219 protein-coding genes and 3 pseudogenes (2 of these 222 running past the window's edge) are annotated in these 224757 nt (G+C 65.8%); 122 read left to right on the top strand and 100 right to left on the bottom strand.

Translation table 11 applies throughout. The features are described 5' to 3' along the window. On the bottom strand, positions 1-548 hold the 5' portion of the coding sequence (locus tag ACXI0D_RS18930; protein ID WP_049445378.1) for an APH(6) family putative aminoglycoside O-phosphotransferase. Its footprint begins 265 nt before the window's first position; the window shows 548 of its 813 coding nt (coding positions 1-548); its start codon is at positions 546-548; the stop codon falls past the left edge of the window. 138 nt (positions 549-686) lie between these two features. Between ACXI0D_RS18930 and clpA the strand changes: the two genes are divergently transcribed. The 3 genes from clpA (at position 687) to ACXI0D_RS18915 (ending at position 3724) form a co-directional block, all read left to right on the top strand. After that, positions 687-2972: an ATP-dependent Clp protease ATP-binding subunit ClpA gene (gene clpA / locus ACXI0D_RS18925; protein WP_049445375.1), complete on the top strand. Its 2286-nt coding sequence runs from the start codon at positions 687-689 to the stop codon at positions 2970-2972. A gap of 111 nt (positions 2973-3083) precedes the next feature. Next, positions 3084-3428: a type II toxin-antitoxin system RelE/ParE family toxin gene (locus tag ACXI0D_RS18920; protein WP_233490860.1), complete on the top strand. Its 345-nt coding sequence runs from the start codon at positions 3084-3086 to the stop codon at positions 3426-3428. Between the two features lie 8 nt (positions 3429-3436). Then, the gene (locus tag ACXI0D_RS18915; protein ID WP_049445372.1) at positions 3437-3724 is read left to right on the top strand and encodes a HigA family addiction module antitoxin; all 288 of its coding nucleotides are present in this window, start codon (positions 3437-3439) and stop codon (positions 3722-3724) included. A 58-nt stretch (positions 3725-3782) separates the two neighbouring features. Here ACXI0D_RS18915 and ACXI0D_RS18910 read toward each other — a convergent pair whose 3' ends face one another. From ACXI0D_RS18910 to aat, 3 genes are all read right to left on the bottom strand, one after another. After that, the gene (locus ACXI0D_RS18910) at positions 3783-4277 is read right to left on the bottom strand and encodes a hypothetical protein (protein WP_479642978.1); all 495 of its coding nucleotides are present in this window, start codon (positions 4275-4277) and stop codon (positions 3783-3785) included. Positions 4278-4366: 89 nt separating this feature from the next. Beyond that, on the bottom strand, positions 4367-4585 hold the full coding sequence (gene infA / locus ACXI0D_RS18905; RefSeq protein ID WP_005409596.1) for a translation initiation factor IF-1: 219 nt from the start codon (positions 4583-4585) through the stop codon (positions 4367-4369). Positions 4586-4671: 86 nt separating this feature from the next. Next, positions 4672-5412, bottom strand: coding sequence for a leucyl/phenylalanyl-tRNA--protein transferase (gene aat, locus ACXI0D_RS18900; protein ID WP_479643108.1), 741 nt, complete (start codon positions 5410-5412; stop codon positions 4672-4674). A 72-nt stretch (positions 5413-5484) separates the two neighbouring features. On the opposite strand from aat, the gene ACXI0D_RS18895 reads away from it, so the two are divergent. Then, positions 5485-6753: a hypothetical protein gene (locus ACXI0D_RS18895; protein ID WP_101765427.1), complete on the top strand. Its 1269-nt coding sequence runs from the start codon at positions 5485-5487 to the stop codon at positions 6751-6753. Between the two features lie 115 nt (positions 6754-6868). Here ACXI0D_RS18895 and ACXI0D_RS18890 read toward each other — a convergent pair whose 3' ends face one another. Further along, positions 6869-7993: a GNAT family N-acetyltransferase gene (locus ACXI0D_RS18890; RefSeq protein ID WP_049445364.1), complete on the bottom strand. Its 1125-nt coding sequence runs from the start codon at positions 7991-7993 to the stop codon at positions 6869-6871. 191 nt (positions 7994-8184) lie between these two features. On the opposite strand from ACXI0D_RS18890, the gene ACXI0D_RS18885 reads away from it, so the two are divergent. Then, positions 8185-8913: a hypothetical protein gene (locus ACXI0D_RS18885; RefSeq protein ID WP_049445360.1), complete on the top strand. Its 729-nt coding sequence runs from the start codon at positions 8185-8187 to the stop codon at positions 8911-8913. A gap of 121 nt (positions 8914-9034) precedes the next feature. On the opposite strand, the gene trxB is transcribed toward ACXI0D_RS18885, so the two are convergent. Further along, positions 9035-10006, bottom strand: a complete 972-nt coding sequence (gene trxB, locus ACXI0D_RS18880; RefSeq protein WP_479642977.1) for a thioredoxin-disulfide reductase — start codon at positions 10004-10006, stop codon at positions 9035-9037. Between the two features lie 233 nt (positions 10007-10239). On the opposite strand from trxB, the gene ACXI0D_RS18875 reads away from it, so the two are divergent. The 5 genes from ACXI0D_RS18875 to ACXI0D_RS18855 all read left to right on the top strand — a co-directional run bounded on the left by ACXI0D_RS18875 (position 10240) and on the right by ACXI0D_RS18855 (position 17446). Beyond that, on the top strand, positions 10240-12600 hold the full coding sequence (locus ACXI0D_RS18875; RefSeq protein ID WP_032127351.1) for a DNA translocase FtsK: 2361 nt from the start codon (positions 10240-10242) through the stop codon (positions 12598-12600). A 39-nt stretch (positions 12601-12639) separates the two neighbouring features. Beyond that, positions 12640-14583: a DUF3857 domain-containing protein gene (locus ACXI0D_RS18870; RefSeq protein WP_049445353.1), complete on the top strand. Its 1944-nt coding sequence runs from the start codon at positions 12640-12642 to the stop codon at positions 14581-14583. Positions 14584-14694: 111 nt separating this feature from the next. Then, positions 14695-15333 (top strand): outer membrane lipoprotein periplasmic chaperone LolA, encoded by a 639-nt coding sequence (lolA, locus tag ACXI0D_RS18865; RefSeq protein WP_005413289.1) that lies wholly within the window; start codon positions 14695-14697, stop codon positions 15331-15333. Positions 15334-15622: 289 nt separating this feature from the next. After that, entirely contained in the window at positions 15623-16900 is a 1278-nt protein-coding gene (locus ACXI0D_RS18860) for a replication-associated recombination protein A (protein ID WP_014037159.1), read from the top strand. Positions 16901-17074: 174 nt separating this feature from the next. Then, a complete protein-coding gene (locus ACXI0D_RS18855) occupies positions 17075-17446 on the top strand; it encodes a DUF805 domain-containing protein (RefSeq protein ID WP_479642976.1) in 372 nt (123 codons plus the stop codon). 73 nt (positions 17447-17519) lie between these two features. On the opposite strand, the gene ACXI0D_RS18850 is transcribed toward ACXI0D_RS18855, so the two are convergent. Further along, on the bottom strand, positions 17520-17894 hold the full coding sequence (locus ACXI0D_RS18850; protein WP_479642975.1) for a hypothetical protein: 375 nt from the start codon (positions 17892-17894) through the stop codon (positions 17520-17522). Between the two features lie 281 nt (positions 17895-18175). Here ACXI0D_RS18850 and ACXI0D_RS18845 point away from each other — a divergent pair, with 281 nt between their 5' ends. The 9 genes from ACXI0D_RS18845 to ACXI0D_RS18805 all read left to right on the top strand — a co-directional run bounded on the left by ACXI0D_RS18845 (position 18176) and on the right by ACXI0D_RS18805 (position 28298). Then, positions 18176-19204: an alpha/beta hydrolase gene (locus tag ACXI0D_RS18845; protein WP_479642974.1), complete on the top strand. Its 1029-nt coding sequence runs from the start codon at positions 18176-18178 to the stop codon at positions 19202-19204. A gap of 122 nt (positions 19205-19326) precedes the next feature. Beyond that, positions 19327-20703, top strand: coding sequence for a YncE family protein (locus tag ACXI0D_RS18840; protein WP_479642973.1), 1377 nt, complete (start codon positions 19327-19329; stop codon positions 20701-20703). Between the two features lie 51 nt (positions 20704-20754). Beyond that, positions 20755-21801, top strand: a complete 1047-nt coding sequence (locus ACXI0D_RS18835; RefSeq protein ID WP_479642972.1) for a heme/hemin ABC transporter substrate-binding protein — start codon at positions 20755-20757, stop codon at positions 21799-21801. After that, the gene (locus ACXI0D_RS18830) at positions 21798-22841 is read left to right on the top strand and encodes a FecCD family ABC transporter permease (protein WP_479642971.1); all 1044 of its coding nucleotides are present in this window, start codon (positions 21798-21800) and stop codon (positions 22839-22841) included. The genes ACXI0D_RS18835 and ACXI0D_RS18830 overlap by 4 nt, the downstream gene beginning before the upstream one ends. After that, positions 22838-23599: a heme ABC transporter ATP-binding protein gene (locus ACXI0D_RS18825; RefSeq protein WP_479642970.1), complete on the top strand. Its 762-nt coding sequence runs from the start codon at positions 22838-22840 to the stop codon at positions 23597-23599. The genes ACXI0D_RS18830 and ACXI0D_RS18825 overlap by 4 nt, the downstream gene beginning before the upstream one ends. A gap of 63 nt (positions 23600-23662) precedes the next feature. After that, positions 23663-24412 (top strand): hypothetical protein, encoded by a 750-nt coding sequence (locus tag ACXI0D_RS18820; RefSeq protein ID WP_479642969.1) that lies wholly within the window; start codon positions 23663-23665, stop codon positions 24410-24412. Between the two features lie 414 nt (positions 24413-24826). Continuing rightward, the gene (fusA, locus tag ACXI0D_RS18815) at positions 24827-26863 is read left to right on the top strand and encodes an elongation factor G (RefSeq protein ID WP_479642968.1); all 2037 of its coding nucleotides are present in this window, start codon (positions 24827-24829) and stop codon (positions 26861-26863) included. 296 nt (positions 26864-27159) lie between these two features. Further along, entirely contained in the window at positions 27160-27432 is a 273-nt protein-coding gene (locus tag ACXI0D_RS18810; RefSeq protein ID WP_005409616.1) for a hypothetical protein, read from the top strand. A gap of 110 nt (positions 27433-27542) precedes the next feature. After that, positions 27543-28298: a SapC family protein gene (locus ACXI0D_RS18805; RefSeq protein WP_014037169.1), complete on the top strand. Its 756-nt coding sequence runs from the start codon at positions 27543-27545 to the stop codon at positions 28296-28298. Here ACXI0D_RS18805 and ACXI0D_RS18800 read toward each other — a convergent pair whose 3' ends face one another. From ACXI0D_RS18800 to ACXI0D_RS18745, 12 genes are all read right to left on the bottom strand, one after another. Further along, positions 28299-30626 carry an ATP-binding protein gene (locus ACXI0D_RS18800; RefSeq protein ID WP_479642967.1) on the bottom strand — a complete coding sequence of 776 codons (2328 nt, stop codon included), beginning with the start codon at positions 30624-30626 and terminating at the stop codon, positions 28299-28301. Next, positions 30623-31249: a response regulator transcription factor gene (locus tag ACXI0D_RS18795; RefSeq protein ID WP_049445327.1), complete on the bottom strand. Its 627-nt coding sequence runs from the start codon at positions 31247-31249 to the stop codon at positions 30623-30625. Before ACXI0D_RS18795 ends, ACXI0D_RS18800 begins: the two co-directional genes overlap by 4 nt. Positions 31250-31531: 282 nt before the next feature. Further along, entirely contained in the window at positions 31532-35011 is a 3480-nt protein-coding gene (locus ACXI0D_RS18790) for a DEAD/DEAH box helicase (protein ID WP_479642966.1), read from the bottom strand. Positions 35012-35309: 298 nt separating this feature from the next. After that, on the bottom strand, positions 35310-35843 hold the full coding sequence (locus ACXI0D_RS18785) for a lipocalin family protein (protein ID WP_119006238.1): 534 nt from the start codon (positions 35841-35843) through the stop codon (positions 35310-35312). 8 nt (positions 35844-35851) lie between these two features. Then, entirely contained in the window at positions 35852-36925 is a 1074-nt protein-coding gene (locus tag ACXI0D_RS18780; protein ID WP_479642965.1) for an SAM-dependent methyltransferase, read from the bottom strand. Then, positions 36922-37707, bottom strand: coding sequence for a DUF1295 domain-containing protein (locus ACXI0D_RS18775; RefSeq protein WP_119006240.1), 786 nt, complete (start codon positions 37705-37707; stop codon positions 36922-36924). The genes ACXI0D_RS18780 and ACXI0D_RS18775 overlap by 4 nt, the downstream gene beginning before the upstream one ends. Next, positions 37704-38249, bottom strand: a complete 546-nt coding sequence (locus tag ACXI0D_RS18770; protein ID WP_119006241.1) for a DUF2878 domain-containing protein — start codon at positions 38247-38249, stop codon at positions 37704-37706. Before ACXI0D_RS18770 ends, ACXI0D_RS18775 begins: the two co-directional genes overlap by 4 nt. Position 38250: 1 nt before the next feature. Beyond that, positions 38251-39510 (bottom strand): class I SAM-dependent methyltransferase, encoded by a 1260-nt coding sequence (locus ACXI0D_RS18765; protein ID WP_479642964.1) that lies wholly within the window; start codon positions 39508-39510, stop codon positions 38251-38253. After that, positions 39507-40274 carry a DUF1365 domain-containing protein gene (locus ACXI0D_RS18760; RefSeq protein ID WP_119006243.1) on the bottom strand — a complete coding sequence of 256 codons (768 nt, stop codon included), beginning with the start codon at positions 40272-40274 and terminating at the stop codon, positions 39507-39509. Before ACXI0D_RS18760 ends, ACXI0D_RS18765 begins: the two co-directional genes overlap by 4 nt. Continuing rightward, positions 40271-41548 carry an NAD(P)/FAD-dependent oxidoreductase gene (locus ACXI0D_RS18755; RefSeq protein WP_479642963.1) on the bottom strand — a complete coding sequence of 426 codons (1278 nt, stop codon included), beginning with the start codon at positions 41546-41548 and terminating at the stop codon, positions 40271-40273. Before ACXI0D_RS18755 ends, ACXI0D_RS18760 begins: the two co-directional genes overlap by 4 nt. A gap of 1 nt (position 41549) precedes the next feature. Next, positions 41550-42500 (bottom strand): acyl-CoA desaturase, encoded by a 951-nt coding sequence (locus tag ACXI0D_RS18750; protein ID WP_101765438.1) that lies wholly within the window; start codon positions 42498-42500, stop codon positions 41550-41552. A gap of 81 nt (positions 42501-42581) precedes the next feature. Further along, entirely contained in the window at positions 42582-43349 is a 768-nt protein-coding gene (locus ACXI0D_RS18745; protein ID WP_101766403.1) for a hypothetical protein, read from the bottom strand. Between the two features lie 133 nt (positions 43350-43482). Here ACXI0D_RS18745 and ACXI0D_RS18740 point away from each other — a divergent pair, with 133 nt between their 5' ends. From ACXI0D_RS18740 to ACXI0D_RS18730, 3 genes are read left to right on the top strand one after another with little or no spacing between them, the layout of a single operon-like run. Beyond that, positions 43483-44106 carry a sigma-70 family RNA polymerase sigma factor gene (locus ACXI0D_RS18740; RefSeq protein WP_101765439.1) on the top strand — a complete coding sequence of 208 codons (624 nt, stop codon included), beginning with the start codon at positions 43483-43485 and terminating at the stop codon, positions 44104-44106. Beyond that, positions 44103-44777: a ChrR family anti-sigma-E factor gene (locus ACXI0D_RS18735; protein ID WP_101765440.1), complete on the top strand. Its 675-nt coding sequence runs from the start codon at positions 44103-44105 to the stop codon at positions 44775-44777. The genes ACXI0D_RS18740 and ACXI0D_RS18735 overlap by 4 nt, the downstream gene beginning before the upstream one ends. 1 nt (position 44778) lies before the next feature. Further along, positions 44779-45480: a Rossmann-fold NAD(P)-binding domain-containing protein gene (locus ACXI0D_RS18730; RefSeq protein WP_479642962.1), complete on the top strand. Its 702-nt coding sequence runs from the start codon at positions 44779-44781 to the stop codon at positions 45478-45480. Positions 45481-45482: 2 nt separating this feature from the next. On the opposite strand, the gene ACXI0D_RS18725 is transcribed toward ACXI0D_RS18730, so the two are convergent. From ACXI0D_RS18725 to ACXI0D_RS18715, 3 genes are read right to left on the bottom strand one after another with little or no spacing between them, the layout of a single operon-like run. Beyond that, positions 45483-47882 carry a hybrid sensor histidine kinase/response regulator gene (locus ACXI0D_RS18725; protein WP_101765442.1) on the bottom strand — a complete coding sequence of 800 codons (2400 nt, stop codon included), beginning with the start codon at positions 47880-47882 and terminating at the stop codon, positions 45483-45485. Continuing rightward, on the bottom strand, positions 47875-48342 hold the full coding sequence (locus tag ACXI0D_RS18720; protein ID WP_049445287.1) for a response regulator: 468 nt from the start codon (positions 48340-48342) through the stop codon (positions 47875-47877). The genes ACXI0D_RS18725 and ACXI0D_RS18720 overlap by 8 nt, the downstream gene beginning before the upstream one ends. Then, complete coding sequence (locus ACXI0D_RS18715; protein WP_049445284.1) at positions 48339-50576, bottom strand: ATP-binding protein; 2238 nt, start codon at positions 50574-50576, stop codon at positions 48339-48341. Before ACXI0D_RS18715 ends, ACXI0D_RS18720 begins: the two co-directional genes overlap by 4 nt. On the opposite strand from ACXI0D_RS18715, the gene ACXI0D_RS18710 reads away from it, so the two are divergent. Then, the gene (locus ACXI0D_RS18710) at positions 50512-50721 is read left to right on the top strand and encodes a hypothetical protein (RefSeq protein WP_182474419.1); all 210 of its coding nucleotides are present in this window, start codon (positions 50512-50514) and stop codon (positions 50719-50721) included. The genes ACXI0D_RS18715 and ACXI0D_RS18710 overlap by 65 nt on opposite strands. Before the next feature lie 107 nt (positions 50722-50828). After that, entirely contained in the window at positions 50829-51122 is a 294-nt protein-coding gene (locus ACXI0D_RS18705; protein ID WP_032127324.1) for a hypothetical protein, read from the top strand. A 16-nt stretch (positions 51123-51138) separates the two neighbouring features. Here the strand turns inward: ACXI0D_RS18705 and ACXI0D_RS18700 are convergent, their stop codons facing one another. Together ACXI0D_RS18700 and ACXI0D_RS18695 are read right to left on the bottom strand one after the other, a co-directional pair. Beyond that, positions 51139-51624 (bottom strand): TspO/MBR family protein, encoded by a 486-nt coding sequence (locus tag ACXI0D_RS18700; RefSeq protein ID WP_049445281.1) that lies wholly within the window; start codon positions 51622-51624, stop codon positions 51139-51141. Positions 51625-51695: 71 nt separating this feature from the next. Then, on the bottom strand, positions 51696-53891 hold the full coding sequence (locus ACXI0D_RS18695) for an AsmA family protein (protein ID WP_479642961.1): 2196 nt from the start codon (positions 53889-53891) through the stop codon (positions 51696-51698). 133 nt (positions 53892-54024) lie between these two features. On the opposite strand from ACXI0D_RS18695, the gene ACXI0D_RS18690 reads away from it, so the two are divergent. Together ACXI0D_RS18690 and ACXI0D_RS18685 are read left to right on the top strand one after the other, a co-directional pair. After that, complete coding sequence (locus tag ACXI0D_RS18690; protein ID WP_458219982.1) at positions 54025-54504, top strand: GNAT family N-acetyltransferase; 480 nt, start codon at positions 54025-54027, stop codon at positions 54502-54504. Positions 54505-54575: 71 nt separating this feature from the next. After that, positions 54576-55892 (top strand): glycoside hydrolase family 2, encoded by a 1317-nt coding sequence (locus tag ACXI0D_RS18685; RefSeq protein ID WP_479642960.1) that lies wholly within the window; start codon positions 54576-54578, stop codon positions 55890-55892. Positions 55893-55961: 69 nt separating this feature from the next. Here the strand turns inward: ACXI0D_RS18685 and ACXI0D_RS18680 are convergent, their stop codons facing one another. After that, positions 55962-56411 (bottom strand): DUF3693 domain-containing protein, encoded by a 450-nt coding sequence (locus ACXI0D_RS18680; RefSeq protein ID WP_479642959.1) that lies wholly within the window; start codon positions 56409-56411, stop codon positions 55962-55964. A 298-nt stretch (positions 56412-56709) separates the two neighbouring features. Here ACXI0D_RS18680 and ACXI0D_RS18675 point away from each other — a divergent pair, with 298 nt between their 5' ends. The 9 genes from ACXI0D_RS18675 (at position 56710) to ACXI0D_RS18635 (ending at position 62884) form a co-directional block, all read left to right on the top strand. Then, positions 56710-56874 (top strand): hypothetical protein, encoded by a 165-nt coding sequence (locus ACXI0D_RS18675; protein ID WP_479642958.1) that lies wholly within the window; start codon positions 56710-56712, stop codon positions 56872-56874. Between the two features lie 258 nt (positions 56875-57132). Then, positions 57133-58011, top strand: a complete 879-nt coding sequence (locus ACXI0D_RS18670; RefSeq protein WP_479643107.1) for a rolling circle replication-associated protein — start codon at positions 57133-57135, stop codon at positions 58009-58011. After that, entirely contained in the window at positions 58008-58298 is a 291-nt protein-coding gene (locus ACXI0D_RS18665; RefSeq protein WP_479642957.1) for a single-stranded DNA-binding protein, read from the top strand. Before ACXI0D_RS18670 ends, ACXI0D_RS18665 begins: the two co-directional genes overlap by 4 nt. Positions 58299-58539: 241 nt before the next feature. Then, a complete protein-coding gene (locus ACXI0D_RS18660; protein ID WP_479642956.1) occupies positions 58540-58779 on the top strand; it encodes a hypothetical protein in 240 nt (79 codons plus the stop codon). Between the two features lie 1123 nt (positions 58780-59902). Then, a complete protein-coding gene (locus tag ACXI0D_RS18655; RefSeq protein ID WP_479642955.1) occupies positions 59903-60307 on the top strand; it encodes a virulence factor TspB C-terminal domain-related protein in 405 nt (134 codons plus the stop codon). After that, positions 60307-60627: a DUF2523 family protein gene (locus ACXI0D_RS18650; protein WP_479642954.1), complete on the top strand. Its 321-nt coding sequence runs from the start codon at positions 60307-60309 to the stop codon at positions 60625-60627. The genes ACXI0D_RS18655 and ACXI0D_RS18650 overlap by 1 nt, the downstream gene beginning before the upstream one ends. Beyond that, positions 60624-61811, top strand: a complete 1188-nt coding sequence (locus ACXI0D_RS18645; RefSeq protein ID WP_479642953.1) for a zonular occludens toxin domain-containing protein — start codon at positions 60624-60626, stop codon at positions 61809-61811. Before ACXI0D_RS18650 ends, ACXI0D_RS18645 begins: the two co-directional genes overlap by 4 nt. After that, positions 61808-62449, top strand: coding sequence for a TraX family protein (locus ACXI0D_RS18640; protein ID WP_479642952.1), 642 nt, complete (start codon positions 61808-61810; stop codon positions 62447-62449). The genes ACXI0D_RS18645 and ACXI0D_RS18640 overlap by 4 nt, the downstream gene beginning before the upstream one ends. A gap of 9 nt (positions 62450-62458) precedes the next feature. Then, on the top strand, positions 62459-62884 hold the full coding sequence (locus ACXI0D_RS18635) for a hypothetical protein (RefSeq protein ID WP_479642951.1): 426 nt from the start codon (positions 62459-62461) through the stop codon (positions 62882-62884). 36 nt (positions 62885-62920) lie between these two features. Here the strand turns inward: ACXI0D_RS18635 and ACXI0D_RS18630 are convergent, their stop codons facing one another. Continuing rightward, the gene (locus ACXI0D_RS18630) at positions 62921-63292 is read right to left on the bottom strand and encodes a DUF3653 domain-containing protein (RefSeq protein ID WP_479642950.1); all 372 of its coding nucleotides are present in this window, start codon (positions 63290-63292) and stop codon (positions 62921-62923) included. 205 nt (positions 63293-63497) lie between these two features. Between ACXI0D_RS18630 and ACXI0D_RS18625 the strand changes: the two genes are divergently transcribed. Beyond that, positions 63498-63878: a DUF3653 domain-containing protein gene (locus tag ACXI0D_RS18625; RefSeq protein ID WP_479642949.1), complete on the top strand. Its 381-nt coding sequence runs from the start codon at positions 63498-63500 to the stop codon at positions 63876-63878. Positions 63879-64404: 526 nt separating this feature from the next. On the opposite strand, the gene ACXI0D_RS18620 is transcribed toward ACXI0D_RS18625, so the two are convergent. The 10 genes from ACXI0D_RS18620 to ACXI0D_RS18575 form a co-directional block, all read right to left on the bottom strand. Further along, on the bottom strand, positions 64405-65733 hold the full coding sequence (locus tag ACXI0D_RS18620; RefSeq protein ID WP_479642948.1) for a zonular occludens toxin domain-containing protein: 1329 nt from the start codon (positions 65731-65733) through the stop codon (positions 64405-64407). Position 65734: 1 nt separating this feature from the next. Continuing rightward, positions 65735-66082, bottom strand: coding sequence for a phage coat protein (locus tag ACXI0D_RS18615; protein ID WP_119006251.1), 348 nt, complete (start codon positions 66080-66082; stop codon positions 65735-65737). Then, the gene (locus ACXI0D_RS18610; RefSeq protein WP_479642947.1) at positions 66079-67152 is read right to left on the bottom strand and encodes a hypothetical protein; all 1074 of its coding nucleotides are present in this window, start codon (positions 67150-67152) and stop codon (positions 66079-66081) included. Before ACXI0D_RS18610 ends, ACXI0D_RS18615 begins: the two co-directional genes overlap by 4 nt. A gap of 67 nt (positions 67153-67219) precedes the next feature. After that, complete coding sequence (locus tag ACXI0D_RS18605) at positions 67220-67369, bottom strand: capsid protein (RefSeq protein ID WP_152906945.1); 150 nt, start codon at positions 67367-67369, stop codon at positions 67220-67222. 52 nt (positions 67370-67421) lie between these two features. Continuing rightward, complete coding sequence (locus tag ACXI0D_RS18600; protein ID WP_032958702.1) at positions 67422-67559, bottom strand: hypothetical protein; 138 nt, start codon at positions 67557-67559, stop codon at positions 67422-67424. A gap of 28 nt (positions 67560-67587) precedes the next feature. Next, the gene (locus tag ACXI0D_RS18595) at positions 67588-67842 is read right to left on the bottom strand and encodes a hypothetical protein (RefSeq protein WP_053494291.1); all 255 of its coding nucleotides are present in this window, start codon (positions 67840-67842) and stop codon (positions 67588-67590) included. 3 nt (positions 67843-67845) lie between these two features. Beyond that, positions 67846-68157, bottom strand: a complete 312-nt coding sequence (locus tag ACXI0D_RS18590; protein WP_479642946.1) for a single-stranded DNA-binding protein — start codon at positions 68155-68157, stop codon at positions 67846-67848. Between the two features lie 4 nt (positions 68158-68161). Further along, positions 68162-69268 (bottom strand): replication initiation factor domain-containing protein, encoded by a 1107-nt coding sequence (locus tag ACXI0D_RS18585; protein WP_479642945.1) that lies wholly within the window; start codon positions 69266-69268, stop codon positions 68162-68164. Continuing rightward, positions 69258-69434, bottom strand: coding sequence for a hypothetical protein (locus ACXI0D_RS18580; protein ID WP_154583328.1), 177 nt, complete (start codon positions 69432-69434; stop codon positions 69258-69260). The genes ACXI0D_RS18585 and ACXI0D_RS18580 overlap by 11 nt, the downstream gene beginning before the upstream one ends. Beyond that, a complete protein-coding gene (locus ACXI0D_RS18575) occupies positions 69431-69709 on the bottom strand; it encodes a hypothetical protein (RefSeq protein ID WP_479642944.1) in 279 nt (92 codons plus the stop codon). The genes ACXI0D_RS18580 and ACXI0D_RS18575 overlap by 4 nt, the downstream gene beginning before the upstream one ends. A gap of 136 nt (positions 69710-69845) precedes the next feature. Between ACXI0D_RS18575 and ACXI0D_RS18570 the strand changes: the two genes are divergently transcribed. After that, positions 69846-70217, top strand: coding sequence for a DUF3693 domain-containing protein (locus tag ACXI0D_RS18570; RefSeq protein WP_479642943.1), 372 nt, complete (start codon positions 69846-69848; stop codon positions 70215-70217). Positions 70218-70480: 263 nt separating this feature from the next. Here the strand turns inward: ACXI0D_RS18570 and ACXI0D_RS18565 are convergent, their stop codons facing one another. The 3 genes and pseudogenes from ACXI0D_RS18565 to ACXI0D_RS18555 form a co-directional block, all read right to left on the bottom strand. Continuing rightward, a complete protein-coding gene (locus ACXI0D_RS18565; RefSeq protein ID WP_479642942.1) occupies positions 70481-71317 on the bottom strand; it encodes a hypothetical protein in 837 nt (278 codons plus the stop codon). A 63-nt stretch (positions 71318-71380) separates the two neighbouring features. Next, positions 71381-71930: pseudogene (locus ACXI0D_RS18560) on the bottom strand (TraX family protein); the annotation flags it as partial. Between the two features lie 22 nt (positions 71931-71952). Beyond that, positions 71953-72180 carry a hypothetical protein gene (locus ACXI0D_RS18555; protein WP_479642941.1) on the bottom strand — a complete coding sequence of 76 codons (228 nt, stop codon included), beginning with the start codon at positions 72178-72180 and terminating at the stop codon, positions 71953-71955. A gap of 125 nt (positions 72181-72305) precedes the next feature. Between ACXI0D_RS18555 and ACXI0D_RS18550 the strand changes: the two genes are divergently transcribed. From ACXI0D_RS18550 to ACXI0D_RS18530, 5 genes are all read left to right on the top strand, one after another. Then, positions 72306-72926 carry a hypothetical protein gene (locus ACXI0D_RS18550; RefSeq protein WP_479642940.1) on the top strand — a complete coding sequence of 207 codons (621 nt, stop codon included), beginning with the start codon at positions 72306-72308 and terminating at the stop codon, positions 72924-72926. Positions 72927-72933: 7 nt separating this feature from the next. Next, positions 72934-74202: an HNH endonuclease gene (locus ACXI0D_RS18545; protein WP_479642939.1), complete on the top strand. Its 1269-nt coding sequence runs from the start codon at positions 72934-72936 to the stop codon at positions 74200-74202. A 281-nt stretch (positions 74203-74483) separates the two neighbouring features. Continuing rightward, a complete protein-coding gene (locus ACXI0D_RS18540; RefSeq protein ID WP_479642938.1) occupies positions 74484-75239 on the top strand; it encodes a tetratricopeptide repeat protein in 756 nt (251 codons plus the stop codon). Positions 75240-75697: 458 nt separating this feature from the next. Continuing rightward, on the top strand, positions 75698-76054 hold the full coding sequence (locus ACXI0D_RS18535; protein WP_479642937.1) for a hypothetical protein: 357 nt from the start codon (positions 75698-75700) through the stop codon (positions 76052-76054). Then, positions 76055-76525, top strand: coding sequence for a hypothetical protein (locus tag ACXI0D_RS18530; RefSeq protein WP_479642936.1), 471 nt, complete (start codon positions 76055-76057; stop codon positions 76523-76525). 48 nt (positions 76526-76573) lie between these two features. Here the strand turns inward: ACXI0D_RS18530 and ACXI0D_RS18525 are convergent, their stop codons facing one another. From ACXI0D_RS18525 to ACXI0D_RS18470, 12 genes are all read right to left on the bottom strand, one after another. Then, positions 76574-76942, bottom strand: coding sequence for a hypothetical protein (locus ACXI0D_RS18525; protein WP_479642935.1), 369 nt, complete (start codon positions 76940-76942; stop codon positions 76574-76576). A gap of 79 nt (positions 76943-77021) precedes the next feature. Continuing rightward, the gene (locus tag ACXI0D_RS18520; RefSeq protein WP_147416382.1) at positions 77022-77273 is read right to left on the bottom strand and encodes a hypothetical protein; all 252 of its coding nucleotides are present in this window, start codon (positions 77271-77273) and stop codon (positions 77022-77024) included. Positions 77274-77295: 22 nt separating this feature from the next. After that, on the bottom strand, positions 77296-77619 hold the full coding sequence (locus ACXI0D_RS18515) for a hypothetical protein (RefSeq protein WP_479642934.1): 324 nt from the start codon (positions 77617-77619) through the stop codon (positions 77296-77298). 329 nt (positions 77620-77948) lie between these two features. Beyond that, positions 77949-78680 (bottom strand): hypothetical protein, encoded by a 732-nt coding sequence (locus tag ACXI0D_RS18510; protein WP_479642933.1) that lies wholly within the window; start codon positions 78678-78680, stop codon positions 77949-77951. Positions 78681-78734: 54 nt separating this feature from the next. Next, on the bottom strand, positions 78735-79361 hold the full coding sequence (locus ACXI0D_RS18505) for a nucleotidyltransferase family protein (protein WP_119006264.1): 627 nt from the start codon (positions 79359-79361) through the stop codon (positions 78735-78737). Then, positions 79337-80398, bottom strand: a complete 1062-nt coding sequence (locus ACXI0D_RS18500) for an XdhC family protein (RefSeq protein WP_479642932.1) — start codon at positions 80396-80398, stop codon at positions 79337-79339. The genes ACXI0D_RS18505 and ACXI0D_RS18500 overlap by 25 nt, the downstream gene beginning before the upstream one ends. Positions 80399-80407: 9 nt before the next feature. Next, positions 80408-82612 carry an aldehyde oxidoreductase molybdenum-binding subunit PaoC gene (gene paoC, locus ACXI0D_RS18495; RefSeq protein WP_479642931.1) on the bottom strand — a complete coding sequence of 735 codons (2205 nt, stop codon included), beginning with the start codon at positions 82610-82612 and terminating at the stop codon, positions 80408-80410. Next, entirely contained in the window at positions 82612-83562 is a 951-nt protein-coding gene (locus ACXI0D_RS18490; RefSeq protein WP_479642930.1) for an FAD binding domain-containing protein, read from the bottom strand. Before ACXI0D_RS18490 ends, paoC begins: the two co-directional genes overlap by 1 nt. Continuing rightward, positions 83559-84206, bottom strand: a complete 648-nt coding sequence (paoA, locus tag ACXI0D_RS18485; RefSeq protein ID WP_479642929.1) for an aldehyde dehydrogenase iron-sulfur subunit PaoA — start codon at positions 84204-84206, stop codon at positions 83559-83561. Before paoA ends, ACXI0D_RS18490 begins: the two co-directional genes overlap by 4 nt. A 367-nt stretch (positions 84207-84573) precedes the next feature. After that, positions 84574-84906: a hypothetical protein gene (locus ACXI0D_RS18480; protein ID WP_101765483.1), complete on the bottom strand. Its 333-nt coding sequence runs from the start codon at positions 84904-84906 to the stop codon at positions 84574-84576. Between the two features lie 328 nt (positions 84907-85234). Continuing rightward, on the bottom strand, positions 85235-85711 hold the full coding sequence (locus ACXI0D_RS18475; protein ID WP_479642928.1) for a nuclear transport factor 2 family protein: 477 nt from the start codon (positions 85709-85711) through the stop codon (positions 85235-85237). A 61-nt stretch (positions 85712-85772) separates the two neighbouring features. Further along, positions 85773-86342: a TetR/AcrR family transcriptional regulator gene (locus ACXI0D_RS18470; RefSeq protein WP_101765485.1), complete on the bottom strand. Its 570-nt coding sequence runs from the start codon at positions 86340-86342 to the stop codon at positions 85773-85775. Positions 86343-86510: 168 nt separating this feature from the next. Here ACXI0D_RS18470 and ACXI0D_RS18465 point away from each other — a divergent pair, with 168 nt between their 5' ends. Further along, positions 86511-87464 (top strand): alpha/beta fold hydrolase, encoded by a 954-nt coding sequence (locus ACXI0D_RS18465; RefSeq protein WP_479642927.1) that lies wholly within the window; start codon positions 86511-86513, stop codon positions 87462-87464. Positions 87465-87570: 106 nt separating this feature from the next. Here the strand turns inward: ACXI0D_RS18465 and uvrA are convergent, their stop codons facing one another. From uvrA to ACXI0D_RS18450, 3 genes are all read right to left on the bottom strand, one after another. Next, a complete protein-coding gene (gene uvrA / locus ACXI0D_RS18460; RefSeq protein WP_479642926.1) occupies positions 87571-90219 on the bottom strand; it encodes an excinuclease ABC subunit UvrA in 2649 nt (882 codons plus the stop codon). Between the two features lie 247 nt (positions 90220-90466). Further along, positions 90467-91078 carry a DUF3313 family protein gene (locus ACXI0D_RS18455; protein ID WP_259337353.1) on the bottom strand — a complete coding sequence of 204 codons (612 nt, stop codon included), beginning with the start codon at positions 91076-91078 and terminating at the stop codon, positions 90467-90469. 392 nt (positions 91079-91470) lie between these two features. Further along, entirely contained in the window at positions 91471-92556 is a 1086-nt protein-coding gene (locus tag ACXI0D_RS18450) for an AraC family transcriptional regulator (RefSeq protein ID WP_014037210.1), read from the bottom strand. 382 nt (positions 92557-92938) lie between these two features. Here ACXI0D_RS18450 and ACXI0D_RS18445 point away from each other — a divergent pair, with 382 nt between their 5' ends. From ACXI0D_RS18445 to ACXI0D_RS18425, 5 genes are all read left to right on the top strand, one after another. Then, positions 92939-94027, top strand: a complete 1089-nt coding sequence (locus ACXI0D_RS18445) for an efflux RND transporter periplasmic adaptor subunit (protein WP_458220003.1) — start codon at positions 92939-92941, stop codon at positions 94025-94027. Next, entirely contained in the window at positions 94024-97071 is a 3048-nt protein-coding gene (locus ACXI0D_RS18440) for an efflux RND transporter permease subunit (protein ID WP_479642925.1), read from the top strand. Before ACXI0D_RS18445 ends, ACXI0D_RS18440 begins: the two co-directional genes overlap by 4 nt. Then, on the top strand, positions 97068-98603 hold the full coding sequence (locus tag ACXI0D_RS18435) for a TolC family protein (RefSeq protein ID WP_458220004.1): 1536 nt from the start codon (positions 97068-97070) through the stop codon (positions 98601-98603). Before ACXI0D_RS18440 ends, ACXI0D_RS18435 begins: the two co-directional genes overlap by 4 nt. A 76-nt stretch (positions 98604-98679) precedes the next feature. After that, positions 98680-99255 (top strand): TetR/AcrR family transcriptional regulator, encoded by a 576-nt coding sequence (locus tag ACXI0D_RS18430; protein ID WP_479642924.1) that lies wholly within the window; start codon positions 98680-98682, stop codon positions 99253-99255. Between the two features lie 56 nt (positions 99256-99311). Further along, positions 99312-99968 (top strand): TetR family transcriptional regulator, encoded by a 657-nt coding sequence (locus tag ACXI0D_RS18425; protein WP_479642923.1) that lies wholly within the window; start codon positions 99312-99314, stop codon positions 99966-99968. A gap of 9 nt (positions 99969-99977) precedes the next feature. On the opposite strand, the gene ACXI0D_RS18420 is transcribed toward ACXI0D_RS18425, so the two are convergent. The 3 genes from ACXI0D_RS18420 to ACXI0D_RS18410 all read right to left on the bottom strand — a co-directional run bounded on the left by ACXI0D_RS18420 (position 99978) and on the right by ACXI0D_RS18410 (position 102980). Beyond that, positions 99978-101270 (bottom strand): NADH-quinone oxidoreductase subunit D, encoded by a 1293-nt coding sequence (locus ACXI0D_RS18420; protein WP_479643106.1) that lies wholly within the window; start codon positions 101268-101270, stop codon positions 99978-99980. A gap of 256 nt (positions 101271-101526) precedes the next feature. Next, positions 101527-101934, bottom strand: coding sequence for a Rap1a/Tai family immunity protein (locus ACXI0D_RS18415; protein ID WP_119006274.1), 408 nt, complete (start codon positions 101932-101934; stop codon positions 101527-101529). Between the two features lie 32 nt (positions 101935-101966). Next, positions 101967-102980, bottom strand: coding sequence for a LacI family DNA-binding transcriptional regulator (locus ACXI0D_RS18410; RefSeq protein ID WP_479642922.1), 1014 nt, complete (start codon positions 102978-102980; stop codon positions 101967-101969). Positions 102981-103136: 156 nt separating this feature from the next. On the opposite strand from ACXI0D_RS18410, the pseudogene ptsP reads away from it, so the two are divergent. The 4 genes and pseudogenes from ptsP (at position 103137) to ACXI0D_RS18390 (ending at position 109660) form a co-directional block, all read left to right on the top strand. Continuing rightward, positions 103137-105646, top strand: a pseudogene (gene ptsP, locus ACXI0D_RS18405) (phosphoenolpyruvate--protein phosphotransferase). Beyond that, entirely contained in the window at positions 105643-106599 is a 957-nt protein-coding gene (gene pfkB, locus ACXI0D_RS18400; RefSeq protein WP_101765496.1) for a 1-phosphofructokinase, read from the top strand. The pseudogene ptsP and the gene pfkB overlap by 4 nt, the downstream one beginning before the upstream one ends. Before the next feature lie 86 nt (positions 106600-106685). Beyond that, positions 106686-108392, top strand: coding sequence for a PTS fructose transporter subunit IIC (locus tag ACXI0D_RS18395; RefSeq protein WP_049445188.1), 1707 nt, complete (start codon positions 106686-106688; stop codon positions 108390-108392). Positions 108393-108406: 14 nt separating this feature from the next. Continuing rightward, positions 108407-109660 (top strand): carbohydrate porin, encoded by a 1254-nt coding sequence (locus ACXI0D_RS18390; RefSeq protein WP_049445185.1) that lies wholly within the window; start codon positions 108407-108409, stop codon positions 109658-109660. 42 nt (positions 109661-109702) lie between these two features. Here ACXI0D_RS18390 and ACXI0D_RS18385 read toward each other — a convergent pair whose 3' ends face one another. Next, positions 109703-110632, bottom strand: coding sequence for an aromatic alcohol reductase (locus ACXI0D_RS18385; RefSeq protein ID WP_049445182.1), 930 nt, complete (start codon positions 110630-110632; stop codon positions 109703-109705). Between the two features lie 94 nt (positions 110633-110726). On the opposite strand from ACXI0D_RS18385, the gene ACXI0D_RS18380 reads away from it, so the two are divergent. Beyond that, positions 110727-111143: a winged helix-turn-helix transcriptional regulator gene (locus tag ACXI0D_RS18380; protein WP_049445523.1), complete on the top strand. Its 417-nt coding sequence runs from the start codon at positions 110727-110729 to the stop codon at positions 111141-111143. 275 nt (positions 111144-111418) lie between these two features. Beyond that, on the top strand, positions 111419-112666 hold the full coding sequence (locus ACXI0D_RS18375; protein WP_049445180.1) for an arsenic transporter: 1248 nt from the start codon (positions 111419-111421) through the stop codon (positions 112664-112666). A gap of 171 nt (positions 112667-112837) precedes the next feature. Here the strand turns inward: ACXI0D_RS18375 and ACXI0D_RS18370 are convergent, their stop codons facing one another. Together ACXI0D_RS18370 and ACXI0D_RS18365 are read right to left on the bottom strand one after the other, a co-directional pair. After that, positions 112838-113599, bottom strand: a complete 762-nt coding sequence (locus tag ACXI0D_RS18370) for a DUF72 domain-containing protein (RefSeq protein WP_049445179.1) — start codon at positions 113597-113599, stop codon at positions 112838-112840. A 69-nt stretch (positions 113600-113668) separates the two neighbouring features. After that, a complete protein-coding gene (locus ACXI0D_RS18365; RefSeq protein ID WP_233490759.1) occupies positions 113669-114148 on the bottom strand; it encodes a hypothetical protein in 480 nt (159 codons plus the stop codon). Between the two features lie 164 nt (positions 114149-114312). Here ACXI0D_RS18365 and ACXI0D_RS18360 point away from each other — a divergent pair, with 164 nt between their 5' ends. Continuing rightward, positions 114313-114705, top strand: a complete 393-nt coding sequence (locus ACXI0D_RS18360; protein ID WP_049445174.1) for a response regulator — start codon at positions 114313-114315, stop codon at positions 114703-114705. Positions 114706-114711: 6 nt separating this feature from the next. Here the strand turns inward: ACXI0D_RS18360 and ACXI0D_RS18355 are convergent, their stop codons facing one another. Together ACXI0D_RS18355 and ACXI0D_RS18350 are read right to left on the bottom strand one after the other, a co-directional pair. After that, the gene (locus ACXI0D_RS18355; protein WP_479642921.1) at positions 114712-115905 is read right to left on the bottom strand and encodes a hypothetical protein; all 1194 of its coding nucleotides are present in this window, start codon (positions 115903-115905) and stop codon (positions 114712-114714) included. A gap of 196 nt (positions 115906-116101) precedes the next feature. Continuing rightward, a complete protein-coding gene (locus tag ACXI0D_RS18350; RefSeq protein WP_119006282.1) occupies positions 116102-116527 on the bottom strand; it encodes a GFA family protein in 426 nt (141 codons plus the stop codon). 90 nt (positions 116528-116617) lie between these two features. On the opposite strand from ACXI0D_RS18350, the pseudogene ACXI0D_RS18345 reads away from it, so the two are divergent. Then, a pseudogene (locus ACXI0D_RS18345) lies at positions 116618-116971 on the top strand (fasciclin domain-containing protein); the annotation flags it as partial. An 87-nt stretch (positions 116972-117058) separates the two neighbouring features. Here the strand turns inward: ACXI0D_RS18345 and ACXI0D_RS18340 are convergent. From ACXI0D_RS18340 to ACXI0D_RS18320, 5 genes are all read right to left on the bottom strand, one after another. Beyond that, complete coding sequence (locus tag ACXI0D_RS18340) at positions 117059-118492, bottom strand: OprO/OprP family phosphate-selective porin (protein ID WP_101765500.1); 1434 nt, start codon at positions 118490-118492, stop codon at positions 117059-117061. Positions 118493-118621: 129 nt separating this feature from the next. Continuing rightward, positions 118622-119398 carry an ABC transporter permease gene (locus ACXI0D_RS18335; RefSeq protein WP_005409726.1) on the bottom strand — a complete coding sequence of 259 codons (777 nt, stop codon included), beginning with the start codon at positions 119396-119398 and terminating at the stop codon, positions 118622-118624. Further along, the gene (locus ACXI0D_RS18330) at positions 119382-120215 is read right to left on the bottom strand and encodes an ABC transporter ATP-binding protein (protein ID WP_049445162.1); all 834 of its coding nucleotides are present in this window, start codon (positions 120213-120215) and stop codon (positions 119382-119384) included. The genes ACXI0D_RS18335 and ACXI0D_RS18330 overlap by 17 nt, the downstream gene beginning before the upstream one ends. Before the next feature lie 14 nt (positions 120216-120229). Then, positions 120230-121288: an ABC transporter substrate-binding protein gene (locus ACXI0D_RS18325; RefSeq protein ID WP_049445519.1), complete on the bottom strand. Its 1059-nt coding sequence runs from the start codon at positions 121286-121288 to the stop codon at positions 120230-120232. Positions 121289-121363: 75 nt separating this feature from the next. Next, on the bottom strand, positions 121364-122485 hold the full coding sequence (locus ACXI0D_RS18320) for a 4-oxalomesaconate tautomerase (protein ID WP_049445158.1): 1122 nt from the start codon (positions 122483-122485) through the stop codon (positions 121364-121366). A gap of 109 nt (positions 122486-122594) precedes the next feature. On the opposite strand from ACXI0D_RS18320, the gene ACXI0D_RS18315 reads away from it, so the two are divergent. Then, on the top strand, positions 122595-123497 hold the full coding sequence (locus ACXI0D_RS18315) for a LysR family transcriptional regulator (protein WP_101765502.1): 903 nt from the start codon (positions 122595-122597) through the stop codon (positions 123495-123497). 190 nt (positions 123498-123687) lie between these two features. On the opposite strand, the gene ACXI0D_RS18310 is transcribed toward ACXI0D_RS18315, so the two are convergent. Next, entirely contained in the window at positions 123688-124065 is a 378-nt protein-coding gene (locus ACXI0D_RS18310; protein WP_049445154.1) for a hypothetical protein, read from the bottom strand. Positions 124066-124173: 108 nt separating this feature from the next. Continuing rightward, complete coding sequence (locus ACXI0D_RS18305) at positions 124174-124701, bottom strand: DUF6622 family protein (RefSeq protein ID WP_049445150.1); 528 nt, start codon at positions 124699-124701, stop codon at positions 124174-124176. A gap of 216 nt (positions 124702-124917) precedes the next feature. Between ACXI0D_RS18305 and ACXI0D_RS18300 the strand changes: the two genes are divergently transcribed. Beyond that, a complete protein-coding gene (locus ACXI0D_RS18300; protein ID WP_049445147.1) occupies positions 124918-125196 on the top strand; it encodes a hypothetical protein in 279 nt (92 codons plus the stop codon). Between the two features lie 30 nt (positions 125197-125226). On the opposite strand, the gene ACXI0D_RS18295 is transcribed toward ACXI0D_RS18300, so the two are convergent. Further along, the gene (locus tag ACXI0D_RS18295) at positions 125227-126096 is read right to left on the bottom strand and encodes a methylenetetrahydrofolate reductase (RefSeq protein ID WP_479642920.1); all 870 of its coding nucleotides are present in this window, start codon (positions 126094-126096) and stop codon (positions 125227-125229) included. After that, positions 126096-127010 carry a LysR family transcriptional regulator gene (locus tag ACXI0D_RS18290; RefSeq protein ID WP_479643105.1) on the bottom strand — a complete coding sequence of 305 codons (915 nt, stop codon included), beginning with the start codon at positions 127008-127010 and terminating at the stop codon, positions 126096-126098. Before ACXI0D_RS18290 ends, ACXI0D_RS18295 begins: the two co-directional genes overlap by 1 nt. A 176-nt stretch (positions 127011-127186) precedes the next feature. On the opposite strand from ACXI0D_RS18290, the gene msuE reads away from it, so the two are divergent. The 3 genes from msuE to ACXI0D_RS18275 are packed head-to-tail and all read left to right on the top strand — an operon-like array spanning position 127187 to position 129877. Continuing rightward, positions 127187-127768, top strand: coding sequence for an FMN reductase (msuE, locus tag ACXI0D_RS18285; protein WP_049445141.1), 582 nt, complete (start codon positions 127187-127189; stop codon positions 127766-127768). Positions 127769-127825: 57 nt separating this feature from the next. Continuing rightward, on the top strand, positions 127826-128803 hold the full coding sequence (locus tag ACXI0D_RS18280; RefSeq protein ID WP_479642919.1) for a DUF1852 domain-containing protein: 978 nt from the start codon (positions 127826-127828) through the stop codon (positions 128801-128803). Between the two features lie 39 nt (positions 128804-128842). Then, entirely contained in the window at positions 128843-129877 is a 1035-nt protein-coding gene (locus ACXI0D_RS18275) for a methionine synthase (RefSeq protein WP_049445137.1), read from the top strand. On the opposite strand, the gene ACXI0D_RS18270 is transcribed toward ACXI0D_RS18275, so the two are convergent. The 4 genes from ACXI0D_RS18270 to ACXI0D_RS18255 all read right to left on the bottom strand — a co-directional run bounded on the left by ACXI0D_RS18270 (position 129834) and on the right by ACXI0D_RS18255 (position 132933). Then, the gene (locus ACXI0D_RS18270; protein WP_479642918.1) at positions 129834-130403 is read right to left on the bottom strand and encodes a hypothetical protein; all 570 of its coding nucleotides are present in this window, start codon (positions 130401-130403) and stop codon (positions 129834-129836) included. The genes ACXI0D_RS18275 and ACXI0D_RS18270 overlap by 44 nt on opposite strands. A gap of 132 nt (positions 130404-130535) precedes the next feature. Further along, the gene (locus ACXI0D_RS18265) at positions 130536-131351 is read right to left on the bottom strand and encodes a S1 family peptidase (RefSeq protein ID WP_479642917.1); all 816 of its coding nucleotides are present in this window, start codon (positions 131349-131351) and stop codon (positions 130536-130538) included. Between the two features lie 135 nt (positions 131352-131486). Continuing rightward, positions 131487-131843: an excalibur calcium-binding domain-containing protein gene (locus ACXI0D_RS18260; protein WP_479642916.1), complete on the bottom strand. Its 357-nt coding sequence runs from the start codon at positions 131841-131843 to the stop codon at positions 131487-131489. Between the two features lie 85 nt (positions 131844-131928). Beyond that, positions 131929-132933 (bottom strand): extracellular catalytic domain type 1 short-chain-length polyhydroxyalkanoate depolymerase, encoded by a 1005-nt coding sequence (locus ACXI0D_RS18255; protein WP_479642915.1) that lies wholly within the window; start codon positions 132931-132933, stop codon positions 131929-131931. Between the two features lie 198 nt (positions 132934-133131). Here ACXI0D_RS18255 and ACXI0D_RS18250 point away from each other — a divergent pair, with 198 nt between their 5' ends. Genes ACXI0D_RS18250 through ACXI0D_RS18235 form a run of 4 tightly spaced genes read left to right on the top strand, consistent with a single transcriptional unit; the run spans position 133132 to position 140094 of the window. Next, positions 133132-135330 carry a TonB-dependent receptor gene (locus ACXI0D_RS18250; RefSeq protein ID WP_479642914.1) on the top strand — a complete coding sequence of 733 codons (2199 nt, stop codon included), beginning with the start codon at positions 133132-133134 and terminating at the stop codon, positions 135328-135330. Between the two features lie 32 nt (positions 135331-135362). Next, on the top strand, positions 135363-136241 hold the full coding sequence (locus ACXI0D_RS18245; protein WP_049445126.1) for an alpha/beta fold hydrolase: 879 nt from the start codon (positions 135363-135365) through the stop codon (positions 136239-136241). Continuing rightward, positions 136238-136723 (top strand): MaoC family dehydratase, encoded by a 486-nt coding sequence (locus ACXI0D_RS18240; RefSeq protein ID WP_479642913.1) that lies wholly within the window; start codon positions 136238-136240, stop codon positions 136721-136723. Before ACXI0D_RS18245 ends, ACXI0D_RS18240 begins: the two co-directional genes overlap by 4 nt. 35 nt (positions 136724-136758) lie before the next feature. Beyond that, complete coding sequence (locus ACXI0D_RS18235; protein ID WP_479642912.1) at positions 136759-140094, top strand: PAS-domain containing protein; 3336 nt, start codon at positions 136759-136761, stop codon at positions 140092-140094. 4 nt (positions 140095-140098) lie between these two features. Here ACXI0D_RS18235 and ACXI0D_RS18230 read toward each other — a convergent pair whose 3' ends face one another. Then, positions 140099-140773, bottom strand: a complete 675-nt coding sequence (locus ACXI0D_RS18230; RefSeq protein ID WP_188484878.1) for a response regulator transcription factor — start codon at positions 140771-140773, stop codon at positions 140099-140101. Between the two features lie 127 nt (positions 140774-140900). Here ACXI0D_RS18230 and ACXI0D_RS18225 point away from each other — a divergent pair, with 127 nt between their 5' ends. From ACXI0D_RS18225 to ACXI0D_RS18215, 3 genes are all read left to right on the top strand, one after another. After that, positions 140901-142541 carry a fatty acid--CoA ligase gene (locus ACXI0D_RS18225; protein WP_479642911.1) on the top strand — a complete coding sequence of 547 codons (1641 nt, stop codon included), beginning with the start codon at positions 140901-140903 and terminating at the stop codon, positions 142539-142541. 289 nt (positions 142542-142830) lie between these two features. Next, positions 142831-143832: an NUDIX domain-containing protein gene (locus ACXI0D_RS18220; RefSeq protein ID WP_119006289.1), complete on the top strand. Its 1002-nt coding sequence runs from the start codon at positions 142831-142833 to the stop codon at positions 143830-143832. Between the two features lie 49 nt (positions 143833-143881). Continuing rightward, complete coding sequence (locus tag ACXI0D_RS18215) at positions 143882-145735, top strand: hypothetical protein (protein ID WP_479642910.1); 1854 nt, start codon at positions 143882-143884, stop codon at positions 145733-145735. 154 nt (positions 145736-145889) lie between these two features. Here the strand turns inward: ACXI0D_RS18215 and ACXI0D_RS18210 are convergent, their stop codons facing one another. Beyond that, positions 145890-147464, bottom strand: a complete 1575-nt coding sequence (locus ACXI0D_RS18210) for a S15 peptidase family protein (protein WP_119006291.1) — start codon at positions 147462-147464, stop codon at positions 145890-145892. Positions 147465-147624: 160 nt separating this feature from the next. On the opposite strand from ACXI0D_RS18210, the gene ACXI0D_RS18205 reads away from it, so the two are divergent. Then, entirely contained in the window at positions 147625-148638 is a 1014-nt protein-coding gene (locus ACXI0D_RS18205) for a hypothetical protein (RefSeq protein ID WP_479642909.1), read from the top strand. 333 nt (positions 148639-148971) lie between these two features. Next, on the top strand, positions 148972-149712 hold the full coding sequence (locus tag ACXI0D_RS18200; protein WP_075678270.1) for a DNA/RNA non-specific endonuclease: 741 nt from the start codon (positions 148972-148974) through the stop codon (positions 149710-149712). An 18-nt stretch (positions 149713-149730) separates the two neighbouring features. Here ACXI0D_RS18200 and ACXI0D_RS18195 read toward each other — a convergent pair whose 3' ends face one another. Next, positions 149731-150636: a hypothetical protein gene (locus ACXI0D_RS18195; protein WP_479642908.1), complete on the bottom strand. Its 906-nt coding sequence runs from the start codon at positions 150634-150636 to the stop codon at positions 149731-149733. 132 nt (positions 150637-150768) lie between these two features. Between ACXI0D_RS18195 and ACXI0D_RS18190 the strand changes: the two genes are divergently transcribed. Next, entirely contained in the window at positions 150769-151464 is a 696-nt protein-coding gene (locus tag ACXI0D_RS18190; RefSeq protein WP_479642907.1) for an HAD family hydrolase, read from the top strand. A 7-nt stretch (positions 151465-151471) separates the two neighbouring features. Here ACXI0D_RS18190 and ACXI0D_RS18185 read toward each other — a convergent pair whose 3' ends face one another. Next, positions 151472-151702: a hypothetical protein gene (locus tag ACXI0D_RS18185; protein WP_119006295.1), complete on the bottom strand. Its 231-nt coding sequence runs from the start codon at positions 151700-151702 to the stop codon at positions 151472-151474. Next, on the bottom strand, positions 151699-152124 hold the full coding sequence (locus ACXI0D_RS18180; RefSeq protein ID WP_479642906.1) for a VOC family protein: 426 nt from the start codon (positions 152122-152124) through the stop codon (positions 151699-151701). Before ACXI0D_RS18180 ends, ACXI0D_RS18185 begins: the two co-directional genes overlap by 4 nt. A gap of 237 nt (positions 152125-152361) precedes the next feature. Here ACXI0D_RS18180 and ACXI0D_RS18175 point away from each other — a divergent pair, with 237 nt between their 5' ends. Continuing rightward, positions 152362-154839, top strand: coding sequence for an aminotransferase class V-fold PLP-dependent enzyme (locus ACXI0D_RS18175; RefSeq protein WP_119006297.1), 2478 nt, complete (start codon positions 152362-152364; stop codon positions 154837-154839). Between the two features lie 41 nt (positions 154840-154880). Here the strand turns inward: ACXI0D_RS18175 and ACXI0D_RS18170 are convergent, their stop codons facing one another. Together ACXI0D_RS18170 and ACXI0D_RS18165 are read right to left on the bottom strand one after the other, a co-directional pair. Further along, on the bottom strand, positions 154881-155342 hold the full coding sequence (locus ACXI0D_RS18170) for a helix-turn-helix domain-containing protein (protein ID WP_119006298.1): 462 nt from the start codon (positions 155340-155342) through the stop codon (positions 154881-154883). Next, positions 155339-156265: a LysR substrate-binding domain-containing protein gene (locus tag ACXI0D_RS18165; protein WP_049445083.1), complete on the bottom strand. Its 927-nt coding sequence runs from the start codon at positions 156263-156265 to the stop codon at positions 155339-155341. The genes ACXI0D_RS18170 and ACXI0D_RS18165 overlap by 4 nt, the downstream gene beginning before the upstream one ends. Positions 156266-156356: 91 nt before the next feature. Here ACXI0D_RS18165 and ACXI0D_RS18160 point away from each other — a divergent pair, with 91 nt between their 5' ends. The 4 genes from ACXI0D_RS18160 (at position 156357) to ACXI0D_RS18145 (ending at position 159181) form a co-directional block, all read left to right on the top strand. Next, the gene (locus ACXI0D_RS18160; RefSeq protein WP_479642905.1) at positions 156357-157397 is read left to right on the top strand and encodes a hypothetical protein; all 1041 of its coding nucleotides are present in this window, start codon (positions 156357-156359) and stop codon (positions 157395-157397) included. After that, a complete protein-coding gene (locus tag ACXI0D_RS18155) occupies positions 157394-158275 on the top strand; it encodes a TolB family protein (protein ID WP_479642904.1) in 882 nt (293 codons plus the stop codon). Before ACXI0D_RS18160 ends, ACXI0D_RS18155 begins: the two co-directional genes overlap by 4 nt. Before the next feature lie 62 nt (positions 158276-158337). After that, complete coding sequence (locus ACXI0D_RS18150) at positions 158338-158880, top strand: GFA family protein (RefSeq protein WP_479642903.1); 543 nt, start codon at positions 158338-158340, stop codon at positions 158878-158880. Then, positions 158873-159181, top strand: a complete 309-nt coding sequence (locus tag ACXI0D_RS18145) for a DUF6958 family protein (RefSeq protein ID WP_119006302.1) — start codon at positions 158873-158875, stop codon at positions 159179-159181. The genes ACXI0D_RS18150 and ACXI0D_RS18145 overlap by 8 nt, the downstream gene beginning before the upstream one ends. On the opposite strand, the gene ACXI0D_RS18140 is transcribed toward ACXI0D_RS18145, so the two are convergent. Next, positions 159182-160537 (bottom strand): sigma-54 interaction domain-containing protein, encoded by a 1356-nt coding sequence (locus ACXI0D_RS18140; RefSeq protein ID WP_479642902.1) that lies wholly within the window; start codon positions 160535-160537, stop codon positions 159182-159184. 396 nt (positions 160538-160933) lie between these two features. On the opposite strand from ACXI0D_RS18140, the gene ACXI0D_RS18135 reads away from it, so the two are divergent. From ACXI0D_RS18135 to ACXI0D_RS18065, 15 genes are all read left to right on the top strand, one after another. Further along, the gene (locus ACXI0D_RS18135; RefSeq protein WP_049445071.1) at positions 160934-161464 is read left to right on the top strand and encodes a hypothetical protein; all 531 of its coding nucleotides are present in this window, start codon (positions 160934-160936) and stop codon (positions 161462-161464) included. Between the two features lie 41 nt (positions 161465-161505). Continuing rightward, positions 161506-162075 (top strand): hypothetical protein, encoded by a 570-nt coding sequence (locus ACXI0D_RS18130; RefSeq protein ID WP_430544246.1) that lies wholly within the window; start codon positions 161506-161508, stop codon positions 162073-162075. Positions 162076-162117: 42 nt separating this feature from the next. Beyond that, positions 162118-163434, top strand: a complete 1317-nt coding sequence (locus ACXI0D_RS18125; protein WP_119006305.1) for an adhesin — start codon at positions 162118-162120, stop codon at positions 163432-163434. A 99-nt stretch (positions 163435-163533) separates the two neighbouring features. After that, a complete protein-coding gene (locus ACXI0D_RS18120; protein WP_479642901.1) occupies positions 163534-164238 on the top strand; it encodes a C39 family peptidase in 705 nt (234 codons plus the stop codon). Between the two features lie 13 nt (positions 164239-164251). After that, on the top strand, positions 164252-165001 hold the full coding sequence (locus ACXI0D_RS18115; protein WP_049445064.1) for a hypothetical protein: 750 nt from the start codon (positions 164252-164254) through the stop codon (positions 164999-165001). 49 nt (positions 165002-165050) lie between these two features. Then, positions 165051-166349 (top strand): transporter, encoded by a 1299-nt coding sequence (locus ACXI0D_RS18110; protein ID WP_479642900.1) that lies wholly within the window; start codon positions 165051-165053, stop codon positions 166347-166349. A 300-nt stretch (positions 166350-166649) separates the two neighbouring features. After that, the gene (locus tag ACXI0D_RS18105) at positions 166650-166940 is read left to right on the top strand and encodes a RebB family R body protein (RefSeq protein ID WP_005416648.1); all 291 of its coding nucleotides are present in this window, start codon (positions 166650-166652) and stop codon (positions 166938-166940) included. A gap of 43 nt (positions 166941-166983) precedes the next feature. After that, complete coding sequence (locus tag ACXI0D_RS18100; protein WP_005416649.1) at positions 166984-167253, top strand: RebB family R body protein; 270 nt, start codon at positions 166984-166986, stop codon at positions 167251-167253. A gap of 26 nt (positions 167254-167279) precedes the next feature. Further along, positions 167280-167546 carry a RebB family R body protein gene (locus ACXI0D_RS18095; RefSeq protein ID WP_006446865.1) on the top strand — a complete coding sequence of 89 codons (267 nt, stop codon included), beginning with the start codon at positions 167280-167282 and terminating at the stop codon, positions 167544-167546. 60 nt (positions 167547-167606) lie between these two features. Beyond that, positions 167607-167879: a RebB family R body protein gene (locus ACXI0D_RS18090; RefSeq protein WP_005416651.1), complete on the top strand. Its 273-nt coding sequence runs from the start codon at positions 167607-167609 to the stop codon at positions 167877-167879. A 70-nt stretch (positions 167880-167949) separates the two neighbouring features. After that, positions 167950-168186, top strand: coding sequence for a RebB family R body protein (locus ACXI0D_RS18085; RefSeq protein WP_014037263.1), 237 nt, complete (start codon positions 167950-167952; stop codon positions 168184-168186). Continuing rightward, entirely contained in the window at positions 168183-168767 is a 585-nt protein-coding gene (locus tag ACXI0D_RS18080; protein WP_014037264.1) for a RebB family R body protein, read from the top strand. Before ACXI0D_RS18085 ends, ACXI0D_RS18080 begins: the two co-directional genes overlap by 4 nt. 47 nt (positions 168768-168814) lie before the next feature. Then, positions 168815-169162, top strand: coding sequence for a hypothetical protein (locus tag ACXI0D_RS18075; protein WP_014037265.1), 348 nt, complete (start codon positions 168815-168817; stop codon positions 169160-169162). Positions 169163-169182: 20 nt separating this feature from the next. Continuing rightward, positions 169183-170262, top strand: coding sequence for a hypothetical protein (locus ACXI0D_RS18070; protein WP_479642899.1), 1080 nt, complete (start codon positions 169183-169185; stop codon positions 170260-170262). A 29-nt stretch (positions 170263-170291) separates the two neighbouring features. After that, positions 170292-170705, top strand: coding sequence for a hypothetical protein (locus ACXI0D_RS18065; protein ID WP_259337381.1), 414 nt, complete (start codon positions 170292-170294; stop codon positions 170703-170705). A 59-nt stretch (positions 170706-170764) separates the two neighbouring features. Here the strand turns inward: ACXI0D_RS18065 and ACXI0D_RS18060 are convergent, their stop codons facing one another. Beyond that, positions 170765-172261: a helix-turn-helix domain-containing protein gene (locus ACXI0D_RS18060; RefSeq protein ID WP_119006309.1), complete on the bottom strand. Its 1497-nt coding sequence runs from the start codon at positions 172259-172261 to the stop codon at positions 170765-170767. Positions 172262-172677: 416 nt separating this feature from the next. Between ACXI0D_RS18060 and ACXI0D_RS18055 the strand changes: the two genes are divergently transcribed. The 4 genes from ACXI0D_RS18055 to ACXI0D_RS18040 all read left to right on the top strand — a co-directional run bounded on the left by ACXI0D_RS18055 (position 172678) and on the right by ACXI0D_RS18040 (position 176430). After that, the gene (locus tag ACXI0D_RS18055) at positions 172678-173562 is read left to right on the top strand and encodes an NAD(P)-dependent oxidoreductase (RefSeq protein ID WP_479642898.1); all 885 of its coding nucleotides are present in this window, start codon (positions 172678-172680) and stop codon (positions 173560-173562) included. A gap of 101 nt (positions 173563-173663) precedes the next feature. Next, complete coding sequence (locus ACXI0D_RS18050) at positions 173664-174803, top strand: SPFH domain-containing protein (RefSeq protein WP_014037270.1); 1140 nt, start codon at positions 173664-173666, stop codon at positions 174801-174803. 20 nt (positions 174804-174823) lie between these two features. Next, on the top strand, positions 174824-176176 hold the full coding sequence (locus tag ACXI0D_RS18045; RefSeq protein ID WP_458220030.1) for a TFIIB-type zinc ribbon-containing protein: 1353 nt from the start codon (positions 174824-174826) through the stop codon (positions 176174-176176). Continuing rightward, a complete protein-coding gene (locus ACXI0D_RS18040) occupies positions 176173-176430 on the top strand; it encodes a hypothetical protein (protein ID WP_049445043.1) in 258 nt (85 codons plus the stop codon). The genes ACXI0D_RS18045 and ACXI0D_RS18040 overlap by 4 nt, the downstream gene beginning before the upstream one ends. Before the next feature lie 99 nt (positions 176431-176529). On the opposite strand, the gene ACXI0D_RS18035 is transcribed toward ACXI0D_RS18040, so the two are convergent. Beyond that, on the bottom strand, positions 176530-177426 hold the full coding sequence (locus ACXI0D_RS18035; RefSeq protein WP_479642897.1) for a tyrosine-protein phosphatase: 897 nt from the start codon (positions 177424-177426) through the stop codon (positions 176530-176532). 17 nt (positions 177427-177443) lie between these two features. After that, positions 177444-179732, bottom strand: a complete 2289-nt coding sequence (locus ACXI0D_RS18030) for a TonB-dependent receptor (RefSeq protein ID WP_479642896.1) — start codon at positions 179730-179732, stop codon at positions 177444-177446. A 123-nt stretch (positions 179733-179855) separates the two neighbouring features. On the opposite strand from ACXI0D_RS18030, the gene ACXI0D_RS18025 reads away from it, so the two are divergent. The 6 genes from ACXI0D_RS18025 (at position 179856) to ACXI0D_RS18000 (ending at position 185943) form a co-directional block, all read left to right on the top strand. After that, positions 179856-180500 carry a TetR/AcrR family transcriptional regulator gene (locus tag ACXI0D_RS18025; RefSeq protein ID WP_479642895.1) on the top strand — a complete coding sequence of 215 codons (645 nt, stop codon included), beginning with the start codon at positions 179856-179858 and terminating at the stop codon, positions 180498-180500. A gap of 82 nt (positions 180501-180582) precedes the next feature. Continuing rightward, positions 180583-181152, top strand: a complete 570-nt coding sequence (locus tag ACXI0D_RS18020) for an AprI/Inh family metalloprotease inhibitor (protein ID WP_479642894.1) — start codon at positions 180583-180585, stop codon at positions 181150-181152. Between the two features lie 69 nt (positions 181153-181221). Then, on the top strand, positions 181222-182181 hold the full coding sequence (locus ACXI0D_RS18015; RefSeq protein ID WP_479642893.1) for a cation diffusion facilitator family transporter: 960 nt from the start codon (positions 181222-181224) through the stop codon (positions 182179-182181). A 72-nt stretch (positions 182182-182253) separates the two neighbouring features. Further along, positions 182254-182880, top strand: coding sequence for a DNA-3-methyladenine glycosylase (locus tag ACXI0D_RS18010; RefSeq protein WP_479642892.1), 627 nt, complete (start codon positions 182254-182256; stop codon positions 182878-182880). Positions 182881-182995: 115 nt separating this feature from the next. Then, positions 182996-184705, top strand: a complete 1710-nt coding sequence (locus tag ACXI0D_RS18005; protein ID WP_479642891.1) for a sensor domain-containing diguanylate cyclase — start codon at positions 182996-182998, stop codon at positions 184703-184705. 77 nt (positions 184706-184782) lie between these two features. Then, positions 184783-185943, top strand: a complete 1161-nt coding sequence (locus ACXI0D_RS18000) for a M23 family metallopeptidase (protein ID WP_479642890.1) — start codon at positions 184783-184785, stop codon at positions 185941-185943. 5 nt (positions 185944-185948) lie between these two features. On the opposite strand, the gene ACXI0D_RS17995 is transcribed toward ACXI0D_RS18000, so the two are convergent. Both ACXI0D_RS17995 and ACXI0D_RS17990 read right to left on the bottom strand, forming a co-directional pair. Further along, positions 185949-187892 carry a MacB family efflux pump subunit gene (locus tag ACXI0D_RS17995; protein WP_479642889.1) on the bottom strand — a complete coding sequence of 648 codons (1944 nt, stop codon included), beginning with the start codon at positions 187890-187892 and terminating at the stop codon, positions 185949-185951. 2 nt (positions 187893-187894) lie between these two features. Further along, a complete protein-coding gene (locus ACXI0D_RS17990) occupies positions 187895-189076 on the bottom strand; it encodes an efflux RND transporter periplasmic adaptor subunit (protein ID WP_479642888.1) in 1182 nt (393 codons plus the stop codon). A gap of 236 nt (positions 189077-189312) precedes the next feature. Between ACXI0D_RS17990 and ACXI0D_RS17985 the strand changes: the two genes are divergently transcribed. The 4 genes from ACXI0D_RS17985 to ACXI0D_RS17970 all read left to right on the top strand — a co-directional run bounded on the left by ACXI0D_RS17985 (position 189313) and on the right by ACXI0D_RS17970 (position 192857). Beyond that, on the top strand, positions 189313-189879 hold the full coding sequence (locus tag ACXI0D_RS17985; protein WP_235434901.1) for a hypothetical protein: 567 nt from the start codon (positions 189313-189315) through the stop codon (positions 189877-189879). Positions 189880-189932: 53 nt separating this feature from the next. Further along, positions 189933-190649, top strand: coding sequence for a response regulator (locus ACXI0D_RS17980; RefSeq protein ID WP_101766410.1), 717 nt, complete (start codon positions 189933-189935; stop codon positions 190647-190649). A gap of 3 nt (positions 190650-190652) precedes the next feature. Then, complete coding sequence (locus ACXI0D_RS17975) at positions 190653-191729, top strand: ATP-binding protein (protein WP_049445510.1); 1077 nt, start codon at positions 190653-190655, stop codon at positions 191727-191729. Between the two features lie 201 nt (positions 191730-191930). Further along, the gene (locus tag ACXI0D_RS17970) at positions 191931-192857 is read left to right on the top strand and encodes an ABC transporter six-transmembrane domain-containing protein (protein WP_119006321.1); all 927 of its coding nucleotides are present in this window, start codon (positions 191931-191933) and stop codon (positions 192855-192857) included. A gap of 276 nt (positions 192858-193133) precedes the next feature. Here ACXI0D_RS17970 and ACXI0D_RS17965 read toward each other — a convergent pair whose 3' ends face one another. Together ACXI0D_RS17965 and ACXI0D_RS17960 are read right to left on the bottom strand one after the other, a co-directional pair. After that, positions 193134-194222: a DNA glycosylase AlkZ-like family protein gene (locus tag ACXI0D_RS17965; RefSeq protein WP_479642887.1), complete on the bottom strand. Its 1089-nt coding sequence runs from the start codon at positions 194220-194222 to the stop codon at positions 193134-193136. A gap of 77 nt (positions 194223-194299) precedes the next feature. Continuing rightward, entirely contained in the window at positions 194300-194884 is a 585-nt protein-coding gene (locus ACXI0D_RS17960; RefSeq protein ID WP_119006322.1) for a TetR/AcrR family transcriptional regulator, read from the bottom strand. Positions 194885-195123: 239 nt separating this feature from the next. On the opposite strand from ACXI0D_RS17960, the gene ACXI0D_RS17955 reads away from it, so the two are divergent. Continuing rightward, a complete protein-coding gene (locus ACXI0D_RS17955) occupies positions 195124-197319 on the top strand; it encodes a TonB-dependent receptor (RefSeq protein ID WP_479642886.1) in 2196 nt (731 codons plus the stop codon). 129 nt (positions 197320-197448) lie between these two features. Here ACXI0D_RS17955 and ACXI0D_RS17950 read toward each other — a convergent pair whose 3' ends face one another. Next, positions 197449-197805 (bottom strand): hypothetical protein, encoded by a 357-nt coding sequence (locus tag ACXI0D_RS17950; RefSeq protein WP_049445018.1) that lies wholly within the window; start codon positions 197803-197805, stop codon positions 197449-197451. Between the two features lie 463 nt (positions 197806-198268). Beyond that, the gene (locus tag ACXI0D_RS17945) at positions 198269-198934 is read right to left on the bottom strand and encodes a TraX family protein (protein ID WP_049445016.1); all 666 of its coding nucleotides are present in this window, start codon (positions 198932-198934) and stop codon (positions 198269-198271) included. A 114-nt stretch (positions 198935-199048) separates the two neighbouring features. Here ACXI0D_RS17945 and pip point away from each other — a divergent pair, with 114 nt between their 5' ends. The 7 genes from pip to ACXI0D_RS17910 all read left to right on the top strand — a co-directional run bounded on the left by pip (position 199049) and on the right by ACXI0D_RS17910 (position 206687). Beyond that, positions 199049-199996 (top strand): prolyl aminopeptidase, encoded by a 948-nt coding sequence (gene pip, locus ACXI0D_RS17940; protein ID WP_119006324.1) that lies wholly within the window; start codon positions 199049-199051, stop codon positions 199994-199996. A 284-nt stretch (positions 199997-200280) separates the two neighbouring features. Then, complete coding sequence (locus ACXI0D_RS17935) at positions 200281-200580, top strand: EF-hand domain-containing protein (protein ID WP_049445012.1); 300 nt, start codon at positions 200281-200283, stop codon at positions 200578-200580. A gap of 292 nt (positions 200581-200872) precedes the next feature. After that, positions 200873-201172, top strand: a complete 300-nt coding sequence (locus ACXI0D_RS17930) for a hypothetical protein (RefSeq protein ID WP_006447714.1) — start codon at positions 200873-200875, stop codon at positions 201170-201172. Positions 201173-201235: 63 nt separating this feature from the next. Next, positions 201236-203995, top strand: coding sequence for a magnesium-translocating P-type ATPase (gene mgtA, locus ACXI0D_RS17925; RefSeq protein ID WP_049445011.1), 2760 nt, complete (start codon positions 201236-201238; stop codon positions 203993-203995). Between the two features lie 28 nt (positions 203996-204023). Beyond that, positions 204024-204761, top strand: a complete 738-nt coding sequence (locus ACXI0D_RS17920) for an MgtC/SapB family protein (RefSeq protein WP_014037331.1) — start codon at positions 204024-204026, stop codon at positions 204759-204761. 236 nt (positions 204762-204997) lie between these two features. Continuing rightward, a complete protein-coding gene (locus ACXI0D_RS17915) occupies positions 204998-206053 on the top strand; it encodes a sensor histidine kinase (protein WP_479642885.1) in 1056 nt (351 codons plus the stop codon). Then, a complete protein-coding gene (locus ACXI0D_RS17910) occupies positions 206046-206687 on the top strand; it encodes a response regulator transcription factor (protein WP_101765548.1) in 642 nt (213 codons plus the stop codon). Before ACXI0D_RS17915 ends, ACXI0D_RS17910 begins: the two co-directional genes overlap by 8 nt. An 18-nt stretch (positions 206688-206705) precedes the next feature. Here the strand turns inward: ACXI0D_RS17910 and ACXI0D_RS17905 are convergent, their stop codons facing one another. Both ACXI0D_RS17905 and ACXI0D_RS17900 read right to left on the bottom strand, forming a co-directional pair. Then, positions 206706-207098 carry a DUF3224 domain-containing protein gene (locus tag ACXI0D_RS17905; protein ID WP_101765549.1) on the bottom strand — a complete coding sequence of 131 codons (393 nt, stop codon included), beginning with the start codon at positions 207096-207098 and terminating at the stop codon, positions 206706-206708. Between the two features lie 31 nt (positions 207099-207129). Continuing rightward, positions 207130-207564 (bottom strand): EamA family transporter, encoded by a 435-nt coding sequence (locus ACXI0D_RS17900; protein WP_049445505.1) that lies wholly within the window; start codon positions 207562-207564, stop codon positions 207130-207132. Positions 207565-207865: 301 nt separating this feature from the next. Here ACXI0D_RS17900 and ACXI0D_RS17895 point away from each other — a divergent pair, with 301 nt between their 5' ends. Genes ACXI0D_RS17895 through ACXI0D_RS17880 form a run of 4 tightly spaced genes read left to right on the top strand, consistent with a single transcriptional unit; the run spans position 207866 to position 212052 of the window. Beyond that, positions 207866-208189 carry a hypothetical protein gene (locus tag ACXI0D_RS17895; protein WP_479642884.1) on the top strand — a complete coding sequence of 108 codons (324 nt, stop codon included), beginning with the start codon at positions 207866-207868 and terminating at the stop codon, positions 208187-208189. A gap of 3 nt (positions 208190-208192) precedes the next feature. Continuing rightward, positions 208193-209083 (top strand): cell surface protein, encoded by an 891-nt coding sequence (locus ACXI0D_RS17890; RefSeq protein WP_479642883.1) that lies wholly within the window; start codon positions 208193-208195, stop codon positions 209081-209083. 13 nt (positions 209084-209096) lie between these two features. After that, on the top strand, positions 209097-210584 hold the full coding sequence (locus tag ACXI0D_RS17885) for a DUF6384 family protein (protein ID WP_479642882.1): 1488 nt from the start codon (positions 209097-209099) through the stop codon (positions 210582-210584). A 16-nt stretch (positions 210585-210600) separates the two neighbouring features. Continuing rightward, positions 210601-212052, top strand: coding sequence for a hypothetical protein (locus tag ACXI0D_RS17880; RefSeq protein ID WP_479642881.1), 1452 nt, complete (start codon positions 210601-210603; stop codon positions 212050-212052). Here the strand turns inward: ACXI0D_RS17880 and ACXI0D_RS17875 are convergent. Then, positions 212049-213227, bottom strand: a complete 1179-nt coding sequence (locus tag ACXI0D_RS17875) for a low temperature requirement protein A (RefSeq protein WP_479642880.1) — start codon at positions 213225-213227, stop codon at positions 212049-212051. The two genes, ACXI0D_RS17880 and ACXI0D_RS17875, sit on opposite strands and share 4 nt — an antisense overlap. Positions 213228-213236: 9 nt before the next feature. Further along, entirely contained in the window at positions 213237-213503 is a 267-nt protein-coding gene (locus ACXI0D_RS17870; protein ID WP_014037340.1) for a hypothetical protein, read from the bottom strand. 204 nt (positions 213504-213707) lie between these two features. Here ACXI0D_RS17870 and ACXI0D_RS17865 point away from each other — a divergent pair, with 204 nt between their 5' ends. The 3 genes from ACXI0D_RS17865 (at position 213708) to ACXI0D_RS17855 (ending at position 217584) form a co-directional block, all read left to right on the top strand. After that, positions 213708-214232 carry an RNA polymerase sigma factor gene (locus ACXI0D_RS17865; protein ID WP_014037341.1) on the top strand — a complete coding sequence of 175 codons (525 nt, stop codon included), beginning with the start codon at positions 213708-213710 and terminating at the stop codon, positions 214230-214232. Next, the gene (locus tag ACXI0D_RS17860; protein ID WP_101765554.1) at positions 214229-215086 is read left to right on the top strand and encodes a FecR family protein; all 858 of its coding nucleotides are present in this window, start codon (positions 214229-214231) and stop codon (positions 215084-215086) included. Before ACXI0D_RS17865 ends, ACXI0D_RS17860 begins: the two co-directional genes overlap by 4 nt. A gap of 71 nt (positions 215087-215157) precedes the next feature. After that, the gene (locus ACXI0D_RS17855; protein WP_479642879.1) at positions 215158-217584 is read left to right on the top strand and encodes a TonB-dependent receptor; all 2427 of its coding nucleotides are present in this window, start codon (positions 215158-215160) and stop codon (positions 217582-217584) included. A gap of 54 nt (positions 217585-217638) precedes the next feature. Here the strand turns inward: ACXI0D_RS17855 and ACXI0D_RS17850 are convergent, their stop codons facing one another. After that, positions 217639-219312 (bottom strand): amidohydrolase, encoded by a 1674-nt coding sequence (locus tag ACXI0D_RS17850; RefSeq protein WP_458220047.1) that lies wholly within the window; start codon positions 219310-219312, stop codon positions 217639-217641. Between the two features lie 268 nt (positions 219313-219580). On the opposite strand from ACXI0D_RS17850, the gene blaL1 reads away from it, so the two are divergent. After that, complete coding sequence (blaL1, locus tag ACXI0D_RS17845; protein ID WP_101765556.1) at positions 219581-220453, top strand: L1 family subclass B3 metallo-beta-lactamase; 873 nt, start codon at positions 219581-219583, stop codon at positions 220451-220453. 113 nt (positions 220454-220566) lie between these two features. Here the strand turns inward: blaL1 and ACXI0D_RS17840 are convergent, their stop codons facing one another. The 3 genes from ACXI0D_RS17840 to ACXI0D_RS17830 all read right to left on the bottom strand — a co-directional run bounded on the left by ACXI0D_RS17840 (position 220567) and on the right by ACXI0D_RS17830 (position 223869). Next, the gene (locus tag ACXI0D_RS17840) at positions 220567-221106 is read right to left on the bottom strand and encodes a DUF411 domain-containing protein (protein ID WP_101765557.1); all 540 of its coding nucleotides are present in this window, start codon (positions 221104-221106) and stop codon (positions 220567-220569) included. A 116-nt stretch (positions 221107-221222) separates the two neighbouring features. Then, entirely contained in the window at positions 221223-221558 is a 336-nt protein-coding gene (locus ACXI0D_RS17835; RefSeq protein ID WP_080347520.1) for a hypothetical protein, read from the bottom strand. Positions 221559-221583: 25 nt separating this feature from the next. Beyond that, positions 221584-223869 carry an FdhF/YdeP family oxidoreductase gene (locus ACXI0D_RS17830; protein ID WP_101765558.1) on the bottom strand — a complete coding sequence of 762 codons (2286 nt, stop codon included), beginning with the start codon at positions 223867-223869 and terminating at the stop codon, positions 221584-221586. Positions 223870-224113: 244 nt separating this feature from the next. Here ACXI0D_RS17830 and fdhD point away from each other — a divergent pair, with 244 nt between their 5' ends. Further along, a protein-coding gene (gene fdhD, locus ACXI0D_RS17825; protein ID WP_049444984.1) for a formate dehydrogenase accessory sulfurtransferase FdhD crosses the window boundary here: on the top strand, positions 224114-224757 show its 5' portion. 205 nt of this gene lie beyond the right edge of the window; only the first 644 of its 849 coding nucleotides appear in the window; it begins with the start codon at positions 224114-224116; its stop codon lies beyond the right edge, outside the window.

The raw sequence follows: 224757 nt of genomic DNA, 5'->3' as shown, positions 1-224757 counted from the left end.
AGCAGCCGCTTCGGGTCGATCGCCAGCCAGCCACGCGCGCCGAAATCCAGCACGTTGTCGTGATGCAGATCGCCGTGCAGCGGCCGGATCTCGCGCTCGTCCCGCAGCAGGCCCTCCGCCAGCGATCTGCACTGTTCCAGCAGTGGTGGCAGCGCCGCCCTTGGCTGCAGCAGGTCGACGAACCATCTACGCAGGCAGACCAGGTCGTCTGGCGGCGCGCTCCGTGGCCGGTGCAGCCGCTGCAGGACCTGGCACAGGAGGGTGGTGCAGGCGTCATCGTCGCCGTCGATCGAACGTTGCCGCAGCGAGTCGCCGCCGGCACGCTCGATCAGGATCGCCGGTCCCTCGTGGGCCAGCAGGCGGGCGGCGCCGTCACCGTCCCACCAGCGCAGCAGGCGATGGCTGTTCTGCTCTTCGGTTTCGCTGCTGACCTTCAGCATCGCCGGTTCGCCGGCGGCGGTCAGCACCGGCCAGAGCTGGGCATGGGGCGTTTCGATGGCCGGGCCATCACGCCGCAATCGCCAGCGGCTCAGGTAGGGTTCGCTCATGCTGGGTGGGCTGTCCTGGAGTGAATGAAGATCAAGCGATTCGCACTGCTAACGCCATCTGAACGCAGCAATCCGCTAGGGTGATGGAAATCGCGTAGTCAGGCCGCATATTGTCCCCATCTGCCGCCGGAGTAATCCATGTTCAGCAAAGACCTCGAACACACCATCGGCCAGTGCTACAAGCGCGCCCGTGAGGCCCGGCATGAGTTCATGACGGTCGAACACCTGCTGTTGGCACTGCTCGACAACCCGTCCGCCCAGGCCGTACTGAAGGCCTGTGGTGCCGACGCCGAACGCCTGCGCCAGGAGCTGGAGCAGGCCATCGAGGCTTCCGTGTCCCGCCTGGCCGAAGATGACGGCCGCGATACCCAGCCGACCCTGGGCTTCCAGCGCGTGCTGCAGCGGGCCGTGTACCACGTGCAGTCCTCGGGCAAGAAGGAGGTCACCGGCGCCAACGTGCTGGTCGCCATCTTCGGCGAAAAGGACTCGCACGCCGTCTATTACCTCAACCAGCAGGACGTGACCCGGCTGGATGTGGTCAATTACCTGTCCCACGGCATCGCCAAGCTGGGTGAGGAGGGCGAGCAGCCGTCCTCTTCCTCCGAGGGCGAGAGCCGCATGGAAGGCGGGGAGGGTGAGCCGAAGGGCGATGCCCTGACCGAGTTCGCCAGCAACCTCAACGAACAGGCCCGGGCCGGTCGCATCGACCCGCTGGTCGGCCGTGCCGATGAGATCGAGCGCACCATCCAGGTCCTGTGCCGCCGCCGCAAGAACAACCCGCTGTACGTGGGTGAGGCCGGCGTGGGCAAGACCGCGATTGCCGAGGGCCTGGCCCGCCGCATCGTCGAGGGCTCGGTGCCCGACGTGCTGGCCGACGCGGTGATCTATTCGCTCGACCTGGGCGCGCTGGTGGCTGGCACCAAGTACCGTGGCGACTTCGAGAAGCGCCTGAAGAGCGTGCTGACCGCGCTGAAGAAGGTGCCCAATGCGGTGCTGTTCATCGACGAGATCCACACCATCATCGGTGCCGGTTCGGCGTCGGGAGGCACCATGGATGCCTCCAACCTGATCAAGCCGGCGCTGGCCTCCGGTGAGCTGCGCTGCATCGGCTCGACCACCTTCCAGGAATACCGTGGCATCTTCGAGAAGGATCGGGCGCTGGCCCGCCGCTTCCAGAAGATCGACATCGTCGAGCCGACCGTTGGCGAGACCTACGAGATCCTGCAGGGGCTGAAGTCCAAGTACGAACTGCACCACGGCGTGACCTATTCCGACGAAGCGCTGCAGGCGGCCGTGGACCTGTCGGTGAAGCACATCGGCGACCGCCTGCTGCCGGACAAGGCCATCGACGTGATCGATGAGGCGGGTGCCCGTCAGCGCCTGCTGCCGGAAGGCCAGCGCAAGGAGCTGATCGACGTCGAGGAAGTGGAGGCGATCGTCGCCAAGATGGCGCGCATCCCGACCAAGCAGGTCAGCGCCACCGACAAGGATGTGCTGCAGCACCTGGAGCGCAACCTGAAGATGGTGATCTTCGGCCAGGACCCGGCCATCGAGACGCTGTCCTCGGCGATCAAGCTGGCACGCTCCGGCCTGGGCAATCCGGAAAAGCCGATCGGCAACTTCCTGTTCGCCGGCCCGACCGGTGTCGGCAAGACCGAGGTGACCAAGCAGCTGGCGCTGCAGCTGGGCATCGAGCTGGTCCGCTTCGACATGTCCGAGTACATGGAGCCGCATTCGATCAGCCGCCTGATCGGTGCGCCTCCGGGCTACGTTGGCTTCGACCAGGGCGGCCTGCTGACCGAGAAGATCGTCAAGACGCCGCACTGCGTGCTGCTGCTGGACGAAATCGAGAAGGCGCACCCGGACATCTTCAACATCCTGTTGCAGGTGATGGACCGCGGCGTGCTGACCGATACCAACGGTCGTGAGGCCAACTTCAAGAACGTGGTGCTGGTGATGACCACCAATGCCGGCGCGGCGCAGGCCTCGCGGCGCTCGATCGGCTTCACCAAGCAGGACCATGCCACCGACGCGATGGAGACCATCCGCCGCAGCTTCACCCCGGAATTCCGCAACCGCCTCGACGCGGTGGTGCAGTTCCAGGCGCTGGGCTTCGAGCACATCCTGCGCGTAGTCGACAAGTTCCTGATCGAGCTGGAGATGCTGCTGCAGGACAAGCACGTCAGCCTGTCGGCCACCCCGACCGCACGCGACTGGCTGGCCCACCACGGCTTCGACCCGCTGATGGGTGCGCGCCCGATGGCCCGCGTGATCCAGGACAAGATCAAGCGTCCGCTGGCCGACGAGCTGCTGTTCGGCAAGCTGGTCAACGGCGGCAAGGTGAACATCGATGTCCGCGACGACGAGCTGGTGGTCGAGACCCAGGCCGAACCGGAGCGCCTGCTGCCGGCGACTGTGGAGTGAGCTGACACCGGGCCTGGCCCGGTGGACCTGAAATGACAAGGGCGGCTTCGGCCGCCCTTGTTGTTCTGGGTCTGTCGCCTGCGGCCTTGCTGGAAGGGTGCGGAGGCATCGATGCTGTTCCGTGAGCGCGATGGGGTGTTGCTTCATTTGTATCGCGCAACGATACGGGATACAGTGATGATCATCGGCTTTCGCCACAAGGGTCTCGAGCGCCTCTACCGTTCCGGCATCAGCAGCGGGATCCGGCATAGTCACACCAGCAGGGTGTTGATGATCCTGTCGATCCTGGATGCGGCTTCGGCGCCCGGGGATCTCGCCATGCCTGGATTGCGCCTCCACAAGCTGCGGGGCGACCTGAAGGGGCATTGGTCCGTATGGGTCAATGGGAATTGGCGGATCACCTTCCGTTTCACCGGTGGCGACGTGGAGCTGCTGGACTACCTGGACTATCACTGAGGCTGCGCATGATTCATCACCACCCACATCCAGGGCAGACGATCAAGGCAATGGTCTTCGATCCGATGGATCTCTCGGTGACCGAAGCGGCCGAGCGCTTGGCAATGTCGCGGGTGGCATTGTCGCGGGTGTTGAACGGCAAGGCGGGCATCAGCCCTGATCTGGCCATTCGCCTGGAAATGGCCGGGGTCAGTACGGCGTCTTTCTGGATGGGGCTGCAATCCAACTACGATCTCTGGCTGGCGCGGCAACACAAGCAGCCACGGGTGCTGCCACTGGTTGCGCCTGCGCGGTGATGCCCTTCATGACAAGGGCGGCTCCGGCCCCCCCTTGTCATATGCGTCATATGCGCTGTCAGCGGCTGCGCTGGCGGGCCTTCTTCTTGAAGGTGGCCTCGTCGACAGGCTCGATCTGCGCCACGATGCAGCGACTGGAATCGGTGTGCAGCTGGCTGCGCCCAGCGGCACACAGCAGGCCCTGCTGGCCGTCGGTGGAGAAACTCAGTTTCCGCGAGTAGCCCGCTGCCGAGCAGTCGTCCTGGAAATGCACGACGTAGTGGTCCTGGCCATTGCGTAGCAGGATGTTGCGCGACGCGCCGGCGCGCACCAGTTGCTGATCGCTGCCCAGTTGGACGCAGTCACTGGCGGCGGAAGGGGTGTCGGCGGCGCGCGCGGGCAGTGCGCTGGTGGACGCGACAACGGCGACGAGCAGAGCGGTCAGCGGGAGCATGTTCATGGCGGGGCAGGGGGATGGCGATCCGGACTGGATCGGGTCCCACGATGCCGCCACGGATGCAGATGCGAATCTGCCGCAAGCAGGGCTGACCGACGTCACGGTGAGTTCGGTCACGATGACCTCCGGCAGGGCCGGATTTCAGGCATGACAAAAGGCCAGCAACCAGGGCTGGCCTTGTCGAAGTGGCGCAGCGCGCCGACCGCTTACTTCATGCGGTAGGTGATACGACCCTTGGTCAGGTCGTACGGGGTCATTTCAACCTTGACCCGGTCACCGGTGAGGATGCGGATGTAGTTCTTGCGCATGCGGCCGGAGATGTGGGCGATGATTTCGTGCCCATTTTCCAGACGAACGCGGAAAGTGGTGTTCGGCAGCGTCTCGCTGACGGTGCCCTCGAACTCGATGGAATCGTCTTTCGACATGTAGTCCTGTGCGGTTCAGAAAACGGCCACGCTGGGCCTAAGGCGCGGTATTTTACGCGTGACGGGCCCAGCTTGCAAAGTTTGTGTTAACCCCCAGCCAAACGCTGTGCCGGCAAGCGTCCGACGGCCTGCGTCCACGGGCCTTCACGGCCGTCACGGCGTACGGCCTGGCGCACGTGCTGCAGGAATTCCGCGCGCGGCAGGTGTTCGGCACCCATCCGCAGCAGGTGCGGATTCTCCACCTGGGCATCGATCAGCGCCCAGCCCCAGCCGTGAAGCGTGGATGCCAGTGCGGCCAGAGCGATCTTGGAGCCGCCGCTGGCGCCACTGAACATGCTCTCGCCGAAGAACATCGTTCCGATCGCCACCCCGTAGATGCCGCCGACCAGGGTCTGCCGGTCCCAGACCTCGAAGGAGTGGGCAAAACCGAGGTCGTGCAACTGGCTGTAGGCCTCGACCATGTCGGGGCTGATCCAGGTGCCGTCCTGGCCAGGGCGAGGTGCCGCCGCACAGGCGCGCATCACCCGGCTGAAGGCAGTGTCGGCGGTGACCTCCCATGTGCTGCCGCGCAACTGGCGCCGGAAGCGGCTGGACAGATGCACGCCATCGGTACGGAACACCATGCGCGGGTCGGGCGACCACCACAGGATCGGCTCGCCCTCGCTGAACCATGGAAAGATGCCGCCGGCGTAGGCATTGAGCAGGCGTGCCGGATGCAGATCGCCACCTACTGCCAGCAGGCCGTCGGGCTGGCGCAGTGCGGTCTCGGCCGGCGGGAAGGGGGCGTCCGGCGCGTCGGCCAGGCGCCAGGGCAGCTGGCGGGTCATGCTGGCATTGTATTCGCCGTGGTGATCGGTGATGTCTGGCACCATCAGCATCCAACGGCAAGGAGCCTGCGAATGAGCGACCCGATCTCAGCCATCCTCGACCTGCATGACACCCCGCGCACGCGCAACGACAGCCAGGGCATGCTGCTGTCGCTGGCCGCCGAGCATCCGCGCCAACTGGGTGAGTTGATGCTGCAGGCCGTGGCGCGACGCTCGCCCGGCTCGGCCTTCCTCGACATGGCGCTGGACCTGTTGCCGGACGAGGCGGTGCCCGCGGTCGCTGCCGATGCATGGCGGCGCTATCGGGATGGCGAGCGCGGAGAACTGCTGGCCAGCGTGATCGAATTCGCCAGCTACCAGGCGCCGCAGGTGCTGCAGGACGACTGGGAGGCATTGCTGGCGCTGGCCACTGAAGACGAGTTGCAGCTGGCCTCGCAGGTATGGCGGGACCTGCCAGCCGAGGTGGCCGCGCAGTGGGCGCAGGCCCTGGCCGAGGCCGGGGACGATCGTGAGATGGCGCGGGCCAGGGTACTGCTGCTCGCCACACAGCCGGACAGCTACCCGGTGGCCCGCGGATACCTCGCCGACTGGGGGCAGCTGGACCCCGAGGTCTGGGCGCATTGGGCCGGCGTGGCCAACGGTGCGCGGCCGCGCCACCTGCATGACCAGAAGCCGCTGCACATCCGCTTCGGTCGAGCGCAGCATCGCGCACAGCAGGCCGACGAGCCGAGCTGGCGCAAACGCATCTGGCGCCTGCATCCGACCTGGAATGGTGGGCAGGTACAGCACGCCGGCCACATGGGTGGACCACTGGAAGCGCTGTGTGGCAGCTGCCATGCGCCGCTGCAGCGCCTGCTGCAGACCGACGCTGCCGCGCTGCAGCCGGGTGCAGCGGGCGAGATCACGCTGGGCCTGTGCCTGGACTGCTGCGGCTGGGAGGAGCCGCCGGTGCGCTTCTATCGCCACGACGGCGAGGGCCTGCCCGGCTGCCATCCCAGCCAGTACCGCGAGGTGCCGAACACGCCCACCGACAGCGGCGACCTGATGCAGGCCGAGGTGGGACTTGTGGCGCTGGAAAGCGTGCGCTGGCAGCAACAGGACTGGGGCCAGTCCAATCATCGGCAGAACCTGTCACGCGTGGGCGGTGCGCCCAGCTGGGTGCAGAGTGCCTGGTACCCGGCGTGCATCGATTGCGGCGAGGAGATGCCCTTCGTGATGCAGCTTGATTCGACGCTGCCGACCACGCGTGAGGGCACGCTGCTGTGGGGCAGTGGCGGCATGCTCTACACGTTCTGGTGCGCGACGTGCCGGGTGAGTGGGCACTTCTGGCAGTGCACCTGAGCGCAGCGCACTCGCCATCGCGCTGGTAAACGCCAACCCTATGGCCTGGTGGGTGCCGATCTTGCCTCGGTCGGACGCCTTGGTAGGTGCCAACCTTGGTTGGCACGCTTTTCCGCTACGGCTCTACGCGGAACGGCCCATGCCCCTGCAGCTCCTGCTGGTAGCGCCGCACATCACGCCGCTCCTGTCGGCACCAGTCCTGCAGCGCCTCGGCGAACTCCGTGTCGGCCACCCAATGCCGGCTGCGCACCAGCGTAGGCAGGAAGCCGCGTGCCAGCTTGTGCTCGCCCTGCGCTCCGGGCTCGAAACGGGTCAGCCCCTCTCGCAGGCAGTATTCGATGCCTTGGTAATAGCAGGCCTCGAAGTGCAGGCCGGGCAGGGTAGCGCCACCCCAGTAGCGGCCGTAAAGCGTGTCGCCACCGCGCAGGCAAAGTGCACCGGCAATCGGTTGGCCCTCCTGCTCGGCCAGGAACAGCACCAGCCCGCGCCCCAATGAAATGGCCAGATGGCGCAGGAAGGCCTCGGTCAGCGCCGGGGCGTTGCCGTATTCGAGGAAGGTCTGCAGGTAGAAGCGGTACATCGCCTGCAGGTCGGCGCGGCTGGCCTCGTCGCCATGCACCACGCGAAAGGTGATGCCCTGGCGGGTGACCTTGGCCCGTTCCTGGCGGATGTTCTTGCGGTGCTTGTGGTTCATCGCGCCGAGGAACTGATCGAACGTCGCCCACTCACCCGGGTTCTGCCACTGGAACTGCACATCCTCGCGCAGCAGCCAGTCATCGCCGAACTGCGCCTCGTCGCCCGCGGTGTGGAAATTGATATGGGCCGAGGACACGTCCAGTGCCGGCAGCGCAGCACGCAACGCCGACAGCAGCGCGGCGCGTTCTGAATCGTGACGGGCAAGCAGGCGCGGGCCGGTGACCGGCGAGTACGGCACCGCGCCCAGCCATTTCGGGTAGTAGTCACGGCCATGCCGGGCATAGGCGTTGGCCCAGGCGTGGTCGAACACGAACTCGCCGTGGGAGTTGGTCTTCAGGTAACCCGGAATGGCGCCCATCAGGCGGTCGCCCTCCCATAGCGTGAAGTGCCGGGGCTGCCAGCCCCAGTCCTCGCGCAGGCAGCCGTGTTGTTCCAGGCCAGACAGGAAGGCATGGCTGACGAACGGGTTCTGGCCGTCGTGCAGGGCATCCCAGTCGGTGGCGGGAATGGACTGCAGGGAGTCGAGGAAGCGGGCGGAGGGCATGGTTGGCAAGGATAGGCCAGGTGGATCGCGAACGGTGTTGGCAGGGCTGGGTTGGTTTGTTCCGGTTGGGGGTGACGAAAATTTGAATTCTCCATTCGTGTGCGCTTGGTTGCGGAATGCCTGAATGCACAGGGGCAGAGTGAGCTGCGCCGCTGGAGCGGTGCATTCACTCTTTGCATGGAGTAGCCAAAATGAACCAGAAAATTCGCCTTGGATCCCTTTCTGTCCTGCTGTCTCTTTTGGGCAGCGGACTGTTGATCAGCCCCGCGCAGGCCGTTGATGCTCCTCCTGCGATGGGGCAGGACACTGGGCTCGACATCCTCTTGACCCAGAAGGCGCGCGATATTCTGGAGCGCGTTCGTCTCGTGGATGGCCAGGCGCGCAGTCACCGGGTTGAGGTGTCAGCAGATATCGCCAACGGTGTAGTGACCGTAGCGCTGGATCGGGTCTTCCTTCCTGCCGATTACGGACCGTCGTTCGAGGATCAGCGAAGCGAGATCAGTTTTGGACTACTGCATTGGGCCGAGCAGGCGGCGCCGTTCAGTCGTGTCGTTTTTCTGTATGACGGGAAAGAGATCGAATACTACTTTCCCGAGATAAAGGCTGCGGACGACGCGGCGCGGGAGGCGGGAGAGGCGCTGCGGCGGATGCGTGGGGCGACTGGTTCCGGGATTGAACTGGGCTATGCCGGGAATCCTCAGTATCCGTTGTCTGTGGAGCTCTCACTGGCCTCCTGTTCGGAGGAAGGCGCATGCACGCCATCGGCGACGACGTTCGATGACCCTGCCAAACCGCTGACCATCAATCTCGCCTGCAATGGCCCAGACCCGGGTGTCGCGCGCTGGAGTGCTGTACTGCGCGACGCGGATGGCGTTGCCACGGCACCGGTCGAGTTCTCGCAGGCGTGCGTGCGGGCGTGAAGGCTGGCATCGGTCCGCCAGGCGTGGCCTGGCACTACTGAAAGTACAAAGGCCGGCGCTTTCGCGCCGGCCTTTGGTCTGGGTCGAGCATGGCTCGACGCTACAGAAGCAGGTCAGCGACTCAGCTGGCCTTGCCCTGCGCGTCCAGGTAACGCTCGGCATCCAGTGCGGCCATGCAGCCGAAGCCGGCCGAGGTGATCGCCTGGCGGTAGTGCTGGTCGGCCACGTCGCCGGCGGCGAACACGCCTTCCACCGAGGTCTGGGTGGCGTTGCCGCCCAGGCCCGAGCGGATTTCCAGGTAGCCGTTGTTCATCGCCAGCTGGCCGTCGAACAGGGTGGTGTTCGGGTGGTGGCCGATGGCCACGAAGAAGCCGTGGGCGTCGATGTCGCGGGTGCTGCCGTCCAGGGTGGACTTCACGCGCACGCCGGTCACGCCGGCGTCGTTGCCCAGCACTTCCTCCACCTGGTGGTGCCAGACGGTCTCGATCTTGCCTTCGGCCACCTTCTTGAACAGCTTGTCCTGCATGATCTTTTCCGCCTTGAGGGTGTCGCGGCGGTGGACCAGGTAGACCTTGCGGGCGATGTTGGACAGGTACAGCGCCTCTTCCACGGCGGTATTGCCGCCACCGACCACGACCACGTCCTGGTCGCGGTAGAAGAAGCCGTCACAGGTGGCGCAGGCGGACACGCCGCGGCCCTTGAACTCGTCCTCGGTCGGGATGCCCAGGTACTTGGCGGTGGCGCCGGTGGCGATGATCAGGGCATCGCAGGTGTACTCGTGGCTGTCGCCGATCAGTTTGAACGGGCGCTGCCACACATCGGCGGTGTGGATGTGGTCGAAGATGACCTCGGTCTCGAAGCGCTCGGCGTGGGCCTGCATGCGCGCCATCAGGTCCGGGCCCATCAGGCCGTGGGCGTCGCCCGGCCAGTTGTCCACCTCGGTGGTGGTCATCAGCTGGCCGCCCTGCTGCAGGCCGGTGATGACGACCGGCTTCAGGTTGGCACGGGCGGCGTAGACGGCGGCGGTCCAACCGGCCGGGCCGGAACCGAGGATGACGAGGCGCTGGTGGCGGGAGGGCAGGCTGGTGCTCATGTAGACTCGCGAAAAGGTAGATGGGACAAGGCGCTGGCGATGTTTGCGCAGCATCCGTGGCTGGTCATAGAGTGGCGGCTGGGGCAGGGCGATTCAAGCCGATGAACAGAACGCCGTCATCCAGCGGTGGTTCCGGCCCTCTGATCGCCCTGTCAGATGTCGCATAACTGAAAACTGACGCCGTCTCATTTATTATCAATCACTAACAGCGCATTCCAAAGGTATGGTCTAAGGTGGCGAAGCAGGTCCCCGAACGCTCCAAGTCCGACGACAGCAAGGCGTCACGTCGCACGGCCGCGGCGGCGACGACCGACAATCCACGCCGCCAGCGCCTCTGGCGCGATCTGGGCCTGATCGCGATCGCGCCGGCCCTGCTGTACCTGGCGGCCAGTCTTTTCACGTATTCAGCCACGGATCCGGGCTGGTCGCACACCGGCAGCGTGGTCGCACCGGTGCACAACCTCGGCGGCCGCGCCGGGGCCTGGATCGCCGATGTGCTGCTGCAGCTGTTCGGCTACATCGCCTTCCTGTTGCCGGTGGTGCTGGGCGCGCTGGCGTGGATCGCCATGTTCGGCCTCAAGCGCGAGAGCAAGGGCGAGAACGACCTGGACCCGGCGCTGCGCCTGGTCGGCCTGGTCGGTTTCCTGATCGCCGGCACCGGCTTCCTGCATGTCCGGCTGTTCAGTGGCGATGTCTCCAGCGCCGGCGGCATCCTCGGCAAGCTGGTCGGCAATTCGCTCACGGTGGGCTTCGGCGCGCTGGGCGCGAACCTGTTCGTGCTGGTGCTGCTGCTGGCCTCGATCACCCTGGCCACCGGGCTGTCCTGGTTCACGGTGATGGAGAAGATCGGTCGCGGCGTGATGTCGCTGGCGCCGTTGCTGGCGCGCAAGAAGGAAGAAGTCACCGAGTGGCAGCAGACCCGGGTGATGCGCGAGGAGCGCCAGGAAGTGCGCAAGGCCGATGCCGAGGTACGCGCCAAGCGCGAGCCGGTGAAGATCGAGCCGCGCCCGGAGCCGGTGATCGAGAAGAGTGACCGGGCCAAGCGCGACACGCAGATCCCGATGTTCCGTGGCGTCAACGGCGACGGCTCGGACCTGCCGCCGCTGGCCCTGCTGGACGACCCCAAGCCGCAGCCGGTGGGCTATGACAAGGAAACCCTGGACGCGCTGTCGCGGCAGATCGAGTTCAAGCTGAAGGACTTCCGCATCGACGCCCAGGTGGTCGGCGCCAACCCGGGCCCGGTCATCACCCGCTTCGAGATCGAGCCCGCGCCGGGCATCAAGGTCAGCCAGATCAGTTCGCTGGACAAGGACATCGCGCGCGGCCTGTCGGTGAAGTCGGTGCGCGTGGTCGACGTGATTCCGGGCAAGTCGGTGATCGGCCTGGAAATTCCCAACGTCACCCGCGAGATGATCTACCTGTCCGAGCTGCTGCGCTCGAAGGAATACGACAAGTCGGCCAGCGTGCTGACCCTGGCGCTGGGCAAGGACATTGCCGGTCGCTCCACCGTGGCTGACCTGGCGCGCATGCCGCACCTGCTGGTGGCCGGTACCACCGGTTCGGGCAAGTCGGTGGCGGTCAACGCGATGGTGCTGAGCCTGCTGTTCAAGGCCTCGCCGAAAGACCTGCGGATGCTGATGATCGACCCGAAGATGCTCGAACTGAGCGTCTACCAGGGCATCCCGCACCTGCTGGCGCCGGTGGTCACCGACATGAAGGAGGCTGCCAACGGCCTGCGCTGGTGCGTGGCCGAGATGGAGCGCCGCTACAAGCTGATGAGCGCGGTGGGCGTGCGCAACCTGGCCGGCTTCAACAAGAAGGTGAAGGAAGCGCAGGACGCCGGCCAGCCGCTGATGGACCCGCTGTTCAAGCCGAACCCGGAACTGGGCGAGGCGCCGCGTCCGCTGGAGACGCTGCCGTTCATCGTCATCTTCATCGACGAATTCGCCGACATGATGATGATCGTCGGCAAGAAGGTGGAAGAACTGATCGCGCGCCTGGCGCAGAAGGCGCGTGCGGCCGGCATCCACCTGATCCTGGCCACGCAGCGCCCGTCGGTGGACGTGATCACCGGCCTGATCAAGGCCAACATCCCGACCCGCATCGCCTTCCAGGTCAGCTCCAAGATCGACTCGCGCACCATCCTCGACCAGTCGGGCGCGGAAACCCTGCTCGGCCACGGCGACATGCTGTACCTGCCGCCGGGTACCGCGATGCCCGAGCGCGTGCACGGCGCCTTCGTCTCCGACGAGGAAGTGCACCGCGTGGTCGAACATCTCAAGGCGATGGGCCCGGCCGACTATGTCGACGGCGTGCTGGACGAAGTGCAGACGATGGGCGACGGCGTGGTCGTCGGTGCCACCGGCCTGCCCGAGAACAGCTCTGCCGGCGATGAGTCCGACCCGTTGTATGACGAAGCGCTGCGGGTGGTCACCGAGACCCGCCGCGCTTCGATTTCCGGCGTGCAGCGCCGGCTGAAGATCGGCTACAACCGTGCAGCGCGACTGATCGAGGCCATGGAAGCGGCCGGCGTGGTCAGTCCGCCCGAGCACAACGGCGACCGCACGGTGCTGGCACCGCCGCCGCCGAAGTAAGGCTCGACGTATCCCCCACGACGTCCAAGGAACCGACGCATGCTTCACCCCGTACCAAGCGCGCTGGCACTGGCGCTGGCAGCCCTGATGGCTGCCGGCCCGGCACTGGCAGACACCGCCACCTCCGCGCCCGCCACGGCGCCGCCTTCCACCAGCGGCGATACCGAAGCCAGCAATAATTTCAGCATTGTCCGTTACCGCGCCGATTACCAGGTGCGGCCGGATGCGGGCAATGTGCAGACCGAAACCTACGAAGTCCTGCTCAAGACCAAGGCCTCCGTCGAGCAGTTCAGTCAGGTGCGGCTGAGCTACAGCGAAAAGATGGAAACGCTGGAAGTGCTCGGCGCCTACACCATCACCGCCGATGGCCAGCGCCGCGACGTACCGGCCGACCGCATCTACACCCAGGAGAGCTACTCCAGCGCTTCGGCAGCGATGTATGCCGACCGCAAGGTGCGGGTGATCGTGTTCCCGAACCTGGCCCCGGGCACGCGCCTGTATTACCAGGTGCGCCGCACTCAGGCCACGCCGTACTTCCCGGGCTACTTCGGCCTGTGGGAAACCTTCAATGTCTTCACCGAGTACGAGGACGCCGAGGTCACCCTGAGTGCGCCGGCCAACCTGCCGATGTTCGTCGACAGCCGCGGCGTGCAGGGCAGTGATCGCCCAACGGTGAAGAACGGACAGGCACAGTGGCGCTGGCGCTACCAGCGGCGCGAAGCCATGCCAGCACAGAACTGGTCGGCGGCGGGCTGGGAGTTTGGCCCGAACATCATGGCGAGCACCTATCGTGACTGGTCGCAGATGGGTCGCGCCTACCAGCTCAAGGCCGGCCCTGCCGCGCAGGTCACGCCGGAACTGCAGGCGCTGGCCGACCAGGTCACCGCCGGTATCAGCGACCGCCGCGAGCAGGCCGATGCGCTGTACCGCTGGGTCGCGCAGAACATCCGCTATGTGGCGGTGTACCTGGGCAATGGTGGCCTGGAGCCGAATAGCGCGCAGAGCATCCTCGACAACCACTATGGTGACTGCAAGGACCATGTGACGATCCTCGAGGCGCTGCTGGCAGCCAAGGGCATCGCCAGTTCGCCGGTGCTGATCGGTGCCGGCGGCGGCCCGACGCTGCCGAAGATCCCGGTGCTCGGCCGCTTCAACCACGCCATCACCTACATCCCCGAATTCGATCTGTACCTGGATTCGACCACCGCGTGGGCGCGCTTCGGGCAGTTGCCGGAAGGTGACCTGGGCGCACCGGTGATGCGCACCCGCGATGCCACGCTGGCACGCACCCCGGCCAACACGCCGCAGCGCAATGCCACCTCGATGGAGGTGCGTTTCACCTTCGACGCCAACGGCAACCTGCGCGGCGAGACGATCCCGAAGCTGGGCGAGAACGCCGAGATCGGCATGCGTGCCCAGTTCTCCCAGCTCAACGCGCAGAACCGTGCGCGCGCCGAGGAGCAGATCATGGCCGCGTCCGGTTTCGACGGGCGAGGGCAGCTGCAGATCCAGGGCGTGCCGGTCGACCTGACCCGGCCGTTCGGCTACCGCATGGCGTTCCAGGCCGAGGACTACGCCGACTTCAGCGTGGCCGGCGGCATGGCCGTTCCGGACCCGCCGGGTGGCGAGTCGGTACGTGGGCTGTACGCCACCGCCTCGGCGCCGGCCAACGAGACGCCGTTCTACTGCAATGCCAGCCTGCGCGAGGAAACCTACCGCCTGCAGTTCCCGGCCAATGCACCGATCATCGCCATCCCGGCGAGCCAGCGTTTCACCAACGCCGCCGGTGAGTATCGGGTGGACTGGAGTCGCGAGGGCCAGGACGTGATCGTGCACCACCGCTTGCAGCAGAACGCGGTGCGCGGCCCGGAGGCGTTGTGCCAGCCGCAGGACTATCCGGCGTTCCGCGCGCTGTACCGCGAAGTGCGTCGTGGCTTCCGTGGCCAGGTGCTGTACGGCAAGCTGCCGGGCTCCGGCGGCTGAATCGCCGATGGACGTTCGGGGCGGCATAATGTCGCCCTGATCGCCCATTCATCTTTATTTGGGCACACTGGCAACCACCTTTCCTGGCGCCCGCGCCCACAGGATTCCCGCATGAACTTCCGCTTCCGCCGTTTCCTTGCCACCACCACACTGGCCGTGGCCTGCGCCGCCGCCGGCAGCGCCTGGGCTGGCGCCCGCGATGACCTGAAGACCTTCACCAGTGGCCTGAAGGGCCTGGATGGCCAGTTCAGCCAGCAGGTGTTCGACAGCCGCGGCAAGGTGAAGGAATCTACCAGCGGCCGCGTGGCCCTGTCGGCGCCGCGCCTGTTCCGCTGGGAGTACGTGCGCCCGCACGAACAGTTGATCGTGGCCGATGGCAAGAAGGTCTGGATGTACGAGCCGGACCTGGAGCAGGCCACCGTGCGCGAGCAGGGCAAGGAAGAGCAGAACAGCCCGCTGACCGCGCTGATCAACCCGGCGCTGCTGGAACAGCAGTACGACGTCAGTGAAGAGGCCGCGCAGCGCGACGGCCTGCAGTGGCTGTCGCTGTCGCCGAAGCGCGAGACCGAAGCCAGCTTCCAGTACGCCGCGCTGGGCTTCAATGCCCAGGGCCTGGCCAAGATGGAGATCACCGACGCCGTCGGCCAGCGCACCGTGATCAGCTTCAGCGGCTGGAAGCGCAACCCGGGCTTCGCTGCCGGCACCTTCAGCTTCACCCCGCCGAAGGGCACCGACGTCATCGGTAATTGATCGGGGACGCCGGGCATGGCCCGGCGCTACCTGCTCTGGTGGGTGCCAACCGTTGGTTGGCATGCTTTTGATCTGCTTCGGTAGGTGTCAACCTTGGTTGACACGCTCTTGATCTGCCGGCCAGCGGCCGGCACTACCGCTCATGGCCCGGCCGCCGTGGTGGGTGCCAACCTTGGTTGGCACGCTCTCGCGGTACAATGAGCGGGTGGCAAGACATCGTTCAACATCCTTTCCCGGCCCCGATCTGCTGAGCGTCGATCGGGAACATCTGCGCCCGCTGGCCGAGCGCATGCGCCCGCGCACCCTCGACGAAATGGTCGGGCAGAAGCGCCTGCTGGCGCCGGACAGCGCGCTGCGTCGCGCGGTCGAATCCGGGCGAGTGCATTCGATGATCCTGTGGGGGCCGCCGGGCTGCGGCAAGACCACGCTGGCGCTGCTGCTGGCCGAGTATTCCGACGCCGAATTCCGCGCCATCTCCGCGGTGCTGTCCGGCCTGCCGGAAGTGCGCCAGGTGCTGGCAGAGGCCGCACAGCGTTTCGCTGAAGGTCGCCGCACCGTGCTGTTCGTGGACGAGGTGCATCGCTTCAACAAGGCACAGCAGGACGCGTTCCTGCCGCACATCGAACGCGGCACCATCCTGTTTGTCGGTGCCACCACCGAAAATCCGTCGTTCGAGCTGAACTCCGCACTGCTGTCGCGCTGCCGCGTGCATGTGCTGGAAGGTGTTTCACCTACCGACATCGTCGAGGCGCTGGAGCGTGCGCTGGGTGACCGCGAACGCGGCCTGGGCGAGGAGGGCATCGAGGTCGCCCCCGAGCTGCTGCTGGAAATCGCTACCGCCGCCGACGGCGACGTGCGCCGTGCGCTGACCCTGCTGGAGATCGCCGCCGAGCTGGCGGGCGGGGAGGGTGGGCGTATCACGCCGCAGACCCTGACCCAGGTACTGGCCGACCGCACCCGTCGCTTCGACAAGGGCGGCGAGCAGTTCTACGACCAGATCTCGGCACTGCACAAGTCGGTACGCAGCTCCAACCCGGATGCCGCGCTGTACTGGCTGACCCGCATGCTCGACGGTGGCTGCGATCCGTCCTACCTGGCGCGCCGTCTGACCCGCATGGCCATCGAGGACATCGGCCTGGCCGATCCGCGCGCGCAGAGCATGGCGTTGGAGGCCTGGGACATCTACGAGCGGCTGGGCAGTCCGGAAGGCGAGCTCGCCTTTGCGCAGCTGGTGCTGTACCTGGCCAGCACCGCCAAGTCGAATGCCGGCTATGCGGCCTTCAACCAGGCCAAGGCCGACGTGCGCGAGAGTGGCACCGAAGAGGTGCCGCTGCACCTGCGCAATGCGCCGACCAAGCTGATGAAGGAGCTGGGCTACGGCGCTGAATACCAGTACGACCACGACGCCGAGGGTGGCATCGCACTGGACCAGACCGGCTTCCCGGATGCGATGGGCGAACGCGTGTACTACAACCCGGTGCCGCGCGGGCTGGAAATCAAGCTGAAGGAAAAGCTGGACCGGCTGCGTGCCGAGCGCGAAGCGGCGCGGGCCGCGAAGGGCCGTTGAGCCGGCTTAGGTAGAGTCGAGCCATGCTCGACTCCGCTTTTGCACGGGCTGCAGGTGCCTTCTGGAGCAGCAGTCGAGCATGGCTCGACTCTACACATGCATGGCTCGATTCTACGTTGTCCTGCGCGCCGGTCTTTGGCACACTGCGCGGCTACTTTTTCAAGGATGGATGCCGTGCAGGAAATGATTCTGCCGTTGAAGCGTTACGCCCAGTTCGAGGGCCGTGCCAACCGTCGCGAATACTGGATGTTCCAGCTGTTCATGTTGATCGTCTCCGCCGTGCTGATGGTGCCGCTCATCGCCGGGTTGGTGATGCAGTCCGATGGCCTGGGCATCGCTTCGATCATTCTGTTCGTTGTGTTCTGGCTGGCTACCTTCCTGCCGGTCATCGCTGTCACCGTGCGTCGCCTGCACGACTGCAACCAGTCGGGCTGGTTGTACCTGTTGGCCTTCGTTCCGTTCGGTGGCCTGGTGATCTTCGTGTTCGCGCTGATGCCGGGTACGCCGCAGGAGAACGTGTACGGCCCGGTGCCGACGGGGCCGTAAGGCTGCGGAAGTCGAGCATGGCTCGACGCTACAGAGGCAAAGAAGAGAAGCCGGCATTTCGCCGGCTTCGTCTTTACTTGATGGTGCAATCGCCGAAGGACAGGTAGTCCGTGCCGGAGCTGAACTGCAGCGTGCAGCTGGCGGTGAACGTTGCGCCTTCTTCCAGGGCGCTCAGCTTGGCGGCCTGCTGCGCATCGTCGCTGGTCAGCCGGGCCAGGACATTGCCCTGCTCGTCGCCGGCCTCGATCAGCGGTTCGCCCGCCAGGTTGCTGGAAACGCTCAGTGCCACGGCGGTGAACGTCACCGTCTGGTTGAGTTGGTCCATGCTCAACGTCGAATTGCCGGCCTCTTCAAATGCCTGGTAGAGCGACGGCAGATCCTGCGCGGCGTGGGCGGCCAACGGGGCGAGCAGGCCGAGGGACAGGGCGATCAGTGCGGTGTGCTTCAAGGGAGTCTCACAATCATGGGATCCAATCCCATGGCGGTCATGGCGCGGATGAACGCGGCCTGGTCGGCGGCAGACTGCCCGCCCTCCGTGGCTGCGCTGTAAGCGGGGCGATCCAATGCCCCGGTGGCCGGCAAAATAGGGGAGTGCCGCGTCCAGCGCAACCGGGTCATCGCGCGCGTGATACACAGCGTGACGTTTGATCGATGTGATAATCATTCGCGTTTGAGGTAGACTGCGGTCCCTTGTGAACCGGCGGCCGTGGGCCGCTTCTGCCGCCGCTGATGAAGCATTTCGTCCTGCCTTCGCGCCGGGGCCCGTTGGCCCGCGGCCTGGCCGCCTTGATGATGGGTCTGCTCCTGGTCACCCCGTACGCCCATGCGCAGCAGCGCAATCCGCTGCAGAAGATCGGCCACACCGTGCTCGATGAGCCGGCTGCGAGCTATCGCTTCGAGCATTTCGTGGTGGACAGCCCCGACCAGCAACGCCGCTGGCGGGTGAACCTGGCGATCCCGGCCAAGGCCGGCAAGACGCCATCGCCGGTGCTGTATGCGCTGGATGGCAATGCCGTGGCCATGGTGCTGGACCAGCCGCTTCTGGCCGAGTTGGCCGCACGCAGGGCGCCGCCGGTGCTGGTGCTGATCGGCTATGACAACGACCTGCGCATCGATTCGAAGGCGCGCACCCGCGACTACACCGCATGGATCGACCGCGCCGACGACGAGAGCGGTACGACCCAGGCGGTTGGCGGCGGTGCTGCCGCGTTCCTGGATGTGATCGAGCGCCGCATCAAGCCGGAAGTCGAGCGTCGCGCACGCATCGACAGGCAGCAGCAAGCGCTGTGGGGCCACTCGCTGGGCGGGTTGTTCGTGCTCAATGCGCTGTACACCCGCCCGGCCGCCTTCCAGTCCTATCTGGCCGCCAGCCCGTCGCTGTGGTGGAGCCAGGGTGCGGCACTGGGTAATCCGGAACAACAGTTCGTGCAGAACGTGCACGGCCAACCGGCAACGCTCTGGCTGATGCTGGGTGGTGCCGAGCGTGTCGGTGATCGCGGCAAGCGTGACATGAACAACCCGCGCGTGGTCGCGCACCTGCGCCGCATTGGCGGCGCCACGCCGGATGCGGCGATGCAGCTGTCCGAGCGCTTGGGCAAGGTGCCGGGCATGCGCGTGCAGTACCGCGAGTTTCCCGGCCTTGGCCACGGCCCGATGCTGCCTGCGTCGTTCCACGCGGCGCTGCATGAGCTGTACGGCGTGACCGACCGCAGTGCCGGCGATGGCGCCCCCGATGGCGGTGACAACGCCGCCGAATGAATCCCTTCGCACGCGATGTCGTGCGACCCCACTACCCAGGCGAGGCTGCCGACGTGCAGCGGCCCAGGCAACCGATGACTCCCGCGCCACGTGGCGCGGCCTACGTGTGCAAGGAGCCTGCCATGTTGTTCCGTCCGTCTTTCCGTCTTACCTCCCTCGCCGCCGGTCTGCTGCTGGCGGTGACCGCCACCGCCCAGCCGGTGTTCGACCAGCCGGCCAACGCCACCTTCAAGGGTGAGGTCGTCTCCCGCGGTGAGAACGTGGTTCCCGGCAGCACCGCCGACGTGGTCGGTCGTGGCTTCGTGCCGGGCCAGAAGGTCAGCCTGCTGCGTGGCGACAGCGTGCTCAACGCCCAGCCGGTGGTGGTCGATGCCGATGGCAACTTCAAGACCCAGCTGAGCATTCCGGCCGACGCGGTGCCGGGCACCCATCCGGTGGTGGTGCGCGCCAGCCAGCCGGCCGCGGCCACGGTGCTGAAGCTGCGCGTCTCGCCGCAGCTGCCGCTGTCGGGCCAGGCGCAGTTCGCCACCCAGTCCAACAAGCTGGTGCCCGGCCTGTACCAGTCCGCCTACAGCGCCGCCAGCAATGCGGTGTTCGTGACCTCGGCCGTGGGCCGTCCGCCGGTGACCCAGTCGCAGCTGCTGAAGCTGGACCCGAAGTCGCTGAAGGTGACCAAGGCGATCACTCCGGCGCAGGTGCCGGGCAGCACCAACGGCGCGGTGTACGCGGTCTACGGCGTGGGCGTGGATGACACCAACGGCAATGTCTGGGTGACCAACACCCGCCAGAACTCGATCGCGGTCTACCGCCAGAAGGACCTGTCGCTGGTCCATCAGTTCCCGGTTGACACAGTGCCGCACGCGCGCGACGTGGTGGTCGATGGCACCCACGGCAAGGTGTTCGCCTCGGCCACGGGTGAAGACCACCTGTCGGTGTTCGATGCCAGGACCTTCAAGGAGCTGCCGGCAGTGACGCTGGAATCCGGCGTGGATGACGGCAAGTTCACCCCGATGAGCCTGGTGCTGGACGAGAAGGGCGGCAAGCTGTTCACCGTCAGCATCGGCACGCCGGAAGCGGCGGTGATCGACGTGGCCAGCGGCAAGGTCGACAAGGTCATCGACCTGGGCAATTCGATCAGCGCCTCGGGCGTGGCCTTCGACGCGGCACGCAACCGCCTGTACGTCGCATCGCAGGGCACCGACAACCTGCTGATCGTCGACGTGGCGGCCGGCAAGGTGCTGCATGACGTGCCGGTCGGCGCCGGTGCGCTGAACGTCGCCTTCGATGATGCCTCCGGCCTGGCCTATGTCAGCAACCGTGGCGCTGGCACGGTCACCGTGGTCAATGGTGATGGCAAGGTGGTCGCCAACCTCGATGGCGGCACGCTGCCGAACCATGTCCGCGCCGACGGCAAGGGCAACGTGTTCGCGGTGAACAAGTCGCGTGGCGCCGAAGACCCGAAGGGTGACCGCATCACCCGCATCACCCCGAAGCAGTAAGTCACACGGCGGGGCGGCGTGCGCGTCGCCCTGCCAGCAAGGAGAACATTCATGAGCATCGTGTCCCGTCTGCGCCTGTGTGCGCTTCCGTTGGCTGTTTCGCTGGCGCTGTCTGCCTGCAGTGGTTCGTCGACGCCGCCTGATGGCCAGAAGGCCGCCGAGCCGCCCGCCGCAACGGCCGCTGCGGAAACCGCGCTGCCGGCAGGCTGGCAGCGCGTGGCCGGTGCCGAGATGCCGGCGGTGCATGACCAGAAGGCGGTGCTGCCGGCCAAGGTGCATTCCGATGACGGCGCCGATATCGAGGTGGTCGATACCAGCCGCATCATTGCCGGCGGCGACGACGTCATCGCGGTGATTGAAGCGCTCGGCCTGGGCACGCAGGTGTTCGCCGCGCCGACCAACACCACCACCCAGGCCGGCCTGGCCGCGCCGCACCAGTTCCTGTTCAACCGCACCACGGGCGTGGAAGGCGTGCTGAGCCTGAAGGGGTCGCTGTTCCTCGGCAACAGCCTGCGCCGCCACACCGAACTGGCGAAGAAGCTGCGCGAAGTGGGTGAGCCGGCCGTGGTCATCGACGATCTGCAGCCGGCGCCGGACAAGGTGCGCAAGGTCGCCGCCGCACTAGGGCTGGCCGAGGCAGGGCAGGCACTTGCCACACAGGTGCAGCATCAGCTCGACGAGGCTGCAGCGATTGGCAAGGGCCTGGGCCATGCGCCACGAGTGATCCACGTCTCGGCCACCGGCGCCGGTGGCTCACCGACCGTTGCAGGTGCCGACAGTGCGTCGGCGCAGCTGATCGCACTGGCGGGCGGCATCAACATCGGTACCGAAGCGGGAGTGAAGAACTACTCGCAGCTGAGCAATGAGGGCGTGGTCGCGGCGGCACCGGAAGTGATCCTGGTGACCGAGCATGACCTGCAGCTGTTCGGCGGTGCCGAAGGCCTGTGGAAGGCGTACCCGACGCTGAAGCAGACGCCGGCCGGTCAGGCCAACCGGGTCTGGGTGATGCCGGATGTGCAGCTGAAGTACACCAGCGTGGGCTCCGGTGCCGGTGCGCTGGCGCTGGCCAAGGCCCTGGCGGCGTTGCCGAAGGCATGAGTCCGGCGGATCGGCGCCGCCGTCGCGGGCGGACGATGTTGCTGGTGGCGCTATTCGCACTGCTGGGGGCAGTGCTGGCGTCGTTCGCCGTGGGTCCGTTGCGGTTGCCGCCGCTGGAGGTGATGCAGGCGCTGGCGGTGAAGCTGGGCCTGCTTGATCCGCAGGCAGTCAGCAGTCGTGACCTGGCTGTGGTATGGCAGTTGCGCATTCCGCGCGCCCTTCTGGGCGCGATGGTCGGTGCGTCGCTGGCGATGGCCGGCGCCAGCCTGCAGGGCCTGTTCGGCAATCCGCTGGCCGACCCCGGCATCGTCGGCGTCAGTCAGGGCGCGGCACTGGGTGCAGTTGCCGCCATCGTGCTCGGCGCGGCCGGTGCGGCCGGCTGGCTGGTGCCGGTGGCCGCGTTCGCTGGTGGCGCGCTCGCAATCGGCCTGACCTACGCATTGGCCCGATCGGGCAAGGGGACGGGCAACGCTACGCTGCTGCTGGTCGGTATCGCGATGGCCGCGTTCTGCTCGGCGCTGATCGGCTTCCTGACCTATATCGCCAGCGAAAGCGAGCTGCAATCGCTGGTGTTCTGGCAGATGGGCTCGCTCGCGCGCGCCAACTGGGCCGACGTGGCGGCGGTGGTGCCGTTGTTCGCCATTGGTGTGTTCGCACTGCAGCGGCTGGCTACGCCGCTGGACATGCTGGCGCTGGGTGAACGCCAGGCACAGCACCTCGGGCTGGATGTCACACGTACGCGTCGCCGCCTCGTGGCCTTCAGCGCGCTGCTGGTCGGGGCAGCGGTGGCGTTTGCCGGCTCCATCAGTTTCGTCGGCCTGGTGGTGCCGCACGTGGCACGCCTGCTGGTCGGCCCGGGACACCGCTGGCTGCTGCCGTTGTCCGGGCTGCTCGGTGCGCTGTTGATCGTGGTGGCCGACACTGCCGCGCGCACATTGGATCCGCCGGCCGAGATTCCGCTGGGCCTGTTCTCGGCCGCACTGGGCGCGCCGTTCTTCCTCTGGCTGGTGCTGCAGCAGCGCCGCAAGGCTGCGCCATGAGCGTGCTGTTGAAACTGCACGAGGTGGTGGTGCGCCGCCAGCAGCGCGAGATCCTGCATGGCATTTCGCTGGCGTTCGAGCCGGGTACGGTGACCGCGCTGGTGGGCCCGAACGGCGCAGGCAAGTCCACGTTGCTGGCAGTCGCCGCCGGTGACCTGCGCGCTGACGCGGGCGAGGTAAGCCTGCTCGGCAAGACGTTGGCCACCTACAAGGCCGGGCCGCTGGCACGTGAGCGCGCGGTGATGCCGCAGGAGCACGGTGTGCGTTTCGCCTTCAGCGTGGAGGAAGTGGTGGCGATGGGGCGGCTGCCGCATCCGCCGGATCCGGTGGTGGATGACGCCCAGGTGGAAGCCGCCATCGATGCTGCCGAACTGCAGGCGCTGCGCCTGCGCGAGGTGCAGCAGCTCTCCGGCGGCGAGTCCGCCCGGACCACGTTCGCGCGCGTGCTGGCGCAGGACACGCCGCTGCTGTTGCTGGATGAGCCGACCGCCGCGCTGGATCTGCGCCACCAGGAACGCACGCTGCGCAGTGTGCGCGCCTGTGCCGAGGCCGGCGCATGTGTGATCGTGGTGCTGCATGACCTCAATCTGGCTGCCGGCTATGCCGACCGCATCGTGCTGCTGGAGCAGGGCAGGGTGGCGGCCGATGGCACGCCGCTGCAGGTGCTCACCGAAGACAATCTGCAGCGGGTCTACCAGCAGGATGTGGTGGTGCTGGAGCATCCGCGCCGTGGAGTGCCGCTGGTGGTGGTGACCTGAGTCAGCGTAGCGCGCTTCACCGCGTATCATGCTCGACGGGATTTCCTTCAATGGACTGATGCAATGATCTGTAATGTTTCGCGTGGCGTGCTGCTGGCCCTGATGGTCGCCTCCGCAGGCGCCGCCAATGCGGCATCGACTTCGCCGGTGTCGCTGATGAGCGCGGCCGAACAGGCTTCTCTGATCGAAACCCGGTACTCGGCCGGTGATGGCGCGGCGGTCGCCGCGATGACCACCCGCTACTTTGCCAATGATGAGCTGTCAGTCAGCTGGGATGACCAGCAGGTGCTGGTGCTGTGCAAGGAAGCGGCGTACCTGAAGATTCCTGCCGCCAAGCTGAAGGCCGGTGTGTTGACCACCGAGCAGCGGCAGATGATTACCTACCAAGCGGTGATGTCGGGGCTGGGGGCGATCGCAGCCGTGGCCGAAGCGGCCGGTGATGCGGTGATGGTGGCCGACGATGGCAGCGAGCTGCACCGCACGGGTGAAAGCAATTGGGCCTACGGTGTGGAGCGGTATGACGTCACCACCCAGCGCATGGCTGACGGCGCGCTGCGGGTGCGGGCGCGCAAGACCGAAACCGTGAACAACGCCAAGCCCGCTTCGCCGGATGATACGTTCAGCACGGAGGATGATCAGGCGGCTCGCCTGTCCGAGCTGGCACCGGTGGGGAGCTGGACTGAGGCGTTGATCCACGGCGGCCCCCGCCAGGCGCAGGTGGACCCGGCGATGTCGCTGAAGGGCTGGATCTCGATGGGGGACGACCAGGCTGCGACGGTGGGTGAGGCGCGCACGCTGCACGAGTGCAAGTGAGGTCGGCTGGGGTCAGAGCCCTTTGCCCGTGGCAACGGGATCCGACCCCGATCGTTGTCGGCTTCATCGTTCCATTTATGTGCGCAATATTCACTTGCGCGCCAGATTGGCAGGTCTAGAATGCGCCTCATGAACCGGATGCCGCTCCTGAAGTTTTTCATCCTGACCCGCGCAAGCGCGGAACGGGCGTGTCTGCCTGGAGCCCCACGAGGCCGTTGAGACGGTCATCGCTGGACCTTCGACAGAGCGCCCTCCGGGGCGCTCTTTTCGTTTCCGCAGTTCCATTTTCCGTAACCCGATGTACCGCAAGGAGAACGTGCCATGCACCAGATCGCCGAGACCGAACGCTAGCCGCGCACCCTGTCGCCAACCGGGGTGCGCGGCCCCTGGAGTTGGCTTTGCAGGAACCTCTTTATGAACACCCAGACCCTTTCCCGCCGTCGCAACCTCGGCATCATTGCCCACATCGACGCCGGCAAGACCACGCTGACCGAACGCCTGCTGTGGAAAAGCGGCGAGATCCATCGCGTCGGCGAAGTGCACGACGGCAATGCGACCACCGACTTCTCGGCGATCGAACGCGAACGTGGCATCACCATCGGCGCCGCCGCCGTGCAGGCGCAGTGGGCGCCGCGCGACCTGGCGCCGCATCGGCTGACCCTGATCGACACCCCCGGCCACATCGACTTCGCCATTGAAGTCGAGCGTTCGCTGCGCGTGCTTGATGGTGCCGTGGCGGTGTTCTCGGCCGTCGATGGCGTGCAGCCGCAGTCCGAGACCGTGTGGCGCCAGGCGCGTCGCCACCGCGTGCCGCTGATCGCCTTCGTCAACAAGATGGACCGCGTCGGCGCCTCGTTCGAGCGCGTGCTGGAGCAGCTGCAGGACAAGCTTCAGGCGCGGCCGTGGGCGCTCGGTGTGCCACTGGGCAGCGAAAGCGACTTCAACGGCTGGATCGACCTGGTCGATGAGCGCGTGCTGCACTGGCAGGATGGTGCCGTAACCACGGTGACGCCGTGGGACGATGCGGCGCGCATCCAGTGGCAGCCGCAACGCGACGCACTGGTCGAAGCCGTCGCCGACCACGACGAAGAACTGGCTGATGCGTGGCTGGAAGGTCGCGTGATCGACGCGGAACTGCTGCGCGCGGCGATCCGCCGGGCGACGCTGGCGGGTGCGGGCGTGCCTGTGCTGGCCGGTGCCGCGTTCAAGGACAAGGGCATCGAAACGCTGCTGGATGCGGTGGTCGATTACCTGCCGTCGCCGCTGGATCGGCCCGCCGTCACTGCTGAAAGCGAGAGCGGTGAGGTGGTGCTGCCGCCGGATCCTGACGGTCCGCTGGCCGGCCTGCTGTTCAAGATCACCCACCAGCAGCACGGTGCCCTGAGCTTCGTGCGGCTGTACTCGGGCACCTTGAAGGTGGGCGACGCAGTGGCGAGTTCGCAGCATCCACAAGGCCGGCGCGTCAGTCGCCTGGTGCGGGTGCAGGCTGACCAGACCCACGACATCGAACAGGCCGTGGCCGGTGACATCGTCGCGGTGCTGGGCTGGAAGGATGCGGTCAGCGGTGAAACGCTGAGCGCGCGTGCGCAGCCGCTGCGCCTGGAGAACATCCAGGCACAGGCGCCGGTGCTGGCCTGGCGGTTGGAGCCGGCACGTGCGGCCGACCTGATCCGGATGGCACAGGGCCTGGCCAGCCTGGCCCAGGAGGATCCGTCGTTCCGCGTCGAAACCGATCGCGACACGGCGGAGACCCTGGTCTGGGGCATGGGCGAGCTGCATCTGGAGGTGATGGTCGAGCGCCTGCGCAGTGAATGGAAGGTCGACGTGGGCGTAGGTGCGCCGCGCGTGGCCTACCAGGAGGCGCCGATGCGTGCGATGACCGGCGTAGTGGGCCGGCTGGTCAAGCAGACCGGCGGCCAGGGCCAGTTCGCGCACGTGGTGCTGGATGTGTCGCCGCGCGAGGACGACCAGGTGGTGTTCAACGACCGCATCGTCGGTGGCGTGGTGCCGCGCAGCTTCATTGCGGCGGTGGAAAAGGGTGTACGTGCTGCGCTGTCGGAAGGTCCGCAGGGGCATCCGGTGGTCGGTATCGAGGTCAGTCTTGTCGATGGCCAGACCCATGCCAAGGACTCTTCGGAGATGGCGTTCCATCGCGCCGGCGCCGAGGCGATCAAGGCAGCGCTGGCAGAAGGCGGCACGCAACTGCTGGAGCCGGTGATGGCGGTGACGGTGCATTCGCCGTCGGCATCGGTGGGGGATGTGGTCGGCGACCTCAACCGTCGCCACGGTCGCATTGCCCGCATCGACGACCAGGATGGCCGTGCCGAGGTCAGCGGTTTCGCGCCGCTGGCGCAGTTGGTGGGCTATACCACCTCGCTGCGCTCGCTGAGCCAGGGTCGGGCCAGCAGCGAGGCGCACCTGCATGGTTACGAGCCGGTGCGCGCTGCATGAAGAAGTCAGGGGAGCCCGTTCGCGGGCTCCCTTTTTTTGTATTGGCCGGTTCCCGTATCCACGCATGGCGTGGATCTACCGGGTGTCGTTGGGGTTTGCCCATCCACGCGTGGCGTGGATCCATGGGCGATCGGGTTGCGGGCTCTGCAGTAGATCCACGCCATGCGTGGATGCCGTTCTCAGGGGATCCGTTTTTGCACTGCATCGCAACAAAACTGCAGAAAAAGCTGGATTAAAGTGATGCCTCACGATAAATTGCGCACCCCCCGTTGCTCGCCGCCGCCCGCACCCTGCCCATGCGTGATGACAAAGACCCCGGAACCCTGGAGCTGACCCTGCCGCGCAAGCGCGGTCGTCCGCCCAAGTTCGGGTACGCGATGAGCGATGCGCAGCGGGCCGCGCGCTACCGTGCGCGCAGGGCAGGGCAGGCCAACCATGCCGACGTGCGCTCCTGCAGCGACATGGTGCTGCTGGACAAGATCCGTGCCGCGGTGAGCGCGCGCGACACCGAACTGGCCGGGTTCCTGGTCCACGTACTCTGGCAGCGCTATCCCCTGCAGCTGAAATAGTTCGGCGGTGGGGTGGCCGTTGTCATCGAGCTTGTTGATAATGCGGGATTCAGGTTGTTCCCGCTGGCGTGCCCGGGATGGCAGGCGCGCATGATCGAACGGTTCCCAAGATGACCACCACCAGCGACACCACCACCGAAGCGGCGCAGAGCGGCGCCCCCCTGTTCTATACCCGTCCGGTGCCGCTGCAGGCCGATGTGCATGCCGATCTGCGCATCCTGCCGGGCAAGCTCGAGTTCGCCGCCGGCAACAACGCCATTCCGCTGGTGCTGGGCGAGTTCTCGCTGGCCCTGCACCACTTCCCGATCCTGTTCGCCGGCCCGGGCGCGGTGCCGATGGCCGCCGTGGGCGTGTCCGACCAGAACCTGTTCATCAAGGACGGCCTGTGGGAAGACGAGGCCTATATTCCGGCCTACCTGCGCCGCCACCCCTTCATCTTCATCGACACCGGCGCGGAGAATGACTTCCTGCTGGGCATCGACGAAGAAAGCCCGCGCGTGGTCAAGGGTGGCGAGGAAGGCCAGCCGCTGTTCGTTGACGGCAAGGCCACCGAAATGGTGCAGCAGGCGCTGGAGTTCTGCGGCCAGTACACCCGCGAGCACGAACAGACCCTGGCCTTCTCCAAGGCCCTGACCGACAACGGCCTGCTGGTCGAGCGCAACGCCACCGTGCGTACCCCGGATGGCCGCGAGTTCAACCTCAATGGCTTCCTGGTGGTGGACGTCGAGAAGTTCGTTGCACTGCCGGAAGCGACCGTGGTCGAGTGGCACCGCAGCGGCTGGCTGGCACTGATCCACCAGCACCTGATGTCGCTGGGTCGCTTCAATGACCTGACCCGTCGCCAGGTCGAGCGCCTGGCCGCCTGATCAAGGCACTGGCAGGGTTCCCGCTGCGTAGGAGCCCTGTCCAGCCTTCAGTACGTCCAGCAGGCGCCGCGCATCGGCCCAGTCCGGCGCGGCGTCATGTGCCAGATCGACCAGCTCCGCGGCGATGGCCGCGTGCTCGCATTGGCCCAGCATCTGCAGCGTGCCCTGCAGTCGGTGCGCGTGATGGCCCAGTGCCGATGCGTCCGCACGATCGACACCCCGTTCCATGCTGCCGAGTTCATCGCGGATGTCGGCGATGTACGCCGCGTCCATGTCAATCGTCTGCGCGTCTGCGCCCAGGCCTTCTGGCCGCGCAATGCCGAGCGCAGGCAGCAGCTGGGTGACGCGCAGCGGCTTGGCCAGCACCGCGTCGAAGCCCGAGCGGCGGCAGCGTGCGCGATGACGCCGTCCGGTGCGGGCGGACAATGCGATCAGGCGAATGGCCTGCCCGGCATGCCCACGCAGTTCGCGCGCCAGCACGTGACCATCGATGCCGCGCAGCCCGATGTCGATCAATGCGATGGGGCGGGGCTGTCTTGCCTGTTCGGCCAGGGCACCGGCCGCATCTTCCACGGCGCACACCTCAGCGCCCCAGCGCCGCAGCTGTTCGGCGATGACGTGGCGATTGAGCTCGTGGTCCTCCACCAGCAGCAGGTGCAGTCCGGCCAGTGGCGTACCGCTTGTGCACAGGCCCTCGGCATCCTCGCTGGCGCTTGCCGGATACACCGGCAGGCGCAGGATGAAGCGACTGCCGCGGCCCAGCACGCTATGCACGGTGAGGTCGCCGCCCATCGCGCGGGCCAGCTCGCGCGCGATGGAAAGCCCCAGGCCGCTGCCGCCACGCTGGTGTCCACTGCTGCCTTGCTGGAAAGGCTGGAACAGGGCTGTCACCTGCGCGGGTGCGATGCCGATGCCGCTGTCGATCACTTCCAGCAGCAGCTCCCGTGGACGCGTCGCCGGCATCAGCTGCAGGCGCAGCTCGATGCCGCCGATATCGCTGAACTTCACCGCGTTCGCCAATAGATTGCTGGCAATCTGGCGTAGCGCATCGGCGTCCACCAGGATGTTCGACGGGGATGCGTCCTGGACATCGAGGTGCAGCTGCAGGCCCTTCCGCTGGGCCTGCGGCCGGATCGCCTCCAGTGCCTGCCGGCACAGCTGAACTGCATCGCAGGCTTGCGCATGCGGCTTGAAAGCGCCGCTCGCAAGGCGCGAAAAGTCCAGTGCGCGGTTCAAGAGGCTGCGCAGGGACTGGCTGGCCGTACTGGCAGCGGCCAGCAGATCGCGTTCACCCTTCGGCAGTGTCGATTGCCCCAGCAGCTCGATCGAGGTCAGCACGGCCTGCGCCGAGTTGCGCATCTCGTGGCTGATCACACCGATGGCATGCGCGCCGCTGCGGTCACCGCGCGCCCGCAGGTGGCGCATTGCGAGCCACAGCAGCGGCAGGGCGATCAGTAGAGGGGCCAGCAGCAGCCGCCCGCGCGGGGGCGACGCCTGCATCCAGTCCAGTGCATTCCCGGCCGCGGCAGGCAGCGTCTGTCCCGCCCAGAGTCGAAGGAGGCCCGCATGCTCCTCCAGTGTGATCTCACGTAGTGCCTGTTGGATGCGGTCCAGCAGCTGCTGGTCTTCGTGGCGGACGAGCAGGTAGAGGTCGGTGGAGAAGCCGCTGTCGAACGACTGCAGGCGCAGGCTGCCATTGAAATGGCGTCGAACCAGGGGGCGTAGTGTGGGCTCCAGGCCGATCGCCACGTCCGCCAGGCCGGATTCGACCGCGGCCAATGCCGCGTACCGATCAGGCAGGTGCCGCAGCCGGACCTGTGGGTGATGTGCGTGCAGCCAGCCGGCGTAGGGCCCACCTTCAACGACGGCGATGACCCGTGTGTCGAGTTCGTGCATCTCCCGTGGCAACCACTCGCCGGCGCGTCCGGCCAGCAGGGTGGCGCCGCCACGAAAGCGACTGGACGCGGCGAGGTCGGGGCAGGGGAGGGCCTGGTGCCTCGCCCCGCCAAAGACCATGACCAGGTCGGCCTCGTGATGGCACACCGCGAGGATCGATGCGGCGGTGGTTGGATAGGGCTGTTCCAGGAAACTGAGCTGGGCGTGTCGGGCCACCAGGTTGGCGTAGCCGTGGGCAAGCGTTGGCGGTGATGACGTATCGGCCAAGGCTGCGGGCAGGGGGCGCAGGGAGGGGGTCGTGGCGACCCGTACCGTGCTGCCCGGCAGCCAGCGTGGCGACCGGATATCTTCAGCCGAGGCAGCCGGCAGAAGAAGGAGCACCAGCAGCCCCGTGGACAGGAAGCGGCGGCGCAATGGAGGCTGGCGCCTCACGGCGTCTCCAGTCGTTCGCGCAGTGCGTAGATTTCCACATCGCTGCGCAATCCCAGCTTGCGCAGCACGGCAACCTTCTGCGTGCTGACGGTCTTGATGCTGCGGTGCCGGCGCAGTGCGATCTCGGAGACGGTCAAGCCTTCCAGCAGCAGGCCCAGCACCTCGCGCTCGTTGCGGCTGAGCTCGCCGCGATCGCCGGCCAGCCTGACGTCCGGCGGAACCCGGGTCAGGCCCTGGGAAACCCGCACGATGGCATCGGACAACGCAGGAAGCGGCTCGGCCTTGCTGACGAACCCGCTGAGTCCGGCATCGATCAGGCTGTTGAGGTTGGTGGTGGGCGAGAGCGTAGCGAAGGCCAGCAACGGCGTGCGCGGGAACTCCCGGCACAGCCGGGCAACCAGCTCGATGCCGCCCAGGTCGCCACGGGCGAGCGTGAGGTCGATGATGGCCACATCAACGTGCGTGCCTTGCAGGCTGCAGAGCAGAGCGTCGCTGCAGCCATGGCTGGCGACAATGTCGAAGCGGAGGTCGCCTGACAGATGGAGGGCGGTGCCGCGGCGGACCACTTCGTGGTCGTCCAGGAGCGCCAGGCGTAGCCGACGCGGTGCAGGAAATCCATTCATGCGCGGGAGGTGGTCGGCGCCCGTGGGCGTGGCCGTCATTCTGGCGCCGCTGTCGCGTCGAACATCGAATGTGTTGCGTTTTTACGACTATTCCTAAAGATCGATTTGTGCGGCCGATTGGGCCGGGCCTACTCATTTATGGTGCAAATGAATATGGCGCTGGTCAGGGGTGTGCGCGTGGCTTCCGCCGTGGCCACTGGGGCTGTTGACGTGACGCGTCACGTCGGCATGGCCTTGCGCCCCTGCCCTGGGTAGGCGGCTCCGTCAGGGCAGGGGAGGGGACTATCGAGTCTGCACGCGGGGGATCGACATGCGATCCAGGAATTGCGCCGGCGTGATGCGGGGCAACTGTTCGGCATGGGCGGCCGAGAAGTGGCGCAGACCGCCCCAGAGCGCGGTGTCTCCGATCAGGAAGCAGCGGTGCTGGGCGCGGGTGACGGCGACGTTGAGCAGATTGGGCTTGCTGGAGGCCCAATGCGCCGCGCCCACCGTGTCCGTGTCACACCCCAGCACCATCCAGACAATGCTCTCTTCCTTGCCCTGGAAGGTGTGCACGGTGCCGACGCGCTCCCTGCACCACGTGCGCAGCTCGGCGGTGCGTGGCGCCTGCGTGCCGGGCGGGGCATCCGCGCCAAGCCAGGCAGCCTGGTTCCGCAGCCGCTCGAGCAGGGCGTTCTTGATGCGTTTGAAGGGCGAAATGATATAGACCGGGGGCAGGGTTCCGGTGCTGTGATAGAGCGCCGCCAACGCCTGCTGCACCAGGTCGATCTGGCACGGCACGACCTGCTTGTCGCTGGTGCGGCCGGGGGCGTGTACCCAGGCGCTGCCGCCGATGTCCAGGCTGTCAGCGGGTGGCCGCGCTGCGCTTGGCTCCCAGGGGTTGGAGAAGATCATCTTCCCCTCGTAGGCAATCGTGTTGGCAATGGAAAACATCGGTTCGACGCAGCGACGATGCACACGCAGGGGGCTGCCGATCCAGAGCGGCGAGCCCCCTGACTCCATGCGGGCACCGAGCGGGTTGGCCTCGTCGGCCAGTACCTGTACGGAGGTCTTGTCGGGCGAGACGTTCATGTCTGCGGGCAGTGCGCTGGTTTGGCCCAGCGCCTGCAACAGCTTGACCGGCACGGTGAACACCGGCTCGATCTGCAGCGGATCACCCACCACGATTGCGCGCCTCGAGCGCAGCAGTGCACCGACTGCCGCCTGCGGCACGGCCTGGCCGGCCTCATCGATGAACAGCCAGCCGATCGAGTCCGGTCCCAGATGGCGGAACTGGCGTGCGACGGAAGCGAACGTGCTGGAGACAACCGGCACGATCATGAACAGGCTCTGCCAGATGGCCAGCGCATCGCGCGGCTCCTGCAGCCGCTTGCCGCCCAGCAGGTGGCATAGCGCAATGACGTTCTGGGCGAAGCCGCCGCCTGTCTGCAGGACTTCGTGCAGCCAGGCCTGGTGAAGCTGCAGTGCCGCCACGAAGAGGTTGGCACGCTGCTCGTTGAGTTGTTCGCTGTTCCAGACGCCCTTGATCTGCCAGTCCTGATTCTCCAGTTCGGCCGCGGTGGCGGGATGGGATGCGTTGCCGAGTTCGGCTTTCAGCTGTTCCAGCTGTTCCGCCATTGCAGTCCACTGCTGCGCCCGTACCTGCGCGGCGGCCGATGCCTCGGCCAGGGCGCTCGCGGTGCGGTCCAGGTGCCGTTGCGCTGAATCACATTGCGGCCCGAGTTCGAGGCGGCGCAGGGTCCATTGCTGCTGATGATCTGCGTTCTGCGCCATTGTGGCCGCATGGCTGTTCGCACGTTGCCGATCAAAGATGCGGGCCCACCAGCCAGGCTTCTCTTCCTTCAGCAGGGTGCGTTGCGCCTTGAGCAGCGCGAGCTCTTCATCGGTCCTGCGGCGCTGGCTGTCGAGCGCAATGAATGCCTGTACGGCTTGCTCATGCGCGCGCTGTGCATCGCGAAGCTGTGAAGCCGTATACCGGCAGAAGCTCTCCTGATCGTTGTCGCTGATTTCACGGCTGAGCGAGGCGAGCCGATCAAGCTTTTCGACCAGTCCGTTGACCATCGCATCCGCCTGGTCGAACGCCTGCCGGGCCTCCTGGAAGCTCATGGCTGCCGGGCTGCTGCGCCATTGCCAGAGCGACTGGTGGCGGGTCGGGTCGTACCCCTTCGGTGAGGTCGTTTCGCCCTTCCTCGGGCCGGCCACGCTGATCGCCCGCACAAGCGCCTCGCGGTTGGCTTTCCTGCCCAGTGCGCAGCTGATCAGCCCCCAGGCATCGCTATCTGTTGCCGGTCGCTCATAGGCGCCCCTGCCATTCCAATCGAGCAGGTTGCGGGCCAGCGGCCGCAGGTAGTCGAAGGTCGCATCCCCTGTGCTGTTGCGCCAGCGCGATCCTCCGGGCTTGCCCAGTGACCGGCTCTTCGGCAGGTCACGCGAGATATTCTCCACGGCGGCGTTGTTTGACGATGCGACCACCATCTCGAAGCCGGCCAGGTCGGTCTTCAGCAGGGAGATCCTGCACGGCTTCTCACCTTCGAAGTTCACTTCGCGGGTTGCATCAAACGCAGCGGCGGGCGTTGCGCACTGTGACAATGCGCGTGCACGGCGCACGATGTTTTCAGCGAAGATTTCACGCAGCAGCGTGGTCTTGCCGGTCCCGGGTGGGCCATTGACCGAGAAAATGCCTGAGTCGCGCACTTGCTCGAAGATGCTGTTCACAGCGAACTGCTGCATCAGGCTCATCGTGTGCGCAGGATCACCGGGCCAGTGGCCCCGATTGATGTGCCGCGGCCGCAGCCGCTCGGAAATCAGCGTCTGCCCTTTCGGTGTGTACAGGTCTTCGCGCCGGCTTTCCGGCAATGGGCTCAGGTAGGCGCGCAGGGGGGCACTGGCAGTGCCCTGGTCCAGTGCGCCGATGGCGCACGCGATATCCTCGACGAAGAAGCTGTTGAGGATGCTGATCTCCGCGTCCTCTTCGGATTGGGCCTCATCGTCCTCGGCGTCGTCCGCTTCCGGCGTTGACGCATTGTCGGGCCCCGGGGGTGCGGCCTTTGGTACCTGTTCCGGCTTCGGCTTGTCTTCAACGCTTTTCGCCCGGATGACCAGCAGGGGAGCGGACGCGTCGCCCGCGGACGGGTCATGACCCGACCAGGTGCGCAGGATGTCGAGCAGGCGCAGCAGGTCGTCGGGGCTGCAGGGCATCGGGCCCTCATCCTGTGCGGCGGGGCTGGCAGTGGTGCTGCGGAACGTCGCCACGTCGCGCTTGAGTGCTTCAAGGCTTGCCTGGAAGGCGTCGAAGCCCAGACCCTGCAAGCCATGCCTGGAGATCGTGCCCAGTGCCCACGGAACGGTCGACACCGAGATTTCACCCAGCTGCATCACGCCGTCGGCGTTGGCCCGCAGGCTGGCCGCGCAGGTCAGGCCTTCCAGTTCGGCCCGTTCGTCCTGCTCCAGCGATTCGTCATCGCTCGGCGTATCGGCCAGTACCCGCTGGGTGATGTCGGCCAGCTGGACCTTGTCGAAAATGCCGAGGTAGACATCGAATCCACTCAGCCTGCGCCCGGATGGCACGGGTGGGGACCACAGATCCTGCGGGTCCAGTCGCTCCAGCTGATCCCTGGACAGCAGCCGTACGCTCCAATCCGCGTCTTTCGACTCAAGGACCTGGCCCTGCAGATCGTAGGGTATGAAGAACTCAACCCTGTGCCAGAAGCTGAGGATCGCGCGGTGCCTGGCCTGCAACGTGTTGCGTCGTTCTTCCTTCAACTGCCTGTTCCTTCCATTGTGAAATCGGCTGCGGCCGGAGTGCGCCCTTCGCGGGCCATTGTGACCGGCGCGCACAGCCCTGCATTGGCCATTAGCGGCCGCCGCGGTCGAGTCTTGAGTGTTCGTGGTTCGGGCGCCAGGCTGCGATGCCGTCGGCGACCATTGCTGGCTGGCCCGGGACGGTGGCGATGAGGGTACACATGGCCGCGACAGCGGCTGCGCGCGTGCGGCATGGCCAATGCGGCTGCGGTGATGAAGGCGACATCGGGCGCCAGCCAGATGTCGATATACGCTGCCGTCAGCGCACCGACTGCGGTACACGCCTCAGCTTGCCGGTGTCGTAGCCCATGGCCGCGATGCGTTGCACGGCCTGCTGGTAGTCGCTCTCGGATACCTGCGGCGTGCGTGCCATGTACCAGACATAGTCGCGCTTGCTGCGGGCGACAATGGTCTGCCCATAGTCGTCGTCCAGCCAGGCAATCACGTACTCGGCCTGGATCGGCCAGACGAACTGCATGCCCCAGATGGCGCCGTTGCCGTTCTTCTCGACCCGTCCAACAGGGTGCATCGACTTCTGCGGGGCGTCGAAACTGCCTTTGCGATAGGTGAAGGTCGTCTGGATGCGCCCGTCCGGCTTCAACGCGTAGCTTTCCAGCGCGTCGAAGGCTTCGCGCTCCGGCCAGGACGGGATGTGGGCGATCACATACCAGTCGCCCATGAAGCGTGGCACGTCCACCGATGGCGGGCGAGGCAGGGGACGGGTATCGCTGGAACTGCAGCCGGAGCCAAACAGGCTCAATGCCAGCAGGGGAAGCAGCGAGCGCATGCGCATGTCACACCTCAACGGGGGCGGAACAGATAGTGGGCGACCAGCCACTGCTGGCCGTCGTCGTAGCCGAACAGCTCGGCGCATGCCATCCAGAACATGCGCCAGCGCTGCCACCAGATCTTCGCCGCGGTCTGGCCGTAGGTCGCGACAAGAACCGGCATCACCTGCTCGCGGGCTGCATCCTGGTTGGCCAGCCAGTGGTCGGCGGTGCGCTGGTAGTGGGTGCCATCCAGCAGCCAACGTTGATCGAGCCGCAGGTCGCGCTGGAAGTGCAGCAGCGTATCGGCCGCCGGCATCAGCCCGCCGGTGAAGAAGTGACGCCCCATCCAGTTGTCGCCACCCTCGGTTTCAAACGGGTACATCAGCGTGCGATGGGCGAAGATGTGCACGAACAGCGCGCCGTCGGGCTTCAGCCACTGGCTGATTCGCGCCAGCAGGCGTTCGTAGTTGCGCACGTGCTCGAACATTTCCACCGAGACACAGCGATCAAAGCGCGCGGTTGGGAGCTCGAGCTGGTTGACGTCGCGGGTCAGCACCTCGACGTTGTGCAGCCCCCGGGCCTGGCATTGCGCCAGGATGTGGTGGCGCTGGCTGTGCGAATTGGACACCGCCGTGATCCTGGCCTGCGGGAAGCGCTCGGCCATCCACAGGGTCAGCGAACCCCAGCCGCAGCCCAGCTCCAGGATGTGCTGGCCATCGGCCAGTTCGGCGCGCTGGCCATACAGTTCCAGCATGGCCTCCTCCGCCTGGTCCAGCGTTTCGCGCCCGGTGGGGTAGTAGCAGCTGCTGTACTTCAGGCGCTTGCCCAGGCAGGCCTGGAAGAAGGCTGCGGGAACTTCATAGTGCTGGCGGTTGGCCGCGTCGGTGTGCAGCGCGAGCGGGCTGTCGGCGAGCTCTGCGATGCGACGGCTGAAGCGCGCGGACTGCGCCTCGATACCGCCCGCCAATTCCTCATGCAGGCGCTGCGCGCACAGGCGACGGATGCCGGCGCGCAGCGCCGCATCGGGAACCAGTCCGCGCTCGGCCCAGGCGACCAGCCCGGTTTCCGTGTCGTCGGCCGGGTTCAGTGACGGGATCGCGCTCATGCGGAATGCTCCTTGGAAGAACGGGGGAACCAGGGGAAGAACATCGGCGTGCTGCGCTGGTAGGCGCGGTAGTCGTCGCCGCGGCTGCGCAGCGCCTGCTTCTCGGTGAACGGAATGCCGCTCAGGTAGCGCAGGAATACGTACATCAGCAGCGGGCCGGCCCAGGCCAGCCACCATAGCGGTGAGCCGATGGCGAGCAGGACGTAGCTGAACCAGTGGAGCCACTCGAAGAAGTAGTTGGGGTGGCGGGAGTAGCGCCAGAGCCCGTCGCGGCAGGTGCGACCCTTGTTCGCTGGATTCGCGCGGAACCGGGCCAGTTGATGGTCGGCCAGGCTCTCGCCGCCGACGCTCAGCAGCCAGGCGCATGCCGCGGCCACGATCCACGGTGTCAGGCCGGCGTGGGAATTGGCAGCCACTGCAACGAAGGGCAGGGCAAACAGTACGACCAGCAATGCCTGGGCCATGAAGAAGCCGAAGATCCTGCCCTGATGCCCGTGCCAATGCTCGCGCAGGTAACGGTAACGCCCGTCCTCGTCTTCGTGACGGACCCTATGCCACAGGTGCAGGGCGAGTCGGCTGCCCCAGAGGCCGCCGAGCAGCCCCAGTGCAACCCGCGGCACCATCGCGCCATCGCCCAGCAGCGCCAGCAGCAGGGCCGATGCGCCCACACCCTTGGCCCAGAGCACATCGACCACGCCGATGTTGTGGTGGCGGCGCTGCCAGGCCCAGCCCCAGCTCATCACCAGCGCGGCATACAGCAGCACCCACAGCAGATTGATCATGACGGTGCTCCGGCCAAGGGCGGCGGGAGGGTGCGGGAGCCGCGACGAGCGGCCATGCACAGCAGCGAAAGCGCGATGCTCCAGCCCACACCCAGCACCAGCAGGCCCTGCCATAGCGGCGCAGTGAAACGGACCGCCTCGAAACCGCGCGCTGCGGAGAGATACGCCAGCGGGGCCAGCAACAGGCCGAACAGGGCTGGCAGGGCAGGGTGGCGCAGCAGGAAGCGCATCGAGGTGGTCAGCGTCATCGCAAACGCGGCCCATAACGCCATGATCCAGGGCGGCGGCGCCCAGCCCAGCGGGGCAGCAGCGTAGCGCACGGCGCCGCTGGCGGCGGCACTGGCGTCGACCAGCCACGCGCAGGCCAGCGCCAACAGCATCAGGCGGAGATCCAGCCGGGGTTGTGGCGACGTCAGTAGCTGGCTGCCGATGTAGAGCGATGCTGCCAGCAGCGCCGGCCATTGCCAGCCGCGCCCGGCGCCGGCCACGGCGCACAGCCAGACCAGCTGGTTGCCAAGTAGATTGGCCCAGAACCGGCGCATCTCAGCTGCCCTGGTCCGGCGAGGCACTCGGACGATGCCCCGGACGCGCCAGCAGCAGATGCGAAACGCCGATCGAACGCTCCAGGAAGCCGCCCTCGCAATAGGCCAGGTAGAACTCCCACATCCGGCAGAAGCGCGTGTCAAAGCCCTGCGCCTGCACGGCGGGCAGCTGGGCAAGGAAACGTTGGCGCCAGGCGCGCAGGGTCAGTGCGTAGGAGTGGCCGAAGTCCTGCTGGGCGATCAGCTGCAGGTCGCTGGAGCGGGTCTTGGCGGCCATGATCGCGTTGATCGACGGAATGAAGCTGCCCGGGAACACATAGCGCTTGATGTAGTCGACGCTGCGCCGGGCCTGCTCGTAGCGATGGTCCTCGATGGTGATGGCCTGCAGCAGGGCAATGCCATCGGGCTTGAGCAGGCGCTGCAGCGTGGCCATGTAGGTGTCCAGGTATTCGGCGCCGATGGCTTCGATCATCTCGATCGATACCAGCTTGTCGAACTGGCCCTGCAGGTCGCGGTAGTCCTGCATCAGCAGCGTGACCTGATCCTGCAGGCCAGCTGCCCGCACACGTTCGGCGGCTAATGCATGCTGTTCCGCGGAGATGGTGGTTGTGGTGACATGGCAGCCATAGTGCTGCGCCGCGTGCAGCGCAAAACCACCCCAACCGGTACCGATCTCCACCACGCGGTCCCCCGGCTTGAGTTGCAGCTGCTGGCAGATGCGGTCCAGCTTGCGCCGCGAAGCGGACTCCAGCGACTCGCCTTCTTCGGCGAACAGGGCCGAGGAGTACATCAGGTCCGGCGACAGGAACAGGGCGAAGAAATCGTTGCCGAGGTCGTAGTGCGCAGCGATGTTGCGGCGGCTGCCTTCACGACTGTTGCGGCGCAGGCGGTTCCATCCGCGCAGCAGCCAGCCACCCACGCGCGCCGGGCCGTGTTCCATGCTGTCAAGCAGATCGCGATTGCGCACCAGCAGGCGTATCAGTGCGACCAGGTCATCGCAGTACCACTCGCCCTGGATATAGCTTTCACCTGCACCGACGCTGCCCTGTGCCGCCACCTTGCGATAGAACGCCGGGTCTTCGATGGTGACCGTGACATGCAGTTCGCAGCGGGCGTCGCCCAACCAGACTTCGCCCAGCGCGTCGCGCACGCACAGGCGGCCGTCGCGCATCGGGGCCAGCTGGGCCAGCAGGCGGCGGCGCAGGAAGGCATCCAAGGAGCCGGGGCGCGGCAGCGCGACCGAAGGAGTCATTGAGTTCATCGCGGTTTCTCGGCAAGGGTGGGGTGGTCGTGCACGGGATTGCGTTTCAGCCATAGCCGCAACGCGTGCCAGTGGATGGCGGCCACCACCTGGGTGGTCATCAGTGGATAGCAGGCCAGGACGCGGGCCAGCCCGCGGCCATCCAGGGCGTGCCGTTGCATGACCTGGGTGGCATCAAACTGGCGCGCGCCGTCGCGCCAGACCTGCATGTGCACGCGCAGATCCTCATCAGGGCAGTTGAACCGCCAGTCGTAATGGCAATCCATCGGCATGAAGGGCGAGACATGGAAGCACTTGTCGAACCGCCAGCGCAGCGAGGTGCCTTCGTGCGTGGCCGTTGCGACTGGCAGCACGTAGGCGTGCCGTTCCTTCCAGGGCGTGTTGGTGATCTCGGCGACGATGCAGTCCAGCGTGCTGCCATCGGCCCGGTAGCAGTAGTAGAAGCTGACCGGGTTGAACACGTGCCCGGCGAAGCGGAGATGGGTGAGCAGGCGGACCGGGCCGGTGGGCCGGTAGCCGAGGGTGGCTGCAGCGTGGTCGCGCACTGCATCGGCCAAAGGCCGCGCGGGATCGCCGAAGTAATCGCTGCGACGGAATTCGGCCAGGTTGCGGCGATTGATCGACCACAGCCAGCGCCCGGCGAACACGCTGTCGAGCTCATCCAGGTCGAGCAGCAGCTGTGCGATCGGATAGCGGAACGCATGCGGGTGTGGAAGGTGCCGGCGGTGCATCACCTGCCCGAAGTAGAGCGCGCTGGCGCTCATGCGGCCACCTCGCCGTGAGCCGCCATGACCCGGTGCGGCTCGCAGGTGCGCAGGGCATCGACCACGCGGCGGGCGCTGCGGATGCCGTCCTCATGGAAACCCCAGCCCCAATAGGCGCCCGCGAACCAGGTGTGACGGCGGCCCTGCAGCTCGGCCCAGCGCTGTTGCGCGCGCACTGCCGCATGGTCGTGCACCGGATGGGCGTAGCGCAGGGTGCGCAGCACCTTGCCGGGGTCGATCGCCGCGCTGCGGTTGAGCGTGACCACCAGCGGCGTGTTGCCGGGCAGGCCCTGCAGCAGGTTCATGCAGTAGCTGACCGTGCACGGCGCGGCAGGGTCGCGGGGCACATGGGCGTTCCATGCCGCCCACGCCTTGCGGTTGCGCGGCAGCAATGACGCATCGGTATGCAGGACCGCTTCATTGGTTTGATAGCGGATGGCGCCGAGCACGTCGCGCTCGATGGAGTCGGCGTCACGCAGCAGCGCCAGGGCCTGGTCGCTGTGGCAGGCCAGGATGACCTGATCGAAGCCTTCCACGCCGGCCGCGCTGTGCACGCGCGCCCCCCAGGGCATGCGCTCGACCGACTGCACCGGGCACTCCAGCCGCTCATGCACCCGCCAGCGGGCACGCAGGGCATCGACATAGCGCGCCGATCCGCCGCTCACCACCCGCCACGGCGCTCGCCCGGTCATCTGCAGCATCTGGTGGTTGGCCATGAACTGGGCCATGTAGCGGGCCGGGAAGTCCATCACCGTGGCCGTCGGGGACGACCACAGCGCGGAGGCCATCGGCAGCAGGTGCTCGTCGATGAAGGCATCGCCGTAGCGCTGGCTGCGCAGGTACTGCCCCAGCGTTGGGCCCTCGTCTTCTGCCAGCAACAGGGGGGCATCGCGGTAGAACCGGCGCAGGTCGGCCAGCATGCCCCAGAACCGCGGCGACACGAGGTTGCGGCGCTGGCAGAACAGGCCATCCAGCGAGGTGGCGTTGTACTCCACGCCGCTGCGTTCGCTGTGCATCGAGAAGCTCATCGTGGTCGGCTGCGAAGCTACGCCCAGTTCGTCGAACAATGCGGTCAGCAGCGGATAGTGCTGGGGATTGAACACGATGAAGCCGGTGTCCACCGCCATGCGCATGCCATCCACCTGTACGTCGTGGGTGTGGGTATGGCCGCCCAGATAGTCATTGGCCTCGAACAGCGTGACGTCGTGTTCGCCGTCCAGCCACCAGGCGCTGGCCAGTCCTGCAATGCCGGAGCCGATGATCGCGATGCGCATGTCAGTACCTCGCCTTGGCCAGCACCCACTCGGGAATCGGCTTGAGCCCTTTGACCAGCCCGAGCGCCGCCATCGCGCGCAGTCCATACCAGGTCAGGTCCACTTCCCACCAGCGGAAGCCCTGGCGGACGGTGCCCGGAAAGAAGTGGTGGTTGTTGTGCCAGCCTTCGCCGAAGGTAAGCAGCGCCAGCCAGAGATTGTTGCGGCTGTCATCGCGGGTCTCGAAGCGGCGGCGGCCGAAGCGGTGCGCCAGAGAGTTGATGGTGACCGTGGCGTGGAACAGCACGATGGTGGAGATGAAGAAGCCCCATACCAGCAGCTGCGGGCCGGAGGTGTGCAGGCCCGGTGCCCAGCGCTCCAGCCCGGCGCCCAGTGCATACAGCGCTGCGGCCAGCAGTACCGGCACGGCCGTATCGAAACGGTCCAGCCAGCGCAGTTCGGAGAAGCGCGCCAGGTCCGGTACCCGCGACAGATCGGTGGCAAAGGCCTCGCGGGTCAGGAACCAGCCCATGTGGCTGCGCCAGAAACCGCCTTCACGGGGGGAGTGCGGGTCCAGCGGCTGGTCGGCGTGACGGTGATGGTGGCGGTGGTGGGCGGCCCACCACAGCGGCCCGCGCTGCACGCTGGAGGCGCCGATCACCGCGAACACGAACTGCACCGGCCGCGATGCCTGGAAGGTGCGGTGCGAGAAGTAGCGGTGGTAGAACGCGGTGATGGCGAACATGCGCACCGCATAGAGCGCTGCGGCGACGATCACCGCTGTCCACGAGATCCCCACCCAGAGCACGGCGATGCAGGCCAGGTGCATCAGCGCGAAGGGCACGGCGCGCACCCAGTCGATGCGGCCCGGCCGTTCGCCGCTGCTTTCTGCGGCGTTGCCGGTATCGAACCAGCGCTGCAGCGTGCGCAGCAGGCGCCAGCGTCGATGGGGGAGGGGCGCTACAGAGGCCATGGCGGATCTCGGCGGGTGTCTTGATGTTCTGTACGCAGCAGGATGCGCAATGGATGCGCCACGGCGCAGTAAATTTCCATTTCACCTGGGCGTCACGACGCAGCGCTCAAGCAGGGGTTGCGCCCACGCCTGTTGCCAGTCGCTTGCCGGTCGCTCGGCTGGTGGCGAGCGGAAGCGCACCGTCACCTGCGGGTAGCTGCCGCGCGCATCGCGCAGGTTGCTGGTGCCACGGAACTCCAGCAGGCGGCGGTCGGCAGTGGCGTAGACCAGGGCCAGGCGCGGCGCGATGCCGCCGTACCAGGTGTCAAGGCTGACCTCGATTGCCTGGGCGTCGATACCCTGCCAGCGAACAGGGCCGGTGCGCCGCACCTGTACCGGGAAGTAGCGCTGGCGCGCCGGTACCAGGAACGGCAGCGTGATGCGCTCGCCCCGCAGCAGCGCCGGCCAGTGCAGGCGCACCGCCGCGTCGAATCCCGCATCGATCACCGTATCCGCCGGCAGCGCAAGCTGGCCCTGCCGCAGCGGGCTTGTGCCATCTTCCCGCCAGGAGATCGACACCGAATCGCCGGCGGCCTCCACCTCGGCCTTCTGGCCGCTGCGACGATCCTCAAGCGAGTAGCCCCGTGCCTGCGGCCGGGCGCTTGCCGGCAGATGCTTGCGGGCGAATGGCTGGCCGTCCGGGCATTGGTACAACACCCATCGCTCGGCGCCCTCCGCTGCCTCGCGCCGCCAGTGCACCTCACGGTAAAGGACGGCGCCCTGGCTGGAGGTCGCCACGCCCTCGCTTCGCAGCCAGGGCGCCGCCAGCGCAGCATGGGGCAGGCACAGCAACAGCCAGGCAGCGCGCATGGCGTTCATCCGGAAGGGAAGGGTCCAGGTGATACGGCGGGAGCGGCTGGTTGGATGCATTGCATTGCCTGCATCCAATTGCTGCCCCCGCCCGTACAGAGGACAGACCTTCACCCGCCCGCCGCGAACGCCGATGTACCCTGACGCCGCCAGCCACCTCCTCAACTTCGATAGCGTACGCATCGTGTCCAGCGCCCAGCAGCCGAGCAACGAGCCGACGAACTGGGCCGGTGACATGGACGGCGTGGCACGGCTGCGTGACCGCGACTGTTTCATGCGGATCTACGACTACTTCATGCCGCGGCTGTGCGTGTACCTGCGTGGCCTGGGCGTGCCTGAGGCGGTGGCCGAGGAGCTGGCGCAGGAGAGCCTGCTGCGGCTATGGCTGCGCGCTGCCGACTTCGATCCTGCGCAGGGGGCGCTGAGTACCTGGCTGTATCGCATCGCCCGCAATCTGCATATCGATCGCATACGGCGCGAACGCAGCTGGATGCAGGTGCAGGCCGCGGTGGAAGATGCGGCAACGATGGATGTGGTTGAGCGCAGCAGCGCCGAGCAGTTCGCCGACCAGGCGCGGTTGCGGCAGAAGATCAATGAGCTGCCCGCCGTGCAGGCGAGGCTGGTGCGGATGTCCTATTTCGAAGCGAAGAGCCACAGCGAGATCGCCGAGGCACTCGGTATGCCGCTGGGTACGGTCAAGTCACACCTGCGCCGTGCGTTCCTGCAACTGCAGGCCAAAGTGGGAGGTGCGCTGTGAATCCGCACCATCACCTGCACGAATCCACCTTGATGAGCTACGCCGCCGGCGCGCTGCCAGCGCCGTTGAGTATCGTGGCCGGCGCCCACCTGGAGCAGTGCCCGCATTGCCGCCAGCGCCTGCGCGAGGCTGAGGCGATCGGCTCTGCTCTGCTGGAACAGACACAACCGTCCACCGCCGATCTGCGGCGTGAGCAGTTGCGCGAGGCCATGTTGATGCAGCTGGTCACGGAAACGCCCAATGCCATGGCCGAAAGCATGCGCCCTGTGCCGAAGGAGCGGCCCGAGGCCAATCCGGACCATCTGCCTGCCTCGCTGCACCCCTACTTTGGTGCTTCACTCAGTGGGCTGCGCTGGTGCTGGATGGCGCCGGGCGTGCACTGCATCCGTGCCGAGCAGATGCCTTCGCTGATCATGCTGAAGATCGCCCCGGGCAAGTGCCTGCCCATGCACAGCCATGGCCGCAGCGAGCTGACCCAGATCCTGCGCGGCTCCTACAACGATGCGCTGGGCCTGTTCGCGCCGGGCGACGTGGCGGACCTGGATGAGGACGTGGAGCATCAACCGGTGACGGCGCCGGGCGTGCCGTGCATCTGCGTGTCGGCGCTGGATGCGCCACTGGTGTTCAGTGGCTGGCTGGCGCGGAAGATCCAGCGGTTTGTGAAGCTCTAGGATGAGTGCAGCGATGGCAACGGGCGCGCTACGGGTTCTGTTGACCGGTGCCGCGGGGCTGGTGGGGCAGGGTGTGGCCCTGGCCTGCCAGCGCTCACTCCGGGTCGCCAATCTGGCCGCGCTGGTCCGGCACCCGGGCAGTCTCAATGGCACTGGCAGCGAACTGATCGTGCCTGACTTTCTGCGCATCCAGGAACGGCAGGATGATCTGTTGGGATTCGACGCCTGCTTCTACTGCGCCGGCGCTCCGCCGGTGGGCACGGCCGAGGCCGAGTACCGGCGGGTGACGCTGGACACCACCCTGGCCGTTGCCCGCGCCTGGGCCACCGCGAATCCGCAGGGGTGCTTCCTGTATGTGTCCGGCGCCGGCGCGGATGCGCGAAGCCATGTAATGCCATTGCGGGTGAAGGGCGAGACCGAGCGGGCGCTGCAGGAACTGCCGGTCCGCACGGTCATGCTGCGCCCGGGTGGCGTGCGCCCTGTCGAGGGAACCGGTACCCGTCATCCCCTGTTGAAGCCCTTGTACTGGGGTGGCGCACCGTTGATGAAGCTGGCGGGCGCGATTGCGCCATCGCTGATGACCAGCAACCTGGCCCTGGGCCAGGCGATGATTGCACTGGCCGGCAGGGAACATCCGCCGGCCATGGTGGAGTGCGCGGACATCAACCGGATCGCGATGGACGTGAGCGACCCGGTTGCCTGACCTCAGTGCGCGGCACCTTCCAGCGCGGTACGCACGGCCTGGGCCAGGTCGCTGCGGGTAAACGGCTTGGGCAGCAGCGCGGCTGCCCGGCCCTGGCTGCCCACCTGGTCGTGGTCGCGTGGATACCCCGAAGTGAACAGCACGGCGACTTCCGGCCAGCGTTCCCGCACTTCACGCACCAGCTCCCAACCCGACATGCCGGGCATCACCACGTCCGAGAACAGCAGGTCCACCCGGGTGTCGGGACGTTCCAGCAGCCGCAGCGCGGAGGGGCCGTCGTGCGCTTCCAGCACGCGATAGCCGAGCAGGCGCAGGGCATCAACGGTGTGCGCACGCACATCATCGTTGTCCTCGGCCACCAGGATGGTTTCCTCGCGCGGCGAGTAGCCCGCCAAGCCTGTCTGAGGCGCGCTTGCCGCGCAGGGCAGGGCCAGCGCGGAACGCGGGAACATCATGGTGATGCTGGTGCCGCCACCTTCCACTGAATCGATCAGCACATGGCCGCCGGACTGCTTGACGAAGCCGTGCACCATCGACAGGCCCAGGCCGGTGCCGCGGCCGACCTGCTTGGTGGTGAAGAAGGGCTCGAACACGCGCGCGAGGGTGGTCGCATCCATGCCGTGGCCGTTGTCGCGGACCCGCAGCATCACGTATTCGCCAGGCGCTGCATCGGGGAACAAGGCGGCGTAGTCGTGGTCGAGATGGCTGTTGTCGACCTCGATCACCAGCCGGCCGCCGTGGGGCATGGCATCGCGGGCGTTGACGGCCAGGTTGAGTACCGAAGCTTCCAGCTGGCTGACGTCGATCTCGACACACCAGACGTCCGCAGCGGCGCGGATTTCCAGCTGCACCAGCTCGCCCAACGCACGCTGCAGCATGTCATGCATGTCCAGCAGGCGGTCGTTGAGATTGGCGGCCTGGCTGTGCAGCGGCTGGCGCCGGGCAAATGCCAGCAGGCGCTGGGTCAGGCTGGCGGCACGGCCCACGCCCTTGAGGGCGTTGTCCAGCGCACGGCTGACGATGGCGCCCGGCTCGCCGGCACGCTCGCTGAGCAGCATGGCGTGTTCGACGTTGCCGGAAATCACCGTCAGGATATTGTTGAAGTCGTGGGCGATGCCGCCGGTGAGCTGGCCCACCGCTTCAATCTTCTGTGACTGGCGCAGTGCATGCTCGGCCTGCAGGCGGGCGGTGGTTTCCACGGCCTCCGACACCACCGCCGTCACCGCGCCTTCGGCATCCAATAGCGGACGGAACGAAAAATCGTAGCTGCGACGGCCGGTGGGCAACTCCAGATCCAGTGCATGCAGCGAGCTGTGCCCCTTCGCGGCAGCGGCAACGGCCTGGTCCACCAGGGTGCCGACGTCGCCGCTGGTGGCGAACCACAGCGATTGCCCATAGCGCTGACCCACCACATCGGGCTTGTCGGCCAGTACGGCGGCCAACGAGGCGATATTGGCGTCGACCACGCGGCCGCCCTGGTCCAGCAGCACCTGGTGCTGGAAGCTGGATTCGAAGATGGCCTGCAAGCGTCGCTTGCTGGCCCGAAGCTCGGCAGTACGCGCCTGCACCTGCTGCTCGAGCAGCTGGTTGTCTTCGCGCAGGGCGAGCTCGGCCTGCTTCAGCCCGGAGACGTCGCTGCCCAGGCAGATGTAGCCGACCACGGTGCCGTCGGCGCCTCGCTCCGGCACGCAGTCCATCTGCACGAATCGTGACTCGCCACTGCGGTGGGCCAGTTCCACCTGGAAGCGGGTGCGCTCACCCTGCAGCACCCGTTCGATGCTGGGCAGGGCATGTTCGAAGGCGGAAATGCCACTGACATCGCGCGCAGTACGGCCCAGCAGTTCGGCCAGGCTGACGCCGTGCCAGTCGAGGAAGGCCTTGTTGGCGAAGCGGTAGCGATGCTCCCTGTCGAGCTGGGCGATCAGTGCCGGGACGGCATCGGTCACCTGCTGCAGCTGGGCCTGGCTGTCATTCAGGGCGGCTTGGGCGTGGGCCAGCTGGGTGCGCTCGTGCGCCTCCTGGCGGGCGCGGCGGATCGCATCCGGCAGGCGTTGCAGGCGCTGCTTGACCACGTAATCGCGCGCGCCACGGGTCAGGGCCTGTACCGCCAGCTCCTCGGTAAGCGTGCCGGAGACAAAGATGAAGGGCGTCTGCGGGATGCGCTCTCGGGCCAGCGCCAGCGCGGCGTCGCCATCGAATCCCGGCAGCACATGATCGGCCAGGATGACATCGAAGGCGCGATTCTCGATCGCCTCGATGAAGGCATTGCGGGTCCACAGGCGCTCGGCCTCGAAGTCGAGGCCGGCCCGTTGCAGTTGTGCGGTGATCAGCTCCGCATCAAGCGCACTGTCCTCCAGCATGAGGATGCGCAGGCGCTCGCTGCGGCGCGATCCATCACGCATCGTGCTGCCCCGAGCCGTTGGGGCGATGCGGCGGCGGCTGGTTGGTGATGCCCCAGAACATGCCCAGGCCCTGGATGGCGTCGAAGAACTCCTTGAAGTCCACCGGCTTGACCACGAATGCGTTGACGCCCAGTTCGTAACTGCGCACCAGATCCTGCTCTTCGCGGGAGGAGGTCAGCATCACCACCGGCGTGCTGCTCAGGTTCGAATCGCCACGTACCTGCTCCAGCACCTCCAGGCCGTTCACCTTGGGCAGCTTCAGGTCCAGCAGCACCACCACCGGGCCGCCGTGGTTGGCGCCGGCAAATTTGCCTTCGCAGCGCAGGTAGTCCAGCGCTTCGGCGCCGTCGCGTACATGGATGACATCGTTCAGCAACTGGCAACGCGACAACGCCGCCAGCGTCAGCTCTGCATCCTTGGGGCTGTCCTCTACCAAGAGGATCGGCCGCAGGTCCCTCATGGGTGATCTCCTGTGGAACGGGGTAGGGTGAAGTGGATCGTGGCGCCCTTGCCGGGTTCGCCCTCGGCCCAGGTGCGGCCGCCATGGCGGCCGACGATGCGGCGGACATTGGCCAGGCCGATGCCCGTGCCTTCGAATTCCTCGACATGGTGCAGGCGCTGGAACACGCCGAACAGCTTGTCCACGTAGCGCATGTCGAAACCGCAGCCGTTGTCGCGCACGAAGAAGTGGTCCTCCTCCTCAAGGCGCTCATGGCCGATCTCGATCGCTGCCTGCTCGCGCTCACGGGTGAACTTGACCGCGTTGGCCAGCAGGTTCTGCCAGACCAGGCGCATCATTGTCGGGTCGGCCTGCACCTCCGGCAGCGGCGCCAGTGTCCACTGCACGTCGCGTCCTGCGTAGTCCAGCGCCAGGCTGCGGCGCACATCCTTGGCCAGTGCGGCCATGTCCAGCCGCACCCGGCCGAGCGTGGAGCGACCCATCTGAGAGAAGCTCAGCAGGTCGTCCACCAGCGTTCCGGCAGATTTGGCCGACTCCACGATGGTATCCAGGAAGCGGCGCTCGGTATCGTTGAGGCGTTCGCCGGCCGAGCTGCCCAGTAGCTCCGAGTAACCGACGATGTGGCGGAAGGGCGCACGCAGGTCGTGGCTGACCGAATAGGAAAACGCTTCGAGTTCCTTGTTGCTGCGGACCAGCTGCTCGTTGAGCTCGGCCATTTCTTCGGCCTTGCGCAGCACGATGTCGACGATGGCGGTGCGCATCTCGTGGGCGGCATCGCGGTCGGCGTCGTTCCACGGCAGGCTGCGCTGCTGAACGGTTTCCTTCCAGGCCTCGAAGGAGCTGCGCGGCGACAGTGCCACGTCGGGTGCCGCGGTCTTGCGTGGATCGCCGCCCCAGCGCACGGTACGCAGCACTTCGGGGCGGAACCACATCAGGTAGCTGTCATGCAGCTGCGAAATGGACACCGCCAGTACGCCGCTGGCCACGTCGGACAGGCGCGCACCGGGCGCCCAGTCGGCTGCCAGGTGGTCACTGCAGTACGTCTCCTGCCCGGCCTGCTGTGCGGCCAGCCAATCGGCCAGGGCCAGCACGTCGGTTGCGGGCGGGCTCTGGCCCACACGCATGCAGTCGCCCTTGTGCACGATGGCGGCGCCTGCCGCGCCGGTCAGCGACAGCAGGCTGGCTTCATCGTGGCGCAGCGCAGCCATGAAATCCTCATCGCCGGCCATGCGTGCCAGCAGCTTTACCAGCACCGAGCGGCGCGCCACGCGCTCTTCGATGGCGCGGGCACGCTCCTTCAGTGCGATCTGCAGCGAGAGGATCTGGCCCATGAATTCGCAGGCGGTGCGCACGTGGTAGGGCAGGCGGCGCGGCTGCACCGTGTGGCAGGACACCAGGCCCCACAGCTGGCCCTCATGCACCAGCGACACCGACATCGACGCGCCGGTGCCCATGTTGCGCATGTACTGCAGGTGCACGGGCGAAACGCTGCGCAGCACGGCCAGGCTCAGGTCGGTGGCCGGTGCGTCGCGGTGTTCGTCGCTGCGCATCAGCGGGGCAGGGGTGTAGTTGCTGTCCGCGATCAGTCGCACCCGGTTGCGCCGGTACAGCTCGCGGGCCTGGGCCGGAATGTCCGACTCGGGGAAGCGCAGGTCCAGGTAGGACGGCAACAGGCCGTTGCCATCCTCGGCGACCACGATGCCGTTCCAGCCGGCATCGAACTGGTAGACCAGGGTACGGTCGAAGCCGGTCAGTCGGCGCATGTGCGCGGCCGCCAGCTGGCACAGATCTTCCACGGTGGTAGCCGATTCGATGCCGGTCATCAGTTCGCGGATCGACGGATACAGTTCTTCCAGCGAACCCGGCTGGCCGGGAACCGGTGCCTCCAGCTCGATCAGCAGATCGGTGGCGGAGCGATGCACCAGCAGCTGATGCCGCCCATGGCCATCCAGGTGCACAGCGCCGACATGGGCGCTGCTGCCCACCGTGGCCTGCTGGAACAGCGCCTGGAAGGGTGCCAGCACGCCGCCCAGTACTTCGCTGACATGCTGCATCAAGGGTTCGCCGAACTGCTGCAGCAACCCCGGCTGGCTGATGGCGCGCTCACGCACCCGCAGTGACTGTGGCTCCACTACCAGAAGCACGCCGTATGGCTGGATGGCACCGGGCGTGTGGATCGGTTCGCGCGCACAACGGGACTTAGCGGTGTCGTGCGTGGGCTCGGCAGAAGGCATCAAGGGCGGGACTCATGATTCGTGGATGGCTGGAATGGCCCAGCGCTGCATCCGGTATGCATGGATGGTGAAGCAAAATCGTGCATTCGCCTACCAGCACGTGCGCGTGAAGAACGTTTCATTCAAACCTGAATTCTTCATCTGAACATTCCAACAGCACTTGCATGTTTCGCGAAAGGTACATGTGCGCTGCACGCGCGCTCGACACCGACTTGCCTAGGGTGAACGCACATTCCTGAGTGACCACGTCCCGTGAACCTGCAGACCTTGCCTTCAACGCCATACCGCATGCTTGCCGACAGCTGCCAATTCGAGTTGCTGGATGTGGATGCCCTGCAGGATCCGGCCAGTGGGCGCCTGCTCCACCTGTACTCGCTGGTTGCGCGCTGCCTGTGCTGCGAAACGGTGTTCAAGGCGGAAGAGGGGCAGGGACTGGTCAGCCATACCGCCGCACGCGTGGTGCGATGCCCCACGGGTTGTGGCCAGCAGGCGTTCAAGCCGGCGTTGCTGCGTGCATGGCAGCCGCAGCGCGTCGCACAGGCCTGAGAGCACTGACACTGGGTCACAGCAACCCGGGATTGGCGCGCCACACCGCGAAGTTCAGCGCCGAGGCGAACGATATCCAGGCCAGGTAAGGCAGCAGCATCACCGCCGCGCCGCGATGGATGCGGGCGAAGGCAACGATCGTTGCGCAGACCAGGGTGATCAATACAAGAATGTCGACGAAGGCCAGCGCGCCCAGCTTCCAGCCGAAGAACAGCCAGCTCCAGAGGGCGTTGACGGCCAGCTGCACCAGATAGAGCGCCAAGGCCGGCTGTGCGTTGCGCCAGCCGCGTTCGCGCCAGACCAGCCACGCCGCAATGGCCATCATCGCGTAGAGCAGGCTCCACACCGGGCCAAACACGGTGGCAGGCGGTGCCCAGGCGGGCAAGGCGAGGGTGGCGTAGAAGCTGGCGGCGGATGTCGATGCCCACGCGCCGACTGCCGCCGCCGCAAAAGTGACCACACCCCATCCCAGAAGGCCCATAACCTGTGAACGCCGCTTCATTCCGTGCCGCTCCGTCCTGCGTTTACACGCTCATACGAACGGAAGCGGCAAATGGATGCAGCCCGGGGCGATCAGTCTGAAGAACCCGCGGCGCTTCCACTTTCGCCAGCCGGCAACAGCGAAGGGCGCTGATCGAACCATTCCCGCGCCTTGGCCAGATGCCACTGGCGCTGTTCGCCATCAAGCTCGATGCCCGCGCCCAGCAGCCCCCAACGCAGGTAGAGATCACCACGCTTGCGCTGCTCCAGCAGATCCAGCCGCGCACGTACCGACAGGCGATCATTCTCGGCCCGCAGGCCGTCGATCAGCAGATGACCTGGGCGCCAGCGCAACGTGGCCTGTGCATCGACCTGGCCGGAGTCGAGCAGCGACAGCGTCCAGCGCGGATAGTCGGTGCGCCTGGCGAACACCGCCAGCAAGGGGCGTGCATCGCTCAGGGTCAGATCGGTGGTGGCGTCCACCTGGAACGGGGACTGCGCGTCGATGCGGCCCCGCTTGAACACGGCACGGCCTTTCCACACGCTGCTGGAATCGGTGCCCGCCACCTGCACATTGCGCAGCTCCACGGTGGTGCCGGACAGATCGAAATGGCGCTGGTTGAAGTCGCCGCGGCGAAGCGTCGCATTCACGTCGACATCGCCGCCCATGTCCAGGCCCGCTACCTTGGCGCTGGCATTGCGGCCCAGCAGCCGCGCGGTGCCGTGGCCGACGCGGCCATCGGTGTCGAGCGTGGCGTCGCCGCTGAGGCTGCCGGTGCCCCGCAGCAGGCGCACCTGTTGGGAGCCAAGGTAGCGGTTGTAGGCGGCCAGGTCCGGGATGGTCGCTTGGCTGAAGCGCAACCGCGCACGAACGCCCTTGCGCAGTTCCTGCAGGCGGCCATCGCCGGTGAGGTCCACGGCCAGGTCACGCCCGTCGAACAGCCGCACATCCTTCGCATCGCTGGGCCGCGCGGTGAAGCGAGGCAACCGGATCGCCAGCTGTGCCTGGTTGGGGCTGCCGGCCTTCAGCTCGCCATGCGCGCTGGCGGTACCGGCCAGACGCACGCCGGCCACTTCGGCCACCGCCGCGGCGGAGGGAATGTCCACGGTGCTGCCTTCCATCAGTTCGCCATTGCGCAGGCGCAGATCGGCCTTCAGGGTGCCGCCGCCGTCGAGTTGCAGCCATGGTTTGCGCACGAACAGGGCAGGGATCCAGTTGAGCGAGGTGAAGGCCCATTCGCCACGCACGGTACCGGAGCTGCGTTCCAGCAGCTGGGCAGGGTGCTGGAACGGAATCTCGCGCCCGGTGATGAGCAGGTCGGCATCGATGCCGGCGGCCGAATCCGGGCGTGGCGGCAGGCGGGCCTGCAGGCGCAGGTCGTTGGCCACATTGAGCTGCAGGGCCAGCACGCCGCGATTGGGCGCGCCATCGCCGAGGAAGAGCGGCACCTGCCAGAGCGCGTGGTCACCGGGTTGCAGCTGGCCGTCGATCATGTGAACTGCCAGTTGCAGGCGGCCGGGCACTGGCGAGCTGGAGATGCGCGGCGTCTGCGCATCCGTATCCATGCGCAGGCCCTGGCTGCGCGCATCCACCTCCAGTTGCGCATGCAGCAGCTTCAACTTGGCCAGGCCGGGCGCCTGGTCGCGATAGTGGCGCGGATAGCTGAAGCGCGCGGTCAGATCCATGTCGCCCAGCAGCTGCACGCCGTCATAGCTGGTGTCCGCCTTACTGAACGAGACCTCGGAATCGAACAGTTCGGACGGACCGCCGCGAAGCTGCTTGAGGAACCCAACCGTGCCCCGGCCCTTGCCGATGATCAGCAGCTTGCCGAGCCGGGCACTGCGAATGCTGTCGCTGTGGATGGCGTCGAAACGCAGGGTCCAGCCCTGGTCGCTGCGCGGGGGCGACGGAATGGCGTCCTCAACGCGACTGATCTCGGCCGACACGCCAGTGGCCTGCAATCGGGGAACCCGCACTTCGCGGCTAATCAGGGGCAGGACTGCCAGGCGGGCGCTGGCACGCTCGGCGTGCAGTACGTAGACGGTGTGGTTGACGTGGCCGCGCATATGCACGTTCCAGGCAATGACGTGGCCCGGCAGCAGCGTGATGGCCGGGCCGGTCGTCATCACGAACTTGTGCGGCTTGCGGTTGGTGACCTGGTCGAACAGCGGGGTGTTGAGGAAGATGTTGCCGGCCAGCAGGTAGAGAACGTACACGCCCAGCAGGATGTAGCCAGCGACGCGCCATCGGCGGAGCCGGTGCGGGATGCGCGCGGAAGTAGGGGGCATGTACTGCTCTAAGGGCCGGAATTCACTCAACTATTGCCGAACCGATGGCGGTGGCGCGTGAAGCGGGTAGGGGACGCTTGCTGGATTCTGCTAGTGTCCGCCTTGCCCACTACGCCGATCCGTGAGGAATCGCATGGATATCCGAGCTGCCACCGCCGGTGACTTCGACGCCATGTGGGCGATTTTCAAGGCGGCCATTGCGGCGGAGGATGCGCTCCCGTTCGCCGGCACCTTCGAGGCCGGCACCTTTCGGAGCCACTGGTTCGGAGTGCAGGCGGCCTTTGTGGCCGTTCTGGAAGGGCGCGTGGTCGGAATGTACAAGATGGGCGCCAACTACCCGGACCTGGGGGCGCATGTGGCCAGCGCCACCTACGTGGTCGATCCGCTGACGCAAGGGCGTGGCATCGGCCGGGCGCTGGTGGAAGACAGCCTGGTCCGGGCCAGATCGGAGGGGTTCCTGGCCATGCAGTTCAATTACGTGGTCAGCACCAATGCGCCAGCGGTTGAGCTATACCGGAAGCTGGGCTTTGCCGTGGTCGGGACGCTGCCGGCGGCGTTCCGGCATCGGTCGCTGGGATTGGTTGATGTGTATGTGATGCACCGGTTCCTGTAGGACCAGGTGGGGCAGGGGCGGCCTGCCCGTGCAGCAAGAATCCTTGGCGACTCCATTGCAGAGGACCCGTAATGACTGCGGCAACCAGATTCCCGTTCCTTGCACCATCGGGGCAACGCACGTTCGTCATCGGCATCCTGGTGCTCACCTTGGTGGCTTGGATATGCATCGCCGCCGTCCTTGCCATCGGCGGTCGGCCTGATCCATCCAGGCTCCGCGCTGTGGCACCCCTGATTGACGGGCCATGGAAATTTCATGTCGGTGACGATCCGCGCTGGGCGGGTGTCTCAGTGGATGATTCGTCCTGGGAAACACTCAACCTGAGTGCGCCGGCCAGCAGCATCGACGGCGACGTGGGGCTGCCCAACTATGTCGGCGGATGGATGGCACACGGTCACGCCGGGTACCAGGGATATGCCTGGTACCGGCGCTCGCTTGTGATTCCAGAGGGCGACCGCGTATGGGACATCCTCGGGCCTACCGCCGTGGAGGATGGCTACGAGCTGTACTGGAACGGCAAGCGCCTGGGCGGCTCAGGCAGGCTAGGGGAGTCGCCTCGTGTCGTGGGTACGCGACCGATGATCTTTTCGTTGCCCGCCGATGCGGCAGGCACGCAGGGCGTGATCGCCATAAGAGTACTCATGCAGCCCGGCAGTGCTTCCGGCTCTGCGAGCGGCGGCATCCACGTGGCCCCGACACTTGCTCCGCAGTCAGAAAGCCGTGAGCTGTATCGCGTGCAATGGTGGCGTACCGTCGCGGGCTACATTGTTGAAGTGGTCGAGCCGCTTGCGATGGCCATGGTGATCGTGTTGGCGCTGTCGCTAAGGCCGCTCAGCAGCCACCAGTCGTTCATCGCCTTCGTTTGCGTCGCGCTTCTGCTCTCTGCCGTGAAGCGGCTCGATAACGCGATCGTCTCCTGGACGGATCTGCTCAGCCTTCCTGCCTACACCTGGTTGAACAATGTGCTGTGGATGCCGCTCAGCCTGGCGGCATGGGCGCTGGCGTGGAATCGCTGGGTGCTGCCACCTTCGCGGGCGATCGATGCTGGCGCCCTTGTTCTGGCGGCGCTGGGGGTTGCGGGAGGCATTATGGGGGTTGTCTGGGCCACTCAGGTCTTTCGCCTCGGCACACTCGCGCTGCTCGTGCTTGTTGCCGCGCGGATAGCCCGCAATGGGCCAATGCGCGGCATGGCGCTGACCGTGATGTTGGTGATTACCGTATCGCAGTACACGGGTGAACTCGGTTCGCTGGGGGTTCCAACGATCTGGTTCCCGTTCGGGATTGGCGTGACGCTGACCCAGTATGTGTACGGAATCGCGATCCCGTTGCTGGCGGTGTTGATCGTGCGGACGGTCACGACGGCTAAAGCAGTTCCAGGGAATCGGTAGTGAAACGGATGCCGGTGACAGAGGCCAGCGGTGTGGCCACATTGATTACGCGGGTCGGCCAGATTCCGGTCAGGGTCCATGACCAGAGCAGGAGCTCAGGGGCTGGGCGGGGGTCGTGTCGGCCCTCAGTGCGAAGAACATAATATACATACCGCCGTTGTCGGCAGCGCTAACCGCCTGAATTTGGGCGGTTTTTGCGTTTGCGAGACCTGGCATCGACAACGCCACCAACGCGACGACCGCAGCCGCCGCGCTTAGCCTGTCCAGCATCAGCTTCCACAGGGTGCGCTCAGTCGCCGACTGAGCTTTTTCCGCGTGGATCATGGCGATCCACATCGGGCCATCAAGCTTCGCCAGCGCGCAAATCTGCGCAATTCGTTCATCTGACAGCGGCTTGCTGCCGCGCCGCGCCTGCCAGAGCAGCTGCCTATTTACGCCCAGCCGTTCCGCCAAAGCGTTGTCGGACGGGAGTCCCGTGCGTTCCCGGGCAAGGTCCAGCATTTCGTCAATGGCACTCATGTAATCCTCGAGCTTGACAGACTGTGTAGCGATTAGGTTACATCGCCTCCGTGAAGCCGTGGCTTCACACCCGCCACCGGCACCCCAAGGCTGTTGGCGGGCTCCCTTGGGGCGGGGCTTGGGGACGGGGTAGGGCAATGGATGCGCTTATCGGGGTCGTTCTTGCTGGCTGCATTGCGGCCGTTTCCTTCGGGCTGGCGCTGATTCCGCGCCGCCTGTCTGTCGCACTGGCTGCGACACGATCCAACCCAGCCGCTGAGGCTGCGGTTATCGCCCAGGCATTGGCTGAGGTGCGCCAATGATCCCGGCCGCGCCCACCTTCATCACTGCGCCGGTCATCCACGTGGCAGGTGATCCGCTCGAGCTGTTCATGCGCATCAACCTGATCGCATTCGGCGTGTTCGTTCTCTGCGCCTGCGTCGTCATGTGGATTGCCGACGACTGCGAGGGTGGCCGTGGGTGAATTCGAACACTTCGCCGCAATCGGGGTCGGCTTCATTCTTGCCTGTGCCTTCGGGGCATGGCTGAACGTCAACGAGAGGCGCAAGAAATGAGCGCCGTCCAGCACCTGCAATGCGCCTTCTGCGGAAACGTCGCCACGTATTTATTCAAGGGCGGGTGCTGCTTTGAGTGCACCGAGTCCGACGGTCGCATCGAAATCCCACCTACTCCTGTTGACCCGCGCTCGCCAGAGTTGCGGGCATTCGACCTGTCCGTGGCTATGGACAGGGCAGGGCAGCGCAGCGTGGAAATCGCCAATGAGGACATGCGCCGTGCGCAGCGCGCTTCTGGCACGTCCTTGCAGGAGTATTTCCGTGTCGGGGAACTGCTTAAGGGCGACGGCCGCGCAGCGGCCGACGCCCTTGGGCTTGTCTATTACAAAACAAGTGACACGCCGGTCCGTCTTGGCCGGGTCACCATCGAAATTGATCCCCTTCTTGCGAAGGCGCAGCGGCTGCGAAAGTCCGTCATCACTGGAGCACGGCTTCATGACCAAGAGGCGCAAAAAGGTTCGCGCCGTGGCGCGTGGTATTTCCTCACGCTCACCTACCGAGAGGGAAGCGATAGCAGCCCTCGTGACGTTAGCGAGCTACTTAAGCGCATGCGCGGCTTCTTCAATCGAACTCGAGATAGGCGAGAACGGTGGAAAGGTGAAGTGTTCCGTTACGTATGGGTCGGTGAACTCACTCAGCGCCTTCGGCCCCATTACCACGTGATGGTTTGGGTGCCGAAGGGCATGTATTTCGGCAAGGTCGACCAGCGTGGCTGGTGGCCGCATGGTTCCAGCCAGATCGAAAAGGCCCGCAACTGCGTTGGCTATCTCGCCAAGTACGCGAGCAAATTTACAAGCGTCGTAGCAGGCGCATTCCCGAAAGGTTTTCGCACCAGCGGCGTCGGCGGTCTCAACGATGAGTCCAGGCGCGAACTGCGTTGGTGGAAAGCACCGAAAGAGGCCCGCGAGGCGCTCGGCGGTGACGCAGATATCCGCAAAACCAAAGGCGGATGGTTCGACAAGGCTACCGGGGTGTTCTGGCCGTCCCCGTGGAAAGTCACTTTTGCATTCGGCCGGACAATCGCTTGGAAGGTGATCCCACTATGAAAGTTGAAGTCATGACCGATCAGGTCGAAACCCGTTCGTTCCCGGCCCGGGAGGGCAAGGCCGCAGTGCACTTCCGTGAGCAGAAAGCAGCGATCCTGCGCCCGGGGGATTTCTCGCTTCCGTTCAAGCTGACGCTTGACGATGACCAGCAGCCCTACAAGCCGGGCACGTACGAGTTGTGCCCGTCGTCGCTGGAGAGCAACAAGTATGGCGGCCTCGATTTCGGCCGTCGCATCCGCCTCCTGACTCCTTCCCCGGCTCCCGGCCCGGCCGCATCGAAGGCCTAAGCCATGTCCGATCCGGCACCGCTCTACGTGGTCGGTTGTGCTGCTGAGAACGTGCAGCAGGACGGCACCTGTTCGGTGCCGGTTTGGATGCCATACCACCAGCCAGTTCTTCCACCCCTGGACTTGGCTGATGGAACCCTTGTCGCGTTCGCCATCGTGGGTGCGTGGGCAATCGGGTTAAAAGCGCGTCTCGCATTTCGCGCGGCTCGCCTAGGGGTCTACTGAAATGACGAGGAAAACCATGGAACTGATGAACAACCTGCGCCGCATCGGCGCTTCCGTCCCGGCCAAGGTCACCGCCGGTGTCGCCACCCTGATGGCGTCTGGCGCCGCCCTCGCGTCCGGTGGTTCGTCTCCGGGTGCGGCCATCGCAACGGCCATCAGCGGCGGTGACGCCGACATGAAGCTGATCATCGGCGCGTGCGCCGTGCTGCTCGGCATCTTGGTCGTGTGGGCGTACACCAAGCGGGCCGCGAAGTAACGTCGCGCAGGGTTGAGTAGGGGGCGCACGGAAACGTTCGCCCCCTTTTTCTTGGGAGAAAGATCATGGGTTACTTCGTCATCGTTGCAATCTGTGGCGCGGCGTGGCTCGCTTTTGAGGGTCTGTGATGGCTGCCTATCGGAATGCATGGATTGCGTTGCTCATTGTGTTGCTCGGTGCCTGCGCGCTGTATTCATCGCCAGCGAGCGCACAGGCCTATCGATGCAAGGATCCGAACAACAGGGTTTGCAATGAAGGTGAGGCGAACACCGAGGCATGGAGGTATGCACGTTCGCTGCTGGGTGGTAGCTACAGTCCGACCCTTTACGAGGCCTGTGTTCGCCCGGTTGTAAAGGCGTTCGCGGGATACATTGCCGCTGCGGGCAAGTGCAACGCCAATGGCTGGACTAGCGGCATGGATACCTTTTACTACGGCAAGACCTGTGGAGAAGAGGCTTCATATACGGGCGTTGGACCATGGGCGAGTGTTGGTGGCTCCGCTAAGAGCGGTAGCCTCGGCTGTCGCAACGGGTGCGACGGTGTGTGGGGTCAGAACGCGGACTCGACATTCAACTGGACTCCGCTTGGGAGCGTCTGCCCAGAAGATCAAAAAAAGAACTGCGATGCTATGGGTTCCGGGTACTACTGGAATGCTGTACTGAACGTCTGTGAGCCTCCGAACAGCGAGTGCCCGAAAGGTGGAAAGCCAAATTCTTTAGGGCAGTGCCAGCCGGAGCCATGCCCTGATGGCATGGGCCAGCAACCCGATGGAACATGCAAAAAGAAGAGCAATGAGTGTCCCGCGGGCATGGTTCGCAGTCCGTTGGGAAGCTGCATTCCCGGCGACGGCCAGTGCGCTAAGAACGAAGTTCGCGGCCCAGACGGAACGTGCAAGCGGGATTCGGACGGTGATGGCGAGCCGGACCCCCAGGGGAAGGATGATCCAGAGACGTTCAGTGGAGGTGATTCGTGCAGTGCGCCCCCATCCTGTAGCGGATCGCCAATCATGTGTGGTCAGGCGCGAATTCAATGGCGCATTGATTGCAATACGCGAAAGAATCGGAACATTGCAGGCGGCCTTTGCAGTGCCATGCCCGTCTGCACTGGCGAAAATTGTGACGCCATGGAGTACAGCCAGTTACTGATGCAGTGGCGTTCTGCATGCGCACTGGACAAGCTCGCTAGCGCTAAGCCAGAGGCCCCCGCTGGGAAAGGCGATGCCAACGGCAATGGCGTTGCTGATGTGCTTGAAGGGCAGGGTACGCCAGCCAGTACCGGTGATGTCGCGGCTGACGTTGCCAGCGCAAAGAACTGGGGAATAGGGCTTTCCACTGACAGACTGGACACCAGCAACATGTTCGGTGGTGGCGGAAGCTGCCCGGAGCCTCCGTCGATCACCATCATGGGGAAGACAGTCTCCGCTGGTGACATGCCGTACTTCTGCAAAGTCGCCGCGATCTTGCGTGCGCTGATCTTGATGTTTGGCGCCTATACCGCAATTCGAATTCTCATGGGAGCATCCTTCTAATGGGTATGGTCTGGGACTGGATCACGGGCGGCGTCACTCATTTATTGGGAAAGACGCGCGATGTTGCGGCAGGCCTTGTTGGCAAGGCGCTTGCAACCTTCGGCCTCACTACGGTTACGTTCAACGCCCTGTTGCCGAAGTTGAAAGATTTCGTCATGCAGTTCATTGGAGGAATTGATGGACCTGCTTGGCAGATGCTGTCCTACTTGGGCGTTGGCATTACGTTCTCCATGATCTTCTCCGCGCTCACGGTTCGCTTGGCGTGGAAGGTATTCATCGTGCCTAAGTCCGTTGCTGATCAGCTCGGAGGCGGCTCATGATCTACTGGTACACGGGCCAGCCTGGGCACGGAAAAACGCTCCACGCAATCGAGCGGCTGCTTGAATTCAAGGATGAAGGGCGCATCGTCTACGCCTGCAATATTCGCGAGTTCGACTACGCAAAGACTGGCGTTTTGGAGATGACGCCTGAACAGTTCCGTGACTGGCCCAGCTTCCTTCCTGATGGTGCCGTTGCGTTGGTCGATGAGGCATACGAGCACGGCATGCTTCCCAAACGTGCGCCCGGGGCCAAGGTGCCCCATCACGTTGAGCAACTGGCGAAGCATCGGCACCGTGGCTTGGACTTCATTTTTGTCAGCCAATCTCCCGACAAGCAGTGCGATCAGTTCGTGCATGACCTGATTGAGCGGCATATTCACGTCCGCCGTAGGTTCGGCACTAAGTTCGTCCACCTTCGTGAGTTCGACCGGTTTGAGTCCAGCGCCGAGAAGGCTACGCCGCTGGTCATACGTCGTAAGAAGCTGCCAAAGCGCCCCATGGGGACGTACAAGTCCACTGAGCTTGATACGACGCAGCGCCGCATCCCCTGGTACGTGATTGCATTGCCCGTGTTGATTGCACTCGGCATCTTCATGCTCTATCAGGCGTTCTGGCGCATCGACAAACGCGGGGTCAACGCGGACGGCTCTCATCTGCCTACTCCTAATGGCGCGACTGTGCCGCGCGACGGAGCGTCAGCGACGGCGGGCGGCTCAGGTGGCGCCCGTGCCCATCAACCGTTGAAAGAATATGTCGATGGCTACCTGCCACGCGTGCCGTCGCAGCCGTGGAGCGCTCCTGTCTACGACGATAAGCTAAGCCTTCCAAGTGAGCCGCCCCGGCTCTTCTGCATGTCTTCATTGGGCGGAGAGAACGGTCTTGGTCAGCACGATGAGCCGAGTTGCAACTGCGTAACGGAGCAGGGCACGCGCTACGACCTTGATGACCCCACGTGTCGATACATTTCGAGGCGCGGCCAGTACGAGCCTTATCTACCTCGTAGGGAGGACCGATTCGTTGATGCACAGACGCAGATGAATCGCGCAATGCGGGAGATCAACGAGCGGGAGATTCAGGGTGCCACCATCAGCCGTGGTCAGCGTGCGATGGGGAGCTTTCCCGAGTCGCCGCCCATACCGACCAGCACTTACATGACGACTCCGACGGGGGAGAATCGGCTATGACCAGCGGAGGGCGCGAACTGCTGAAATGGCTCGCTCTGGTGCTGATGACCGGCGACCACGTGTTGAAGGTTTTCGGGCTTGGCTACGTGCCTGTCGTATCTGAGCTGGGCCGGGTGGCGTTTCCTGTGTTCGCCCTGGTGATGGCCTACAACCTCGCCCAGCCCGGTGCCGACACGGCGAAGTCCGCGCGACGTTTGCTGCTATGGGGTGTCGTTGCGACTCCGGTCGCCATGTTGGCATTCGGCGAATGGTTGCCATTGAACGTACTGCTGACATTCGCAGCAGCAGCCGGCGTCGCTTGGGCAATCGAACGGCGGCAGTGGGTGATAGTGATCCTGCTCGCTGTTCTGGCTCCAACGGTTCTGGACTACGCGTGGCCCGGCGTCTGGCTCGTTCTGGCGGGTTGGTGGTGGTACCGAGGGCAGGGCAGGCATCCGTGGCCGGTGTGGCTCTGCATGGGCCTGCTCTGCCTATACAACGGCAACGCCTGGGCATTGCTAGCCATTCCAGCGCTCCGCCTCGGCTATCTCAACGTGCCGGTTCCGCGCTCTGGCAGGCTGTTCTATGGCTATTACGTGGGACATTTGGCGCTGCTGGGCGCCGTGGTAGCCTGCGCAGGGATTGGCATAGCTACTTAGGGGTGGGGTATGGATATCCGTGTTGTTTTTTGTGTTGTGCTGCTGGCGCTGTCGCCAGCCGCCACCGCGCAGCTTCAGTCAGCAGTGGGGCCGAAACCAAAGCCATTGGCTGCTGCACCCAAGGCTGCTCATAACTCAATGTCTAAGACCACTACGCCCTTCAACTGTCAGGAATTGGCGTGGCCGAACCACCCCCACCCAGGCATGAAGGCGTACTGCGAGCGCCTTGAGGCCCGCACGCTTTCCGATGAGGCGCATCGTGCCGGCCGCCCCGGACCTTCCGACAGCGTGATCGGCCTTCCATCTCTTGGCTCCGAAGCTTCCAAGCGCTCCGGGTTTGCCTGCGTCGGAGGCCAAGCTTTCCGCAAGCTCTCTAACGGCTGGGCGCAGGTTTCGTCGCCTGCCGGTGGCTGGCAGCGCTGCCGGGAGCAATGATCCGGGGTGTAGGGGCGGCGCCCCTACGGAAGCGCCTCACACGCGCTGGCGGCGTTTCGGCCCCGGTACCGGCAGGACACCTGCAGGTGGCTCGGCGTCGGGACCGGCGATCACCACTGCAGACCGCTTCTTGCGGTTGGCCATCAGGGTGCTTAGGGTGACCACTTCGGCGGTTACTGCAGCAAATGCACCTTGCGAAAGCCTTGTCCTGCAACGTTTTCGGGATTTCGATTCTGCAGACTTGCCGCTGAGTTCGCCCATCATCCGGCGCCATTCCTGCGCTTGCGCAGCAGTGAGCGACAGCCAGGCCAGATCCTGCGGTTCCAGTTCGCGACCTTCGGGTGTGACCAGCCGACCAGCCTTAAACGAAAAACCGGCCCAAGGGCCGGTTAGGTTCCGATCACGCACAATCAGGCTCCATGCCGCAGTGGGATCAGGGGGCGAGGCAAGCGGCGTGCCAGCCAGCCCCGCAGGAGCTTGAACATAATATACATTATGCGAAATGTCGTATCCGCCGAATCTGGGCCTTTGTTGGCTCCGCGTGGCAATGGCTGGGCCTCTGGCTCGGCTCTTGCCTGCGTCCTCAGTCCCCGGCCAAGGATGAGATCGCGGCATGATTGAGTTTGACCCGCACCACCGTATCGACTTGACCGGCCCTTGGGCCGGTTTTTCTTTCCTCGGTGATCGCCTGATCACACCCGAAGGCCGCGAGCTGCTTCCCGAAGATCTGGCCTGGCTGTCACTCACCGCCTGCCAAGCGCAGGAATGGCGCCGGATGATGGAAGCTGCACGCTCGATGCCGTCGATCGACAGTTCCGGAAATGCACACAATCGCGACGCCGGCATTCGTCATCATCCTGCCACTGTCGTCAATCTGCGGGATGTGGTGAGTCGACGCAAACAGCGGTCGGCGGTGGCGATGGCTGGCGCTGACGCCGAGACACCAGCGGCAGTCCTACCGGCACCGGGGCCGAGACCTCGCCAGCGCGTGTGAGGCGCTTCCGTAGGGGCGCTGCCCCTACACCCCGGATCACTGCTCCCGACAGCGCAACCAGCCGCCAGAACGCGAGGACACCTGTTCCCACCCGTTTGGCAGCCTACGCATCGCCTGACCGCCAATGCACGCCATTCCTGAGCGCTTGGCTGCATCCGTACCCATCGCAGGTAGCGCCACAACCTCGGCAGATGGACTTGGGCGTCCAGCCTGCCTGGACTCCTGCTGTAATGCATTGGCCTCAAGCCCATCACAGAGCGGTTTCATGCCCGGATGAGGATGGTTCGGCCAGCGGTACTGATCACAGTTGAATGGCGTTGTGGTCTTCGCCATCGAGTTATACGCGGCCTTGGGCGCTGCCGGAATTGGCTTTGGCGCTGGCCCCCTCGCTGAATGAATCTGCTGTGCTGACGCCACGCTGGTCATCACCAGCAATGCACACATCGCCCCAAGTCGAATGTCCATATTCCCCTCCAGATTGGAGGGATGGTACTCGATACCGTCAATTTGCGTGACGCATCACGCCTCAGAAGCTGGGTGGGTACGGCTTCGATTCCGGGAATGTCCCCATAGGACGCTCACCCACCCGAACCAGCGTGCCTCCGGCAGTGGAAACCGCCCCTTGTGCGCTGACGACCCGGACGCTGGCACCGGCCTCACTCCCTGCGGTCGCAATGCCGGTGCCAGCGTCCGGCTTGTCCAGGCGGTAGAGCGTCGGGTCTTCCTCCCGTCGCGGCGCTTGGCGCGGCCATGGCGTAGCGACCAGCTTGTAATTGTCGGCGCTGATGTTGGCGCCATAGGCGAACACCCGCACCCGGAACCCCAGCGCAATCAACGCGTCAAACGTCAGCTGATCGACCGTGTTGTTGCTACTGTCCACCCACTCGACCATGCCGACCTGGCGGTCGCCAAAGACAGCCGTGAGCGCCAGCCGGATTCGGTTGGCCTTCGACAGCTGCGCCACGTAGCGCTGCTCTGGCGTCAACGCGTCCATAGGATCAGGGGCGGCCTTGGGAGCGGGCACGCCCGGCAGATTCGGAATCGTGCTTTGATCTGACGGCGCCGCGGCGGTGACGCCATGCAGCTGCTTTTCCTTCGCCTTTTCTTCCTCCGGCACCAGCCCGCCGCCACTCAGGAAGAAGCCGATAAAGGCCACGGCGCCGACGATGCCGACCACGCCCATGACACCGCCTTTGAGAGCGAGCGCCTTCCAGACGTTGGTGCCGCCTTCCTCGTACACCTCGGTATTCTCAGCGCCCACTGCGTACCCGTGGTAAAGCGGATAGATCGCGGGATCGTACTTCTCGGTCTTGCCCCCTACCCGCTCATACTTGCCCGGCGAGGTGGTGTGGAAGAAGGTCACCCGGTAGCGGTTCTTCATGCCTACAGCGGTGAGCTTCTGGAAGACGTTCTTGCGCTCGATGCGCGCACGCACCGCCTGATGAACGCGGTTGATCCACTGCGTCATGATGACCGCATCGCCGCCGTTCTGACCAAGCAGCGCCCAGAAATTTTCTACCGCATCGGGCAACGGCTGGCGCTGTGCGACGTAGAACTCATGCACCTCATCAATGACGCACAGCGAGTCTTTGAACTGATCCGGAATGCACCACTGGCCGGTCAGATCATCCTTGTAGCAAGCGAACGTCGCTGCCACGTCCTTCGTGTCAACCAGCGTGAGCAGCTGGTGGACCTCATCGACCGGCATGCCCAGGTATTCCGCGATGCGCTCATGGTTGAGGCCATTGAGGCGCGCGAATACGCGGCGCCCCTTCTTAATCGTCGGCAGGATGTGATTCTTGACCGCGTCGTAGCTCTTGCCAGCACGCGGGACGCCTTCATTGAAAACGAGCATGTCACCATTTCCCCATAGTCATGACCTTGCGCAGAATCCGGAACGCGACGGCGGAACCGATAAGCGCCAAGCACTCGCCAAGCTTGAACGTCTGCACGAACCACCCCACCGTGCTGCCCGCATTTCCAAGTAGCGTGCCGATGCTGTAGTTCTTCAACACATCCGGGACCGGCAGAGCGCCAATCATCTTGATCATCAACGCCAGCATTGTCTGAATGGCGAGGATGAGCAGGTCATTGAAGAACGCAACAAGGGCGTCCCAGAAGCGTTGTATCTGCCGGAGCAACCATTGAGTGAGGTCGGTCAACCACCCGGCGTGCGGCATCAGGAAGGCGAGAATATTCATCATGTCAGCGCGATCTTTGCGGCCATAAATGCCGCGATAGCGAGCAGTACCCAGCCCATCAGCAGGAATGACTCATAGATGACGCCATAGCAGTGAAGATCGAAGGTCATCGTGTCCCAGTACTGCGACGCCGGTAGCGTAAAAACGGGGCAGCTGCCGCCAACACTGACGGTGAAGAACGACTTCGTCGCTTGGATGATCGGCAGCTTCTCGGCCTGCTGCTTGAAGTCGTTGAACACCTTGTCCAGCGTCAGGTTCTTGTCCCGCTCGTACAGGGGGCCGCCATCGCTACCGACCTCGCCGGGACCATCTCCGTCGCCCTCACCGGGACCTGGCCCGGGGCCGGGACCACCGCCGTCCCCGCCGCCGTCCCCATCTCCGTCGCCATCTCCGTCGCCATCACCGTCTCCCCCGCCGCTGCCGCCATCACCGCCGCCGGGGTTGTTTCCACCGCCGTCACCATCACCGCCGCCGTTGTCGCCCCCACCGTCGCCGCCGCCCGGATCACTACCGCCGCCATCACCACCGCCCCCCTCCCCCGGATCGCCCCCATCCCCTGCAGGCGTCGGCGCTGGCGCATCAGACTCTGTGCAAGTTCCGCCAGTGGGGAAGAAGCCGACACCTGCGGCCCCTTCCGGATCAAGTGAGCTGGTGTACATGCAGCCGTTGTGGCAGGCATTCACGGTGGCCGCTGTCTCGCCACCTTGCCAGCCAAGTTCATAGGGGCGCGTGGAGCAGGCGCCCTTGTAGTAGAACTGCTGCGTGTTCTCATCGCCTGCAGCGTTGTAACATCGCACAGCACCACCGTTAGGACCCTGAGCAACGGCGCAGCTGTACGAGCCCTGAGACGGCGTGCCGCCGGCATTACAGTCCGAGCGTACAGATGGCTTGCCCCACGGATTGCCGGGTACGTCGAACTGCTGCTTTGTCCGTTCTATCGCTGCCTTACACATGGCGAACGCCTTGCCCTGATCGCAGGTCCCATTGCTGGGGCAATCCGCAGCTGCTCGCGCGCGCCCAGGCATCAACAGCGCCAAAGATACGAGCATCGCCAGCGCGAGCAGGCGGATCATGCGTCCAGCCCCATGCACGCCACCACGCCACACAACGCGCTCAGCAGTCCCGCGAAAAGGCACCAGATCATCGCATTCCCCTCGCGATGAAGAATCGCGCCACCTTCGGCGCGGCCCACAGTGCGAATTCGATCTGCGCCGCGATTGCGGCTGCTCCACAGATCGCCATGACCACCAGCTGTGGGCGGATGTTTGCAAGGATGCTGTCAAAGTCCATAACGCCTCCAATAAAAAGGGGCAGGTAACCCTGCCCCACCCTGCCATTGCGATCAGCCGCCGAAGAATCCGGCCACCTTCTTGGCTGCCCACTTGCCGAAGCCAACCAGCGCGATCAGCGCGGCGGCACCAGCGAAGGCGGTCAGTGCACCGGCCACCGACAGGCCGCTGAGGATGCTTTCGTAATCCATGGTGAAACTCCTTTCATGAGTGGTTGGGTTACCGGTTTTTGTCGAAGAACGTCGCCACGGAACCGGCAATCCGACCGGCGACGAAGAGGAAAAGAAGGAGGCCGAACGGACCGCCTGCCCACACCGCCAGCTGCTCTTTGCTTGGTGGCTGGAAGGCGTCCGCGATAACGGTCACCATGGATGCCTCTGCGCTGCTCATCAGCACATACCCCGCGCACTGATCAACGGGCTGACCGGTTGGGATCAGCTTTCCGTCTTCCCCGAAGACAACGCAGAGGCCCATGGCTTAGGCCTGCGCTGCCGGACGCAGAGTGGCCTTGGGAACCGCACGCAGCGCGGTGAACTTGCTCAGCGAGAGCACGCCCTTGTTGACCTGTGCCATAGCGGCCACGTCCAGCTCATATTCGCCCTCGGGGAACGGCTGCTGCCCCTTGTCCAGGCGCACATCGAACGGATAGGCAAAGCCTGCCGTTTCAAGCTTGGCCTTCTGCTTGCGGGTGGTGTATTCCACGCTCTCGCCCGCATCGTTCTTGAAGCTGCCACCGCGCTCATCAACGCTGGACGACAGGACGGTGACCTTGATGACGTTCTGGATCATTTCGTTACCCCTTTGAGGTTGGCTGTACGGCCGCGATTTCGGGCCAGTGCGCTGCTGTGTCACCTGTGACCCACTTCGGCAGCGATGGCGAAGTGCAGGATTCGACTACCGCCCGCAACGCCTGATCGTCAGGGCAGTTCTTGGCGATGAAATTGAGGGCCGCACCGTACTGGCGACGGATGTGGCGACGAACGCTCTTCCACGTCGCTTCAACGGCGGCTTTCGTGATTTCGATGCGCGTGGCAACACAGCGCAGAAAGGACAGGACCGGGTAGGCGCCGAGCAGGTACGAGGCGGGGTCACGCAGAATGTCGAGCGGCAGTTCCTTGCGGTTGGAGTTGCGGAACTGCGCTTCGTAGCGCACCCACGGCGAACTCTTGTCGCCCTGCTCCCTGCCCTTCTCGTACACGCGCAGCTGCTTTTCGGACTTCTTGCCGCCGATGTAGAGCGTCTTGCCGTCACCGCTGTCGTAGTCGTCCACCAGCTGCGCTTTGGGGCGCTGCCCACGGTTGTCGAACTCGCCAGCTGCATACCATTTCTGAGCCAGACGCAATGGGTATTCGCCCACCAGGTCATCGGCGCACACGTCAACTCGGGTGATCCTCCCGGCGCAGCTTTCGAGCTTCGCTCGAAGCTCCAGCCACCGCTGCGCATGGCCGCAGCGCGCTGCGCCTATCGCTTTGCATCCATCGCCGGTTAGCTCGATGCGGGCGGTATACGTGCCGTCCGCGCGGCGGCACTCTTCGCCGCCGAGTTCGATCATCCCAACGAACTTCTTGGCTGCGTCGATGATCTTGATACGCCACGTGTAGAAGCGACCGCCGCCCGCTGTTTCATCCAGTTCAAGGCCAAGCCCGGCGAAGAACCAGCAGAACACCTGAAGGGCCGCAATACGTGCGTTCTCCGGGGAGAACTCGATCCACTGGCGAACCTCCTCGAAGCTGTCGCCATCACGGAACGCGACCTCGTCCAGCGCTGCGCGCAGATCGATGGAAGCGGAAAACCAGTCAATGCCGACCGTCAGGGTTCCATCGGCGTTCCTGAATTCACTGACTCCCCTGTTAGACGAGGGGAGTCCCGGCCCGGCCAGCACCGCGCGATCACCGGCCATTGGAGCGGTCCTTGCCGAGCTTCCACAGGCGACGAAGCCCCAGCCACGCCTGCTCGATCACGATGGAGAGCAATGCCACTCCCAGCCAAACGGCGATGAGCGCGGCGCACCCCGCAAGGCCCATATCGAACTCGGCCAGCTCGGCGAATGAAGGAAGCCTGCTCATGCCGCACGCTCCTGCTCTTCGGCGAACGCGGCTGCTGCCAGCAGATCGCCGCGCTTGGTGGCGGCGATTTCGGCCTGATACAGCGTTTCGTGATTCGGGGTCCAGCCCGTTGCGGCCAATTCGGCGCGTGCCTGGGCTACGAAGGCCGCTTCGTGTGCGCTGCGACGAGCGGACTCCCCGCGCCGGTCGAGGCACCACGAAACGAGTTTGGCGCTGCCAATGGATACGGCCACGATGGCCGCCAGCAGCACGAAGGTAATGAGCGGATCGATCATCCCTGTCCCCTGCCCCAAGCCCCAAGAGAACCCGCCAGCGGTCTTGGGGAGCGACTGGCGGGAGTGTCAAGGATTCCTCGACACCGGGGCGAACTGTAAAGTACCCCTGTACACCCCTGTCAAGTAGGTATCGACAATGAGCGCCAGCTACGACCTGTTCTGCCGGTGGAAGCACGTGCAGAAGATTCAGAGCGACAACGCTGGTGCGCTGGCATTGGGCGTGTCCCGAGCAACCGTTTCCCTCTGGAAACAAGGGAAAAATGCGGAAATCCACTACATCGAGCGGATGGCGGTGGACATTGGTGACAGTCCGGAAATGTGGTCGGCTGTCGTGATGGCTGAGCGGAGCAATTCCGAGGACGAAAAGGCCGCGTGGCGCCGAATTGCGCAGAAACTCGCCACGGTGGTCATGGCGCTATGCCTCTTTGTGGGTGCTGCCCTACCCCGCGACGTGCAGGCTATGCCGCAGGCTGGTCATGCCTTGCACGATATACATTATGCGAAATGATGTGCAGGGCGTGATCCGGTTCATTGGCTCTGCTTGGCAATGGCTGCGGCCCTGGCTCGGCTCTTGCCTGCGCCCTCAGTCCCCGGTTCAGGATGAGGATGGCGCAGTTGCGATCGGCGCCCACCGAGAAGCCTTCCAGCACGATGGCTTCCGCCGAAGTGATCGACATGGCCAAATTGATGGCGCGGCGCCAACGGCGGTTGCCCAGGGTGATGGCTGGTCCTGACGCCGATCCGCAGGGGCGTTGGCCCCTACACCCCGAACTACTTCAGCGAATCGACGAACAGACGAAGCCCCATGTCCGTAAGTGAAACCACGCGAACGCCACCACCACTTTCATAGTCGTCGAGAACCCCTCTTGTGGCGAGCCCAAGCTCCTCCAGTTGCCCGGCGACAAGCCAGACTGCGGCGTCCCCCATATTTAACCGTGCCGTCAAATCTCTCAGGTAAGTGTTGCTGCCAAATCTGCCCACTGCATCCAGCAACGCCCACTGATGCTTATCGAGAACAGTGGTTTTTCCTTTCTCCCCTGAAACAACCGGGGCCGAAGGCGACGAACCCGATTCAGATTGAGATGCTTCGGCAGCACTCGCCGCACGCCTTGCCGCGACTTCCTCCGCAAGCGCATCTCTTTCCTCTATCACCTGCTTCAGCTGATTTTTCAAGTTATCGATGGTGCTGCTGAGATGCACTGACTCTGTGGTGTGCTGGATCTCCATCTCCGTGAAACGATTTCGCAAGGACCGTGACTCTTCCTGTGTAAGGACGGTCTGGTCGTCGATCGCACGTTTGAGCTCAAGCGCCTCCTTGCGGCGCCTCAGCGAATAGCTATAGACCCAGTTGGATGGATACGGAAACGCAAGGATGTAGAAAGCTGCGGTAGCTAAGGGGCCAGCCACTAGATGGACTGCGGAATAGGCGCTGTCTTGGTAGACCAGATGTATCAGGTGTATTTTCCGAATCGCGGATTCGCCTGACAGCACTATCAGTAGTGTCTTGTAGTTCCAAAGGCACCATGACACCGTGAGCGAAGCCCCTAGAGGGCTCATGAATCTGTCAGAAACGTACTCCCTGACTCCCTTAACTATGTCGTCAAACATTGCGCCCCCCTTGGCAGTTCAGATCCAACCGCTCTCGCTGCTGGGAGCTTAGCTGGCTTGGTTCTAGATTTGCCATATGCCAAGCGATCTTCCCGCTGAAATGCAGGCTAGGTGTAGTACGTAGTAGACGTAGAAGGCCCACCGGCCACGCGGAACCGCCCACGCCACCCGAGACAGGCCCAACGCCACCGGGATCGCCACCAGCGCCCACAGGTTGCCGTTGAACCAGCAGATCGCCGCGAGCGCCGGGACCAGCAGCCAGTACTGGCCCCGATGGAAGGCCAGCCACGCCAGCAACACAAACCCTACCCCGGGCCACTGGTAGTCCACGAATGCCGGCAGCGCCGCCGCGGCGAATGCCAGCACAACCCATTGACGCTGACCGGTAGATGGCAGCGGCACACAGGGCGAACGTGAGCAGGATGTTCAACTGTGGCCAGTACCCGAACGCTAGGGCGTGGATTGGCTGTGCGATCAAGCCCCACGTGTCGAGCCTGCGCACCGACTTGACCGCGTCGGCGCCGGGCTGGGCGAGGTTATAGGCCATCACCAATGCGAACAATGGGAAAGCTACCCTGCCCGCCTCGCTTAGACCTGGCACATAGCCGCCATATCGGCGAATGAGGGATACCTACTCATGCGGCGCGCTCCTGCTCTTCGGCAAAGGTGGCTGCGGCCAGCAGATCGCCGCGCTTGGTGGCGGCAATCTGAGCTTGTGCGAGTGCGATCACCTGGACTTCTCGGGGCCGCTGCGAGGCGGTGTGGTCACGCCGGTCGAGCAGCCACGAGACGATGCGAGCGCCGCCGATGGAAACGGCAGCGATGGCCCCTACTAGGGCAAGTGCGAACAGGGGCTCGGTCATGCCAGAATCCCCCGCTGAACAGGGCTGCCACAGGGGGGGGTATGGATGCGAAGGATCAAGCTTCTATCAGTCGGTGGGATGCAGGAATAGCCTGCGCAATCTCCCTTGGTCTGGGGGGTGTTTTGATGGCCGTGGTACTGATAGGAAGCGATATTCCTCTTAAGTGCATTGAGGGCGGAAACGCCGCTGACTGGCTGGCTGCTGCCGGTGCATGGGTCATTGGCTTGGCGGCGGCTTACTACACGCGCCAATCCCATGTGCACAGGGTTGAGGAGGCTGAAAGAGAAGCGGAGCGGGTTAGACGGAAGTCCATAGCGCTTCTGACTGCGACGTTCGGTGCAACGATCAAGATTGTCGGACTTGATGGCATGGTCAGGCGCTTTAAGGAAACGATCGAGGGTGATCGACCCAAGGCCTGGCAGTTCGAGAATTTGATGAACTTGATGGATCCGTCTATCGGCGACATCGTTCTGCCCGATGACACAATGGCTCTGCTTGACACGGACGCAGTGACGAAGCTTGCACTGATCAATGGAACGCTGGGGACTTTGCGCCAGTACATCTGGCGAGGCCGAAAATTCTTCGATGGATACGCAGAGAGCATGCGTGGTCCTGTTGACGATCCCGACGCCGCTCTTGTCAACGAGCTCTACAGGGGCGTTGAAGAGCTGATAGAGAATCGAACTGCGTTCGCTGAATTGGTGGGCAATGTGATTCAAAACTTGCGCCAGCCTCCCATTAAGTAGTTCTGCTATGCCCTTCCACGCGCCGCGCTGCTTGTCTCTCGATCTACGACGGACCCTGGTGGGTTACGCTGCACGAATCGACCAAACCCCTGCCATTGAAAGCGAAGGGCCTATGTTTGACTGCCTCTATTGCGCCCAAACGACGGATTCGACGGAATCGAGTTTGGAGCACGCAATCCCTCAGTTCATGGGAGGCGCGCGCGCACCCGCCCGATTTCATCTCAACAACGTCTGCGAAGCATGCAACAATCGCTTGGGACTATTTGTTGACGCCTCTTATGCCAAAGCATGGCTCACGACCAACGCATTGGCGACTGCAGCGCGAAATCTCTATCTATCGAATGACGATCCGGGGCTGCCGCTCATCTATATCGGACATGTGACGATAAATGGCTTGACTGTTCCTGAAGGGCACGTCGCCGAGCACTGGATAGGCCCGTCTGGAGAAACCATTGTTTGGGTCCGCCGCCATGATAAGAGGATGGACGCTTATGCTGGTAGCAATCCTATTGACGCCAAGCGAGCACCTTCGGTGATTTATATGGTGCCCACCGCCGGAGATGAGCGGCTGGAAATGGCGATTCGAAGCTTGAAGCGAATAGGTGGGAAGAAGGCCCGCACCATCTTGTGCGCCGAGGTGCGGGATGCGGATCAACGACAGGTCTCCCCAGCGGCGCTAGGTTTCGACGTGGCGCATGCTTCCGAAATCGACGCCGCAGACGCTATCCGTGCACAAGTCTTAACCGGGCAGATGAGGGCGCGTGTGGTCATGAGCCTCACCTTCGACCATCGATTCATCTGCAAGCTGGCGTTGGGCGTGGGGTATGCCCTCTTTGGCGAGCCCTTTCTCGATCAGCCCACGACGGCGGATTTGCGACTGGGCGTGTGGCCCAAAATAGGTGCGCAGAAGCCACCTGTTCGCGGAACCTCAAGCTTAACGTCTCAGGCGAGGGTCATTGCTCAGCGAACCGCGTATCCCGGCGCTGTGCTCTTATTCGTCATGCGCGCAGGAAGCAACTGGGTCTTGACGCTCTCTGTAGACCCCCAGCTCACCTTCTCCGTGGCGCTTGGCCCGAGCACCCTGAAGGGGCATGGAGTGGACTTGGAGGCGGGTTATGCGCTGGTACTGATTCCCTATCTTGAGCAGGCCGTGGAGCTCAGTCTTACCGCGCTGATCGATCATCTGCGTGGAGCTGCCCCCGTCCCTGAATTGGAAAGGTTGGATCAGCGCAAACAAGCCTCCGAGAGGATCTGGCGAGCCTTACCCTCGCTGTGAATCAGCGGCCTCAAGGAATGGCCAGCCCCCTTCAAGCGATCTATGCTTCCGCGTGGCATCTGCACGCAGACCTGCTCGAGCAGAATGCCGACAGCAGTGTTTTTTTGCCTGCGCTCCATGCATTCCATCAATGCAGCCCTGCCACATAGTGGCATGCAGCGCTCCGCCCTGCAGAATCCATCCTATTAACGTGACGCGTCACGCCCGATTGGCGCCACCCCATTGGCGCCCCACCCCTACCCCACTATAGTGCCAGCCCTCACAAGGACGAGACGGCACACATGCCCTATATCGGAATCGGACTCCACGTACTGGCGGCCATCTTCTTCGCGGTGCACGCCATCCGCTCAGGCCAGAGCCTCTACTGGCTCATCCTGCTCTTCTCGTTCCCACTGCTCGGCAGCGTCGTCTACTTCCTTGCGATCTACTTCCCGGAAGTCCGCCACTCGCGCGGCGCCCGGCAGGTCGTCCGCTCCGCCAAGCAGCTCATGGATCCGGGCCAGGACCTCCGCAACGCCCGCGCCGAGCTGGCGCGCACGCCCACCGTGCAGAATCGGGTTCGCCTGGGCATGACGCTGCTCGATGCCGGCCAGGCGGAGGAAGCCAGAACCCTGCTTGAGCAAGCAGCCAGCTCGCCGCTGGCCGACGACCCCTACATTCTGACCGGCCTTGCCCGTGCTCGCCTCCAGTCCGGGCACGCCGCACTTGCAGTCGAGACGCTGGACGGCCTGTTCGCCCGCCATCCGGATGTGCGCCGCAAGCCAGAACAGACCCTGCTCTATGCGCAGGCATTGGCCGCCACCCAGTCGCCCGACGCCCGCGCCGCGTTCGAGCGCGCTGTGGAATGGGGAAACGATGCGGCCGCCCGCTGCCTGTACGCCGAGTGGCTGATGGCGCAACCGCAGCCCGCCGACCGTGAGCAGGCCCGCAGCCTGTTCGCCAGCATCATCGACGATGCCCAGCACTGGTCGCGCCATGCGCGCAGCCACAATGCCGCGTGGCTGGAGCGGGCCAAGGTCGCGTTGAAAGGCTACTGACGCCTGCCAGCCCTTGGTAATCCTGTCGCATCCGCCTCGCTCATGGCTCCGCCGGGCGGATGCCGACACCCGTCAGGCTTGGACCGCCGACATCGCCGACAGCCTTACAGCGCAATGCTCCAGCCTCATTGCGCCGTATGCAACGATTCTGAAAATGTTGAAAGTGTTGTCGGCATCGGCCTTACTGCATTGGCATCACGCATAGGTCCGCGTATTCCTTGCCGTGCCACCGTGCATCGGTGGTCGGGATTCGAAACCCCGGTTCTACGCTGAAGTAAACGCTTGCCAGCCGGCATCACCCATCAGGTGGTGCCGGCTGGCAATCCGTCGGCCGGCTATGGCGGGCGGTGCGCGGAGGCCTTGTGCCTGCCGGTTTTAGCGTAGACCGGGTTTCGAACCTCGCACCGTCCGCCACCTTTATCGGTGGCGGCTTCTGCATGCACGCAAGGAGCCCTGCCATGACCCAGCCCCACTCCCCTGCCCCGCGCCCGATCCATGACGCGCCCGCCAATGGCTCCGCGTTGGATCCGAACACGCTCATCGCCCTGCTGCACAGCATCGGCTCCGGCGTCGCCTCCGACGGCCAGCCCTGGCCTGAGCGCCATCAGATGCCCGGCCGACGCATCGCCCTGGCAGACACCGATTGCTCGTTGGCCGGCCTTCGCGTAGTGCTGGAAATCCTGTTGGCCGCACAACGCGCCCGCGAGAACGGCGAGTTGGAGCAATACGTCGGCCCGCGCGTCATGGAAGGGCTGATCATGGCCGGATTGGGGCTGGCGGCGCACGCCAGCACACGGGTACGCCCGGACGGCTGAGTGACGCGGCATCGCTGGGCGGCCACCGCGCTCTGTCTCGTCGCGGTGGTTATGGCACAGGCGCAGTGGCCGGCGCCACCGGTGCCCTCGCCTATCGGGTTCCAAAGCATCAACGACGATCGATTCTCACAACTGCGCCGCCAGGCGATGCAGTTCGTGGAGTCTCGGCCACGACAGGGCTTCCAGTTCGTGGAACGGCACCGAGATGCCGAGTTCCAGGTTCATTGCCGAGGCGTGCCGGTGCTGTGGCTGGAGAGGCGCTCGCAACATCTGCTGTTGCAGGTCTCGCTGGACGCGGAGCAGCGGGCGCCCGCCGTTCTGCAGCTTCGTGCGTTGCTTCAATGGCAGCTGCAACCATTGGGCCACTTGGAGCAGGTGCTGGCTGGCGTGCCGGAACCTGTTCTGTTGGATCGGTTGCTGCAGATGTTCGCGGGCGAGGCGCATGAGGGGGTGCGATGTGGCATGCAGTAGTCGAGCCTGGCTCGACGCTACAAGGGCGTGGGTTGATGCCCCTCTCGGCTAGCGGTAAGGCTCGAAAGTCATTTCACCATCGGGACCGCCCTCGACGACGTACTTCCCGCCGCCGCCGCGAACACTGGAGTCCCCATAGGGAAGCGGCATGAGCTGCACAACCACTCTTGAGCCCTCCAGGTAGACGATTGCCTGGTAGTTAGCAATATCCGCCAAGTGCCGATCCAGCCCAGTAGTGCCATGTACTTGTGCCTTCAGCTTCTGGCTAAAGTCCTGACATGCCCTGGAGAAGGCAGAAATCACAGTCGACTCTGAGGTCTGAATTGCTTCCGATCCAACCACAACAGGCGGGAACAGCGCCACTCCGAGTCCGATCGCCACAGCCAGGCCACAACACTTTCGAATCAATCCGTTCATGTTATGTCCCTTCCTCCGTAGCTGCATGATGTGGCCCTGCCGGTAGATTGCGTTCCAGCACCGTACGATCTGGTAAGACCTATGATGCCTTCGCTTGCCGGAAACGAAGCAGGCCGACAGACCCGATTTTCCACATGGCAAATGCCACGCAAAGAGAGAAAGCGACAAACGCCAAGCCCGCAAACCCATAGTCTCGGCTACCTTCAGCAAGATCAATCAGCACGAAAGCAAGGAATACTGAATTCACGGCAGCCCCAAGGCAGGCAACCAGCCTGAGTGCCCAGAAGAACATGATGTAGTAAGCCTGAAGAAATCGATTGTATCTGCTCATTTCGTAGATGGATTCTCTCTTCCTATCGTTTTCTGGCACATCGCTGAGCCGCCATGCGAGCCGCTTGCTCTAGCTCGGAATCCGCGCCCTTCACTCCCTTCAGCGCGGCACTCTTGAGCCATGCGTACGCTTCATTGGATGACTCACAGTCCTGTTTGTCCCTCAACATGAAGAACACGTTGTACTGTGCAATCGGGTGCCCCAGCGCTGCGGCATAGACAAGCCACATATGGGAGCTGCCGGCCGTGCCTTTGCCCTCAAAGTGGCGTGAAATCCGAAACGCCGCCTCAGCGTCGCCTGCATCTGCGCGCCCAATCAACGTAAGTAGCTGCTTGTCATCAAGCACCGCAGCGCTGTCCGTTGCGATCGAGCCGTCAAGCTCAACTATCGGCCTGTCCGGCTGAGGGGGCACCTGCGCATTAACCAACCCGGCACCCGCCAGGCATATGAAAAGACCGGTTACCCTGCATATGGTCATTTGATGGCGCCGCCCTCGCTCATGAAATCCACCTGTTCCTCAAGATTGCTATTGTCCTTTCCACATGCGGGTGTTTTTCCGCAGTTCCCTTGATCTGGATGCCCAGAGCTTGTCTTGAAGAAGGGGGTGCGGGTTCTCGCTTGCGATGTGTCTGATGGGGCGCGATGTGGTGTGCGGTAGTCGAGCATTGCTCGACTCTACAGAGGCGCGGGCTGCGGCGGCTCAGGTTCGTGGTTGGAGCCTTCGAGCAAGGCGACGTAGGTGTCCAGGCGGATGCGCATGCTGATCAGCATCCAGCCCAACAGGTACAGAAGCACCATGGCGAGGATCAACAATCCGCCGACCAGACTGACGTCGAAGGCGCCTGCCCAGTCGCCCCATTTCCATCCCCGGAACTGCAAATAAAACGCTATGAGCAGCGGGAATGGCCCAAGGCGTTGCAGCCCGCCGTACATCAGGCCCATGCGCTCGATCATGTTGTTGCGCAGCTGACTGACATACTTGAGGCGGCGCTCGCGCTCAATGCGAGGGAAACGGCGAAGCTCGGTAACCACCGCTTGCCAGTGGGCGAAGTCACCGTCCATCTCCTTGGCGTGCGACAGCCGTGGCTGACTGAATTGGTGGATGCCTCTGCGGGCCGCCAGGGCGCCCCCAACAATGAAGCCCCCGATTTCGATTGCAAGGCAGGCAATAACCACCTGGAGTACCGCGCCAGTAGGCAACCACCGATCCGGAAGCTGAGCAGTAAGTATGCCGATGATCGCCGCACCCATGCCGATGCGAAACGACCAGGTCTCCACCCTCCCCGCCTTACGATAGATGCTATGTTCAACCAGCCCTTGCACCCGCTGGTAGAGCCAGTGGAAGGTCAGTTCCTGGTGCTTGGTCCTGTCCGGCGAATCGAATCCGCCCTCTGCCTGCATATCCATTGCGTCCCCCTGCCCGCCGGCGCAGATGCCGGCGCCACCATCGTAGCCGACGACTCACCTCCCGGCATCGATCCAGCCCGCAAGGCGCGCACGCGCGAGATCTTCTGGCGTGTCGATATCCAGGCCCAGCTCCGGCGCTTGAAGGACATGCACGGCATCGATGGGAAGCTGCCTCAAGCGCGCTCCGAAGCCGCGGTCACCGCTTGCACCCACCTGATTGAACCATGCGCGCGGCACCACTGCAGGAACGCCAAGGGCGTTTCCGTGACGGGTGCCAGCGCATCCTGACGCAGACGCGCTGACCCCCGAAAGCAACGCCTGCAGATGGGCGTGCTCGATCGCGGGCTGGTCGCATGCCACAACCATCACGGCGGCCACACTGGGCAGCAGGTGTGTGCCAGCAACCTGCAGGCTGCTGGCCAGGCCGCTTTCCCAGTGGTGGTTGGTTACCGGGGTGGCATCCAGTCCGGAAATACTGGATGTCACGGCCTGTGCGTTCCCGCCCACCACCACCAACACCTGCGCTGGCACGAGCTCCAGCGCCAGCCGCACCACGCGATGCACCAGGGTCTCGCCCTGCCGGGTCAGAAGCTGCTTGGGCTGGCCAAGCCGGGTGCTGCCGCCCGCAGCAAGCACGACGACCGCATGCGCGGCCGTCACGTGCCGGCGGTGCTTCGCCATTGCTGCAGCTGCGCGGCAATGCTGAGCGAAATCGCCTCCGGCCCCCGCCCGCCGATGTTGAGGCCGACCGGTGATCGAAGCCTGGAAGACAGGCGGTTGCGCTGATCCTGTGTCAGCAGTTTGAACAGATCCTCACGCCTTCGCCGCGGACCCAGAAGTCCAATGAAGGCAACCTCGGTATCGGCCAGGGCCACCAGCGCCTCGCGGTCCAGCTCGAAGTCGTGGTGCATCACCAGCACTGCGTCGCACGGGGCGGCATGGAGGGCCTCGGCCGGGCTCACCTGGAGCTGTGCATCCGCGCCCTGCCCTGCTGAGGACCAGCGCGCTCGTCGTTCGGCCACGCTGACCCGCCACCCCAGGCCCCGCAGCAACGGAACCAGGAAGGGCGTTTCGGGACCGCCCCCGAACAGCAGGGCCCGCGGAAGCCGGGGCAACGGCAAACGCCACGCTGCTTCTCCAAAGGACTGCGCCCCGTCCATCGGATGCAGCTGCCATGCCTGCTCGCAATGGCCGGCGCGGAAGACGATCTGCCCCGAGGTGCGAAGGTCGCGCTGGAGTGGCACCCCCTCGCGGAGCCATGCCTCGATCACGGCGTCGATGCCGGACATGGCACGCAATGGCAGGAGCGCAATCCGAAGCCGGCCGCGGCAGCCGAGCGCGGACCCACTCAACAGGTCATCGTCACTGCGGGTGTCGATCTCGATCCAGTCGACCTGCCCTGCCGCGCTCACCTGCTCCGCGCGGCGCGCGAGCTCGGGCTCCAGGCATCCGCCGCTGAGCCAGCCGACCTGGCTGCCGTTGCAGAACAGCACCATGTCACCGGCACCGGCGTAGGTGGAGCCATCGATTTCCAGCACCAGCGCGAGCACGGCGTGCTCCGCCGCGCGCAGGTGCGTCACCGCCGCCTCGAGCACGCCGCGCGGGCTTCCTTCGGTGAGGAAGCCCGGCGCCGCGGACAGGTGCCCGGCAGCCTGCCTGGGCTCCACTCCCTGTGCCGCAGAGGCCTCCAAGGCGGGTGGGGCCACGGGTCGGTCCATGCGCAACGGTCAGCCTACGTCGGGCAAGCCGGGCAACAGCTTGTCCAGGGTGATGGGATAGTTGCGCACGCGCACACCGGTGGCGTTGTAGACCGCATTGGCGATCGCGGCCCCGACCCCACAGATGCCCAGCTCACCGACACCCTTGGCTTTCATCGGCGAGATCACCGGGTCCAGCGTGTCGAGGAAGACCACCTGCTGGTGTGGAATATCGGCGTGTACGGGAACCTCGTAGCCCGCAAGGTCGTGGTTGATGAACAAGCCAAGCCGCTTGTCGACCACCAGTTCCTCCATCAGGGTCGCGCCTGCGCCCATCACCATCCCGCCGATGACCTGGCTGCGTGCGGACAGCGGGTTGAGGATCCGGCCGCCATCGCATACGGCAAGCATCCTGCGGATGCGCGTCTCTCCCGTGTAGGCATGCACGGCAACCTCGCAGAAATGCGCTGCATAGGTGCCGACGTCGTACCCCTGCTTGAAGTTGCCGAAGGCAATGCCGTCCTCTGCCGACAGTGTCCCCGCTTCGGCCAGCTCGATGGTCCGCCCACCCGCCTGGATACGGCCATTGGCGAAGTTTGCGGTATCGCCCTCGAAGCCCAGTTTCTCGCCCACCTTGCGGCGCAGGCTGACGCACGCCGCGTACACGCCTGCGGTGGAGCTTGCCGCGCCCCACTGGCCACCGGAACCGGCGGAGGCGGGATGACGGGAGTCGCCGAGGGTCACCTGGACCCGGTCCAGCGGCACGCCCATGGTCTCGGCTGCCGTCTGCGCGATGATCGTGTAGGAGCCGGTGCCGATGTCGGTCATGTCGGTTTCCACGATCACCCCGCCCTGGCCGTCAAGCCGGACCCGCGCCGCCGACTTCATCGTCGGTGCGCCGCGATAGCCTGCGGACACGCCCATTCCGACCAGCCAGTGCCCTTCCCTTACCTGCGCCGGCTTGGCGTTGCGCTTGTTCCAGTTGAAGCGTTCCGCGCCCTCGCGCAGGCAGCGCACCAGGTTGCGGTCGGAGAACTTCTTGCTCGGATCGCCGGGTACGACCTCGGGTTCGTTGAGGATGCGAAACGCGATCGGGTCGAGGCCCAGCTTCTCGGCCATTTCGTCCATCGCCACTTCCAGCGCCATGTGGCCCGGCGCTTCGCCCGGCGCGCGCATCGCATTGCCTTCGGGCATGTCGAGCGTGGCGATGTAGTTGGCCACCAGGCGGTTGGCGCCTGCATAGAGCTTGGGCGTCTGCAGGGTGCCGTTCTCGCCGTCCTCGCCGTTGATGTTGCCCGACCAGTTCTCATGGGCGATGGCGGAGACCCTGCCGTCTTTCGCGCAACCGATCCGGACGCGTTGGATGGTCGCGTGCCGGTGCGTGGTGTTGTTGGGCATCAATGGACGCTGCAACGCGATCTTCACCGGCCGCCCGACCTGCTTGGCGGCCAGTGCGGCCAGCACTGCATCGGCGCGGATGAACAGCTTGCCGCCGAAGCCGCCGCCGATATAGGGCGAGTCCACACGCACCTTGTCGGGATCGATGCCGAGGATCGCGGCCATGCCCTGCCTGGCCCAGTCGATCATCTGGTTCGAGGTCCACAGGGTGAGCGTGTCGCCTTCCCAGGCGGCGATGGTGGCGTGCGGCTCCATCATCGAATGACTTTCGTCGGCTGTGTGGTAGGTCTCGTCGAGCTTGACCGCCGCGCTCGCGTAAGCGCTGTCGAAATCACCCAGCGTCTGCCGGTCGGGCTTGCCACCGCGCCCCTTGGCCAGCGGCGCGGACGGCGCGAGCGCTGGGAAATCGAAGCGCCCCTTGCCGCGCTCGTAACGGGTGCGGATCAACGCCGCAGCGGCGCGGGCCTGCTCGAAGGTCTCGGCCACCACGCAGGCAATGGCCTGGTGGTAATGGGCGACCTCGGGCCCGCCGAACAGTGGCGCGTTGTTCCAGTTCGACTTGCCGACCGGCTTGGTTTCCGGTGCGGTGATGACCGCCAGCACGCCGGGGGCGGCACGTGCGCGGGAGACATCCATCGAGATGATGCGCCCCTTGCCGATGCCCGCGCCGACGATGTAGCCGTAGACCTGATTCGGCGCGACGTCATGGCGCTCGTAGGCATACGGGGCGGTGCCGGTGGTCTTGCGTGGGCCGTCGATGCGCGGCGTCGACTTGCCGACCACCTTGGCCTTGTCGAACAGGTTGTCGCCGGCGGGGGCGTTGAATTCGAGGGGCATCAGCGCTCTCCTTCGGCCAGGACGGCTGCGAGCGTGCGCTCGGCGAGCGCGATCTTGAACGCGTTCTCCTGCGTTGGACGGGCACCGGCGAACACCTGCCGGGTCGCGGCCTTCACGCCCTCGCGCAGCACCGGTTCGGCTGCCTCGATGCGCCACGGCTTCGGCGCGACCCCGCCGAACGCGAACCGCGCCGAGCCGTCACGCTGCAAGACCGCGGCGACCGACACCAGTGCGAACGCATAGGACGCGCGGTCACGCACCTTCTGGTACACGTGCCGGCCGCCCAGCGGTTCCGGCAGCGTGACGTGGGTGATCAGTTCACCGCGCTGCAGCACGTTGTCCTGCTGTGGCGTGTCGCCCGGGGAACGATGGAACTCGGCAATCGGGATGCTGCGCGTGCTGCCATCGCCCTTGACGGTCTGGATCGAGGCGTCCAGCACGCGCAGCGCCACCGCCATATCGCCCGGATAGGTCGCGATGCAACTGTCCGAGGTGCCGATCACGCCCATCTGCCGGGAGAACCCTTCGAGCGCGCCGCAGCCTGATCCGGGCAGGCGCTTGTTGCAGGGCAGATGGGGGTCGTAGAAGTACGGGCAACGGGTGCGCTGCAGCAGGTTGCCGCCGGTGGTGGCCTTGTTGCGCAGCTGCCCGGACGCGCCTGCCACGATTGCGCGGGTCAACACCGCATAGTCGCGGCGCACGCGCTCATGCGAGGCCAGCGCGGTATTGGTGACCAGCGTGCCGATGCGCAGGCCGCCGTCGTCTGTAGATTCGATCCTGTCCAGGCCGATGTCCTGCACGTCGACCAGGTGCGCGGGCGTCTCGACCTCCAGCTTCATCAGGTCGAGCAGGTTGGTTCCTCCCGCCAGGAACTTCGCGCCCTCGGTGCCGGCGACGGCCCTGGCGGCCTCGGCAGGAGACTTCGCGCGCTCGTAACTGAAGACCTTCATGAGCGCCCCCTTCCAGAGGCCGCGCCAGCGACCTCTTGCATCGCCTCGGCAATGTTGGAATACGCGCCGCAGCGGCAGAGGTTGCCGCTCATGCGTTCGCGCATTTCCACGTTGGTGGCCTGCGGCCGTGCGCTGACATCGGCCTGCGCATGGCTGGGGACACCGCGCTTGATCTCGTCCAGTACCGCCATGGCCGAACAGATCTGCCCCGGCGTGCAATACCCGCACTGGTAACCGTCATGCTTGATGAAGGCGGCCTGCATCGGATGCAGGTCATCAGGGGTTCCGAGGCCTTCGATGGTGGTGATGGCATCGCCCTGGTGCTGCACCGCCAGGCTGAGGCACGCATTGATGCGTTCACCGTTGACCAGCACGGTACAGGCGCCGCACTGACCGTGGTCGCAGCCCTTCTTGGTGCCGGTCAGTTTCAGATGTTCGCGCAGGGCGTCGAGCAGCGTCGTGCGGGTGTCCAGCTCGAGCTCACGATGCGTGCCGTTGACGGTCAACGCCACCGTGCTGATGACCGGCGGCCTGGGCGGCGGGGACGCCGCCAGTTCGGCGGCGAGCGATGATGCCCCCGGTGCGGCGGACATCGCCATGGTCGTGGCGCCGCCGGCGATCACCTGGCGACGCGTCAACTTCATTCCTTCGTCCCAACTTGGCACAGTGACCTCCTGGCGTTCGGGGAAACCCCGTGGCTGGATGGACGCGCTCATACTACCCAAGGGGCACTATGCCCGGCTGGGTAGTACAGATCTGTGAAGCCTGTCCAGGGTGTGCCTGCATCGTCGGCCGAGCCTGCTGGCCGGTCATCTTCAACGCCGCCTCTGGCAAACGTGCGCCTGGTGGACAGCGTATTGATGCCCGGGTAAAGCCGCCCAGACAGGCCCACAGCGCGCCGTGGGCTGGCCTGCGGAACTGCATCATGCGGCGCTCGGATACGGTGCCGCGTCGGTGGTCAGCAATCGCTGTGGTCCGGGCGAGCTGCCACGGCCGTGCGTGATGCTGGACTCATTGCCGTGTGGATCGACTGCGGGTAGAGGCCAGAAGGATGAGCAGCACATAGCAGGCCAACGCCCCCAGGGCCAGGCCCATGGCCTCGAGTTCCCAGTTCCTGCGGTACGGAGAAGGCCCGATGAAGGCCCAGATCAACACGAGCGCCCCAATCACGAGCATGGTCTTGTTGGCTGCTGAGATGAGCTTGGCAGCAGAGGGATACCCTAGATTGGGGTCGAACGGGCCGAGCATCCAGCCGAGGCTCTTGAAGTAGTCACGTGCAAGAAAGAACAGGAAGACAAACACCCCCATGAGCACGCTCGCCAGCAGCTGATAGTGCGGTTCCATGGCAGCCTCTTGAGGGGATCTGGCGTTTCCACGCGTGGACGCCCCGCAGCTTAGCCGGATTTACATGAGGAGTGCATCCGTTGGCCGGAAGCGGACGCTAGCGGCGCGGTTGAGGCGCGTGGCGTGGTGGCAGGCAATAGTCGAGCATGGCGCGACTCTACAGAGGCCCGCCAAGCGGGCCGAAGGGTTCATGGGAAGGCGGGCCACTGCGCAAGCGGTGGGCCAGGAACACGGCGTGTGCCGTGTGCGATCAGCCTAGGCAGCACACCGTTGCTGCGGTAGGCCCGTGGAGGGGGACGTGATGTTGCATTCCGGGAAGCAATGCGAATCACATGCCCAGATCAGACAGCCCCGGATGATCATCGGGGCGGCGCCCCAGCGGCCAGTGGAACCTGCGGTCACTTTCCTTGATCGGCATGTCGTTGATGCACGAAAAGCGGCCTTGCATCAGGCCATCGGCGCCGAATTCCCAGTTCTCGTTTCCATAGGAACGGAACCAGTTGCCGGAGTCGTCATGCCACTCATAGGCGTAGCGCACGGCAATACGGTTGTCGGTGAAGGCCCATAGCTCCTTGATCAGCCGGTACTCAAGCTCCTTTTTCCACTTGCGGGCCAGGAAGTGCCGGGCCTCCTCGCGGCCATGGGTGAACTCGGCGCGATTTCGCCACTCGGTATCCAGCGAATAGGCCAGCGAAACCTTGTCCGCATCGCGGGAGTTCCAGCCATCCTCGGCAAGACGCACTTTCTCGATGGCCGATTCACGGGTGAACGGGGGGAGCGGCGGACGGGGTGCTTCAATGGACATGGTGGAGCCTCCAATCAAGTGGATGAACGGGGTGCTTCGACGGGTTTTGATGACTCAGGCGTCAGCGCCTGGCCTGCTCCAACAACACCTTTGCAACATCCCTTGCAGTGTCTGCGGCGGTGTAGTCGCCCATCACGCGCGAGACGGTGATGGCGCCTTCCATGAGAACCAGCAGCTGCCGCGCCAGTGCGTCTGGCTGCTTGATATCCAGTTGCGTGGTGAGTTCCAGCGTGTAATCGAGCAGCTTCTGCTTGTGATGTTTTGCGATGTGGCGAATCGGATCGTCGGGATCGCCGACTTCGCCTGCGGTGTTGATGAAGGCGCAGCCGCGATAGCCCTCGGACTGGAACCAGCCCTTGAGCACGGTGAACATGCCGAGGATGCGTGCTTCCGGGGTGTCAGCCTTGTCGCACTCCTGCTGGAACCAGGCGAGCCAGCGCACGTCGCGCGCGTTCAGTGCCGCAGCGGCCACCTGGTCCTTGTTTTCAAAGTGTCGGTAGATGCTCTTTCGGGCAACGCCGGAGGTCTTCACCAGCAGGTCCATGCCAGTGGCGTGGATCCCGTTCTGGTAGATCAGCGCCTCGGCCGTGGCCAGGATCTTCTGCGCGGTGTCGGTGCCGGTCTTGTGCATGGCTGCAAGGTAGAACGAGCGTTCTCCCTTGTCAACGGGCAATGGTTGGCGGTTCGTGTGTGCACAACCGTGCAAGACGATCTATCAAGAAATCCGGACAGTTCATCACCCAGGCGCCTGATTGTTGGCGCAAAGTACGCCTCACCACCCACCCATGAGAGTTCCCCCATGAACACCTTCGCCCGCACCCTGGCCATTGCCGCCCTCGCCCTCTCGGTCCAGGCCGGCCTGTCCGCGCAGGCCGCCGAACCGGCCACGCCGGCGGCAGTCACCAGCATCGCGCGCACCGCCAGCTACATCACCACCGCCGATGGCGTGCAGCTCTACTACAAGGACTGGGGCCCCAAGGACGGCCCGGTCGTTACCTTCAGCCACGGCTGGCCGTTGAACTCGGACAGCTGGGAATCGCAGATGATCTTCCTGGCCAACCACGGCTACCGCGTCATCGCCCATGACCGTCGTGGCCACGGCCGTTCCAGCCAGCCGTGGGATGGCAACGACATGGATCACTACGCCGATGACCTGGCCACGGTGATCAACACGCTGGACCTGCACGATGTCACCCTGGTGGGCTTCTCCACTGGCGGCGGCGAAGTGGCGCGCTACATCGGCCGCCATGGCACCGGCCGGGTGAAGAAGGCGGTACTGATCAGTTCGGTGCCGCCGCTCATGCTGAAGACCGCCGACAACCCCAATGGCCTGCCGATGGAAGTGTTCGATGGCATCCGCAAGGCGCAGATGGACAACCGCGCACAGCTGTACAAGGACATCCCGTCGGGCCCGTTCTACGGCTTCAACCGCCCGGGCGCGAAGGTGTCGCAGGGCCTGATCGATGCATGGTGGGCGCAGGGCATGCAGGGGGGCCACAAGAACACCTACGATTCGATCGCCGCGTTCTCGGCCACCGACTTCCGCGCCGACCTGAAGAAGTTCGACGTGCCGACGCTGGTGATCCACGGTGATGACGACCAGATCGTGCCGCTCGACATCTCCGGCCGCCAGTCGGCGAAGCTGATCAAGGGCGCCCGGCTGATTGTGTACCCGGGTGCGCCGCATGGCCTGACCGATACCCACAAGGACAAGGTCAACCAGGATCTGCTGACGTTCCTGCAGGAAAAGTAAACAACAGGGGCTCCGGCAATGTGCCGGAGCCCGTTTCCTGTTGAAAGGCGCTGCCTCGATGCTGGCCTTCCGGCGCCGGACATCGATAGCCGAGCATGGCTCGGCGCTACAGGGAAGCCAGCTCCTTCGCCAGGAACGGCGCCGTTCTGCTGCCTTTGGCGCGCGCCACCTGTTGCGGCGTTCCCTTCGCGACGATGGTGCCCCCTGCCCCGCCAGCGCCGGGGCCTACATCAATCACCCAGTCCGCCTGTGCGACCGCGCGCATGTCATGCTCGATCATCACCACCGTATTGCCCGCGTCCACCAGCCGCTGCAGCTGCACCAACAGCCTGTCTGCGTCCGATGCATGCAGGCCGGTGGTGGGTTCATCCAGCACATACAGCGTGCGCCCGCGCTGGCTGCGCTGCAGCTCGGTGGCGAGCTTGATGCGCTGGGCCTCGCCGCCTGAAAGTTCGGTGGCCGGCTGGCCCAGCCGCAGGTAGCCCAGGCCGATCTCCTGCAGCAACTGCAGCGGGCGGGCAATGGCATCCTCTTCATTGAAGAACGCATGCGCCTGGTCAACCGTCATCTGCAGGACGTCGGCGATGTTGCGGTCGTTCCACTGCACCTTCAGCGTGGCTTCGTTGTAGCGGGCACCATGACAGGTCGGGCACGGCGCATAGACGCTGGGCATGAACAGCAGTTCGACGCTGACGAACCCCTCGCCCTCGCAGGTCTCGCACCGGCCCTTGGCCACGTTGAACGAGAAGCGGCCCGCATCGAAACGGCGTCGGCGCGCGGCGGGCGTGGCGGCGAACAGCTTGCGCACGTGATCGAACAGCCCGGTATAGGTGGCCAGGTTGGAGCGTGGCGTGCGGCCAATGGGCTTCTGGTCGACCTGCACCACCCGCTGGATGGCGTCCATATCGCCTGCCAATGTGCCCCGCGTCGTTTCGATCACGGTCGGCCCGTCGGTGGGCGCGCTATCGGCGTTGTCGTCCGCAGGCTCATGCCCGAGGTGCAGCAGCAACAGCTCGGGTAGCACCTGCGCCATCAGGCTGGACTTGCCGGAACCGGAAATGCCGGTCACGGCCGTCAGCAGCCCCAGCGGCACCTGTGCGTCCACGCCCTGCAGGTTGTGGCGGTGGATGCCCTTCAGTTCCAGCCAGCTGTTCGCGTTGCGCTGCCGGCTGGCGGGTGCCGGCACCTGGTCGAACAGGTACTGCGCCGTGCGCGACTCCTGGATCTGGCGCAGGCCGTCCGGCTCGCCACTGTAGAGAACGCGTCCGCCGTGTTCCCCTGCCTGCGGCCCTACATCCACCAGCCACTGCGCGCGGCGCATCAGCTCCAGGTCATGTTCAACGACGAACACCGAGTTTCCGCCATCGCGAAGCCGTTCCAGCGCGTCGTACAGCGCCTGGCTGTCGGCCGGATGCAGGCCGGCCGAGGGCTCGTCGAGTACGTACAGCACGCCAAACAGCAGCGAGCTGAGCTGGGTGGCCAGCCGCAGGCGTTGCAGTTCGCCGGCCGACAGGGTTGGCGTGGCGCGGTCCAGCGAGAGATACCCCAGGCCCAGGTCACGCAATTGGCGTACACGGGCCATGACCCCGCCTGCCAGTCGTTGTGCTGCCAGGCGCTTCTCTTCGGACAGGGCTGAGGTCAGCCGCACGTCGGGGGCCCCCTCGTGAGTCGCCTGGCCACACGCGGCCCTCCGGGCGCGATCGCGGGGTGTCGCGCTCCTGCTGGTGCGAGCGCCCTTGCTGTGCGCGCCGAAATCACCTTGTGCGATGGGCTCCAGCAGCGCCGCCAGCTGGTCCAGCGGCAGCCGCATGAACTCACCGATATCCACGCCGGCAAAGGTGACCGAGAGCGCCTCCGGCTTCAGGCGCTTTCCGTGGCAGGCCGGGCACAACCGGCCTTCCATGTAGCGCGACACGCGCTTGCGCATCAGTGCGCTCTGGGTGTTGGCAAAGGTGTGCAGCACGTAGCGGCGTGCGCCGGTATAGGTGCCCATGTAGCTGGGCTCCTGCTTGCGCTTGAGCGCAGCACGCGTCTCTGCGGGCGTGAACCCGGCATAGACCGGCACGCTGGGAGCTTCCTCGGTGAACAGGATCCAGTCCCGGTCCTTTTTGGGCAGCTTCTTCCACGGCACGTCGATGTCGTAGCCCAGCGTCACCAGGATGTCGCGCAGGTTCTGGCCATGCCAGGCCGGCGGCCAGGAGGCGATGGCGCGCTCGCGGATGCTCAGCGAGGGGTCCGGAACCATCAGTGCTTCGGTCACTTCGTAGACATGCCCCAGGCCATGGCAGGTGCTGCAGGCGCCCTGTGGCGTGTTGGGTGAGAAGTCCTCGGCGTACAGCATGGGCTGGTTGGCCGGGTACGCACCCGCACGCGAGTACATCATGCGCACCAGGCTGGACAGGGTGGTCACGCTGCCCACTGACGAACGCGCATTGCTGGCCCCGCGCTGCTGCTGCAGGGCCACTGCCGGCGGCAGGCCATCGATGGCGTCCACATCCGGCACGCCCGCCTGATCGATCAGGCGCCTGGCATACGGCGCAACGGACTCGAAGTAGCGCCGCTGCGCCTCTGCAAAGACGGTACCGAAGGCCAACGATGACTTGCCGGAACCTGATACGCCGGAGAACACCACCAGTGCATTGCGCGGAATGGAGACGTCGACATTCTTGAGGTTGTGTTCGCGCGCACCGCGCACCTCGACGCAACCGCTGGCGGCGGCAGCGCATGACGATTCACCAAAGGGGGTGTTGGACATTTCAGCGTTCCTGCATTCGGTGGGCGGGCCGCACAATGGGCGCGCCCGGTAGGCCATTCTCGCCGCTGTGGAGTGAATGGTGTGAGGGTACGGGCTTCCCCTGCCCTCGAGCGGCATACCCCCTGCACTTCCCCCTTCGTACGCAGTTGCGCGGCCAAGGGCTAGAGTGAGCCATCTACGCGATGGGAGGGCGACAGGCACCCCGATGTACTTGGCTGGGCCGCCACCGCGGCATCGGTGGCGCTCTTCATCCGGCCGATGGTGAAACAGGCTGGCGTGGTCTCACCATCGGCGCAATGAATTCCACCACATCAATCGCAAGCCGACCGGCAAGCGCCTTGGCATGGCCATCCGGTGTGTAGCTTTTTCGGATGTCTCTCATGTCCGCCTCGTCGGCCAGCAGCAGGAGTGCTACCTGCCTGCCAGTGCTAGCGTCGATCGCCTCGATCTCGAGGGAAAGCCGCCCCTTGCTTACCGGCCCCACAAGGACCGATGTGGCAATGTTCAGGCCAGCAGAGGCCTCCTTCACCGAGGTGATCCTTGCAAGCAGCAACAGCCCTGTTCCCGGCTGCCCTGCCCCGGTCAGGCTCCGGCCCAGGCGCCTGTCGATCTGCCGCTGCAGCTGACTGCTTACGGCAGCCTTGAGGCGCTCGCCAATGCCCGGGCCCAGCGTTGCGGCCACCTCTGGCATCAGCAGTACGGGTGCGAGAGTCACCGTCTGAAAGCGCCCATGCGAGCTGCCCGCTGGCACGATCTCCATCCGGCGCTCGCCGTGCATGGTGAGCCCTGCATAGGTCCTGGCCTGGTTTGACCTGACAACGTGAACCTGGCTGCATGCGGCCAGCAACAGCATTGCCATGCCTGCAATGATCCATGGGACCCGCTGCCGCCAGCTGCCTGTTGTGCCGCGCCTGGCAGGCCGTGCATTTTTCAGAGTGGCGGATCGATGAATGGCTGATGCAGGACCAGGGTATTGGGGATTTGCGGAGTGCATTGCTTTCGCAGGTTGTGTGGAAAGGAATCAACCGAGAAGAAATCTCGCGGCGATCTTCGATTCAAACAGCCGTATGCGCTTCATGGTTCTACCCAGGTGATGGAGGGGGCTGGGGAGGACCGAACACGTACAGGTACAATTGATCGCGATGGCGCATCCACTGCCGGCAGCATGAGCTGGTCGTCGAGCCGGTGTGGTTGGGTGGCCAGGCTTCCAACGATGGCCCTCCGCAGCGCGGGAACCGAGGTGGATGCTGCCTACCTGGATTCCCGGAACTCGGTCGGCAGGCAGCCTGCCCAACGCTTGAATGCGCGCCGGAATGCGCGGGCATCGGAATATCCAACCGCCTCTGCAATCTCGGCGATGCTCAACTCTGAGTTCAGCAGGAGGTCGCGGGCACGTTCATATCTCGCTTCGTCCCGAATCTCCCGATAGCTGGAATCCTGCCGGCTCAGGCGGCGGCGGAGCGTTCTTTCGCTGACATTGATCAGGCTCGCAAGTTCACTCTGCTTGGTCGTTGCCTCGATATCACATCGAAGATGGCTCGACAGGGATTCAACAATCTCATTGCGCCCCCCTCGCGTTGGAAGAAGTGAATCCAACTGCTCCCGGACAATTCTTGAATTGACCCGATCAAATCCGGGCAAGCGCGCGCTCAACCAATGTGAGTCTATGGTCAGGCGATTGACGCCAGCATCGAAGCGCACAGGGCACTGGAAGAATCGTCGATAGACTTCAGGATCAGACGGTTTGGGGAGGGAGAAATCAACCCTGAGTGGCGCGAATGATGGTCCAACCACGTATCTGCTGACCGCAACGAATCCGGCGAACGCGTCCTCGACCAGTACTGACTCCAGTTGAATGTCGAATCGTTTGAACCGGACTTCCATTCTCACCTCCCTTCCCACCTCCTCCACCGTGTGGATCAGCATCGAGCCGATTGCCTGCTGATGGGTGAGGCCGTATGTCAGTGCATCGCCGTAGGTCTCGCAGGTGAGCATTGCCAATCCGGGTACGCCCCATGAAATAGGCGTCTGTCTGGCCCCCAATGCCAGGCCCAGCGCAGGTTCGCCCAGCAAACGCTCAGCCCGCATGAACAACTGGCGCATCTGCCGATAGGACAGCCTCACGTCCCTCATCGATAGATCTCGATAAGTGAAGCCGAGCCCGCGGCATAGCTCCTCTGGAGAGAACCCGCGGTCCTCGACCAGGCCGAGGATCGCCCTCGCCCCTGTGGGCACTATCTCTGCAATCTGCGATTCGCTTGCGGAATTTGGATCTTCAGAAGCATGGAGAGCGACAGCATCCAGCGCGGCATCCTCGCCGGCGACAGGCCAGTCCATGGATGCCGGCAGATTCTTGGGGATAGGGGCCATCACGTATTCGAAAGGTAGTTCGACATCGACATAGTCGGGCCGCGAGGGGACCTGTTTCAACGTGGCGGACACATTCTGACCTTTTGGGTCCCCCGCCCGTCCTCCAATGTCCCTTCGAGGGCACCAGCAGTAACAACGCCCTCACGTCGCTGACCAGATTCAGGCGGGGACGCCACCTGCCACGAGGGATCAGCAGGTGTGCCATCTGTCCCAGTTGACCTGTTCAAGCCCCTGTGTGTCCAGAACTGTCCTGTTCGTGGTGCAGGTGTCCCCCTAAATTTACGCCGCCTGCAGACCCGACGGCGCCGAACCGGTCTGTGGAACCGACCACCCATGCAAGGAACCGAACGTGAAGACCCATATGACTCGGTCGTTGGTGCCTCGTCTCAGCGCACTGGCCATTGCCCTGTCCGCGATGACGGGCTGCTCCGACACACCGGAAAGCGCCGCGCCCGAAGCACGTACCGCGTACGTCGCATCCGTTCGACAGGCCACTGGCGATCAGCGCTCTTACATCGGCACCGTACGCGCCACGCAGCGAGGACAGCTGTCCTTCCCGGTTTCCGGAAAGGTATCTGCAGTACTCGTTGAACCTGGCGATGCCGTAAAGAAAGGCGAGGTGCTGGCCCGCCTGGATTCCATCCCATTCGCAGCACAGGAGGCCTCCGCCGCAGGTGACGTTGCACGGGCGCAGGCGGCATTGGACGAGGTCCAGCGTCGCGTTGAGCGATTCAATGTTGCAGAGAAGGCCGATGCGCTCAGCCCGGCGGAGATGACCGCAGCGAAGGCCGAACTGGCGGCCGCCAAGGCGGCTGTTCGAAACGCCCGCGCGCAGCACGAACTTGCCGGCTGGTCACAGGGGGAGGCCACGCTGCGAGCCACCTTCGATGGAGTGGTCGCCGCCCGCAACGTTGAAGTTGGACAGTCCGTGGGCCCCGGCGCTGTTGCCATCCAGGTCGATGGTGCGGGCCGTGAGCTGTCTGTCGCGATTCCGGGCAGCGCTCGCCTGGATGTTGGGCAGATGGTCAATCTGATCAGCGGCTCGGACACCGTGGCGAGCAAGGTGCTGCGTGTCGACGGACGCGTCGACGCCGGCGGCGTGCGTACGGCGTACGTCGCAGTTCCCGAGGCGGCGACCGTGGGCTCGACCTGGTCGGTCCAGATCACTGGCGCGGATGCGGGCCCGGCCAGGCTCCAGGTGCCATTTCGTGCTGTCCTGCCGTCTGCCGTTGGCGGTAAGGGGCAGGTGCTTCGGCTGGCAAAAGATGGCAAGACGACCGAAATTGCTGAAGTGAGCCTGGGTCAGTACCACGGCGACTGGATCGAGGTGAGTGGGCAGATTTCCGCCGGTCAGCGCGTCGTGGTCGCGGGTGCCAAGGCCATCCGCCCCGGCACGCAGATCAAGCCCGTCGACATGAAGATGGGATCAGAACAATGAGCCTCTCCTCATTCTCACTGGCGCGTCCACGACTGACTCTGCTGGCGATCATGGCGATCGTCCTCACCGGCCTCATTCTGGCGCTGGACTTCCCGTCCACTGAAGAGCCTCCCATCACCATTCGCACGGCGACGGTACTCAGCTTCATGCCAGGAGCCGGCGTGGACCGGGTCGAGCAGCTTGTCGCTCGCCCGATCGAGGAGAGCATTCGGGGAATGCCGGAGGTCAAGCGCATCCGGACGACTGTTCGTCCAGGTTTTGCGTTCACCTACGTTGATCTTTACCCCACCGTGGAATCGGAAAAGATCCCCATCGTGTGGCAGCGCTTGCGCTCACGCATGGGGGACATCCAGAGCCAGCTTCCCGAGGGAACGATTGGCCCGGTCGTGGACGACGAATTCGGGCGCGTCGCGGTGATGACCATGGGCCTGACCGGCGAAGGCTACAGCGCAGGCGAGCTTCGGGCAGAAGCCCGCCGCCTGCGCGATGAACTGTTCCGGCTGCCCGGGGTGGAGCGTGTCTCGCTGCATGGCGTGAGGGACGAGCAGGTCCAGATCATCCTGGACGTGCCCTCCCTGGCTGCGCGCGGGCTCAACCCCAATGTGATTGCCGATGCGGTTTCCAAGCGCAATGTCATCGCGCCGGCGGGTTACGTCGAGATCGGGGGGTCGGAGATTGCGCTCAACGTGAGCGGTGACGCCGACAACCCCTCCCAGCTGAAGAGCACGCCGATTCCGCTGCCGAAGGGTGGCTCGGTGCCTCTGGGCGCCCTTGCGCGAGTGGAACGGGTGACCCAGGACCCGCCGATGACCGGCGCATTCGTCAATGGCACGCCGGCCGTCGTAATAGCGGTCTCCATGGCACCAGGACTCAACGTAGTCAGCTTCGCCGATCTGCTGCGCGGCGACGTTGAACGGCTTTCGGAAACGCTGCCGGCCGGCATGCAGCTTGTCCAGATCACGGATCAGGCCGAGGTTGTTTCCACCCAGCTGCTGCGTGTTGCCAAGGTTTTCCTGGAGACCCTGGCCATCGTCATGGCGGTCGTCGTGCTGTTCCTTGGAATGAGGACCGGCCTGATCGTCAGCGCCATCGTGCCGACCACGGTGCTGGGGACGATGGCAATCATGAAGATCCTGAACATCGATCTGCACATGATCTCGGTGGGTGCAATCATCATTGCCCTGGGCCTGTTCGTTGACAACGCGATCGTGGTTGCCGAGGACATGGAGCGGCGGCTCTCGCTGGGTGAGTCGCCGGACCAGGCTGCCGCTCACGCAGGCAGCACGATGTTCGTGCCGCTTCTGGTTTCTTCGCTGGCGATCATCCTCGCGTTCATGCCGCTGGCCATCTCCAGCACGGAAACCGGCGAGTATCTGCGCAGCCTCGGCATCGTGATGGCCATCGCGCTGCTGTTGTCGCTGGTCATCGGCGTTACCCTGATTCCGCTGCTGTGCAAGTACTTTGCCCATCACCATGCCGAACTCAGCCGCACCGCACGCGCGGTCGAGCGGCTGACGGGCTGGTACCGCGGCAAGGTCCGCTGGATCCTGGGGCACAAGGCCATCTACATCGGCGTAATGGTTGCACTGCTGGCAACCTCCGGCTGGTTGTTCACCACCGTCCCCAACGAGCTGATGCCGCCGTCCGAGCGCCATCAGCTGCAGATGGCCATTGAGCTTTCCCCGGATTCCAGTCCGGCCAATACGATGGCGGTTGCTCACCAGATCAGCAAGGTACTGGCCGACGAGAAGCTCGTTCCGGAGATCTCCAGCCATGCCCTGTACATGGGCGATGGTGGTCCACGCTTCATCCTGGCACTGAATCCCCCTACTCCCGCAGGACACCGCGCGTATGCCGTGCTGTCCCTTGCGAAGGGCGTCAAGCATGAAGCGGCCATTGAGCGGCTGCGTTCTGTGATGGCAACACACTTCCCGGACGTGCGGGTGGAGCCCAAGCGATTCTCGATGGGATCTTCGGATGCCGGCGTTGCGACGTTCCGCATCTCCAGCAGCGACGGCGCACATCGGATTGCCGCCGAGAAGCTGCTGCGCACGCTGCAGGACACGCCGGGGATGGTGGATGTATCCAGCGATGCCGAACGCCAGGTTGTCCAGCTTGATGTAGACGTCGATCAGCCCAAGGCCCAAGCCGCTGGCATCAGCAGTGCGGACATCGCAAAGAGCATGGACATGCTGCTGACCGGCGCGACGATCTCCCGCTATCGTGAGGGCGACACCGTTCTCCCGGTCATCCTCCGCGGAGAGGCGGCGCTGCGCACGGATATCGGCCAGCTTGAGGCACTCCCGATCCAGAAGGCGGATGGCAGCGGAAGCGTGCCCCTTGGCCAGGTGGCCAAGCTTCGGTTGGCGCCGCAGCTGTCTTCAATCCAGCGAGTGAACCAGACGCGCGCGGTCACCGTACTTGCAAAGAGCTCCGAGCTGACGGCCCAGGGGATCGCGGACAAGGTGGAGCCGCTTCTTTCCGAATTCCGCAGGCAGGGCGTGCGGGTTGAACTCGGTGGCGAGATCGAAGAAAGCAAGAGTGCCAACGAAGGCATCGAGAAGCTGCTCCCGCTCTGCCTTGCTGCCATGTTCCTGTTGTTCGTATGGCAGTTCGAGAGCATCCGCAAGAGCCTGATCGTCCTGGCGAGCATTCCGTTCGTGGTCATCGGCGCGACCTTGGCACTCAAGCTGAGTGGCACCAGCCTGACCTTCATCGGAACACTGGGGCTGCTCGCACTTGCTGGCATCATCGTCAACAACGCGATTCTGCTCATCGATGCGATCGACGAAGGCCAGTGCGATGGCTTGCCTCCTCTCCAGGCCATTGAAGAGGCTGCGGCCAAGCGCCTGCGCCCCATCGTGATGACCAAGATGGTCTGCATTCTCGGCCTTGTCCCGCTGCTGCTGTTTGGCGGTTCCATGTGGACCAGCATGTCGATCGTGATGATCGGCGGCCTGGCCCTTGGAACGCTGATCACGCTGGGTCTCATTCCAGCGCTGTATGCCGCGCTCTACCGCATTCACCCGGCCGAGGAGGCATGATCATGTCTATTGGAAATCGAGTTGCCTGCCTGTCGATTGCTGTGCTCGTGGCGCTGTCTTCTGGCTGCGCCTCTGTGGCCCCCAGGACCGAGATCCCTGACGCTGCAGCCCGGCATCATGTGGGCCAGGCCCCCACGCCGGCGGCGCTGGACGCGGATGTCCTGCCCGGGACGCCCAACAGGCAATGGTGGAAGGACTTCTCCGACCCCAACCTGGATGCACTGGTGAGCCTGGCCATGCGTGGGAATCATGACCTGAAGTCTGCCCTTGCCGCCGTGGTGGAAGCGCGGGCGCTGGCAGGCGCGGCGCGCAAGGACTATCTGCCGAGCGGTGCGCTGCAGGTCAAGGCCGAAGCCATGCAGTCCGCCCAGATCGAAGCGGATCCCTATCGCCAGGATCTTCCCCGCCCCCCTTCCCAGAGACTGCTGTCCGCCGGACAGATGTTCTCCTGGGAACTGGATCTGTTCGGGCGCATTGGCACCGCCGCAGCCATGGCCGATCGCAAGGCCGATGCGGCGGCGGCTGACGCGAGGTCGGCTGCCGCAGTGCTCCAGGCCGAGATTGCGAAGAACTACTTCCTGCTCAGGATGGACCAGATCAACCTGTCCTCTCTTGAGCGCGAGGTTGAGCTGAGCAAGGCCCGCGTTGTGCGCGTGAAGGCGCGGTATGCGGCCGGGCTGGTCGATCGCAGGGAGGCGCTTGCGGTCGAATCCGAACATGCCGAGCTGGTGGCGCAGGAGGCGGCAACCGTTACCCGGCTGCAGGCGGACAGGGCCGCATTGGCGGTTCTTGCGGGCCGCTCGCCGACCGCGCGGGACGACACTTGGGAGGCGTTGCTGGCCCCGGCTCCTCTGCCGGCCCCGCCGGGTCTTGCATCGCTTGCGCAGCCGACCGACCTCCTGGCGAGGCGGCCTGACGTCGCCAAGGCCGATGCACTGCTGCGAGCAAGCCTTGGCAACGTCGTACTCGCCGAGCGCGCGCACCTTCCGCGCCTCACGCTGAATGTCTTCGGCGGCATCCTTGCACCGTTCGGTTCGCTGGGCGATTCCAGTGCAAAGCGCTTCTCTGCCGGCCCGGAGCTTCAGTGGGAGTGGCTGAGCTTTGGCCGGAAAAAGGCCAGGGAGGAAGCCGCTCGCGCCGGCAGCGATCAGAGCTGGCATGCGTTCGAGCAGACCGTGCTGACTGCGCTGAAGGAGAGTGAGGACTCCCTGCATGCGTGGACGAGTTCCAACGTCAGGATGCAACAGGCGGTGAATGCCGAGGCACTCAGCAGCAGATCTTCGGCCTATGCTTCTTCCCGCGTGGACGCCGGAATCGAACCGAAGGATGCCGGCCTGCAGCAGCAGGCGCTGCACGAGAAGGCGCGCAGAGAGCTTGCGGCGGCACAGGCCGGGCTGCTGATGGCCCACGTGCAGGTGCAACTGGCACTGGGGGCATGGCAGCCCGAGAAGGCGGACCCGGAGATTGAATTCGGCAGGCCTATCGCTTCCCGGAAGAGCGCCGAAAGCGAAGCATCCGCGGCGCATCACTGACTGGCTCGAACGGCAACCCGCCAGGCCGTACCGGCCTGGCGGATCGTTGGTCGCCCGCTACATGAGGAAAGCTCTCTTGAACGCTACCCATAGTTCGTCCGTGCGTGTGCCCGGCATACTCATCCGCGAAACGGCAGCGCTTATCGTCCGCAACGGTCGGTCTTCGGTCACTGTCAGTGAGATTCTTGAATTCTCGGGCGTGAGCCGTGGCGCGATGTTCCATCACTTCTACTCCAAGCAGGATCTCATCGATGCCACTTTCGCCAGCTGGCTCCATGGATTCAGCCTGGATGTAGAGCAGAAGATGCGTACCAACGGCCTCCGGCATGGCGCCTTTACAAATGCTTACGTGGAATCTGTCGTGGAAGGCTGCAGACGGCACGACGTTGCAATGCTCTCGGCCCTGATCATTCGCCTGGACCTCACGCAGTTGCCGGCGTTGCAGTGGATCGAGTGGATGAAGAAGAAGCTGGCCACCGAGCCGTCCGAGGCGGACGATCCCGCGCTGAAGTCTGCGCGTCTCGCCGCCGATGGTCTCTGGCTTGGCTCACTGTCCTGCCCTGCCCCCGCCAATGAACCGAAGATCGACATTCAAGCGCCGCAGATCCCGGTACAGCGCTGTGGCCATGGTCCGTCCCATCGCCTTGTCTAAGGACGATCAGGACGCGCGGCCACGGGCTCATCGAACGGCAGGGATGCAACCGTGCCATGGCTAGAAGAACCAGGCAAGACGCACACGCCACGCGTGAGAGGATTCTCGATGCCGCACTGGTGTGCCTACTGCGCCACGGAGCCGCGGGCGCAACGTTGGAGCTGATCGCCACCGAGTGCGGCCATTCGCGCGGCGCGATCTACTGGCACTTCGGGTCCCGGCAGAACCTGCTGGGTGAACTCTTCGCGCGAGGGCGGCCAGATGCATCCGAAGGACTGCGGGAGGTCGCCATCCGGCAGTGTAGTGACCCGTTCAAGCTTCTGTTTGCGGACCTGGTCAGGGTCTTTGATCACACGTGCCGCACCCCACGCGTTCGTCGAACGGTTGAGCTTCTCCTGCGCTCTGGTGCATCACGTGAGCTGGGCGGCATAGGCGACGTGCTCGCAGCGTGCGCCATGCCGGAGGTCCGCATGCTGGAGCTTGTATACCAGCGCGCAGGGGCACTGGGCCAGCTCCGCGAGGGCGTTGATACAGCCACTGCGGCGCGTAACCTTCATGCGATCGCGGTCGGCGTTCTGCTGGGATCAATCCTGGAGCCCGGTATCCTCGACCTGGAGATGGGCGCGGCAAGCACCGTGGAAGACCTGCTCAGGCTGCACATGGCTGTTCCCTTCGCGACTGCCGGAACGTGGTTCACCCCATGTGCGGGCTGAGCCGGTTCCTCATCGATCCACTTCGCCGAACACAATGTCGTAGGTGCCAATCATGGCGACGACATCCGCCAGCATGTGGCCCCTGACGATTTCATCCAGAGAAGAGAGGTGAGCGAAGCCGGGAGCACGCAGGTGCACCCGGAACGGCTTGTTGGCGCCATCGGAGATCAGGTAGCAACCGAACTCGCCCTTGGGCGCCTCGACCGCTGCGTAGGTTTCACCTGCCGGCACCTGGTAGCCCTCGCTGAAGAGCTTGAAATGATGGATCAGCGCTTCCATGTCGGACTTCATCTCCTGCCGGGACGGCGGCGCCACCTTGAAGTTGTGGACCATCACCGGGCCGGGGTTGGCGCGAAGCCAGGCGACACATTGCCTGATGATGCGGTTGGACTGCCGCATCTCCGCGACCCGGCACAGGTAGCGGTCATAGCAGTCACCGGCGGTGCCGATCGGAATGTCGAAGTCAACGGCATCGTACTTCGCGTAGGGGCGCTTCTTCCTCAGATCCCATGCCACGCCCGAGCCTCTCAGCATCACCCCGGTCATTCCCCAGTCCATGGCCTGCTGCGGGCTCACGACGCCAATGCCCACCGTACGTTGCTTCCAGATTCTGTTGTCGGTGAGTAGGGTTTCGTACTCGTCAATCCGGTTCGGGAACTCGCGGGTAAAATTCTCGATGAAATCGAGCAGCGACCCCTCCCTCGCGGCATTCAACCGCCGCAGCTGCTTCCCCGTCTTCCAGCGCGACTCCTTGTACTTCGGCATCTGCTCAGGCAGGTCACGGTACACGCCACCTGGCCGATAGTAGGTGGCATGCATTCGAGCACCGGATACCGCCTCGTAGCAGTCCATCAGCTCTTCGCGCTCCCGGAATGCATAGAGCATCACGGCCATGGCACCAAGGTCCAGCGCGCCCGTTCCGATGTTCATGAGGTGATTGAGGATCCGGGTGATCTCATCGAACATCGTACGGATGTACTGTGCCCGGATCGGCGCTTCGATTCCCAGAAGGGTTTCGATCGCGCGTACGTAGGCATGTTCATTGCACATCATGGATACGTAGTCCAGCCGATCCATGTAGCCGATGGACTGGTTGAAGGGCTTGGACTCCGCCAGCTTCTCAGTGCCCCGGTGCAGCAGGCCCACATGCGGATCCGCGCGCACGACTGTCTCGCCATCCATCTCAAGCACAAGGCGCAGGACCCCGTGGGCCGCGGGATGCTGGGGGCCGAGGTTCATCACGTAGTTACGGATCTCGGTATCCCGGCGACCATCGCGTATGGGGGCGGGCCCGCCCGCCATCGTCCTTTCAGTGTTCATCCAATAGCTTCCGTAGACCGAACGCATTCAGCGGAAGTGCTTAATGCTCCAAGCGTCGATGCTACTTCGACGAGGAAGGCAGGCTATGGACTACCTGGTCTGGAACGTGGGGCGCTGGGATTGTTCCCGAGCCGAAGCAATCTGCGGTCAACGCGCGGAATTTCTCGACAGCGGCACGTGCTGCCAACCCCGGTTGCGGCGGGGAACAAGCCTGGCAAATCACTTCAATGAGGTTGGGTCAGTTTCTCCTCGACGGTCCGATGCCACCGCGCGATGCCCGGCGTTCGCAAGGAAACGCTGTTCGCAGGCCTTCCACAACCAGCGAAGAAGCATTCTGTTGCAAGCGGTCCTGGGGCAGTTGCTGGAGATGGGAGGCAACACGATCGACCAGTTCATGTGGAAGGATCTGGCCTTGGCCACACCACTGGCCACGATTGGCATCGGCAGCACCCTGGATGTAGGCACTGGCACGGGCGCTGGACAGATTCCGGCACTGTTCGCCGGCACAGAATCCGTCAGCCCCTTTTCCCTGCAGTAGCGTGATCAGCTCTGCGCCGCTTACAAGCCAGGTGCGCTTCGGTGGTGATGTCTCCGCAAGCAAGGATCCGGCCAGGAAGCAGGCTCCAAGCGTAAGCAGTCGGCTCATGCGACGACGCGCCTGTCGGCCTTGATGTCCTCTCATGCCTTGGATCTTGGTTGTCGTCCTTCTGGATTCCATGCGGTTGACCCCCTCACCACGCACCGGCCCGTCATCACCAACCGGCGTACCGGTAGCTCCGGTGCGCGCAGGCGCTCAAGCAGCAACGACATCGCTGCGCGCCCCATCTCTTCGACCGGCTGTTCGATCACGGTGATGCCCGGTTCGACCATCTCGGTCCAGCGTTCGTTGTCGAAGCCCGCCAGCGCCAACCCGCCAGGAATTGCCAACCCTGCGCTGCGGGCGGCCTTCAATGCCCCCATGAGCAGCAGGCTGTTGCTGGCGACCAGCGCCTCCGGCCGCGACGGGCCGGCCAGCCACTGATCGACCGTTGCAATGGCCGCTTCAGCCGTTGGCTCAACCTCGCGATAATCCGGATCCAGCCCATGCGTGCGCATCGCAGCGAGATAGCCGTCCCGCCGCTCCGCCGCCGTGGTGCTGGTGCTGCCGAACAGGCCGCCGATGCGGCGATAGCCACGCGCCACCAGATGCTCGACCAGGCCCGCCATCGCGGCCGGATCGTCGAGCACCACGCTGTCGATCGACCCGCCAGGTGCGGCGCGGTCCACCAGCACCGTTGGATAGTTCATTGCGAGCCGTTCCAGGCGCCCCACTGTGGTCCGGGTGGGCGCAAAGATCAGTCCGCTGATGCGCTCCTCGTGCATCAACTGCAGATACAGCGCCTCACGCTCGGGGTCCTCGTCAGTGTTGCAGAGGGTGACGCGAAGGCCTTCACGATAGGCCACCTCCTCCACCGCGCGGATCAGCGCGGTGAAGAACGGGTTGCGGATGTCCGCCACGATCAACCCGATGATGCCGGTGTGCCGGGCGCGCAGGCGCCGTGCCTGCAGGTTGGGGTGATACCCGGTCTGGCGGATCGCCGCCTCCACCCGGCCACGCACGGCCTCGCTGACCGGGCCGCCGCCGAGCACGCGAGACACCGTGGACTTGGAGACCCCCGCTACGCGCGCGACGTCGTTGATGCTGATGCTCATTGGAACCGTTCCCGGAAACTGTCGCTGATCATGGCCAAATGGCCATCCAGGACAATGCTAGCCCCAAAGCAGTATTGGCTTTTTGTGCAGTGCACATTGAAATGAGGACTGGGAACGTTCCCAATACGCCACAGCACCCTCTTCCCGGAGCCCGCCTTGCAGCCCTTGACTACCCCTGCCCCCGTCAGCCGGGAACTGATCCGCCTGGATGCGCGTGCGCTCGACAAGGCCGACGCCATCGCCCAGGTGGCGCAGATGCTTGTCGCCGCCGGCTGCGTTGCGCCGGGTTACGAGGCGAGCATGGGCCGGCGCGAGGCGCTGGCGAATACCTTCCTCGGCCATGGCGTGGCCATTCCGCACGGGCTGGGTGAGGACCGTCACCTGGTGCGCCGCGATGGCATTGCCGTGCTGCAGTTCCCGCAAGGCGTGGAGTGGAACCCGGGCCAGGTCACCCGCCTTGTGGTCGGCATTGCCGCGCAGTCCGATACCCACATCACCCTGCTGCGGCGGCTGACCCGGCGATCCAGGATGACGCGACCCTGCAGCGCCTGTTCACCACGGCCGATGCGAGCGAGATCATCAACGCGTTGGCTGGCGATGTTTCGACCACGGCTCCCACTGCGCCGGTGACGGACCTGGCCGAGCGTTTCGACTGGACCATCGCCTACCCCAGCGGGCTGCACGCGCGCCCGGCCACGCGCTGGGCCGAGACGGCGCGCGGCTTCGCGGCCCGCGTACAGGTTCGCGCGGGCGATCAGGCTGCCGATGCCAAAAGCCTGGTGGCGCTGCTGCAGCTCGGCTTGCGTCATGGCGACGCGGTCAGCGTGTCTGCCGAGGGCGCCGATGCCCCAGCCCTGCTGGCCGCCCTGCGCAAGGTCATGGACGGGCTGGTGGCACAGGAAAAGGCCGATGCCGAGCGCGCAGCGCAGCGCAAGGCCGCGCCCGTTGCGGGCTGGAATCCGCCCGACGCACAGGCGGCGATCGTCGGCATCGGCGCCAGCCCTGGCCTGGCGATCGGCCTGGTGCATGTGCTGGCCAGCACGCAGGCTGAGGTCGCCGACCGCCCCACCCCTCTCGGCGAAGGCGGCGCACACCTGCAGGACGCGCTCAGCCGCACCCGCCAACAACTGGCCGCGCTGCAGGATGACACCGAGCGCCGGCTAGGCGCTTCGGATGCGGCAATCTTCAAGGCGCAGGCCGCGCTGCTCGACGACACCGATCTGATTACCCGCACCTGCCAGCTGATGGTCGAAGGCCATGGCGTTGCGTGGTCCTGGCACCAGGCCATCGAGCAGATCGCCTCCGGCCTGGCGGCACTGGGCAACCCGGTGTTGGCCGCGCGCGCCGCCGACCTGCGTGACGTGGGCCGGCGCGTACTGGCGCAGCTTGATCCGTCTGCGGCGGGTGGCGGCCTTGCCGACCTGCCTGCACATCCTTGCATCCTGCTCGCTGCTGATCTGTCGCCGTCCGACACGGCCAACCTCGACACCGGCCGCGTGCTCGGCCTCGTCACCGCGCTGGGCGGGCCGACCTCGCACACCGCGATTCTCTCGCGCACGCTCGGCTTGCCAGCGCTGGTTGCCGCTGGCGCGGAGCTGCTGGCGATCAGCGCGGGCCGCGAGGCGATCATCGATGGCAACAGCGGGCGGCTCTACCTGTCTCCGTCCGAGGCAGATCTCGCCTCGGCCCGTGCGTGGATCGCCGAACAGCAGCAGATCCGCGAGCGTGAAGCGGCGCAACGCGCGCAGCCGGCACAGACCCCAGACGGCCACCGCATCGACATCGGCGCCAACGTCAACCTGCCCGAGCAGGTGCCACTGGCGCTGGAGCAAGGCGCGGAAGGTGTCGGCCTGATGCGCACCGAGTTCCTGTTCCTCGAACGTGGCAGTACGCCCAGCGAGGATGAGCAGTACGCCACGTACGTGGCGATGGCCAAGGCACTCGACGGCCGCCCGCTGATCGTGCGCGCGCTCGATATCGGTGGCGACAAGCAGGTTGCTCACCTGGAGTTGCCGCGCGAGGAAAACCCGTTCCTCGGCGTGCGTGGCGCGCGCCTGCTGCTGCGCCGCCCCGACCTGCTGGAACCGCAGCTGCGTGCGTTGTATCGCGCGGCGAAGGACGGCGCACGCCTGTCCATCATGTTCCCGATGATCACCTCGGTGCCCGAGCTGATCGCACTGCGCGCCATCTGCGAACGGCTGCGCGCCGCGCTCGAGGCACCCGAAGTACCGATCGGGATCATGATCGAAGTCCCGGCCGCCGCCGCCCAGAGCGATGTGCTGGCCCGCCATGCCGACTTCTTCTCGATCGGCACCAACGACCTGACCCAGTACGTGCTGGCGATCGACCGCCAGAACCCGGAACTCGCCGCCGAGGCCGACAGCCTGCACCCGGCCGTGCTGCGTGCGATCCGCGCCACGGTGGAAGGCGCACGCCTGCATGGACGCTGGGTTGGCGTCTGCGGTGGCCTGGCGGGCGATCCCTTCGGCGCAATGCTGCTGGCCGGCCTGGGCGTGGACGAACTGTCGATGACCCCAAACGACATCCCGGCCGTGAAGGCACGCCTGCGTGGCAACGCGCTGGCCGATCTGCAAGCGCTGGCCACTACCGCGCTGGACTGCGAAACCGCGGAGCAGGTGCGTGCCCTTGATGGAACGCACGCATGAGCGCCCAGGCCCTCACCGTTACCCTGAACCCGGCGATCGACCAGACCGTGCGGCTGCCGCACCTGCATCCGGGACAGGTGCATCGTGCCCGCAGCTCCCGCGACGACGCCGGCGGCAAGGGCGTCAACGTGGCCGCCTGCCTGGCCGATTGGGGCGTGCCGACCACCGCGCTGGGCGTGCTCGGCGATGGCAACGACGGCGTGTTCAACGCGTTGTTCTCCGAGCGTGGCATCGCAGACGCTTGCCTGCGCGTTCCGGGCCGCACCCGCACCAACATCAAGCTGGTCGACGAGGCCAACGGCGAGACCACCGACATCAACCTGCCCGGCCTGTCACTGTGTGACGCCGATCTGGACGCGGTATCACGCCGACTCGACGCACTGCTCCAGGCGGACCAGCCGGTGGTGCTGTCCGGCAGCCTGCCGTCCGGGCTGCCAGCCGATGCATGGGCGCGACTGCAGGCGCGGGCTGGCGCCGCTGGTGCGCGCGTACTGCTGGATACCAGTGGCGACGCGCTCGCCGCCGCGTTGAGCGGCGCACAAGGCGTACTGCCCTACGCGATCAAGCCCAACCGCCACGAACTGGAGGCCTGGGCCGGCACGCCGCTGCCGGATCGCAGCGCCCTGCGGGCCGCGGGCCAGGCCTTGGTCGAACGCGGAGTTGCACTCGTAGCGATCTCGATGGGCACCAACGGCGCGCTGTTCATTGATCGCAGCGGCGCCCTGGTCGCGCGACCGGCGCGGCTGGCGCAGGGCAGTACGGTCGGTGCGGGCGACGCCATGGTCGCCGGCATCGCCGCCGCATTGCTGGAGCCCTCCCTGGATCTGGCGGGTTGCGCGCGGCTGGCGACAGCGTTCTCGATGAGCCGGCTGGAGAGCGGCGACGCGCGACAGCTGGACCCGGCGCAGGTGCGCGCGTGGACCGGCGATGTACTGATCGAGCGGTTGGATTGAAACCCCTGCAGAGGACGCTGCGGCTGGCCTCGGGCCACCGATAGCCCCTACTGCAAGGACGAACCCGAAGAATTCCAGGAGTTCCCATGCAAGCTTCCACCGTAGTCATCGCCGCCGGCGAACGCAGCATCGAGGCGGTTCTTGCCGCCGAAGCGCTGCGCCGCGCCGCCCGCCAGCAAGGGGCTGAACTGGCGATCGAAATCCGCAGCGACCAGGGCGTGACCGGGGCACTGCCGGCAACGCAGGCCGCCGCCGCAACGCAGCTGCTGCTGGTGGGTGATGGCGAGGCAGATGCCGCGCGCTTCGGCAACGCCCAGATCGTGCGCGCCAGCCTCGGTGAAGTGCTGGACGACCCGCTTGCCGCGCTGGCGCTGGTCGCAGCAACATCAGCAACCGCTTCCACCGCGGACGCCGGCAAGCGCATCGTCGCCGTCACCTCCTGCCCGACCGGCATCGCCCACACGTTCATGGCAGCCGAAGGGTTGCAGCAGGCCGCCAAGGCATTGGGCCATGCGATCCGGGTGGAAACCCAGGGCTCGGTCGGCGCGCAGGACGCATTGAGCGACGAAGAAATCGCTGCCGCTGACCTGGTGCTGATCGCCGCCGACCGCGAAGTCGATCTGTCGCGCTTCGCTGGCAAACGCCTGTTCAAGAGCGGCACCAAGCCGGCGATCAATGACGGCCAGAACCTGATCCGCAAGGCGCTGGCCGAGGCCGGCGTGCAGGCGGGTACGGCGGCTTCAGGCCGCACCCCCGAGAAGGCCAGGGTCACCGGCCCCTACAAGCACCTGATGACCGGCGTGTCGTTCATGCTGCCGTTCGTCACTGCCGGTGGCCTGCTGATCGCACTGGCGTTCGCGCTCGGCGGCATCTATGCCTTCGACGATGCACACAAGGGCACGCTGGCCTGGTCGCTGTTCCAGATCGGCGCCAAGTCCGGCTTCATGCTGATGGTGCCGGCACTGGCCGGTTACATCGCCTACTCCATCGCCGATCGCCCGGGCATCGCGCCGGGCATGATCGGTGGGTTGGTGGCAGTCAACATGGATGCGGGCTTCATCGGCGGCATCCTGGCCGGTTTCATCGCCGGCTACGGCGTGCATTGGATCAACCGTGCGCTGCGCCTGCCGCGCAGCCTGGAAGGCCTCAAGCCGGTGCTGATCCTGCCGGTGCTGGGCACGCTGCTGGTCGGCCTGTTGATGATGTACGTGATCGGCACGCCGGTCGCCGGGCTGCTGGCCTGGCTGACCGACTGGCTGCGCGGCATGCAGGGCAGCAGCGCGATTCTGCTCGGCCTGCTGCTGGGCGGCATGATGGCGGTGGACATGGGCGGGCCGGTCAACAAGGCCTCCTACGCGTTCTCCACCGCACTGATTTCCAGCCAGGTCTACACGCCGATGGCGGCGACGATGATCGGCGGCATGACGCCGCCGCTGGGCATCGCGTTGGCCACATGGCTGTTCAGCAACCGCTTCACTGCCGAGGAGCGCGGCACGGCCGGTGCCGCTGGCGTGCTTGGCCTCAGCTTCGTGACCGAGGGTGCGATCCCTTACGCCGCGCGCGACCCGTTGCGCACCATTCCGGCGCTGATCCTCGGCTCGGCCGTGGCCGGTGCGATCTCGATGGCCGCAGGCGTCGAGCTGAAGGTGCCGCACGGTGGTGTGTTCGTGCTGCCGATCCCGAACGCGGTCACCCACCTTGGCGTCTACCTGCTGGCACTGGTGGCCGGCGTGACCGTCACCGCGGTCGCGCTGCGCGTGCTCAAGAAGCCGGTCACGGCTCCCACCCTGTAAAAGGAACCTCGCCCATGACCTCTCCTTCCCGCCGCCTGTTGCTGATGGCGACCCTGCCGGCCCTGCTACCCCTGGCCGCCGCCGCCGAGGCGAGCGACGTCCTCACCCCCAAGCTGGCTTACACCGGCGAAGCGGCCGCCACGCTCGACGGCGGCAAGCGCAGCGGAACGGCCTATGCTGGCCAGCTGATGTTCGGCGCCGACGTGGATCTGGACGCGGCGTTTGGCTGGCGGGGCGCGACGATCAAGGCCTACGGCATCAACCGCCATGGCACCAACCTGGCCAACAGCAGCACTGGCAACAGCACCTCGGTGCAGGAAATCTACGGTGGCCAGGGCACGCGCCTGGCCAACCTGACGCTTGAACAGAAACTGCTGAACGACCGATTGGTGGTGGAAGCCGGGCGCAGCGTCGCCAACATCCACCACCTTGGTTCGGAGCTCTGCCAGTACTTCCAGGGCAACTCGGCCTGCGGCAACCCGACCTACGTGTTTCGTACCAGCAATTTCACCTGGTGGCCGGTATCGAGCTGGATGGCCGATGCCACGGCCTGGGTGACGCCCGATGTCTATGTGCGCGTCGGCGCGTACCAGGTCGATCCCAGCCAGGCGGAAGATGGCCAGCACGGCCTGAAGTGGAATACGAACCAGGCCACGGGCTGGATCGTGCCCTACACGATCGGCTGGCGCAGCCCTGCTTCGGCACGACTGAAAGCCCGCTACGAAATCGGTGGCTGGCAGGACAACTCGACCTATCTCGATCCACTACGCGATGCCAACGGCATTCCGGCACTTCTCAGTGGCCAGGACCATGCGACCCGTCGTGGCCGCTCCGGCGCGTTCGCCCGCTTCGAACAGCAACTCACCGGTGATGGTGCCGGACGCGGCCTGACCCTGTTCGGTGCGGTGCTCAAGGGCACCTCTGGCCAGTTGATCGAGGATCATTTCCTGCAGGCCGGCCTGGTGCAGAAGGGCACGTTCGCCCGCCGGCCGCAGGACAGCATCGCTTTTGTGGTGACCCAGCAGAAGTACAGCAGCATCGCGCTGGAGAACCTTCGCCTGGCCCGTGCGGCAGCCGGCGGCAGCGGCACGCCGCACGGAAGCCAGGTGATGATGGAGCTGAGCTATGGCATCCAGGTCACACCGCAACTTCGGATTGCGCCGAACCTGCACTACATCGTGCATCCCGACCAGTTCAATGAACCCGCACGCCAGCGTGACCTGCCGAATGCGCTGATTGCAGGCATGCGGATCGATTGGAGTCTGTAGGAGAGTCACAGGTCCTCAGCGCGATGACCGCTGGATGGTTCATCAGGCCTCTATATTGGCCTTCAGCCAGTCGTTCACACCCGCCAGTTTCACGCCAACGTTGGCATTGAACGTTCCATCCATGCCCCAGGACACGCCCCTGCCCTGGGCGAAGGCGGCGCGGTACTTCTTGATCATGTTCGTCGGATCATCGGCCAACTCCTTCATCAACTGAGGAACCCCCCAGACGGCAAGCTCGAAGTGGGCGCCGAAATAGCCTTCCAGGATGGCAGGCAGTTCCTCATAGCGGACCGTGTCTCCCGCCAGATAGACGATCTCGTTCCGAAGTGGGGGCAAGTGGAAGACGATCTGTGCAGTCATCGCTCCAATGTCCTCAGGTGTCGTCAGCGTGACCGCATTGGAGGCTGTACCCAGTGCATTGACCCTTCTGCCGGGAAGATCGATGACCCCGAACTCCGGCTCGAAGAGGTAGCTGGTGAACATGCCGGTGGAAATGACGACCCAGTCCATTGCGGACTGCGAGCGCAGATAGTCGCGTACGTCGAGCTGGGCATCGAACAGATCCTGCGGTCCACCGCGTCCAATGGCGTCAAAGTCGACCCCGAACTGCCAAGGGAAGTACCTGCCGATACCTGACTTCACGGCGGCGCGCGCTACCTTCATGGGTGTGTCGCGGCCAGCGGCGTAGCCGGTGCAACCGATCACGGTGTCATACCTGGAGAAGAGCACGGCCAGTTGGTCGATCGTGGAAGCCACCAGGTCGCCTGGCTCGATGGTCACTCCCAAAGAGCGTATTTCATCAATTACAGCGCGCTTCTCCGGAAGCACGGATTCTATCGAGGCTTCTCTCAGCATCACGCTGATGCGTGCATCATGCATCCCAGCCAATCGTGCAAGGTTGCGAATGACGGGCATTCCGAGCTCGCCGGCACCCAGCACCAGGATCGAGCGGGAATCATTCGGGGAAGACATTCAAACCACCATGTGTGTGTACGATGGCGGCGATTCTGCTCCCTCCCATATCGCCACGTAAGAAGGCACACCGATGATACCGATCGCACCGTTCATGAGCTCCGAAGAGCTTCTGCGGCATTCACAAGCGATATGCGACGGCATGAGCGCGGACGATGATGGCCTGCGCCGTGAGGTTCTTGCGCATGCAGGCAGCCGCTGGTCCCTGGGAATCATTCATGCCTTGGGTGTTTACGGAACACTGCGTCACGCCGATGTTGCGCGGCGCATGAAGGGAATCACCCAGCGCATGCTGACACGTACCCTCAGACAGCTGGAAAGGGACGGGCTGATCCACAGGCAGGACTTTCGCGAGGTGCCGCCCCGCGTGGAGTACAGCATCACTCCGTTGGGCAAGGAGCTGCTGGTTCTGATGATCCCGATGTGGACCTGGGTCGTGGGGCACGCTGAGGAATTCCGATGCTGTCGGGAGCGTTTCGATGACGACCATCGCAATGTGTCCTCTGACTGACCCGACCTACGGGAAGTCGAAAAATGCGCGGTAGAACGGGAAGCAACGGGAGGTGTCGCTTGACCGTAACATGGAAGGCGCAACCCGCCGCTGTGCATGCCCTGGCACGACCGTCACGGAACGCGCCGCGCCCTGGCATTCGCTGGGCAGCCAGCACGGTATGATGCCGCAACCCCGGCACCTGCACTGTTCGCAGCGGGTGCCAGCACGCTGACCGCACTCGCCGCAGAGCCGGCGAGGGGCGCGATGGACGGCACCACGCACATCCCTACCCCATGCTCGCTTCCCATTCTTCCCTGATCATCTGGACGGCGGTGGCCGTCGCCACCGTCGGCCTGCTGATCCGTCCGTTCCGCATCCCGGAGTACGTATGGGCGCTCGGCGCGGCGGCATTGCTTCCGCTCAGTGGCACGATGTCATTCGGCACTGCCTGGCACGCGGTGACCGAGGGGCGGGATGTCTATTTGTTCCTGGTCGGCATGATGGCGCTGGCCGAGCTGGCCCGGCGCGAAGGCCTGTTCGACTGGCTGGCGCTGTATGCAGTCCGGCATGCGCGAGGCTCAGGGCGGCGCCTGTTCGACCTGGTGTTTCTGGTCGGCACGCTGGTGACGGTGTTTCTTTCCAACGATGCAACGGCCGTGGTGCTGACGCCGGCGGTCTACGCTGCCTGCAAGGCGGCCCGCGCCAATCCCCTGCCCTATCTCTTCGTCTGCGCATTCATCGCCAATGCGGCCAGCTTCGTGCTGCCCATCTCCAACCCGGCCAACCTGGTGGTGTACGGCCAGCACATGCCGCCGCTGCTGCAGTGGCTGGCACAGTTCGCGCTGCCCTCGCTGGCTGCGATCGGCGCCACCTATCTAGTGCTGCGCTGGGTGCACCGGCGCGAGATCGCGCAGCCGCTGGTCGCTGCGCCGGAGCATCGCCCGCTGACCGAGGGCGGCCGACTGAGCGCGCTGGGCGTGCTGTTCACTGGCAGCGTACTGCTGGTGACGTCCGCGCTGAACGGACCCCTGGGCCTGGCCACCTTCTGCGCCGGCGCGCTGAGCGTGGCGGTGGTGGTGATACGCCAGCGTTGTAGTCCGCTGCCGCTGCTGCGGCATGTCTCCTGGGGCGTGTTGCCGCTGGTGGCCGGACTGTTCGTGCTGGTGGAAGCAGTGGCCCAGACCGGCGTCATCCAGAGTGCGGCCGGCGCGCTCCAGGCGCTGGCGAAGGCGTCGCCGCACCAGGCCAGCTGGCTGGCTGGAGGCGTGGCTGCGTTGCTCAGCAACATCGCCAACAATCTGCCGGTGGGCCTGGCGGCCGGTTCGCTGGGCCAGATGGCTGAACTGCCTGCACAGACCCGCGCCGCGCTGCTGATCGGCGTGGACCTGGGGCCCAACCTGTCGGTGACCGGCTCGTTGGCCACGATGCTGTGGCTGGTGGCGTTGCGTCGCGAAGGCGAGCATGTGAGCGCGCTCGGCTTCATGCGTATCGGCGCGCTGGTGATGCCACCTGCGTTGATCGCGGCGCTGCTGTTGCTGTGACCAGAATGCCAGCCGCGCCTGGTCCTGGAAGGCCAGCTGACGGTAGGCACGGCGTGTCTTTCACCAGATTGTTGAAATGCCCCGCGATGGTCCAATTGCGCACCGTTCCGCTGATCCCCGCGGAATTCATAGAAGGGCTCGCAGCCCCGCGCAGCAGGACGATGGGGGGGCTCAGGCCTGCAGGCCCTGCTGCAGCAGGGCCTGCAGGCGCAGGGCGTTGCGGGCGGCGTGCCCCAGCGCGGTGTTGTCCAGCACGAACCAGACTGATCGTCGCGCATCCGATTCGAGCTGCAGCTCCCGGGCCAGGCCTGCCAGGACCTGTTCACTGTAGGCGCTGCGATAGATCTGCGGCTGCCCGTGCCAGCGCCAATAGCTCCACGTGCGGTCTCCGCCTGGAATCGCAGCGCCCGGCACCCGCGCTGGATCCGCCGCAACCCGTGCGACACGATGGGCGCTCAGCAGAGCATCCACTTCCGTAGTGAACCAACTGGGATGGCGTGGCTCACAGGCCACATCGAGCTCGCTACGTGCACGCAGGCCCTGCAGAAAGCGCTCCGTCGTCGCCCGGTCGTATGCCAGGCTGGGGGGCAACTGGAGCAACAGCGGCCCAAGCTTCTTGCCCAGCGCCCGCACGCCAGCGAGGAACTGCTCCAGCGGCTGCATTGCATCGCGAAGCCGTTGTTCATGGCTGATCGAGCGCGGCATCTTCACTGCAAAACGGAAGTATTCTGGCACGCTTGCAGCCCACCGTGCGTACGTGCCGGCCACGTGCAGGCGATAGAACGAGGAGTTGATCTCGACCATGGGCAGGCGGGTGGCGTAGCGCTGAAGCACGCTGTCACCCTCCCCGAAGTCCACCTGCTCCGACCGGGACAGCGACCAGCCGGCGCAACCGATGCGTATCGGCCAAGGTGGGCCCGCAGCGCCAGGCACCTGCCGACCGTATCCTCCGCCTGCCACTGACCTGCTCACTGCGGCGCACCGGTTGCGCATGTCGATGCGTTACGCACAGAGCCCGTCCATTGGGAGGTCGCGACCTTCCCGGGAAGCCGCTGCGTCGACCCGCTGCACATCCACCGCCGCAGGGCGCTGCATCCGGCCTCGGCCTGGATCGATCGCGAAGCTGGAACTACCGGCCATCCGCGGCTGTGAACAGACCGTGCTGGCCACTGTTTCAAGGCCCAGGAGGCACCGCATCACCCGGTGCTGCGCCCGGTGCAGGCCGACCTCAACCCCCACGACATAGACAAAACGGCCATCGAACTTGACCTGCACGCCATCCAGCATCTCATCAGAGTGCAACGCCCGCTTCAGCGACTTCATCCACGCGCGTTCAGGCGTGCGATCCAGCTCTACCACGACGGCGGCCCCACCACGGTCCAGGGGCATGCATTCGACACGGAGCACACGCGGTGAAGCAGGATCGGTTCCAGGTCGATGCATGACAGAAGCTCCAGTGCCGAAGATGGCGGCAGTATCCATGCCCCCCGCCAAAATGCCGTCAAGAAATCCCGGGCGCTCTCCACGATCCATCGACAGCGTTGACGGCACGTCAGTGGCTTCGCGCCGGGCTGACGCTCCGCACTCACGGCATTGATGCGGCACGGCACACACTGCAGCTCCCGAGGCAACACAGGCATGCGCGCATGCAACGCGATATGAGCCAGCGCAGATGCAACCTGCTGCTGGTGGAGGACCAATTCGACCTTGCCGCCCTCATGGAGCGCGCGCTCGAAGACGAAGGTGGCCAGGTGACCCACGCCTACAGTGTGTTTGATGCGATGGCCCTACTGGAAAGACAATCGTTCGATGGCGCCGTGCTGGATGTGGAGCTTCGCGATGGCGTTGTCTTTCCGGTTGCCGATCGCTTGGCCGAACTCGGCATCCCTTATCTCTTCGTTTCTGCGGTGTATGACCAGCTGGTGCCGCAGCGCCACCGGCGCGCGGCTTTCGTAGCCAAGCCGTTTCACATCGACCAGTTGCAACGAGCGGTTAAACGGGCGATAGAAGGCGTTTGCCCTTCTTCGACCGGACACTGACTGGAATCAAGCGCGGATGTATCGAGAGAAGTACGCGCCGAACTGACGGGCCTTTGCCGGGGGGAGCTCGCTGGAAATGGTGTCGAAGACCCTGTCAACCTCGTCCTTGCGACCGACCGCTCCGCATTCGCGCGCACTTTCCAGCAGCGCTCGTTGTCGCACGGTAAGGTTTCCGAAGGGGTCAAAGTAGGAGTCGACGCGGTCGTGGTCCTGCACCCCCGTCCAACTGAATCGCGCGTCTTCGGCGGAAGCTGCAATACGTTGATACCGCAGGATGGCTTCTTCAGGGCTGATACGCTTGCGAAGCAGATCCAGTCGCGTCCGATACAATTCGGTTTCAGCACGCGGTGCGGAACCGACCAGCCCAGACACCGATTCCTCCACGAATGCGTAGTCAATATTGCCGGTTTCTGCCTGCACGCCCAGAAGATTGAAGCTGGCAATTGCATGCCGATAGGCATTGCTGTTCGCCTTCGTTTCCTGTGTCTTTGTTGGCCTGCCTATCGCGCTGGGTTGTACGATTTCAATGCTGGCGTCGTCCGAGAGAATGGCCTCGATATCGCGCTTGTGAAACTCGCCTACAACCAGGACAACGGTCTCCCCGGCGTACGCCCTGGCTACCGCAACCAGGCGCTTGGCCTGCAGGTAGGTGCGATAAAGGTACAGCCGTCGTGGGAGGTCGTCTCCAGCCCGCTTTGCGGCAGTGGTTGCCCACTCGTGGATGTTGGAAAGATTGGATGGAGTATCTGCATGGAAGATGTCCCTGGTCAGCTGGGCTGGCTTCGGGAACACGAGGAAGGCCTGGAATCCCTTGTCAGGGCGCACTTCCGGAATGGATTCCAGGTCCAGGCCAAATCCCAGTCTGGCGTCTTCTACTGGCGGCGCCCAGTCCACAGGACACAAGGCTATGCCCCTCGCGCGCGCGAAAGGCACGATTACATCCTGGATCTCGTAAGTGAACTCGTAATAGCTGTGCCGGGCAAAAGCTTCCGGCGATCGCTCGACACAGATGGCGGCGGGCTTCGTACGATCCAGAAAGGCAGCCAGTGTTGCTGGGCTGTCATTGGGCGAAACCAGCTGGGCCGCATGATCGACCCCCAACACGATTACACGCGTCGGCGGTGCTTCGGCTGCGTTGGGGACAGCGAGTGCTCGCAATGGCAAGCAGATGAGAATGGCGCCGAGAACCCATGCGTTCATTCGCAGGTTCCTGTAGGGAGTGTGCTGATGATGCTAGGGCGACTCAACCAGCGGCACCTGTGCCGTTGGTTGTAGGCAGCCACAATCGGCCGCAACAGCGCGGACTGAGCCGCTTAACGTCCTGGACCCGCCGACGTCGGCAGGCGCCTACGGATAGTCGTGCTGGGCGGAGTCAGGCACTTCTGCACCTGCTCAGTCATTCCGGTGAGTAGAGCGCGCCATCCCAGCCGTCAAGGTACTTCGGCAGCTCATCCAGAACATCAACCACCCGCTGGCGATAGTACAGGTGCATTGTGGGAGCCCACCTGGAATGGGAACCCTCTTCGCCGACGCGGTGCAGCATCGCATTGGGAACTACATGCATGCCCAGCCGATTGGTACCCAACACAACCTCACCGCAAGTGGCACAGAACGCCTTCTTCAACTGCTTTTCGGGATGACTGAACGTCCGCACTTCAGAGGCTTCCATCTGAACGGAGGCGGGGTCCCATGCCGTTGCGGAGAACATCGCCACACCGTAGAAGTCCCTGCAGGATGCGCAGTGGCAGTTGGCGCGCGCTACCGGTTGCCCGTGCAGATCAATGACAACCTTCCCGCATAGACACGCTACTCGAATCGACATGATGGGCCAGCAAGGAGTGGACGACTCCGGATTGTACTGTTCCGACCAGGCGAAGTACCGGCATCGGCATGCCGAACAGCGCCATCCAACGGAGCGGGACCCTTCACCGTATTCGCCCCCACCAATGCAGCCTTCAACAAGCTTTCCCCGGGCACGGTTGACACCCTTGTAAAGCCGGAAAACAAGGCGCAGCTGACCAGGATCCTGACCTATCACGTGGTCCCGGGCAACTTCAGCTCGGCCCAACTCATCGCAGACGCCAGGAAGCACGGCGGAAAGGCCACCCTGAAGACGGTCCAGGGCGAACCGCTTACCGTGACGCTTCATGACGGCAAGCTGTGGGTTGTGGATGCCAAGGGCGGCAAGGCCGGGATCAGCATCGCCGATGTTGGTCAGTCCAACGGCGTTATCCACGTCATCGACACCGTGCTGATGCCGAAGTAGCCGTGTCCGGCGCGGGGCATCACAACACTGCCCCGCGTCGGAGTCTGGGCCACCCGGAGAACGCCGAACGACGGCTACCCCAGGCGGCTAGAAGGCCACCTGCAGGCGGGTATTGAAGGTGGTGCCTTCGTCCCTACCCTCTCCGGCGCCGTTGCGGTTGCGCGCCTGCCAGCGGACCGCCTCGAACATCACCCGGCTGAAGTCGTTGAGGTACCAGTTCGCCCCCAGCGTCCACGCGTAGCCAGTACTGCCACTGGGCAGCTCGGCGTAGTCCACGTCCTCGTAGCGGCCCTTCAGCTCCCATGCGCCGCCGCCGCCGCGCGTCACTGGATCGGCGACCTTCACCTTCCCCCAGGTACCCGTCTTGCCCGCGTAGGACGGTTGCGCGCCCGCCAGGAACCAGCCGGCCGAGATCGCCCACGCTTCGTGATCGCGGTCATAGCGACCGCTGGCATCGCTGCCCCGCAGGCTGCGCGTACCCCATTCGCCAGTGGCCCATGCAGGGCCGAAGAAGCCCGCCAGTTCCACGCCGTAGGCGGTGCTGCGCTCGGCGCCCAGGAGCGTGCCTGGCGTGATCTTGACCAGATCGTTGAAATGCCCCGCAATGGCCGAACTGCGCACCACGCCGTTGGCCCCAGCGGGGATCTTCTCGTGGAAGGCCCATGCGCCCAGATGCACTGTAGCGCCCGAGGTGTCCAGCGGATTCCAATGGACGCGCGTGGCCCAGGTCTGGCTGTCGTTGTCGGTGCCCGCGTTGTTGAGATCGTTGCCGGCCACCGACAGGCTGGCATGCCAGCCCTTTCCATACACTCGCTCGGTGAGCCCGACACCAAACAGGCCGCGCTGCGGCAGCAGCAGCGTGCCGACCACGTTGCGTTCCTGGAACGGCGTGTTGGAGGTGCTGCTTGAGCCATCGATACCGCGATCGTTCAAGCGGTTGCCGACCGTGAGGTCGGCCGGCACGCCGAACAGCGTGTGGTCCAGCGTGGCATAGACCGACTTCCACGCCACCGCGTTGTCGGCGAAGTCGCCCTCCACCACCCAGCCCAGGGTGCCGTAGCGCCCCTCGGCCCCGAGGCGCACCGAACGGATTTCGGTACCCGAAACGTTGCGGCCGGCGACCGCCGAACCGTCGGTGCTGGAGGCATCGACGAACAGGCGGCCGCGGGGACGGAACACCGTAGTGCCGTCGGCACTGCTGAACTCCGGTGCACCTTTGACCCAGGAGACCTTCGGCAGCTTGGAATGGCTGGACTCCAGTGCGGCCACCCGCGTCTCCAGTGCAGGCGCGGGCGGCGTGGGCGGTGCGGCCGCACTGCCCTGCCCGCCCTCCACGGCGCGGAGGCGGGCTTCCAGCTGCTGGATCTGCAGCGCCTGCTGCTGCACCAGGCGTGACAGCTCGGCCTGGCTCAGCGGCGCGGGAAGCGAGGACGTGGATTGTGCGTCGGCATGGCCGCTGGCCAACAGCAGGCCGAGCGCGACCGACAGCGCTGCCATCGGCAGCACGGTGGGAGGGTTCATGGGCTCTCTCCGGCCAGCCGGCCCCCTGGCTTGGCGCTGGCCCGTTGCGGTGGTGCGGGGGAAGATCAGGAGGATGCGGCGCCGCCGGGTCGGCCCGGCGGCGCGTCAGGCGGGCTCAGCCCAACCCGGTCAGCTGGTGGCCTGTGCCTGGGCGTTGGGGCGCCATGTGATCAGCTTGTTCTCGACCACGTCCAGCAGGGCGTCGATGACCAGCACGAAGGCGGCCAGGATGATGATGCCGGCGAATACACCCACAGCGTTGAAGTTGCCTTCTGCCTGCGCGATCAGGTAGCCCAGGCCCGCCGAGGCGCCGAGGTACTCACCGATGATCGCGCCGACCACCGCGAAGCCGACCGAGGTACGCAGCGACGAAAGGATCCAGCTCGCCGCTGCCGGGAAGTAGACGTGGCGCAGCAGGTCGCTACGGCTCGCCCCCAGGATGCGGGCATTGGCCAGCACCACCGGGTTCACCTCACGCACGCCCTGCATGGCGTTGAAGAACGTGGTGAAGAACACCAGCGTGACCGCCAGCGCCACCTTCGACCACAGCCCCAGGCCCAGCCACAGCACGAAGATCGGCGCCAGCACCACGCGCGGAATCGCGTTGAAGCCCTTGATGAAGGGATCCAGGATGCGCGCCGAGCGTCGGCTCAGGCCCAACCACACGCCGCCAGCCACACCCAGGCCAGTGCCGATGATGTAGCCCAGCGCGGTTTCGGTCAGCGTGATGTACACGTGCTGGTAGAACGAGGTATCCGACAGCCAGGTCCAGGCCTGCTGCACGATCGCTGTCGGCGACGGGAAGAAGAACGGGTCGATCACGCCCAGCGCGATGCCGCCTTCCCAGCCACCGAACACGGCGACCACCAGGGCCAGCTGGATGAACTTGTCAGTCTTGGCGTGCATAGCTCTTCTCCACTTCGCCGCGCAGGCAGGCCCAGATATCGCGGTACAGGTCGGTGAAACGGTCATCCAGCTTGATTTCGGCCACATTGCGCGGCCGTTCCAGATCCACATCGAAACTGCGCACGACCCGGCTGGCCGGGCCGGAGGACAGTACGACCACGCGGTCACCGAGGGCGATCGCTTCTTCAAGGTCGTGGGTGATCAGGATCACCGAGCGCCGGTCTTCCTGCCACAACCGCAGCAGTTCGTTCTGCATGAGGTGGCGGGTATGGATGTCCAGCGCCGAGAACGGCTCATCCATGAGGATCACCTTCGGCTCAACGATCAGCGCCTGCGCCATCTGCACGCGCTTGCGCTGGCCACCGGACAACTGGTGCGGATAGCGATGCTCGAAGCCCGCCAGGCCGACCTTGGCCAGCCACGCATTGGCCTTGGCCTTGCGCTCTGCTTCGGGCACGCCACGGAAGCGCAGGCCGAGCTCGACGTTCTGGAATGCGGTCTTCCACGGTAGCAGTGCATCCTGCTGGAACAGGTAACCCACCGATTCCTGCACGCCGCTGACCGTACGGCCGTCGATCTTGACCTGTCCGGAAGACGGCTTCAGCAGGCCCGCCACGGAATTGAGGATGGTGCTCTTGCCACAGCCTGTAGGGCCGACGATGGCGAGGAACTCGCCGTCACCCACCTGGATGTCGACATCGCGTACGGCGGTGAATTCGCCGAAGGACATGGTCACCTTGTCGATGGCGACCATGGTCTGTGCAGGCTCCAGCTGCGGTGCGCCATTGAGCTGGCGCACGGTGGCATTGAGGGCCATGGGGTTACCTCCGCTTACGGTTGGGCAGCCGGCGTCGCAGCGTTGGCACGCTCGACGAAGGCATTGGTGTAGGTCCTGGACAGATCGATGTTGGCCTTGGCCACATCCGTGTTGAACTCGCGCAGCACCTTCAACGGCGTTTCCAGGTCGGCCGGCGTGAAGTGACCGTCGCGGGTGAAGATCGCGCGGGCGTTCTCCACTGCGCGCGCATAAGTGGCACGGTCGCCAGAGACGTAGCTGTCCGGCAGCGCCGCCACGATCTCTTCGGCACTGTTGTCGGCGATGAACTTCAAGGCCATCTGCTCGGCGCGGGCGATCTTCTCGGCCGCTTCGGGACGCTTTTCCAGGAAGCTCTGGTTGGCATACATCACCGAGGTCGGGTACAGGCCGCCATAGACCTGGCGGGCGCCGTCGTCGCTGCGCGCGTCGAGCAGGATCCTGCCGACCTTGCGTTCGGTGATCAGGGTGGCGGCCGGGTCGTAGTTGACCAGCAGGTCGATCTTGCCCTGCTCGAGCGCGGCCACCGCTGCGGCGCCCGAGCCGACGCCGATCAGCGAGATGCTGTCGACCGGAATAGCGTGTTGTGCGAGGAAGTGACGGACGAAGAAGTCGGACGAGGAGCCCGGCGCGGTGATGCCCACCTTCTGGCCTTTGATGGTCTCCGGGCGTGCTGGATCGAAGGTGGCGTCCTCGCGCCCCGCCATCACCAGGCCGGAGTTGCGCGAGAGCAGCACGAAGGCAACCACGTCCTTGCCTTTGGCCTGCATCTGGATGGTGTGGTCGTAGAAGCCCACCGCCACGTCGGTGGAGTTGGCCACCAGTGCCTGCAGCACCTTGGAGCCACCCTGGGCGAAGTTCTCGGTCTTCACGTCGAGGCCGACGTCCTTGAAATAGCCCTTGGCGTCGGCAATGAAGAACGGCAGGTTGTTGAGGTTGTAGGAGCCGACGCTGATGCGCACCGGTGCGGTGTCAGCGCTGCCTGTGGCCGTACCTTCGGCGCGGCCGCTGTTGCTGCACCCGGCCGCGGCCAGGCCGGCCGCGCACAGCGCGGCCATCAGGAACTGCTTGTACATCATCCCTCCCAGGAGTGAAGCATCTACGTTGTGGTGGCGGGCAGGCACGCCTGTGCCGACCCGGCCGGTTTCAGATCATGCCGCTGACGTCCATTGGCGGTCTTGGGTGGTACTGGCCCGGGCGGGCGCGGGCGAGGTTGCATATACCCGGCCGTCGAACAGGCGGCGCGCGGTGCGGACCACGCTGGCAATCACCGGCGCATCGCCCGAACTGCGACTGAGGCCCACCTCCAGGGCCCCGCTCGGATGTTCGAGGGTAATGCGGCCGGGAACGGACAGGCATCCGACCAAAGTGTGGGCCAGCGTGCCCGGCGTGACGGCGGCGGTGGCCAGGCCGACGGCGCCGGTGATCGCCAGTGCGGTGTGGCATTGGTGCGGCATGAAGTAGCGCACCTGCAGATCGCCGCCGTGTTGCGGCGCCGACAGCAGCACCGGCTTGGGGATAACCTTGTTGCCGGCGTCGGCGATGCCCATGCGGGCGCCCGCCTCGATGCGCAGCGCTTCCAGCCGGCGCATGAACGCGGCGTCCGCGTTCAGTTCGGCGGGCGAGGCATCCCCGTGCACGCCCAGGTCTTCGGCACGCACCAGCATCATCGGCATGGCACAGTCCACCAGGCTGACCGGCACGCCATTGATGGTTTCCTGCGCGTGGCCACTGGGCAGCAGCTTGCCGGTGCGGGCACCTGCGGCATCAAGGAAGGAGAGCCTGACCGGCGCGGCCGAGCCCGGCGCGCCGGCAATGCGCGTATCACCGCGGTAGACCACATGGCCGCCCGGCGTTTCCACCGTGGCGATGATCAGCTTGCCGGTGTTGACGTTGTGGATGCGCACTTCAGTCTGCGGATCCTGCGCCTGCACCAGCCCACGCTCGATGGCATACGGGCCCACGGCCGCCAGCATGTTGCCGCAGTTGGGCGAGGTATCCACCACCTGCTGCTCCACCCGTACTTGGGCGAACAGGTAATCCACGTCGGCGTCCGCCCTGCTCGAACGGTCGATGATCGCCACCTTGCTGGTCAGCGCGTTGCCACCGCCGATGCCGTCGATCTGCAGCGGATGGCCCGAGCCCATCACTTCCAGCAGCAGGCGATCGCGTTCAGCGATGTCCATAGGAAGGTCGCTGGCCAGGAAGAACGGGCCTTTGGAGGTGCCACCGCGCATGAGTACGCAGGGAATGCTGAGCAGATCGTTGGACATACGTGTGCTAGATTGATGCGTATAGGAGATGAATGACCCCTCTGTGATTCGATACTGGCATGGCCTCAATTGATCTGTGAATTGCTGATTTTTGGATGATTGATACCCAATGAGCATCAATTGCGAAATCCTGGATCTACGCGCCTTCCTGCTGGTCTCGGAGACGCGCAGCTTCCATCGCGCCGCGGAAATCCTGCACGTCTCCCAGCCGGCGCTCAGCCGACGGATACAGAAACTGGAGCAGGCCGTGGGTTCGCCATTGCTGGAGCGCACCACGCGTAGCGTCAGCACCACCGCTGTCGGCGAGAACCTGCTGCCATTGGTGCGGCGCATGCTGGAGGAATTCGATGGCTCGCTGTTCTCACTGCGCGGCCGGGACGACACCCGCGGCGCCACCGTCACCATCGCGTGCCTGCCGACGGCGGCGTTCTACTTCCTGCCCAGCGTGATGGCGCGTTTCCACGAAGCGCACCCGAACGTGCGCTTCCGCATCCTGGATATCCCGGCCACGGAGGGTCTGCAGGCAGTGGAGCGTGGCGAAGTCGAGTTCGGCATCAACTTCATGGGCGCCAACGATCCGAATCTCGATTTCGACGTGCTGGCCGAGGACCCCTTCGTCCTCGCCTGCCGGCGCGATCATCCGCTGGCCCGCAAGCGCAAAGTGGAATGGGCTGATCTGGCCGAGCACCAGCTGATCACCGTGCATCGCACCAGCGGCAACCGCACGCTGCTGGACGGAGCGCTGGCGCGCGAGAACCTCAAGCTGAGCTGGCACTACGAAGTGACGCACCTGTCGACGTCACTGGGCATGGTCGAGGCCGGTATCGGCGTGTCGGTGCTACCGAAGATGGCCACGCCGGACGGGGATCACCCCACCCTGGTGACACGCGCGATCGGCAACCCGGTCGTGTCGCGCACGATCGGCATCGTCCGCCGACGGGGCGCCCTGCTCTCGCCCACGGCCGAGCGATTTCTTCAGATGCTGATGAGCCAGTGGCGCGGGGAGGTATGAGCAAGCGCGCGTCTCACGCACCTGTGCTGTCCGAACCCCAGCCAAGCATGTCTCGGCAGAGGCGCGCGACGTCAATGCCATCGCGGCGCTTCAGTCTGCGTATCCGAAGATGTCGAGGGTGAGCAGGTCCTGCCCGTTCTCGACCGGATACTTGTTCCGGCGCGCTGGGCGCTGACGGGGCCGCCTTTCATCACGAAACAGCGAAGATCGACGCAATACCTGCGAGCGATCCCACAGCCACCCACGAGAGCGTGGCGAAGGCAGTCAACAGCACCTTCCGGTGGACGACCTGCGCTTGGTTCTGGGGTTCCGGTCGCCGCGCATAGGGCCTGGAGAAACCGAGGAGTTCGCCGGTGACTGTCAGCGCCCCCATCAGGATCAGTGCGGTCACGCAGAAGCCGAAAACGGAGCCAATGAGGGCCAGATGCTGGGTTTCGCCGATAGCCGGCTGAGTCACGGCCAGAGCCTCCACCAGTTGCCCCGTCCACCGTGCGGGCAGCCAGGCCAGGGCTGCGACGATGCCGAAGTGACTGGCCACGTTGATCCAGAACCAGGATGTGGGCTTCATGACGTGAGCGTTTCCGATGATGGCCAGTGGCGGGCATCGTGATGCCTGCTCCAGCCCCGCACAACCCTGCATGGCGGAGCCGGCCAGCGGCCGGCACTACCCGGGCGATCAGCCTGCGGTTTCGAGCCCCTTGCCTGCCGCACCCATCCGCAGCGAGGCCAGGTACCGGCAGTACTTGCCGACGAAGATGCCGGTGAATCCGCCCGCCAACAGCAGGTAGGCGGCACTGAAGCCAGCATTGGCGGTCAGCGACGGCGACACCGCAAATGCGACTTCGAAGCCGTACTTCACCAAGAAGGTGACCAGCAGCAGCGGTAGCAGGCTGAAGTCCGCGTTGCGCCAGAGCTTGCCGGTGCAGCTGTCCAGCGTCAGCTTCAGCCGATTCAGCAGCAGCCAGCCCAGTGCGGCACCCGCAGTGATGCCGGCCAGCCATTCACCCCAGGCGCTCAGCGACGTGCCGAAGCGATGGCTGATCGACCACGCACCCCATACGGCGAACAGGGCGGGCACGATCGCCAGCTTCTGCAGCGAGGTCTCCCCCGGCTTCATGGCGGCGATGCCGCGGGTGATCAGGAAGGCCAGGAGCAGCCAGACCCAGATCGGCGTCTGCGCGGCGAGTTGCTGGAGCATGTTCATGAGCGGTCCCCTTGGTGAGTGGTGGCTGAGTGGTGGCGAGGTGCCCTCGCCTTGGCGCTCACTATTCGCGTCCGCCCGGGTTGCAGCCAGTGACAGCTGTCAGCCATCGCGGATTACGGGGGCGTTGCGCGCCCTCCCCTCACCCCGGCGGGCACACACCGTTAACGGCCCGGCCCTATGCTGGGGGCCTCATTGGAGACCTGCCAGGTACCAACCATGACGAAGCTGCATACCCTGATGCTGACCGGCGGCCTGCTTGCGCTGAGCCCTTTGGCCTTGGCCGAGACCGTGAACCTGACCAACAGCGCCGAGGGCGCCAACCGCGATGCCGGAATCACTGCGGTCAAGAAGAAGCTGCAGGACGAGTGCACCGAGCGCAAGGGCTCGCCCGATGCCGCCTCGTTCGAGGTGGTCTTCGAGAAGACCAGCCCGAACCCGAACGTACCCAAGCCGTACTACGTGGACGGCAGGATGAAGTGCGAACTGCCGGGCTGACAGGCCCGGCAGCACAGCCATCGATACGGATCAGCGGCCGAAGCCGCGAACGCGCCGCTGGTACTGCGCGATCCACTCCAGCGATGGCGCAATTCCGCCGAACGGGAAGAAATGCGGGCTGATCGGGCCATGGGCGCCCGTCAGCCCCTTCACCAGGCAATCGACGAACACCTCCGGCCCCGCCGTGCCGAGCAGCCGGCCGATCGAGATGCCATACCTGGCCAGCATCGATGCACTGGCACCCACGCCGCACATCGCGGCGTAGCGCAGCAGCCGGGTGATGCTGGCCGGCCCCGGCACGCCGACTAGCACCGGAACCGAGATGTCACGCGCGCGCAATGCATCCAGCCAGGCCAGCACGGTATCGGCATCGAACGCGAACTGGGTGACGATCAAGGGGGCCATGCCGCGTGCTTCGATGGCCTGACATTTACGCCCAAGCACCTGCCAGCGGTCGTCAGCGCTCATCACCGGGTGGCCTTCCGGGTGCCCGCCGATACCAACGACCTTGATCCCGAAGTGCTCCAGAAGACCGGTCTGGATGATCGAAGCACTGTCGGCAAACGGCCCGGCGGGTGTGGCCAGGTCGCCCGCGACCAGCAGGCATCGGGTGACGCCGGCTTCGCTGGCGGCGCGCTCCAGAAAGCGCTCAAGCGCTGCGTGCGAGCCGATGCGGCGGGCAGAGAGATGCGGCATCGGCTCGAAGCCGAGCTCGCGCACCATGCGCGCGGCAACCAAGCGTGCGTCGTCGTCCTCGCTGGCCAGCCAGGGAAGGGAGATGACCGTGCCGCGCGGTATGCGGGCCGCCTCGGCACGTAGTGCCGGCATGGCCTTCGCGCTGACTTCCAGTGAAAAGGCGTTGATGAAGGCGTCCGCCTGCGATGAGGTACCGGCCGGCATCAGCGCGCCTCGCGTGCATTGCCGGCAAGCGGCGAGCTGTTGCGGGCCAGTTCGATGAAGGCCTGCAGGTAGTCGATACCGGTATCGGCCTCGCGCGCACCCAGATAGATCTGCTTGGGGATGCCCTTGGCGCCCAGCCGTACGGGCACCACGTCCATGCGCGTGGCGTACTCCTCTACCAGCCAGCGCGGCATGGCAGCCACGCCGCGGCCGCTGGCCACCATCTGCATCATGATGTCGGTGGTTTCAATGGCCTTGTGGCGCCGCGGCGTGATGCCGGCGGGCAGCAGGAACTGGTTGTAGATGTCCAGGCGCTCGAACGGCACCGGGTAGCTGATCAGCACTTCCTGGCTGAGCTGGCGCGGCTTTACGTGGTCCACCTTGGCCAGGGCGTGGTTGCTGGCGACCACCAGCACCTGCTCGTAGTCGAACACCGGGATGAACTTCAGGCCCGGCTTCAGCAGTGGATCGGGCGTGACCAGCAGGTCGATCTCGTAGCCGAACAATGCGCCGATGCCGCCGAACTGGAACTTCTGCTTGACGTCCACATCCACGTCCGGCCAGGCGGCCAGGTACGGCGAGACGATCTTCAGCAGCCACTGGTAGCACGGGTGGCACTCCATGCCAATGCGCAGCGCGCCACGCTCGCCCTGCGCGAACTGGCCCAGCCGCTCCTCGGCCAGGTCCAGCTGCGGCAGCACCCGGTTGGCGACCGCCAGCAGGTACTGCCCGGCCTGGGTAAGCCGCAGGCTGCGGCCTTCGCGCAGCCAGACATCGGTGCCGAGCTGCTGTTCCAGCTTTTTCATGCTGTGGCTGAGCGCCGACTGGGTCAGGTTGAGCACGCCGGCGGCCGCGGTGAGCGAGCCCTGCTGTTCGACCTGCTGCACGATGCTGAGGTGGATCCGTTCCAGCATGACGATGAATCTCATTCATGGATTGGTGAAGTAATACCATTTTACGTCATGGAAGGGCATGGCTAGGATCGGGTCATGCCTTCGGTTGCCTGACAGCCTGCTGATCCAGCCGGCCCGCAGGACTGCGCCCCCGCAGATTGCGCCGAAGCAGCCCCTCCCCTGCTGAAAGCGAACAGATGACCCGCCCCCTCCGTATCGTCGCCGTTTCCGGTGGACTGCAACGCCCCTCCCGGGCCGCCACCCTGGCCGAGCATCTGCTGGGCCTGATCGGCGAAGACGTCCATTGCGAGCAGCAGCTGATCGAGCTCGGTGAGCTTGCGCCACAGCTGGCCGGTGCGCTGTGGCGCTCGCAGCTGCCCGAGGCGGTCGAGCGGCAGTTGGTCGCTGTCGAACAGGCCGACGTACTGGTGGTGGCCACGCCGGTCTACCGCGGCTCCTACACCGGCCTGTTCAAGCACTTCTTCGATTTCATCGACCAGGATGCGCTGGTCGATACCCCGATCCTGCTGGCCGCCACCGGCGGCAGCGAGCGCCACGCGCTGGTGATCGACCATCAGCTGCGGCCGCTCTTCAGCTTCTTCCAGGCCCGCACCCTGCCCCTGGGCGTGTACGCAACCGATCGCGATTTCGCCGAGGGCCGCGTGCACAACGAGGCACTGATCCAACGTGCGCGACTGGCCGTGCAGCGGGCAATGCCCTTGCTTGCCCTGTCCCATCGCGCTGCGCCCGCCATCGCCGAGACCGCCGCAACTCTCTGAATACCGGATGCCAGCACCCTGCATTCGGATGCCACCCAGCAAACCGGAACGCCGCCCATGACGACCGACACCTTCACCTTCAGCATCACGCGCATCCCTTTCAACGAGGACTACCAGCCGGCCGAGGGCACGCGCATCACCACCAATTTCGCCAACCTGGCCCGCGGTGCGTCCCGGCAGGAGAACCTGCGCAACACGATCAGCATGATCAACAACCGCTTCAACGGCCTGGCGCATTGGGACAACCCGAGCGCGGACCGCTATGCGGTCGAGCTGGACATCATCTCGGTGGAGATGCACATCGACGGCGACGACGGCAGCGATCCGTTCCCGTTGATCGAAGTGCTGTGGCCGACCATCGTCGACACCCGGACTGGCGTGCGCACCGAGGGCATCGTTGGCAACAACTTCTCGTCCTACGTACGTGACTACGACTTCAGCGTAGTGCTGCCGGCCAGCAACGAGGGCAAGGCCACCTTCGGCATTCCGGAAGGCTTTGGCGACCTGCACGGCAAGCTGTTCCAGCACTTCCTGCGCTCGGACGCCTACCGCGCCAACTTCAGCAAGGGGCCGGTGATCTGCATCAGCGTTTCCAGCAGCAAGACCTACCACCGCACCGAGAACCATCACCCCATCCTGGGCGTGGAGTACCGCCAGGGTGAGTTCTCCCCCACCGACCAGTACTTCGACAAGATGGGCCTGCAGGTGCGCTATTTCATGCCGCCGGGCAGCGTCGCGCCGCTGGCCTTCTACTTCCAGGGCGACCTGCTGGGTGATTACTCGAACCTGGAACTGATCGGCACCATCAGCACGATGGAAGCCTTCCAGAAGATCTACCGCCCGGAGATCTACAACGCCAATTCCGTGGCCGGCAAGGTCTACCAGCCCAGCCTGAAGCACCAGGATTACTCCTCCACCCGCATCGTCTACGACCGCGAAGAGCGCAGCCAGCTGGCGGTCAAGCAGGGCCGGTTCACCGAAGAACACTTCATCAAGCCGTACCGCGCCGTGCTTGAGCAGTGGGCCGCCCGCTGATCCATCGATTTTCCATTCGCCCCCAGGACACACCACACAATGCCGACGAAGACGCTGCTCCCCACCTCCACCGCAGGCAGCCTGCCCAAACCCTCCTGGCTGGCAGAGCCCGAGAAGCTCTGGTCGCCCTGGAAACTGCAGGACGAAGGCCTGATCGAGGGCAAGCAGGACGCCCTGCGCCTGTCCCTGCAGGAACAGCAGCATGCCGGCATCGATATCGTCAGTGACGGCGAGCAGACCCGCCAGCACTTCGTCACCACCTTCATCGAGCACCTCAGCGGCGTCGACTTCGAGAAGCGCGAAACCGTGCGCATCCGCAACCGCTACGATGCCAGCGTGCCGACCGTGGTCGGCGCCGTGAGTCGCCCCAGGCCGGTGTTCGTCGAGGATGCGAAGTTCCTGCGCCGCCAGACCACGCGGCCGATCAAGTGGGCGCTGCCCGGCCCGATGACGATGATCGACACGCTGTACGACGCGCACTACAAGAGCCGCGAAAAGCTGGCCTGGGAATTCGCGAAGATCCTCAACGAGGAAGCGAAGGAGCTGGAGGCTGCAGGCGTGGACATCATCCAGTTCGACGAGCCCGCCTTCAACGTATTCTTCGACGAAGTGAATGATTGGGGCGTAGCCGCACTGGAGCGTGCGATCGAAGGACTGAAGTGCGAGACCGCCGTGCACATCTGCTACGGCTACGGCATCAAGGCCAACACCGACTGGAAGCAGACGCTGGGGTCGGAATGGCGCCAGTACGAGGAGTCGTTCCCGAAGCTGCAGGCCTCCAACATCGACATCATCTCGCTGGAATGCCACAACTCCCACGTGCCGATCGACCTGATCGAGCTGGTGCGCGGCAAGAAAGTGATGGTCGGTGCCATCGACGTGGCCTCCAGCACGGTGGAGACCGCCGATGAAGTAGCCAGCACCCTGCGCAAGGCGCTGCAGTTCGTGGACGCCGACAAGCTCTACCCGAGCACCAACTGCGGCATGGCGCCGCTGGCGCGCGACGTGGCCAGGGGCAAGCTGCGCGCGCTCAGCGAAGGGGCGAGGATCGTGCGCGAGGAACTCTCGGCATAAGTCCCGCAGCGGAGGCATTGCCGTTCGAATGGCGGCTTGACGGCGCCTGGCCGGGTATCGACCAGGTTCCACCTCGCGCCTGCAGCTCCGGCCTGGCCTCCTTCGCCGACTGTCGCGGTGCCAGCGCCTGCTTGATCCGCGCCACCTCCCCTGCCCCGGCCTCGGCCAGGCGGCGGGCCTGCTGCCGTTGCTCCGCCGAAAGTACGGGCGACGGCGCAGCGCTCGCCTCCGGCGCTACGTCCACCAGGCGCGCCACTGCCTCGCGCAGCCGCAGCTGCGGGCAGAGCCGTGCAGCACACCAGCGTTCTGCGTAGCGCCTGGCCTGTCGCACATTCGTGGCGGCCACCACCTTGGTCTGGGACATCTTGCGTGCGTCCAGGTACACCCGGAAGCCAAGCACGGCATGCGGCACGATGTTGGCCACCGAGCGCCCGTTCCACCACAGGTCCCAGCGCTCGCCGCTCTGCACCCAGCCGGAGGGCCGGGTGACGGTCATGTACGCGGGAAGATCGAAGGAGGAATGCATGGCCGGAAGCATACGATCGGCCGTCGCATGGGATGAGAATGCAAACGCACTCCCTCGCGGGGAGATGAATTGTTCAAGATCGCCGCATGCGATCGACATTGCACGCGTGCTGGCTACCTTTGAAAACAACCATTAATGTGACGCGTCACGGTCGACCAGGCTTTCGATCCAATCGATGTAGCGGGACACGCGCACGTTGTAGACAACCTGCCCGTAGAAGCCCGCTTCCAGCGCATGCTCGGGTACGGCGGTGATCCAGGAACCGAGGCCGACCAGTTGCCAGGTCCCATTTTCATTGATCAGCAGCGGGCCGCCGCTGTCGCCGTTGCCGAGCACGCCTTCAAGGGGCAGGCCCTGCGGAGGCGGGTCGAACCGGTACCAGAGATAGCGCGTGTTGCCGCCGGTAATCGCGTTGTAGGCCCGCCGCAGCGTCGTACGATGGGGCCCGCCGGGCACCAGTCCAGTCGCACCGTTGCCGGTGGCGCCCTTGCCGATCAAGGCGGCGATCTGGGTGACCTCGGCGCTGCCACGATAGAGCGCCACCGGCTGCACGTCGCTCACCGGCGTGGCAAGTCTGATCAGCGCAATGTCATCCGACGCCGCCAGAAACGCGTGGATTTTCGACGCACTCCCCGTTGCCATCGCTTCCTTGCCCAGCGCCTCGGGCATCCTCCGGTAGCCGGGGTGCAGGAAAACACGCTCGACGCCGTAGCCCTTCCCATCGATGGTGATGGTGGCCCCCATGCCCTCCATCGGTGCGGCATGTGCTGCGGTCAGCACCCAGCACGGCGCGATCAGGACGCCGTGCCCCTCGCCCGGCATGTCCGCCAGTGCCGGGAACACCGATGCATCGATCTGATACCTGGCATCGTCGACATCATCGCGGATGACCACGGCGCCGGCGGCGAACGGGAGCGCAGCAAGTGCGAGGAAAAGCCAGCGGTTCATGGAAGCCTTCGGCCCAGCAGTTCAGTCACAACAGCCTAGGGCATGGCCCTGCCATACGGGGAGATCGTGCGACCAATCCCCGGCGGAGACCGACGAATGCGCGGAAACGGGAGTTGAAACCGGGCGGTCCGTGCCCTACCTGCGGCCCCGATAGGGTTCGCAGCCTACGCCGTCATTGTCACGATCAAGGTGCGGGCCATACCCCGGATCACCACGCCGTACCGGTGCAGCCCCGGCGGCGCGGGCCTCCGCGCAGTTGGCAAATGCCCGGCAACTGCGCGCGCGAGCGGGGGCGAAACTGCTGCGCGGGGTGTCGACGTAGCGAGATGCGGCTGGGGCGCCTCGATGGCAGTGATAGTCACCCGTTTTCCGGTTGGTGTGGCAACCCTGCTTGTCGAGGCCGCCCGGATGCGCGAGCGCATTGGCGGACAGCGCCAGTGCGAGCATGCCGAATGCAGTCAATACGATGGAATTGCGGCGCCGGGTATCCATGCCTTCCCCCTGTCAGGCAATCCTGCCAAGGGGAATGCTAGCAGGGTGTCTCGACCGCCAGGCTTGACGCTGCAGCGGCTGCCACTCAGCGCTGGTAGTCCTTCAGGAACAACCAGGTGATCAGCGTGGCATCGGGCCCCTTCGGATCGGTGAACGGCAGGCCCGACTGGCTGCCACTCCACGCATGCCCCATCCCCTGCACCACATAGTGCTGCACCAGCGTCCTGCCACCGTAGGCGTAGGTGTCCACCGTATACGCACGTCCGCCCGGCACCTGGCCGTGATAGGTGCTGGTCGGCACGTACTTCACCGAGTCGTTGTCCAGGCCATCGTCAGCCAGGTCGTTGGTCTGCAGGAACTGGCGCACGGCCTGCTCACCGTTCACCGGGTTGACGGTGAGGTCGGCGCTGCCATGGAACACCAGCACCGGCAGCGGCCGCGGTGATGGCGAGCCCGAGCACTGCCAGGCCAGCCGACCGTTGCTGTCCGGTGAGTAGATGCTGCCGGCCAACAGTGCGTAGGCGCTGCCGGAAATCGTGGTCGCGCCCTTGTACATGCCACCGGAGTGGATGGCGCCGGCAGCGAATACATCCGAGTAGCAGGCCAGCATGATCGAGGTCATCGCGCCGCCGGCAGAAATGCCGGTTACATAGACCCGGTGCGGATCGATGCTGTAGCTGGCTTTCACCTTGTCCACGATGCCGGCCAGCAGTGATGGCTCGCCACTGTCGCGCGCCTGGTTGATCGGCAGTTGCCAGTTCCAGCAGCGTGCGGGATTGGAGGTGACGTTCTGGCGCGGGTACACCACGATGAAACCCTCGGTATCGGCTACATCGTTGAAGCCGGACGCCTCGCCCATCAGGTTCGGGCCGGTCACGCAGCCGTGCAGCACCAGCAGCAGCGGCAGTGGCTGGGCCGCGTCGTAGCCGGTCGGCACCCAGACCTGGTATTCGCGGGCGCCGAACAGATTGCCGTACAGGCCGATATCCCAATGCCCTGCCGGGCCGGCTGCAAGCGCGCTGCCCGCCGTTGCCAGCCAGGTGCACAGCACCAGCGCCATCACTTTGATCGAATCGATTCCGGATTTCATGACCAGATCCTCATGGGTGAGTCGTGGATGAAGGAGTACCGGGGAACGCGTCCGGCTGGGGGCGAGCCCAGTATCCGCATCCGGCGGCGGCTGCCGACTGGACCTAGGTCCACTCGCCGCTGCCCGATGACACCGCTAGCCTTGGCTGCAGGGGTGGCATCGGGCCATCTGCAATGGACATGCCCTGGGGAGGATCGAATGAAACGGAATTGTCTGAGCCTGATGATCGGCGCGCTGCTGGCGTCCGGCCCGGTACTGGCACAGGACGCGCCGCAGGGGGCGGCGACCGTGGGCAGGAATGCATCACCCACCAACCTGGACAGCATCAAGGTCACCGCACGCAAGCGCGAGGAGACCCTGCAGGAAGTGCCGGTGGCGGTCACCGCGTTCACCTCCGAGGCGCTGGACAGGATGAATGTCCAGGACATCAGCGACCTGGACGGGCAGGTGCCGAACCTGACCATCTACGCGGCGCGCGGTGCCAGCAGCACGGTCACCGCCTACATCCGCGGCATCGGCCAGTCCGACCCGACCTGGGGTGCCGATCCGGGCGTGGGCATCTACCTGGATGACGTCTATATCGCCCGCCCGCAGGGCGCGCTGCTGGATGTGTTTGATGTTTCGCGCATCGAGGTGCTGCGCGGCCCGCAGGGCACGCTGTACGGCAAGAACACCATTGGTGGTGCGATCAAGTACATCTCGCGCGGCCTGCCCACCCAGACCGAGGGCTTCGCCCAGATCACCGTGGGCAACTACAGCCAGTTGGACGCGAAGGCGGCGATCGGTGGCTCGATCGGCGGCGCCGACAGTGGCCTGCGAGCACGCGTGGCGGTGGCCAGCATGAACCACGACGGCTTCGGCGAGAACACCTTCAATGGCCAGCCGGTCAGCGACAAGCAGATCAACGCGGCGCGCCTGAACCTGGGGGCGTATGCGGGCGATGACTTCGATGTGCAGTTCGCTCTGGACTGGATCGATGACCAGTCGGGCATGCGCGGCTCGAAGATGCTGGCGCCCAACCCGTTCCTGCGCGCCTACCCGCCGATGGACAGCCGATATGACATCCGCTCGGGCATGCGCAACCTCAACAACGTGGAAACCAAGGGCGCGTCGGCCACGGTGAACTGGCGGCCGAACGACGACATCGCAGTGAAGTACGTTGTGGCCAAGCGCGAATCGGACAGTGAAGCCAACATCGATTTCGACACCACGCCGGTCAAGCTGGCCGACGTGAGCGGCACCTACAACGACAACCAGGTCAGCAACGAGGTGCAGCTGAACTACGATGCCGGCGGCCGGGTGCGCGGCGTGGTGGGCCTGTACCAGTTCAGTGGCGAGGCCGGTGGGCAGATCCAGAACAACTACTTCAGCGCGCAGTTCGCCGACAACCAGGGCAAGGTGCTGACCGACAGCATCGCGCTGTATGCGGACTGGACCTTCGACCTGACCAGCAGGCTGAAGCTGGACGTGGGCGCCCGCTACACCGATGAAGACAAGCGCGCGATCGTGCTGAACCGCCTCTACGCCGACCCGGGTTTCAGCCGGCCGGTGGCGGTGACCGCGGACTTCGACAAGAAGACCAATTTCAAGAACGTCTCGCCCAAGGTCTCGTTGGACTACCAGATCACCCCGGACATCATGGTCTACGGGCTGGCCACGCGTGGCTTCAAGTCCGGCGGCTACAACATCCGCGCCAACGCGGTGGCGGTGCCCCGCTCGGCCGAGCCGTTCGATGACGAGACCGTGGACAGCCACGAGGTCGGCAGCAAGATGGCCTTCCTCGACCAGCGGCTGTTCCTGAACCTGTCGGCCTTCTACAACAAGTACAAGGACATCCAGCTGTCGGTGTTCACCGACCTGGATACCAATGGCGACGGCATCGATGACTCGTTCTTCGGTGATTTCACCAATGCCGGCGCCGGCACCATCAAGGGCGTGGAAGTCGAATACCAGTACCTGCCCAGCCAGCACTGGTTGATTTCCGGCAACCTGGCCTGGCTGGACACGAAGTACGACGAGTACATGGACCGCGGCATCAACGTGGCCCGGCAGATGAAGTTCACCAATGCGCCGGAATTCTCGGGGGCGCTGAACGTGGAATACCGCACCGACCTGGCCAACGGCAGCAACCTGTCGGCGCGGGTGAGCTACAGCTACCAGAGCGAGGTGTGGCCGACCACCGACCTGAGTCCGGTGATCCGCCAGGGCGGTTACGGACTGGTGAATGCTGGTGTGATCTGGCGGCTGGATGATGCCTGGACGCTCTCGTTGCAGGGCACCAACCTGGCCGACAAGGAATACCGCACCACCGGTTACAACATTCCGGCAGTCGGCACACTGATTGGCTTCTATGGACCGCCGCGCCAATATAGCCTCAGCGTCCGTTACGATTTCTAGCGTGCCCGTTACGATTTCCAGGAAGCCCCTGCATGACGCAGTCTTACCAAGATCTGTACTGGAACAGCACTGATGGCCTGCGCCTGCATGCGCGCGACCATGCACCAAGGGCAGGACAGGCGTCGCGCGGGACCGTGGTGTGCATTCCCGGCCTGACCCGCAATGGCGCTGATTTCGACGCGCTGGCCGACGTGCTTGCCGGCGTGGGCTGGCGCGTGATCGCCGTCGACCTGCGCGGCCGTGCCGGTTCGGAACGCGCGCAGGATCCTTCCAGCTACAACCCGCGCACCTATGCCGATGACATGGTGGCGCTGCTGCGCTCGCAGCACATCGACTCGGCGGTATTCGTCGGCACGTCGCTGGGTGTGCTTGTCACCATCACCCTGGCCTCGCGTGCCCCGCAGACCATTGCAGCGGCGGTACTGAACGATGCCGGCCCCAAGGTGCCGCGCGAGGCGCTGGCACGGATCGGCAAGTACGCCGGCAAGCCCGTGCCGCCGATGGATCTGCAGCAGGCCGCGGCCTACATGGGCACCATCGGCAAGGCGGCATTCCCGCGCTACACCGTGGAGGACTGGCGGGCCATGGCCCTGCGCACGTTCCGCCAGCGCGAAGACGGCATGCTGGAACTGGACTACGACCCGGCGGTGATCCGCACCACCCGACCGTGGGTGCTGTGGCTGCTGCGCCCCGTGCTGTGGCGTGCGGTTCGCGGGTTGACCGCACGCGTGCCGGTGCTGGTGGTGCGTGGCGCCCTGTCCGACATCCTGCCAGCCGATGTTGCCCGGCAGATGGCCGCGACATCGCCCCGCGCACGCCTGGTTGAAGTGCCAGACGTGGGCCATGCGCCGATGTTGAACGAGCCGGAGGCACGCGATGCCATCCTGGCCCTGCTGGACGACGTGCGGTGAGCACCGCCGCATCCACCGAGGCATTGCCGGCCGCCCTGCGTCCTCTCCAGCAATGGGCGGCCGGCGAGCGGCTGGGCAGCATCACCCACGTTTCGCAGGCGCGGATCACTGCCTTCGCCGACGCCACCGGTGACCACAACTGGATCCACGTCGACCCGGTGCGTGCACAGGCGCAGCTGCCGGGTGGGCGCACCATCGCCCACGGCTTCCTGCTGCTGTCATTGACGGTGGAAGAGGATGTGGCCGCCCTGGCCGGATTTCCCGGCATCGCGCATGTGCTCAATTACGGCCTGAACAAGGTGCGCTTCCTGGCGCCGGTGCCCAGCGGCTCGGACGTACGGGTACGTTCGCAGCTGGTCTCCCTGCAGCCGCGGCAGCAGGGGCAGTGGCTGCTGACCCAGCGCAAGACCGTGGAGCTCGCTGACGATGGCGAGGTTGCAGTGATCGCCGAGCAGTTGTCACTGATCGTGGTGTCCGTCTAGCGCCGCCCTGCCCCGCTTCTCCCTACACTGGAGTGATGTTGACGCCCTCCATCGTCCTGTTCGCCTGTATTGCGTGGACCGTTCTGTTGTTTGGCGTGGCCCTGTGGGGTGAGCGCCGGGGACATCGCCTCGCACGGATCTGGCCGGTCATCTATGCGCTGTCACTGGCCGTGCATTGCACGGCCTGGACCTATTACGGGGCCGCCTCGCAGGGCGTGCAATGGGGCTTCCCGATTCCGCCGACGCTGGTCGGCATGGCGCTGATCTTTGCGTTCGGCCTGCCGTTCCTGGCACGGCTGGGGCGGTTGGCCAAGCAGCACAACAGCGCCACCATCGCCGACCTGGTGGTCGCACGGCTGCGCGCGGACCAGGGCCTGGGCATCACCATCACCCTGGTCGCGCTGTTCGGCATCATTCCCTACATCGCGCTGCAGCTCAAAGCGGTCAGCCAGGGCCTGGGGGTCCTGCTGGGCGATCGTTTCGCACCTGCCGGCTGGCAGCTGGACATGTCGTTCTGGTTCGCGCTGACGATGGCGGCGTTTACCCTGCTGTTCGGCGCACGCAAGGCATCGGCCACCGAACACAACCGCGGCATCGTGGTGGCGCTGGGCCTGGAATCGGTACTGAAGCTGGTGGCACTGCTGGCGATCGGCCTGTATGCCGGGCTGTCGGTGCACCGCGCCGGCACGCCCCTGCTGGAAAAGATGGCCCACCTGCCGCCGCCCGCAGTCATTCCGGATTACCTGACGATGGTGGCGCTGGGCGCGATTTCCGCCTTCACCCTGCCCCACCAGTTCCACGTGGGCGTGGTCGAGCTGCGCGAGTCCTCGGACCTGAAGACGGCACGCTGGCTGTTCCCGGTGTATCTGCTGCTGATCGGGCTGCCGTCGGTGCCGATGGCACTGTACGGTGCCGCGCAGCTGCCAGCGTCGGTGTCGCCGGATCTATATGTGCTGGCCCTGCCGCAGGCTGGTGGACACCACCTGTTGGCGCTGGTGGCGTACCTGGGCAGCCTGAGCGCGGCCACCGGCATGATGATCCTGTCCGGGCTGACACTGTCGATCATGCTCGGCAATCACGGCGTGGGCTCGCGGCTGCTGGGCGGCATCGATGGCGGTCCTGCTGCCGGCGACCTGCGCCCGCGCGTGTTGGCCCTGCGCCGCGCCGGCATCCTCGCCGTGTTCCTGATGGCATGGCTGTACAGCAGGGCGATGAGTGATACCGAGGCGCTCAGCGACTTCGGCCTGATGTCCTTCACCGCGCTCTCGCAGCTGGCACCGGCCGTGCTGCTGGCGGTGTACCGGCCGCGCACGTCCTCACCAGCGATCATCGCCGGCATCGTGGTGGGCTCGCTGGTCTGGCTGTGGCTGGTGCTGTTGCCCATGATCGTGCCCGCTGCAACGCCGTCGACCCGTCCCGACGGGCTGCACTGGCTGTCGCTGCTGTCGATGCGCCTGCAACCGGGGCATATCGCCATCAGCATGGGCGCGAGCCTGGCGGCAAACCTGATTGCCGTGGTGCTGGTGTCACGCGCGGTCCGCCCGTCGCTGCCACGCCAGCGCGATGCGGTGGCCACGGCATCGCTGCGCAAGACTGCTGGCCGCTTCCTCGGCCAGGAACGGGCCCGGCAGCTGCTCGACGGGCATGCAGGAAAGATGCTGGATGACGACCGGGTCATCGCGGTGGAACGCGAGCTGACGGCCGTGGTCGGCGCAGGCATGGCCCGGCTGCTGGTGGAGGCCGCGCGCGAGGGTGGCGCGGCGCCATTGGATGCGGTTACCCGTGCCGTGGGTGAAGCCACCCAGGTGCTGCGCTTCAACCAGCGCCTGCTGGAAGCCGCACTGGAGAACATGAGCCAGGGCATCAGCGTGGTCGATGCGCAGTTGCAGCTGGTGGCCTGGAACAGCCGCTATGCCTCCCTGTTCAAGTTCCCGCCGGAGCTGCTGCAGGTGGGCCAGCCGGTGGTCCACCTGACCGCGTGGGCGTTGGCACAACTGGGCATCGGCGTTGCCGTTGGCGACTCGCCTGAAAAGGCATTGCAGCGTCGCGTCGCCCACATGCGGCGCGGCACGCCGCATCTGTCCGAGCGCATCTTCCCGGACGACACCATCGTGGAAATCCGCGGCAATCCGATGCCAGGCGGCGGCTATGTGGCCACCTTCACCGACGTCACCGCGTTCCGCCGGGCGGAAGATGCACTCAAGCGCAGCAATGAGACGCTGGAGCTTCGCGTGCAGGACCGCACCGCCCGGCTGGAACAGGCGGTACACGAGGCCGAGCGGGCCAACGTGGCCAAGACGCGGTTCCTGACCGCGGTCGGCCACGACCTGATCCAGCCACTGCATGCGGCCCAATTGCTGGCCGATGCGATGTCCCAGCACATCGAGTCCGACTTCCTGGGCAGCTTCCTGCGCCAGATCCGCGGCGCACTGGACTCCACCGATGACCTGCTGTCGGGCCTGCTCGACATTTCGCGACTGGACGCCGGCGGTTGGGTGGCCGACCCACGCCCGTTCGCGCTGTCCAACGTGCTGGACCCGCTAGCGCAGGAGTTCGCCGTGCTGGCGGCCGCACGCGGCCTGCAGTTCGGCTATGTGCCGACCCTGGCCTGGGTGCACAGCGACCCGCTGCTGCTGCGCCGGGTGCTGCAGAATTTCCTGGCCAATGCCATCCGCTACACCCAACGTGGCGGCGTACTGCTGGGCGTGCGGCGGCAGGGCAACGCACTGCTGATCGGCGTGCATGACAGCGGCTCCGGCATCGTGCCGGAGCAGCAGGCAATCGTGTTCGAGGAATTCCATCGCGGTGATCGCAGCAACGGCCAAGGGCTTGGCCTGGGCCTGGCCATCGCGCACCGCATCGCCGGACTGCTGGATGCGCCGCTGCACCTGCACAGCATCCTTGGCCGCGGCTCGGCATTCTCCATCCAGGTGCTACGGGCTGCTCCGCCAGCCGCACCGTGCGCGCTCCCTGCTGTCGCAGGCAGCAGCACGCTGAAAGGCATCCGCGTGCTGGTGGTCGACAACGATCGGGACGCGCTGGCGGCGATGCAGCAGCTGCTGACGTCCTGGGGCTGCGACGTCACCACAGTAGGTGATGCCGCAGCGATCGGGCCGTCAGCGGGTGAGGCGGCACTCTGGCTGTTCGACTATCACCTCGATGAGGGGGATACGGGCGTGGCGGTCTGGAAGCGGCTGGTGGCCGTGCACGGGCAGCGGCCGACCGTGATCCTCAGTGCCGATACCGGCAGCGATACCCGCGAAGCGGTACGCGAAGCCGGGCTTTCTCTGTTGAACAAGCCCTTCAAACCGTTGGCATTGCGCTGGGCGATCAACCATCTGTTGGCGACGAAGGGTGCGACTGCGACCTGAAGATTCAGGCGTCCTGGGGCCCCTCGAGCTGCCGGGATGGATCGGCCAACCCCATCTCGTGCAGTACGCGGATGGCCTGCGCACGATTGCGCACCCCCAGCCGTTCCATGATGCGCGTCATGTGCGCTTTGACCGTGCGCAGCTGCACGCCCAGACGGTCGGCGATCTGCTTGTTGAGCAGGCCTTCGGCCACCAGGCTCAGCACCTTGTACTGGTGCGCGGACAGGCTTGCCAGCCGCGCGGCGAGATCCGCATCCCTGCTGAAAGGGGCCGCCCTTGCCACCGGCTCGCGCAGCAGCGCCGGAATCCAGCGCTCGCCCTCCAGCACGGAATGCAGCGCGGACTGCAGCTCGCTCAATCCCGAACTCTTGGGCAGATAGCCGGCGGCGCCCAGATCGATGGCACGCCGGATCACCTGCGGCTCTTCATTGGCCGAGACGATGATGATCGCCAGGCCTGGCTGCAGTGCGCGCAAGGTCGCCAATCCGGCAAGCCCGTGATTGCCGGGCATGTGCAGGTCCAGCAGCATCAGGTCGACCGGTTGGCGTTCGAGTGTCTCCAGCACGCTGTCCAGCGAATCGGCCTCGCTGATCTGAAGGTCGGTGACGGCCTCTTCGGCCGCGCGATGCAGCGCGGCGCGGAACAAGGGGTGGTCATCGGCGATAAGCAGGCTTGGCATGTCAAGGCGAGATTAGCAAATCACGCGGGCGTAGACAGGGGACCTAGGTACGCTGGCGCCGGGCGCGCGGATGGCTAGTGTGGGTGGGGACGACCGGCGACCGATACGCCACCCACGAGGAACCCCCATGCCATTCCCTCCCGCTGCCGATACCTGCCCGCTGCTGATCAAACAGCTGTTGCTCACGCCGCTGGCGACACATCCCGGGCAGGAGATCGTGTATGGCGACAAGGTCCGCTTCGACTACCGCACGCTGCAGGCGCGCATCGGCCAGCTGGCCGGACTGCTGGCATCGCTGGGCGTCCGCCAGGGCGATACCGTGGCGGTGATGGACTGGGACAGCAACCGCTACCTGGAGGCCTACTTCGCCGTGCCGATGATCGGTGCGGTATTGATGATGGTGAACATCCGCCTGGCGCCGGAGCAGATTGCCTACACGCTGAACCACAGCGGCGCGCGGGTCATCCTGGCCAACCGCGAGTTCCTGCCGATGCTGGAGGGCCTGGACGCGCAACTGCCCGACCTGCACACGCGGGTGCTGCTGGACGACGCAGAAGGGCCGCTGCCATCGGGCTTCGTGACGGAATATGAAACGGGACTGCGCACGGCAACGCCGATCGACGACTTCCCGGACTTCGATGAGAACACCCGTGCCACGGTGTTCTATACGACCGGCACCACCGGCCTGCCCAAAGGGGTGTACTTCAGCCACCGGCAGCTGGTGCTGCACTCGCTGGCGGCAATGGCCGCCCTGGGCAGCGCACCGAGCCAAGGGCGTCTGCACCGCGGCGATGTCTACATGCCGATCACGCCGATGTTCCATGTGCACGCCTGGGGCGTGCCCTACGTGGCCACGCTGCTCGGCATCAAGCAGGTCTATCCCGGCCGCTACCTGCCAGCAACCCTGCTGGCGCTGATCGCCCGCGAGAAGGTGACCTTCTCGCACTGCGTGCCGACCATCCTGCACATGCTGCTCGACCACCCCGACGCCGCGCAGACCGACCTGCACAACTGGAAAGTGATCATCGGCGGCGCGGCCCTGCCACGGGCGCTGGCGCAGCGTGCACTTGCACGTGGCATCGATATCTTCGGTGGCTACGGCATGTCCGAGACCTGCCCGCTGCTCACCCTTGCACAGATTGATGCCGATGCATTGGCCGGGCCGGATGAGGCGCTGTCACTGCGGACCAAGGCCGGCATTCCGGTGCCGCTGGTGGACCTGCGCATTGTCGACCCGGAGATGAGGGATGTCGCCCACGACGGGGTGGCTACCGGCGAGGTGGTGGTGCGCGCGCCCTGGCTCACCCAGGGCTACCTGCACGATCCGGACGCTTCGGCGACGCTGTGGGCGGGCGACTACCTGCACACCGGGGACATCGGCAACATCGATGCAGACGGCTATCTGCGAGTGACCGACCGCATCAAGGACGTGATCAAGACCGGTGGCGAATGGATCTCCTCGCTGGCGCTGGAAGACATCATCGCCCTGCATCCTGCGGTGAACGAAGTCGCGGTGATCGGCATCGCCGATGCAAAATGGGGCGAGCGGCCGCTGCCTCTGGTGGTCAGGCGGCCCGGTAGTGACGTGACCGAGGCCGAGATCATCGCGTTGGTGGCGGCGCGCAGCCGCTCTGGAGATATCTCACGCTATGCGATTCCGGAGCGCGTCCGCTTCGTCGATGCTATCGAGCGCACCAGCGTCGGCAAGATCAACAAGAAGAAGCTGCGTGGACTGCATGACCCGGAGGCAAGCGCCGGGAATCGTTGACGCCTGGGCGGCCACTGCCTTGACGCCAATGCGGGGAAATCAACGCCCCTGCCCTCCTGTTCCGTCGGTTCCACCGCATACATCGTGGCTGGCGCCGATCCTCCCTCGCCCCTCGCTCCTACAGTGGACCCACGGCGCCGCACTGCCTGCACTCCGATGGCAACGCCGCCAAGCCCCCCACTCTTTCGAGCCCGCAGGAGCGAGACATGGCATGCCTTTCCCGGACTACCGCTGGCACAGCGGCAATGCACCCAGCCCCCTCCACGCAGGTTGAACGGAGGTGTGCACCATGAACCAGGTCTACGTCGCAGTCTGGGATGGAGCTCACTATCTGGTCGTCCGCAAAGGTGTGCTCAACAGCTGGTGGGGCAGCAATTCCGTTGTCGTACTTTCTGCCGAAGCGATGGCCGCTGTGCTGGCCATCCGCAACGCGCCCGGCGGTGGCACAGAGCAGGACTGGGATCTGCTGAGAAAGCTGCTTTCCGGCGCCTGGCGCGCTGCGGGGTCAGTCGCCTACCGCGGCGAACGCACGCTGCCCCGCACCATGGACGCACTGGACCGAGCGCTTGAAAGCGCCGAGCGCACGCATCCGCAAACCGATGACGTCGCCATGGAGACGCTGGCCGCTCTGCAGAGCCTGTTCCGCGAGGACGCAAGAACTCCTCCCCCGCTCAGCCCTGCGCGTGCAACCTTGCGGGAGCTCGCCATCGCATTGCCGCCGCCGACCCGGGGAACCCCGAACTGGGCCGCTGCGTTGGTACTCGCACAACGTCTGGTGGCGGAAGTCGGTGCGTGGTCGGATGGCCTGCCCCCGGCGCTGGTGAACCAGGCGGGACAATGGGCCCTGCCCGGCGGCGGCCGATTGAACAACGAACGCAAGGAGCGCGCCGCGCGCCGCGAGTTCGAGGAGGAGCTTGGCATCTGGCTTGGACAGGGACGCGCCGCATGCGATCTGCGTGCCCGGCTGTTTCCAGATGGGGGAGGCAGCTTCTCCCTGGTTCGCTTCCGCACAACGGCCGAGGAGCTCCTGCGGATGGCGCAGGAGGCCGAGAACCATGTCCAGGCCAGTGCCAGCAGCCCTGCGCGCCCCCAGTCCTGCCTGGTGACCGACTGGGAGGTGGCGGGCGTCGCACGGGTGCCGGTGGCCGATCTGCGTAATGTCCTGGGGGCAAGGGTGGAGGTTCCAGGCGAAGGAACACTGGCGGTTGACGAGGCCCTGGCCGGCGCCAGGCCCGGTAGCCAGGAGATCGGCTGGTACCGGGAGATCGCCGCCCTGCTGTCACCCGCTTGAGCGTCCAGCGCGCACCTGCCCGCCCCTGCAACCCCAGTGAGGCCCCACCATGAAAGAGAGCACGCCCGAGCGCGAGGCCCGGCGCTACATCAGCAAGCAGCTCACCGCGCAGATCAACAACGCGCAGGCGTATCCCGACGTTCGCACGGTCGTGGTCAAGGCACTGTCGGACATCAAGGACCAGCTGCGCAGCCTGTCCAGCAAGGTACGGCGCGACTACAGCCTGAAGCCCGGTGAGCCGTTGATGTTCTTCTACGTCAAGGGCGGCAACGCGCTGGACGCACTGCTTGAACGCCCGGCCGACCCGCCACCGACGCTGTTCGATTTCGGCAGGTCCGACTGGGATACGCAGGTGGTGATCAACCCCTGGATCCCGATCCCGGCACAGGATGCCCTGCACGGCGGTGTTGAAGACATCGTGATCGACGTGATGCAGGGTGCCGGCCTCAACATCGCGCTGGAGATCAGCGTCTTCCCGCCCAACCAGAATCCGTTGGCCGGCCAGGTGGTGGACCTTGCATCGGTGGACATCCATGTGCCGCCCGGCGAGCAGTGCCTGGTGACCTGTGACACTCCGCAGACGTTCCGGAAGGTGTACGAGCGTGACCGCGCGGGCCTGCATCTGTTCACCAGCGAGCCGCTGAAGGGCATCGGCACCGCCACGCCGGTGACAAGCCCGTCCGTGCTGCCCCCTCCGCAGCCGCCGGTGCCGCAGCCCGTGCAGCCGCCGCCTACCCCTCCGCCGCCGCCAGGCATCATCCTCAACGACGGCATCAAGCCCTTCGTGCTGCATCGCATGGGCTACACCTGGCACGCGCGATGGGTGAAGGATCCGAAGGCGCCTGCTGGCGACGACCCGGTGACGCCGCGGCCGATCTTGATGGAACTGATCGATGTGACCACGCCGCGCCGCGATACCGTGGAGGCCGTGACAGTGTGGTCGGACATCATCCGCAACCATCTGGTGATTGCCGAGGATGCCGGCTCGGAAGAGCGCTGGCGGCTGCCCCTGCCCAGCATGGAGTACCACCTGTGGGAAGGCCTGACCATGCTGTGCGAGATCGCCGCCTATCCTGGCTGGCCGGGTGCGGACAAGCTGGAGAAACGTCGCCGCAATGTGCAGCGCATTCACGACTGGTACCGCGACCAGCAGGGCGACCTGGCGACGTTCGGCCGGGTGATCGATGGCATCTCGGCGGCGCCGGTGTTCACCGATGACAAGAACTGCATGCAGCAGGTCGATGCCTGCATGCGTGAGGTCAAGGCGCGCATGCAGGCGTCATCCTCGGGATTCGATCACGGTGCCCTGTCGGCCAACCACACGCAGCGCCTGCTGCACGGGCGGCAGTGGGGTGCGCATCGGGTCGCAACGCTGCTGCAACGCCTGGGTACATCTGCCGCATCCTGTGGCTACAGCGACGATCTGGCGTTGATCGGGACGCTGGCACAGAACCCGTACCTGGATGTCACCCAGGTGCCGATCTCCGGCGTCGACTGCGCGATGATCATCCGCACCGACCCTGCGACGTTGCGCAATGCGACGGCGGCCAACTGCCTCATTGCGCTTGCCCAGGACCTCGGCGCGGACATGACCATCGAGGATTCCCTGCACTCGACCGTACGTGCGACGGGTATCAGTTACGAGCGAACACTGGTGATCTTCGATGCGCCGCGTTCGCCGTCGGCGCGCGTGGCCAAGGCGATCCTGACGTTCACCACTGCTGGCCCGGTCGGTTGCCCGTTCCGTGACAGCCCCGAGGGTTCCGGGCAGGCCATCGCACCGTTGCTGGACATGGACAACCAGCGCAAGGTGGCGGCCTCGATCATCCAGGGTTTCGTGCAACGGGCGAATCTGACCAGGCAGCACGAGATGATCCGGGTGTTGTTGCCGCAGGGCGAGTGATCTTCAGTCACCGCTGCGCGGGGGCGCGGGTTTCCATCGGGCTTGATCGGCCCCCTTCCCTCGCGGATCCATGCCTCCAGCGCCAGTCGGTCAGCTGCTGGGAATTGCGCGTGGTCTGTCGTGCCGCGCCCGCCGCAACGGGCGCGGCGCCACATTAATGCAGCGGCACCGTCAGCACTGAAGGCGCGTTGGCCGGCGAGCTGAAGGTCACCGCACCGCCCAGCTGGCTGATGCCCGCATAGCGCAGGTCCACGGTATCGACCACCAGGGTCAGCCGGCTGCCGGCCGGAAGGTTCCAGCTGCTCGCTTCCAGGCGAAGATCGATCGTTTTCGGTTGGCCGGGCGTGGCCCCGCGAAGGGTGTACGGCTTGTGGCTGATCAGCTGGCCATTGCCCAGCACATCCTCGGCGTACAGGTAGGCATACAGCGTGGTGTTGGCGCGGCTGGGCGTGACCGTCAGGCGCACTTCCGGCGCACCGTCCAGGCGTTTGGCGCTCCACTGGATCGGGCCCTGCCAGACGCCTGCGGCGCTACGGCCAACGAAGGGCACATAGGCGCCGGGCGGCAGGTTGAACATCTGCAGCGCGCCGGACGCCATCGCCACACCGGAATTGGCGGCGGTCAGCAGGCCGCTGCCGATCCGGTAATTCCAGCCGGTGCCGCCACCGTTCTCCGCCAGCCCGCCGGTGGGCAGCAGCAGCCCGGTTGGCGCGGTCAGCCCGTAGCTGACAGCACCCGCATTGGTGGCCTGCCAGTCCGCATAGCGGCTCCAGCTGCCTTTCTGCGACTTCAGCTGCACCGCTGCCTGGCGGTCGATGCCATTGGCCACGCCCTTCAGGTAGTGGTCGAACCAGTCGCCCACGGCGGCATAGACCTCATTGGGAATGCCAAGCGCACCGAAGGCCTCGTTGAGGGCATGGTCGCCATGGCGCAGCTGCAGCTGCTTGGGCCCCTTCAGGCGGTTGAAGAAATCGACCAGCTGGCCCGGCGGGAACAGGCTGTCATTGAAGGCATTGGCAAGGAACACCGCCGGCTGGTTGACGTTGATCTCGTCAAGGCTGCTGGCCGGGCTGCGCTGCGCCGCCACCGGCAGCAGCGAGTCCACCGCCCCCTGGTAATTGCCGACCAGCACGTTGCGGTTGATTGTGGCCAGCTCCGCGCCGGGGCGGCCGGTGGCCAGGCCCGCTGCCACCAGCAGGGCGATGCCCTGCGCGCTGGGCGTGTCATGGCTGTACAGCGACGCCTGCAGGTCGGCCCAGCCGCTCAGTGCGGCAACGGCCTTGATGCGTGGGTCGCGCGCCGCCGCCAGCAGGCTGGTACCGGCACCGTAGGAGATGCCCGAGACACCGATCCTTGCCGGGTCGGCGCGGGTGTTGTCCAGCGCCCAGTCGATCAGCGCGCTGACATCCTCGACCGTGGCGGGCCCGGCGATGTCGATGCTGCCACCCGATTCCCAGAAGCCGCGCGAGCTGTAGCTGATGACCACATAGCCGCGCTGCGCCAGCGACTGTGCCACCCCCACGTATTCCACGCTGGGCACCGCCCAGCTGCTGGGCATCACCAGCAGCGGATAGCGGCCACTGCCGGCATCCTGCGGTTCGATGACGAAGGCCCCGAGGGGCGTGCCATCCCAGCTTGGGATGGTGCGATGGGTGGTCTTGACCGTGGCTGCCCAGGCGGTGGGCGCCAGCCCGGTCAGCAGGATCAACAGCAGCAGAACCTTGCGCATCGTTGTCTCTCCCCGTCGGTGGTGGTGCAACGGGTTGGACCGTACCAGTGCGAATGGTGGGTAGCACCTTGCGACGCAGCATGACGCAAAGCGCTCCTTGGTATGCTTCGCGGCACTGCGGGACTACCGCAGACTCCCATCAAAGCAAGGATGCCCCCCGATGCGCAGGACGCACTTCGTCGGCACGCTCTTGAGCGTGGCCAGTCTGTTCGCCCCTTCAACCGTGGCGGCCCAGGACCCCGACGTCACGGATGACTGCAGCGAAATCGCGCAGTTGATGTCCAACGACGACTTTGCGGCCCTTGACGCGATGGCCGCGCGCTTCCGCACGGGTGAGCTCGACGCCGCCGGCGAATCCCGGCTGGGCCGCTTCTACATCTGCATGTCGCGTGCAATCGGCACGACGCGGCAGGAGGTGGAGGCCTGGAACCACTGGTCGGCTTGGACGGCGCGCTGGGTTCAGCACGCTCCAAAGTCTCCGGCGGCCCACCTGGTGACCGCACGGATTCCGCTCAACCTGGGCTGGAGCTACCGTGGCAACGGATACGCCAATACCGTCAAGGCCGAAGACTGGGCCCAGTTCCATGAGTACAACGCCGTTTCGCAGGCCTACCTGCAATCGCATGAGGGCATTGCCGGTGGCGACCCGTTCTGGCACGAGATGAGCGTACTGATCGCGCTGCGCGAAAGCGCGGATGACGAAGAACTACTGAAGCTCGTCGACCGTGCCGCCAAGGCCTTCCCCGACTACGAGCCACTGCACTTCATTGCCATGCAGCACTTCACGCCGGCCTGGGGTGGCAGCGCACAGAAGATGGAAGCCTTCGCACGGCGCTCGATGGCGAGTGCCCCGAAGAAGAAACGGGCCATGCGCTACGCACGTCTGTATTGGTCGGCCACCGAGTACTCGGCCGATCACTTCCACGCGGCGACGCCCGATTGGCCGCTGATGCGCCAGGGCCTGGACGAAATCGCGCAGCGCTACCCGACCATCGACAACCTCGAGACCATTACCCGCTTCGCCTGCTGGGCGCGAGACGGCGACGCCCTGGACCGGTGGAATCGCCTGTGGTTGAGCCGCAGCGGTTTCAGCGAGGCGGTCATTGCGGACTCGAGCGAGCAAAGCAGGGCCGCCTGCCTGGCGCCTGATGCTGGGCAAGAGGCTTCCTTGTAGAGCCAACCGCTGCAGAACCGGGCCGCGGAGGATGCGTGGTCTGGTATGCGCTTCACACCTGTCGGGCGCTTAGCACGTGCGCATGTCAGCCACGCCCTGCTCCGTCTGACACATCTCCAGTGCTTGCGCGCGGTCACAGCTTGGTCTTTTCGTCATTGACCAAAAGACGACAGCTTGTGACGCTTGCGACACCGCACGGCCTCCATGGCCCTGTCATCGCGGTCAGTCCCACCGCACTCCGCATCACCCGTATCCGCAACGCCTTCACATGACACAGGCCCGGCCTGGTCGTGGCGGGTCGCTGCGTCCCGAATCCTTTGCTGGAGAATCGCAATGCGCCTTGCAAGCTTCGTCTTTGCCTTCGTCCTCAGCGCCTTTGCCGGCGCAGCCCAGGCCCAGGTGGTCACCCTCAACAAGGGCGGCTTCGTGCTCACCTACGACTGCAGCATCCACAGCGCCACCCGCTACGAGTACACGCTCACCGCCGATACCGGTTCCGCTGCACGGCCGTCCAGCTTCTACAAGGACCCGGACCTGCCGGCCGGTTGCCTGGGCCAGACCAGTACCGCGTCCTATGCCAGCATCAAGTCCGGTTATGACCGCGGCCATCTGGTCACGTCCAACCACATGGACTACGACGCGACCTACATCCGCCGCGCCAACTACATGACCAACATCGTGCCGCAGGTGTCCAGCTTCAACCAGGGCATCTGGGTGAAGGCCGAGAACGTGGCCGAGTGCTACCGCGACATCGCGCCGGTGGACGTCTACGGCGGTGTGGTCTATGGCGATGCCTCCAACGATTATTTCCTGGCCAGCCACGGCATTCCCACGCCGGAATTCTTCTGGAAGACGATCATCACCCGTGATCCGAACACCGGCACCGCCAAGGCGATCAGCTGGATCATTCCCAACGAGGCCAACCTGGGCAGCCTAGACAACTACCTGGTGACCATTGCCGATCTGGAAGAACTGCTGGGCGCCAGCTACGTGGCGATCAACGCACCGGCCTCGCTGAAGAACATGCTGCCGGCCACCACCTGGCCGCAGCCGGCCGGGTGTGACCTGAGCTGAGCGACGGGCGGGAGAACGTCACGATGCCTGCATGCGCAGCCATCGTGACGCCAGCACTCTGGCCAGCAGGAACTGCACTGCGGCGCCGACGACGGTGGCAACGACAAGCCCGCGACCTATCGTCGGCGCCCCAGCGGACAGCATTCGCAGCAGGTACGCCACGCTGGCCAGGCTGATCAGCAGGGACGTGGCAAGCAGGACCAGCGACACCACCATCGTGCGCACCATCGATGCGGGTTCCGGCGACGGCGCACCGGTCCATAGGCCGGCAAACGTGGCAAGCGCGCAGCCCACCAGCAGGATCAGGCTGGCAATCTGCAACTGCGCGGGCCCATCGAAAACCGGCATGATGAACTCGCCAGGCGAGATTGCCACAGGCAAGTGCAACGCCAGGATGGGAAGCAGGCAGCTACCGGCCACCAGCGTCACCGCGCCGGCGATGCTGGCACTGATGAGGTGATGGTGCTCGCCCTCGGCACGGATGCGCCGCTGCATCAGCAGCGCTGGCACCAATGCCAGCAGCGTGAGGAGCAGTGCATGCGCAAGCGGAACCAGACTGATGGCTGCGACACTGTGGACTGGAAACGGCAACTGCGCCATCGGAATGCGCATGGCGCGATCCAGCACGACGAGCAACCCGAAAAAGGCGATCGAAGCGATCACCGGGTGGCGGATCCGCAGCGCGCCGCGGCGGCCGAACAGCAGCATCGACACCAGTACCGCCGCCCCGGCAAACAGACTCAGGCGGAAATCGAGCTCAGCCACCGCGTTGCCGATTTCACGTGAGGCCTCGGGCGGCCCCAGGCGATACCCGAATGCGATCAGGCGGAGGGCTACGGGCAGGTACAGGCAGAGCACGTAGAGCTTGGCGGCCATCGCGAACTGGATGGGGTAAGCACCGAAGAATGATCGCAATCGGTTCAAGGCGTATTCCCGTGCAGGCGCTGGGCGGGGTGTCCTTGGCAGTCTAGCGTTCCTGTGGCCAGCGTGCCCTGCCCGGCCCGCTGTGGGAAAATGGCGGGCACGTCGTCCCTTTGTCTGTTCCCGGAGCTGTAGATGTCCTGTTTTCCCTTTGATGCCGTGCTGTTCGACTGCGACGGCGTGCTGGTCGATTCCGAGCCGCTGGTGGCCCGCGTGCTCTCGGAAATGCTGACCGAGCGCGGCTGGCCGCTGACCCCGGCGCAGGCCGGCGAGGTGTTCCTGGGCCAGTCCGTGGCCCATCTGGCCGGGCTGATCGAAGAGCGCACCGGCAAGCCGTTCACCGAAGAATGGCTGGAGGAATTCCGCCAGCAGCGCAACCGTGCGCTGGAGCAGGACCTTGAGGCGATCCAGGGGGCACCCGAGGCCGTGCGTGCCATTGCCGTGGCCACCGGCGGGCGGATTGCCTGTGCGTCCGGCGCCGACCTGCACAAGGTGAAGCTGCAGTTGGGCAAGGTCGGCATCCTCGATGCCTTCGGCAACCACGTTTTCAGTGGCCAGGACATGCCGAACACCAAGCCTCACCCGGATGTCTATCTGGCCGCCGCCGCTGCGCTGGGCGTGGACCCGACGCGCTGTGCGGTGATCGAAGACACGGTCACCGGTGCGACCGCCGGCGTTGCGGCAGGTGCGACCGTGTTCGGCTTCAGCGAAGGTGGCCCGCACCACAGCACGCCGGAGGCCCTGCGCGCTGCGGGTGCGAAAGTGATCTTCCAGCGCATGGAGCAGCTGCCAGCATTGCTGGCTGCCTACGCCGCCGACGCTGCCGCCTGAGGCGACCTCAACCTGCAGCGCCCAGTGCGGCGCTGCGGCGTTTCCCGGTGTAGTGCAACACGAACAGGTACAGACCGGTAAACAGCTGCAGGAACAGCGGCGGCAGTGGCGAATAGGTGACCCACGCCGCAGGCTCACCCTGCCCCATCCCGCGCGCGGCGAAGTTGGCGATCACCGCCAGGGTGAACACGATCGAGGTCCAGCGATGCACGGGCCGCGCCCAGCCGCCCCGGCTCATTGCTTGCGCCTCGCTTCTGAGCGGGCTTCGATCATCTTCCAGCCATTGCCGGACGGGTCACGGAATCCGGCGTCGATGGCACCGAAGCGTTCAACCGGCTCCTGGGTGAACTCCACGCCCTGCGCCAGCCATTGCGCGTAACGCGCCTGGCAGTCGTCCACGGCCAGTACCAATGGCGGCATTGCGCCTTTGGCCACCAGCTGCTGCAGCACCTGCGCGGTGGCCGCGTCGTGGGTGGGCGGGCCCGGAACGAACAGCCCCAGCTGGAAACCGTCCTGGCCGGGGCTGCGTACCGTCAGCCAACGGTAGCTGCCATTGCGCACGTCGGTGTGCACTTCGAAGCCGAGCGTGCCGACGTAGAACGCGAGTGCTTCATCCTGGTCGCGCACATACAGGCCGACCGTGTTCACAGTGTTTGTCATGGGACCTCCCTCAGGTGGGATCCACGTTAGCAACCGCCTCGCGGCGGCGCTTCTCCAAAACTGCGATATTGGACGCCAACCACATTCATGAATGTGGGAATGCGTGACCTCGCGCATTTACTCGAATTATTAAGTGCACATTATGTGATGCCAATCACTCAAGGCGTTTCGACAAGCGTGCGATAACGGCCGCGCTTACCCGCCCCGCTGCACCTCTGCACCTCCCTGGAGCGCGCCATGCAGGATGTCTCGCCGCACCAATGCAAGGTGGTATCCGAACGCAACTGGTCACTCAGCACCTTCATGGAATTCTATGAGCGCGTGCTGAGCCCACGGATATTCGGCCCCTACGGACAACTGCTGGCGCGGGAAATCGCTGCGGATACCCGTGCAGCACCCGGTGCCACCGACATCCTCGAAGTCGCCTGTGGAACAGGGGTGATAACGGCCCAGCTGTACCAGGACCTGGCCAAGCCGCTGGGCCTCCGCCTGGTCGCCACGGACCTGTCGGCGATCGCGGTGCATATGGCCCGGAACGTCTTGAGCGCCGAGCTCCAACGCGACGTTCCACTGATTTCAGACGTCGACATGGCCGAGCTGCCCTTCGCGGACAACAGTTTCGACATCATCGCCTGTGGTTTCGGCCTGATGTTCCCTCCCGACAAAGCGCGGGTGGCCCGTGAGTTCCGGCGCGTGCTTCGCCCGGGGGGCCGGGTCTACGCGACGGCGTTCCACTACAACCAGTTGTTTGAACTGGCTCGCCAGCAGTCACAGAAGCACTTCGGCATGCCATCGCGACTGATGGATGCGGCCCTGAGCCTGACCGATCCCTCCCCCATCACGCGCGCCTTCGCGACCGAGGGGCTGGACCGCGGCGAAGGTGCATGCGCCGCGCTGCATCCGCTCGTGTTCTCGCTTGGCGAAGCAGGCGCCCGCGAGTTCCTTTTCAACGCCTGCATCCTGCTGGAGGAGTTCAATCAGTGCGATACCCCCAGCCGGGAACACTACCTCGATGCGATGCTGGACGCGCTGCATGAGGAGGTGCCCGATCAGCGCTACCGGGTGGAGGCCTGGCTGATACGCGGCGTGGCGGGGGCCACGGGCGCGGCATTGCCAACGGTCGTACCGCCAGCGGACTTCCGCCCGTTGCTCGAGTTCCGCAACCTCTCGCGGCTGCCCTCGCCGCCGTGCCCTGCTGGCTCGCCCGCCCCATCCTGCGCGCTGGGCATGGCAGCCTTCCATGAAGCAAAGGCGCAGTTCCTCGCCGACCATCCCGGGTATCCCGAGCACCTGGTCGAGGCAATGCGCCAGCGTGAGTACGCGCGGCTGGATGAGCAGCAGGTGACGTACCTGGATCATGTGGGTGGAACGCTGCCACCTGACAGCCTGCTTGAGCAGGACTACCAGGCGCTCAAGCGCACGATTCTCGGCAATCCGCACAGTGGATCGAAGGCCTCCCATGCTGCCTTCCGGAAGGCTTGCGATGAGATCTACGCCTTCTTCGGATGCACCCCGGAGGAGTACGAGATCATCTTTACCGCCAATGCCAGCAGCGCGATCCGGCTGGTGGCCGAGTCATTCCCCTTCCAGCAGGGTTCGCAGCTGTTGCTGACCAAGGACAACCACACATCGGTGCACGGCTTGCGTGAGTACGCCACCTCGAAGGGTGCAACGGTAAAGTACATTCCCCTGGATGATGACCTGCGTCTGCATGACGCACTGATGGAACGTGCGTTGCAGCGGCTGCAGCCCGGTGCAACGCATCTGCTGGCATTCCCGGCGCAGTCCAATGCGACCGGCGTCCGCCATGATCTGGCATGGATCGCGCGGGCACAGCAGCAGGGGGCATCGGTGCTGTGCGATGCGGCGGCCTGGGTTCCGCAATCGCGGCTGGACTGCACGATCCATCGTCCCGATTTCGTCGTAGCGTCCTTCTACAAGATCTTCGGCTACCCCACCGGCGCAGGCTGCCTGCTCGCTCGGCGGGCCGCGCTCGACATGCTCAAGCCGACCTCCTTCGCCGGTGGTGGCGTGTGCTACTACTCTGGGCCATGGTCGCCCACCGACCGCCTGCTCTACCGCGACGCCGGCCAGCGTTTCGAAGTCGGCACGCCCAATTACGCGGCATTCCCGGCGATCGCCAGAGGCTTCGAATTCATCGCCGCGATGGGCGGCGTGGAAGCGGTGGCCCAACGCTCAAGCGCCCTCGCAGCGTGGATGGATGCACGATTGTCATCCCTTCGCCATCGCATCAAGGGTGATCGGCCACTGTGCCGGGTCTATGGACCGCCTCCCACGCTCAGGGGCGCAACCCTGATGCTGAACTTCTTCGATTGCTACGGCTCGATCATGCCGCACGCACGCATCAAGCGCGCCGCAGACCGTTTCGGTATAACTCTGCGCAACGGCTGTTTCTGCAACCTCGGCGCCGTGCAGCAGGCGACCTACGCCACAGCAGGCGCCGAACACTGCGAACTGGACAAGACCGGAAAGATCCTCGACTGCAAGGCGTTCGACGAAAAAATCCTTGAGAAGGGAGATTGCGGCGCAGTCAGGATTTCATTTGGGCTCGGTTCCAATTTCGCCGATGCCTACTGCTTCTACCTGTTCGCCAGGTGCCTGCTGGATGCTGATGTTTCCGGGCTGGAGGGCCTGGCCGAGGACGCAGCAGCGGCGAAGGTGGAAACGTTGATTCCCGGCCCCCTGCCAGCCTGATTCTCCGCCAGGAACTCCCTCAACCGCAGCACGCAGGTTGCTCACGCAGCGCCTTCGCTGGCAACTGCGGCGCGCCGGCGCTTTTCCAGCACCGCGATGTTCAGGTCCGGTCGCTGCGCGGCACGTGCGTGGCATTCCGGCACGCCGGCCGGCGTCGCCTGGCCGGCCCGCTCGCGCTCACGCACATTGCCGGGGCTGTCGCCGGTGATGTCACGGAAGATGCGCCCGAAGGTGCCCAGGCTGCGCCAGCCGGTCTGCGCGGCGATCTCGGTGACCGGCAGGTCGGTGTCACGCAGCAGCGCTACGGCACGCTCGATGCGGCGGCTGAGCAGGTAACGGTGCGGTGGCAGGCCGAATGCCTGCTTGAACGAGCGCGCGAAATGCGCGGGCGAGACGGCGCTCACCTCGGCCAGGCGCGTGACCGGCCATTCCTCATGGCTGGCCCGATCCATCCGGTCCTTGGCACGCAGCAGGCGTCGCAGCAGTTCGGGGCTCTGGTTCATGGCGTCACCGTGCGCGCCAGATGATGTCGCGCCGCATGCCTGGCCTGCGCGGCCTGCTCGCCCAGCCAGTCACCGAATGCAATGACCTTGGTGCTGCGGCTGCGCGCCGTCGGTGCCACGAACCAGAAACCACGCCCGTCGCTGGCGACTCCGGGATGTGCCTGCACCAGGCGCCCACTGTCCAGTTCGGCCTGGAACAGGATTGGCGAACCGATGGCGATGCCCTGCCCGGCAATGGCAGCGCCGACGTCCAGATGCTCCATCGCAAAGGGGGTGACAAAGCTTTCCTTGGACGGCGGCGGAACAGCACCATGTGCGGAAAACCACAGTGCCCACCAGTCGGGCCTGCCGAGCAGTGGAACCCGCAGCGCCCGGCGACCGAGCCCGTCTGCCGCCGGCAGCAGCGCCGGCGCGCACAACGGGGTGAAAATACTGGGAAACAGGGGCGTGGCCTGCAGCCCGGGCCACTCGCCATGCCCATTGCGGATGGCGGCATCGAAACGCCCGGCGGCCAGGTCCTGCGGCTCTGCCGACAGGTCCAGTTCCAGCACGAGGTTCCGATGGCGGGCCCGGAAGCTGCCCAGGCGAGGCGTCAACCAGCTGGTACCCAGCGTCGGCAATACGGACAGGCGCAATCGCGTCGCATCCATGTCAGCGGCACGCATGAAACTGGCACGAAGCGCGTCGAAGGCCCGGGTGGCCTCCTGCGCGACGCTGGCACCGGCATCCGTCAGCTCCACATGCTGCGCGTGGCGCAGGAACAGGCAGGTACCGGTCTGGGCCTCCAGCCGCCGCACGTGGTAACTCACCGATGCCGCACTGGTGTCGAGCTCCTCGGCGGCACGGGCGAAACTGCCCAGCCGCGCCGCCGCCTCGAAGGCGCGGATGGCGGCAAGCGATGGCAGCTGGCGTTGGGTCACCATAAGTGTGGCTTAGCCTGACCCTCGATATCTGCGTGGTCAATCCCCCTTTTACCCGCAACGATGGCGGCACCTCCGGCATGGGATCACGCACATGGATCGACGGCAGTTCCTGGCCACCCTGGCCGCCGCGGCAGCATCCGGCACCGTGCCCACCGGATGGGCCCTGGCCAGCCACAGCGAAGACTGGAAATGGTTGCAGGGCAACTGGCAGGTCCGGCACCAACGCCTGAAGGAGCGGCTGGTGGGCGATACCCGCTGGGAAGCCTTCACCGGCTCCAGCGCGGTCTGGCTGACCCTGGGCGGGCTCGGCACCATCGATGACAACGTCATGGCGCTGCCTTCGGGCGCCTACAGGGGCCTGGGCGTGCGTGCGTTTGATCCGGTGTCTTCCCTGTGGTCGATCTGGTGGATCGATGGTCGCAACCCTGCCCATATCGAAGCGCCCGTGCGCGGCGTCTTCGAAGGCGATGGCGGCAGCTTCCGCGGTCGCGATGACTTCAAAGGGCGCCCCATCGAGGTCTGGTTCCGCTGGCATGACATCCATGGCGATGAGCCGTGGTGGGAACAGGCGTTCTCCGACGATGCCGGCGCGCACTGGGAAGTGAACTGGCGCAACTGGTTCCGGCGCACTGCTGCGGCCCCCTCTCCGCTTCCAAAGCGGCCGGATGCACCGGGTGATTTTGATTTCCTGGTGGGCCATTGGAACGTGCGCCATCGCCGCCTGCGCGCTCGGCTGGCAGGCAGTGATGCGTGGGACGCGTTCAATGGCACCCTGCACAACTGGCCGGTGCTGGGGGGATTCGGTAACGTGGGTGACAACCTGATGGACGTGCCGGGAGCACCGCTGCGCGGCATGGGCATCCGCGCCTGGAATGTGGCGGAGCAGCACTGGCTGAGCTGGTGGCTGGATGGCCGGGAGCCGACCCGGATCGGCGCGCCGCTGCGCGGTGGTTTCGAGGCTGGTGTCGGCCGCTTCTTCGGCGAGGACCAGCACGACGGACGGGCGATCCAGACGCGGGTGATCTGGTCACGCATTACCCCACGTTCGGCGCGCTGGGAACAGGCGGCCTCGGCCGATGGCGGACGCAGCTGGGAAACCAACTGGGTCAGCGACTTCGAGCGACAGGCATGAAGTCGCTGCTGGCGGTGATGCTGCTGGTCTCTGCATCGTCTCTCGTTTCGCCCTCAGAACGGCTGCAGATCATCGGCCCCGCCGAACGCTTTGCCCCCGGCATTGCATCCACACGGCATGACGAGATTCGACTGACCCTGAGCCCGGACGGAAAGACCGCGCTGTGGTTCAGCCGCAACCGGCCAGGCGGCCCGGGCGGGTATGACATCTGGATCTCGCACCGCGAAGGTGATCGCTGGCGGTCGGCCACGCCGGTGCCGTTCAACACGCCGGGGCGCGACTTCGATCCCGCATTTTCCGCAGATGGGCGCGTCGTGTATTTCTGCTCGGACCGCGCAGGCGGCCAGGGCGGCGACGATCTGTACCGGGTGAGCGTGGAACGCCACGGCCGCTTTGGGGAACCGGAGAATCTGGGGCCTGCGGTGAACAGTGCGGCCGACGAGTTCGCACCGATGCTCTCGCCGGACGGTCGCACACTGTTGTTCTCCAGCGATCGTGCGGGCGGTGCCGGCGGTCATGACCTCTATAGCGCCACGATGATTGGCGGCGTGGCGCAGCGGGCGCGGCCGCTGGCTGGCGGCATCAATACCACCGCGCAGGAATTCGATGCCACCTTCCTCGGCGATGGCCGCACGGTGGTGTTTGCCCGTGCCCTGGACTTCGGCAGTGCCCCGGTGCGCCAGTTGATCGCCTACGAGCATGCAGGCCGCTATGACGCGGGCCATGCATTGCCCTCGCCCATGAACGAGCCTGGCGGCGACAGCTACGGCGCAATGCTGGATGGTTCGCGCCGCGACACGCTCACCTACTCGGCGCGCCGCGCAGGCGGTGACAGTCTGGACCTGTACCGCGTCCGCTACCGGATGACGCAGCCTTGAAGGCAGGTGGTGTCGATTTCCAGCGCCCCGGTTCGTCGAGAGGATGAATACCCAAGGAGAAAATGCAGATGCCCTCCCATCAGTCCCTTGCATGCGCCTGCGGCCAGGTCCGCCTGGCCATCACCTGTCGCCCCATCGCCAGCGTCGAATGCTGCTGCGACAGCTGCCGCAGGGCCGGCACCCAGCTGCAGTCAATGCCTGGAGCGCCGCAGGTGCTGGGGCCACAGGGCCAGACGCATTTCGTAATGCAGCGCAAGGATCGCGTCCGCATCGAGGCGGGGCAATCCCTGCTGCACGCATTTCGGTTATCGAGCATGGGCGGAAGCCGCCGGGTCCTGGCGGGCTGCTGCAATACGCCGCTCTTCCTGGAATTCAGCGGTGGCCATTGGCTGAGCCTGTATGGCCTGCTGTGGCCGGCATCGGAAAGACCCGCCGTAGAGATGCGGACGATGGTCAGTGATCTTCCTGATCCGTCTGCCCTTCCGGACGATGTGCCGAACCTGAAGACCCGGTCGCTGCGGTTCTATGCCCGGCTGATGAAGGCCTGGATCGCCATGGGCTTCCGCAGCCCACGCATCGACGTCGCGGGAGATGCCCATGGCTGAGCGCGAACGGATCGAGATCGAAAGCATCACCACGCCCGGCCACTTCCAGCGCGTGGATCGTGCCAAGTACATGGCCATGCGCACGGCCCTGCTCCACGCCTTGCCCAGGCAACCTCCCGGGATGACGGTGGCGCAGGCGAAGCAGGCGCTGTTGCCGCACCTGCCCGCACCGCTGTTTCCGCAAGGAGCCACGGCGGGTTGGTGGTTGAAGGCCGTGCAGCTGGACCTGGAGGCCAAGGGGGTGATCGAGCGCATTCCAGGCACGCCGCTGCGCCTGTTCAAGCACGTCGCGGCCGGCTGATCAGCGCTGCGCCGGCAGTTCCAGCCGATGCTTGCGGCACAACCGATACACGGTCACCCGCGAGATCTGCATCTGCCGCGCGCATTCGGAGACGTTGTAGCCGGTCTGGCGCAGGGTCTGCAGCAGCACATCGCGCTCGGCCTGGCCGCGGGCATCGTGCAGCATCGGGCTCGGCAGCGCCTGCGCCGGCTCGCCCAGTTCCAGGTCACGTTCACTGATCAGCTCGCCTTCGGCCATGATCGCTGCCCGTTGCACCCGATTGAGCAGTTCACGCACGTTGCCGGGCCAGCTGAATCGACGCAGCGCCTGCAGCGCCGCCGGTGAGAAGCCGCGCGCTCGCACGCTGTGCCGTAGCCGGAAGCAGCGCAGGAAGTGTTCGGCCAGCAGCTGCACGTCGGCACCGCGCTCGCGCAGTGGCGGCATCAGCAGGCGCAGCACATTGAGCCGATAGTAGAGATCACTGCGGAACCGCCCCTGCGCCACCGCATGTTCCAGTTCTACGTGGGTGGCAGCCAGTACACGCACGTCGGCCCGCAGCGGCTGGCTGCTGCCGACACGCTCGAAGGTGCCTTCCTGCAGCACGCGCAGCAGGCTGGTCTGCGCCTCCGCCGGCAGGTCGCCCACCTCGTCGAGGAATACCGTACCGCCGTGTGCGGTTTCGAACACGCCGATCTGGCGCTTGTCGGCGCCGGTGAACGAGCCGCGCTCGTGGCCGAACAGCTCCGACTGCACCAGGTTCGCGGGGATGGCACCGCAATTGACCGCGATGAACGGCTTGCCTGCACGGCCGGACAACGCATGCAGTGCATGTGCCGCCAACTCCTTGCCGGTGCCGGTCTCGCCGGTGACCAGCACCGGCAGCTCGACCGGTGCGAACTTGTGCAGTACGGTGCGCACCGCATGCAGCGCAGGACTCTCGCCGATCAATGTGCGCGGCCCCTGCCCGCCGCACACCTCATTTGCTGGCGGATCATCCGCTTCGAACTGCTGGCGCATCGCAGCCACCAGGTCCTGCAGGCCGAAAGGCAGCGTGAACCGCGCAAGGCAGCGCTGCAGCAAGGGCAGCCAGGCCGCCGGCGTGGGCCCTGCGCCAGGTGGCAGCACTGCCAGCCACGGCAGATGCGCGTGCTGTTCGATCCATGGCGCCAGCAACTGCAGCGCGGGCATATCCAGATGGCGAAGATCCAGCACGGCGAGCAGCCGATCACGCCCGCGCAGGCCGATGGCCATCGCCGGATCGGGATGGATACGGCGCACGTACCAGCCCGCAGCCGCCAGCGCACTGCGTTCGTTCGCCTGCGGCTCGCCGAACCAGAGCACGCAGCGTGACGTTGAAGCCTCCGGGACCGCCGCCATGCTTCCCCCAGCATCCGGACACCGTCGGCGGACTGTCAGGCAATCTCCGGCGTGCCGCCCCCCGCCGGGACCTCTACGGCCACCGCGGCGGCCTTTGTTGGGCGGATCCTAGCGCTGCGCTAAACGGCGGCGCAATGAGCGGCGCGTCAAGAAAACACTGGCTGAAGCGGCGTCGTTACAGTCCGCGGCGGCACCTGTAACACCGGTGCGACAGTCGGGCGCCCGCCTTGCCCTGCGGCGCTTGGCGCTGCGCAATCCCAACATTTTTCCCACGCCGCTGTAACAGCCCGGCAGCAGCACCCTGCTCCGTCCAGCAGCTGCCGGTAGGCCGCACAGGCCTTCCGGGGTTGGCACGGTTGATGCGTGGTTCCGCCGCACCCATCGCGGGAGATCGGCATGGACGGCACCACCCTGTTTCGCGGCCTGGCCGCAGCACTGGCAGTGACCCTGCTGGCGATCGGCGCGGACGCCGCTGCATCCGGCGCCCGCCAGGGCGTGAAGGCACAACCGGGCGAGATTGTCCTGTTGCGGGACGTGTCTGCACGGCCGGCCTATCGCATGGCGCCCCCTGGCATGGCGCTGATCGCCGACCCGAAACCACAGCGCGAGATTGCCAGCGCGTTGGGCACCGGTGGCGCCTCGACCGGCATGGACGAACTGAGCGATGAGGACTATGCCGGCATGGGGGCCGGCCAGGCGGCCACCGCCGCGTCGCCGCGTGGCACGACGGTTGAACGGGTTACCCAGCAGGCCCTGGGCGGCACGCTGGGCCGCAGCAGTGACGGCATGGTCGGCAGCAGCCTCGGTGGCGCCCTGGGTGGCCCGCTCGGCGCGGTCGGCAACAGCACCCGCGGCATCGGCGATACCGTGCGCGGCGCGCTCGCTCAGTTCCCGTTGCAGGGCCCGGCCCCGGCAGGTGGCAAGTGAAGCGGGTACGTTGGCTGCTGGTCCTGTTCGCCACGCCGTTGATGGCGCAGGCCGACGACTACAGCGGCATGCTCGCCTACCTCGACGTGGCCCGCATCGACGGTCACGCCCTGGCGGGTGCAAACGGCGCCATCGCGGTGAACCAGGCGGCCGGCGACCTCAACCTGCAGGCCAACCTGCGTGGCATCGCCACGGGTGAACGTGCCGACGTGTCGATCGGCAACCGGCAACTGCAGGGCGGCAACCGCGTGCTGAGCGCACCACTTCACGCTACCGCCGTCATCGACGGCAACGCGCTGGCAGGCGCCAGTGGCATCGCATCCATCAACCAGGCCAGCGGCATCGCCAACACGACACTCAACGTCGTCAGCGCGACGCTGGCCCGACAGGGCATACGCGAAACCGACGATACGGCCTTGGCCGCCGAGGGTTCCGCGTTGGCAGGGGGGCGGGACGACGCCGGTCGCGGCGTCGCGACGGGCACCCGCAGCGCTGGTGTCACCAGCACGGCGCTGCGGGGATTCGACGGGGTCCTGCAACTCAATCAGATCGCGGGCAGCGGCAACGACACGGCCAATGTGCTGGGCCTGGTCGTGCAGGACCGCCCGTGACAACCACCCAACCGATGCACCACTGATGAGAGAGAGGGCACCATGAAAGCGACCGTCAAACGGACCATGCTCGCCATGGCGATTGCCACTGCCTCGACCGCCGCTGCGGCCAATGGCTGGGACAACCAGAACGCCAACGCGAACATCAACCACAACCACACCGTCAGCGAAACCCGCAACGACACCCACAACCATACCGACAACGACGTACGCAACCGCACCGTCAACGTCAACGTGCAGAAGCACAGCACCATCCAGGCCGACGAGCGCAAGGAAAAGAACAACCACGGCGTCGACGTGAACCTGGAGAAGGACCTGCGCCTCAGCACCGACGTCAATTTCTCCGGTGACCCCACCATCAGCGGCGACATCGACCTCGACTCGGCGGCCATCGCGGTGATCGACAACCGCCAGTCGATCAGCAACAACGCCACCAGCAACAGCCTGGTCACCAACAGTGCGTCCATCGGTGACAGCGTGGGTGCCGGTGCCTCCGGCAACCTGGGCTTCAACGTGGTATCGGGCGACAACAACGCCCAGGACAACGCCGCCTCGCTGTCCGCTGCCGATGCGTCCTTCAGCTTCGGCATGGCCGACGCCGAGGTGTTCGTCAACCAGGCCGGCTTCGGCAATGCCACCATGAACTCCGGCGTCACCAATGCCGCGGGTCTCAGTGGCAATGCCTTCGGCGGTGCGTCCGGCAACATCGGCGTGAACATCGCCTCGGGCAACAACAACGAGCAGAAGAACGCGCTCGCGGCCTCGGTAGCGACCACCGCAGTGGCGCAGTCGAGCATCAGTTCCAACCAGGTCTCCACCGGCAACACGGTCAGCAACGCCGGCTTCGTGCAGTCCTACACGGATACCGTGCAGGTCGGCATGCATGGCGGCGTCAGCGGCCTGACGCTGGGCTATGGCGCCGGCACCTACCGCGGCACCGGCAACGCCTACCAGATGGCCAACTACTACCTGGATACGTGGAACGGCGCACTGCCGCATCCGGGTGGCAACAGTACCGGCCACATCGACCTGGACAACGAGATCCAGAACGCCACGATGAACCCCAACCGGCCGGGGGTGGGCGGCCTGGGCTTCGATACGCGTGAAAGCGGCACCAGCCAGTTCGTCGAACTGGGCGTGGCCGATCTGTACGCCAGCCTGAGCGGCACGGTCAGCACCACGCGCTGGGTGAACGTCGATGCCACCAACACCTCGGCCTTGTCCGGCAGTGCCTTCTCCGGCGCCTCCGGCAACATCGGCGTGAACGTGGCGGCGGGCACCGGCAACCTGCAGGCCAACAGCCTGGCCCTGGCCGTAGCCCAGCCCAGCACCGGCGGTGGTGGCGGCAACGGCGAGTAAGCGCACCACCCCGGCCGTCCGCCAATGGCCGGGTTCCCGGGAGCCCCTGTCCCTCCTCCCCCTTGGGGCAGGGGCTCCCTCCTGCTGCTGGAGAGCACGATGAGCCGCTACCGCCTCTCGATATGCCTGCTGGCCTGCCTGCTGTTGCTGGGCAGCGCGTTGGCATGGGCGGGCGATGTCCGTTTCGCCGGCGTGCTGCCCAATGGCGCACTGCTGCAGCAGAAAGTGGAAAGCATGCAGGAACGGCGCTACCGCAACGTGGTGCGTCAGCACACCGACTACAGTTGCGGTGCCGCGGCCCTGGCGACCATCCTGCGCCATGCCTACCACCTCGATACCGACGAGGCTACGGCGATCGAAGGGATGATGGGGGTCTCCGATCCGGCGCTGGTGGCCGAGCGCGGCTTTTCGCTGCTCGACATCAAGCGCTACGTGGAATCGCTGGGCATGCGCGGGCGCGGCTATCGCATCGATGAGGCACGCCTGCGCACGCTTCGCGTTCCCGGTCTTGTCCTGATGGACGTGCGCGGCTTTCGCCACTTCGTGGTGCTCAAGCAGGTACGCGACGGCGTGGTCGAGGTGGCTGATCCCATCCTTGGCAACCGCAGCCTGGCGCTGCCTGAATTCCTCGCTGCGTGGCCATCGCGCGCCGTATTCGTGGTGATCGGCAGTGATTTCGATCGCAACACGGTCCTGCTGCAACCCAGCGAACGGCCCAGTGCGCGCGCGCTGTACGCGCGGCAGGGGCCTATCACCGATGCCGAACTGGTCGACTTCGGCTTCAGCCACGCCGACCTGTTCTGAAGGAGGCTCCGCCATGTTCCGCCACCCCCTGCTGATGGTCCTGCTGCTGGTGTGCCCCGCCCTGCCCCTGCAGGCGGCGGATGCTGCGCCCGGCCGCGGCCTGAAGGAAATCCCGGATCCCGAACTGAACCTGATGCGGGGCCGCTACACCGTGGGCGGCAATACCGTGGCCTGGTTCGGGGTGACGATGGTCTCGCAGTGGCAGGCCGGCAACGGAACGGTGCTGCAGGGGGCGTTGACCCTGGGCATGGACTTCCGTGGCGGCGGCAGCCCGAAACTGAGCTTCCAGCCCAGCGTGCACGTGACCGCCGCAGATGCGCCGCTGCCGGAGACGCAGGGGCGCCACATCGACAGCAGTGGCCTGGCCAATGCCAGCGGCCTGGTGCAGAGCGTGCAGGTGGCCGGCGATGGCAACGTCGCCCGCAATGCGACCACGCTGGTGGTCCGCAATGGCGCGGTGCCGGCCCTGTCGGGTGACGGTGCGCATTCGCTCAGTGCGCAGGATGCAGGCCTCTCGGCCTCTGCGGTGCTGGACGGCAACCAGGCACGCCTGCTGTTGCAGGTGGATGGCCAGGGCCTGGTCCAGCAATGGATACGCAACGGCAGCGTCGGCCAGGGCATCGCCCTGAACGGTGACGGCCAGATCGCCAGCAACCAGCTGCGGCTGGAGCTGGTGCGGGATACCGCGGGCGGCAACCTGCCGTTGAGCCAGAACGTGGCCCAGGCGATTGCGATGAACCGCGGCATGGGGCCGGGCCGGTAGCACCACGGCACGGCGTTGGGGGAAGCGTTCCACAACGCAGGACACGAACATGCACACCCTGATGAGGATCACCCCGTTGGCGCTGGCGGCGCTGGCGGGCACCGCCTTCGCCGCGCCACCCGCGGCGGACGATGGCGCCGACGTGCAGGCACTGGCCAACCAGCTGGAGCAGCTGAAATCCAACTACGCACAGGAAGTGCGGCGACTACGCGAACTGGACATGCAGGTGCAGGCCATGCAGGCGCGGCTGAGTGGGAAGATTGGCCCGATGGCCCCATCTACGGCTACGGCTACGGCAGTCGAGCATGGCTCGACTCTACAATCTTCGCCGGGTGGCGAGGGCTACGCCAGTACCGCCGCCGAGGCGCAGCAGGCGAAGCAGGAATCGCGGCGCAGCGTGGATGACGTGAAGCAGCAGCAATCGGCGCTGTTCTCGCGCCGCTTCACCGTCGAGAACAGCCTCACCTACGCCCGTTACGACCGCAAGCAGCTCACCCTCAATGGCTTCCTCGCACTGGATGCGATCTTCCTCGGCAACATCGCCATCGAGAACGTCGAATCCGATTCGCTCACCTACAATCTGGCCGCCCGCTGGGGCGTCAGCCCGAACCTGACCCTCAATCTGGACGTGCCCTACCTGGCGCGGCGCACCGTCTACCAGAAGGGTGGCGCCGGCGGTGCGGCGGCCGCGATCGCGCAGGAAGAAACCAATGGCAACGGCCTGGGCGATATTGGCCTGAGCGCGAATTACCGCTTGTTCGGCGAGCGCGGTTGGCGCCCGGAGACCGTGCTCACCGCCGGCGTGACCGCTCCCACCGGGCGCGCACCTTACGGCCTGGACTGGAAGGTGATCGAACGCGACGACGATGACTACATCCGCTTCGCCGTGCCCAAGGAGCAACCCACCGGCAATGGCGTGTGGCAGGCCAACGTGGGCCTGTCGATGGTCAAGACCGCCGATCCGGCGATCCTGTTCGCCAACCTGGGCTACGTGCATTCGTTCCCGCGTGGCTTCAGTGACATCGACAGCAACCCCGACACGGTCAACCCGGGTGACGTGAAGCTGGGCGGCTCGGTCTACTTCGGCGCCGGCGTGGCCTTTGCGTTCAACGAGCGCACCAGCCTCAGCCTGTCCTTCAGCGACCGCATCAGCGCCCGCGCCTCCACCCGTTTCCAGGGCGGCAAGTGGATGAAGGTGATCGGCAGCGACGCCAACGCGGCGTCACTGAATCTGGGCGTGACCTATGCGCTCAACCAGCACACCACGCTGGTCACCCTGCTCGGTATCGGGCTGACCCCGGATGCACCGGACTTCACCCTGGCATTCAAGATTCCGTACATGCTCTGACCCGCCCGATCCGGCGACGACGTGGCCGCTGCCCGTCGTCGCCCAATCGCGGCACCCCTGTGCAGGCCCTGTGTGTGCTCCCGGGCAACCCGCCAGCGCTGGCGATGACGGCGTTGATCATCAGTTCCGCCGTATTCACGCCGCACCTTCACGGTGATCCGCCCGCATTCTCCGTCGATTCCGCCAATCCGGCGGCGACGCCATTTCCTACTCTGGCCCCACGGTGAAGCCCAGGCCGCTGCAGGCAACGCACCGTGAGACTGGATACCACGCACTTCCACCCTTTCGCAGGAGCAGGACATGGCATTTCCAACCGCGGTAAACGACCAGATCACCGATTCGGTCACCCAGGCCAACACCAAGGTGCTGGGCGACGCGCCCGCCGTGGCGGTGGGCAATCTCTACCAGGCCACCGCACAGGCGCTGGCCAATGCCGCCCACAACGCCACCAACGCGCAGCAGCAGTCCTACGTGACCGCGCAGTCGGCCACCACCATGGGCGTGGCCACGCTGTACTCGATCGATACCGCCACCACAGCGGTAGCGAGCAAGGAGATCCTCAGCACCCGCGTCCGCGGCCTGGGTTCCTGATCCGTCGTTCCGTAGCTGACCCGCCAACCCCAAGGAGATCGATATGGCATTCCCGACCGCTGTAAACGACCAGATCACCGATTCAGTCACCCAGGCCAACACCAAGGTGCTGGGCGACGCGCCCGCCGTGGCCATGGGCAATCTGTACCAGGCCACTGCACAGGCGCTGGCCAACGCCGCCCACAACGCCACCAATGCACAGCAGCAGTCCTATGTGACGGCGCAGGCGGCCACCACCATGGGCGTGGCCACGCTGTACTCGATCGACACCGCCACCACCGGCGTGGCCACCAAGCAGATCCTCGGCGCGTGATGCGCCGGCAGGCAAGGAGCTGAGCCATGGCATTTCCCACGGCCGTCAACGACCAGATCACCGACTCGGTCAGCCAGGCCAACCTGCAGGTGCTGGGCGTGGCGCCTGCCACGGCAATGGGCACGCTGTACCAGGCCACCGCGCAGGCGCTGGCCAATGCCGCCCACAACGCGACGCTCGCCCAGCAGCAGATGTATGTCACGGCCCAGGCCGCGACCACGATGGGCGTTGCGCTGCTCTACGCCGTCGATACCGGCGCCACCGGCGCCGCCACCCGGAAGATTCTCGGCTGAATCCATTGAGTGCCGGCAATCTCCGATCCTGTAGTGCTGTCCATCCTAGGAGCTTCCACCATGGCATTTCCCACCGCCGTCAACAGCCAGATCACCGATTCGGTCTCGCAGGTCAACACCAAGGTGCTTGGTGATGCGCCGGCCATCGCAATGGGCAACCTGTTCGTGGCCACCAGCCAGGCGCTGTCCAACGCCGCGCACAACGCCACCAACAACCAGCAGCAGTCCTACGTGACCATGCAGGCGTCGACCACCCAGGGGGTGTCCACGCTGTATGCGATCGACACCGCCTCCAACGGCGTGGCCACCCGCGAAATCCTGGGCCTGCGCTGACGTGTCGGCCCGGCGTGACGCCAACCACCGCGCCCCCGCTCAGGGCGGCGTCACGTCGGGCCCCTGATCGATGGCCGCATCGCCCGCCACCGGCTACCTGCTGGCTGCAACCAGTACCGGTTCCGGGCTGGCGATCGCCCTCGCCCCCTCGTTCGCGATGTCCGCCACCTACCTGGCGATGGCCGACAGCCTAGGCCTGGCCATGCAGAACGCGGTGGCCAACCAGCAACGCGGCCAGGTGACCGCCGGCGCAAGCCTGGCCCAGGTCCTGGCCCTGATCATCCAGAAGGGAGCCGTTCCGTCATGAGCAGTGAGAACACCGTCAACAGCCAGATCGTCGACAGCGTCAGTGCTGCATCGACCCTGCTGGTGGCCCAGGGGCCGGCGCAGTCCTTCAGCATGCTGGACATGGTGATGCTGGAGACGCTGGGCACGGCCATGCACAACGCCGTCGCGCGCCAGCAGGGTGCGGGCATGGTCAGCAACGCAGCGGTGACCGCCACCTGCGCGAAGATGATCAATGCCCCCTGGCCGGTGCCGCCGCCCGCGCCGGAACCCCCTCCGCCGCCACCGCCGCAGGTCATCCCCCTGCCCGGCCCGGTGCCGGCGCCGCCTTCGCCTGCGGCAGTGATCGCCGCGGCCACCGCAGAAGGAAAGACCGCCATCAGCGTCCTGCAGGCACAGACCCACGGTGCCACTGCCGACGCTGCGGCCGCTACCAGCAGCCTGCATGCGCTCGAAACGCTCGCAGGCAATGCGGCAGCGCCCGCGCCCGGTCCTGCGCCCGACCCCACGCCCGGTCCGGATCCGGCCGCAGGTCCCGCCCAGGATCCCGCGCCAGACTCCGCCTCCCCTTCCCCGGCAGACGACCCTGACGCCGGGGCCTGACACCGCGCAGGCCGCCTGCGGCCCCGCCCGCCCATCAAGGAGCCCGTATGGACCCGAGCAACGTCAACGCCCAGGTCATCGATGTGATCAACCAGGTGCAGACGGCCACCATGTCCGCGACCGTGGTGAAGACCAGTGGCGCCGGCAAGGCCTACCAGTCGGTGGCCCAGTCTGCGGCGATCGCCGTGCAGGATGCCGCCGACGCCCTGCGCAATGTCTCAACCATCGCGACCACCGCAGCCGGCGTGGCCATGGCCCAGTACCTGGCGACGGGGGACGAAAAGTATGCGAGGGTGCTCACGCAGGCGCAGACCATGATGCAGGGGGCCACCGACGACTTCACCCGGGTCGGCAGTGCCGCTGCGACCGTCCTCAAGGATTTTCCGGCCCAGTGAGGCCGCCAGGAGAGCCACGCATGAGCGTTTTCATTGCCGGTCGTTCCATCCCCCAGGCCAACCTGATCAGTCAATCCTGCAGGCATGTCCTTCAGTTCATCGACGGCGGCGAGCACTGGCTGAAGTGGGCCATGGAATCACATGAGCACCGTTACGCCTTCGCCGACGAGGGCGCGATGCTTGATGGTGTGCAGCAGGGCCTGCATGGTTCACGCATGACCTGGTTGCCGCGCATCGGCCTGCAGATCGGCCCGATCAAGCTGCTCAGCCTCGGTAGCAGCGATCTCAGTGCTTTGCGCCACATGGAGTTTGACGAAGAGACACGCCTGTCGCACAGCGAGGCACAGGGCGTACTGGCAAGGCACCGGCTGCTGACCAATACCGAACTCGGTGCGTTCCGGCCCTTCCTGGCCTCGATCGGCGCAGCCGATGCGCCCCTGCTGCAGCAGCTGGATTTCCGTGAATCGGTGGCGCTCCACCACCTGGCCGGTGAGGTGGGAATGTCCAGCGCAGGGCGCGATGATCTGGCCGACGCCGCCCGCTTCGCGCTGCTGCACGCGCGCCGGCCCATCGAGTTCGCCGACTATTTCCGTTTCTACCAGCACGTGAGCGCAGGAGGCGGAAGCAGCGAGCAACGAATGAGTCGTGCCACCCGCGCGTTGCAACAGCTGCTGCCTATGCTGTTCGACTTCCTGGACGGGCCGCAGCTGCCACAGCTGCCGTCGCCGGAGCAGGTGCGCGAGGCGATTGCCGCAAGCCTGGCCGCGAGTCGGCAGATCGGTTATGCACGCATCTCACTGGCCGCCCAGCAGATGGCATTGTGCTTCGACAACAGCCCCGACCTGCTGCGGGATGACCACGGCCTGCGCGAAGCCGCGCAGTGGCAGCTGCGCGATGCGCAGGAATTCCTCAACGAACACCCGGTCTCCCGTGGCCAGCTCGGGCAGGATGGTGCCAGCGTGCAGTTCGCGGTCGATGGCTCCAGAGGGCAGGCGCTGATACAGGTGGAGGACAATGTGATCACCCTGCAGGACTACCGCCGCTCCCGTCACTACCTGGGCGATGAAGCGCAGGTGGGCTACCAGGCGGGTACGGTGTGAACCCGCCTCCAGCGCCGGGAAGCGATGGCGTGCAGGCAGCAACGGAGGCGCTCGCCTCGGCAGCCGGCGCGGCCGTTGCTGCCGGACGCCTGGCGGCCCGGCAACAGGCGCAGAAGATCCTGGCCGATGCCCAGGCGGCATTGCGCCATATCCTGGGGGAACGTGACGACGGTGTTCCCCCCTCATCCCCAGCAGGAGCACCGACGATGACCTTCCCGACCCCGCTTCCCGGCATGCCCACCCCCGCCTATCCGGCGGGAAAAACCCCGATGGAGATCGCCCAGGAACTCGCGGACGCCGCCATGGCCGCCAGTGAAAAGGGCATCTGCGCCGCGATGGAGGTTTCGCAACGCGCGGTCGAGGCCGCCAACCAGGCTGCCCGCCGTGCGGACGAAGCCGCCGAACTGGCCGTCCAGCGCGCTGCTGAAGCCAACGCGCGCTAACGCCTGGCCTGCCACCCCAACGCCCCGGGCAGGCCCGCGCCTGCACCGGGGCGATTTTTTTACTGGTCCGCCGTTCGCCGGTAGCTGCGCGGGCTGACCCCCACCGCACGCCGGAAGCTCTTTTCGAAGTGGCTCAGGTCACCGAAGCCAACCTGCAGTGCGACATCGGTAATGCGCAGGCGTTGCCCATCGCGCAGCAGCCGCTTGGCATGCTCGATGCGCAGTTGCTGCAGCAGCAGCTTGAAGGTCGTGCCCAGCTCGCTGCGGAACAGGAAGCCGAGGTGCGACTGGCTCACATGGGCCTGGCGAGCGAGGTCGCCCAGGGTGAGCGGCTCCGCAGCATGGTCCTTCAGATAGGCCAGGGCGCGTTTCAGGCCGTCATGCAGGCCTTCATGTGCCACTGCCGCCGCCGCAGTGGTGACATCGCGCCCGGCGTCGTGCGTTTCCAGCGTGTCCATGCCGGCCTCGGCCCCTTCGTCAGCGTAGAAGGAATCATCGGCGGCCATCAACCCGGGGGCATGCCGCAGCACATCCTCACGGCGGATGCTCCGGCCGCCGGTCATCACTGCCAGGCGAACCACCACACGCTCCATCTCCAGGAGGTTGCCCGGCCAATCATGGCTGCGCAGCGTCTGCAGTACGTCCTCGCTGATTACCTGCGGATTGAAGCCGTGCATCTGCAGCGAGCGCGCAACCAGTGCGCCGATGTCCTCGGTTCGCTCGCGCAGCGGCGGAACATCCACTGTCAGGAACTCGAGGCCAGCCAGCAGCGCCCGCGAGAACAACCGGTCGCGCACGCGCTGCTCCAGATCGGCGCTGGTGGACGCGATCACCCGGATGGCCTGTGCCGCACCCGCTTCGCCCGATGCAGGCTGCAGGCCACGGATGCAATGCGAGAGCTGCCCCTGCAGCGCCACCGGCAACTCGTCGACTTCGTGGAAGTACAGGGTGCCGCCACGCGCGTGACGGAACCAGTCCGAGGGTTCCTCCTGGGGATGGGCGCAGTTCACCTCGATGAAGGGCCCCCGCCGCAGCGGACTGCCGCTGTGCAGTGCGGCGGCCAGTTCCATCTTCTCGGTACCGAACTCGCCGCGCAGCAGCACCGGCAGTGAACTGGCGGCAGCGCGCTCGATGAATTCCTCCAGCCGCTTCAGCGCATCGCAGGTACCCACCAGCAGCAACGGCCGGCTCAGCGCCTGCTCGGCCCACGCCTGTGCTTCGTATCGCTTGATCAGGTGCGCGCAGCGATGCGCGAATGCTTCACCCAGTGCCAGCGCACTGCTGTCCAGCCGCCCCGCCTGCGTTTCCAGCTGCAGCTCGCCCAGCACTTCACCGGCATAGCGGATCGGCAGACGCTGGCTGGCGCCGGTTCCTTGGTCCGCGTCCGCCACCGGGGTCCCGTCCGGATGGCCTGCACCGGAACCGCGCAGATGGACGCGGCCGCCTCGCACTGCATGGTGTTGCGAAAACTCCTTCACGAACGCGCCCAACAGGTCGGGCAAGGACCGGTGGGGTCGATAGGCGCGCTGCAACATCTCACTGACTTGCCTGTGCATTGAAACTCCCCTTTCGAATGGCAACCCGCTGCCGTTGCAGCGGGCGATCGCGCAATGGGTACCGTGCGGCTTCACTGCGTGATGCTGCGACGCCTCCGCCGCGCCTCGCGCCAGCCACAGCACACGCAGGTGAACGTGCACACTGTCCGCCCCCATGCCCCCAGGGGGTTGCCGTCGGTAGGTCGACGATGCGGACGTCGGACGGATCCCGGTTCCCCGCGCGCAGACACGCGCATTCGCCTCCGGGATTATCGAAAGCGAGTTTCATGAAAATCGTGATGATAATCACGTGAATATCCGGGATTATCTTTCCCTGCGATGCAGCGCAGGGCGTGGTGAACTGCATCTGCTGCGCGCAACCTGCCCTTCGCCGATCTGCGGCATGATGGGCGCCTTGCCATGATCGGGAACCTGCCATGCCATTGGGATTCATCGGCCTGGGCGTGATGGGCACGCCGATGGCGGGCCACCTCGCGCGGGCCGGGCACACCGTGCTGGGCTGGTCCCGCTCCGGTCGCAACCACGAAGCGGCACGCATCGCCGGCGTACAGCCCGTCACGCAACTGCAGGATGTGTTCTCTGCATGCCGCACCCTCGTTCTCATGCTGGCCAACGACGAGGCCATCGACAGCGTGCTGGGGCGGAACACGGCGACCTTCCCTGCCCGCGTTCACGGCCGCCTGGTGATCAACATGGGCACCAGCTCGGCGGCGTATTCGCAGGCGCTGGGCGAACAGATCCGCGTGGCGGGTGGACGTTACGTGGAGGCACCGGTCTCCGGCTCGCGGGTGCAGGCGGAATCGGCGCAACTGGTCATCATGCTGGCCGGCGAGGATGCCGACGTTGCGGAGGCCTCGCCCCTGCTTGCGCCGCTGGGCCGGCAATGCATTGCGTGCGGCCAGGTGCCAGCGGCGTTGCGCATGAAACTGGCGGTCAACCTGTACCTGATCACGCTGGTCACCGCACTGGGCGAGGCCGTGCACTTCGCTGAGATCCACGGCATTTCCCTGGCGCGCTTCGCCGAAGTGCTCAACGCCGGGCCGATGGCCAGCGAGGTATCGCGGATCAAGCTCGACAAGATGATCGGCGAGGACTTCGCCGTCCAGGCCTCGATCACCGATGTCCTGAAGAACAGCGGCCTGGTAGCCGATGCCGCGCGGGAGGCGGGCATGCACGCCCCCCTGATCGAGGCCAGCGATGCACTGTTCGCGCGGGCGCAGCAGATGGGGCTGGGCGGGCTGGACATGGCGGCTGTACTGCAGGCGATCCGGGGCTGCCCGCCGGCCACCGGCGGGGCCTGATCCGGATTCATCTTCCGGCACCACAGTGGTCCCTGCCCGCTGCTATATTCAGTCCAGCTCGGCAGGCATGGTGCCTGCCCTCGAATCACAGGGAGTTGGACATGGGTCTGGTACAGGCGGTGAAGGGTGCGGTCGGTGGTGTGCTGGCCGACCAGTGGAAGGACTTCTACACCGTGCCGACAGGCCTGCCCTCGACGGCGGCCCTGTTCGCGGCGGTGCCGCAGGGCACCAACGCCGGCCGCGGCTCCAACACCAGCGGCTCGTCCAACATCATCACCAACGGCTCGAAGATCATCGTGCCGGAGGGCTACGGCCTGCTGCTGTTCCAGGACGGCGCGATCACCGCATTCGTCGCCGAACCGGGTGGCTACGAGTGGCGCTCGGACGATCTGAACTCGCAGTCGATCTTCGCCGGTGACGGCCTGGTCAGCACCTTCATCAAGCAGAGCTGGGAGCGCTTCAAGTTCGGCGGCCAACCGGGCTCGCAGCAGGCGGCCTACTTCGTCTCGCTGAAGGAGCTGCCGGACAACCGCTTCGGTACCCAGTCGGAAATCTACTGGGACGACGGCTTCCTCAACACCCAGGTGGGTGCGGTCACGCGTGGTTCGTACACGCTGAAGATCGTCGACCCGATCCTGTTCGTGAAGAACTTCGTGCCGGCCAGCTATCTGCGTCCTGGCCAGGTGTTCGACTTCACCGACCTGGACAACGCCGCCGCCAGCCAGCTGTTCAATGAAGTGGTCGGTTCGCTGGCCCCGGCCTTCAGCCTGTATACGAACGACCCGGGCAAGGGCAACCGCATCACCAAGCTGCAGCAGGACTCGCTGGGCTTCGCGCAGAGCCTGTCGGCCGCCGTCGAACAGGGTTACCAGTGGAAGTCGGACCGTGGCCTGGCCATCGTCAAGACCGCCATCGTCTCGATCGAGTACGACGCCAATACCCGCGAACTGCTGAAGACCGTGCAGCGCGCCGATGCGCTGTCGGGTTCGCGCGGCAATTCCAACCTGCAGGCCAGTGTCGCCCAGGGCATCCAGTCGGCCGGCGAGAACGGCGGAGCGGCTGGCCTGGTCGGCGTCGGCATGGCCTCTGGCATGTTCGGTGTGGGTGGCATGCAGCAGCCGGTCACCCCGGCCGCGGATGACCCGGTGGCCAAGCTGAAGAAGGCCAAGGAAATGCTGGACCTGGGCCTGATCACCCAGGGCGACTATGACGCCCTGAAAGCCAAGGCACTGGGCCTGTAACAGCAGGACGCACAACGAACATGTCCGATCCCCGAAACGGCCCACCGCCGCTGCCCGGATCCGCGCCCGCGACGCCGCCGCCCTTGCCGGCGGCGTCGTTGGATGGGCCCGGTTCGCCGCAGGACGTCCCTCCCCTGCCCGGCAGCTTCCCGCTGGATACCTCGAAACTGCCGCAGGCCATCCGTGATGAAGTGGAAGCGCCCGATCCTGTGGCCATCGATACGTCGGCCAGCGAGCTGAAGGACGGCCTCAACCGCTGCCCGAAGTGCGGCGCCACCGACATCCGGCCCAAGGCCGGTACCGACATCCTGGTCTGCCTGTATTGCCGTCACGAATGGCATGGCGCACGCGTGGAGGAGGAATTCGGGCTGGGTGAGGCCATCGACCAGCTGCGTGGCACGGTCATCGCCTCCGGCGCACGCGACATCGACGCCGACACCTCGGCACTGATGACGTTCAAGTGCACCGGCTGCGGCGCCGAAGTCACGGTCAACACCGAGAGTACGATGACGGCGCGCTGCCACTGGTGCCGCCATGTATTCGGCGTCAACGAGCAGATCGCCAACGGCGCGGTGCCCGATGCGGTGCTGCCCTTCCATATCAGGAAGGACGATGCGGTCGCGCGCATCCGCCAGTTCGTCGACAAGCGCCGCATGTTCGCGCTGAAAGCGTTCAAGGACCAGTTCACCCCGGAAAACGTGGTGGGCGTGTTCCTGCCCTACATGATCGTCGACAGTAATGTCAGCGCGGCCGTGGCCGGCAAGGGCGAGATCAAGACGCGCGAGTACACCGTCGGCAGCGAGAAGAACAAGCGCACCCTGTACGACGCCGATGTCTACCAGATCGAACGCCAGGTGGATTTCACCGTCGATGACCTGCCGCTGGAATCCTCGGCAGAGCGCGGCAACCTGGATACCCGCGCCAACACCAACAACATCATCAACACCATCCTGCCGTTCGATACCAAGAACGCGGTGAAGTGGAACGCCTCGTACCTGGCCGGCTTCACCTCTGAGAAGCGCAACCTGGACGTGGAGAAGCTGCGGCCGCGGCTGGAAGACCAGCTGCTGTCGATCGCCCGCTCGCAGGTGGAAGGTTCGGTGAAGCGCTACAACCGTGGCGTGCGCTGGGAACAGGAACAGCTGGAGGTGCATGGCACCCGCTGGGTGTCGATGTACCTGCCGGTGTGGTTGTATTCGTACCACCAGCCCGGCAGGAACGGCGGCATGCTGCACTACATCGCGGTAAACGGCCGTACCGGCGAAACCATGGGCAGCGTGCCCGTGCAGCAATGGAAGATGCTGCTGGCGGCACTGGCCACCGGCACCGTCATTGAAGCCCTCGCAATTGCCTTCCTGGTGGCATCGACATGAGTGACGACAGTGGCCTCTGGCTGTTGGCGGCAGGCCCAGCCGGCGCAACCGCGCTGTACTGGGCGCTGTACCGCTATTACCGCAACACCGACAAATCGCATTCCTTCGAGCACGAGACCGAGATCGAGGCCAAGCCAGTCACCGGCTCGGACCAGCAGGTGGGCCGGGTTACCGGCACCGAGGAGAAGCGTATCCGCGGTGACAATGTGTACGAGTACCGGAAACGGGTGGTGCGGGTGAAGCCCGACCAGTAGTGCCAGGCCATGCCTGGCTGCGGGTAGTGCCGGCCGCTGGCCGGCATTCCCTCGGTCTCTGGACGTCAAAGGGAAGCCGGCCAGCGGCCGGCACTACCCTCAGCCCGCCTGCCCCAGCCGCACCTTCAGCTGCTGGATCTCCTGCTCGCTGACCCCGATCGACTTCAGGTACCCTTCCGCACCACCGTACTGGCTGTGCAGCGCCGCCAGGAACTGTTCCATGTTGTCCGGTGCGGTACCGGACATGCCAGCCACTTTGCGGGCGATCTCGGGGTTCTGCTTGATCAGCGCCATGATCTGCGCGTTCATCGCGCTGTCCTTCGGCTGCCCTTCCAGGTAATGCGCGGAGATCGCGTAGTTATGCACGATCTCGGCCTTCGGCACGCCCGCCAGGTCCAGCAGCAGGCCGGCGATGATGCCGGTGCGGTCCTTGCCGGCCGTGCAATGGAACAGCACGGCGCCATCCTGCTGCGCGGCGATGCGCTGGAACACTTGCTTGAACTGCGGCTGGCTGTGGCCCAGCCACTGCACGTAGGCTTCGCCCAGCGAATCGGGGAAGCTGCTCATCATCTTCTGCAGGTCCATCTTCTCGGTGCCCATCAGCGAGATGCGCTGGTAGTCGAAGCGATCATCCCTGGCCAGCAGGTCCGGCGACTGTGCTTCCTCATCGGCGGTGCGCAGGTCGATGTCCAGCTTCACGCCTGCAGCGGCCAGGGCATCACGGTCGGCATCGGTGAGGCGGCCGAGGTCGGCTGTGCGCACGAACGCATCGGCCGGAATCGGACCGTGGCGGCCCTGCAGGCCTGCGAAGGTACGCACGTTCCAGGCCCCCTGCAGCGGGATCACCCGCTGCGCATCGGCAGCCACCGGCGTCACGTTGGCTACGGCCGTCGGCTTCGCGGCGACGGCCTGCGGTGCATCGGCCGCAACGGCGGTCACTGCCAGCGGCAGGCTGAGCATCAGGGCCAGGGCAAGTTCGGTAGAGCGGTGCTTCATGAGGTTCTCCGTTCGAATCAGAAGTTGACGGCCACATCCAGGCCGAAGGTACGCGGATCGTTGAAGATGCCGGTCTGGCCCAACGCCGGGCTGTTGAGCTTGTAGAACAGGTGCTGCTCATCCAGCAGGTTGCGTGCCCACAGCGAGAACGACATGGTGGTGCCGGTGCTGTTGACCGGAACATCCACCAGCGCCACCCGTGCATTCACCACGTACGAGCTGTCAGTCAGCATCTGGTCGTACTCGCTGGTGTAGTAGCCATCAGACCAGTTGCCGTCCACATGGAATTTCAGCGCCGAGAAGTTGGCGAATGGCACCAGATAGTCGACCGACAGGCTGCCCGCGTTCTTCGGGGCCAGCAGCGGCTGCACGGTCACCTGCACCCCAGCGCCGAACGGGTCGGTCGCGGTCTGCGCATCGATCTTCGTGTAAGCGTAGTTGAGGCCGAGCGTGAGGTTGTCGATCGGCATCACATTGAACTCCAGCTCCGCGCCGCGCGACTTGCCATCGCTCAGCGCATTGGTGGTGACCATCGTGGTGCGGGTTTCGCCGCTGTTCGGATCGAACGGCAGCGAGAAATCCATCTGCTTGTGCGCGATGGTCGAATCGAACACGGCCAGGTTCAGGCGCGCACGGTTGTCCCAGAACTGCGATTTGACGCCCAGCTCATAGGCGGTCACTTCTTCCGGACCGAACGCGGTGTAGTTGGTCGAACGCGAATTGGCACCGCCGGCCTTGAAGCCGGTGCTGTATCTGGCATAGACCATTGCGTGCTCGCCGAGGTCGTAGGCGATGTTGACCATCGGGTCGAAGCGGCTCCAGCGGTCCTTGAAGGCGAGATTCGTCGCCGCGCCGTTGACGATGTACAGGCTGCCCTTCTTGTCATCGCGGGTGTAGCGGCCGCCGGCAGTCAGGTGCAGGCGCTGCAGTGCTTCCGGCGTCCAGGTGGCCTGGCCGAACACGCCCAGGCTGTCGGTCCATGCCTTGCTGGCGCGATCGATGCGCACGCGGGAAAGATCCAGCGGATTGGTTGCCGGGTTCACCGTGTAGCTGTTGCTACCCGGCCCCCACACCAGCATGTTCGGGGTCTGCGCATTGTCACCGGCGGTTTCGTGGTAGTAGAACGCGCCGCCGAGGAACTGCACCTGCGAGGTGTTGCCGATCAGCTGGAACTCCTGGCTGTACTGGTGCTGGTAGACCTGCGCCAGGCTGTAACGCCCGAACGGCGTGCCGGCGCCACCATAGGCCGAAATCGCATCGACCAGGCCCATGTCGAACTGGCCTTGAGTCAGTTCGCGGTAGGAACTGATCGACTTCAGCTCCAGGTTGTCATTCAGCGTCCACGACAGGTTCAACAGATGGCCACTGGTGCGGCCGATGTTGTCTTCCTGCGGTCCACCGAGGATGGCGCTGTCGCGGCGGTCCAGGCTGGCACCCGCCTTCTGCAGCGGGCTGAGGTAGGCGCCCGGCACCAGCACCTGGGTGTGGTACGGCGTAGTGGCGTCGTAGGAACGGTCGAACGCGTACAACAGCGAGAAATCATCGCTCGGCTGCCACAGCGCACTCAGGCGTGCACCACGCTTGTCGTAGCTGTTGAAGTCGCGCTCACCACGCATCGGGTTGTCGGTGGTGCCACCGCGCTTGGCCTGCACGGCGTCGATCTTGAAGCTGACATCGCCCACCTTGGGCAGGTCCAGGTGCAGCGCACTGTTGTAGCCGCTGAAATTGGACACGCCGGCGCTGACGCTGCCGCCAAATTCACCAGTGGGCGCCTTGGTCACGATGCTCACCGCGCCGCCTTCTGTATTGCGGCCGAACAGCGTACCCTGCGGGCCCTTCAACACTTCGATGCGCTCCACGTCGTAGAGCATGTTGCCCAGGCCCTGTGCGCGGCCCATGAACACCCCATCGACGTAGATGCCGACGCCGGCATCGCGGGCCGGCTGGTTGGCGTCGCCGGAAGCGCCGATGCCGCGGATGCCGATGTTCAGCGCCGAACTGCGGGTAGCGAATGGCGTGACCCGCAGCGATGGGATGGAGCCATCGGACAGGCTGCCCAGCGAAATCGCGCTGCGGTCCTTCAGCGCTTCGGCATCGACCACCGATACCGAGATCGGGGTCTCCTGCAGGTTGGTGGCGCGTTTCTGCGCAGTCACCATCACCTGGTCGAGGGCGACCACGCTGCGCGCGGCATCGGCGGAAGTGGCAGCGTCGGCGCTGGGCGTGTCTTCGGCATGGGCCAGCGCCGGCAGAGCGGCGGCAATGGCGAGGGTTTGCAGCGGGCGGTGCAACAGTGCGTGGCGCATCGGACTCATTCGCGGAAGGAGAAGGCCGGCGCAGTCTGGGAGGCGGGAATTACAAATGAATGACCGTTCATTCACACCTTTTGTGACGTACTATCCCGCCTCTGGACGCCCCGACCTGACGCAATGACGCCGAAAACCGCCGTAGCCGCACCCGCTGATGCCCCCGCCGCCGCCCATGCCGAAGCCCAGCGCCGGCGCATCCTCGATGCCGCCCAGAAGTGCTTCATCACCCGCGGTTTCCATGCCGGCTCCATCGGCGATATCGCTGCAGAGGCCGAGATCAGCCAGGGGCTGATGTACCGCTATTTCGCCAACAAGCGCGCCCTGATCCTGGCCCTGATCGAGCGCCAGCTGCGCCATGACCAGGCCTCGATCAGCGAGATGCCGGCAGCATCGGACCTGGTGGACGGGCTGCTGGAGTGCTACCAGCAATGGGCACGCGGCGAGGTGCTGCCGATCCATGGCAATGCCATCGCCAGCGTGGCGCTGTATGCGGAGATCAATGCCGAGGCGCATCGCGACCCGGTGCTGGCCGGGGTGCTGCGTACCCATGACAAGCAGACCAGCTCAGCCATCCATGCCTGGCTGCGCCAGCGCGATGTCGATCAGGGCCGGATCGTGGACGAAGAGCAGATTGCCGGCCGGACCCTGCTGCTGCGGCTGCTGGTGGAAGGCCTGGCGATGCGTGCGGTACGCGACCCGGACCTGCCGCCGGAACGGGTACGCGCCCTGCTGGCCGATGCCATTGGGCGGGTGATGGCCGATTGAGGGGCGTTGAGGCGCGCCATCACACCGCCTCCCGCCCTACCGGTTCGATACTCGCGCGATCCAACCTGCCGAGGATGCTGCAATGGCCGCCGTGCTCGCTCGTACCTGCCTGCTCGCGCTGTGCTGCCTGGCCCTGCCCGCCCGCGCCCAGGACGCCTCGTTCGGCTTCGGCCAACAGACCATCCGTACCGACCAGACCACCCAATCGAGCAGCACCGAGACCCAGAACAATGGCTCGATGACCACGCAGACCACCACCAGTGGCAGCTCGCAATCCGAGTCGCGCAGCGAAAGCAAAGGTATCGACGTGGGCTTCGGCTTCCGTGACAACAACCACGACTGGCGCGATGACCGCGATGTACGCGACAGCGATCTGTTCGGCAGCTGGACACTGGGCCAGGAGAACGGCAGCACCTGCACCATCGAACTGAAGAACATGGCGTGGTTCGGCGGTTACAGTGCCTACGTGCCTGCCGGCTGCCCGGACGGCTTCTTCTCGGCCAACCGCTGGGTGCTGTCGGGCAACCAGCTGCTGCTTACCGATACCAGCAACACCGTATTCGGGCGCTTCCGTGCCTCGGGAGGTGGACGCTGGACGGGGTACCGTGAATCGGATGGCGCGCGCTTGTATCTCAATTTCGAGGGGCGCTGATCGCACCGTGCACGCAGTGGGCACGCGCTGATCGGGAAGATCAGGCGTCCGCCTCACCCCGCCGCCGAAATGTCCGCCCCCACCGGCTCCCGCCTCGTCATCTATGCAGCCCTTGCGGGCAATCTGGCCATCGCCGTGGCCAAATTCATCGCAGCCGGCATCTCCGGCAGCTCGGCCATGCTCAGCGAGGGCGTGCATTCACTGGTCGACACTCTCAATGAGGTACTGCTGCTGTACGGCCTGCGTCGTGCAGGCAAGGCCCCTGACCCGGTACATCCCTTCGGCTATGGCCGCGAGCTGTACTTCTGGAGCTTCATCGTCGCCCTGCTGGTGTTCGCCGCGGGCGCCGGCGTCTCGGCCTACGAGGGCATCCAGCATATCCGCCGGCCGGAGCCGGCCAGCAACCACGCGTTGAGCTACGGCGTGCTGGGTATTTCCATCCTGTTCGAGGGCGCTTCCTGGTGGGTGGCGCTGCGGGAATTCCGGCGTACCAAGGGCAAACTCGGCTACTTCGAAGCCTTCCGCCGCAGCAAGGACCCGTCCACCTTCACCGTGTTGCTGGAGGACAGTGCCGCCCTTCTGGGCCTGGGCTTCGCGCTGATCGGGCTGCTGGCCGCCCAGTTGCTGGAAATGCCGGTGCTTGATGGCGTTGCGTCACTGTGCATCGCCGGCGTGCTGGCCGCAACGGCCTTCCTTCTGGCGCGTGAGACCAAGGGCCTGCTGGTCGGAGAGCCTGCCCACCCCGCGGTGGCCGAGCGGATCATGGCGGTGGCCGAAACCGATCCGGACCTGCGTCGCGCGAACGGCGTGACCACCATGCAGATGGGGCCGGAACAGGTCGTGGCCATGCTCAGCGCCGAGTTCGAGGACGATCGGCAGACCCCGCAGATTGAGGCCTGCATCACCCGCATCGAAACGGCGGTGAAGCGGCAGTATCCGGAACTGGTCGCACTGTTCATCAAACCACAGACACCCGAGGTCTATGCCGCCCGCCGCGCTGCATTGGCCGCGCCGCCTGCGCCGGAATGATGCAGCGTCTGCGCCCGTTTCACCTGAGCGATGCCACAGTGCCACGGTCTTTCACCCGAGCCTGCCACTACCGTGCCGGACTGGTTGCCCCCTTCACTGCAGATTCTTCCGCGTCGCTTCTACCAGCGCCCTTCTACCGACGTTGCGCCGGAGCTGCTCAACAAGCTGCTGGTGCGCGACGATGGTCGCGCGGCGCGCATCGTCGAGGTCGAGGCCTATGCCGGCAGCATCGATCCGGCCGCGCACTCCTATCGCGGGCAGACGCCACGCACCGCCAGCATGTTCGGTGAGGCCGGCCATCTGTATGTGTACTTCACCTACGGCATGCACTGGGGCAGCAACGTGGTCTGCGGCGAAATCGGCGAAGGCGTGGCCGTCCTGCTGCGCGCCGCCGAACCATTGGCGGGGCTGGAACGAATGCGCGCACTGCGCCCGGCGGCCCGACGTGACCATGATCTGGCCAGCGGCCCCGGCAAGCTCTCCCAGGCCTTCGGGCTGGACCGCAGCTTCGATGGCGCAGACCTGGTGACCGGCAGCCACGGCATCGCCATTGCCAGCGATGGCCTGCCTCCCCCCAGGGATCCGGTGGTCGGGCCCCGTATCGGCATCACCCGTGCGGTGGACTTTCCCTGGCGCTGGCATGTTCGCGACCACCGTCACGTTTCGGTACGCCCTTCGCGCGTGCCCCGCAAACCCTGACCGGGATGCGTCACGTCGGCGTCACCCCGTCGTGGCGATACATAACGCGGTACGCACTAGCGTAGTGCCCGACAGCCGCCGAAGCCGCCCTCGCCACCCTGCCCTGAAAAGCGCCATGGACGAAGCCGAACGACTGCTTGAACTCGACCGCCTGCATCTGCTCGACACACCGCCAGAGCCCGTTTTTGATGCGATCGTCGCCGCCGCCCGCGCTGCCACCGGCATGACCATGGGGCTGATCTCGGTGGTGGCCGACGAGCGGCAGTGGTTCAAGGCCAACATCGGGCTGGAAGGCGTCAGCGAAACTGCACGCGAGATTTCGTTCTGCACGCATGCCATCCAGCAGGACGCGCTGTTCGAGATCCCGGACGCGCGCCAGGACCCGCGTTTCGCCACCAATCCACTGGTCACCGGCGGCCCGCGCATCCGCCACTACGCGGGCATCTCGCTGGGCTCGGCGCACGGCGCGCGCATAGGAACGCTGTGCCTGCTCGACCCGATGCCGGGCGTGCTGTCTCCCTCGCAGCGCGAACTGATGGTGCATCTGGCGCGGGTCACCACCCAGGTACTGGAGCAGCGCAGCACGCTGATGGCGCAGGTCGGCCAGGCCAAAGCCCTCCATCGTGAACTGAAGCGCAGCGAGGACTTCCTGGAACGCACCAACCGTGCGGCGCGGGTCGGCGGCTGGGAAATGGACCTGGCCAGCAACGAAGTGCGCTGGACCCGCGAGACCAAGCAGATCCACGGCGTGCGCAGCAATTTCGAACCGACGCTCGACACCGCGCTGTCGTTCTATCGCGAGGACAGCCGCAACATCATCCGCACGGCGGTGCAGCGCTGCATCGATGAAGGCACGTCGTGGGAGGTGCAGTTGCCGATGACCACCGCCGATGGCCGCGCCATCTGGACCCGCGTGGTTGGAGGCCGGCAGCAGGTCGATGGTCGGCCGCGGCTGGTCGGCGCCATCCAGGACATCACCGAGGAGCGTGCCGCGCTGGATGCCCTGGAGGCCAGCGAAACCCGCTACCGGCGGCTGTTCCACTACAGCCTTGGCCTGATCTGCACGCATACGCTGGATGGCGTGCTGACCTCGGTGAACCCGGCGACCGTGCAGTCACTGGGCTTCGATGAGAGCTACATGATCGGGCGCAGCCTGTGCGACCTGATGCCGCCGGAGAAACGGGCCGCCTTCAAGGCCTATCTTGATCGCATCGCAGTCAACCACACCGATGCCGGCGTCATCGAGCTGATCGCCGCCGATGGCACCCGCCATTTCTGGGCCTATCACAACGTGCTCGACAGCGAGGCCCATCCCCCCTATGTGCTGGGCCATGCGCAGGACGTGACGGCGCTGCGGATGCAGGAACAGCAACTGCGCGAGATGTCGTTCAAGGACCCGCTCACCCAAAGCTACAACCGCCGCTTCCTGCCACGCCTGGACGAACTGATCGACCAGCCCTGGGCCTGCCTGATGTTCGATCTGGATCATTTCAAGCAGATCAACGACACCCAGGGCCATGCGCGGGGTGACACGGTACTGGTCGAGTTCGCCGCCTTCCTGCGTGCCCCGCTGGGTGCGGCGGAGAACGTGGTGCGCATGGGCGGCGACGAATTCATGGTGGTGCTGACCGCGCCGGAACCAGGACGGCTGGCCGCACTGGAGCAGTGGTATGTTCAGCAGGCGGGGCAGTCGCCCACGCCGTTCTCGCTCGGCTCGACCCACCACACCCCGGGCGAATCGGTGGCCGATACCCTGCAGCGTGCCGACAGCCGCCTGTATCGCGAGCGCGCACGCGTGCGCCAGCATCCTCGTCGGCAGCCCTGATACGCCCGGCGGTGTACCGGCGCCCCGGCGTAGCGCTATGCTCGGCAGCGGCCACCGTCGGCCTTGGGGGAACACGCATGACCCGCAGCGTCTGCCTGGCTCTGCTGCTGTTGGTGCTTCCTTCCCTCACGCTGTCAGCACCCGCGCCAGCGCCGGTCGAAGCACGGGTGCCCTTCGCACCGACTCCCTTCGTTGGCAGCGACGGCCTGCGCCATCTGGCCTACGAGCTGCACATCACCAACTACTACGGCGACACCGGGGCGCTGCAGCCGCAATCGCTGCAGGTGTTCGGCGACGATGCCGAGACGCCGCTGCTGAGCCTGGATGCCCCTGCCCTGCGCCACTGGGTACGGCCGTCGCCTTCAGGGGATGACGCCATCTCCATTGCAGCGGGAAAGCGCATGGTGGTGTTCCTGTGGCTGTCACTGCCGGCCACCGATAACGTGCCGCACGTCCTTCGCCACCGCATGCTGCTGGGCACCGGGCAGCACGGCAGCGTGGAACTGGATGGCGCCCGGGTTGCGATCAACGCGGCGCCGGTGATGGCGCTCGGTCCGCCCCTGCACGGCGGCCGATGGCTCGCCCACGAAGGGCCTGGCGCGGCGCAGTCGCACCACTGGGGCAGCCTGGTGGCGGTGAATGGTGATCTGACCATTCCGCAGCGCTTCGCGCTCGATCTGGTCGGCGTCGACGACCGTGGGCGTGCCGTGCGCCCAACGACCCGCGATCTGCAGCACACCCGCCATTCGGACTGGGTGGGTTATGCGGCGCCCGTGCTGGCCGTCGCCGACGGCCTCGTGCGCGCGGTCCGTGATGGGCAACCCGAACACCCGCCGCTGACCGCGCAGCCGGAACCCGTCTCACTGACAGCGGATGGCCTGTTCGGCAACTACGTTGTTCTGGAAATTTCGCCAGGCGTCTTTGCCAGCTACGCCCATCTGCGCACCGGCAGCATCAAGGTAGCGCCCGGGCAACGGGTCCAGCGCGGACAGGCGTTGGCCCAGCTCGGCCAGTCGGGCAACTCCGCCGCGCCCCACCTGCACTTCCAGCTCTCCAACAAGGCCACATTTGAAGGATCCGAGGGCATTCCGTACGTCTTCCAGGCCTTCGACGATTTCGGGCCTGAAAGCGAGGCGCAGCTGTTCGGCCAAGGGGAGGCCTGGAAACCCGGCGTGCTCGTGCCGCGCGGCAACCAATTGCCGCTGAACGACATCGTCATCGCCTTCCCGCCACGCTGACACGTTCATTCCGCCGCAAGCGCCTGGATCGGATCCAGCTGCGCCGCGCTGCGTGCCGGGAAGTAGCCAAAGCCCAGCCCGATGGCCGAAGAGCACGCCAGTGCGGCCAGCACCGGGCCCGCGGTGAACAGGAACGGCACACCCAGCGACAGCAGGCTGGACAGTGCACCCACCCCGAATGCGAACAGCACGCCCAGCACGCCACCGAACAGGCAGATCAGTACGGCCTCGATCAGGAACTGGCGCAGGATGTCGCCCTGCCGCGCGCCCACCGCCAGCCGCACGCCGATCTCGCGCACGCGCTCCTTCACCGAGACCAGCATGATGTTCATCACCCCCACCCCGCCGACCACCAGCGCAACTGCTGCGATGGCCGAAACCAGCGCGGCCATGGTCTGGCTGGACTTCATCACCGCCTTGCGGATCTGGTCGGCGTTGTAGATGAAGAAATCGCGGCGGCCATGCAGGCGCTCCAGCTCGGTGCCCAGCGAGGCCTCGGCGGCATTGGTGGGTACGTTGTCGCGTACGCGCACGGTAATGCTCTCCAGGCGCTGGCTGCCCAGCAGCCGCGAGGCCGCCGAGGTATACGGCACGTAGACCGTGGAGGTTGCACCGCCCGCGAACGCATTGGCCCCGACCACACCGATCACTTCCACCGGCATGCCGCCCAGCAGCACCGTGCTGCCGATCGGGCTGCCACTGAACAGCGCTTTGGCGGCCTTCTGGTCGACCACGCCCACCGCGCGGTGCGCATCGACTTCGGCATCGGTGAAGAAGCGGCCGGCCTTCAGCCGTAGCCCGCGCACACGCGGCATGTCGGCCCCTACGCCCAGCACCTGGGCATTGGCACGCCGGTTGCCCTGCAGCGCCGCCACCGATCCGCTCAGGTTCGGGCTGACGCTGTCCACGTAACTCAACGCCGCAAGATGGTCCGCGTCGCCCACCACCAGGGTCTCGATCTCCGCCGAACGCGGGTCACCGAAATCGGCGCCCGGGAAGATCTCCAGCGTGCTGGCGCCCAGTTCGTTGATCTGTGATTCAACCTGCGCCTGCGCGCCCTTGCCCAGCGCAACCACGGTCACCACCGCCGCGACACCGATGATGATGCCGAGCATGGTCAGCAGTGTGCGCAGGCGATGGGCCAGCATCGAGCGCACGGCCATGCGCGCGGCTTCGCGGACTGCATCGATGCGTGCGCGGCGCTCGGTGACCGGCGAACCGCCGCGTTCGGGCTCGGGTGTTTCAGCCGCAGCACGCGGGCCCCGGTCGCCGCGGTCGGCCACCACCCGGCCGTCGGCGATCTCGATCACCCGCGCCGCGTTGGCGGCGATCGCCGCATCATGCGTTACCAGGATCACCGTGTGGCCCTGCGCATGCAGGCGCTTCAGCTCGGCCATCACCTGCTGACCACTGGCGTGGTCCAGCGCGCCGGTCGGTTCATCGGCCAGCACGATCGCACCTCCGTTCATCAGCGAACGCGCGATGGACACGCGCTGCTGCTGGCCACCGGACAGCTGGCTCGGGCGGTTCGCCGTGCGTTCGCCCAGGCCCAGCATTTCCAGCAGCGTACGTGCACGGGCGTTGCGCACGTCCGCCTCCACGCCGGCATAGACTGCCGGCAGCGCCACGTTCTCGGTGGCACTCAGGTTCTCCATCAGGTTGTAGCGCTGGAAGATGAAACCGAAATGCTCGCGGCGCAGGCGTGCCAGCGCGTCGGGCGCCATCTGCTCGGTGGCCTCGCCGTTCACCCGATAGCTGCCCTCGGTCGGCCGGTCCAGACAGCCAAGGATGTTCATCAGCGTGGACTTGCCCGAGCCCGAGGGACCAATGATGGCGATGAACTCGCCGGCATCGATGCGCAGCGAAACGTCCTTCAGCACCACCACCTCACCGGCGGCCGATCGATAGGCGCGCGATACGCCATGCAGTTCCAGCAGTGCGTCGGCCATGCTCACATCCCCAACAGGTTGGCGGCTTCCGGCTCAGCGCCGCTGGGTGCCTGGCCGACCACCACGTTCTCACCCTCACGCAGGCCGGACAGGATCTGCACGGCGGTGGCGGTGCGCAGGCCGGTCGTCACCGCACGCTCCTGGGGGCGGCCCTTGGCATCGAGCACGCGCACGGTACCGCGGTTGCCGACCTTGTCATCCGACTCGGCCAGCGCCGTCAAAGGCACCTGCAGCGCGTTGGCGACCCGCGCCAGCTGCAGGGTCACTTTCACCGTCATCGAAGGCTTCAGCTTCAGGCCGGGATTGGCCACATCGAACAGGCCGGCGTAGTACACCGCCTTCGGCGTCTGCGCCGAGCCGCCCGCATTGCCGGAGGCGACGTCGGCAATCGAGGATGGCGCAGGCTCCAGCTGCTGCAGATGGGATTCATAGCGACGGCCGCTCGGCCCCAATGTCGAGAACCACAGCGCCTGTCCCGGCGCTACCAGCTCGACATCGGCCTCGGCGATCTCGGCACGCACGGTCATCGTGTCCATCTGTGCCAGCATCACGATGGTTGGCGTGGTCTGCATCGAGTTCAGCGTCTGCCCGGCCTTGGTGACGATGGCCACGATGTAGCCATCGCTGGGCGACACGATGCGGGTATAGCCCAGGTTGATTCGTGCGGTTTCGACCTGGGTCACCGCCTGGTCGATCTGCGCCTGCAGCGCGGCCACCTCCGAACGCGCCGCATCGCGTGCCACGCGCGCGGCTTCGAAGCCTTCCTGAGACACCAGGCGCGATGCCACCAGCTGCGACTGGCGCTGGTAAGCACGACTGGCCTGCGCATAGCGGGCCTCGCTGGCGGCATGCTGGGCACGCAGCGTGTTGGTGGCCGCCTCGGCGCTGCGCAGCGCGATACGCTGCGGTTGCGAATCGACCTCGGCGATCAGATCGCCGGCCTGCACGCGCTGGCCCAGCACTACATGCAGGCGCTTGACCTGGCCGGACACCTGCGCACCCACCGCCACCAGTTCCTTCGGATGGACCCGGCCGACCGCCTGTACGGTCTTCTCCAGATCCGCCACCCTTGCAGGTGCGGTGATCAGCGCGGCATCATCACTGCCGGCAAACGCCCACCATCCAGCGCCGGCGGCCAGCGAGGCCACGGTGGCGGCAATGATCCAGGTCCTGCGGTTGCTCATCGAAACGCCCGGTTGCGTGCAGTCGCCCAGTGCGACCGCCGAAGCCGCAGTCTGGAAGCCACGGATGGACGTTTCTTGGAGCCACCGTGGAGATTGCATGGAGGCGCCGCGGCCGTTCAGGCATCAGCCTCGCGCCTGAACGTGGCAGCCCGCATCCACGCAATCTCGACACAATCTCGACCGAGTCTCCATCAACGGTCGCTAGCCTCGTCGGCCTCGCCGACTGCCAGCCTGCCGTGTCCCCTTCCTACCCAGACCTGCCACCCATCGATGTACGCCATGCCTACCTGGCGTGGTGTGCGCCTTCGCCGTGGTTGATCGCACTGGTGCTGGCATCGACCAGCACATGGATGTGGGTCGCGCCGCATCCGGTACTGCCATTGCTGGCGGGCTTCGGGGCCGCCGCGCTGGTGGGGTTCCGCAGTGATGGGCCCGGCCGCACCCGCCGCGCCGGATCCCTCGCAGCGCTGGCGCTGATCGGCCTGGCGGTCTGGGCGACAACGCACCCGGCGGCCAACGTCACCCTGCATCTGCTGCTTGCCCTTGCCACCGCCGTGGTCGCCATCCTGCTGGCAGTGCGCCTGCGCACCCTCGTGGGCATGGCCTCGCGGCTGCAGGCCCGGGTGAACGCCACTCCCATGGCCTCGCGCTGGAGCAAGCTGCCGACGGCGGCGTCCACCCTGATGCTGCAGCAGCTGCGCGGCGCGGGTGCGCTGGAACCCAGCCTGCAGCGCACGCTGGTGCTGGCCACCCTGGCCTGGGCTGCCAATGAAGAGGCGCAGGAAATGGAATACCGACGATGACCCTGCCCCTGACCCCGCCCCTGCCCGCCCTGGCCTCGAACCCGCAGCACGCAATGAAACACGATCTCCGTACCCGACAGCCCCCCTTGGTGCTGATTGCCGAAGATGAAGGCGAAATCGCCGACATCCTCGGTGCCTACCTGGCCCGTTCCGGCCTGCGCAGCGCACGCGCCGCCGACGGCGAGGCAGCGCTCGCCAGCCACCGCCAACTGCGCCCGGACCTGGTGCTGCTGGATGTGCAGATGCCCAAGCTGGATGGCTGGCAGGTGCTGAGCGAACTGCGGCGGCGCGGCAACACCCCGGTGATCATGCTCACCGCTCTCGACCAGGACGTGGACAAGCTGACCGGCCTGCGCGTCGGCGCCGACGACTACGTGGCGAAGCCGTTCAATCCGGCCGAGATCGTCGCCCGCATCCAGGCCGTGCTGCGCCGGAGTTCCCGCACCGTGGTCGAAGAACCCAATGGGCTGATCCGCCAGGGCCCGTTCGAGATCGACCTGCGCAGCCACGAGGTAACGGTGCGCAACGGCGAGCAGGTGCACGCGCTGAACTTCACCCTCACCGAGTTCCGGCTGCTGGTGCACATGGCACGCGCGCCGCGGCAGGTACATGCGCGGGTGGACCTGCTGCACGCCTGCCTGCCCGAAGGCGATGCGCAGGAACGTACCGTCGACAGCCATGTCAGCAAACTACGGCGCAAGCTTGAAGAGGTGGGCGTGATCGGCATTCCCGCCACCATCCGCGGCGTCGGCTACCGTTTCCTGGACTGAATGATGAATCCCAAAGGCAAGAGCATCGGCCGCCAGATTACGCTGTCCATCACGGTGGCCTCGCTGTGTTCGACGGTGCTGTCGATCAGCGGTTTCTACCTGTTCTACTACCTGATGGAGGTGTTCTACCCGCGCTGGTATGACGAGCCGGAAACGATCATGCCATCCGGGCTGGAATGGCTGTGGATCGGCTTGACTGCCACGGTGGTCGTCATCTTCGCTACGCTGGTCGCCTCGCGCCTGACCCGGCGCATCATCACCCCGTTGAACTCGGTGGCCGAAAGCCTGCGGCGGGTCGCTGGCGGCGACCTGGAGGCGCGTGCGCGCGGCGGCGACACCACGATGGCCGAAGCGGCCACCCTGGTCAGCGATTTCAATTCCATGGCAGAGCGGCTCAGCCGGATGTCCGAGAATCGCGTGTTCTGGAACGCGGCGATCGCGCATGAACTGCGCACGCCGATGACCATCCTGCGCGGCCGCCTGCAGGGCATCGCCGAAGGCGTGTTCGAGCCGGGGCCCGAGCAGTTCAACAGCATGCTCACCCAGCTGGAGGGCCTGACCCGCATCATCGAAGACCTGCGCGTGGTCAGCCTGGCCGAGAGCGGTCATCTGGACCTGCGCCTGCAGCGCAGCGATGTCAGCGTGCAGGTGGCTGCGGTGGTGGAAGCGATGTCCGAGGCACTGACCGAAAGCGGGTTCTCGGTAACGCTGGATGCGCGTCCGTCGCTGGCCGACTGCGATCCGGCGCGCATCCGCCAGGCGGTGCTGGCGCTGCTGGAGAACGCGCGCCGCCATGCCATTCCCTGTCCGCTGCGGGTGCGCGTCACGCTGGGCCAGGGCCATTGCACGGTGGCTGTGGAGGATGGTGGCCCCGGCGTGCCGGACGAACTGCGTGACAGCATTTTCGAAGCGTTCCAGCGCACCGATGTCTCGCGTTCGCGGCAGAGCGGTGGCTCCGGGCTGGGCCTGGCCGTGGTGCGCGCGATTGCCGTGGCCCATCACGGAACGGCGCTATGCCGGGCCACCGAACGGGGTGGCAGTTCGTTCGAGATCCGCTGGCCGGTGCATGCGCGTCGTTAAGGACGCAGCATTGCGGAAGACGTTGCTCCGGTAGCGGCCCACCTTGGTGGGCACCACGCGCGTGGCTGAACGCCGCCGGCTTCTCCACGCAATCTCCATCGATCCTCCATGCCCGCTCCAAAGGGCTGCAGATACTGGGCGCGACCCGGGAGATGGCAGGCATCCGTCCCCTGCCCTGTCCCCGACCCACCCTGACATCCCATGAAACACCCCCACAATCCAGCGGCCGCGGCCGGGAGCATCGGCCAACAGAATGCGGCCGCCACCCTCAAGGCCATCCTGCACACCTACCCCTGGCAGCTCACCGGCACCTTCTCGCTGGTGGCGCTGGAGAACGCGCTGCTGCTGGCGTATCCGCTGTTTGCCGGCTTCGCGGTGGACGCGATCATCCGCGGCAACATCGGCCACGCCATCTCCTACGCCGGTGTGGTCCTGCTGTTCTGGCTGGTCGGTGCTGCCCGCCGTGCGGTCGATACCCGTACCTTCACCCGCATCTATGCCGACCTGGCGGTGAACGTGGTGCAGGCGCAGCGCAGGCTGGGCCAGGCCACCTCCACCTCGGCCGCGCGCGTTGTGCTGGCCCGTGAATTCGTCGACTTCTTCGAAAAGCACGTGCCGATCATCGCCACCGCGCTGGTATCGATGTTCGGTGCGGCGGCGATGCTGCTGGCGATCGAACCGCTGGTGGGCGCCGCAAGCCTCGTCGCGTTGTTGGGCGCGCTGTTGCTGCTGCCGTCGTTCGCACGCCGCAACGAGCAGCTGCATGGACGCCTGAACAATCGGTTGGAGCATGAGATCCGCCTGGTCGACCGGGTCAGTCCCTCGGTGCTGCGTCGCCACTACACCACGCTGTCGCGGCTGCGCATCCTGCTCTCCGATCGCGAAGCCGGTGCCTTCGTGGTCGTTGGTGCAGCGGCAGCGGTGCTGTTCGCACTGACCATCGGCCGTCTCGCCACCACCGACGGGGTGACCCCGGGCCATGTGTACGCGGTGATGACCTACCTGTGGACGTTCGTCGGCAGCTTGGATGATGCACCGTCGATGGTGGATCAGCTGGCGCGGTTGAAGGACATCGGCCGCCGCGTCGGCCCGGGCATGGAAGATGCGGAGCACAAGGAAGCCGCTTGATCGGTAGATGCCCACCTTGGTGGGCACCGATGCACCACGGCGCCAACCAAGGTTGGCGACTACCGGGGCAACGGTGCCAACCAGGATTGGCGGTCACCTCGCGGACGGACATCGGCCGCCGCGTCAGCCCCTGCATCGAAGATGCTGAGCGCAAGGACGCCACTTGACCGGTAGATGCCCACCTTGGTGGGCGCCGATGCATCAAGGCCGCCAACCAAGGTTGGCGACTACCGGGCGCGATGAACGTTGCCTCGAACAGCCGAGCATGGCTCGGCGCTACAGGAACTCCGCCATGCGCTGCAGTTCGTCTTCAAGCGCGCCACGAAACACCTTGTCGCGGGCCAGTGACTTGCCGGCATAGCCCACGCTGGACGCCAGTTCACCGTCGCGTACGCTGAGATTGGCCCAGCCCACCACCTGGTCGTGCCACAGCACCGGCAACGCGTAGTAGCCGTACTGGCGCTTCGGCGCAGGCGTGTAGGCCTCGAACTTGTAGATCCAGCCCCACAGCAGCTCGAAACGTCGGCGGTCCCACACCACCGGGTCGAACGGCGCCAGCAGGCGCACCTGTTCGTCCGGTGCATACCGGCGCGAGCGCGGGTTCTCGTCCGCCGGCCAGTACCAGGTGGTGCCGTCCAGCGTGCAGCTGGCCAGCTGTTGCTTGGCCAGCTTCAAGGCCTGCCGGGTCTGCTCGGCCAGATGCGGTGCGCCGTAGCCCAGCAGGCGCACCAGGTAGGTCAGGCTGGCCGATGGCAGTGGCGCGTACTTGCGCACCACCAGATCGATCAAGGCGGCGGCGCGTTCGATCTGCGCCTGTTCGCTGGCATCCGCCTCCGCGTGGTCGGCCACCGCGTAGATGCGGGTGCCGCTGTCGCGCCGCTGCACGCGCAGCAGGCCGCGGTAATGCATGCCGTCCAGCAGGTGCGTGCTGGCATTGCTGGTGCCGCCCCAGTAGTTGGTCACCCGCCCATGCGCGAACGCCTGTTCAACCTCACGCGGGTGCACGCTTCCGCGCTCGCGCACGAAGGCCAGCACGTCCTCCGCTCGGCGCTGGGTCTCGGCATCCCATGCGCGCCTGGACACGCGCGGATGCATCAACGCCAGATGCTCGCGCGGCAGGAAGCCGTAGTTCACCAGGCAATCCTCTTCCACCGGCAGGCGCGTATAGCGCCGCTCCAGGTCACCGGCGCGGTAGTCCTTTACCCGGTGGCGCAGGGTCAGGTCCTGCGCGCGTGCCGGTGCGCGGATCGGGTCGGCCTGCACGAAGCCCAGGCGCTGGATCGCAGTCAGCAGCGTGGTGGGCTTGAACAGCGTGCGCGCCACCGCATGGCGGCGCAGATCATCGAGGGTGGGCGTGGCAGGCATGGCCGCATTGTAGATCCACGCCACGCGTGGATGGCGCCGTGGCGAACCGTGCAACGGCATCCACGCATGGCGTGGATCTACCGAAGTTCCAACACCTCCAGCGAACCGATCACCAGCGCACGCATGCCCTGCTTGAACTCGGTGATCACCTGGCCCTCTTCGTCGTCGGCAATCCCGTAGACCGTATCCGCACCGGCAATGCAGTAGAACGCGATCGTGGCCAGCAGCCAGCGTGCCTTGTCCAGCGGCAGGCCGAACACATCGGCCACATGGGCCTGGTGCGAGGCGATCTTGTCCAGCATCGGCGTGGTCGCCACCGAACGGCGCAGCAGGTACGGCGGCAGCCCGGGGTGCGCTTTCACCACCTCGCACAGCGAATCGACGAACCCCAGCAGGTACGCCTGCAGCCCACCCGGCGCATCGGCCGAGGCGCGCGGAATCTGCCAGCGCTGGAACACCGTATCGGCCACCAGCCGCTTCAAGGCCTCCAGGTTGGCCACGCGCTTGTAGAGCGCGGCCTGGGTCACCGCCAGTTCGGCGGCCACGTTGGCCATGGTCAGGTTCGGCAGGCCCAGCTTGATGCCGATGTCGGCCAGGCGATCGGGGGTGATGGTGGGCGGACGGCCACGGGCCGACGCCGGGGTTTCAGGGTGCGTGTTCATACCGTAGCGAGGGTGCCAGCAAAGGGACCCTCTTGTCCGCTTCATATGGTTTAGTTTAATTTAATCAACTAATTCGGAATGCGCCTGGTTCGCAACCCCGCCGCCGTCCGCAATCGAGCCCATGGCTCACTTCCCGCCAGGTCCCCACCCAGCCGACAACCCTGCGCTGCGCCCTCCCCCGTGCTTGCCGTCGGCAGCGCGCCAGGCGCGTTCGCACCTGCGATTCACAGGAACCTGGCATGACCGTGTACCACTTTTCCTCTCCGCTGCAGCCCGCAGCGGCCGCCGCGAGCCGCGTGCAGATGCATCCGCCGATGGCTCGGCGTTATCGGGTTTCGGCTCTGGCGCTGGGGCTGCTGGCCTCGTTCGCTGCGCTGGCCGACTCCGCGCCGTCCACCCTGCCCTCGGTGCAGGTGCAGGAACAGCGCCGGGTGACCGGCGACTACGCCGGCGGCCAGGTGGCCTCGGGTGGCCGGGTTGGCCTGCTCGGCGACAAAGACTTCATGGATACGCCGTTCAGTACGGTCAGCTACACCGAAGCCTTCATCCGCGACCGCCAGGCCAAGGACCTCACCGACGTCATCGCCGCCACCGACCCCACGGTGTTCAGCAACGGCGTCACCGGTTCCTGGAGCGAAAACTACGCGATCCGCGGATTCGCCTCCAACACCAGCGACACCACCTTCAATGGCCTCAGCGGCATGGCGCCGTACTACCGCACCTCGCCGGAAATGTTCGAGCGCATCGAGGTCTTGAAGGGCCCGTCCGCACTGCTCAACGGCATGCCACCGGGCGGCTCGGTCGGTGGCAGCATCAACCTGGTACCCAAGCGTGCGGGTGACCAGCCATTGCTGCGGGTCAGCGCCAACTTCGCCTCCGATGCGCAGTTCGGCACCCATGTGGATGTGGGTCGTCGCCTGGGCGCCGACCAGCAGTTCGGCATTCGCTTCAACGGCGCGTACCGTGATGGCGACGGTGCGGTCGGCAAGCAGAGCAAGAAGGTGCAACTGGGTTCGCTGGCGCTGGACTGGCGCGGCGAGCGCGCCCGCCTCTCCGCTGATCTGTACAGCGCCGACGACCGCGTCGATGGCCCCGCCCGTGGTGTCGGCCTGGCACCGGGCGTGGCGATTCCGCGGCCACCGCGTGGCGACACCCTGATCAACCCGGACTGGGCCTACGTGGACAGCCAGGACAAGGGCGCGATGCTGCGTGCTGAGCTGGACATCAACGAACACCTGATGGCCTACCTGGCCTATGGCACCAGCAAGACCGACTACCGCTACAACGGCTCGATCAGTGCGCAGGTCCTCAACCCGGCCGGTGATTTCACTACGGTGATGGGCGAGCTGGCGTTCGACATCACGAAGCAATCCGGTGATGCCGGGCTGCGCGGCAGCTTCCGTACCGGCAGCGTCGGCCATCAATGGGCCGCCAACGTGACCCACTACCAGCACACCCAGAACGACTACGGCCGCCGCAGCGTGCCGGGCTGGGACTGGACCACCAACCTGTACAACCCGGTGTGGGGCCCTGCCGCGCCGTTCGTTGCACCGCATATCTCGCACACCGAGTTGCGGCTGGACAGCATCGGCTTCGCCGACACGTTGTCCTTCGCCGATGACCGCGTGCAGCTGACGCTGGGCGTGCGCCGCCAGCAGGTGGTCAGCGAGACCTTCAACGTGGCCAGCGGTGCGAGCACCTCGCGCTATGACGAGAGCGCCACCACCCCGGCAGCGGCCCTGCTGGTGAAGGCCACCGACACGATCTCGGTCTACACCAATTACATCGAAGGCCTCAGCCAGGGCACCACCGCGCCGATGACCGCCGCCAATGCCGGCGATGTGTTCGCACCGTTCCGTACCAAGCAGAAGGAGCTGGGCCTGAAGCTGGACCTGGGCAGGTTCGCGCATACCTTCAGCGTGTACGAGATCAAGCGCCCGAGCAGTTACACCGATCCGGTCACGAATATCTTCTCGTTCGGTGGCGAGCAGCGTAACCGTGGCGTGGAATGGGGCTTCTTCGGCTCGCCACTGGATGGCGTGCGCCTGCTCGGCGGTTTGGCCTACGTGCAACCGAAGCTGACCCGCACCGCCGGTGGCGTGAATGAAGGCCGTATTGCTACTGCCGTTGCGCAGCGGCAGGCGAAGCTGGGTGTGGAATGGGATGTGCCGGCGCTGGAGGGCTTGACCCTGACCGGCAATGCCACCGCGATGTCAAAGCAGTACATCAGTGCCGACAATCGCCTGTCGGTGCCGGGGCGTACGTTGTTTGATGTGGGTGCGCGCTACAACACCACGATGGCCGGGCGGCCGCTTGCGCTGCGCGCCAGCGTGAACAACGTGACCAACAAGGCGTACTGGGGCATGCCGTTGTTGTCGAGCCTCGCATTGGGTGCGCCGAGGACGGTGTTGTTGTCGGCCACGATGGATTTCTGAGCCGGGCGGCCTCCGCGCCAGACATGCCTCACCTGTAGAGTCGAGCCATGCTCGACTCCGATTTCCCCGAGGAGTCGAGCATGGCTCGACTCTACAGAGAACCCGAATGCCGCTGGGCGTGGCGTAGTTCTATTCCGGGTGTAGGCGATAAATCGCCTGATTGGTCAACGCCAATGCCGCCAGCTTCAACCCCTCCATCACCCGATCGCCCACGTACTGATCCGGGCCGCCATTCTGGCGGGCGCGTTCGGCCGCCAGCAGGATTTCCTGCACGATACGCAGCCCGGCCAGCGCACCGTCGGCGTCGGCCAACGCCAGGCAGCGGCCCGGCAGCTGATGGCGCTCGGGCCAGGGCTGGCCGTCGGCGGCCGCGCCCAACCCGATGCGATGCAGCAGGGCCATCAGGCTGTTGGGATCAGTCGCGATGTCGTGCCCTTCATCGGCATTGGCCGGGGCGTGCTGATGAGGGAACTCCGATGCGTTCATGGCAGGTCTCCTTGCAAGGCATGCGGGACCACCGCCCTTAACAATCAAGGCGGCGGACGGTACGTGGCTGGAAATCCCGTGAGTCAGTGCTATACCCGGGCGGTGGGCTTGCGCCCACCTCCACGCACCGCCCGCCATGGAACGCGAACGGAATGCCAGCCGACGCCGCGCAAGGCGACGCCGGCTGGCAAGCGTAAACAGCACTTACTCAACGGGGTTTCCAGGCCCCGGCCACCCTTATTCGGTGGCACCCCATCATGTGCACAACGGGATGGCAGGCGCCAACAACCCACGTGCAAAGACAGCGACGTTTACGCAGCGATGGCATTGTCGCATATCGTCAATCGATCCGAAGATTCAACAACTTGCGCCATACCATCTGCGGCATTCCCCACCCGCATTGGCACCGCGCATTCCTTGACTGCATCCGGCATTCGAGACATGCGAGATGCCAGTTCCGACATTACGCAAGCAGATGGGCAATCAACGCCAGCACCGCCAGATGCCCCACGTAGTACCCGTAGAACACCCAGCGCCAGCGCGGCAGTTGCCACGTCATCCGCGCCGCCAGCAGCACTATCGGAATGGCCAGCAACGCCCAGCCGTTGTGGTTGGCCCAGCACACCGCTGCAAGCGCGGCCAGCAACAACCACCAGGCCCGATGCCGGAACGCGATCCAGGCCAGCAGTACGCTGCCCACACCGGCCCACTGATAGTCCACCAGCATCGGCAGCAGACCTGCGGCCAGCAACAGCTGCACCGGCCGATTGTTCGCCAACGCATGCACGGCCACCGCGGCCAGAGCGAAGGTCAACAGGATGTTGAGCGGCAGCCAGGAACCGAACGCGAGTGCGTGCAATGGCTGCGCGATCAGCCCCCATAGCGCGAGCCGGCGTATCGATTTACGCGGGTCGGCCCCGGGCTGGGCCAAGTTGCAAGCCATCACCAGCGCGAACAGCGGGAAGGCAATGCGCCCAAGTTCGCTGACCACCGGCACGTAGCCACCGAAGACCACCTTGGCCACGTGATCACCGGTCATGGTCAGCAGTGCGATCCACTTCAGCAGCTCGCGTGCGCCGCTGCCGAGGGTGAGGTTGAAGGTGGACGTCCCGGTCGTGGTCGCTTGCATCGCGGAAGCTTATGCGCATCGGCCAGCCCATTTCCAGCGCCGCGCAGGAGCCGGCCGCTGCAAGCCGCAGGCGGCGGCGCTATGCTGGCCGCCCCTGCTTGTGAGACGCCCGCCATGCGCACCCTGTACCCCGCCATCGAACCCTACCGCGAGTTCACCCTGCCGGTGAGCGATCTGCACACCCTGCATATCGAAGAGTGCGGCACGCCCGAGGGCATCCCGGTGGTGTACCTGCATGGTGGCCCCGGCGCCGGCATCTTGCCCACCCACCGCCGCTTCTTCGACCCGGCGCGCTACCGCATCGTGCTGATCGACCAGCGCGGCAGCGGCCGCTCCACGCCGTTCGGCGAACTGCGCGACAACACCACGCAGGACCTGGTGGCCGACATCGAGAAGGTGCGCGAGCACCTGGGCATCGAACGCTGGCTGGTCTATGGCGGCTCCTGGGGTTCAACCCTGTCGCTGGCCTACGCGCAGGCGCATCCCGAGCGCGCCACGGGCCTGATCGTGCGTGGCGTGTTCCTTGGCCGCGAAATGGAGAACCGCTGGTTTGCCGAGGCCGATGGTGGTGCGCGCTGGATCTTCCCGGAGCGCTGGGACCGCTATGAGGCCTATATCCCGGAAGCCGAACGTGGCGACATGATTGCGGCCTACTGGAAGCGCATGGATGGCCCGGATGAAGCGACCCGCATCGAAGCCGCGCAGGCCTGGCTGGGCTGGGAAGACAACGCCGCCACCCTGCAGCACGACGTGGATGCGGTGTCCACCGATGACCCGCTGGATACGCTGGCCAAGGCCCGCATCGAAGCGCACTACTTCCGCAACGGCATCTTCCTGGAACCGGACCAGCTGCTGCGCGACATCGACCGCATCCGCCACCTGCCCGGCGTGATCGTGCAGGGCCGCTACGACATCATCTGCCCGCCGCGCAGCGCCTGGGACCTGGCCAAGGCCTGGCCGGAGGCAAAGCTGGAGATGGTGACCTCGGGCCACAGCGCGAACGAGCCGGCGACGGTGGATGCGCTGGTACGCGCCACGGATGCGTTCGCCGACCGTTTCTGAAGACAAGGGGTAGTGCCGGCCGCTGGCCGGCATCCCGGGGCTTGTAGGTAGAGTCGACTGTCAGTCGACTGCTCTCGGCGGGAAGCCGAAAACCCCGCGCTGCGCGCGATAGTCGACTCTACCCAGCCGCCTCTGCGCCGTCGATCACGGCAGCCCGGTGAATGGCCGCCCACCGCCACCGGCCAGGCAGGCGGATTCTTCGCAGCTCGCTTACAAGCAGGCGCCGATGATCCGGCCGTGGCCACGGACAACCCTGGCCTACCTCCCTACTTCTGGAGCCTGCCATGACCGGTGTTCGCTATCTCCCCGTCGCCCTCGCCCTTTGCGCGGGCCTGCTGCTGGGCGGTTGTTCCAAAACGCAGGAGGCCAGCAAGGCTACCGCGGCCGAGGACGTAACCGAAGTGAAGCTCATCCCTGCCTATGAATCGCTCGACAAGGACAAGGACGGCATCGTCACCCTGGCCGAAGTGGATGCCGTGGCACCCGACTGGGCCGAGCGCCTGCACGCCTGCGATACCGACCGCGACCAGAAGCTGACCCGCGGCGAGTACGACGTGTGCAAGCAGACCAGCACCGCGCATTGATCCCGTGATGCGCCCCTGATCGGCGTGACGCGTGCCCGGCTATACCAAGGTATAGCCGGGCTAACCCACGAGCCTCTAGGACTGCCCCATTCAGGGGCGGACAATAGCGCCACTGGCCAGGGCAACCCTGGCCGGCCCCTCCCCTCATGGAGACGCAGATGGACCCCGACCCTGCCGGGCGCACCGCGCCCCGGATGCCCGCTTGTTGCCTGTTCCTGGCGCCTGCCCGCCGGTCCCTGCCTGCCTGAGTGACGGGGGATCGCCAGGTGCCGCCTGCCTGGAGATCGCCCCCATGTCCTACAAGATCCTCTACATCACCCTGCGCCGCCTGATCGGTGAGCGCGATGTTGCCGCCCTGCGCAGCCAGCTGCTGCAGCACGGCCCGGTCATGTTCGCCCGTTCGCTGTCGCTCGGCTCGCCACGCGTGGTGGCCGACGCGCTGTCGCTGCTGCCGATCAGCGAGCGCATCAACGTGCTGCGCCACCTGCCCTACCCGCTGCGCGATGCGATGAAGCCGCTGTGTATCGGTGGCAGCCAGCGCCTGCACATGCAGCCGTGGTCGCCCGCGGTGCTGGCGATGCGCCACGCCTGACCTGTTCCATCCGTTCCGTTCGTGTTCCGGCCCCGGCCGGCTCTGACATTCGAGGAGAGTCCCATGAGCCTGCTCAACGCCTGGTTCAACGCCTTCCTGCGCAGCCGTCGCGCAGGCAACCTGTTCCGCCGCCGCGCGATGCCCGAAGCCGGCTTCGGCCCGGGCAGCGCCGAGGCCGCGCCGTTCGCGCTCACCACCGGCCTGGTCACCCTTGCCCAGCAGGATGAAGCCCAGCTGCTGGCCACGCTGGAATCGCATGCCGATGGCCTCAGCCCGCATGAGGCCGAGGAGCGGCTGGCCACGCTCGGCCCCAACGAGGTCGATCACGAAAAGCCGCTGCCGTGGTGGCGGCACCTGTGGCAGTGCTACCGCAACCCGTTCAACCTGCTGCTGACCGTACTGGCGGCGGTGTCCTGGCTGACCGAGGACATCAAGGCCACGATCGTGATCGGCGCGATGGTGCTGCTGTCCACGCTGATCCGCTTCGTGCAGGAAGGCCGCTCCAACCGTGCCGCCGAGCGGCTGAAGGCACTGGTCGGCAATACCGCACGCGTGCTGCGCCGCAATCCGGGTACCGAAGCCGCCGATGTGGCCGACCAGTACTTCGGTGCGCACCTGCACAGCCGTCGCCCGGCCCGCCTGCTGGACCTGCCGATCCGCGAGCTGGTGCCCGGTGACCACATCGTGCTGTCGGCCGGCGACATGATTCCGGCCGATTGCCGCGTGCTGACCGCCAAGGATCTGTTCGTGGCGCAGGCGGCGATGACCGGCGAGTCGCTGCCGGTGGAGAAGTTCGCGCACCCCGGCGATGGCCTGGCCGGCCTGCTGGAGCAGCACAACCTGCTGTTCATGGGCACCAACGTGGTGTCCGGCACCGCGACCGCCGTGGTGCTGGCCACCGGCAACCGCACCTACTTCGGCACCCTGGCCCAGCGCAGCACTGCCACCGACCGCGCGCCCACCGCGTTCCAGGCCGGCGTCAACAGCGTCAGCTGGCTGCTGATCCGCTTCGCGCTGGTGATGGTGCCGTTCGTGCTGCTGATCAACGGCTGGACCAAGGGCGACTGGACCGAGGCGTTCCTGTTTGCACTGTCCGTGGCGGTAGGCCTGACCCCGGAAATGCTGCCGATGATCGTCACCTCCACCCTGGCCAAGGGCGCGGTGCTGCTGTCGCGGCGCAAGGTGATCGTCAAGCGCCTGGATGCGATCCAGAACTTCGGCGCCATGGAAGTGCTGTGCACCGACAAGACCGGCACCCTCACCCAGGACAAGATCGCGCTGGAGCGGCATACCGATGTGTTCGGTCACGATTCGGAGGATGTGCTGAAGTTCGCCTACCTCAACAGCCACTTCCAGACCGGCCTGATCAATCTGCTTGACCGCGCAGTGCTGGAGCATGTCGAGCTGCAGAGTTCGCTGCGGCTGTCGCAGGACTACCACAAGGTGGATGAGATCCCGTTCGACTTCGAGCGCCGCCGCATGTCGGTGGTGGTGTCCGAGCGCGAGGATCACCATGAGCTGATCTGCAAGGGCGCCGTGGAAGAGATGCTGGCGGTGTGCAGCACCGTGCGTGAGAACGGCCAGGACATGCCGCTGGACGAGCGCCGCCTGGCGCGGGTGCGGCAGACCACCGAGGAACTGAACGAACAGGGCCTGCGCGTGGTGGCGGTGGCGATGAAGGAGACGGCGGCCAGCCAGACCGCCTACTCGCAGGCCGACGAATGCGGGTTGACCCTGGTCGGCTACGTGGCCTTCCTGGACCCGCCGAAGGAGTCGGCTGCGCAGGCGCTGCAGGCGCTGGCCGCGCATGGCGTGGAAGTGAAGGTCTTCACCGGCGACAACGAGCTGGTGACCGCCCGCATCTGCGCGCAGGTGGGGCTGGACGCGGACACCATCCTGACCGGCCCGCAGATCGAGCGCATGGATGACGGCGCGCTGTCGCGGGCGCTGCACCACCACCGCGTGTTCGCCCGGCTGACGCCGCTGCACAAGGAGCGGCTGGTGCGCGAGCTGCGCGCACAGGGCAAGGTGGTCGGCTTCCTCGGCGACGGCATCAACGATGCACCGGCGCTGCGCGCGGCCGACATCGGCATCAGCGTGGACAGCGCGGTGGACATCGCCAAGGAGGCCGCCGACATCATCCTGCTGGAAAAGAACCTGATGGTGCTGGAGGAAGGCGTCATCCAGGGCCGGCGCACGTTCAACAACATGCTGAAGTACATCCGCATGACCGCCAGCTCCAACTTCGGCAACGTGTTCTCGGTGCTGGTGGCCTCGGCCTTCCTGCCGTTTCTGCCGATGCTGCCGCTGCAGCTGCTGGTGCAGAACCTGCTGTATGACATCTCGCAGATCGCCATTCCGTTCGACAACGTGGACGAGGAACTGGTGCGCAAGCCGCTGAAGTGGAACCCGGCGGACATCGGCCGCTTCATGGTGTTCTTCGGGCCGATCAGCTCGATCTTCGACCTGACCTGCTTCGCCCTGATGTGGTACGTGTTCGATGCACGCACGCCGGCCGACCAGGGTCTGTTCCAGTCCGGCTGGTTCGTGGTGGGCCTGCTGACCCAGACCCTGATCGTGCACATGATCCGTACGCCGAAGGTGCCGTTCCTGCAGAGCATCGCCGCACCGCCGCTGCTGGTGATGACCGGCCTGATCATGGCCATCGGCGTGGCCCTGCCGATGAGCCCGCTGGCTGGCTACTTCAAGCTGCAGGCCCTGCCGACCGGCTACTGGCCGTTCCTGGTGGCGATCCTGTTCGGCTACGCGGTGCTGACCACCGCACTGAAGAAGTTCTACATCCGTCGCTACGGCTGGCAATAAGCGCCCGCCTTGTCCAGGGAGAAACACAATGGACATCAATCCAAACCTGCCGGCGTTCAACGCCGGCGCAACCCTGAGCTCGCTGATCAGCCTGTCGGTGGCATTCGTGCTGGGCACGGCCATCGGCCTGGAACGGCAGCTGCGCCAACGCACCGCCGGCCTGCGTACCAATACGCTGGTAGCAGTGGGTGCGGCGGTGTTCGTCGACCTGGCCGTGCGCTTCCATGACCTGTATGGCGGCCCGCCCTCGCCGCTGCATGTGGTGGCCTATGTGATCTCCGGCGTCGGCTTCCTCGGCGCTGGCGCGATCATGAAGGACGGTGCGCAGGTGTCCGGCCTGAACACCGCCGCCACCTTGTGGGGCTCGGCGGCGGTCGGTGCCTGCGCGGGCATCAAGCTGCTGCCGGAGGCGGTGATGGCGGCGGTATTCGTGCTGGCCGCCAACACCCTGCTGCGGCCGGTGGTGAACCGCATCCAGCGGCAGCCGCTGCCGGAGGCGTTCAGCGAGGCGACCTACGCGATCAACGTGGTCTGCCAGCGCGAGCAGCAGGCCGAGGTACTGGACCAGCTGTTGCTGCTGCTGGAACAGGCGCACTACCCGGTACGCGCGGTGGACCAGCGCCCGTTCGGCGAGCGCGACGTGGAGATTGAAGCGGTGTTGTATGCCACCACCGTCGATGCCGGTGAGCTTGACGCGGTGCTGGCAACGCTGGCGACCACGCCCGGGGTGTTGCAGGGGTTCTGGAACGCCAGCCTTGAGGAATAGCGGCTCGGTAGTGCCGGCCGCTGGCCGGCAACCTCATGGACGCCGGCAACACCGTGCACCGCCTTGGTGGGTGCCGACCTTGGTCGGCACAGACCCCGGTTATGCCGGCCGCTGGCTGGCAACCTCATGATCTCCGGGGAAGTCCTGCAGCTGCCGGCCAGCGGCCGGCACTACCGGTCGGCATCCACCAAAGGCGGCTTTGCTATCCTTTCCCCCCACGCCAGGGAGCCGTCCCGATGCCATCGCTGTCGCCCCGTCGCCCCCTGGTGCTGCTGGCCCTGATCGTCGTGATGGCGGCGATCTTCCTGATCGACACCGTCACCGACTACGCGGTCGCCGCCGCCTGCTTCTACGCAGCGGTCATCCTCGCCGCATCGCGCGTGCTGAGCGCACGCGGGCTGATCACCCTGGCCATCGCCTGCATCGCGCTGACCGGGCTGAGCTTCTTCCTGACCCGCTTCGGCACCTACCGCATCGGCCTGGTCAACTCGGTGATCGGCATGCTGGTGATCGGCATCACCACCTACCTTGCCCTGAACATGGAAGCGGCCAAGGCCGCCGTGCAGGAAGCGCAGGGCCGCCTGCTGCGGGTGGCGCGCGCCTCCACAGTGGGCGAGCTGACCACCTCCATCGCCCATGAAGTGAACCAGCCGCTGGCGGCCATCGCCAGCAGCGCCGAAGCCTGCCAGCGCTGGCTGGCGCAGGACCCACCAAGCGTGGACAAGGCACGGCAGACCGTGGCCCGCATCCTGGCCGATGCGCATCGCGCCGGTGACGTGATCGCTCGTATCCGCGGCCTGACCCAGGGCGCGGCACCGGAACGACGCGCCTTCGATCTGAACCAGGCGGTGGAAGAAATGCTGGCATTGTCGCGCAGCGAGCTGGACCAGCACGGCGTGGCCGTGGCGCTGCTGCTGGACGCCGACCTGCCGCCGGTGCAGGCCGATCGCGTGCAGGTGCAGCAGGTGATCGGCAACCTGATCCTCAACGCGGTGGACGCGATGGAAGCTGTGCCCGCCGCCGACCGGCGCCTGTCGCTGCTGACCCGGCGTGACGGCCAACGGGTCAGCCTCAGTGTGCGTGACCGCGGCGTCGGCCTGCCCGCCGACCATCCCGAGCGGGTGTTCGATGCGTTCTGGACCACCAAGTCACACGGACTGGGCCTTGGGCTCAGCCTGAGCCGTTCGATGATCGAGGCCAACGACGGCCAGATCCGCGCCGAACGACCGGCAGGCGGCGGTGCCTGCTTCGTGTTCGACCTGCCCATCGCCACGGATTCTCCCCATGCGTAAGCCCGCTGCACCTATTGCCGACCCGGCCCCCATCGTCTACGTGATCGACGACGATCCGTCGGTGCGCGCCGCGCTGGAAGACCTGCTGGCCTCGATGGGCCTGCAGGTACGGGCCTTCGCCTCCACCCAGGCGTTCCTCGAACACGAACTGGAAGACGCACCGGCCTGCCTGGTGCTGGACGTGCGCATGCCCGGCCAGAGTGGCCTCGAATTCCATCGCACGATGGGCAGCCACGGCCTGCAGCTGCCGGTGGTGTTCATCACCGGCCACGGCGACATCGCGATGGGCGTCAACGCGATCAAGGACGGTGCCATCGAGTTCCTGACCAAGCCGTTCCGAGACCAGGAGCTGCTGGATGCGATCCACAAGGGCATCGAGATCGACCGCCAGCGCCGTCGCGACGGCGAGGCACTCGATGCCCTGCAGCAGCGCTGGAACACGCTCAATGCCGGCGAGCGCGAAGTGGTCGATGGCGTGGTGCGCGGCCGTCTCAACAAGCAGATCGCCGGCGACCTGGGCGTCAGCGAGATCACCGTGAAGGTGCGCCGCGCGCAGGTGATGCGCAAGATGGGCGCACGCACCCTGGTCGACTTGGTGCGGATGTATGACCGCTTACAGGCCGGCAGCAGTTGAGTGCAACGCCGGCCAGTCCTACTCCGGGTCAGGCAGCGTGTACTGCAGCCGGTAGTCGTGGCGACCGTCGCTGATGGTGATCTCCAAAGTGCCGGTCAGGCCGAGCAGCCCTTCGCTGCCGGAATCGGGCACCACGATCACGCTCAGCTCCGGAACACCGCGGGTCATCACGCCGTTGTGCTGCAGGGTGAATGCACCCTCGCGCCCGGCCAGCGTGGCCGTCACGCGCTCAATCGCCACGTAGCCGGCCGAGCCCTGCACCGGCGTGCGGAAGGCCAGCATCTGGCCGACGCTGCTGCCCCGCAGGTCGCCGGCGAAGGTCTTGTTGATCGACATCACCGCGATCGGGCCGTCGTTGCCACCGATCGGCCGCAGATCCACTTCAAACGTACCGTGTGCTTCGCCCTGCATCTTGCTCTCCCGTCTGATCGGTTGAACGCTGCTACTTCTTCGTTGCCAGCACGATCACCCCGGCCAGCACCAGGCCGATGCCGCTCCACTCCCGCAGGCTCGGCCGTTCGCCCAGCAACAGATAGGCGAGCACGATCACCAGCACCACGCTGAACTTGTCCACCACCGCCACCTTGGCCAGCTCGCCGCTCTGCAATGCGCGGAAGTAGAACAGCCACGACGCGCCAGTGGCCAGCGCGGAAAGCACCAGGAACAGCTGGGTGCGCCCGGGCAGCAGCAACGGATTGGACCATTTGCCGGTGACCACCACCAGCGGCAGGATCACCGCCGCCACCACCAGGGTGCGGATGGCCATGGCCAGGTCCGAGTCGACACCCTTGACGCCCACCTTGGCGAACAGCGCGGTCAGCGCCGCGAACACGGCAGACAGTCCAGCCCAGATCAACCACTGAGGTAGGTTCTGCACGAAGGCCTCGCTTGCCTGCACCGGCATGTGCGCCAACGCTACTCCACCCTGCCATCGGTGGGGCTTCACCTGCCCGTCACCGCCGCTACAATGGGCACGGAATCGCCAGGGGGGCGATCTGCAGGGAATGCACCATGCGTGAACAGGACATCATCCTCGCCCTTGCCGGGCCAGCCGCCCTCGACCGGGCCGCCCTGCCGTGCAGCACTCGGCTGCCGCTCCCCTTCCCCTTCATTTCGCAGCAACCTGCCCGTTCGGCGCGGCAGGTTTCTCATTGCTTGTCCTGACCGGAGCCGTCGAAATGCCCGAGAACACTCTCCTTGCCACGCCGGCCGCTACCGCGCCGATCAAGTACCTCGACCGCGCCATGGCCACGCTGCGCAGCCTGGGCCTGGCCGCCCCCCAGGACAACAACGCACCGGCCATCGCGCTGGTCTCGCAGCTGTCCACCCTCGACCAGGGCCGCGTGGTGGCCATTGCCCGCGTGCTGCAGCAGTCCGGCCATTTCAATGCCGTGATGCGTGATGAAATCAGCTCGGCCAAGGTGTCCGACCGCTATACCGAGATCATCCGCGCCTTCGACAGCATCCGTGACGACGCCAGCACCTTCACCGAGGTGAGGTAGTCCATGGTCGAACAGGTGCGCGACGGCAAGATCGACATGGGCGAACGCCTGCAGAACCTGTGGATGAAGGTCACCCGCGGTGACATCCCGAGCCGGTTCGAGAAGATCCGCCGTACGTTCCTGGAGGTCAGCCGCGATTCGGCCGAGCAGCTGCAGCGCGAATCGCGCGTGCTGGAGATGTACGGCGACTTCCGCCTGTCGATCAAGGATGCCGAAATCCAGGCGCATGAGCTGTTGAAGCTGCAGGAGCAGGTGCTGGCCGATGCGCGCGAGGCGCTGAAGCAGGCGCAGCAGCGCGTGGAATCGGCCGACCCGGCGGCCGATGCCGCCGACACCGGCCGCCTGGTGATGGCCCGCGATGAAGCCCTGCGCAACAACCAGGCCGAGGAATCGCGCTACCAGCTGGCCAAGGACCTGGCCGAGAACCTGCAGGTGAACTACGCCACTTCCGAGGCGATCATGCTGCGCGTGCACCAGTCGCACGAGGTCAAGCGCCGCGTCAACGAGCGCTCGGTGGTGTTCTTCTCCACCAATGAAACCAGCTTCACCGCCTTGAACCTGGCCTTCACCACGCAGATGGGCCTGCACGAGTCCACGCAGGCGCTCAATGCGATGACCGAGGGCACCTCCAAGGGCCTGGAAGCGGTGGCCAACATCGGTGATGAGGTACTGCACGAGGGCCTGAAGGCAGGCTACGGCGCCACCATCGGCGTCGATTCGGTGCGCAAGCTGGTCGATGCGGTGGTGCGCTTCCAGGAAACATCGCTGCAGGAGATCGAGCAGCTGCGCGGCCAGGCCACCCGTGATTCGGCCGAGATCGCCGAGTATGTCGAACAGGGCAAGGAGCGCTTCGCCGCGCTGCTGCAGGCACCGCCGAGCCCGGAGTCGCGCTGAGGTGAGTGCGACGATGGCCCCTGCCGAGCTGCAGGATGCGCTGCTGACCATGGATGTGGTCGACCAGCTGCGCTACCGCAATGCCGAAATGAAGGCGCTGGCCGACAGCGGCCATGACAGGGCGACGCTGAAGCAGCGCCTGCTTGAGCTGTACCGCTCGCAGGGCATCGAGGTCTCCGACGAGATCCTCGAGGCCGGCATCCAGGCCCAGCGTGAGCAGCGCTACCTCTATGCCGCGCCGCGTGGCTGGAAGGCCTGGCTGGCGCGGCGCTGGATCGATCGGGCCCGGCTGTTGAAGTGGACGCTGCTGGCGGCCTTCCTGCTGCTGGTGCTCGGCATGCTGCTGGTGATGGCGCGCAGCTTCGGTGCGTTCGTGCATGAGAGCAACGTGCAGAAGAACGTGCAGGTGCTGAACGACAAGGTGGCCGCGCAGCAACAGGAGGCTGCCGCAGCGCGCGCCCTTCTGGCCGGGCAGGAACAGGCCCTGCAGGGGCTGCTGCCACGTGCCACGGCCAGCGGCGAGCGCCTGCAGCCACTGACCGAAGGCGCACAGGCCGCGCTGGCCGAAGCACAGCGGCGCTTTGCCGGCGTACCCGCCGCCATGGCGGACCTGCCCACCCTGATCCGCAAGGACAAGCTCACGCGTATCAGCAGCGGCGGCAGCGCCACCGGCGAACAGGCAGCCGCCCAGGTGGAACAGCACCGGCTGGCCGCCGCGCAACTGCTGGCGCAGGCCAGGGAAACCCTGCCCACGCTGACCGAGCGGGTGACCACCCTCGGCCAGGCCATCGATGCCAGCGAACTGCTGGACACCACCAATGCGGCCGCAAATGCAGCACGCCTCACACCGGACGCCGAGAAGGTACGGGCACGCGCCTACACCGGCGGCGACGTCGCACTTCGCGCCGGAGACATGGCCGCGGCCGGCCAGGCGGTGACCACCCTGAAGGACCTGATCGGCAGTGCCGACAAACTGGCCGCGCTCAACGAACGGCTGGCCCAGCTCAAGGCCGACGGCCTGGCCACGGGCGTTGCTGGCGAGGACCGCAAACGGCTGGAACGTGCGCTGGACCAGGCCGCCCAGCTGATCCGCGTCGAGACACTGGCCGAGGCCGGGCCGGCGATGGACGAGGTCGCCCAGCTGGTGGCGTTGCTGTCGCAGACCCTGGTCTACCGCATCGTCAACCGTGACGATGAGCGTACAGGCGTCTGGCGCTACAACGAAAAGGCCAACGGTGGCCGCAATTACTACCTGGTGACCGAAGCACTGGACGAGGCCGGCAAGGCCACCGAACTGCTGATCCGCAACGAGGAAACCGGCAAGGACGAATGGACCTCGCTGTTCGCCGTGCGCGTGCCGGAGGCAACCTACAACCGGGTTGCCGCGGACAAGCAGGACAACGGCATCCTCGAAGACGACCAGATCGGCAGCAAGCCGCGCGGCAGCCTGTCGCCGCGTTTCCGCATGCCCACCACCGGCGGCTACATCACCGAATGGTGAAGGGTAAGGAACTGACATGAGAGATCTGAACGACGCGATTGCCGATGTCGAAACCGATATCGGCCAGGTGCAGGCACAACTGGCCACGCGTGGCGACCAGTGCCGGGAACTGATCAAGGAACAGGAAGCGCTGCACGGGCGGGTCCGCGACGACTTCAATGCACTGGCCCGCCTGCAGGCCGAGGCCGCCACTGATTCGCCGCCGATGCTGGCCCGGGACCTGCTGCAGCAGTCCAACGCCGATCTGCAGCGCCGTGATCGCAAAGCGGCGGTGCTGGCCGACGAGCTGCAGGCGCTGCTGGACATCGAGCAGTCGCTGCAGCAGCGGTCGCAGGAGGCCGTTACCGCGCGCGACGCCGCTGGCGGACGGTGGCAGGCCCTGCAGGACCAGGTGGACACCACGCTGGAAGCGGAACCCACCTACAGGATGCTGCAGGACGACCTGCAGCTGGCCGAGGCGCGCGCCGACACAGTGGAACGCATGGCCGCCTCTGCGCAGTCGGAGCATGACGCCAAGGCCGGCGCCTATCAGGCCGACCCGATCTTCATGTACCTGCACCGTCGCAGCTTCGGCAGCACGGCCTACCGCGGCTGGCCGCTGGTGCGCACCGTCGATGGCTGGCTGGCCGAGCTGTGCGGTTTCGACCGTGCCCGTCGCGAGTACGCCACGCTGGTCGAGCTTCCACCCTACCTGCAGGAACATGCCGGACGGGCCCGTGCCGACGTCGAGGCGGCCCGCCAGCCAGTGCAGCAGGCCCGCGACGCCGCCCTCGCCAACGCCGGCGGCGACCCGCTGCGCCAGCAGTTGCAGACGGCACAGAGCGCAGTGGCGCAGGCGCTGTTGGCCGAGCAGCTGCATCGGCAGACCGTGGATGCCAAGCAGGCACAGATCGATGGTTTCCGCAGTTGGACCGATGCCGAAGGCGGCGCCCTGCTCACCGCGCTGGCGCGCACGCTGTCGGCCAAGAGCATGGACGACCTGTACCGGCGCGTCGCCGCCACCGCCTCCGGCGAGGACGATGCCGTGCTCGAACGCATCCATCGCAGTCGCCTGCGCCTGGGCGAGATCGATGGCATGGTGGGCGAGCACACCCGCGAAATGGCCGTACTGAAGAAGCGCCTGGACAGCCTGCAGGCTGCGCGCAGGAGCTACCAGGCCGCTGCGGATATCGAGCGCCAGGCGTACGAGGCACCGCGCTACCGGGCCGCCGCCCCGGCCACCGTCGCCGCATCCTTCTTCAGCACCACCAGCAGCCGAAGCACCACCCGCTCCTCTGGCAGCCTGTTCGACCTGCTTGCGGGTGGATCCAGCAGTTCAAGCTCTCGTTCCAGCTCCGGCTCCGGCTCCGGCTCCGGCTCCGGCTCCAGCTCGAGCTCGAGTTCAAGCTCCAGTTCCAGCGGCAGCAGCTTCCACAGCGGCGGCGGCATCAGCGGTGGTGGTGGCTTCAAGACCGGCGGCGGGTTCTAGCCCTGCACCTGCCGGGTGCGCCGCTTCAGCCGCGTGTCCAGCAGTCCAACGCCCAGCAGCACCAGGCTGGTCAGCCATCCGGCGGCCAGCAGGTGCATCCATGGCAACGCCAGGCCCAGCACCAGCAGCGCGGCGGCGCCCAGCAGATGCGAGCGCGGCGCGTGCCCATAGACCACGCGCTTGTAAAGGGCGCTGCCCAGCAGATAGATCAGCGGTCCCGCCACCATCACGGTGGCGTACACCGTGGTGACGGCCGCCCCCGGGTGGTCCATGACCAGATCGTTGCCCACTGCCGTGGCGATGATGCCGGCGATCAGCAGTGCATGCACGTAATGGAAGTTGGCGCCCATCCGTCCGGGGTCTTCGGCGTGGGTGATGGCCTCGGTGGCATCGCCACTGGAGATGCCGAAGTACAGCCACCACATGGCAATCGTGCCAGCGAAGGTGGCAAGCACTGCGGATACCACCTGCAGGCTCCAGTGCTCGACGTCGCTGAGCACGCCACCGGTGGCCAGCAACGTCTCGCCCAGCGCGACGATGACGAACAGCTGGCAACGTTCGGCCAGGTGACCGCCCTCGATGGTCCAGTCGCGGGTGTGCGAACGCCCCATGCCCGGGAACGCGAAGCCGAACATCGGCGAGATGTACTCGCAGGCCACTGCCACCGCCCACAGTGCCAGCCGCAGGTTGCCCTCGGCCGCTGCGCCGGCCAGCCAGAAGCAGGCCGCGACGCTGACCCAGGCCAGCATGCGGCGGAAATTCGGCGCCAACGGATGGTTGCGGCCGACCTCCAGCAGCACGAACGCGGTTCGCCCCACCTGCATCGTGGCGTAGGCCCCGGCGAACATCCATGCGCGGTCGGCGAATGCCTCGGGAATGGACGAGGACATCAACAACGCCAGTAGCATGGTCGCGAACAACAGGCCACGGATGCGCGGCGCCTGAGGGTCGAACCAGTTGCTGACCCAGCAGGCGTACTGCCAGCCGAGCCAGACCGCGAACCACAGCACCAGCGTCTGCAGCACGCCGGCCAGGTCCAGGTGGTGCAGCAGATGGTGGCTGAGCTGGGTGACCGCGAACACGTAGACCAGGTCGAAGAACAGTTCTTCGTAGGTCACGCGGGCATGATGGCCATCGCGGTGGCGCAGCGCGGGTAGGCGCGGTCGGGTACTCATGGAACTCCTTCAGCGCGCCAGGCGCCAGTACAGGAAACCGGCCAGCAGCGCCGGCACGGCGAATACCAGCAGCAGGATCGGCAGCTCCTCGCGCACTGCATAACCGGCCTTGCTGACCCCCACCCACATGTTGGCCACGGCCACCAGCAGCCAGGTGGCGATGAATGCGATCAGCGCCGTGGGCAGCTGCGAGGTGCCCACGCTCCAGAGATGGCCGAACAACAGGAACACCCCCAGCAGCAGCACGCCTGCGGTGATCACCAGAATCACATGCATCCGTCAATCTCCTTGAATCCCCAGGCAGGCTAGCCCGGGCCGATTCTGCGCTCCAGCCGATGATCGTGGTTTCACTTTCCAGCCGCCACGAACAATCGGCGTCGCCGGCTCCGCATAGCAAACGCGAACGGTTCCCATTAGTATTGCGTCATCGCGCAGGGATGCCCGCCCTGCGCCCGCCCTTCGTCCTTGCTGCCGGTCCGGATGTCCCAGCTGCCTTCACCCCACCCGCCTGCGCTGCCGCTGGTGTCTTCGCTGGTGCGCCACTACGAGGAACTGGTGGATTACCTGCGTCGCCGCTTCCGCTCGCCCGGGCTGGCCCGCGAAGTGGTCCACGACGTCTGCGTACGCCTGCTGGAGCGACCGCCGGTGCATGACGCACGGCAACCGATCGCGCTGCTGCGCCGGATCGCCCACGACGCGGCGGTGGACCGCTGCCGCGCAGAAGACCTGCGCCGGCACTGGGTCGAGCCGCGCGCCGAACTGCCCGAGGGCGCCTGCCCGCGCCCCGGGCCCGAGCAACAGGCGCAGGGCATGCACGCGCTTGAGCACTTGAGCGTCACCATCGAGCGGATGCCCTGCCGGCGCCAGCAGGTTTTCATCCTGCACAAGATCCACGAGCTGCCACAGGCGGAGGTCGCGCAGCGCATGGGCATCGGCCTGAAGGCGGTGGAGCGCCACCTGCGCCTGGCGATGGCCGACTGCCGCCTGCACGCGGGGCTGCAATGAGCCGCACGCCCGCCCCTTCCGAACCGCCACCGCCATCCACCTCCACCTCCACCTGCACCGAGCAGATGCTGGAGCAGCACCGCGATGCCTTGAAGCAACGCTTCCCGCTGCCCAGCCCTGAAGCACTGCAGCGTCGGCGCAGCGTTGGCCCCGCCAAGGCCGCGCTGGCGCTGCTGCTGGTGGCCGGCGGTACCCTGCTGGCGGCCGACCCGGCCTGGCAGGTACGCGATTACCAGACCGCCGTCGGCGAACGCCGCAACGTCACCCTGCCCGACGGCAGCCAGGTGCTGCTCGATGCCGGTACCCACCTGCAGGTGCGCCGCCATCTGCGCTCGCGGCAGGTGCTGCTGGTGCGCGGCCAGGCGCGCTTCGAGGTGCAGCACTCGGCCTGGCGCCGCTTCCAGGTCGATGCCGGTCCGGTGCATGTTCGCAACTACGGCACCGTGTTCGACGTGGACCGCCAGGGTGATCTGAGCGAGGTGACCCTGTGGCGCGGCGAGGTGGGCGTGCGCATCGACGGCAGCGAGGCCGAGCAACGGCTGAAGCCGGGCCAGCGCCTGCTGGCCCAGGCAGGATCGCTGTCGCCCCCCGAAGCGGTCAGCCCGGACCGGGCCGACTGGACCCACGGGCGGCTGCAGTTCGATCGGCTGCCGCTGTCGGAGGTGCTGCGCATCCTGCAGCGCTACCACGACCGCCCGATCGTGCTGGATGACCCGGCGCTGGGCCCGCTGCTGGTCTCGGGCGTGTTCGATGCCGATCGCGCCGAGACCGCCGTGGCACTGCTGCCGGACATCCTGCCGGTGCAGCTGCAGACCGCCGCCGACGGCAGCCTGCACCTGCGCGCCCGCGATTGATCGCCGTTGCGAGGGTGGGTTGCGCGCCCTCCCATCCGGCAGGTGTCTGAACCCCTCCGAAGGACCTCTACATGACCCGCCCCGTTCCGCCTGCCGCACTGCGCCGGTTGGCCCCCACCCTGCTTGCCGCCTGCCTGTGTGCGGCACTGCCCGCCGCCGCTCAGACATCGGCACCGGCCGCCGTGGAATTCCACCTGCCCGCAGGCTCCCTGCAGGCCTCGCTCAACGCGCTGGCCCGGCAGAGTGGCATCCAGCTGCTGTTCGCCGCGGAAAGCGTAGGCGGGCGCAATGCACCGGCACTGGACGGCCGCTACACCCCGCGCGAGGCGCTGCAGCGCCTCCTGGCCGGCCAGGGCCTGGCACTGCAGGAACGATCGCCGGGCGTCTTCGTGCTGAGCGCGGCGGCCACTGCACCGGCACCGGCCAGGGCGCCCCCGCCTGCGCGCCCCGCGCCGCAGGCCGCGGCTACCTCACTGGCCCGCGTCACTGTATCGGCGTCCACCGCACGCATGCCGCAGGGCGAGACCGCCATGCCCAACACCATCACCGTGCTGACCCGCGAGGACATCGCCCAGCAGCTGGCGCTGGGCTCGGATGTCTCGCGCGTACTCTCGTCACAGATCCCGGCGTTTGCGCCTGCCCGCGAGAAGATGTCCAACTACGGCGAAACCATGCGCGGCCGCGGCATCCTGTACATGGTCGACGGCGTGCCGCAGTCCACGCCGCTGCGCGATGGCTCGCGTGACTCGCACACCATCGATGCGGCGATGATCGAACGCATCGAAGTCATCCACGGTGCCAACGCCCTGCAGGGCATCGGCGGTACCGGCGGCATCGTCAACATCATCACCCGCAGTGCGCCCAGCGAACCGGGAGCGTTCCTGTTCGACAGCAACCTCAGCTACAGTGCCGCCCTGCCTCGCCGCCATGACGACAACGGCCAACGCGCGTCGTCACTGGTGGGCATGCGTGGCGAGCAGTTCGACCTGGTGGCTGGCCTGGCCTACGAGCGCCAGGGACTGTTCCATGACGGCGAGGGGCGCTCGATCGGCACCAACTCGCAGGGCGAACTGATGGATTCGACCTCGTCGAACGTGTTCGCCAAGCTCGGCTGGAACATTGCCGAGGGCCACCGCCTGCAGCTTATGGCCAATCGCTACGAGCTACGCGGGCTGGACAACTACCTGGCGGTGAACGGTGACTACCGCACCGGTCGCCCGACACTTTCGGTGCCCGGCGATACCCCTCTGGACCCGCCGATGAACCGCTCGCGCTCGCTGACCATGGACTACAGCGCCGCCGATCTGTTGGGTGGCCGCTTCCAGGCCCAGGCCTTCGCGGTGGACTTCGAAGGCCGTTACGGCGCCAGCCAGTGGGACCCGTGGGGCAACACCGGCGCCAATGCCGCCTGGGACCAGACCCAGAACGAATCGGACAAGCGTGGCTTCAAGCTCACCCAGAGCTGGAGCCGCATCGCCGGCACCACGCTAGACGTGACCCTGGGCCTGGACGGCCTGCGTGACCGCACCCACCAGGTCCTGCTGGCCAGCGGCATGAACTGGGTGCCATTGACCACCTACCAGAGCCTGTCGCCGCTGCTGCAGCTGCACTGGTGGCCGACCGACCACCTGATGCTGTCCGGCGGCCTGCGCTACGAAAAGGGCGAACTGGAAGTAGGCGACTACACCACCCTGCCCCGCTATGGCGCGCGCAAGGTGGCCGGCGGCAAGCCGACCATGAGCGAGACCCTGCCCAACTTCGGCGCGGTCTGGTACATCAACGATCGCCTCAATGCCTATGCTTCGTACTCGGAGGGTTACACCGTGGCCGATGTCGGCCGTGTGCTGCGCGCGATCAACCGGGACGGCCAGCGCGTGGAAAGCCTGGTGGACCTGTCACCGGTGGTGTCGGACAACCGCGAGATCGGCCTGGAGTACGACGATGGACGCTTCAGCGGCGATATCGCGTACTACACCTCTGAATCGAAGCTCGGCTCGGTGCTGGTCTACGACGCAGGCATCGATGCCTACAACGTGCAGCGCCAGGCCACCCGCGTGGAGGGTTTCGAGAGCAACCTGCGCCTGCGGCTGGGGGGGAGCCGCCTTGGCCTGGGCTATGCGCGCGCCAACGGCCGCTACGACGCCAACGTCGATGGCCAGCTGGACAGCGACCTGGCCGGCGTCAACATCGCACCGAACCGACTGACCGCGTTCTGGGAACAGAACTGGACGCCGCAGCTGAGCACCCGCCTGCAGGCCAGCCATGCCTTCGACCGCGACTTCGACCTGCAGGGGGCACGCGTGGCCGAGTTCAAGGGCTACACCACCGTAGACCTGGTCGCGCGCTATGCGCTGGACAAACACGCCTTCACGCTGGGCGTGCAGAACCTCGCCAACAAGCAGTACATCAGCTACTACTCGCAGACCACGCCGTCGAACCCGAGCTACTTCTCCGGGCGCGGCCGGGTGCTGACGCTGGGGTGGCAGTACCGGTACTGAACCTGCACGGGGCCCGGGGCGATGTTGCCCCGGGCCCAGGCCACACGCCCCGGATCAGGCGGCGTAGCGCCGCTCACCCTGCAGCCAGGTTTCCATCACCTTCAGGTCGATGATCCTCGCCGGATCGATCGTGAGCGGATCGCGGTCGAGGATGACCATGTCAGCGTATTTGCCGTGCTCCAGGCTGCCGACGATGTCGTCCACCCGGCACTGCCATGCCGCATCGATGGTCACTGCGCGCAGCGCCTGCTCGACACTGATGCACTCTTCCGGGTTCAACACTTCGCCGCCATCACGCATGCGCCGGTTCACCGCGTTGTCGATGTAGCGCAACGGTTCGATGGTGGTGACGTTGAAATCGGAGTGCAGCGAAATGCGCAGACCGCCCGCCAGCGCCGACCGGCAGGGATCGTAGAGATCAGCGCGCTGCGGGCCGAGGATGTTGTCCCGGAAGGCTTTCCCCCAGTAGTACACGTGTCCGATCAGGAACGAAGGCGAAACCTTCAGATAGCCCAGGCGGACGATCTGCTCAGGATGCAGCACGCTGCAGTGCTCGATGCGATGGCGATGATCGGCGCGCGGGGTCTTTGCAAGCACCGCCTGATAGACGTTCAGCGTGGTGTCGATTGCCGCATCACCATTCGCATGGATTCCCACCTGCCAACCGAGGTCGTGCGCGCGCTGCACCCCGGCTATCAACTCGGCTTCGGTGTAGTTCAATGCGCCTCGCTTGTCCGAACCCAGATAATTCTCGCGCTGATAGCCCGTCTGCGCCTGGTTGGAGCCATCGGACCAGAACTTGATACCGGTCAGGCGGAATCGATCATTGCCATCGCCGGGCCTGAGGCCGCGCTTGATCCAGTCGTCCATCAGATCGGAGGTGAGGAATCCCGAGTAGCGGATGGGAGGATTCTTCGCCATCACTCCATTGAGCACGTCCAGGTCCGTCGTGCCGCCGGTGCCAATACCTGCGTCATGCAGGCTGGTGCAGCCCGCCTTGGTCGCGTCCGCGAACAACTGCTGGATCAGCTCGGCATAGCGTTCCGGGCTGGGCATCGGCATTGCCGCCATGAACGGTTTCATCGCAGGAGATTCCTGCATGCGCCCCGTGAGCTTCCCGTCCGCTCGATCGTAGCGCCCCTGGTCGGGATCGGGCGTTGCATCGGTGACACCGGCTGCAGCGAATCCTTTCGTATTGCTGTAGGCGATGTGCCCATTGGACTCCAGCACGAACACCGGATTATGGGCCGCCACATCGTCCAGCGCCTGCATCGTGATGGCCTTGCCGGGCATCAGCGAGGGGTCGATACCCTGCGCGACCACCCATTCGCCGGGCTTGCTCGCACTCGCTGCAGCACCGATCTTCGACAGCGCCTCGGCCAGCGTGCCGGTACTGAACGGTGTCACGTCCACCCAGTCGGACAGCATCGCCATCGCCGAGTGCATATGCGGGTCGATGAAGCCTGGCAGCAGCGCCCTGCCGCGCAGGTCGACCACATCGGTCTGGCGCCCCCGATGCAGCATGACTTCCTCGTGGCTGCCCGTGGCCAGGATCCGCCCCTGGCGAACCGCGACCGCCTGCACCTTGCCCTTGGGCCCGAGCGTATGGATCGGACCGCCATGGAAAATCCGATCCGCCGGCCCTGCCAGGTTCGGCGCAGGCGTAGCGGAGAACGCCGCCAGCGGTACGGCCGCCCCGGCCAGCACCGCCGCCCCCAACCCGACCATCCCGCCCAGAAACTCGCGACGTGCCTGCAGGAATGCTGCGGCCCCTGGATTGCACACAATGCACATGCGCCTGCTCCTTCCTTGTGGTCGCTGCAGGCTACCCCGTGCAATGCGAACACGTTGCGAACTGCATCGCCCTTTCACGGCAGTTGTCGCGCCAGTATTCCGGCACCCGCAACCCGGGCTCATGGCAGGCATGAGGAATGATCGAAACGGCATCGGAAAGCACCGTGCTAGCCTCGACCCACCTTCCCGATACCCCTTTCACATGCGCCCGCACATGCTCGCCCTCATGCTCGCCGCAGTACTTCCGATCACCCACGCCAGCGCTGCCGAAGCACCCCTGCCGCAGCTACGGGCCTACACCGTGGACGCCTCGTGGCTGCAGCCGATGGCGCCGCTGCAGATCGCCGACCACACGTGGCAGATCGGCACGCAGGACCTGACCGCGCTACTGGTGCAGACCGCCGACGGCGCGGTGCTGCTCGACGGCGGCATGCCGCAGATGGCCAGCCACCTGCTGGACAACATGAAGGCGCGCGGCGTGACGCCTCAGGATCTGCGGCTGATCCTGCTCAGCCACGCGCATGCCGACCATGCAGGCCCGGTGGCGGAACTGAAGCGCCGTACCGGTGCGAAGGTGGCGGCCAACGCCGAATCAGCGGTGCTGCTGGCGCGCGGCGGCAGCAACGACCTGCACTTTGGCGACGGCATCACCTTTCCACCGGCCAGCACCGACCGCATCATCATGGATGGCGAGGTGGTGACAGTGGGCGGCATCGCGTTCACCGCGCACTTCATGCCGGGGCACACCCCCGGCAGCACCGCCTGGACCTGGGCCGATACCCGCGATGGCAAGCCGGTGCGCATCGCCTATGCCGACAGCCTGAGTGCACCGGGTTACAAGCTGCAGGAGAACGCCCGCTATCCACGCCTGGTCGAGGACTACCGACGCAGCTTCACCACGGTGCGCGGCCTTCCCTGCGACCTGTTGCTGACCCCGCACCCGGGCGCCAGCAATTGGGACTACGCCGCGGGTGCCAAGGCCGGTGCCAAGGCACTGACCTGCAAGGCCTACGCGGATGCGGCCGAACAGAAGTTCGACGCACAGCTGGCCAAGGAAATCGCCGGGGCCCGCTGATTCTGTAGCGTCGAGCCATGCTCGACGCTACAGAGAGCAAGCCGAGCGTAGGCTCGGCTCTACATGGGGCGCACCGAAGGGTGCCGGTCAGGACGACCGGCACCCACGGCCTGTCAGCCGCCCTGGCCGTGCTGGGCGAACGGCTCGGTGCTGCCATCGGTGCGCACCAGCTCAACGGTATACGGCTGCACGTAGCCATCCGGCATTTCCATGCCCGGCGAGCCGGCCGGCATGCCGGGCAGCACCAGCCCGCGCGCGGCCGGGCTTTCGGCCAGCAGGCGCTTGATGTCTTCGGCCGGGATATGGCCTTCGACCACATAGCCGCCGATCTCGGCGGTATGGCAGGACGCCTTGCCGACCGGCACGCCCAGACGAACCTTGACCGGGTTCATGTCATCGGTATCGCGCACATCCACCTGGAAGCCTTCGGCCTTCAGGTGGTCGACCCAGATGCCGCAGCAGCCACAGCTGGCGGTCTTGTGCACGATGGCGATCGGCAGCGCCGGGTCCGCCTGCGACGGGCTGGCCTTGATCGGTGCCGCCGGGGCTTCGCTGGCGACCGGCGCAGCAGGCGATTCTTCAGCAGCACGCGCGCAGGCGGTGGTGGCCAGCACGGTGCCCAGCAGCAGGCCGAGGGAGAGAGAACGGTTCATGGTGTTGATTCCTTTGCAGATGCGGGCAATGCGGCCCGCTGCCCGCGCATCGAAGGCGCAGACAAGGTCGTAAGTAAGACGAGCAACTACGGCAGGCGCTTGAGGCCTGCAGGGAATCAACCGATGGGCGGCCGCAACGGGTCCGGCATTGGCGGCGATGCGCGTTGCTGGGCGCTGGCTGGCAAAGGCGCCTCACGCCAGGGCGACGCCGGCATTCCGCTCAGAGAGGCCAGCATGCCGAGACAGGCCGGGGGGCATTCGCACTCACCACTCTGGCAGACCGTTGATGCCGCCTCGTCGCAGCATCCGGGCATGGCAGCGGATTGCGGTGCGGCGCAGTGATCCGCATCGGCGGCCATGGTGTACGGCGATGAGGCAAGCGCCAGCGCCGGTGCGTTCAGCACCAGGGCAACAAGCAACATCCATCGCAGCAGCAGGCCAGGCAGGTTCACCCGTTGATGATAGCCGATGCGCGTGTCACGCAATCGCCGCCGCCATTGCACTCATCCGCACCGGGATCGACTTGGCCGCGGGCGTGCCGCTGATCCGGTCGTAGTAGCCCAGCGGCAACAACGGGTTCAGTTCGGGGTAGTAGCCGGCCAGCGCGCCGCGCGGCATCGGGTAGTCCAGTACGGTCAGGCCCTCGATGCGCCGCTGCACGCCATCGCCACTGATCGTCTCCAGGCTGACCAGCGCTTCCTTCTCCAGCCCGCGCGCCAGCCGGTCCTCGATGTTCATGAACAACACCATACGATCGTTGTACACGCCGCGATAGCGGTCGTTGTAGCTGTAGATGGTGGTGTTGTACTGATCGTGCGAGCGCACCGTGGCCAGCCGCAGCATGTCCGGGTCGTGCACCGGATCGTCCACGTCCAGACCGGACATCACCAGGATGTTGGCCTTGCCGTTCGGCGTAGGCCACACGCGGCGACGCGGTGGAATGTCCAGATGGAAGCCGTGCGGCTGCTGGATGCGCTCGTTGAAGCCGGTGTAGATCTCCGGGTACACGGCAGCGATCAGTTCGCGGATGGGTGTGTAGTCATGCATGCACCCGGCCCAGTCGACCCTGCTGTGCGGCAGCGTGGCCATCGCCATGCGGCAGACGATTTCGACCTCGGGCAATACCTCCGCACTGACCGGTTCCAGCACACCGCGCGAGGCGGTGACGTTCGACATCGCGTCTTCGATGGTGACGAACTGCTCGCCGGCCGGCGTAATGATGCGCTCCGAGCGCGCCACCACCGGCAGGATCAGCGCATCGCGGCCGTGCACCAGATGGCCGCGGTTGAGCTTGGTGGCGATGCCGACCGTCAGCTCCAGGCCGCGCATCGCCTCGTACGCGCGCGGCGTGTCGGGCACCGCATGGATGAAGTTGCCGCCGAGGCCGATGAACACCTTGGCACTGCCATCCAGCATCGCTTCGATCGACTCGACCACGTGATGGCCGTGCTCGCGCGGCGGATCGAAGCCGAACACCTGCTGCACGCGGTCCAGGTAGGCCGGTTTGGGCTTCTCGTCGATGCCGACGGTGCGGTCGCCCTGCACATTGGAATGCCCACGGATCGGACCGATGCCAGCGCCGGGCTTGCCGAAGTTGCCGCGCAGCATCAGCAGGTTGGCCACCTGCTGCAGCAGGCGCGAGCCGTACTGGTGCTGGGTCAGGCCCATGCCGTAGCAGATCACGGTGGCCTTGGAACGGATGTAGATCTCCGCGCACCGGCGGATCTGCGCCTGCGAAATGCCGGACACCTGCACGATCTGGTCCCAGTCCTGCGCCAGCACGTCCTCGCGCAGCGCCTCCAGGCCCACGGTGTGTTCGGCCAGGAAGTCGTGGTCGAGCACGCGCTCGCCCTGCGCTTCGCGCTCGAACATCACCTTCATCATGCCCTTGATCAGGGCCAGGTCGCCGCCGATGCGGATGTGCACGAACTCACTGGTGATCTCGGTCGAACCGAACGTGGCCATCTGCACCACGTCCTGCGGTTCGGCGAAACGGATCAGCGCGCGCTCGGGCATCGGATTGACCGCCACGATCGGGATGCCGCGTTTGCGCGCCTCGACCAGGTTGCTCATCATCCGCGGCGAATTGGTGCCGGTGTTCTGGCCGATCACGAAGATCGCCTCGGCATGCTCGAAATCCTGCAGCACTATGGTGCCCTTGCCCACCCCGATGGCCGGCGGCAGGCCGCGACTGGTCGGCTCGTGGCACATGTTCGAGCAGTCCGGGAAATTGTTGGTGCCGAACTCGCGCACGAAGATCGAATACAGGAACGCGGCTTCGTTGGGCGTGCGCCCGGAGGTGTAGAACTCGGCCTGGTGCGGGCTGTCCAGCGCCTGCAGGTGGCGGCCGATCAGCGCGAAGGCCTCGTCCCAGCTGCACGGCACGTAATGGTCGGTCGCCGCGTCGTAGCGCATCGGCTCGGTCAGCCGGCCCTGCATCTCCAGCCAGTAATCGGTCTGCGCCATCAGTTCGGTGACGGTGTGCTGGGCGAACAGCTCACGACCGGCGCGGAACTGGGTGGCTTCCCAGGCCAGCGCCTTGGCGCCGTTCTCACAGAACTCCAGCTTCTTTCGTTCGTCAGCATCAGGGAACGCGCAGCTCGGGCACTTGAAGCCGCCGGGCTGGTTCATCGCCAGCAACGCCTTCGACCCCTTGCCGATCACGCTCTGCTGCAGCAGCACCTTGGCGGTCGCGCCGGCGGCACCCCAGCCACCGGCGGGCTGGTTGTAGGGCTTGTAACGCGGCGGCTTCTGCTCGGACATGTTCGGGAACCTGGCGGGAGGAACGCAGCAACGAACGGCACAATGCGGTCCGGCGGTACATTCAGTAGCACGACCAGCCGCTCAGTCAAGCACGGCCCACGGCGCTTCGCCAGAGGGGACAGGCTGTTTTCAGCACACCCTGCCATGGCAACGGTTACAGCCGCGTCTGCGAGCGACCACTGCGCTATTCTCGAAACCGCAGGCGGTGGCCCGCCCGCGTTTCTCCCTTGTCCGGACGCGTTGCATGCCTGATTCGATCCCGCCGCATACCCCGCCTGCCGGCACCGCGCAACGCCCGTTGCAGCGCTGGCGCAACGAGGGGCACCAGCAGCAGGTCGACGTGGTGGCCGAAGAGGTGCCGGTGGCGCTGCGCTACAACGGCGCTGCCTTCGCGGTGATGATGGCCACCCCGTGTGACCTGGAAGATTTCGCACTCGGGTTTTCGCTCAGCGAAGGGCTGATCGACACCCCGGCACAGCTGCTGTCGATCGACGTCCGCCCGCAGCTGGAAGGCATCGAACTACAGATGACCGTGGCCGACGAGGCGCCCGGCGCCGACCTGGACCCGGCCAATGGGCGCCTGCTGCCCGGTCGTGGTGGCTGTGGCCTGTGTGGTACGCGCCAGCTGGAAGAAGTGCTGCGCCCGTTGCCGCAGATCCGCGAGCGGCGCAGTTACCCGCCCGCCGCCCTGCAGCGGGCGTTGGCCACCTTGGCGCAGCACCAGCCGATGAATGCGGTGAGCGGTTCGACCCATGCCGCGGCCTGGGCCGATGCCAGCGGCCGGATCGGCTGGGTGCGCGAGGACGTCGGTCGCCACAATGCGCTGGACAAGCTGATCGGCGCACTGCATCACAACGAGCACGCCATCGACGGCGGCCTGCTGGTGAT

This window comes from Stenotrophomonas sp. C9D9, assembly GCF_056491205.1.
The sequence above is the reverse complement of the archived record's forward strand: the minus strand, read 5'-3'. Positions and strand labels throughout refer to the sequence as shown.

Coding starts and splice junctions, on each gene's coding strand:
- ACXI0D_RS18785 (WP_119006238.1), bottom strand. CDS start 35,843: ATGCGCATGCGCTCGCTGCTTCCCCTGCTGGCATTGAGCCTGTTTGGC.
- blaL1 (WP_101765556.1), top strand. CDS start 219,581: ATGCGCCCGCACATGCTCGCCCTCATGCTCGCCGCAGTACTTCCGATC.
- ACXI0D_RS18210 (WP_119006291.1), bottom strand. CDS start 147,464: ATGCGCAAGGTTCTGCTGCTGTTGATCCTGCTGACCGGGCTGGCGCCC.
- ACXI0D_RS18820 (WP_479642969.1), top strand. CDS start 23,663: ATGATCTGTAATGTTTCGCGTGGCGTGCTGCTGGCCCTGATGGTCGCC.
- ACXI0D_RS18420 (WP_479643106.1), bottom strand. CDS start 101,270: ATGGCGGGCGGGCCCGCCCCCATACGCGATGGTCGCCGGGATACCGAG.
- ACXI0D_RS18765 (WP_479642964.1), bottom strand. CDS start 39,510: ATGAACTCAATGACTCCTTCGGTCGCGCTGCCGCGCCCCGGCTCCTTG.
- ACXI0D_RS18770 (WP_119006241.1), bottom strand. CDS start 38,249: ATGCGCCGGTTCTGGGCCAATCTACTTGGCAACCAGCTGGTCTGGCTG.
- ACXI0D_RS18610 (WP_479642947.1), bottom strand. CDS start 67,152: ATGATCCGCCTGCTCGCGCTGGCGATGCTCGTATCTTTGGCGCTGTTG.
- ACXI0D_RS18170 (WP_119006298.1), bottom strand. CDS start 155,342: ATGAACCAGAGCCCCGAACTGCTGCGACGCCTGCTGCGTGCCAAGGAC.
- ACXI0D_RS18895 (WP_101765427.1), top strand. CDS start 5,485: ATGAGCGACCCGATCTCAGCCATCCTCGACCTGCATGACACCCCGCGC.
- ACXI0D_RS18020 (WP_479642894.1), top strand. CDS start 180,583: ATGGCCGCCGTGCTCGCTCGTACCTGCCTGCTCGCGCTGTGCTGCCTG.
- ACXI0D_RS18220 (WP_119006289.1), top strand. CDS start 142,831: ATGAACCAGGTCTACGTCGCAGTCTGGGATGGAGCTCACTATCTGGTC.
- ACXI0D_RS18070 (WP_479642899.1), top strand. CDS start 169,183: ATGAGCGTTTTCATTGCCGGTCGTTCCATCCCCCAGGCCAACCTGATC.
- clpA (WP_049445375.1), top strand. CDS start 687: ATGTTCAGCAAAGACCTCGAACACACCATCGGCCAGTGCTACAAGCGC.
- ACXI0D_RS17960 (WP_119006322.1), bottom strand. CDS start 194,884: ATGAACACGCACCCTGAAACCCCGGCGTCGGCCCGTGGCCGTCCGCCC.
- ACXI0D_RS18665 (WP_479642957.1), top strand. CDS start 58,008: ATGAAAGTTGAAGTCATGACCGATCAGGTCGAAACCCGTTCGTTCCCG.
- ACXI0D_RS18100 (WP_005416649.1), top strand. CDS start 166,984: ATGGCATTCCCGACCGCTGTAAACGACCAGATCACCGATTCAGTCACC.
- ACXI0D_RS18145 (WP_119006302.1), top strand. CDS start 158,873: ATGGCTGAGCGCGAACGGATCGAGATCGAAAGCATCACCACGCCCGGC.
- ACXI0D_RS18455 (WP_259337353.1), bottom strand. CDS start 91,078: ATGGCAATGCTGTTGCTGGCCGCATGCAGCCAGGTTCACGTTGTCAGG.
- ACXI0D_RS18615 (WP_119006251.1), bottom strand. CDS start 66,082: ATGATGAATATTCTCGCCTTCCTGATGCCGCACGCCGGGTGGTTGACC.
- ACXI0D_RS18185 (WP_119006295.1), bottom strand. CDS start 151,702: ATGAGCCGGGGCGGCTGGGCGCGGCCCGTGCATCGCTGGACCTCGATC.
- ACXI0D_RS18505 (WP_119006264.1), bottom strand. CDS start 79,361: ATGGCGAAGCACCGCCGGCACGTGACGGCCGCGCATGCGGTCGTCGTG.
- ACXI0D_RS18130 (WP_430544246.1), top strand. CDS start 161,506: ATGGCGCAGGCCGACGACTACAGCGGCATGCTCGCCTACCTCGACGTG.
- ACXI0D_RS18595 (WP_053494291.1), bottom strand. CDS start 67,842: ATGGGCCTCTGCGTTGTCTTCGGGGAAGACGGAAAGCTGATCCCAACC.
- ACXI0D_RS18725 (WP_101765442.1), bottom strand. CDS start 47,882: ATGCGTGATGGATCGCGCCGCAGCGAGCGCCTGCGCATCCTCATGCTG.
- ACXI0D_RS18535 (WP_479642937.1), top strand. CDS start 75,698: ATGACCCAGCCCCACTCCCCTGCCCCGCGCCCGATCCATGACGCGCCC.
- ACXI0D_RS17915 (WP_479642885.1), top strand. CDS start 204,998: ATGCCATCGCTGTCGCCCCGTCGCCCCCTGGTGCTGCTGGCCCTGATC.
- ACXI0D_RS17945 (WP_049445016.1), bottom strand. CDS start 198,934: ATGCAAGCGACCACGACCGGGACGTCCACCTTCAACCTCACCCTCGGC.
- ACXI0D_RS18135 (WP_049445071.1), top strand. CDS start 160,934: ATGGACGGCACCACCCTGTTTCGCGGCCTGGCCGCAGCACTGGCAGTG.
- ACXI0D_RS18750 (WP_101765438.1), bottom strand. CDS start 42,500: ATGGCCTCTGTAGCGCCCCTCCCCCATCGACGCTGGCGCCTGCTGCGC.
- ACXI0D_RS18700 (WP_049445281.1), bottom strand. CDS start 51,624: ATGAAGCGGCGTTCACAGGTTATGGGCCTTCTGGGATGGGGTGTGGTC.
- uvrA (WP_479642926.1), bottom strand. CDS start 90,219: ATGTCCAACACCCCCTTTGGTGAATCGTCATGCGCTGCCGCCGCCAGC.
- ACXI0D_RS18830 (WP_479642971.1), top strand. CDS start 21,798: ATGAGTCCGGCGGATCGGCGCCGCCGTCGCGGGCGGACGATGTTGCTG.
- ACXI0D_RS18570 (WP_479642943.1), top strand. CDS start 69,846: ATGAGCGCCAGCTACGACCTGTTCTGCCGGTGGAAGCACGTGCAGAAG.
- ACXI0D_RS18265 (WP_479642917.1), bottom strand. CDS start 131,351: ATGAACCGCTGGCTTTTCCTCGCACTTGCTGCGCTCCCGTTCGCCGCC.
- ACXI0D_RS18360 (WP_049445174.1), top strand. CDS start 114,313: ATGCAACGCGATATGAGCCAGCGCAGATGCAACCTGCTGCTGGTGGAG.
- ACXI0D_RS18180 (WP_479642906.1), bottom strand. CDS start 152,124: ATGACAAACACTGTGAACACGGTCGGCCTGTATGTGCGCGACCAGGAT.
- infA (WP_005409596.1), bottom strand. CDS start 4,585: ATGTCGAAAGACGATTCCATCGAGTTCGAGGGCACCGTCAGCGAGACG.
- ACXI0D_RS18015 (WP_479642893.1), top strand. CDS start 181,222: ATGTCCGCCCCCACCGGCTCCCGCCTCGTCATCTATGCAGCCCTTGCG.
- ACXI0D_RS18105 (WP_005416648.1), top strand. CDS start 166,650: ATGGCATTTCCAACCGCGGTAAACGACCAGATCACCGATTCGGTCACC.
- ACXI0D_RS18825 (WP_479642970.1), top strand. CDS start 22,838: ATGAGCGTGCTGTTGAAACTGCACGAGGTGGTGGTGCGCCGCCAGCAG.
- ACXI0D_RS17950 (WP_049445018.1), bottom strand. CDS start 197,805: ATGAACGCATCGGAGTTCCCTCATCAGCACGCCCCGGCCAATGCCGAT.
- ACXI0D_RS18380 (WP_049445523.1), top strand. CDS start 110,727: ATGAGCTCCGAAGAGCTTCTGCGGCATTCACAAGCGATATGCGACGGC.
- ACXI0D_RS17930 (WP_006447714.1), top strand. CDS start 200,873: ATGTCCTACAAGATCCTCTACATCACCCTGCGCCGCCTGATCGGTGAG.
- ACXI0D_RS18870 (WP_049445353.1), top strand. CDS start 12,640: ATGCTTCACCCCGTACCAAGCGCGCTGGCACTGGCGCTGGCAGCCCTG.
- ACXI0D_RS18040 (WP_049445043.1), top strand. CDS start 176,173: ATGAGTGACGACAGTGGCCTCTGGCTGTTGGCGGCAGGCCCAGCCGGC.
- ACXI0D_RS17855 (WP_479642879.1), top strand. CDS start 215,158: ATGACCCGCCCCGTTCCGCCTGCCGCACTGCGCCGGTTGGCCCCCACC.
- ACXI0D_RS18340 (WP_101765500.1), bottom strand. CDS start 118,492: ATGAACCCTCCCACCGTGCTGCCGATGGCAGCGCTGTCGGTCGCGCTC.
- ACXI0D_RS17830 (WP_101765558.1), bottom strand. CDS start 223,869: ATGTCCGAGCAGAAGCCGCCGCGTTACAAGCCCTACAACCAGCCCGCC.
- ACXI0D_RS18280 (WP_479642919.1), top strand. CDS start 127,826: ATGACGACCGACACCTTCACCTTCAGCATCACGCGCATCCCTTTCAAC.
- ACXI0D_RS18550 (WP_479642940.1), top strand. CDS start 72,306: ATGGCCGTGGTACTGATAGGAAGCGATATTCCTCTTAAGTGCATTGAG.
- ACXI0D_RS18150 (WP_479642903.1), top strand. CDS start 158,338: ATGCAGATGCCCTCCCATCAGTCCCTTGCATGCGCCTGCGGCCAGGTC.
- ACXI0D_RS18175 (WP_119006297.1), top strand. CDS start 152,362: ATGCAGGATGTCTCGCCGCACCAATGCAAGGTGGTATCCGAACGCAAC.
- ACXI0D_RS18215 (WP_479642910.1), top strand. CDS start 143,882: ATGAAAGAGAGCACGCCCGAGCGCGAGGCCCGGCGCTACATCAGCAAG.
- ACXI0D_RS17905 (WP_101765549.1), bottom strand. CDS start 207,098: ATGCAGGGCGAAGCACACGGTACGTTTGAAGTGGATCTGCGGCCGATC.
- ACXI0D_RS18350 (WP_119006282.1), bottom strand. CDS start 116,527: ATGTCGATTCGAGTAGCGTGTCTATGCGGGAAGGTTGTCATTGATCTG.
- ACXI0D_RS18470 (WP_101765485.1), bottom strand. CDS start 86,342: ATGCACAAGACCGGCACCGACACCGCGCAGAAGATCCTGGCCACGGCC.
- ACXI0D_RS18120 (WP_479642901.1), top strand. CDS start 163,534: ATGAGCCGCTACCGCCTCTCGATATGCCTGCTGGCCTGCCTGCTGTTG.
- ACXI0D_RS18395 (WP_049445188.1), top strand. CDS start 106,686: ATGCAAGCTTCCACCGTAGTCATCGCCGCCGGCGAACGCAGCATCGAG.
- ACXI0D_RS18125 (WP_119006305.1), top strand. CDS start 162,118: ATGAAAGCGACCGTCAAACGGACCATGCTCGCCATGGCGATTGCCACT.
- ACXI0D_RS18330 (WP_049445162.1), bottom strand. CDS start 120,215: ATGGCCCTCAATGCCACCGTGCGCCAGCTCAATGGCGCACCGCAGCTG.
- paoC (WP_479642931.1), bottom strand. CDS start 82,612: ATGCCCCTCGAATTCAACGCCCCCGCCGGCGACAACCTGTTCGACAAG.
- ACXI0D_RS18575 (WP_479642944.1), bottom strand. CDS start 69,709: ATGATCGATCCGCTCATTACCTTCGTGCTGCTGGCGGCCATCGTGGCC.
- aat (WP_479643108.1), bottom strand. CDS start 5,412: ATGACCCGCCAGCTGCCCTGGCGCCTGGCCGACGCGCCGGACGCCCCC.
- ACXI0D_RS18780 (WP_479642965.1), bottom strand. CDS start 36,925: ATGAGCGCGATCCCGTCACTGAACCCGGCCGACGACACGGAAACCGGG.
- ACXI0D_RS18080 (WP_014037264.1), top strand. CDS start 168,183: ATGAGCAGTGAGAACACCGTCAACAGCCAGATCGTCGACAGCGTCAGT.
- ACXI0D_RS18555 (WP_479642941.1), bottom strand. CDS start 72,180: ATGACCGAGCCCCTGTTCGCACTTGCCCTAGTAGGGGCCATCGCTGCC.
- ACXI0D_RS18355 (WP_479642921.1), bottom strand. CDS start 115,905: ATGAACGCATGGGTTCTCGGCGCCATTCTCATCTGCTTGCCATTGCGA.
- ACXI0D_RS18690 (WP_458219982.1), top strand. CDS start 54,025: ATGGATATCCGAGCTGCCACCGCCGGTGACTTCGACGCCATGTGGGCG.
- ACXI0D_RS18720 (WP_049445287.1), bottom strand. CDS start 48,342: ATGAGGGACCTGCGGCCGATCCTCTTGGTAGAGGACAGCCCCAAGGAT.
- ACXI0D_RS18920 (WP_233490860.1), top strand. CDS start 3,084: ATGCTGTTCCGTGAGCGCGATGGGGTGTTGCTTCATTTGTATCGCGCA.
- ACXI0D_RS18390 (WP_049445185.1), top strand. CDS start 108,407: ATGACCTCTCCTTCCCGCCGCCTGTTGCTGATGGCGACCCTGCCGGCC.
- mgtA (WP_049445011.1), top strand. CDS start 201,236: ATGAGCCTGCTCAACGCCTGGTTCAACGCCTTCCTGCGCAGCCGTCGC.
- ACXI0D_RS18060 (WP_119006309.1), bottom strand. CDS start 172,261: ATGCACAGGCAAGTCAGTGAGATGTTGCAGCGCGCCTATCGACCCCAC.
- ACXI0D_RS18075 (WP_014037265.1), top strand. CDS start 168,815: ATGGACCCGAGCAACGTCAACGCCCAGGTCATCGATGTGATCAACCAG.
- ACXI0D_RS18840 (WP_479642973.1), top strand. CDS start 19,327: ATGTTGTTCCGTCCGTCTTTCCGTCTTACCTCCCTCGCCGCCGGTCTG.
- ACXI0D_RS18230 (WP_188484878.1), bottom strand. CDS start 140,773: ATGCCAAGCCTGCTTATCGCCGATGACCACCCCTTGTTCCGCGCCGCG.
- ACXI0D_RS18890 (WP_049445364.1), bottom strand. CDS start 7,993: ATGCCCTCCGCCCGCTTCCTCGACTCCCTGCAGTCCATTCCCGCCACC.
- ACXI0D_RS18425 (WP_479642923.1), top strand. CDS start 99,312: ATGGCTAGAAGAACCAGGCAAGACGCACACGCCACGCGTGAGAGGATT.
- ACXI0D_RS18545 (WP_479642939.1), top strand. CDS start 72,934: ATGCCCTTCCACGCGCCGCGCTGCTTGTCTCTCGATCTACGACGGACC.
- fusA (WP_479642968.1), top strand. CDS start 24,827: ATGAACACCCAGACCCTTTCCCGCCGTCGCAACCTCGGCATCATTGCC.
- ACXI0D_RS17970 (WP_119006321.1), top strand. CDS start 191,931: ATGAAACACCCCCACAATCCAGCGGCCGCGGCCGGGAGCATCGGCCAA.
- ACXI0D_RS17865 (WP_014037341.1), top strand. CDS start 213,708: ATGTCCCAGCTGCCTTCACCCCACCCGCCTGCGCTGCCGCTGGTGTCT.
- ACXI0D_RS18325 (WP_049445519.1), bottom strand. CDS start 121,288: ATGTACAAGCAGTTCCTGATGGCCGCGCTGTGCGCGGCCGGCCTGGCC.
- ACXI0D_RS18410 (WP_479642922.1), bottom strand. CDS start 102,980: ATGAGCATCAGCATCAACGACGTCGCGCGCGTAGCGGGGGTCTCCAAG.
- ACXI0D_RS18540 (WP_479642938.1), top strand. CDS start 74,484: ATGCCCTATATCGGAATCGGACTCCACGTACTGGCGGCCATCTTCTTC.
- ACXI0D_RS18165 (WP_049445083.1), bottom strand. CDS start 156,265: ATGGTGACCCAACGCCAGCTGCCATCGCTTGCCGCCATCCGCGCCTTC.
- ACXI0D_RS18160 (WP_479642905.1), top strand. CDS start 156,357: ATGGATCGACGGCAGTTCCTGGCCACCCTGGCCGCCGCGGCAGCATCC.
- ACXI0D_RS18270 (WP_479642918.1), bottom strand. CDS start 130,403: ATGCATTCCTCCTTCGATCTTCCCGCGTACATGACCGTCACCCGGCCC.
- ACXI0D_RS18715 (WP_049445284.1), bottom strand. CDS start 50,576: ATGCCTTCTGCCGAGCCCACGCACGACACCGCTAAGTCCCGTTGTGCG.
- ACXI0D_RS18775 (WP_119006240.1), bottom strand. CDS start 37,707: ATGATCAATCTGCTGTGGGTGCTGCTGTATGCCGCGCTGGTGATGAGC.
- ACXI0D_RS18305 (WP_049445150.1), bottom strand. CDS start 124,701: ATGAACATGCTCCAGCAACTCGCCGCGCAGACGCCGATCTGGGTCTGG.
- ACXI0D_RS17955 (WP_479642886.1), top strand. CDS start 195,124: ATGACCGTGTACCACTTTTCCTCTCCGCTGCAGCCCGCAGCGGCCGCC.
- ACXI0D_RS18640 (WP_479642952.1), top strand. CDS start 61,808: ATGACCAGCGGAGGGCGCGAACTGCTGAAATGGCTCGCTCTGGTGCTG.
- ACXI0D_RS18415 (WP_119006274.1), bottom strand. CDS start 101,934: ATGAGCCGACTGCTTACGCTTGGAGCCTGCTTCCTGGCCGGATCCTTG.
- lolA (WP_005413289.1), top strand. CDS start 14,695: ATGAACTTCCGCTTCCGCCGTTTCCTTGCCACCACCACACTGGCCGTG.
- ACXI0D_RS17920 (WP_014037331.1), top strand. CDS start 204,024: ATGGACATCAATCCAAACCTGCCGGCGTTCAACGCCGGCGCAACCCTG.
- ACXI0D_RS18520 (WP_147416382.1), bottom strand. CDS start 77,273: ATGAGCAGATACAATCGATTTCTTCAGGCTTACTACATCATGTTCTTC.
- ACXI0D_RS18590 (WP_479642946.1), bottom strand. CDS start 68,157: ATGATCCAGAACGTCATCAAGGTCACCGTCCTGTCGTCCAGCGTTGAT.
- paoA (WP_479642929.1), bottom strand. CDS start 84,206: ATGAAGTTGACGCGTCGCCAGGTGATCGCCGGCGGCGCCACGACCATG.
- ACXI0D_RS18300 (WP_049445147.1), top strand. CDS start 124,918: ATGACGAAGCTGCATACCCTGATGCTGACCGGCGGCCTGCTTGCGCTG.
- ACXI0D_RS18385 (WP_049445182.1), bottom strand. CDS start 110,632: ATGTCTTCCCCGAATGATTCCCGCTCGATCCTGGTGCTGGGTGCCGGC.
- ACXI0D_RS18290 (WP_479643105.1), bottom strand. CDS start 127,010: ATGCTGGAACGGATCCACCTCAGCATCGTGCAGCAGGTCGAACAGCAG.
- ACXI0D_RS18260 (WP_479642916.1), bottom strand. CDS start 131,843: ATGGATACCCGGCGCCGCAATTCCATCGTATTGACTGCATTCGGCATG.
- ACXI0D_RS18055 (WP_479642898.1), top strand. CDS start 172,678: ATGCCATTGGGATTCATCGGCCTGGGCGTGATGGGCACGCCGATGGCG.
- ACXI0D_RS18475 (WP_479642928.1), bottom strand. CDS start 85,711: ATGTCCATTGAAGCACCCCGTCCGCCGCTCCCCCCGTTCACCCGTGAA.
- ACXI0D_RS17850 (WP_458220047.1), bottom strand. CDS start 219,312: ATGGTCGGGTTGGGGGCGGCGGTGCTGGCCGGGGCGGCCGTACCGCTG.
- ACXI0D_RS17965 (WP_479642887.1), bottom strand. CDS start 194,222: ATGCCTGCCACGCCCACCCTCGATGATCTGCGCCGCCATGCGGTGGCG.
- ACXI0D_RS18580 (WP_154583328.1), bottom strand. CDS start 69,434: ATGAGCAGGCTTCCTTCATTCGCCGAGCTGGCCGAGTTCGATATGGGC.
- ACXI0D_RS18250 (WP_479642914.1), top strand. CDS start 133,132: ATGAAACGGAATTGTCTGAGCCTGATGATCGGCGCGCTGCTGGCGTCC.
- ACXI0D_RS17840 (WP_101765557.1), bottom strand. CDS start 221,106: ATGAACCGTTCTCTCTCCCTCGGCCTGCTGCTGGGCACCGTGCTGGCC.
- ACXI0D_RS18030 (WP_479642896.1), bottom strand. CDS start 179,732: ATGCGCCACGCACTGTTGCACCGCCCGCTGCAAACCCTCGCCATTGCC.
- ACXI0D_RS17990 (WP_479642888.1), bottom strand. CDS start 189,076: ATGAGCAACCGCAGGACCTGGATCATTGCCGCCACCGTGGCCTCGCTG.
- ACXI0D_RS17995 (WP_479642889.1), bottom strand. CDS start 187,892: ATGGCCGACGCACTGCTGGAACTGCATGGCGTATCGCGCGCCTATCGA.
- ACXI0D_RS18670 (WP_479643107.1), top strand. CDS start 57,133: ATGGACAGGGCAGGGCAGCGCAGCGTGGAAATCGCCAATGAGGACATG.
- ACXI0D_RS17885 (WP_479642882.1), top strand. CDS start 209,097: ATGGCCCCTGCCGAGCTGCAGGATGCGCTGCTGACCATGGATGTGGTC.
- ACXI0D_RS18695 (WP_479642961.1), bottom strand. CDS start 53,891: ATGCCCCCTACTTCCGCGCGCATCCCGCACCGGCTCCGCCGATGGCGC.
- ACXI0D_RS18500 (WP_479642932.1), bottom strand. CDS start 80,398: ATGGACCGACCCGTGGCCCCACCCGCCTTGGAGGCCTCTGCGGCACAG.
- ACXI0D_RS18035 (WP_479642897.1), bottom strand. CDS start 177,426: ATGAAGCACCGCTCTACCGAACTTGCCCTGGCCCTGATGCTCAGCCTG.
- msuE (WP_049445141.1), top strand. CDS start 127,187: ATGACCCGCCCCCTCCGTATCGTCGCCGTTTCCGGTGGACTGCAACGC.
- ACXI0D_RS18745 (WP_101766403.1), bottom strand. CDS start 43,349: ATGCGCGCTGCCTGGCTGTTGCTGTGCCTGCCCCATGCTGCGCTGGCG.
- ACXI0D_RS18585 (WP_479642945.1), bottom strand. CDS start 69,268: ATGGCCGGTGATCGCGCGGTGCTGGCCGGGCCGGGACTCCCCTCGTCT.
- ACXI0D_RS18225 (WP_479642911.1), top strand. CDS start 140,901: ATGCCATTCCCTCCCGCTGCCGATACCTGCCCGCTGCTGATCAAACAG.
- ACXI0D_RS18155 (WP_479642904.1), top strand. CDS start 157,394: ATGAAGTCGCTGCTGGCGGTGATGCTGCTGGTCTCTGCATCGTCTCTC.
- ACXI0D_RS17975 (WP_049445510.1), top strand. CDS start 190,653: ATGAATCCCAAAGGCAAGAGCATCGGCCGCCAGATTACGCTGTCCATC.
- ACXI0D_RS18625 (WP_479642949.1), top strand. CDS start 63,498: ATGATTGAGTTTGACCCGCACCACCGTATCGACTTGACCGGCCCTTGG.
- ACXI0D_RS17860 (WP_101765554.1), top strand. CDS start 214,229: ATGAGCCGCACGCCCGCCCCTTCCGAACCGCCACCGCCATCCACCTCC.
- ACXI0D_RS18885 (WP_049445360.1), top strand. CDS start 8,185: ATGAACCAGAAAATTCGCCTTGGATCCCTTTCTGTCCTGCTGTCTCTT.
- ACXI0D_RS18730 (WP_479642962.1), top strand. CDS start 44,779: ATGAGTGCAGCGATGGCAACGGGCGCGCTACGGGTTCTGTTGACCGGT.
- ACXI0D_RS18245 (WP_049445126.1), top strand. CDS start 135,363: ATGACGCAGTCTTACCAAGATCTGTACTGGAACAGCACTGATGGCCTG.
- ACXI0D_RS18440 (WP_479642925.1), top strand. CDS start 94,024: ATGAGCCTCTCCTCATTCTCACTGGCGCGTCCACGACTGACTCTGCTG.
- ACXI0D_RS18110 (WP_479642900.1), top strand. CDS start 165,051: ATGCACACCCTGATGAGGATCACCCCGTTGGCGCTGGCGGCGCTGGCG.
- ACXI0D_RS18655 (WP_479642955.1), top strand. CDS start 59,903: ATGGAGTACAGCCAGTTACTGATGCAGTGGCGTTCTGCATGCGCACTG.
- ACXI0D_RS17895 (WP_479642884.1), top strand. CDS start 207,866: ATGCCCGAGAACACTCTCCTTGCCACGCCGGCCGCTACCGCGCCGATC.
- ACXI0D_RS17875 (WP_479642880.1), bottom strand. CDS start 213,227: ATGAGTACCCGACCGCGCCTACCCGCGCTGCGCCACCGCGATGGCCAT.
- ACXI0D_RS18255 (WP_479642915.1), bottom strand. CDS start 132,933: ATGAAATCCGGAATCGATTCGATCAAAGTGATGGCGCTGGTGCTGTGC.
- ACXI0D_RS18190 (WP_479642907.1), top strand. CDS start 150,769: ATGTCCTGTTTTCCCTTTGATGCCGTGCTGTTCGACTGCGACGGCGTG.
- ACXI0D_RS18000 (WP_479642890.1), top strand. CDS start 184,783: ATGACCCGCAGCGTCTGCCTGGCTCTGCTGCTGTTGGTGCTTCCTTCC.
- ACXI0D_RS18090 (WP_005416651.1), top strand. CDS start 167,607: ATGGCATTTCCCACCGCCGTCAACAGCCAGATCACCGATTCGGTCTCG.
- ACXI0D_RS18645 (WP_479642953.1), top strand. CDS start 60,624: ATGATCTACTGGTACACGGGCCAGCCTGGGCACGGAAAAACGCTCCAC.
- ACXI0D_RS18755 (WP_479642963.1), bottom strand. CDS start 41,548: ATGCGCATCGCGATCATCGGCTCCGGCATTGCAGGACTGGCCAGCGCC.
- ACXI0D_RS18760 (WP_119006243.1), bottom strand. CDS start 40,274: ATGAGCGCCAGCGCGCTCTACTTCGGGCAGGTGATGCACCGCCGGCAC.
- ACXI0D_RS18660 (WP_479642956.1), top strand. CDS start 58,540: ATGGAACTGATGAACAACCTGCGCCGCATCGGCGCTTCCGTCCCGGCC.
- ACXI0D_RS18835 (WP_479642972.1), top strand. CDS start 20,755: ATGAGCATCGTGTCCCGTCTGCGCCTGTGTGCGCTTCCGTTGGCTGTT.
- ACXI0D_RS18685 (WP_479642960.1), top strand. CDS start 54,576: ATGACTGCGGCAACCAGATTCCCGTTCCTTGCACCATCGGGGCAACGC.
- ACXI0D_RS18605 (WP_152906945.1), bottom strand. CDS start 67,369: ATGGACTTTGACAGCATCCTTGCAAACATCCGCCCACAGCTGGTGGTC.
- ACXI0D_RS18050 (WP_014037270.1), top strand. CDS start 173,664: ATGGGTCTGGTACAGGCGGTGAAGGGTGCGGTCGGTGGTGTGCTGGCC.
- ACXI0D_RS18275 (WP_049445137.1), top strand. CDS start 128,843: ATGCCGACGAAGACGCTGCTCCCCACCTCCACCGCAGGCAGCCTGCCC.
- ACXI0D_RS18915 (WP_049445372.1), top strand. CDS start 3,437: ATGATTCATCACCACCCACATCCAGGGCAGACGATCAAGGCAATGGTC.
- ACXI0D_RS18845 (WP_479642974.1), top strand. CDS start 18,176: ATGAAGCATTTCGTCCTGCCTTCGCGCCGGGGCCCGTTGGCCCGCGGC.
- ACXI0D_RS17935 (WP_049445012.1), top strand. CDS start 200,281: ATGACCGGTGTTCGCTATCTCCCCGTCGCCCTCGCCCTTTGCGCGGGC.
- ACXI0D_RS18805 (WP_014037169.1), top strand. CDS start 27,543: ATGACCACCACCAGCGACACCACCACCGAAGCGGCGCAGAGCGGCGCC.
- ACXI0D_RS18740 (WP_101765439.1), top strand. CDS start 43,483: ATGTACCCTGACGCCGCCAGCCACCTCCTCAACTTCGATAGCGTACGC.
- ACXI0D_RS18365 (WP_233490759.1), bottom strand. CDS start 114,148: ATGGATACTGCCGCCATCTTCGGCACTGGAGCTTCTGTCATGCATCGA.
- ACXI0D_RS18205 (WP_479642909.1), top strand. CDS start 147,625: ATGCGCAGGACGCACTTCGTCGGCACGCTCTTGAGCGTGGCCAGTCTG.
- ACXI0D_RS18675 (WP_479642958.1), top strand. CDS start 56,710: ATGATCCCGGCCGCGCCCACCTTCATCACTGCGCCGGTCATCCACGTG.
- ACXI0D_RS18600 (WP_032958702.1), bottom strand. CDS start 67,559: ATGGATTACGAAAGCATCCTCAGCGGCCTGTCGGTGGCCGGTGCACTG.
- ACXI0D_RS18450 (WP_014037210.1), bottom strand. CDS start 92,556: ATGGACTGGCCTGTCGCCGGCGAGGATGCCGCGCTGGATGCTGTCGCT.
- ACXI0D_RS18095 (WP_006446865.1), top strand. CDS start 167,280: ATGGCATTTCCCACGGCCGTCAACGACCAGATCACCGACTCGGTCAGC.
- ACXI0D_RS18620 (WP_479642948.1), bottom strand. CDS start 65,733: ATGCTCGTTTTCAATGAAGGCGTCCCGCGTGCTGGCAAGAGCTACGAC.
- trxB (WP_479642977.1), bottom strand. CDS start 10,006: ATGAGCACCAGCCTGCCCTCCCGCCACCAGCGCCTCGTCATCCTCGGT.
- ACXI0D_RS18140 (WP_479642902.1), bottom strand. CDS start 160,537: ATGGCGGCGGTCCCGGAGGCTTCAACGTCACGCTGCGTGCTCTGGTTC.
- ACXI0D_RS18435 (WP_458220004.1), top strand. CDS start 97,068: ATGATCATGTCTATTGGAAATCGAGTTGCCTGCCTGTCGATTGCTGTG.
- ACXI0D_RS18235 (WP_479642912.1), top strand. CDS start 136,759: ATGTTGACGCCCTCCATCGTCCTGTTCGCCTGTATTGCGTGGACCGTT.
- ACXI0D_RS17870 (WP_014037340.1), bottom strand. CDS start 213,503: ATGCATGTGATTCTGGTGATCACCGCAGGCGTGCTGCTGCTGGGGGTG.
- ACXI0D_RS17880 (WP_479642881.1), top strand. CDS start 210,601: ATGAGAGATCTGAACGACGCGATTGCCGATGTCGAAACCGATATCGGC.
- ACXI0D_RS18635 (WP_479642951.1), top strand. CDS start 62,459: ATGGATATCCGTGTTGTTTTTTGTGTTGTGCTGCTGGCGCTGTCGCCA.
- ACXI0D_RS18005 (WP_479642891.1), top strand. CDS start 182,996: ATGGACGAAGCCGAACGACTGCTTGAACTCGACCGCCTGCATCTGCTC.
- ACXI0D_RS18810 (WP_005409616.1), top strand. CDS start 27,160: ATGCGTGATGACAAAGACCCCGGAACCCTGGAGCTGACCCTGCCGCGC.
- ACXI0D_RS18200 (WP_075678270.1), top strand. CDS start 148,972: ATGCGCCTTGCAAGCTTCGTCTTTGCCTTCGTCCTCAGCGCCTTTGCC.
- ACXI0D_RS18025 (WP_479642895.1), top strand. CDS start 179,856: ATGACGCCGAAAACCGCCGTAGCCGCACCCGCTGATGCCCCCGCCGCC.
- ACXI0D_RS18795 (WP_049445327.1), bottom strand. CDS start 31,249: ATGAATGGATTTCCTGCACCGCGTCGGCTACGCCTGGCGCTCCTGGAC.
- ACXI0D_RS18295 (WP_479642920.1), bottom strand. CDS start 126,096: ATGCCGGCCGGTACCTCATCGCAGGCGGACGCCTTCATCAACGCCTTT.
- ACXI0D_RS18315 (WP_101765502.1), top strand. CDS start 122,595: ATGAGCATCAATTGCGAAATCCTGGATCTACGCGCCTTCCTGCTGGTC.
- ACXI0D_RS18375 (WP_049445180.1), top strand. CDS start 111,419: ATGCTCGCTTCCCATTCTTCCCTGATCATCTGGACGGCGGTGGCCGTC.
- ACXI0D_RS18115 (WP_049445064.1), top strand. CDS start 164,252: ATGTTCCGCCACCCCCTGCTGATGGTCCTGCTGCTGGTGTGCCCCGCC.
- pip (WP_119006324.1), top strand. CDS start 199,049: ATGCGCACCCTGTACCCCGCCATCGAACCCTACCGCGAGTTCACCCTG.
- ACXI0D_RS18680 (WP_479642959.1), bottom strand. CDS start 56,411: ATGAGTGCCATTGACGAAATGCTGGACCTTGCCCGGGAACGCACGGGA.
- ACXI0D_RS17890 (WP_479642883.1), top strand. CDS start 208,193: ATGGTCGAACAGGTGCGCGACGGCAAGATCGACATGGGCGAACGCCTG.
- ACXI0D_RS18565 (WP_479642942.1), bottom strand. CDS start 71,317: ATGTTTGACGACATAGTTAAGGGAGTCAGGGAGTACGTTTCTGACAGA.
- ACXI0D_RS18650 (WP_479642954.1), top strand. CDS start 60,307: ATGGGTATGGTCTGGGACTGGATCACGGGCGGCGTCACTCATTTATTG.
- ACXI0D_RS18860 (WP_014037159.1), top strand. CDS start 15,623: ATGCGCCCGCGCACCCTCGACGAAATGGTCGGGCAGAAGCGCCTGCTG.
- ACXI0D_RS18465 (WP_479642927.1), top strand. CDS start 86,511: ATGAACACCTTCGCCCGCACCCTGGCCATTGCCGCCCTCGCCCTCTCG.
- ACXI0D_RS17980 (WP_101766410.1), top strand. CDS start 189,933: ATGAAACACGATCTCCGTACCCGACAGCCCCCCTTGGTGCTGATTGCC.
- ACXI0D_RS18480 (WP_101765483.1), bottom strand. CDS start 84,906: ATGGAACCGCACTATCAGCTGCTGGCGAGCGTGCTCATGGGGGTGTTT.
- ACXI0D_RS18320 (WP_049445158.1), bottom strand. CDS start 122,485: ATGTCCAACGATCTGCTCAGCATTCCCTGCGTACTCATGCGCGGTGGC.
- ACXI0D_RS18310 (WP_049445154.1), bottom strand. CDS start 124,065: ATGAAGCCCACATCCTGGTTCTGGATCAACGTGGCCAGTCACTTCGGC.
- ACXI0D_RS18525 (WP_479642935.1), bottom strand. CDS start 76,942: ATGAACGGATTGATTCGAAAGTGTTGTGGCCTGGCTGTGGCGATCGGA.
- ACXI0D_RS17910 (WP_101765548.1), top strand. CDS start 206,046: ATGCGTAAGCCCGCTGCACCTATTGCCGACCCGGCCCCCATCGTCTAC.
- ACXI0D_RS18085 (WP_014037263.1), top strand. CDS start 167,950: ATGGCCGCATCGCCCGCCACCGGCTACCTGCTGGCTGCAACCAGTACC.
- ACXI0D_RS18335 (WP_005409726.1), bottom strand. CDS start 119,398: ATGCACGCCAAGACTGACAAGTTCATCCAGCTGGCCCTGGTGGTCGCC.
- ACXI0D_RS18510 (WP_479642933.1), bottom strand. CDS start 78,680: ATGGATATGCAGGCAGAGGGCGGATTCGATTCGCCGGACAGGACCAAG.
- pfkB (WP_101765496.1), top strand. CDS start 105,643: ATGAGCGCCCAGGCCCTCACCGTTACCCTGAACCCGGCGATCGACCAG.
- ACXI0D_RS18490 (WP_479642930.1), bottom strand. CDS start 83,562: ATGAAGGTCTTCAGTTACGAGCGCGCGAAGTCTCCTGCCGAGGCCGCC.
- ACXI0D_RS18045 (WP_458220030.1), top strand. CDS start 174,824: ATGTCCGATCCCCGAAACGGCCCACCGCCGCTGCCCGGATCCGCGCCC.